The following is a 230,686-nucleotide window of genomic DNA, read 5'->3' on the forward strand; positions in this document are numbered from 1 at the left end:
CCCTTCGCTGCTGATCACCCGGCCGGCGTTGAGCGACCCGGGTCAGGGCTTCGTCCGCGACGGCGTGCGGCACGAGCCGCTGTCGGTGCTCGCGCCGTGCCCCAACCTGGACAGCGCCCCGTACGACTGGTCCGCGCTGGCCGACCCGTACGCCGCCGAACTGCTCGCCGTCCTCGGCCGGCGCGGATACGACGGCGTCGCCGACGAGTTCCGCATCGATCACATCGACACCCCGGCCACCTGGCAGGCCCGGGGCATGCTGGCGGGCAGCCCGTTCTCCGGGGCGCACGTCTTCCGGCAGACCGGACCGTTCCGGCGGCGGAACCTGGATCCACGCCATCCCAACGTCGTGCTCGCGGGCTCCGGGACCGTGCCGGGGGTGGGCGTGCCGACGGTCGTGTTGTCGGGCCGGCTCGCGGCCGAGCGGCTCGGTGTCCGCACCGCGCGGTGAGTGGTGGACCGCGGACGGTTGCGGCTGAACTAAACTGTCACCTCGTTCACCTGTCCGCCCGCGCCGCGCCCGGGCCCCGCACCGTCCACGACTTCCCGGGGGAGGAACTCGCAACCATGTCGTCCCCTGCCCCTTCCGACGCTGCTCCACAGCATCCGTCGGGACCGCAGCGCCCGCCGGAAGCACAGCGCCCGCCGGAAGCACAGCCTGCCGGCTCGAAGCCCGCACGGAGCAGACCCGGCGATTTCCTCCGGAGCCCGGCCGGCAATGCGGGCCTGCTGGGCACCCTCGGCGCCGCCTTCGTCACGTTCGGCGGATTCGGGGCCGGAAGCGTCCGGCGGCAGGACCCGCTGCTCGAGGAGCTGTACCTGTCCTGGTTGCGGTTCGGGCACGGCCTGCTGCTCTCGACGATCCTGATCTGGGCCGGTGTCCTGCTGATGATCGCGGCCTGGGTGCGGCTGGGCCGCAGCACCCTCTCCGGGCACGTGACGCTGCGCGAGCTGTGGACGGTGCTGCCCATGTGGGTGGCACCGTTGCTGATGGCCCCGCCGATGTTCAGCCGCGACGCCTACTCCTACCTCGCCCAGGGGGCGATGCTGCGCGACGGCTTCGACCCGTACCTCGACGGCCCGGTCGTCAACCCGGGTGTGCTGCTCGACAACGTGAGCAACGTGTGGAAGACGACCACCACCCCGTACGGTCCGGTGCACCTGCTGCTCGGCGCGGGCATCACGTCGCTCACCGGTGACGACGTCGTCACCGGTACCTGGTTGCTGCGGCTGACGATGCTGCCGGGTCTGGTGCTCACCGCGTGGGCCGTGCCGAAGCTCGCGCGCCGGCTCGGCGGCAACCCCCGTATCGCCCTGTGGCTGGCGGTGCTCAACCCGCTGATCCTGATCCACCTCATCGGCGGTGTGCACAACGAGATGCTGATGGTCGGGTTCATGATCGCCGGCATCGTGCTCGTGCTCGAGGGCCGGCACGTCGGCGGCATCGCACTCGTGTCCGTCGGCGCCGCGGTCAAGGCGTCGGCGGGAATCGCGCTGCCCTTCCTGGTGTGGATCTGGATGCTGCACGAACGGGACCGGGCGCGGGCGCAGGGCCGCGAACCGGCATCGCCGATCGTGCTGTTCGGGAAGACCGCGGGCGCGGGGCTGCTGGTGTTCGCGGCCGTGTTCGGGGCGACTTCGGCGCTCGCGGGCGTCGGTATCGGCTGGCTGACGGCCTTGTCCGGCTCGTCGAAGATCATCAACTGGCTGTCGTTGCCGACGATCATGGCGCACGCCGTCACATGGTTCACGCCGTGGCAGCTGGGGTCGATCCTCGACGTCACCAGGATGCTCTGCGCCGTGGCGTTGCTGGTGATCATGGTGGTGACGTGGTGGCGGTTCCGGCGCACCGAGCGCGATGCCGTACTCGGCATCGTGATCACGCTGACCGCGATCACGGTGCTTTCGCCGGCCGCCCTGCCGTGGTACTACTCGTGGCCGCTCGCGGTGGCGGCGGGCTTCACCCTGTCGACGACCACGTTGGCGGTGCTCGTGGGCCTGTCGACCTGGCTGATGCTGATCTTCAACCCCGACGGCTCGATCGGCATGTACAACATCGCCCATGTGCTCCTGGCTGTGGTCGCCTCGGTGATCGCCGCCGCGTCGCTGCGTACCGTCGACCCGCTTCGGCTGCGCGCACGACGGGAACCACCCGTCCCCGCCGTCCACCCCGATCCGAGGTGACCGTGTCCGAGACCGACGCAGGATTCCGCTACTGCGAGGAGCTGGCGGCCACGCACGGCCGGACGTACTATCTCGCCACCCGTCTCCTGCCCCGGCCACGACGGTCGGCGGTCCACGCCCTCTACGGGTTCGCTCGTCTCGTCGACGACATCGTCGACGTGACCGCCGTCGACGACCCGGCCGGCGCCGCCCGGCAGGTGACCGAAACGGAGCGCCGGCTGCACGCCGCGCTTGCGGGCGACCCCGGGCCGGCGGATGCGACCGGGTTGGTCGTGGGGGCGCTGGCCGAGACCATCCGGCGCTACGAGCTGCCCCTGGAGTACTTCGAGGCGTTCGTCCGGTCGATGCGGATGGACATTCCCGGCACCCCCGAGTTCCGCGCGCGCTACGACGACATGCCGCAGCTGCGGGAGTACATGTACGGTTCGGCGGCGGTCATCGGACTGCAGTTGCTGCCCGTGTTCGAGGTCGCCGACATCGACGCGGCCGCACCCTATGCAGCGGCGCTCGGAGAAGCCTTCCAGCTCACGAACTTCATCCGGGATGTGGGCGAGGACCTCGACCGGGGGCGCACCTACCTGCCGGCCGACACGTGGGCCGCTTTCGGGGTCGATGTCGCGCTGCTCGAGCACGGCCGGCGCACCGGCGGGACCCCGGATCCGCGGGTGCGCCGGGCACTGGCCCACTTCGTGGCGCTCACGCGGGCGGAGTACCGGCGAGCCGAGCCGGGTCTGGCGCTGCTGCCGGATCGGATCCGGCCCGGCATCCGCACCGCCTTCGCGCTCTACGGCGGAATCCTCGACGAGGTCGAGCGCAGCGGCTACCGCGTCCTCGACGAGCGCGCCGTGGTCCCCGGCCGGCGCCGTGCGCGGGTTGCGCTGACCCAGCTGGTCCGCCTGCGCTGAGCGGCCGGAGCCGGAACCGGAATCAGAAGCCGAGTGCCTGCGCCCGGCGCATGACCTCCCGCCTCGCGTGGGTGTGCATCGCCGCGGCCGGGGAGCCGCCCGTGAGCGTGTCGTCCTCCCGGAACATCCAGTTCAGGATCTCGTCGTCCCGGAATCCTCCGTCATGCAGTACCGCGATGAGACCGGGGATGCCCGCGAGGATCCGACCGTCGTCGTCGAAGAATGCCGCGGGCACCGCCAGCACGCCGTCCCGCTTGATCGCCAGGAGTTGGCGGTCGCGCAGCAGCTGGTGGACCCGGGTGATCACCAGACCGAGCTGCTTCGCCACGTCGACCAGCTGAAGCACGGGTACGGAGCGGTCGAGGACGTCTTCGCTGTAAGGGATAGCACTCACACGGTAAACGTTATCGGGTCCGTGGCGGCGGGCCGTCGACGGCCGCGCCCGTGTCACCGCGGCGAGCCGCGCCCCTGTCACCGCGGCGAGCCGCGCCCCTGTCACCGCAGCGAGCTACGGGCGGGCACCGGGCGGTTCGTGCGCTGGCTACGATCGACAGAGGCGAACCCGGCGGCATTCCCGTCGTGCGCCGCACCTGACGCAGCAAGACGACGGCACGGACACGGGGGTACACCGGGTGAGCTCTGGAGGCGACCGCCTGATCGGCGCGGTGCTCGAACGGCGCTACCGCATCGAGGCACCGATCGCCCGCGGTGGCATGTCCATCGTGTACCGAGGTACGGACCTGCGACTCGACCGTCCGGTGGCGGTGAAGGTCATGGATCCGCAGTTCGCGGCCGATCCCCAGTTCCTCGCTCGGTTCGAGTTCGAGGCGCGCTCGGTGGCGCGGTTGACCCATCCGGGCCTGGTCGCGGTGTACGACCAGGGGCAGGACGGGGATCACGTCTTCCTGGTGATGGAGCTCGTCGAGGGCGGCACGCTGCGCGAACTGCTGCGCGAGCGGGGCCCGATGCCGCCGCATGCGGCGGCGGCCGTCGCGGCGCCGGTACTGGGAGCGCTCGCGGTGGCGCACCGCGCCGGCCTGGTGCACCGTGACGTCAAACCGGAGAATGTGCTGATCTCCGATGCCGGGGAGGTGAAGATCGCCGATTTCGGCCTGGTGCGGGCGGTCGCCGCGGCGACGACGACGTCGCGCAGTGTCATCCTGGGTACCGCCGCATATCTGTCGCCGGAACAGGTGACCACGGGCACCGCGGACGCACGCAGCGACGTGTACGCGACCGGGATCCTGCTGTTCGAGATGCTGACCGGCCGCACCCCGTTCACCGGCGACACGTCGCTCTCGGTGGCCTACCAACGGGTCGATCGGGACGTCCCGGATCCAGGTGCCCTCATCGACGGCGTCCCGGAGCAGTTCGACGAGCTGGTCCGGCACGCCACCGAACGGGAGCCCGGTGAACGGTTCCCGGATGCGGGGGCGATGGCCGCCGCGCTGAGCGAGGTCTGCGATGCCCTGGCGTTGCCCCGCTACCGGGTGCCCGCTCCGCAGCGGTCCGCGCAGCATCGTTCGGCGGCCGCGGAACCGGTGACGGCCGCGGTGAACCCCGCGCCGCCGACGGTGGCCGTGCGCGCCGCGGCACCGCCGTCGCGACCGCTGCCACCGCCGACGGCGCCGGGACTCGCTGCCCAGGTCTCCCCCGCCGGCCCGCAGCACACCAAGGTCGTCACCCAGCAACACCCGCGTGCCGAGACGTCGGGACTCCGGGCCGAGCCTGCTGATTTCGCCGCCGAGCACCGACGGAACCGGCGGACGACGCTGCTGTGGCTGCTGGCGATCCTGCTCCTGGCGCTGGCCGTCGGTTTCGGCGGATGGTGGCTCGGATCCGGGCGGATGACCACCGTCCCGAGCGTCCTCGGGGTCGATCGGGACACCGCCCTCGCGGCCCTGCAGGCCGCAGACGTGAACCCCGAGGTACGAGGGGAGTACTCCGACGACGCCTCCGTCGACACCGTGCTCGGTACCGACCCGGAGGCCGGCAGCCGCGTCGCCCGGGGTGACGATGTCGTGCTGCTCGTCTCGCTGGGCCGGCCGACCGTGCCCACGATCGTCGGTGACGGTGACCGCGACGTCGTGGAACAGGAGTTGCGCAACCGGACCTTCGTTCCGGTGGACGGTGGCTCCGCCTACAGCACGGCCGTCGAGGAGGGCGGGGTCGCTGCGCTCGACCCGGCACCGGGCACGGTCCTTCCGGTGGGGGCGGAAGTCGCGGTGATCATCAGCAAGGGGTCGCCGCCGGTGGATGTGCCCGACGTCGCGGGCCGCACTGTCGACGAGGCCCGGCGGGCCCTGGACACGGTGGGACTCACGGTGCGCGAGACGCGGGAGGTGTTCGATGCGGACGTCGATGCGGGACGGGTCGTCGGCACCGACCCGGCGATCGGGAACCGGGTCAACGCCGGCGGCAGCGTCACGCTGATGGTGTCGAATGCGGTGAAGGTGCCCTCACTGCTGGGTCGCACGGTCGCGGCGGCGCGCGACGAACTCGGCCGGCTCGGTCTGGACGTCGAGGTGCGGCAGTTCGCAGGCTCCGACCGGTCGGTGGTGATCGGTCAGAGCCCGGGTGCGGGCGACCGGGTCGAGCCGGGCGGCACGGTGACGCTCACTGCCCTGCCCTGAGACCCGGCCGCCGCGCCCCGGTCAGCCGCGGAGCATCTCCGCGACCAGGAACGCCAGCTCGAGGGACTGCTGGGTGTTCAGACGGGGGTCGCACGCCGTCTCGTAGCGTCCGTGCAGGTCGATGTCGGAGATGTCCTGCGCGCCGCCGAGGCATTCGGTGACGTCCTCACCGGTGAGTTCGATGTGGATGCCGCCCGGGTGCGTGCCGAGTGCATTGTGCACCTCGAAGAAGCCCTGCACCTCGTCGACGATCCGGTCGAAGTGCCGCGTCTTGTAGCCCGTGGACGCCTCGTGCGTGTTGCCGTGCATCGGGTCGCACTGCCAGATGACCTGGTGTCCGGTCGCCTCCACCTTCGCGATGATCGCGGGCAGCAGATCGCGCACCTTCGCGTGCCCCATCCGGGAAATGAGGGTCAGCCGGCCCGGCTTGTTGGTGGGATCGAGCCGCTCGACGTACTCCGCCGCCATCTCGGGCGTGGTGCTGGGACCGATCTTCAGGCCGATCGGGTTGGCCAGCAGCTCGGCGAAGGCGATGTGGGCGCCGTCGAGCTGACGGGTGCGGTCACCGATCCACAGGAAGTGCGCCGACAGGTCGTACAGCCGGGGGTGCCCGTCGGTGTTGTCGAGCCGCAGCATTGCCCGCTCGTAGTCGAGGACCAGCGCCTCGTGGCTGGCGTAGATGGTGGCGGCCTTCAGATTGGGGTCCACGACGCCGCACGCGTCCATGAAACGCAGACCGCGGTCGATCTCGGAGGCGAGGGCCTCGTACCGCGCCCCGGCCGGGGACGAGGCGACGAACTCCCGGTTCCAATCGTGGACTCGGTGCAGGTCCGCCTCGCCGGCGGCGGTGATGGCCCGGACCAGGTTCATCGCGGCGCTGGCGTTGGCGTAGGCGCGGATGAGCCGGGACGGATCGTGTGCGCGCACGGCGGCGTCGGCGACGAGGGAGTTGATCATGTCGCCCCGGTACGACTGCAGCCCGAGCGCATCGATGTCCGAGGAGCGCGGTTTGGCGTACTGCCCGGCGATCCGCGCGACCTTCACGACCGGCAGCGACGCACCATAGGTCAGCACGACGGCCATCTGCAGCAGCGTGCGGATGTTGGCCTTGATGTGCGGCTCGGTGTTGTCGGCGAAGGTCTCGGCGCAGTCGCCGCCCTGGAGCAGGAAGGCTTCGCCGCGCGCGACCGCGGCGAGGTGGTTCTGCAGCTCCTCGACCTCGCGGGCCACGGTGATCGGCGGCACGCTCTCGAGCACGGTGCGCATCGCCGACGCCTGGTCCTCGGGCCAGCTCGGCTGCTGCAGGGCGGGCTTGGCCAGGGCCGCGTCCAGCCGTTCGCGCAGCTCGGCAGGGAGCGGCGGAAGGGTCGGCAAGCGGTCGATCGGCACATCGACAGTCCAGTTCACACCATCAGGATATGGCCCCGGCGTGACGACGGATACGCACCCCCGGGTAGGTCGACGCCACACCCCCCGCGCCGACCCCGGCGCGGGGCCTCAGCGGTACCGCCGCGCGGCCTCGATGGCCTCGAACTTGGCGAGATTGTGACGCGCGTCGGCGAGGGCGTCGTGATTGTCGTCGGGTGCGGCCGGCAGCGGCGGCCTGCCGTACTGCTCCCAGTGCTGGCGCAGTTCGCGGGTGAACTTGGGCAGCGCGTCGGGTAGTTCCGGCATCGTGCCCCAGAGCTGGACGAGCGCGACGTGATCGTAGGCCCCGAGCCAGGCCCACAGTTCGGGCTGGATGCCGGGCCGTGGGATCAGGAAGGACAGCAGTTCGTCGCGGATGCGGCTCCGGGACTTCCAGGCGGGGTGCGCGGGGGGCGGCAGCTTCGGCAGCACGTTCCGGCGCACCCACGGCCCGGCCCGCTCGGGATCGAACTCGGTCGACACCGCATAGAATTCGCGCCCGTCCTCGCAGGCGACACCGATCGACACGAGCTCGATGGTGCGACCATCCTCGATGAACTCGCAGTCGTAGAAGTAACGCACGTGCGCACATTATGCCCGGCCCCGGCCGGGCTGGTGTCGCCGGCGCCCGGCCCCGGCCGGGCTGGTGCCGCCGGCGCCCGGCGTCAGCCGGCCTGCGTGTCGGGCAGGCGGTCCGCGTCGGCTGCTGCGGCGGCCGCGTCCTCCTCGGCGGGCCGGTTCTTCAGGGTGGCCGCGTAGATGTCGACGTACTGCTGGTCCGACAGGCGCATCAGCGCGTACATCACCTCGTCGGTGACGGTGCGCTCGACGAATCGGTTGCCGCTCATGCCCTCGAAGCGGGAGAAGTCGATCGGTTCGCCGATCCGCACCGTCACCTTGGCCGGCTTCCACATCTTCGACCCGATGGGGTTCATCTCGTCGGTGCCGATCATCGCCACGGGGATCACTTTGACGCCGGTCTGCAGGGCGAGCCGGGCGATGCCGGTCTTGCCCTTGTAGAGGCGCCCGTCCGGCGACCGGGTGCCTTCCGGGTAGATGCCGAGCAGCTTGCCCTGGGAGAGGACGCGGACACCGGCGTTGAGGGCGTCCTGCGCCGCGTCGGCGCCGGTGCGGTCGATCGGGACCTGGCCGACCGCGGAGAAGAACCAGCGTTGGAACCGGCCTTTGAACCCGGTGCCGGTGAAGTACTCGCTCTTGGCGAGGAAGGTGATGCGGCGCCGTACGACGAGGGGAAGGAAGAAGGAGTCGAGGACGGCTTTGTGGTTACTGGCGAGGATCGCGGGGCCGTCGGCCGGGATGTTCTCCGCGCCTTCGATTTTCGGCCGCCCCATGAGCCAGAGCAGCGGCCCCAGCAGGACGTACTTGAAAAGCCAATACCACATGGCGTCCTTCCCCGTCTTCGAAACGCGCAGGCAGACCGTGCCTGCCGGTCGACTCTACGACGGCGGGGTGTTGCCGTGCACACCGTGGCACGCCGCGGTCCCGGCTCACACCGGGGGACGTGACGAGCATCTCAATCATTCGGTCCGTTTCGTCCGGACCGGTGCCGGGCGAGGTCGGCTGCGCCCACCAGGCCGGCGGCGTCGCCGAGGTGTGCGGCCCGGACCCGTGCGAGCGGCCGGTGGCCCCGGCCGGTCAGGGCCGCCGCGTAGTGCCCTCGGGCGTCGTCGAGGAACAGGGACGCCGATCCCGACACCCCGCCGGCGACCACGACCAGTTCCGGGTCGAAGACGTCGGCGACCATGGCCAGGCCGAGTCCGAGCCATCGGGCGAACTCGGCCATCGCCGCGACGGCGAGCGGGTCGCCGTCCTGCGCGGCTCCGGCGATCCGTCGTCCGGTCAGCGCGCCGGGGTCCGCCGCGACGTCGCGGGTGAGCTGGGAGGCCCGATCCGGGCCTGCGGCGAGCAACTCGATCGCGGTGTCCACGAGCGCGGTGCCACTGCAGTACCGCTCCCAGCAGCCGCGCTTCCCGCACGCGCAGGGCCGTCCGTCGGGAACCACCTGTAGGTGCCCGAGTTCGGGAGCGATGCCGTGCGCGCCCCGGAACAGCACACCGTCCAGCAGCAGGGCGGCGCCGATGCCGGTGCCGACGGCGACCAGCACCGTCGTCCCGACACCCGCAGCGGCACCGAACCGGTACTCGGCCCACGCGGCCGCGTTGGCGTCGTGCTCGAGAACCACCGGCAGGCCGATCCGAGCACTCATCCGCTCCGCCACGGGCACGTCCGCCCACGGCAGATGCGGGGCGTAGCGGACGACGCGACGGTCGGCGGTGAGGAACCCGGCGACGGCGAGACCGACGGCGGTGACTTCGTTGCGGCCCGCCAGGAGGGCGACGGTGCGGTCGAGGGCGTCGTCGAGGGCACGGCCCGAATGCGGGGTCGGCGCCCGGACGGTGTCGACGACGGTGCCGGTACCGTCGACGACGGCCGCGCGGATGCTGGTGCCGCCCACGTCGATTCCGATCGTGAGTCGATCCGTGCTCACGGCGCGGGTCCGATCAGCGTCGGATCGTGACCGAGATCGGCACGAACGTGCCGTTGCGGCCGGCCGGGGGCGGGTCCTGCGGACCGGGTGCGTCGGGGGCGGGGCCTGGGGGCGGAAGGTACCGGGCGAGCAGGTCCCGCAACAGCGCGATCAGGGCCGCGATCTGGGTCGCGAGCCGGGTGAGGAGCTCGTGCGGCTCACCTCGGACGGCGGCCGCCACGGCGCACAGCGGGCACCAGCTGCACGCACTCGCCGCCGAGGCGGACGCGTCGGTCGCGTGCCCGGTCGCCGCGTCGGGCGACACCGGCCGGGACGCCGCATCGGGCTCCGGCGGCCGGGGGGACGACTCCGGCTCGGCGAATCGCTGCACCGTCTGCTCGAGCCGGTCGAGGACGGCGTCGGCCAGCGCCCGCAGTTCGGTGACGAGGACGTCGTGGTCGGCGCTCATTGCGGCCACACCGCGGGATCGGGGCGGAACCGCACCAGCAGGTCCGATCCCTCGAACTCGGCGCCGGCGACCGTGCAGCGCCGCAGACCGGACGCGAGCCGCACCCGGCGGCGCATGCCGTCGGCGCCGATCACCAGGTCGTCGTCGACCCGGCCGAGCGTCAGCGATGCCGCATCTGCCAGCGGCAGATGCATCCGCATCGTGTACACCGCATCCACCCCTGTCCCCGATTCACGCTGGACCCGCACCGGCCCGAGACCGGCATCCTCCCGCGTGAGCGGTGCTGCACCGTCCGGGTACAGCGACTCCGCGAGCGCCGCCAGAGAGGCCAACCCTACCGGTTCGGCACACCGCTGTTCGCACTCGACCACGGCGACGTCGCCGAGGGTCGCCGCGAGCTCGGCCACGATCCGGCGCTGTCCTTCGCGCTGCTCGGCGAGCCAGGCCGCGGCGGGTCCGGATTCGTCTGCCGGCAGGTCCGGGACGATCCGGTTGAGGATCACGCGTTCCAGCCGCAGCCCGGCCAGGGCCGTCCAGGACCGGAGACGTTGCGCTTCGGCGATGCCGAGCCGATCGGCGGTGGCGACGAGGTCGACTCGGGTGCGCGTGTGGTCGGCGAGCAGATCCTGCACGGTCGTGACGTGTTCGACGACGCGGTCGACGAGTGCCACGACGAGGGCGAGGCGCGGGTCGGCCCCGGTCGCCGCGACGATCCGGCTGTGCCGGGGCCAGATCCGCTCGATGTACTCCGAGACCGTCGCCGGCGCGGCGAGCATGCGGAAGGCGTCCGCGGACGCGGGCAGATCGACGAGCACCTCACCCCAGCGTCCCGAGTCGGCCAGGCGGGCCACCTCGCCGAGGGCGAGGATCTCCTGTGCGCCGGGCAGGCCGGTGAGTTCCTCGGCAGCGGGGATCCCGAACCGGTCACCGTGCCCGTGGGCACCGCCCGCGGCGGCGAGAGCGGTCAGGAGCGCGAAGCGCTGCTCGAGCAGCGCGAGCGAATCGATTTCCAGGGCGTCGAGACCGTCGGCGACCGGCACGACGCGGGCGTCGACGGACCCCGCCGGCGCCGGATCGACCGTGAGGACGTCCGTCAGCGAGTGCGCCTGATCGAGCGAGACGACGAGGGTGGGAACTCCGGAGCGGGCAGCCGCGAGGGCGGTGGCCGCCGCGAGGGTCGTCTTCCCGGCGCCGCCCTTGCCGACGAACAACCGCACGGCGGCGGGACCGGGCCGCCCGGCGTGCCCGCTCAGCCTTCCACCCGCTTCTTGAGTTCCTTCAGTGCGGTGTCGGTGATCACCTTCTCGGCTTTCCGTTTGAACAGTCCGATCATCGGGATGGTCAGGTCCACCGTCAGCTCGTAGTACACGGTGGTGCCGCCCTCCGGCGCTTCGGTGAGGATGTAGGAACCGAACTGGGCCTTCTGGATCTCCCCCGCGACGAGTTCCCAGCTGACCGACCGGCCGTCCGGAGCCCACTGGTAGACCAGCTCGTACGTGTCGCGCACCACGCCTGCGTCGAGCACGAACCGGACCCGCTCGGCGCGTCCTCCGGACTCGACGGCGAGCACTTCCACGGATTTCGCTGCCGAGACCCAGGTCGGGTACGCGTCGAAATCGGCGATCACGGCCATCACCCGATCGGACGGAGCATCGATGGTGATCGACCGTTTGGTCTTCTCGGCCATGCGACGAACGCTTCCTTTCCGTCTGTCCCCGTCGTCTACCGGATCGGCACACGCGGAGACCGCTGTCTATCACACCGTAGTAGTTCCGGTGCGGGCTCGTCGCCTGCACATACGGTCCGTCGATCAGGGGTGGGGGTCCTGTGGAGGTTCGCCGGCGGCGCGCCCGGCGTCGAGCCGCCGCTTCACGTCGAACGTCATGACCTTGCCGGCGACGCGGCGCCGGTGATTCATGGCGGCGAGGTCCCACTCCCCCGCCTTCTCCGGCGGCATCCCGGCCGGTTCGCAGTGCAGGAAGTAGTGCACGATCGCGCCGTCGAGCATCGGCTCGAGCCAGACCTCCATCGTGCCGGTCAGCGCGCCGCCGACCGACCACCGGATGCCCTTCTCGGCTCGGTCCTCTCGGACCGTCAGGTCCAGGTCGGGCCACCACGACCGCCAGCGGCGGGGCTCGGCGATCTCGGCCGCGATCCGGCTCGGCGCCGCGGCGATGAAGGCCTGATCGGCCACCTGAATGCTGCTCACGGGGACAGCTTCACACACGACCGGTCCCGGCTCTTCCAGGGGGTTGCGCGGGCCGCGGCCGGACGGCCGGTACGTCAGGCCAGCAGCCGCCGCAGCTTCTCGCCGAGCACGTCCCACCGCCATTCGGCGCCCACCCAGGCACGGCCGGCTGCGCCCATCGCCGCCGCGCGGTCGCGGTCGGCGAGGAGGTCGGCGACGGCGGCTGCCACCGCCGCGACCGAGGTGCCGTCCACGACGACACCGGTCTCTCCTTCCCGCACGGTCTCCGGCGCGCCGCCGGAGCGGCCCGCCACCACGGGCACCCCGGTGGCGGAGGCCTCGAGATAGACGATCCCGAGACCTTCGACGTCGAGGCCGGCGCCGCGCGTACGGCACGGCATCGCGAACACGTCCGCGATGGTGTGGTGGGCGGCGAGTTCGGCGGCCGGCACTCCTCCGGTGATCACGACGTGGTCCTCGACCGCGACGGTGCGGGCCAGTCTGCGGAGGCGGTCGTGGTACGGGCCCCCGCCGACGATCACGAGCACCGCCCCGTCGACGCGGCGCCGGATCTCGGGCAGCGCACGGATGAGCATGTCCTGGCCCTTGCGCGGCACGAGCCGGGACAGGCACAGCACGGTGGGGCGGTCCCCGAGGCGGTACCGGGCGCGCAGTTCCGCGCGAGCTGCGGGATCCGGCCGGAACACTTCGGTGTCCACGCCGGACGGCAGGTGCTCGAGACCGGCGCCGGGACCGAACGCCGAGGCGAATCGACCGCGGGTGTACCGGCTGACGTAGGTGACGGCGTCGGTGGTGTCGCCGATGCGGCGCAGCGCCTGCCGTCCGGCGGGCACCATCGACCACCCGACCTCGTGCCCGTGGGTGCTGGCCACGATCCGGCGGGCGCCGGCGCGGCGCAACCCGGGGGCGAGCAGGGCCAACGGGGCCGCAGCGCCGAACCACACGGTCTCGCAGCCGCGGTCGGTCATGAGCTGGGCCGCCCGCCGCGCCACGGCGGGGGTCGGCAACATCAGGGTCGTGGGGTGGCGGACGACCTCGAAGGGTTGCCGGGCGTCGAACTTCACGTGACTGTCCCCGCGCCATCGCGGAGCGTAGACGACGAGGTCGTCCGGCGGCACCTGGGCCGCGAACGCTTGCAGATAGGACTGGATCCCCCCGGGCCGGGGCGGAAAGTCGTTGGTGACCAGCAGCGTTCGGGGCATGCGCTCACGGTAGGCGGTGCTGCGGGCGGCCCCGGCGGCGGGTCAGCCGACGGGTGCCGGCACCTGCGTTTCGAGCCGGCCCCGCCATCGGTCGACGAGCTGCTCCACGTCCACACCGAGCACGTCGCCGACGGCGGCGTCGAGTTCCCGGGGGTCGGCAGGCCCGGCGGCCAGCCGCCGGTACAGCGCGGTGAGCCGCTCGCTGCCGAACTCCTCGGCGACGAACGTCGCGATCGACCATGCGCTCTCGTACGCCAGGCGCGCGCCGTCGCCGGCGAAGTCGGCGTCCGCGGGCAGCGTGGTCGGCGCCCCGCGCTCGGCGACCACGGCGGCGAGGGTGGGCGCGATCGCGGCGAGATCGCCGCCGGTGCCGCGGTAGCCGACGTAGTCGGCATAGCCTTCGAGGATCCACAGCGGTGACCCGTCGACGGTGTCGGTGCGCGCCGCGACGTGGGTGAGTTCGTGACGCAGGATCGCCCGCAGGCCCGCCCGGTCCAGCCGCTGCTCCGCGGCGGGACTGAAGACGATGCGCTGACCGGTGGTCTCGCCCCGCTCGTGATCGACGGCGTCGGACACCGCGACGGCAGCGATGTCCGCGCCGTTGTAGCGGCTGCCGACCTGGGTGGTGAACTCGTCGTGCGAGGCGGTGACGAGCACGAGGGCGCGGCGGGGCCATCCGGTTCCCCACACGGCGTCCACGGCCTCGACGGCGGCGGCGAGTTCGGCGGCGATGTCGGCGACGAGGGACGAGTGCTCGGGATGGCCCACGACGAGGGACCGGCTCCCGGCTCCGGTGTCCACGGCCCGGACCTCGAGTGGGCCGTAGTCCCACGGCCCCCGCCAGGTGGTGGTTTCCGCGCCCGGCAGCGGGCGGTCGTCGACGAGGTGCCACTGCTCCCCCCGGCGGGCGAGGACCACCGTCACGGGCTTGCGCGTCGGTTCGTCGTCGATCCCTTCGACGGCGTAGCGCAGCAGGACGGTGAGGGCACGGGCCTCGTCGGCGCCGAGCCGGGCCGCCAGGTCGTCGGGGACGTCGGTGCCGAGGTCCGGACCGAGCTCGTAGGCGAAGTCCGCCAGCGGCAACGCGGCGAGGGCCTCCGCGCGGCGGACCTCCGCGTCGAGCAGTCCCGGGCGGGCGCGGGGATCCACGACGGTGGCGAGTACCGCCGGGTCGGCGGTGCGCACGGCCCGGGACCATGTGTCGAGCAGTTCCTGCACGGCCCGGTGCGAGCCCGGTTCCGCCGGGCCGTCGTCGGGCGTGAACGCGAGCGAGAGGCCGACGGCCAGGACCGCGACGACCAGTCCGGCGACGCCGAGCCGCTCCCACCGGCGGCTGCCAGGGGGGCGGGGCGACGAATCGGGCGCGGGCACGGCGGCCAGTGTAGGTCGCGCCCACGACGGCGCCGCGGGGGCGGCGCGGCGGACGTCAGTACCGGCGGGCGTTGTGGAACGGCATCCGGTCCATCGGGGCGACCTTGACCGGCACTCCGTAGGTGGAGGCGTGCAGGACGTTGCCGTTACCCGCGTACAGCCCCACGTGCGAGGCGTCGTCGTAGAAGGTCACGACGTCGCCGGGTCGGAGCTGATCGCGCGGGACGGGGGTGCCCCCCTGCGCCTGGGCCTGACTCGACCGCGGCAGGTCCTTGCCGATCTGCTTGTAGGCCCACACCACCAGACCGGAGCAGTCGAACTCGGAGGGACCGGCGGCACCCCAGCTGTACGGGCTGCCGATCCGGGTCATGCCGGCTTGCAGGGCACCGCTGCCGCTGCCGGGGGCCAGGCTCGACAGGATCTTCTCGGCATCGAATCCCGGGGGGAACGGGGTGCCGGCGAGGGTGGCCTTCTCCTCGGCGCTCAGGTCGGCGAACGCGGCGAGCACCTCGTCGATCCGGGCCTCGAGTTCGCTCTGCTGCCGCTGCAGTTCGTCCCGCACGACCTGGGCCTGCTCGGCGGCGGCGCGCGCCTGGTCGGCCGAGCGCTGGGAGGCCAGCGCAGCCTCCGTGGCCGCGGCCGACGCGGTGCGGAATCCCGCGACCTGGTCGGCGGTCTGGTGGGCGATGACGTCGAGCGCCGCCATCTGGTCGAGCAGCTGCTGGGGCGACTCGCTGACCATCAGAGCGAACAACCGGTTGGTGCGGGCGCCGCGATAGTTGGCGACGGCGAGCTTGTCCACCGTGGGCCGGAAGACGGCGAGTTCCGCTTCCGCGGCGGCCAGCACCTCCCGGTCGCGCGTCAGAGCCGCGTCGGCGGCGCGCTGGGCCTCGACCTTCGCGTCGAGGTCGATTCCGGCGTTGTGCAGCGCCTCGGTGGTCTGCTCGGACTTGCGTGACAGCTCGGCCAGCCGCTCCAGTGCGGCGGTGGGGCTCTCCCCCACCGGGTCGGCGCCGGCCGGGGCGGCCACCGAGAACACCGCGAGGAGCACCCCGATCACCAGCGCCCGAAGCGACGGTTTCGTCCAGTCCACCACCACGGGACCAGGTCCTTTCGTTCGACGTTGCGCACCCGTTACCCGAAAAATCTCGATCAGGTTACGGAAGGGCTCCGGGTCGTGTCTACCCGCCGGTAGCTCCGGCTGCGCCGGGCAGTGCGGCCCCGGAGCGCCAGCGGGGGCGGACCGGCGTCGACCGGTCCGCCCCCGCTGCACTGCGTGACAGTCGTGGAGTCGTCGCTCAGTAGCGGCGGGCCCCGTCGACCGGCATCGAGTTCATCGGAGCGATCTTCACGGGCTGACCCGAGGTCGACGCGTGGATGACGTTGCCGTTGCCGATGTAGATGCCGGAGTGGCCACCGCCGTAGAACGACACGACGTCGCCGGGCTGCAGGGCGGAGACGTCCACGGCCCGGCCGGCGGAGGCCTGGTCGTAACTGGTGCGCGGCAGGTTCAGACCGGCCTGCTTGTAGGCCCACTGCACCAGTCCGGAGCAGTCGAAGGCATCAGGACCGGCGGCGCCGTAGACGTAGGGGGCGCCGAGCTTGCTGTGGGCTGCGTCCACGGCGCGCTGGGCAACCGAGGTCACCGGCGCGCTGAAGGGCGCGGCCGGAGCCGGTGCGGCACCCTGCGGGGCCGGCGGGACGAGGTTGGTGACCTCCGGCGGAAGGGTCACGCCGGCCGGCAGGTCGAACGAGCCGACGCCGGGAATGGTGATCGGCTCCGCGAGGGCGGGACCGGCCGAGACGGTGACCGCACCGAGAGCGAGGGCACCGGCAACGACAGCGCGCCGGACGGTGCGCTTGGAAATCTGAGACGCCACGAGGGGTTTGCTCCATTTCTTCCGTTCGTCCGCCGACCGAGTTAGCTGACGGGTTCGGGCTGGGAAGATCAGCCCTACCCCTCGTTCCGCGGTGACGGTCGGAGGGGATTCACCCCAGAGGACAACGTGGGTCCCCGGCTCGGGCACCCGCTGTGGATGCGCCGATTAGGCGGTGACCGAGCGGCGTCTCCCCTCTGGTGGTTCGACATCCTCACCGCTTGGTCTCGAAAAGATTACGAAATCGCATCGGAGGATGTCGAGCTTCGACGCTTCATGGGCCGCAGATTGACAGATATGCCCGATTCGGGCCGCACGACCCCGGCCGCGCGATCACGGAAACGTAACGGTCGGTTCGAGGGCGACGGCCCCGGCGGCGGTGGCCGGCACGCCCCGGGGCCCGCCACCGGCCCGCTGACACGTCGTCGCAGGTCCCGCGGGCGATCTCCGCGGCGAGGACGCCTGCGACACCGCCCGTCGCGGCGACACGCCCCACCGTGCCACCCGGGTCGCTACCCCGTCGGGGCGGCGCCCACACCCACACGGGTGATCGACGATGTGATCCTCGTCTCGTCGAGCCGGGTCCGGGCCTCCGACCCTCTTTTTCCCTCCGGTTGGTGCCGGATCCCACTCCCCGCGGTGTCGGACCCGGCTCCTACCCTGACGACGTGACCGTGCCCCGACGACCCGACCCTGCCGTCGGGGTGCAGCTCGGGTTCGACGAACTGGACACGCCGTTGCGGGAGACGCTGTTCGTCGTCGTCGACCTCGAGACCACCGGCGGCAGCTCCACGGACGACGCCATCACGGAGATCGGCGCGGTCAAGATCCGCGGCGGTGAAGTACTCGGTGAGTTCGCCACGCTCGTCGACCCGGGCCGGTCGATCCCGCCGAACATCGTCCAGCTCACCGGCATCACCACCGCCATGGTGTGTTCCGCGCCCCGGATCGAGCAGGTCCTGCCGTCGTTCCTCGAGTTCGCCGCAGGGGCCGTGCTCGTCGCGCACAACGCGGGCTTCGACGTCGGCTTCCTGCGGGCCGCGGCGTCCCGCACCGAAGTCGCGTGGCCGCGGTTCACGGTGCTGTGCACGGTCAAGCTCGCGCGCCGCGTGCTCGGCCGGGACGAGGCCCCGTCCGTGCGACTGTCCGCCCTCGCCGAGTTGTTCCGCGTGTCCACCACGCCCACGCACCGCGCGCTCGACGACGCCCGGGCCACCGTCGACGTCCTGCACGCGCTCATCGAGCGCGTCGGGAACCAGGGTGTCCACAGCCTCACCGAACTGCGGGACTACCTGCCGGCGGTCACCGCGGAGCAACGCGCCAAGCGGTCCCTCGCGGCACACCTGCCGCGACGGCCCGGCGTGTACCTGTTCCGCGGGCCCTCCGACGAGGTGCTGTACATCGGTACGGCCGTGGACCTGCGCCGCCGCGTGCGCAACTACTTCACGGGTTCCGAGACCCGGCCCCGGTTGAAGGAGATGGTGGCGCTCACCACCCGGATCGACCACGTCGAATGCGCTCATGCACTCGAGGCCGGGGTGCGGGAGCTGAGACTGCTGGCCGCGCACGCTCCGCCCTACAACCGCCGCTCCAAGTTCCCCGCGCGGGGCTGGTGGATCACCCTCACCGACGAGGCGTTCCCCCGGCTGTCCGTCGTGCGGACGCCCGCCGCGGCTCCACCGCATCCGGTCGGCGGCCCCACGGTCGACGCCGTCGGTCCGTTCTCCTCGCGGGCCGACGCCGTCGCCGTGGCCACGACCGTCGCCGAGTTCTGCCACCTGCGGACCTGCACCCGCCGCATACCCCGCACGAAGCGACACGGCGAGCACTGCCCGCCGGACGCCGTCGGAGCCTGCGCCGCGGCAGCCGCCGGACTGCAGACCCCCGCCGAGTACGCACGGCAAGTGGACCTCGCCCGCGCCCTGCTCCGCGGAGAGGACGACGAGCCGCTGCATCGGATGCGCCGAGGCATCGAACACCTCGGCGCCGCCGAACTGTTCGAGAGCGCGGCCAGGTTGCGCGACCGCACGGCCGACGCCGTGCTCGCACTGCGCCGGACGCAGCGCCTGGCCGCTCTCGCGGCGGTGGACGAGCTGATCGCTGCCCGCCGGCGGGCAGAGGGCGGCTGGGAGTTCGCGGTGATCCGGGCGGGCCGGCTCGCGGGGGCGGGAGTCGCTCCACGCGGCGTCCCGCCGATGCCCGTGGTCGACGCGATCGTCGCGGCAGCCGAGACGGTGCGACCGACGACCGCCCCGCTGCGGGGTGCACTCGTCGAGGAACTCGGACTACTGGTCCGCTGGCTCCACGACGACGGCGTCCGCATCGTCCGAACCACCCAGGGCTGGTCGGAGCCGCTCCGCGGCGCCGGCGCCTGGGCGCAATGGGGCGAACGCGCCCGGACGGCACGTGCCGGGGCCGAACCGGTCCCCGTCGCGCACCCCCTACGCTGAGTGCTCGCCCGCACGTCCGTTCCCGGCAGTCGAGGAGAGCCCATGATCCACGCCATCGTCCTGATCCACGCCGACGCCCACCGGATTCCGGAGACCGCTCAGGCGGTCGCCGATCTGGCCGGTGTCGACAAGGTGTACTCGTGCGCCGGTGACATCGACCTGATCGCGTTGCTGCGGGTGCGGGACCACGAGGAGATCGCCGAGGTCGTCACCCGCGGGATCAACAAGCTCGAGGGCGTGGCCAAGACGGCGACGCACATCGCCTTCCAGTCGTACTCGAGCGCCGATGTCGAGGCCGGGTTCTCGATCGGCGAATAGGACGGAGCCCCGCCCGTCCCGCGTTCACCTCGCGCCGGCGAGCCGGGTGGTCACCGCGATCCGGCGGCGAGCCGGGTGGTCACTTCGGCCCAGCGGGCAAGGACCGCCGCCGCAGCGCCCGAGTCCAGCGCCTCGGCGGCCGTCTGCATCCCCGCTGCCAGGGCACTGGCGAGCGACCCTTCGAACCCCCGGAAGGCGGCGATCGCCCCGGCGGCGTTGAGCAGGACCGCGTCGCGCACCGGCCCGTGCTCGCCGGCGAGGACCGCCCGCGCGATCGCGGCATTGTCGGCGGCGTCGCCGCCGCGCAGCGCTTCGAGCGGCACCCGGGCGACGCCCAGGTCGGTGGGGTCGAGGCTCACGGTGCTCACGTTGCCGTCCCGGACGACGTACACCGTCGACGTCGTGGACGTGGTCAGTTCGTCCAGGCCGTCGTCCCCCCGCACGACGAGAGCCGAGTTGCCCCGCTCGGCGAGGACCCCGGCGACGGTGCCGATCAGCTCCGGGAACGCGCATCCGATCAGCCCGGCGCGGGGCCGGGCCGGGTTGGTCAACGGCCCGAGCACGTTGAACACCGTGGGAATTCCGATCTGCTTGCGCGGGGCGGCCGCGAACCGGAGCGCGGGGTGGTAGACGGGTGCGAAACAGAACCCGATACCGGCCTCGGCGACCGACGCCGCGACGGCCTCGGGACCGAGATCGATGTGCACGCCCAGCGCTTCGAGCACGTCCGCGCCGCCGCTCTTCGACGACGCCGCCCGGTTGCCGTGCTTGACGACCCGGATCCCGCACGCAGCCACCACCAGCGACGCCATGGTGGAGATGTTGACCGTGTTCGCCCGGTCCCCTCCGGTGCCCACGATGTCGACGACGTCGTCGTCCACCGGCACCAGGCGCGCATGGGCGAGCATCGAGTCGGCGAGGCCGAGCAGTTCCTCGGGGGTCTCCCCCTTCATCTTCAGCGCGACGCCGAAGGCGGCGATCTGCGCGGCCGTGGCGTTGTCGGACATGATCTCGTCCATCGCCCACTGGGCCTCCGCCCGGGCGAGGTCGCGTCCGGCGGTGAGCGCACCGAGGACCGCCGGCCAGCTCCGGGCCACCGCATCCGCCTGTAGTCCAGCGTTCATCGCACCTGCCCTCGCCGCATCTCGCTCCTTGTGTCCGACGCCGTCGTCGGCGGCGCACGGAGGAGCTTAGTCAGCGCCCGTCGCCGGCTGCAGGGCGTCCCACCCCAGCGCGGTGCCGCCGAGGCGCTGGGCGAGAGAGGCCATCCGTGACCGTTCCTGCGAACAGTGCAGCGCATCGAGGACCTGCACCCGCTGCAGCAGGACGGCCTCGAGGCCGGTCCCGGCCGGGTGCGCGGGCTGGGCGGGGGCGTACCCGTCCTGTGCACACAGGGCGATCGCCTGCTCCACCGAATCCGCCGGCAGTTCGAGGTGATGGCGCAGCACGGCCTCCGCCTCCGGGGACCACCCCGGTTCCGCCGCCGAGCCCCGCTCGAGGGCGGTCGAACAGGCCTCGACGTCGTCGAAGGACGAGACCACCACCACCAGGTCCGGCCGCGCCGGATCGAGCGGCTCCGGACGCTTGCGTGAGAACACCCGGAGGACTCGGCTCCAGACCCCTGCACCACTGCTCATCGCACCACGATCCCATGCTCGGCGACGGGGCGCGACGACCCCCCGAAACGGGGACTCACAGGCCGGTCACCAGCAAAGACGCGCCGATTTCAGCCCCGAGTGTCCAAGAGTTACTACGAACAGTCATACTTGCGAACGTGACGAGCGCAGTAGGGACTTCAGGAACTGCAATCACCCAGCGCGTGCACTCGCTGAACCGGCCCAATCTGGTCAGCGTCGGCACCATCGTGTGGTTGTCCAGTGAGCTCATGTTTTTCGCAGGGCTCTTCGCCATGTACTTCGTGGCCCGGGCGCAGGCCGACGGCAACTGGCCGCCGGAGCCTGTGCATCTCAATCTGGCGCTGGCGGTGCCGGTCACCCTCGTGCTGATCGCCTCCTCCTTCACCTGCCAGATGGGTGTGTTCGCCGCCGAACGCGGCGACGTGTTCGGCCTCCGCCGGTGGTACATCATCACCCTGCTCATGGGCACGTTCTTCGTGCTCGGCCAGGGCTTCGAGTACAGCCAGCTGGTCGCGGAAGGCGTGACGATCTCGAGCATGGTCTGGGGGTCGGTCTTCTACATCACGACCGGATTCCACGGCCTCCACGTCATCGGCGGTCTCATCGCCTTCGTGTTCCTCCTCGTACGCACGAGGGTCAGCAAGTTCACGCCGGCGCAGGCCACCGCAGCGATCGTCGTCTCCTACTACTGGCACTTCGTCGACATCGTGTGGATTGCGCTGTTTGCCACGATTTATTTCATCCGTTAGCCAGCTGAACGCCCAGGCAGCCCCCTGACGTCCAGTCCGTCCCGACATACCAAAGGGATACAGATGAGTTCATCCCCACCTCTCGCTTCCGAGGGTGACATGCCCGGTCAGTCCGCGGCCGCGTCCGCCAAGTCCCGCCGTCAGCGCAAGCTGCGCCGCCGCGTCACCGGTGCGCTGGTGCTCGCCCTCGGCCTGCTCAGCGCGGGCTTCCTCGCCTCCGCGCTGACCCCCGCGCCGCAGGTGGCGACGGCGAACGAGGACCAGTCGGCACTGATCCGCGAAGGCAAGCAGCTCTACGAGACCTCCTGCGTCACGTGCCACGGCGCCAACCTGCAGGGTGTGCAGGACCGCGGACCGAGCCTGATCGGTGTCGGCGAGGCAGCCGTGTACTTCCAGGTCTCCACCGGCCGCATGCCGATGATGCGCAACGAGGCCCAGGCCCTGCGCAAGACGCCGAAGTTCGACGCGGCCCAGACGGACGCCCTCGGCGCCTACATCCAGGCCAACGGTGGCGGCCCCACGCTCATCCGCGACGAGAACGGTGAGATCGCGCAGTCCTCGCTGCGCGGCGACGACATCGCGCGCGGCAGCGAACTGTTCCGCCAGAACTGCGCCTCGTGCCACAACTTCACCGGCCGGGGTGGCGCACTGTCGTCCGGCAAGTTCGCGCCCGTCCTCGACCCGGCGAACGAGCAGCAGATCTACACCGCGATGCTGACCGGTCCGCAGAACATGCCCAAGTTCTCCGATCGTCAGCTCACGCTGGAGGAGAAGCAGGACATCATCGCCTACGTCAAGGCGTCCAGCGAGACGCAGAGCCCCGGCGGATACGGCCTGGGCGGCTTCGGCCCCGCATCCGAGGGCCCGACGATGTGGGTGGTCGGGATCGTCGCCGTCGTGGGTGCGGCACTGTGGATCGGAGCAAGGTCATGAGTGGCGGCGAAACGCCGAACAAGCACACGGTCGAGAATCTCGATCAGATGAGCCGCGACGATCTCGTCGCGCTCGGCACCAACCTCGACGGCGTGGACGTGGCGTTCCGCAAGGACCGCTGGCCCGTCGGGGGTACCCGCGCCGAGAAGCGCGCGGAACGCAACGTCGCCTTCTGGTTCGGGCTGGCGGGTGTGTCGGCTCTCGCGTTCATCGCGGTGTTCATCTTCTGGCCGTGGGAGTACCAGGGTCCCGGGGAGGACAACTACTCGCTGTACAACCTGTACACGCCGCTGCTGGGCCTGACCCTGGGTCTGGCCATCCTCGGCGTCGGCGTCGGCGCGGTGCAGTTCACCAAGAAGTTCATCCCGGAAGAGGTGTCGATCCAGGATCGGCACGACGGCGTCTCCTCGGAGGTCGATCGGCGCACGATCGTCGCGGAGCTCTCGGACTCGCTGGACACTTCCACGCTGCCGCGTCGCAAGCTGATCAAGCGCACCGCGCTGTTCGGTGGCGGCGCCCTCGGCCTCGGCCTGATCATGCCGCTCGGCGGCCTGATCAAGAACCCTTGGGCCGAAGGTGACGACTCCCCGCTGTGGGTCTCGGGCTGGACGCCCCGGTACCCGGGCGAGACGATCTACCTGCGCCGCGACACCGGCCGCGTGAACGACATCGTCCTGGTCCGCCCGGAGGACCTCGACGCCGGCGGCATGGAGACCGTGTTCCCCTTCCGCGAGTCCGATCGCGGTGACGAGCACGCCCTCCTCGAGGGCCTGCGCGGCATCCGCAATGCCGTCATGCTGATCCGCCTGCGCACCGAGGACACCGCGAAGGCGATCAAGCGCAAGGGCCAGGAGAGCTTCAACTACGGCGACTACTTCGCCTACTCGAAGATCTGCACCCACCTGGGCTGCCCGACCTCGCTGTACGAACAGCAGACCAACCGCATCCTGTGCCCCTGCCACCAGTCGCAGTTCAATGCTCTGGAGTACGGCAAGCCCCTGTTCGGTCCTGCTGCTCGCGCTTTGCCGCAGCTGCCTATTACAGTGAACGAAGAGGGCTTCCTCGTCGCCAACGGCGACTTCATCGAGGCTCTCGGTCCGGCATTTTGGGAGCGTCGCCCGTGAGTACTGCAACACCGTCCCGCGCCGCCCACGCGGCGGAGAACATCGACTCGCGCTATCACCCGGCGGCCGGGCTGCGGCGTCAGATCAACAAGGTGTTCCCCACCCACTGGTCCTTCCTCCTGGGTGAGATCGCCCTGTACAGCTTCGTGATCCTGCTGATCTCGGGCGTGTACCTGACGCTGTTCTTCGATCCGTCCCTCGCGCACGTCGTCTACGACGGCGCTTACACCCCGCTGCGCGGCGTCACCATGTCGCGCGCGTACGAGACGACCCTGGACATCTCGTTCGAGGTGCGCGGCGGTCTGTTCGTCCGGCAGATCCACCACTGGGCTGCGCTGATGTTCGCCGCGTCGATCATCGTGCACCTGCTGCGCGTGTTCTTCACCGGCGCGTTCCGCCGTCCGCGCGAGGCGAACTGGGTGATCGGCTCGCTGTTGCTGATCCTCGCGATGTTCGAGGGCTTCTTCGGCTACTCGCTGCCCGACGACCTGCTCTCCGGCACCGGCCTTCGCGCCGCACTGTCCGGTATCACCATCAGCATCCCGGTGATCGGCACGTGGATGCACTGGCTGATCTTCGGCGGCGACTTCCCGGGCATGCTCATCATCCCGCGCCTGTACGTTGCGCACGTCCTGCTGCTTCCGGGCATCATCCTCGCCCTGATCGCAGCCCACCTGGCGCTCGTCTGGTACCAGAAGCACACGCAGTTCCCCGGCCCCGGCCGTACCGAGCAGAACGTCGTCGGTGTCCGGATTCTGCCGGTGTTCGCCGTCAAGTCCGGCGCGTTCTTCGCCATCACCTTCGCGGTGCTGGCCCTGATGAGCGGTCTGCTCCAGATCAACCCGGTCTGGAACATCGGCCCGTACAACCCGTCGCAGGTGTCGGCCGGCTCGCAGCCGGACATCTACATGATGTGGACGGACGGCCTGGCCCGGATCTGGCCGGCCTGGGAGATCTACCTGTTCGGCCGGTACACGATCCCCGCGGTGTTCTGGATCGCGGTGATCATGGGCCTGGTCTTCGCGGTGCTGATCGCCTACCCGTGGATCGAGAAGAAGTTCACCAAGGACGACGCGCACCACAACCTGCTGCAGCGTCCGCGGGACGTCCCGGTCCGGACCGCGATCGGCGCGATGGCCCTGACCTTCTACGCCATCGCGACCATCATGTGCATCAACGACATCATCGCCTACAAGTTCGACATCTCGTTGAACGCGATGACGTGGATCGGCCGCATCGGCATCCTGCTCGGCCCGCCGCTCGCCTACTACCTGACCTACCGGTTCTGCCTGGGCCTGCAGCGCAGCGACCGTCAGGTGCTCGAGCACGGCATCGAGACGGGCATCGTCCGTCGCCTGCCGCACGGCGAGTACATCGAGATCCACCAGCCGCTCGGCCCGGTGGACGAGCACGGACATCCGATCCCGCTCGAGTACCAGGGTGCTCCGGTGCCCAAGCGCATGAACAAGCTCGGCACCGCCGGCAAGCCCGGCGCGGGCAGCTGGTGGAGCGCGGACCCGGCCGAGGAGGCGACCGCCCTCGAGGCCGCGCACCACGAGGCGGAGGTCGAGCAGCGCGCCATCCTGAGCGAGTACCAGGAGCGCGTCCACGGCACGCCGACGGACGGTGACGGCCGGGCGCACTGACGTCGTCCGTCCGAAGCTGAGGCCCCGAACCGCACGCGGTTCGGGGCCTCTGCCGTTCGGGACCGCTGCCGTTCGGGACCGCTGCCGTTCGGGGCCGCTGCCGTTCGGGGCCTCTACCGTTCGGGACCGCTGCCGTTCGCACGCGTCCCCGTACAGCCCGCGAGCGTCCGAGCGTGTGCGCGGATCGGAGCCCCGGCCGCTCCCCCGCCTCGGCGAACGTCCGGGGTGCGGGGGTAACCGGTGGCTACCGTCCGGACGTGCCGGCACGCCGGCGCCCGCTCGGCGTCGCGTCGGCACCGGTCCCCGGGAGGAGCCGCGGATCGCGGTGCATGACCGCGAACAGGCCGGTGCGGTACAGCAGCCACAGACCGCCCAGATCGAGAACGGCCGCCACCGGCGGAGCTGTGAGCACCGCGACGGGCGACGAGTGGGCTACCGCCACCAGCGCCCGTCGCGCGGGACCCGGCTGCAGTGTTCGCAAGGCGAGCGTGACGGGGCGTGCGAGCACGAGCAGCACCGGGGCCACCATCCCGGCACCCAGGTGGACACCCATGTGGCCGGTGAAGGCCGGCACCGGCAGAGGCGCGGTCGCGGCAGCGACAATCGCAGACCCGGCGACGAAGGACGCATCCCGTGTCCGCGACCAGAGGTCGCCGCGCCGCCGCAGCCGGCTCGACGCGGCGAGGTAGGCACCGGCAATCGTCACGGCGGCGACGACCACGAGCAGTTGCAGAGGCCCCGGACTACCCGGAGCGAGCATCGAATGGTCGTGCATACCGTGACCGCATACCGCCGTCGACTGTCCGCACGGACTGCCCGGATCATCAGGACCGCGCCCACGACGAGGAGCACCAGGGCGAAACCGTTCCAGGCGAGGTCGTACGGCAGCAGCTCGACGTCGTAGCGGATCTGATGGGTACGGAGCACCTTGTGGTCGACGATGCCGTCGAACAGCTTAAAGCCGCCCGCGCCGAGGAACACGGCCGCGCGGAAACGACGAACCGCCAGTGCGTTCTGCCGGCGTAGATCGGCGAACAGCACGAACCCGGCCACCAGCAACAGCAGTTCCGCGGTGTGGAGGAGCCCGTCGGCGAGCAGGCCCACCGCCGGCGTGGACCGGTCGAAGAAGTGGGTGCCACCCGAGGATCTGGTGGAACACGATCTCGTCTACCGCCGCCATGAACGCCACTCCGAGCAGGACGCCACTGACAGCGGACCGTCGGACGAGAACGGGCGCAGGAGCTACGGTCCGGTCGTCACGCTCGACGGCGCCTGCCGGTCGGGGCCGATTGGTCATGGCTTCGTCGTCTCCGGGCTCAGGCCCCGCTCGGGGACGGGACGCTCGGCCGTTTTGCGATGAAAACTGGGGTACCCGACCGGTCATGTCGAGAAACGTCGTATCGGAAGGTCTCGTTGCCGGAGCAGTCGGCGCGACGGTGATGACACTGGGCGAGAAGACCGAGCGGCAGGTGACGGGGCGCCCCGACTCCTACGTGCCGGCCCGCGTCCTCGAACGGCTCACCGGGCTGCCGGAGGCTCCCACGCGACAGCCGCTGCTGCTGAACTGGGGCCATGCACTACGGGCAGGGCGCCGTGCTGGGAGTCGTGCGGTCGGTGATGTCGGAGGTGGGGTTGCGAGGGCCGTGGGCATCCGCGAAGTTCACGGTCCTGCGGCTGACCAACGATCAGATCCTGGAGAACGCCACCGGGGTCGGTGCCCCGCCGCAGACGTGGCCACGCTCGGAACTCGTGGTCGACGTCCTGCACAAGGCCGTGTACGCCTTCGTCACCGGAGTTCGTCGCGGACGCCCTGGCAGCGCGCGCCGGGGCCGCGACCCGGGACAGCTGCACGCCGCGACACTGCCGGTGTCGGACCCGTGCCCCGCGGCCGGGCCATGGGCCGGTCGCCACGATGCCCCTCCCGCAGCGGACCGTCGTCCGCGGCACGACGCTCCCGGAAATACAGAAACCGCGGGGCGACCTCCTCGTGAGGCCGCCCCGCGGTGTCGTGCGTCTACGTGTGGGTCAGTGCTTCTCGGGTCCGACGTGGTACTCGAACACCAGGCCGGCCGCGGCAGCGAGGATGAGCACCACGGCGAGGACGATCAGCCACGGCTGGAAGAAGGCCAGCGAGATGGCGGCGAAGGCGGCCGCCCCGGCCAGCAGGATCGGCCAGTAGCTGCCCGCGCTGAAGAAGCCCAGGTCGCCGGCGCCGTCGCTGATCTCGGCCTCCTCGTAGTCCTCCGGCCGGGTGTCGAGGCGACGGGCCACGAACCGGAAGTACGTGCCGACGATGAGGGTCAGGCCCGCCGAGAGCACGATCGCCGTGAGGCCGGCCCACTCGATGCCCGTGCGGGACAGTCCGGTGAACACTCCGTAGACGATCGCGACGAGCACGAAGAACACCGTCACGACTTCGAAGAGCTTGGCTTCGATCTTCATATCAGCTTGTCCTTGGTCGGAGGGTTACCGGTCAGTTGCCCGCGGTGACGACGCCGCTGGCCGCCCGGTCGGTGCGATCGGTCTTGAACGGGGTGGTGGACGTCGCGACCGGGGACTCGCCGATACGCTCGAGCGCCTGCGCGTTGGTCAGGCCCTGGCCACCGTCCTCGACGGGCTTGCGGAGCTCGATGTACTCCGCGAACCGCTCCGGGCTCACCGCGCGGACCTCGAAGTTCATCATCGCGTGGTAGGTGCCGCACATCTCGGCGCAGCGGCCGACGAACGCGCCTTCCTCCTGGATCTCGGAGATCTGGAAGACAGGATCGGAGCTGTTGTTCAGCGGGTTCGGGTTGACGTCCCGCTTGAACAGGAATTCCGGCACCCAGAAGGAGTGGATCACGTCGGAGGAGGCGAGCACGAACTCGATCCGGCGGTCGGTCGGCAGGACCAGGACCGGGATCTCGTTGCTGGTGCCGACCGTCTCGATCTTGTTGTAGTGCAGGTACGACAGGTCCTCGGTCTCCTGACCGTGGATCGGGGCCGGGATCTCGTGCTCGCCGCCGGCGTGCTCCTCGTCGTCGCCCGCGACCGCGGCCTGGGCGATCTCGTCCGTGCCCTCGTACCGCGCGGTGCCCTCACCGAGATCGATCGTGCGGTAGCCGAACTTCCAGTTCCACTGGAACGCCGTGACGTCGACGACGACGTTCGGGTTGTCCTCCTTGTCGAGGACGTAGTTCTGCACCACCACGGTGAAGTAGAACAGCACCGCGATGATGACGAACGGCACAGCCGTGTACAGCAGCTCGAGCGGCACGTTGTAGGCCGTCTGCCGCGGGAACTCCGGCGAGTCCTTCTTCTTGCGGTGGAAGATGACCACCCAGAAGGTCAGGCCCCATACCAGCACACCCATGACGAGGGCGGCGACGACCGACCACGTCCACAGCTCACGCATACGCTCGGCCTGCGGGGTAATCCCCTCCGGCCAGCCGAAACGCAGGACTTCCTCGCTGCTGCATCCCGTCAGCAGCAGGGCTGCAATACCGAGAGATGCTGCCAGCCCGAACCGCCGAAGGATCCGACCTTGCGCCACGTTCACGCCTTCCTGATCGCCGCAATTCCACTAGGGCACACCCGGAGGGCAGACCCAATTACTACGCAGCGTAGACCAAACCCGGCTGCTATCCATCCCCGGGGCGCACACAACGTGTCGCGTCGTCGCGTGCCCGCTGCTCACGACCGGGTCGACCCCGGCCGCCGGCTGCCGCGACCCCCGGGCTGCGGCATACTGCCATGCAGACCGTCGGTCCCTGCCGCGGCAACATTCCCGGGGGCCGAATCCATCCCAACCGGAATGAGGTATCGGACGCCGTGTGCGGACTGCTCGGGTTACTGACCACTGACGGCACCAGCGACGACGCCGTCGCCAAGGTCGACTCCGCGATGCACTGCCTGCGCCACCGTGGTCCCGACGAGCACGGCACCTGGCACGACGGTGACCTGGTCTACGGCTTCAATCGGCTGTCGATCATCGACATCGCGCACTCGCACCAGCCGCTGCGCTGGGGACCCCCGGAGTCTCCGGAGCGCTACGCCCTGACTTTCAACGGGGAGATCTACAACTATCTGGAGCTGCGTGCCGAGCTGACCGAGAAGTACGGGACCCAGTTCGCCACCGAGGGCGACAGCGAGGCCATCGTCGCCGCGTACCACCACTGGGGTGCCGACGCGGTGCGACGGCTTCGCGGCATGTTCGCGTTCGCAGTCTGGGACACCGAGACGCGCGAGTTGTTCCTCGCCCGCGATCCCTTCGGCATCAAGCCGCTGTTCCTCGCCACGGGCACCGGCGGTACCGCGTTCGGCAGCGAGAAGAAGAGCCTGCTCGAGCTGGCCGACGTGATCGGGATCGGCACCGGACTCGATCCCCGGGCCGTCGAGCACTACACGGTGTTGCAGTACGTGCCCGAACCGGAAACCCTGCACGCGGAGATCCGGCGGCTCGAGTCCGGGTGCTTCGCCCGCGTGCGCCCGGGCGGCCGCCCCGAGATCACCCGGTACTTCGAGCCGACGTTCCCCGTCCGTCCCTTCGCCGCGGGTCGGGAGGACGACCGTTACCGGGAGATCGCGGAGGCGCTCGAGGACTCCGTCGCCAAGCACATGCGCGCCGACGTGACGGTGGGATCGTTCCTGTCCGGCGGTATCGACTCCACGGCCGTCGCGGCCCTCGCGATGCGGCACAACCCGAACCTGATCACGTTCACCACCGGGTTCGAGCGCGAGGGCTACTCGGAGGTCGACGTGGCCGCCGAATCCGCCGCCGCGATCGGCGCGCGCCACGTCGTCAAGGTCGTCTCCCCTGCCGAGTTCGCTGCCGCGATCCCCGAGATCGTGTGGTACCTGGACGACCCCGTCGCCGATCCCGCGCTGGTGCCCCTGTGGTTCGTCGCCAAGGAAGCTCGCAAGCACGTGAAGGTGGTGCTCTCCGGGGAAGGCGCCGACGAGTTGTTCGGCGGCTACACCATCTACCGCGAGCCGCTGTCGCTGAAGCCGTTCGAGTACCTGCCGAAGTCGATGCGGCGTGCGGCCGGGAAGCTGTCGGAGCGCATCCCCGAGGGCACCCGCGGAAAGAGCCTGCTCCATCGCGGGTCGATGTCGCTCGAGGAGCGGTACTACGGCAACGCCCGCAGCTTCAACGACGCACAGCTGCGGGCCGTGCTGCGCGACTTCCGTCCGGAGTGGACGCACCAGGACGTCACCGCGCCGATCTACGCCCGCTCCGCCGGGTGGGATCCTGTCGCGCGGATGCAGCATCTCGACCTGTTCACCTGGCTGCGCGGCGACATCCTCGTCAAGGCAGACAAGATGACGATGGCGAATTCGCTGGAACTGCGAGTGCCGTTCCTCGACCCGGAGGTCTTCCGCGTCGCCTCACAGGTACCGCTGGATCAGAAGATCACGAAGAACACCACCAAGTACGCGCTGCGCCGAGCCCTCGAGGGCATCGTCCCGCCGCACGTGCTGCACCGGGCGAAGCTCGGCTTCCCGGTGCCGCTGCGGCACTGGCTGCGCGGAACCGAACTGTTCGACTGGGCACGCAACGTGATCGCCGAGTCGGGCACCGAGCACCTGCTGGACAAGGCGGCCGTCGCCCGGATGCTCGACGAACACCGCGAGGGCCGGACCGATCACAGCCGGCGGCTGTGGACGGTGCTGGTGTTCATGATCTGGCACGGCATCTTCGTCGAGCAGCGCATCGTGCCGGAGATCCAGGAGCCGGCGTACCCCGTCGAGGTGTAAGGGCCGCTACGCGGCCGGTGTGTCCTTTGGGCGGCTCCCACCGCCCAAAGGACACACCGGCGGTCACGGGAGGATCGCGGCGATCTCGTCCGCGGCGTCCTGGCCGTACGCGACCGTCAGCCGCTTGACCGCGTCGGGGCGGTCGAAGGTCCATTCCTGGGTGCCGGTCGTCTCGAGTACCAGAACCGCGACGAGCGAGCCGAGCTGAGCGGCACGCTCGAGGGAGAGGCCCGCCCGGTGCCCCAGCAGGAATCCCGCCCGGAACGCGTCGCCGACGCCGGTGGGGTCCACCTTGGCCCGCTCGGGCACGACGCCCACGTGAGTCCGGCGGCCGTCCCGTTCGACGATCTCGACACCGTTACCGCCGAGCGTGGTGACCCGCAATCCGACCATGGCGCGGATCTGCGCCTCGGTCAGGCCGGTCTTCTGCTGCAGGAGTCCCCACTCGTATTCGTTGGTGAACAGGTAGGCGGCGCCGTCGATCAGCCGGGCAGACTCCTCACCGCTGAGACGGGCGAGCTGCTGAGACGGGTCGGCCGCGAACGGCACACCGAGCTGCCGGCACTCGTCGGTGTGCCGGGCCATCGCCTCCGGATCGTTGGCGCCGATCAGGACCAGGTCGACACCGTGTGTCCCGGTCACCTCGGCGAGGGAGATGTCCCGGGCCTCGGACATCGCGCCGGGGTAGAACGACGCGATCTGGGCCATCGCCTCGTCGGTCGTGCACACGAAGCGCGCGGTGTGCGCGGTCTGCGACACGTGCACGGGGTTGCAGTCGACGCCGTTGCCCTCGAGCCACGCGCGGTACTCGGCGAAGTCGGCGCCCACCGCTCCGACGAGCACCGGCGCCCCGCCGAGCACGCCCATCGCGTAGGCGATGTTGCCGCCCACACCGCCACGGCGGACCACCAGGTCGTCGACCAGGAAGCTGAGCGAGATGTGGCTGAGCTGGTCTGCGACGAGCTGCTCGGCGAAGCGTCCGGGGAAACGCATGAGGTGGTCGGTGGCGATGGAACCGGTCACGGCGATGGTCACGTGGCTGGGCCTTTCAGCGGAGGACTGGGATCGATCTCACGCTACCCGCACCCACCGGACAGCAGTGCGGCCCCGACGCGAGATCGCGCCGGGGCCGCACTACGGGACCCGCGTCAGTTGAACGAATCGCCGCAGGCGCAGGAGCCGGTGGCGTTCGGGTTGTCGATCGTGAAGCCCTGCTTCTCGATCGTGTCGACGAAGTCGATCGACGCGCCTTCGACGTAGGGCGCGCTCATCCGGTCGACGGCGAGGATGACGCCACCGAAGTCACGGGTGAGATCCCCGTCGAGCGTCCGGTCGTCGAAGAACAGCTGGTAGCGGAGGCCGGCACACCCGCCCGGCTGCACGGCGATGCGCAGCGAGAGGTCGTCGCGGCCCTCCTGGTCGAGCAGCGCCTTCGCCTTGGCGGAGGCGGCCTCGGTCATGGTGACACCGTGAGTGGCGGTCTCGTCCTGCACAGTCATGGGCGCTCCCTCGTCTTTCGTGTCGAAACCCGGTTCCCTCAACGGTACCGCGCGTGGATCTATTCCTCATGCGCGGTACCGGACCGTGCGGGGGCCTGACCGGGGGCGATTTCCCGGCCGGGCCAGTTTTCCCATAGCCTGGAGGGGTGAAGTTGCTACGCCGCGGCGGTTCCGACGAATCCGACAACGAGGACCTCGGCGCGTCCGAGTCCGTCGCCGCTCCCCAGTCCGAGGGAGGCAAGGGGACGACCGGTAAGGGCCGTCCCACTCCGAAGCGCCGGGAGGCCGAGGCGCGTCGGCGCGGTCCCGTCGCTCCGGCTCCGCTGACTGCCAAGGAGGCGAGGGCACGCCGCAAGGCAGCCAAACAGTCCCTCTCCAAGGATGAACGCAAGGCGCAAGCGGCCGAGCGTCGCGCCGCCGCGGGCGAGCGCCGCACCCGGATGCTCGCGGGCGAGGAGAAGTATCTGCTGCCCCGCGACAAGGGTCCCGTGCGGGCCTACGTCCGCGATCTGGTGGACAGCCGTCGCAACCTGGTCGGTCTTTTCATGCCGATGGCGCTCATCCTGATCATGACGATGTTCCTCGGTCCGGTGGTCCAGCAGTACGTGACGCTGGCGATGTTCGCGATGATCGTGCTCATGGTGATCGAAGGGATCTACCTCGGCCGTCTCGTGAACAAGAAGGTCCGGGCCCGTTTCCCCGACACCACCGAGGGCGGATTCGGTCTCGGGTGGTACGCGTTCGTGCGGGCCTCCCAGATCCGCAAGCTCCGGGCGCCACTGCCCCGGGTCTCCCCCGGCGACGCCGTCTGACCGCAGCCCACCGGCACGCCGGTCGGTGATACGGCGACCGGCACACCGGTCAGTGATACGGCGACCGGCACGCCGGTCAGTGATGCGGCGACCGACGCGCGTCGATCGCGCTGCGCACCCAGTCGGCCGTCGGGTCGCCACCGATGGGCGACGGGTCCTGCGGCCGGAACTGGTTGCAGCGCCACCGCGCCCGGGTCACCCACCGCGGGGCGGGACGGGAACGGACCCGGGCGAGTTCGACGCCGGCGAAGAGTGTGATCGGCACGAGGACGATCACGGCGATCTGGCTCATGACGGACAGTCTGTCGCCGGCGACCCGGCCGAGACAGTGGCAGCAATGCCATCTACCGTCGATTTTCTGCCGCAGTGCGGGTTGATAGCGTCCAGCGGTGGCTTCGGCCTCCGCGACTTCGTGAAAGGTGCCCCGTGAGCAGCGAATCCGTTTCCTCCGCCGACGTCGTCTTCCCGCCCGTCGTCGCGCCCGATCCGGAGGTCCGCCGGCGCGCCGACGCCCGGCAGCGCGATCTCACCAAGCCTGCCGGTTCCCTCGGCCGGCTCGAGGAATTGGGCTGCTGGGTCGCGTCCTGCCAAGGACAGGTCCCGCCCCGGCCCTTCACCCGCCCCCGCGTGGTGGTGTTCGCCGGTGATCACGGGGTGGCCCGCGGCGGCGTCTCGGCGTATCCCCCCGAGGTCACCGCTCAGATGGTTGCCAACTTCCTCGCCGGTGGTGCCGCGGTCAACGTGCTCGCCGGGGTCGCCGGCGCCGGGGTCCGGGTCGTGGACATGGCCGTCGACGGCGACACGGATCCGGCCGTCTCCGCGCACAAGGTGCGCCGATCGAGCGGGGCCGTCGACCGGGAGGACGCGCTCACCGAGCAGGAGACCCTGCGGGCGATCGCCGCCGGACGATCCGTGGCCGACGAGGAGGTCGACGCGGGAGCCGACCTCCTCGTCGCGGGCGACATGGGGATCGGGAACACCACCCCTGCGACGGCGCTGATCGCCACCCTCACCGGCACCGAACCCGTCGCGGCGGTCGGCCGTGGCACCGGGATCGACGACGCCGCGTGGATGCGCAAGGTCGCCGCGATCCGGGACGCGATGCGACGCGCCCGGCCCCACGCCCGCAACCCGGTGGCCCTGCTGCGCACCGCCGGCGGCGCCGACCTCGCCGCGATGGCCGGCTACCTCGCCCAGGCCTCGGTGCGCCGGACCCCGGTCGTGCTCGACGGGGTCGTGGTCACCGCTGCCGCACTCGTCGCCGAGGAACTGGCGCCCGGGGCCCGGGACTGGTGGGTTGCCGGGCACCGCTCCACCGAACCGGCTCATACGCTGGCCCTGCGGCATCTGAACCTCGATCCCCTCGTCGACCTGGGAATGCGCCTCGGCGAGGGTTCGGGAGCGGTTGCCGCGCTGCCGATCCTGCACGGTGCGGTCGCGGTGCTCACGAACATGGCGACGTTCGCCGAAGCCGGCGTGAGCACCCGTGACGAGGACGCCGCGCCGGTCACCGAGCCGCGCGGCGACTGATGCGCGGCGTCGCTCTCGCTCTGTCCTGGCTCACTGTGCTGCCTATCCGGGGTCCTGGGCACATCGATCGCAGCGCGGGGGGCGCGGCCGTCGCCGCGGCACCGGTGGCCGGCCTCGTGCTGGGCCTGGGCACCGCGGGCGTGCTGTGGGCGGCCGTCGCCATCGGCTGCACTCCCCTGCTCGCCGGCCTGATCGGGGTGGGATTCCTGGGCCTCGCGACGCGTGGCATGCACCTCGACGGCCTGTGCGACACCGCCGACGGGCTCGGCTGCTACGGACCGCCGGAGCGGGCACGTGAGGTGATGAAGTCGGGCGGCGCCGGACCGTTCGGGGTGGCCACCCTGGTACTCGTGCTGGGGGCGCAGGCAGCCTCGTTCGGAGCGCTCGCCGACGCTCGATCCTGGTTCGCCGTGGTCCTCGCGGTCACCGCCGGCCGGGTCACGGTCGTCCTCGCATGCCGCCGTGGTGTCGCCGCAGCACCGGGCAGCGGGTTCGGCGCCCTGGTCGCCGGGACGCAGCCGCTCGGGGTGCGCCTCCTGTGGGCCGTCGTCGTGGTCGTCGCGGCTGCCTGGTGCGTGCCGGGCGCCTGGTGGGCCGGCCCGGCGACGGTCGCCGTGGGGCTCGTGGCCGCACTGCTGCTGGTGCGGCACTGCGTCCGCCGGTTCGGCGGTCTCAACGGTGACGCGCTCGGCGCCGGCCTCGAGACGACGGTGACGGTTGTGGCGGCGGCGTTGAGCGCGGCCGTCGGATAGGACGGCCGCGCCGGGCTCAGCGCAGCGTGGTCAGCCAGCCGTGCGTGTCGGCGAAGGTGCCGCGCTGGATCCCGGTGAGGGTGTCGCGCAATGCCATGGTGACCTCGCCGGGCTCGCCGTCGCCGACGGTGAACTCGCCGTCGCGGCTCTTGACGGTACCGACCGGGGTGATCACCGCCGCGGTCCCGCACGCGAAGACCTCGGTGATCTGCCCGCTGGCGACCTCGGACTCCCATTCCTGCACCGAGATCTTGCGCTCCTCCACTTCGAGGCCGGCCTCCCTGGCCAGCGTGAGCAGCGAGTCCCGGGTGATGCCGGGCAGCAACGAGCCGGACAGCTCCGGCGTCACCAGCTTCGCGTCGGCGCCCGACCCGAAGATGAAGCACAGATTCATGCCGCCCATCTCCTCGATGTAGCGACGCTCGACGGCGTCGAGCCACACCACCTGGTCGCACCCCTGCTCGACGGCTTGCGCCTGCGCCAGCAGCGACGCCGCGTAGTTGCCGGAGAACTTGGCGTCGCCGGTGCCGCCCGGTGCGGCCCGCACGTACTCCTGCGAGATCCACACGCTCACCGGCTTGACGCCACGAGGGAAGTACGCGCCGGCCGGGGACGCGATCAGCACGTACCGGTACTGGTTCGCGGGCCGCACGCCGAGCCCCGCCTCGGTGGAGAACATGAACGGCCGCAGATACAGCGACTCCTCGCCCCCGGCGGCCGGCACCCATTCGTGGTCGGCCTCGACCAGTTCCGCGATCGACCGGACGAACAACTCGTCCGGCAGCTCGGCCATTGCCAGGCGCCGCGAGGACCGGCGCATCCGCTCGGCGTTGGAGTACACGCGGAAGGCTGCGATGCTGCCGTCGGGCTGCCGGTAGACCTTCAGACCCTCGAAGATCGCCTGCCCGTAGTGCAACACCATCGCGGCCGGGTCGAGCTGCATCGGTCCGTAGGGCTGAACGGTGGCGTCGTGCCAGCCGCGGCCCTCGGTGTAGTCGATCGTGACCATGTGATCGGTGAAGTACCGGCCGAATCCCGGATCCGCCAGTACTTCTCCCCGCCGTTCCGCGGAGGCGGGCGAGGGGTGCGGAAGGTGGGCGAATTCGAGGACACCGGTCATGACCGATGATCCTATCGAACCGCTCGCACGGTCCTACTTGGTGTGGTCGGGGACGAACGGAGGCGCGACGAGCTGGGCGCGCAGGGCGCGTCCCCGGACGTCGACCGTGACCTCGTCACCGGCGGCCGGCTCCCCGGCAGTCTCGAGGAGCGCCAGCGCGATCCCGACCTTCAACGTCGGGGAGAACGTGCCGGACGTCGTCTCCCCCACCGGAGTTCCGTCGCGCGACACCTTCAGGCCGGGTCGCAGCACCCCGCGATCGAGCGCCCGCAGTCCCCACAGTCGCCGCGCGGGACCGGACTCCTTCTCCGCGACGAGCGCCGCGCGGCCGCGGAATGCCGGCTTGCTCCAGCCCACGGCCCACCCGCAGCGGGCCTGCAGGGGCGAGATGGTCTCCGACAGTTCGTGTCCGTGCAACGGGTAGCCCATCTCGGTCCGCAGGGTGTCGCGAGCCCCGAGGCCAGCGGCCTGACCGCCGGCCGCACGCACGGCGTCGGCCAGGGCACGGAACAGCGACTCCGCGTCGGCCCACCGCGGTACCAGTTCGAAGCCGCGCTCACCGGTGTATCCGGTGCGGCACACCCGTACCGGCCGATCGTTCCACCGGGCGTCCACGAAGCTCATGTAGCCCAGCTCGGTGGGCAGACCCAGCCCCTGCAGGACGGCCTCGGCGTTCGGTCCCTGCACGGCGAACACACCGTAGTCCCGGTGCTGGTTCGTCACGGTCACGCCTTCGGGGGCATGCGCGGCGAGGACCTCGACGACCGCTGCGGTGTTCGCGGCGTTCGGCACGAGGAACAATTCCTCGTCGGAGACGTAGTAGACGATCAGGTCGTCGGTGACGCCGCCGGCTTCGTTGCAGCAGAGGGTGTACTGCGCCTTGCCCGGCCCGATCTTGCGCAGGTCGTTGGTGAGTGTCGCGTTCACGTAGTCCGCCGCACCCGGCCCGGCGACGAGGGCCTTGCCCAGATGACTGACGTCGAACAGGCCGACGTTCTCGCGCACGGCGGTGTGTTCGGCCACGGTACCGGCGTACGAGACGGGCATCTGCCAGCCACCGAAGGCCGCGAAGGTCGCTCCGAGTTCGGTGTGGACGGCGTGGATCGGGCCCTGCAGCAATGGCTGGTCGCTCATGTGCCCCACGCTATCCCACCCCCCGGGATCACTAGCATCGGTGCCACGACCCCCCTTTCCCGTAGGAGACGCCTGTGAGTGCCCTTTCACCCACCCTGCCCGAACTCGTTCTCGCCGGAAGCGTGTCCAAGCGCGCGGACGTCCTCGTCGTCGGCCTGACCGCCGGCGACAGCGGCCCCGAGGCCCTGCTCGGCGACGGCCTGGTGGACGAGGACGTCCTCGGCGGACTGCTCGACACCCTGCAGTCCGTCGGTGCCGCGGGCAAGGCCGAGGAGGTCACCCGGATCCCCGCGCCCGCCGCCCTGCCGGTCACCAGCGTGCTCGCCGTCGGGCTCGGCGCCGCCGACAAGCTCGACGCCGAGCAGGTGCGCCGCTCCGCCGGCGCTGCGGCGCGCGCCCTCGCCGGCGTCTCCGTGGTCGCGACGACCCTGTCCGCCGTGGATCTCGGCGCAACCGCGGAGGGCTTCGCGCTCGGCGCCTACACGTTCACCGAGTTCCGCACCACCAAGTCGAACTCCGGCGACGCGCAGCCGCCCGCCCGGATCGAACTTCTCGTCTCGTCGCCACGCGCCCGGGAGACCAAGGCGGAGCTGGCCCGGTCGGCTGCCGTCGCCGAGGCGGTCGCCACCGCGCGCCAGTTCGTCGACACCCCGCCGAGCCACCTGTTCCCGGCCGAGTTCGCCGAGCGCGCGAAGGCGCTCGGCACCGCCGCCGGGCTGAAGGTCGAGGTGCTGGACGAGAAGGCGCTCGAGCAGCAGGGCTACGGCGGCATCGTCGGGGTAGGCAAGGGCTCGTCGCGCCCGCCGCGGCTCGTGCGCCTGAGCTACTCGGCCAAGAAGCGGAAGGCGCCGAAGGTCGCGCTCGTCGGCAAGGGCATCACGTTCGACACCGGCGGCATCTCCATCAAGCCGGCCGCCGGAATGGAGAACATGACGTCCGACATGGGCGGTGCGGCGGCGGTGGTCGCGACGGTCGTGCTCGCCGCGAAGCTCGGGGTGGCGGCGGACGTGACCGCGACGGTACCGATGGCCGAGAACATGCCGTCCGCGACGGCACAGCGACCCGGCGACGTGCTGACCCAGTACGGCGGCACCACCGTCGAGGTGATCAACACGGACGCCGAGGGTCGGCTCATCCTGGCCGACGCCATCGTCCGTGCCTGCGAGGACGAGCCCGACTACCTGATCGACACCGCGACGCTCACCGGCGCGCAGATGGTCGCACTGGGGACCCGGACGCCCGGCGTCATGGGCACCGACGAGTTCCGGGACCGGGTCGCCCGGCTCTCGCAGGAGGTGGGCGAGAACGGGTGGGCGATGCCGCTGCCGGCCGAGCTGCGCGCGGACCTGAAGTCCCGGGTGGCCGACCTGGCCAACGTCACGCCGCATCGCTGGGGCGGGATGCTCGCCGCCGGCCTGTACCTGAAGGAGTTCGTGGCCGAGGGTGTGCAGTGGGCCCACATCGACATCGCCGGGCCGGCCTTCAACACCGGGAGCCCGTTCGGCTATGTCGGCAAGGGCGGCACCGGCGTACCGGTGCGAACCCTCATCGCGGTCATCGAGGACATCGCGAACAACGGGTGATCCGTCCCGCGCTTCCCTGCCGGGGTGCAGGGACGCGCGGGCGCACGTGACCCAACCCTCGTCGAACGTCGCCGAGGGATCAGTGCAAGGATGGTCGAGGTCATACCCGGCATCGGGTGTGGTCTCAACCGAACACCGCAAGACACCGCACGAGACCGTGGCCTCGAGCACAATGGTCAGCGACCACACAATGGTCCGCGACCATCGGTCGGCACAACTCAACACACCCGAACACAACCGTCGAGGAGTCAACAGACATGGCCTTCTCCGTCCAGATGCCAGCGCTTGGTGAGAGCGTCACCGAGGGAACTGTCACGCGATGGCTCAAGCAGGAAGGAGACACGGTCGAAGTCGACGAGCCGCTGCTCGAAGTTTCCACGGACAAGGTCGACACCGAGATCCCCTCGCCCGCGGCCGGTGTGCTGGTGAAGATCGTCGCCCAGGAGGACGAGACGATCGAGATCGGCGGTGAGCTGGCGGTGATCGGTGACTCCGCCGACGACGGAGGATCGTCCACCGCTCCCGCTGCCGCCCCGTCGGAGGAGGCGGCACCCGAGGAAGAGTCCACCCCCGAACCGGAACCCGAGCCGGAGCCCGAGCCGGCCTCGTCCGGTTCCGACACCGGCTCCGCCGAAGGCACTCCGGTCACCATGCCGGCGCTCGGTGAGTCCGTGACCGAGGGCACCGTCACCCGGTGGCTGAAGTCCGTCGGAGACGAGGTCGCGGTCGACGAACCCCTGCTCGAGGTGTCCACGGACAAGGTCGACACGGAGATCCCGTCCCCCGTGGCCGGTGTGCTCCTCGAGATCAACGCCGACGAGGACGAGACCGTCGAGGTCGGCGGACAGCTCGCGGTGATCGGGTCGGGAACCCCGGCCGCGGCGCCGTCGAAGCCCGAACCCAAGCCCGAACCGAAGCCCGAGCCGAAGCCCGAGCCCGAGCCGGCGAAGCAGGCGGCCCCCGAGCCGGCGAAGCAGGCGGCCCCCGAGCCGGCGAAGCAGCCCGCCCCGGAACCCGCGAAGCAGGCAGCCCCGGCGCCCGCCCCGGCTGCCGCGGCTGCGGAGACCCCGGGTGGCGCCACGCCGTACGTCACACCCCTCGTCCGCAAGCTCGCCGCCGAACACGACGTCGACCTGTCGACGGTGTCCGGCACCGGAGTCGGCGGACGCATCCGCAAGCAGGACGTGCTCGCCGCCGCCGAGGCCGCGAAGGCCCCCGCGGCCGAGGCCCCGAAGGCTCCCGCCGCCAAGGCTCCCGCCGCCGCTCCGGCCGCGACCGCCGGTGTCCGCCCCGAGCTCGCCCACCTGCGCGGCACCACGCAGAAGGTCAACCGGATCCGTCAGATCACGGCAATCAAGACTCGCGAGTCGCTGCAGACCACCGCGCAGCTCACCCAGACCTTCGAGGTCGACGTCACCAAGATCGCGCATCTGCGGGCGCAGGCGAAGGCGACCTTCGCCGAGCGCGAGGGCGTCAACCTCACCTTCCTGCCCTTCTTCGCGAAGGCCGTCGTGGAGGCCCTCAAGGCGCATCCGAACATCAACGCCTCCTACGACGAGGACAAGAAGGAGATCACCTACCACGCGGCCGAGCACCTCGGCATCGCCGTGGACACCGAGCAGGGCCTGCTCTCCCCGGTGATCCACAACGCCGGCGACCTGTCGCTGGCCGGCCTGGCCCGCGCGATCGCGGACATCGCCAAGCGGGCGCGCAGCGGTGGCCTCAAGCCGGACGAACTGGCCGGTGGCACCTTTACGATCACGAACATCGGCAGCCAGGGCGCCCTGTTCGACACACCGATCCTGGTGCCGCCGCAGGCGGCGATGCTGGGCACCGGCGCGATCGTCAAGCGTCCGGTGGTGGTCACCGACGAGGTGGGCAACGAGTCGATCGGTGTGCGGTCGATGTGCTACCTGCCGCTGACCTACGACCACCGGTTGGTCGACGGTGCGGACGCGGGCCGGTTCCTCACCACGATCAAGCACCGTCTCGAGGAAGCGGCGTTCGACGCGGACCTGGGCCTGTGATCCAGGGCGTGTAGCCCGGCACCCACCGGACCCGGAAGCGGGGGCATCGTCACACCGACGAGGCCCCCGCTTCCGCGTCCCGGCCTCTGCGGATGCGGGACAATCTCCGGCATGCGCATCCTCGTGGCGGGCTCGTCGGGGCTGATCGGAACGGCCTCGGTGGCATGGTTGCGGGCACACGATCACGAGGTGCGCCGCCTCGTCCGCCGTCCCCCGGCGGCGCCGGACGAGTGGTTCTGGGACCCGCCGACGGGCCGGGTCGATCCTTCGGCGTTCGACCGCGTCGATGCCGTGGTGAATCTGTGCGGCTCGAGCGTGGACGAGCGTCGCTGGTCCGGCGCGGTCAAGCAGGAACTGCGCGACAGCCGGATCGTCCCGACCGACGTCCTCGCCACCGCCGCCGCCTCCGCCGGGGTGCCGACACTGGTCAACGCAGGCGCCGTCGGCGTCTACGGGCACACCGGCGAGGACGTGGTGGACGAACGCAGCCCCGCCGGGCAGGGGTTCGTCGCGGACCTGTGCCGCGACTGGGAAGCTGCCACCGCGCCCGCGCGGGCCGCCGGGGTGCGCACGATCGTTCTCCGCATCGGGATCGTTCTCAGCCCGCACGGCGGCATCCTGCGCCGCCTCCAGCCGCTCTTCCGGCTCGGTCTCGGTTCCCGGCTCGGTGACGGCCGGCAGTACATGTCGTGGGTGGCGCTCGAGGATGTGGTGTCGGCGCTGGGTTTCGTCCTCGGCCGCGGCGATATCGCCGGGCCGGTCGACGTCACCGGCCCGGCTCCCGTGACCAACGCCCGGTTCACGGAGGCGCTGGCGCACTCGGTGCACCGTCCGGCGCCGTGGACGACGCCCGGATTCGTGGTCGGCGCGGTCGTCGGGGAGATGGCGCACGCGCTGGTGCTCACCGGGCAACGCGCGCTGCCGACGGTGCTCGAGTCGGCGGGCTTCGAGTTCCGGTATCCGACGATCGGAGGCGCCCTGGCACACGCGTTCGGAACCTGAAGCCACCTCTTCGCCACAGCTCCCCGACGGCGTAGGGTCGAGGACTATGAGCAGCGCATCTTCCTCCGCCCGTTTCGATTCCGAACCCGTCGCGGTGGCGCATCTGGGGCTGATCGGATACCTGGAAGCGTGGGAGCGGCAACGGGAGATCGCCGCCGACCGGGCCGAAGGCCGCGGCGTCGACACCCTGCTGTTGCTCGAGCATCCGCCCGTGTACACCGCCGGCAAACGCACTGCCCCGGAGGACCGGCCCACCGACGGCACCCCGGTGATCGACGTCGATCGCGGCGGCAAGATCACCTGGCACGGGCCCGGCCAGCTGGTGGGCTACCCGATCGTCCGGCTCGGCGAACCCATCGACGTCGTCGGCTACGTGCGACGTCTCGAGCAGGCACTGATCGAGGTCTGCACCGATCTCGGCCTCGTGTGCGGCCGCGTGGAGGGCCGCTCGGGGGTGTGGCTGCCGGCCGAGCTGCGCGACGGGCACTGGCTCCCCGAACGCAAGATCGCCGCGATCGGGGTGCGGGTGCAGCGCGGGGTGACGATGCACGGGTTCTCCCTCAACTGCGATGCCACCCTCGACGCGTTCGACTCGATCGTGCCGTGCGGCATCCGCGACGCGGGCGTCACCTCGCTCACCGGTGAACTCGGACGGGACGTCACCGTCGCCGAGGTGATGCCGGCCGTGACCGCGGCGGTGATCGACGCTCTCGACGGCCGCCTGCCGGTGACGGATCACGACATCGAGCGGGTGACGTTCGAACAGGCCGTCGGTGCCGAACCGCCGCAGACCCCGCGGCCGGAGTTCACCACGGTGCGGTACGGCTGACCGGCTCCCCGAGGGGCCCGCACCGGGGTGGGCCCGGCCCGTGCCGCCGGGCGTAGGATCGGGTCCGTGACTGTGGCCCCAGAAGGACGCAAGCTGCTGCGGATCGAGACCCGAAACGCACAGACGCCGATCGAACGTAAGCCGAACTGGATCAGGACCCGGGCGAAGATGGGCCCGGAGTACTCCGAGCTGAAGGGACTGGTGCGGCGCGAAGGCCTGCACACGGTCTGCGAGGAGGCCGGTTGTCCCAACATCTACGAATGCTGGGAGGACCGGGAGGCGACGTTCCTCATCGGTGGCGAGCAGTGCACCCGTCGATGCGATTTCTGTCAGATCGACACCGGTAAGCCCGCCGCGCTCGACCGCGACGAGCCGCGCCGGGTCGCCGAGTCGGTGCAGGCCATGGGTCTGCGGTACTCGACGATCACCGGTGTCGCCCGCGACGACCTGCCCGACGGCGGTGCGTGGCTCTACGCCGAGACCGTGCGGCAGATCCACGAGCTCAACCCGGGCACCGGCGTCGAGAATCTCATTCCCGACTTCAACGGCAAGCCGGAGCTGCTCACCGAGGTCTTCGAATCACGGCCCGAGGTGCTCGCGCACAACGTCGAGACCGTGCCCCGGATCTTCAAGCGCATCCGCCCGGCGTTCCGCTACCAGCGGTCGCTGGACGTGATCACCGCGGCCCGCGAGTTCGGGCTGGTGACCAAGTCCAACCTGATCCTCGGCATGGGCGAGACGCCGGAGGAAGTCACCGAGGCGCTGCACGACCTGCACGCCGCCGGCTGCGACATCGTCACCATCACCCAGTACCTGCGCCCGTCGCCGCGGCACCATCCCGTCGAGCGCTGGGTCAAGCCCGAGGAATTCGTGGCGCACTCGAAGACCGCCGAGGAGATCGGTTTCGCGGGCGTGATGGCCGGGCCGCTGGTCCGGTCGTCGTACCGCGCGGGGCGGCTGTACGCGCAGGCGATGGCACACCATGGCCGCGAGCTGCCCGCCGCCCAGGCGCACCTGGCCGAGGGGGGCACAGCGGCCCAGGAAGCCAGCTCCGTGCTGGCGCGCCTGACCACCTCTTAGCCGCACCGGACCCGCAGTGGCGAAAAGCGCACCGCGGGGAAAGTATCCTGGGAGCTATGGCGAGAGGCAGCAAACCCGACAAGGAAGCGAAGGCCGCAGCGAAGGCCGCGCGCAAGCAGGCGTCGAAGGAGCGGCGAACCCAGCTCTGGCAGGCGTTCCAGCTGCAGCGCAAGGAAGACAAGCTGCTGCTGCCATGGATGATCGGTGCGATCGTCGTCTCCACCCTGGTGTTCTTCCTCGTCGGGCTGATCTTCGGTATCGAGTGGTTCCTTCTGCCGGTCGGCCTGCTCGTGGGGGTGCTGCTCGCGTTCGTCATCTTCGGCCGCCGGGTGCAGAAGACGGTGTACGGCAAGGCCGAGGGCCAGGCCGGGGCGGCGGCGTGGGCGCTGGACAACCTGCAGGGCTCCTGGCGCGTCACGCATGCGGTGGCCGGCACCACGCAGCTCGACGCCGTGCACCGCGTCATCGGCCGCCCGGGCGTGATCCTGGTGGCCGAGGGAGCACCGCAGCGCGTGAAAGGCCTTCTCGCGCAGGAGAAGAAGCGGGTCGCGCGCCTCGTGGGCGACACGCCGATCTACGACATCGTGGTCGGCAACGACGAGGGCCAGGTCCCGCTGTCACAGCTGCAGAAGCACCTGTCGAAACTGCCGCGCAACATCGACACCAAGCGGATGGACGCGATCGAGGGCCGGCTGGCCGCCCTGAGCACGAAGAAGTCCGGCGCCGCGCTCCCGAAGGGTCCGATGCCGGCCGGCGCGAAGATGCGCAGCGTGCAGCGCACCATGCGCCGCCGCTGAGATCCGTCCGGACCGCGGGAGCCCGCACCTACCCGGTGCAGGCTCCCGTTCGGCGTTTCGGGAAGGACACGTCAGCGGGACCGAACGAGAGCCGTGCCGGTCGCCCGGTCCTGCAGACCGCGGCCGTCGACGTCGGTGACGACGGCCGGCGCGATGAACACGAGCAGCAGCTGCCGGGCCAGGGCGCGAATCAGTCCCACCCGCACCGGCGCGTCGACCCGGGCGACCTGCAGGCCGACCAGATACTGCCCCGGGGTGAACGAGAACAGCGTCACCGTGAGCACCCCGACCACGAACCACACCAGCAGGGTGTAGGTGGACAGCTGGGGGTTCTCGAAGGGACGCTCCCCCACGATCGCGGTCGCGATGCCGACGGAGGTGAGCCAGTCGATCGCCAGCGCGCTCGCGCGCCGGCCGGTGCCGGCGAGCGCACCGCGTCCGGTCGCGGGCAGTCCGAGCAACTGCCCGCGGTAGTCCTGGGCCTTGTCCTGCCCCTTGGGGATCGCCGCAGCGGGTCCGGAGAGCCAGCTGCCGGTCATGCGTGCCATGGTGTCCAGGATAGGGTGCAACGGACGGACCGGCCCGACCCCACGTGCCCGCCGGTGACTTCTACCACAAATGCAGTCCTCACGACACCGGAAGACGAGCTGTAACATCGGTGAAACATGGGATTGATGGTCGGGCAACACCAGCTCAATACGGTCTGTATCCGACGCAGACGCCCCATCCCCATGGCGCGCATTGACTGAAGGAGCACAAGCGTGGCGTTCACCTCGGCCGAAGAGGTCATCAAGTACATCGAGGACGAAAACGTCGAGTACGTCGATGTCCGGTTCAGCGACCTCCCCGGCATCCAGCAGCACTTCTCGATCCCCGCGGGTGCGTTCACCAAGGACGTGTTCGAGGACGGCTTGGCGTTCGACGGTTCCTCCGTCCGCGGCTTCCAGTCCATCCACGAGTCGGACATGATGCTGCTGCCGGACGTGACCACCGCGCGCATCGATCCCTTCCGCGCTGCCAAGACGCTCAACATCAACTTCTTCGTCCACGACCCGTTCACCCGCGAGTCCTACAGCCGCGACCCGCGCAACGTCGCCCGTAAAGCCGAGGAGTACCTGGCCAGCACCGGCATCGCCGACACCGCGTTCTTCGGCGCCGAGGCCGAGTTCTACATCTTCGACTCGATCCGCTACGACTCGCAGATGAACGGCGCGTTCTACGAGATCGACTCGGTCTCCGGCGCGTGGAACACCGGCGTCGAGGCCAACGCCGACGGCTCGCCGAACCTCGGCTACAAGGTCCGCCCGAAGGGCGGCTACTTCCCCGTCGCGCCGTACGACCACTACGTGGACCTGCGCGACGAGATCTCCACCAACCTGCAGAACGCCGGCTTCGAACTCGAGCGCGGCCATCACGAGGTCGGTACCGCCGGTCAGGCCGAGATCAACTACAAGTTCAACACCCTGCTCGGTGCGGCCGACGACCTGCAGCTGTTCAAGTACATCGTCAAGAACACCGCGTGGAAGCACGGCAAGTCGGTGACCTTCATGCCGAAGCCGCTGTTCGGTGACAACGGCTCGGGCATGCACGTGCACCAGTCGCTGTGGAAGGAAGGCAAGCCGCTGTTCCACGACGAGTCCGGTTACGCGGGCCTGTCGGACCTGGCGCGCTGGTACATCGGCGGCATCCTGCACCACGCGCCGTCGCTGCTGGCGTTCACCAACCCCACGATCAACTCGTACCACCGCCTCGTGCCCGGCTACGAGGCCCCGATCAACCTGGTCTACAGCCAGCGCAACCGCTCCGCCGCGGTCCGCATCCCGATCACCGGCAACAACCCGAAGGCCAAGCGCCTCGAGTTCCGCGCGCCGGACGCCTCGGGCAACCCGTACCTGTCGTTCGCCGCGCAGATGCTCGCCGGCCTGGACGGCATCAAGAACAAGATCGAGCCGATGGCGCCGGTCGACAAGGACCTCTACGAGCTCCCGCCGGAGGAGGCCCGGAACATCCCGCAGGCCCCGACCAGCCTCGCGACCGTGATCGACAACCTCGAGCGCGACCACGAGTACCTCACCGAGGGCGGCGTGTTCACCTCCGACCTGATCGAGACCTGGATCTCGCTCAAGCGCGAGCAGGAGATCGCCCCGGTCAACCTGCGGCCGCACCCCTACGAGTTCCAGCTGTACTACGACTGCTGAGCCGGTCCCGCACGTAGTTCGTCACGAGTCCACCCGCCTCGCGTTCCGCGAGGCGGGTGGACTCGTGTCTGCGGTCCCCTCCTGTCTCCGGGGTACGCGGGCCGCTATGCGGCGTGCGCCCGCGCGTGGACGGGCGTGGTGTCGCTCGTTGCCTGCGGCACGGTGAGTGTGCCGGCCACGCAGAGTGCCGCGACGACGAAGCACGCCAGCGTGTACCACAGGTTGCCCACCGGGTCGCCGGTGCTCGTCACGCCGTCGACGGCACGGAAGAACTCCGGCAGCGCGGTGACCCACAGGAACGCCATGACGACCAGGTACACGACGCCATAGACCTGGACGAATCGGTTCGTGTACGGGGGAACATCCGGCTCGCCCCGTCGCAGGCGCACCCAGCGGCGAACGAGCACGACGACCCCGACGACGGTGACGACGACCAGCTCCACCGCATAGACCACCGCCCGGGCCGTGGTGCTCCCCATGCCCAAAACGGTCGCCGGCAGCGGGAGGACGAACGTGCCCAGCGACGCCAGCAGGCCGATCACGACAGTGCGCCACACCAGTTCGAGACCGGAGAAGTGTCGGCCGCGGTCGACGTGGCGACCGACGAAGAACTGCACGCACAGCGCGAGCGACATCGGCCAGAGCGCGGCGAACACCACCACGCTCGGGAGCGGGACCGCGTCGAACATGGGCTGGTTGACCGGATTCGTCACCGCCCAGTGCCACCATCGCAACTGGGGTCCGAGATGGTCGAAGATCTCGTAGAACGCGTGGTGCACGAAACCGGCGCACACGGCCCCGACGAGGACTCCGTAGCGGCGGAACACCCCCAGCATCCTGACGATCTCGAACGCCAGCGTGGCCATCAGCGGGTAGATCGCGACGATGTACAGCGGGAGCCGGCCCCACAGGAACTCCACGGTGAACACGTTGTGGGCGAACATCGTGTCCACGTGCTCCTCGATGCCGAAGGCAGCCGGGAAGTACAGCGGTGGTTCGATGACGAACAGGTAGGCGGTGGCGCCGAACCAGAGCACCAGAGTGGTGGGATCGCCGTGGCGGCGCAGGCGCATGACGGCGAGCACGAGCGCGAGCACCGCGCCGAGCACGATGGTGACCTCGAGAACGGGAAGGGTCCAGTTCTCCAGGGCCGAGGGGTCGCGCACCTCGACGAGACCGCCGGCCTCCTGGCACGAGAACCCCAGGGACGCGGCCAGTTCGGCGAAGGTGGGTGAGCACAGGTCGGTCATCGCGCCGGCTCCCTACGAGGCGACCGCGTCGGCGGTGTACCAGCGCGTGACGTCGTAGCCGTCCTCGTAGCGCCGGAACCACATGTCTGCGAGCGCCGGCAACTTCTCGTGGGCAGGATCGTGCTTCGGCAACTGGCTGCGCACCACCCCCGCCAGCGCGACGAGTTGCTCGGCGAGCGGCAGATCGTCGAACGCGCGTGGCATCGGGCCGCAGTCCCGCGCCTGCAGTAACGGCAACCACCTGCGCAGGCGCTGTGCGCGCCGGTACGACGCGAACATCGACAGGGCGTCGATCTTGCGGTCCGCCAACGGAACATGGTCGTTGAAGCCCTGGCAGGCCAGTCGGATGACCCTCAGCACATGACGGAAGACCGAGGGGGCCACCCGCATCCGGTAGATGTCGGACCCGACGACGGAGTCGAACACGACGAGCGCCGAACTCCGGTGTTCGACCTCCTCGACGAAGTGCCAGATGAACAGCGACGCCACCCGGTCGTCTCCGGGCCGGAACAGGGTGGCCTCGTTGTCGAGCATCAACTTGAACACCGGTGTGAAGGTTGCTTCGAGGTCCGCGGTGTAGGCGAGCCGGTAGTTCAGCGACGCCCGTGCGGTGAGCCGGTCGAATTCCGCGATGACGGCGGCGAGGGTGTCCCGGAGGCCGGGGTACCGCTCGATCAGGGCCTTGACATGCTGCCGGTGTGCGGTCGAGTGCTGGCCTTCCTGACGCATGAACGCGTCCGCCTCCGCGGCGACCGCCGGGTCGGTGATCAGGGGCTTGGCCTGGAGGATCATCTTCACGATCATCTTCTCGAAGCCGATCGCCAGGAACGAGACCGCGTTCGCCATGCTCGAGAAGGCCGGATTCTCCTCGTTCCACAGAAACGGCACGTCGTATTCCTCGAACGCGAAGTTCATTTTTCGGATCTGCAGGTCGGTCACGGGCGCTACACCTCGTCTTGCGGGGATGGGCTGGTCCGGCGGCCCCGCGACGGCTCCGAAGCCCCGGTGCAGTGATCATACGCGTATCGCAGTTGACGTATGATGAGAACGCGTTACATTTGCGGCGCCACGGGCGGAGGCCACCGCCGTGCTACCGTCGGTCGTTCGAGCGGACGGTCGACAGATCCCGCCCGGGGATCCGCCGGTCCCGATGCGGTTTCGATCCGAGGAAGCGGGCAGTGGCACGACGACGCGGTTGGGGCGGCAGCCCCCCGGAGAACGACGACGAGGCGTCTCGCCGGATCGTTTCCGCCGCAGTCGATCTGATCGGCCGGACGGGCTGCGTCATCAGCCTGGCCGATGTCGCGGAATCGCTGGGTGTCATCCGCCAGACGGTGTACCGCTACTTCCCCAGCGCGGATGCGCTGATGCGGGCCGCGGCGATCGCGTCGGTCGACGGATTCCTCGATCGTCTCGCCCGGCACATCGGCGGCATCACGGACCCGGTCGACGCGATGACGGAAGGGGTCGTCTACACCCTCGCCGAGGTACGGCGCACGCCGCACCTGGGGCTTCTGCTCACCGGCACGTACCCGAACGTCCGTCCCGACGGCCTGACGTCCGACGAGGCACAGGAGTTCGGGATGACGATGATCGGGCGCTTCGACGTCGATTGGGAGTGCTACGGATACGACGAAGCGGCCCTGCGCGAGCTCGTCGAGTACGTCCTGCGCACGATGCAGTCCTTCTTCGTCTCCCCCGACGATCCCCCGCGCAGCGACGACGACTTGCGGCGCTACCTCCGACGCTGGATGGGACCTGCGATCCTCGCCCAGCGCGACGTCACCAGGTGACGCTCGGGACCGCCTGACGGAATCCGCCCGGACAGGTGAGCCCGGGTGGACCGCCGGTGGCGTCGACTCGTCGCACGGTCGCGGCCCCACAGCGGTGACATTGCCGTGCTCACGGTCGAGTGCCTCGAAGAACCGAACTTTCAATTCTGCAGAAACCACGATCCCCGCAACTCCCTGAAATCCAGGGTGTTGCGGGGATCGCTAGAACCCGCCGTCGCTGCGGGGCCGGGTCCGTACTCCGCGCTACACCGGCTCGGGCTCGCGGGCGGCCTGTGGGGTTTCGGCCTGTGGGGTCTCGGCCTGCCGGGCCGCCTCGGCCCGGAGCCGCTGCCCGAGCACCGACGTGCGGCGACCGTAGACGGCGTAGACCACCACGCCCAGGGCCATCCAGGCCCCGAACCGCAGCCACGTCTCGACGGACAGGTTGAGCATCAGCCAGCCGCACGCGAGGACCGCGAGGATCGGCACCAGGGGCACGAGCGGCACCCGGAACCCACGCGGCAGGTCGGGGCGCGTGCGGCGGAGCACCATCACGCCGATGCACACCAGCACGAAGGCGAACAGCGTGCCGATGTTGACCATCTCCTCGAGCACACCCATGGGGAACACCGCGGCGAGCACGGCGACGATGCTGCCGACCAGCAGGGTGATACGCACCGGGGTGCCCTTGCGGCCGGTCGTGGCCAGCCGCCGCGGCATCAGCCCGTCCCGGGACATCGCGAACAACACACGGGTCTGGCCGAGCATCATCACCATCACGACGGTGGTGAGGCCGGCGAGACCGCCGATGTTGATCGCCGTCTGCGCCCACGTGATGCCGTGGGCCTCGAACGCGGTGGCCAGGGTGGCGCTGCCGTCACCGACGAGTGCGCTGCCCGTCCGCAGGTCGGTGTACTTCACCATGCCGGTCAGCACCAGCGTCACGCCGACGTAGAGAACCGTGACGATGGCGAGCGAGGCGAAGATGCCGCGCGGCAGCGCCTTCTGCGGGTTCTTCGTCTCCTCCGCGGTGGTGGCGACCACGTCGAACCCGATGAAGGCGAAGAACACCAGGCTCGCGGCGGCGAGCAGGCCGTACCACCCGTAGCTGCTGCCGTCGGCCCCGGTGAGGGCCGAGAACAGCGACTGGTGCACGCCGCTCGCGGTGCTCTGCGCGCCCTCGGCCGGCGGAATGTAGGGCGAGTAGTTGCTCTTGTCGATGTAGAAGACCCCGACCGCGATGACCAGCACGACGACGGCAACCTTGACGGCGGTGACGACGGCCGACACACGCGAGGACACCTTGGTGCCGACGGCGAGCACGACCGTGATCGCGCCGACGATGAGCAACGCCCCCCAGTCGACCGCGAGCGGGCCGAGATGCATCGTGGTGTGCGCCGTGCCACCGAGCATGCCGCCGAGATACAGCGACCAGCCCTTGGCGACGACGGCGGAGGCGAGCGCGAACTCGAGGATGAGGTCCCAGCCGATGATCCAGGCGGCGAACTCGCCGAAGGTGGCGTACGAGAAGGTATACGCGCTACCGGCGACAGGGACGGTCGATGCGAACTCCGCATAGCAGAGGGCCGCGAGGCCACACGTGATCGCAGCGAGCACGAAGGCCAGCGAGATCGACGGGCCCGCGACGTTGCCCGCGGTGCGCGCGGTGAGGGTGAAGATGCCGGCGCCGATCACCACGGCGACGCCGAACACGGTCAGGTCCTTGGCGGTCAGCTGTCGCCGCAGCCGCGAACAGGGTTCGTCGGTATCCGCGATGGACTGTTCGACGGATTTGGTGCGCCAGATGCCGACTCCGGGCATGTTGTGCTCCTCGGGATGGGGTTGGGGCCCGCCGGACCTCGTGGGCGGCCGGGGGCGCGACCCTCGTGGGCGACGCATTGTGGTGCCGCAGAGAGGGATTGCGTGAGCAATTCAGTGCAGCAATCATGGCACTGTCACTTTTCGTGTCAATATCTTCGACAACAACTACGCACGATGCTCAAATGTGACGCCCATCACAACCGAAAGGATGTCACCGTGCTCAGTTTCGATCGGCTCGACGCGGCCCTCCTCGCCGAGCTCACCCACAACCCGCGAGCCGGCATCGTCGATCTGGCAGCGAAGCTCGGCGTCGCCCGCAATACCGTCCAGTCGCGGATCCGGAAACTCGAGGAGTCCGGCGCCGTGACGGGATATCGCCCGGTGGTGGATCTGCCGAAGCTCGGCCTGCCGCTGCAGGCGTTCATCGGCGCAGAACTCGTGCAGGCGCGGATGGGGCACGTCATCGCGGAGCTCGAGCGGTTCCCCGAGGTGCTCGAGGTGCACGCGACGACGGGCCGGGAGGACCTGCTGATCCGGATGGCGGCACAGTCGCAGGAGGACCTGCTCCTGCAGCTCGAACGCATCCACGCGATCGAGGGCGTCGCCCACACCACCACCACGCTGGCGCTGACGACGCCCGTGGCGTACCGGACGCAACCCCTGCTCGAACATCTCACCCGCGACTCGGGGCACGGGCGCTCCGTGCCGACGACCGATCGGCGCTGAGGGACGTCGACGGCCGGGCCGTCGGCGCCCGGCCGCATCGGCCCTCGGACTGTTCGGTGCTCGGGCTGATCGGTGCTCGGACTGATCGACGCTCGGGGACAACAACTTCCGGGGTGAGTCAGGTTCCGGTGCACGAGCGGAAGGGGGAGGCACCGTGGTGCCTCCCCCCTTGGCCGACCGGCCGGGACGATGCGACGACCGCGTCCCGTCAGGCCGCGTCGATACGCTGCTCGGCGAGCCGGTTCGCCGCCGCGCCGGGGCCGATGCCCAGGTCTCGCGACATCGCGAAGATCTCGGCGGTGCGGTCGAAGATCGCGTTCACCCGGGACCGGACGACGCTCGGATCGGATCCGTCGACCTCGCCGGCGACCTGGATCAGGCCGCCGGCGTTGGCGACGTAGTCCGGCACCCAGGTGATGCCGCGGTCGCGGAGCAGATCCTCGACCTCGGGGCGGGCGAGCTGATTGTTCGCGGCGCCGCACACCAGCCGCGCCCCGAGCGTGCTGCCGGCCGACGTGGTGAGCGTTCCGCCCAGCGCACACGGTGCGTAGACGTCCACCGGGGCGTCGAGCACACTGCTCGCGATGCGGACCGGGAAGTCGGCGGCCACCCGGGCCAGGGCCGCGGGGTTCACATCGGTGACCACCACGTCGGCCCCGTCGGCGACGAGCAGCCGCACCAGCTCGTAGCCCACCTTCCCGAGCCCTTCGACACCGACCGTGCGTCCATCCAGAGATGCTGTGCCCCAGACATGTTCGGCCCCGGCCCGCATCGCGCGGAACACCCCCAGCGCGGTGAGCGGCGAACTGTCCCCGGATCCGCCGGCGGCGGCGGTGCGTCCGACTGCGTACCGGGTGTAACGGCCGACGACGTCCAGATCACCGGCAGCGGTGCCGACGTCGGCGGCGGTGACGTAGCGACCGCCCAGGGACTCGACGAACCGTCCGTACGCGGCGAGCAGAGCGTCGCTCTTGTCCGTGGCCGGGTCACCGAGTATGACGGCCTTGCCGCCGCCGAGGTTCACCCCGGCGACCGCAGCCTTGTAGGTCATCCCCCACGACAGCCGCAGCACGTCCTCGAGCGCGGTGGCCTCGTCGGCGTAGGGGTAGAAGCGGGTGCCGCCGAGGGCGGGGCCGAGCGCGGTGGAGTGGATCGCGACGATCGCACGCAGGCCGGTGGCGGCGTCCTGACAGAAGACGACCTGCTCGTGCGGGCGGTCGGAGAGGCGACGGGAACGGTCGAAGACTCCGGTCGGCGCGTGGTCGAGAAGAGAGGCGGTCACGAGTGGATTCCTTTCGGACGGAGACGATTCGGCGATGTCGGAGGTGGTGCCGTCAGAAGTCGGTGTCGACCCCCAGGTCGGCGAGCCGGGCGCGGTACTGCTCCACGGAGCGCAGCTTGACGTCCTCGTAGCCACGGACTGCGTCCGCCAGCTCCGCCACCTGCACCGCACGGTCGTAGTTCTCGAGGCTCAGTTCGGCAGCGAGGCGGTCGATCGTCGCGGTGTAGTGGGCGAGCAGGGCACGTTCGACCCTGCGGACGTGCGCGTACCCGAACGGGTCGAGCCGGGTGCCGCGCAGCCGGCGGCCCTTGGCCAGCACCCGCAGCGCCACGTGGGACTTCGGACCGAACCCGACCTTCTTCGTGCGGCCGAGTGCGCGCAGCACGGGCGGATGCAGCCGATAGGTCAGTTGCGCCCCGCCGGGCACCTGGGACTGCACTTCGTCGAGGAAGGCGGGGTCGACGAGCATCCGCGCGACCTCGTACTCGTCCTTGTAGGCGGTGAACTTGAACAGTCCGCGCGCGACGGCCGCGCTGAAGTCCGTGCGCGCGGTGACGCGGCGTTCGGCCTCCCACACGGCCTGCACCCGCTCGACGTACCGGGCGGCGAGGCGTTCGTCCTGGAAGTCGATCAGTGACGCGGCACGTACCCGCACGAGTCGCAACACCTCACCGTCGAAGGTGGTGCCGGCCAGCAGGTGCTCCGGTACGACGGTGACGCTCCGCTCGGGCCGCGACGGCTCGGTCGCGGCCGCGAACGCGTCCGGGTCGGCGACCGCCACGCGCCCCCACCGGAACGCGGCGATGTTCGCCGCGACCGCAACGCCGTTGATCTCGATCGCTTCCTCGACGGCCGCGGCGGGGATCTGCAGACCACCGAGCTGGTGGGCGGCGCCGACGACGAGGAAGTTCGCGGCGGCGGTGTCACCGAACAGCGCCTGCGCGGCGGCGAGGGCGTCGAACGAGGCCAGCCGACAGGTCACCGCGTCCAGCCGCGCGAGCAGCTGCTGCTCGTCCGGGTGCCGGATCGACCTGTCGTACACCATGTCCCCGGTGGGGGTGCGACTCGTCGACGCCACCGCGACGGTCGAGCGCGGGTCGGCGTAGGCGAGGTTCTTCGCGTCCGCCGCGGTCAGCAGGTCCAGCGCCAGCACGCACGACGCTCCGCCGGTGGTCACCCGGTTCCCCGGTTCGAGGCCGCCGGCGGCGAACCGCAGGTGCGAGACCACCGGGCCCGCCTTCTGGCTCATGCCGATCTGGTCCAGGGACTCGACGTCGAAGCCCGCGCGCAGCGCGGCGGTGGCGAGCACCTGGTTGACGGTGACGATGCCGGTGCCGCCGATGCCGGCGAGGAAGACGTTGCGGGTGCCCACCGGGGTGTCGTTGTCGACGTCGGGCACGGCCGGCGGGGTCGGGGCGCCGCGGCGCCGCGTCTTCCGGTCCGGCGACGCCTCGACCGTCACGAACGACGGGCAGTCCCCGTCGAGGCACGAGTAGTCGGTGTTGCAGGAGGTCTGGTCGATCCGGGTCTTGGACCCGAACTCGGTGTCGACCGGCTGCACGGACAGGCAGTTGCTCTTGACGCCGCAGTCGCCGCAGCCCTCACACACCGCCTCGTTGATCACCACGCGGGTGGTGCGGGCGGGCAGGGTTCCGCGCTTGCGTTGCCGGCGCGCGTCGGCCGCGCAGTGCTGGTCGTAGATGAGCACGGTGACGCCGGGGACCTCGCGCAGCACGCGCTGTGCTTCGTCGAGCCGGTCGCGGTGCCAGACCTGCACGCCGCGGGCGAGGGAGCGCTTGCGGTGCCGCTTCGGGTCGTCGGAGCAGACGATGATCCTGCGCACGCCCTCGGTGGTGAGTTTGCGGGTGAGCGCAGGAACGGTCAGTGCGCCCTCGGCGTCCTGCGCCCCGGTCATGGCGACGACGTCGTTGTAGAGCAGTTTGAAGGTGATGTTCACGCCGGCCGCGACACAGGCCTGCACTGCGAGCTGACCGGAGTGGAAGTATGTTCCGTCGCCGAGATTCTGGAACATGTGGCCGATGTCGGTGAACGGTGCCTGCCCGATCCACTGCGCACCCTCGCCACCCATCTGGGTCAGGCCGGTGACGGCGCTGTCGGCGCGGCCGGACATGGTGACGAGTGCGTGACAGCCGATGCCGCCGCCCCCGATCGAGCCGTCCGGCAGGGCCGTGGAGCGGTTGTGCGGGCAGCCGCTGCAGAAGTACGGGGCGCGCTTGGCAGAGAGCACCTCCAGCGGCAACTGGGGCAGCGGCGCGGGTCCGAGGTCGACGTGTCCGCGCAGCACCCGGCGCAACGGACCGCGGATCCGGCCGGCGGTGAGCTCGCCGTCGACGGGCATCAGCGGCCGGCCGTCGGCGTCCTTCTTGCCGACGATGCGCGGCGGGTGGTCGGTCCCGTAGAGGATCTCCCGGATCTGGGTCTCGACGAACGCGGTCTTGTCCTCGACGACGACGAGCTGTTCCAGACCGGCGGCGAAGTCGCGCACCAGGTCCGGACCGATCGGGTAGGGCATTCCGATGCGCAGCAGCCGGATGCCGGCGCGGTGCAGGTCGGTGTCGGTCACCCCAAGATCGAGCAGGGCCTGTCGCAGCGCGTCGAACGTGGTGCCGGTGGCGGCGAGTCCGATCCGGGCGTGCGGGGGGTCGACCTCGACGACGTCCAGGCCGTTGGCCTTCCCGTACGCGTGCACCATCGCCCAGCGCGGCCCGTACAGGTCCGCCTCGGCGATCACGCTGTCGCCCGGCGCCGCCATCGGGCGCTGCCGGTACACGAACGGCCTTCCCTCCCATTCGATCTCGGGAACGGTGATGCGCAGGTCCGCGACCGAACCGTCGACGGACCACGCGCCGTCGGCGACGTCGGCGACGATCTTGAGGGCGACGAGGCAGCCGGACGCACGCGACAGCGCGACGCCGTGCAGGCCCATCGTGACGATCTCGGCGGCGTTGCGCGGAAACAGGACCGGGATCCCGAGGGCGGCGAGGGACCGTTCGCTCACCGCGGGCACGGTGGACGACTTCGAGGCCGGGTCGTCGCCGACCATCAGCAGGACCCCGCCGTTCGGGTCCACGCCGTACATGTTCGCGTGCCGCAGCGCGTCGGTGGCGCGGTCCAGGCCGGGCCCCTTGCCGTACCAGACACCGACGACGCCGTCGTGGGTGGGCGTACCTGCCCCGAGCTGGCCCTGACTGCCCCATACGGAGGTTGCGGCGAGTTCCTCGTTGAACCCGGGCACGAAGGTGATGTCGTGCTCGGCGAGAACCTTCGGCATGCCGTGCAGCAGTTTGTCGAGGCCGCCGAGCGGGCTGCCGGGATACCCGGAGACGAAGGTGGCCACGCGGCGACCGTCGCGGATGTCGCGCACGTGCTGTTCGACGAGTTGGCGGGCGATCGCCTGGACACCGGTGAGGAGCACCGTGCCCGAGCCGGAGCGGTACCGGTCGTCCAGGTCGTAGGGAGAACGCTCGATTTCGCGGACCACGGTTTCGGTCATCGCACTGTTCCTTTGCTGCGACAGGTGTCGTGCACGTCGCTCGAGTCACATCAACTGGTTCAGCAATGATCCACACAGCTGATTGATTCAGTCAACAGAAGACTTTGCGGCGAATCATTTCGCTCAACTGTGACGTGTAACACACCGGGCAAATGGTCACGGTGATCAGCCGTCGGCGCCTCACCCGGCCCGCACCCCTGCCGGCCGATCCGGTACCGGCTCCGTCATCCGGTCCCGGCCGACGGACTGGGGGCCGCGCGCATCGGCCCCTTCCGGCAGGTCCGCCAGTTCTGCCGGATTTGTCAGAAGCCGGGGGTACCCTGAAGTGGCGCCGGCCGGTTCCGGGTCGGGCGCCTAGGGGAACTGCCGATGAACGCCTGCGCACCCCGCTGTGCCGGGGCACCGTCGTCCACGGCCGGACCGTGGTCCGCGCCGCGGGGGCGCTCGCCGCCCGGAATCACCGCCGGAACGCGCCGATAGATCACATCTGACGGATCCCGTCCCCGCCGACACCGACGGTACGGATGTCCCCCACCGGATTCACTCCATCGCGACATCGTTCCCGAAAGGACGTTGTCATGCGCACCACCCTCCCGGCCGTTCTCTGCGCGGCCGCCGCCACCCTCCTTCTCGGTTCCGGCATCGCCGCAGCGCAACCCGCGCCCGATGTCGTCGGCCTCAGCGAACAGCAGGCGATCGCCCTCCTGGACGCGGAAGGCATCCCCTACAAGATCACCAACCGCGCCGGGAATCTGTCCGGCGACTGCCGCGTCACCGAACAACGGGATCGCGGCTACCGCACCGAGGTCGACTACGTGTACGACCACGACGACGACGAGTTCGATCGCGTCGAACGACAGGTGTGGCTGGGCGTGGGCCTGGTCGTCGTCTGCCGCTGAGCGGTCCGGAGTCGCCGAGCTACCGGCGCGGCTCGAAGACCTCGAGCTGCGCGCGGGCACGGAGCATGTCGGCGTCCACGGTGTACAGGGCGTCGAGATAGGCGACGGCGAACGTGCCGGGTCCCACGGCCGCCGCCTCGGCCATCTCCGCGGCGACGGCGACGTGCACGTGGGCCGCGGCGAGCCCGATCAACGGCGTCGGCGTGACAGCGAGGTATGCGGCGACGAGACCGCCGAGCGCGCAGCCCGTGGCCGTCACCCGCTGCAGCATCGCGCTGCCCCCACCGACCCGCACCCCGATCACTGCCCCGTCGGCGTCCCGGCCGACGAGGTGATCGACTGCGCCCGAAGCCGATACGGATTCGGCGCGATCGAGCAGGGTCAGCGCCGCCGGGACAGCCGCCGCCGCATCGGCGGAACTGTCGACGCCGCGGGTCTCACCCCGCAGGCCTGCCAGGGCGATGATCTCGGATGCGTTGCCGCGGATCGCCGTCGGCCGGTGCGCCGACAGTTCGGCGGCGAGATCGCTGCGCCACGGCAGACCCCCCACTCCGACCGGGTCGAGGACCCACGGGGTGCCGGCCTCGTGAGCGCTGCGGGCCGCGAGACGGAACGCCTGCGCGGTGGCATCGTCGGGTGTGCCGACATTGACCAGGACGCCGTCCGCCGCCCGCGCGAATCCGCCGGCCTCGTGCACGTTGTCGATGTGCGCATTGCTCGCGCCTGCCGCCAGCAGCACGTTGGTGACGAAGTTCGCCGAGACCACGTTCGTCAGGGACTGCACGACCGGTGTCCGCGCCCGCAGTTCCCCGAGCGCCTCGGCCACGGCGTCGACCGTCGGGACACTGCGCGAAATCGTCACGAATCTCCTCTTCTCACATACGAATCGGGTCGGTGCGGCAGCTGGATCCGGATCTCACGTCCCGAACACGCGTTCCACGACAGCCCGCGCACGCCGGGTGACCCGCAGATAGTGGTCGAGGAACTCGGAGGCGTCACCCCCCGGCCAGCCGGCGACCTGCGCCACCGCCGAGAGCAGCTTCCCCGGACCGGGCAGCTGATCGGTCCGTTTGCCGCGCACCAGCACGAGCGCGTTGCGGGCGCGAGTGGCGGTGAGCCACGCGTCGCGCAGCAGTGCGACGTCCGCGGTGCTGAGCAGTTCGGCGGCACCGATCGCGTCGAGCGTCTCGAGCGTCGACGTGTTGTGCAGCGACTCGATGTTGTGAGCGTGCTGCAACTGCAGCAGCTGCACGGTCCACTCGATGTCGGCCAGACCGCCGCGGCCCAGCTTGGTGTGCGTGGCGGGATCGGCGCCGCGCGGCAACCGTTCCGAGTCGACGCGGGCCTTCATCCGGCGGATCTCGCGCACCGCCTCGTCCGACACACCGCCGGCCGGGTAGCGGGTGGCGTCGATCATGTGCAGGAAGCGCAGCCCGAGGTCGGCGTCCCCGGCCACCGCGTCGGCCCGCAGCAGTGCCTGCACCTCCCACGTCTGCGCCCACTGCGCGTAGTACGCCTGGTAGGACGCGAGGGTGCGCACCATCGGGCCGCTGCGCCCCTCGGGGCGCAGCCCGGTGTCGACCTCGAGCGGCGGATCCGTGCTCGGCGCACCGAGCAGGGCGCGCACCCGCTCGGCGACCTGGTTGGCCCACTTCACCGCCGCGGTCTCGTCCGCGCCGGCAGTCGGTTCGCACACGAACAGCACGTCGGCGTCGGATCCGTAGCCCAGCTCGCCACCGCCGAGGCGGCCCATGCCGATCACCGCGAGTCGTGCCGGAGCCGGCCCGTCCTCCAGCTCGGACGCCTTGATCACGGCCGTCAGGGCAGCCTCGAGCACGGCCGCCCACACGGCGGACAGCGCGCGGCACACCTGCGGTACATCCAGCATGCCCAGGATGTCGGCGCTGGCGATACGGGCGAGTTCGGCCCGGCGCAGCGACCGGGCCGCGTTGATGGCCTTGTCGGGAGTGCCGTAGCGGGCCGAGGAGGTGACGATGGCCTTGGCGACCTCCTCGGGCTGCGGTTCGAGGAGCCGGGGACCGCTGGCGCCGTCGGCATAGAGCCGGACGACGTCCGGGGCCCGGACCAGCAGATTGGACACGTAGGCGGAGGAGCCGAGCACCGTCATGAGCCGGTCCGCGACGGACGGCTCGTCGCGCAGCGTCCGCAGGAACCACACCCGATCGACGAGCGCCTCCGACAGGCGGCGGTAGGCGAGCAGGCCGGCGTCGGGGTCGCTCGTCTCCCCCAGTGCCTCGAGCAGCTGGGGCAGCAGCAGCGCCTGGATGCGGGCCTTGCGCGAGGCACCGCCGGACAGCGCCGTCAGGTGGCCGAGCGCGTTCTCGGGTGCGCCGTAGCCCAGCGCGGCGAGCTGGCGGATCGCGGCGTCGGGCGACAGCCGCAGCGCCTCCTTGTCCACCCGGGCGACCGACTCGAGCAGCGGGCGGTAGAACAGCTTCGCGTGCAGTTTGCGTACCCGCGCCGCGTTGCGCTTGATCTCCGCCTCGAGCACGCCGAGCGCGTCGTGCCGGCCGTCCGGGCGCATGTGCGCGGCGCGGGCGAGCCAGCGCATCGCCTCCCGGTCCTCCGGGGGCGGCAGCGTGTGCGTGCGTTTGAGCCGTTGCAGCTGCAGCCGGTGCTCGAGCAACCGCAGGAACTCGTAGGAGGCCCGCAGGTTCGCGGCGTCGTCGCGCCCGACGTATCCCCCGCCGGCGAGGGCGGACAGCGCCTGCACCGTGTTCGGCACGCGCAGTGACTCGTCGGCGCGGCCGTGCACGAGCTGCAGCAGCTGGACCGCGAACTCGACGTCGCGCAAGCTGCCGCGGCCGAGCTTGAGTTCGCGCTCGCGCAGTTCGGCGGGCACGAGCTCCTCGACGCGCCGGCGCATCGCCTGCACCTCGGGCACGAAGGCATCCCGCTCGGACGCCGTCCACACCATCGGACTGAGCGCCTCGACGTAGCGGCGGCCGAGGTCGAGGTCGCCGGTCATCGGCCGGGCCTTGAGCAGCGCCTGGAACTCCCAGGTCTTCGCCCAGCGCTGGTAGTACGCGACGTGCGAGTCCAGGGTGCGGACCAGTTCGCCGCGCTTGCCCTCGGGACGCAGCGCGGCGTCGACGTCGAAGAACGCCGAGGTGCCGATCCTCATCATCTCCCCGGCGATGCGGCTGGCGCGGGCATCGGACGGTTCGGCGACGAACACGACGTCGACGTCGCTGACGTAGTTCAGCTCGCGGGCCCCGCACTTGCCCATTGCGATCACGGCCAGGTCGACGGTGCAGGGTCCGTCGGTGACGACATTGGCGACGGCCACCGCCAGGGCCGCCGTCAGCGCCGCGTCGGCGAGGTCCGCGAGCCGCTGGCCCACCTCGAGGTACGGCAGGACCGGCTCGTTCTCCACCACGGCGGCGAGGTCGGCGGCCGCGAGCAGCGCCAACTGATCGCGGTAGCCGGTGCGCAGGGCCGCCACCGCGTCCGGACCGGTGATCTTCGCCCGGTAGATCAGACGATTCTCGCCCGTCCCGGCCTCGGGCTCGGCGTCGACGCAGCCGAGCATCCGCTCGGTGAGGGTTCGCCGGTCGGGCAGGTGCAGCGTCCCGGCGAGACCACGCCACCGGTCCGGGTGGGCGACGATGTGGTCACCGAGGGCGGACGAGCCACCGAACAGACCGAACAGCCGTCCGCGCAGTCCCTTGTCGGTGCGCAGTGCGGCGTCGAGTTCCGCCCACCCCTCCCCGAGCGCGTCGTGCAGGCGGGCCAGGGTCCGCAGCGCGAGGTCCGCGTCGGGTGCGCGCGAGAGCGCCCACAGCAGTTCGGTGCTGTCGGTGCCGGTCCAGCCGAGCTGCCGGAGCTCGTCCGGCGCGGACGGGGCGAGCAGGCCGAGCCGCCCGGCGCTCGGTATCGCCGAGCGCGCCGCCGGGGGTCTCACCATGATGGCTTCGTTCCGGCGCGGGACATTGCCGCCCGAGTGGGCACGGACCTCACCTCTTCGTCGTCGTCAACCGTCCGGTCCGCGGCGACTCCCCGTGCGGCCGCGGCCGGCAAGGGGTTACAAGCCCAGGTACTGGTCCAGTTCGTACGGGGTGACCTGGCTGCGGTAGTTCTCCCACTCCGTCCACTTGTTGCGGAGGAAGAAGTTGAACACGTGCTCGCCGAGCGCCTCGGCCACCAGTTCCGACTTCTCCATCTCCCGCAGAGCGATGTCGAGGTCGGTGGGCAGCTCGCGGTATCCCATCGCACGCCGTTCCGCGGAGGTCAGCGCCCACACGTCGTCCTCGGCCTCGGGTCCGAGCTCGTAGCCCTTCTCGATGCCGCGCAGGCCGGCGGCGAGCAGCACCGCGAACGTCAGGTACGGGTTGCAGGCCGAGTCGGGTGTGCGGATCTCCACCCGGCGCGACGACGCCTTGCTCGGCGTGTACATCGGCACCCGCACCAGGGCGGAACGGTTGGACGGGCCCCAGCACGCCGCGGTGGGCGCCTCGCCGCCGTGCACGATGCGCTTGTAGGAGTTGACCCACTGGTTGGTCACGGCGCTGATCTCGTTGGCGTGTTCGAGCACCCCGGCGATGAACGCCTTGCCGGTCGCCGAGAGCTGCAGCGGATCGTCGGGATCGTGGAAGGCGTTGTTCTCACCCTCGAACAGGCTCATGTGGGTGTGCATCGCCGAGCCCGCGTGCTCGCGGAACGGCTTGGGCATGAACGTCGCGCGCACGCCCTCCGACATCGCGATCTCCTTGACCACGTAGCGGAAGGTCATCACGTTGTCGGCCATGGACAGCGCGTCGGCGTACCGCAGGTCGATCTCCTGCTGGCCGGGCGCGGTCTCGTGGTGGCTGAACTCGACGGAGATACCCATCGACTCGAGCGCGTCGATGGCGTGGCGGCGGAAGTTCGGGGCCGAGCGGTGCACCGACTGGTCGAAATAGCCGCCGTCGTCGGCGGGCACCGGCAGCGCCCCCGGTTCACCGTTCTCGATGAGGAAGAACTCGATCTCGGGGTGCACGTAGCAGCTGAAGCCCAGGTCGGACGCCTTGTTGAGCTGGCGGCGCAGCACGTGTCGCGGGTCGGCCCAGCTGGGGGTGCCGTCGGGCATGGTGATGTCGCAGAACATGCGGGCCGAGTACTGCTGGCCCTTGCCGTCGGCCCACGGCAGCACCTGGAAGGTCGAGGCGTCCGGGCGGGCGACCATGTCGGCCTCGGAGATGCGGGAGAAGCCCTCGATGGCCGAGCCGTCGAACCCGATACCCTCCTCGAAGGCTCCTTCGAGTTCGGCCGGGGCGATCGCCACCGACTTGAGGGTTCCGACGACGTCGGTGAACCACAAGCGCACGAACCGAATGTCGCGCTCTTCGAGGGTGCGGAGCACGAACTCCTTCTGGCGATCCATACGGCCGAGACTAGGCACAGTGCGTTAAATCCGTGTTACATCCGCGGGTTGTGGCTCCGGCGTGTCGCTCACATCGGCGGGTGGTCAGCACCGCAGGTCCGCGGCGGGCGCCTGCCCGGTCACGAAGTAGCTGGTCACCGGGTCGTCGACGCAGCTCTCGCCGTCCAGGACGACGGTGTGCTGGGTACCCGTGAAGGTGACGAGTGCGCCGCCGAGTTGCCGCGCGAGGTCCACCCCCGCCTGGTACGGCGTCGCGGGGTCGCCGGTGGTGGAGACGACGAGCACGGTCGGCAGGCCCGGCACGTCGGGGGTGTGCGGCGCACCGGTCGGCGGCACCGGCCAGAAGGCACACAGGTCCCGCGGCGCGGCGCCGCTCGCCCGGCCGTCGTCGAGGAACGGCGCCGCCTGCCGGTACAGCCGGTCGGCCTCGGCGGCGACAGCCGGGTCGGTCACCGGCGGATCGTCCACGCACCGGATCGCATTGAACGCGTCGGTGGCGTTGGTGTAGGTGCCGTCGTCGCCGCGTCCCTCGTACAGGTCCGCGAGCAGCAACAGCGTGTCGCCCCGGCCGTCGGTCAGCGCCACGAGGCCCGCCCGCAGCGAACCCCACAACCGCGGCGTGTACAGACCCTGCTGCACCCCGGTGATCGCGTCCCGGTGGCTCAGCCCCCGCGGATCCGTCGTCTCCGCGGGCGCCGCGATCAGCGGATCCACGAGAGCGCGGAACTTCTCCACCGCCGCAGCCGGGTCGGTGCCGAGCGCACAGTCGTCGTAGCGGGCGCAGTCCGCCGCGAAGGCGTCGAACGCGGTCTGGAAGCCGGCCGCCTGCAGCAGGACCTCGTCGAGGGGATCCTGCTCGGGATCGAGCGCACCGTCGAGCACCATCGTCCGCACCCGATCGGGGAAGGTCTCCGCATAGAGCGTGCCGATCCGGGTGCCGTACGAGAAGCCGAGGTAGTTCAGTTTCTCGTCGCCGAGGACGGAGCGGATGACGTCCATGTCGCGCACCACTTCGCGGGTGCCCACGTGGGCGAGCAGGTCGGTCCCGGTGCGCTGCGCGCAGGTGTCGGCGTAGTCGCGGTGCCGCTGCTCCGTCCGCGCGATGCCCTCGGCACTCATGTCGCCGTCGTCGAACGCGCGGTCGGCGTCCGCCTCGGCGTCGGTGCGGCAGCGCACCGCGGGTTCGGAGGCGCCGATGCCGCGGGGATCGAAGCCGATCACGTCGAAACGGTCGGTCAGCTCGGTGCCGTCGGCGACGGTGGCGAGCCCGAGCCCGGACGCGCCCGGTCCGCCGGGGTTGACGAGCAGCGAGCCGATTCGCTGCCCCGAGGCCGGCGAACGGGAGATCGCCACGGTGATCGTCTGCCCGCCGGGGTCGTCGTAGTCCAACGGCACCGTGATCCGCGCACACTGCACGCCGCGCGGCAGCGGGCCGGCGTCGGTGTCGTAGTCCCGGCAGGACTCCCACTGCACCGGCTGTCCGTAGAACTGCTCGAGGCCGGCCGGGGCGCCGAGCGGTGCCGTCCGCGGCGGCGCGGTCTCGGTCGTGGTGCTGCACCCTGCGGCGAGCAGCACCACGGCGGTCACCGCGACGGCGCGCGACGCGGCGCGGAGTGGAAGGGACGACACCCAGCGATGGTGCCACGGGAAGTCCGTGGCCGGTGCGGCGGTTCGGGACCGGCCGAGCGGCGGGTGTGACCAATCGCACCGCCGGTGCCGCTACTGCCCGGATGACGCCGGTGGCAGACTGAGACCGTCATCACCCAACCCGGGGACCCGCACGGGCCTCGAGGCAGAAAGGGACCTCTGATGTCCGAATCCACCGCTGCCCTCTACGGCGGCTCGACTCCGTCCGACGCTCCTCGCCGCAGGACGCGGGTCCATCATCTGCAGGCCATGAAGGCCGAGGGCCGGCGCTGGGCCGAGCTGACGGCGTACGACTACTCGAGCGCCCGCATCTTCGAGGAGGCCGGCATCCCGGTGCTGCTCGTGGGTGACTCCGCCGCGAACGTCGTCTACGGCTACGACACCACCGTGCCGGTCACGGTCGACGAGATGCTCCCCCTCGTACGCGGCGTGGTGCGCGGCGCCCCGCACGCACTGGTGATCGCCGACCTGCCGTTCGGCACCTACGAGGCGTCGCCGGAGCAGGCCCTCGCCACCGCCATCCGCTTCATGAAGGAGGGCGGCGCCCACGCCGTCAAGCTCGAGGGCGGCGAGCGGGTCGCCGCGCAGATCGCCGCGATCACCGCCGCCGGAATCCCCGTCCAGGCGCACGTCGGGTTCACCCCGCAGTCGGTCAACAGCCTCGGCGGGTTCCGCGTGCAGGGCCGCGGCGACGGCGCCGAACAGCTCGTCGCCGACGCCATCGCCGTGCAGGAGGCCGGCGCCTTCTCCGTGGTCATGGAGATGGTGCCCGCCGACATCGCCGGTCAGGTCACCCGCAAGCTGACCATCCCCACGGTCGGGATCGGTGCCGGAAACGAGTGCGACGCCCAGGTTCTCGTGTGGCAGGACATGGCCGGATACACCAGCGGCAGGACCGCGAAGTTCGTCAAGAAGTTCGGCAGCGTGGGCGACGAGCTGCGCCGCGCGGCCGCCGAATATGCTGCAGAGGTGGCGGCCGGGACGTTCCCCGGTCCCGAGCATTCCTTCTGATCCGGCAGGACGAGGACACCTGCGGCCGGTCCGGCCGCAGGTTCCCTCACCCGTAGGCCCGGGCCTTACCGACCCACGAGGTGCATCGCAGATGATTCGTCCCCGTCGCACACTGTTCGCCGTTGCCGTCGCCGGTGCGACGGTCGCCGCCCTGGCCGGGTGCGCGTCCGGCGGTCAGCCCGCCCCCACCGGGACGGGTTCGGCGGCGTCGCAGCCGACGACCGGCGCGGCGGCGGAGCCGAGCACGCTTCCGAGCGGGGTCACCGAAACCCAGGCCGCCGAGCTGTGCTCGCAGATGGAGGCCCAGCTGCAGAGCTGGCGCACCTACACCCCGTCCATGAGCAAGCCCGGTCTGAACCTGCTGGTCGGCGAATGGGCCGCCCGCAACGGCATCGACATGCTGGCGCTCGCCCGGGACCGTGACCGGGTCGACGCGATCGCCTCCGCCCAGTGCCCCGAGGTGCGCAGCGAGGCACTCGAGGCGCTGCAGATCCCGACCCTGGCCTCCGCGCTGGTCGGCTTCTGATGCCGTTGCGGCAGCCGTACCCGCCGATCGAACCGCACGAGCAGGGCATGCTCGATGTCGGTGACGGCCAGCGCATCTACTGGGAGGTCAGCGGTAATCCGACCGGCAAACCGGTGGTGTTCCTGCACGGCGGCCCCGGCGGCGGGACCGTTCCCGCACACCGGCAGTTCTTCGATCCGGAGGCATACCGGATCGTGCTGTTCGATCAGCGCGGCTGCGGCCGGTCGGTCCCGCACGTCGCCGACGGCGCCGATCTGTCCGCCAACACCACCGAGTACCTGCTCGCCGACATCGAAACCCTGCGACGGCGGCTGGGGATCGGCCGCTGGCAGGTGTTCGGTGGCTCGTGGGGGTCGACACTGGCGCTGGCCTATGCACAACGGCACCCGCACCGGATCACCGAGCTGGTGTTGCGCGGCATCTTCCTGCTCCGCCGCAGCGAGATCGACTGGTACTACAACGGTGGTGCCGGACAACTGTTCCCCGAGCTGTGGGAGCGCTTCCTGGAACCACTGACCGGCGCGCCGGAGGACGAGCATCCGGTCGACACGTACCACCGGCTGCTGCATTCGCCCGACCCCGACGTCGCGTTGCGGGCCGCCGTGGCGTGGTCGACGTGGGAGGGTGCGACCAGCGCCCTGCTGCCCGCGCCGGAACGAGTGGCGGAGACGTCGGACCCGCGTTTCGCGTTGGCGTTCGCCCGCATCGAGAACCACTACTTCCGCAACCGCGGCTTCCTCGAGGAAGGGCAGCTGCTGCGCGACGCCGGCCGGCTGCGCACCGTTCCGGGCGTGATCGTGCAGGGCCGTTACGACGTGGTCTGCCCGGCCACGAGCGCGTGGGAGCTGCACAAGGCATGGCCCGGATCGGACTTCGTCGTCGTCGACGACGCCGGGCACGCGGCGAACGAACCCGGCATCACCCATCACCTGCTCGAGGCGACCGACCGCTTCCGCTGAACCTCATTCGAGGCGGCCGAACCCGACCACCGCCGAGTCGGACGTGACGTCGACGGTGTGCACGCGGATGCGGCCGAGTTCGTTTCCACCGACGGTCGTCGCGGTGTCGCCGTCGACCGCGACGACGATGTTGGTGTGCTGGCCGACCCACAGCTCGTTCTCGTACAACACCACATCCCCCACCACCGGCCGGTAGCCGCCGGCGGCCGGTTCGAACCGGCCGGCCGACTCGTAGTACTCCTGCAGGGTGTACACGCCGGGGATCCGCCAGTGCCCGGAATGCGGATTGGCCAGAGGACGCCCCGCTTCCCGCATGATCCAGCTGACGAAGTTCGCGCACCACGGCTCCTCGGCGCCCTCGGAATAGAAGGTCCCGGGCCGCTGCGTGCGGTGTTCGTCCGCGAGCAACTCCACGACCCGCGTCTGCGGCTGCGTCAGCGCCGAGGTGTCCACGTCCGGGAAATCGGCGGTGTCCCAGGGCAGGTATCTGCTCGGTACCGCGCCGAGCATCAGCACCGCGGCGAGGACCACGAGCACCAGCCCGGCGGCGACGCCGGCGAACAGGCCCCGCGGCCGCCGCTCCCGGCCGGCAGCGCCGTCACGCCGGGTACGCAAACCGCACCGTCCGGGTCTGCGGGTCGGCGTGCGTCAGCCGGATCCGGATTCGGCTGCCCTCCTTCGGCTCCCCGGTACACGGGGCGATCACGGTGGCGTCGGGCACGAACACCTCGGCGTCCCGGCGGCCGTTGGTCGCGCGCAGGACCGTCGCATCGAACGACTCCCCCACGTGTGGGGCGAGGACCGTCGCCTCGGTGAGTGCGATGCACGCGCGGGTCACCTTCCCGGCGAGCGCGTCGGAACCGGCCATGGTCTCGCGAAGTTCCGGCAGCGCCGCCCGCACCGGCGCCGGCACGTCGGTGCCGGCACAGACCGCCAGGCACACCTCCGTCACGAACCGGTCGGCCAGCCGCCGCAGCGGCGCCGTGACGTGTGCGTAGGGCGCCCCGATCGCCCCGTGACCCGGCTGCTCCGGCAGCTCGCCGTCGAACGCGACGTACGACGCGCCGCGCAGCAGCGCCGGGGCCTCGCTCATCAGCACCAGCGTGGCGGGCACGTTCACATCGAGGCCGGCCAGGAAACTGCCCACCGGCAGGCCTTCCGGCCAGGGCACCCCCAGGGCAACGGCGGTGCGCCGCAGTTGCGCCACAGCCTCGGGGGCGGCCGCCGGCAGGGTTCGCAGCAACCCGATCCGTGCGTCGAGCATCATCTGCGCCGCGCACATTCCGGTCAGCAGCGACACATGGGAGTTCCAGTCGTCGACCTCCGTGCGCGGCTGGGTGGTCAACCGCCAGCCGTTCCCGTCGGCGATCACGTCCTGTTCGGGCAGTCGCAGTTCGATCGCGCCACGGGCCCGGGCCGCGGCTTCGCGGAGCCGGCCGAACTCCGGCAGCGCCGCGATCGACGGATGCACGAACCCGGCGTCGACACCAACCTGCACTCCGGCGTAGTCGAACCGTGCGACGGATCGGACCAGTGCGCGCCGCACGGTCACGTCCACCGGCTCGGCGGTCTCGTCGAGAACGAGGCGCCACAGCGCGGCCGGGCGCACGCGGCCGGGCAGCAGACTGGCCGCGTTCTCGGACAACGACCGCGGATGCAGCGGGACCGACCCGTCGGGCAGGTAGTAGGTCTGACCGCGGCGTCTGCTCTCACGGTCGAGCGCGCCGCCGGGGGTGACGAAGGCGGCGACGTCGGCGATCGCATAGTGCAGCACGAAACCGTGGACGGTCCGTTCGAGGTGCAGGGCCTGGTCGAGGTCCATCGATCCCGGCGGGTCGATGGTCACCAGGGGCAGATCAGTGCGGTCCACCCGCGCGGCGGACCAGCGGTCGGCCGCGGCCTCGGACTCGGCGACGGCGGGCAGGGGGTAATCGTCGTCGAGCGCGAATTCGGTTCGGACGGCACCGAAGTCGATCGCGGGGGCGACGACGATGCGGGTGTGCGTCACCGTGCCGAGGAACCGCTCAGCGGTTCCATTCCTCGTCGGCCTCGTCCGCAGCCTTGTTGCGCTCGGCCGCGATCTCGAGTGCCCGTTCGGCGGTGGCGCGGTCCGGGTACGGCCCCATGCGGTTCAGCGCACTGGGGTCCTTCCCCTGGCTGACCTTTCCGGTGTGTACGTCGTAGTACCAGCCCTCGTCGCTCATGACTCCCAGTCTGCCCCACGCGGCGCCGAGATTCGGGGTAACCCGCGCGCGGCGGCGCGGCTGGTACCGTCGGCCCCTGGTCCCCGCTCGACGACGCGAAAGGAATCGCATGTCGTACCTGCTCTACGACTTCCTGCTCCCCTACCTGGGGCACGAGGCCGCCTCCTACTGGGCGCACCTGCTGGTCGTCGCCCCGATCTGAGCCGGGTGGGCGGACGAGCCGGCCTGTAAGCCGGATCCTGTACCCCGCCGAGGCGGGGTGGCGACCATCCATCTGGGCACACCGTCGCCGGGTACCTCGAGCGGTTCACCCGCAGGCTCGGGCGAGCAGCCCTCGGACACCTGCGCAGCCGCACCGACCGGATCGGTGCGGCCTTCAACCTTGCTCCGGGCGGGGTTTACCGAGCCACCCCGGTCACCCGGGGTGCTGGTGCGCTCTTACCGCACCGTTTCACCCTTACCCACCCCGAGGGGTGGGCGGTCTGTTTTCTGTGGCACTGTCCCGCGAGTCACCTCGGGTTGCCGTTAGCAACCGCCCTGCTCTGTGGAGTCCGGACTTTCCTCGATCCAGGGCCTGGCACCGCCACGGTGCCGGTTCCCTGTGCCGCGGTCGCCCGGCCAACTCGTCCGCGTCGATCAGCGTACTGCCTCACGTGTCGCAAATGCGAACTACGGTACCGCCATGGCGAGATATGTGGCTCTGCTGCGCGGCATCAACGTCGGCGGCATCACCATCGCGATGGCGGATCTGAAGGACGTGTTCACCGGACTCGGTTTCGGGAACGTCCGCACCGTGCTCGCGTCGGGCAATGTGGTGTTCGACGCCGGCACGGCCGACACCGCCGAATCGAAGGCGCGGATCGAGGCGGCGCTGCGCGCCCGCTTCGGTTACGAGGCGTTCGTGTTCGTCCACGATCAGGCTGCCGTCGCGGCTGTCGTCGACGCCTACCCGTTCCAGGAGCGCGACGGCCGGCACGCATACGCGGTCTTCGTCGCCGAACCCGCGGTTCTGGAGGAGCTCGCGGCGACGACAGCGGACCTCGATCCGGCTGTCGAGCGCGTCGCCCGGGGCGACGGCGTCCTGTACTGGGACGTCGAGCGCGGGCAGACGGTCCGGGGCGCCTTCGGCCGGAACCTCGGCAAGCCCCGCTACAAGGCGGTGACCACGACGCGGAACCTGCGTACGCTCCGAAAGCTCCAGGTGTGAACGGCGGAACGACGCGTGCGGGCGCCGGGCTCGGGCGTCCGCACGCAGGGATCGGTCCGTCGCCTACAGGTGCGAGGTGTCGTTGACCAGGCGCACGGCCGCGCCACCGTCGGGATAGAACTCGGCGATGCTCAGCGACGCGAGGTCCAGGTGCAGGCGGTACAGAAGCGACGGCCCGGCGTCGAGCGCCATCTGCAGCAGCGTCTTGATCGGCGTGACGTGGGAGACCACGAGCAGGTTCGCCCCGCCGTACTCCGCGACCAGATCGTCCCGGACGGCAGTGAGACGGCCGCGGACCTCGTCGAAGCTCTCCCCGCCCGGCGGACGCACCGACGTGTCCCCCAGCCAGCGACGGTGCACCTCGGGGTCACGCTGCGCCGCCTCGCCGAAGGTCAGTCCCTCCCACTTGCCGAAGTCGGTCTCGAGGAGCCCCTCGTGCACGGTCACGGGCAGACCGAGTACCGCCGCGGCGGCATCGGCGGTCTCCCGCGCCCGCCCGAGCGGCGACGAGACCACCGCGGCGATGTTGCCCCGCTCGCCGATACGGCGGGCAGCCGCGTGCGCCTGCGCGCGGCCGAGTTCGGTCAGCGGCGGGTTGCCACGCCCGGAGTAGCGACGCTCCACCGACAACGGGGTCTGTCCGTGCCGCAGCAGCAGCATCCGGGTGGGCGTGCCGACGGCGCCGGTCCAGCCCGGCGCCTTCGCCGACGCGGAAGACGGCGGTTCGGAACCCGCCGCGGCCGAGGCAGCACCGTCCATCGCCTCGTTGGCGAGCCGGTCGGCGTAGGCATTCTCCGCGCGCGGCACCCAGGTGAACTCGATCCGCGAGAATCTCCCGGCCAGTTCGCGGGCGCGCGCGGCGAGCGGAATCATGTCCGGGTGCTTGATCTTCCATCGGCCCGACATCTGCTCGACGACCAGCTTGGAATCCATCCGGACGTCGACCTCGTCGGCCCCGAGTTCGGCGGCGGCGGTCAATCCGGCGATCAGGCCCTGGTATTCGGCCACGTTGTTGGTGGCGCGGCCGATGCTCGCGCTGCGCTCGGCCAGCACCGTCTCGTGGTCGGCATCGAAGACCACCGCACCGTAGCCGGCCGGACCCGGGTTGCCGCGCGAGCCGCCGTCGGCCTCGACAACGACCCGGCTCAAATCCCGGACTCCTTGGTGCGCACCAGGATCGCGTTGCACTCGGGGCAGCGCACGAGCGCCTCGGGCGGCGCGGCGGCGATGCGAGAGATCTCGCCGCGGTCGAGTTCGAGACGGCACGCGCCGCACCGTCGCGCCTGCAGCAGGGCTGCGCCGATGCCGGTCTTCGACCGCTGCGCCTCGTACTGGTCGACGAGCTCGGCGGGAAAGGCCTCCACGAGCGCCGCGCGGTCGCTCAGGCACCGGTGCTCGGCGACCTCGATGTCGGCGAGCGCTTCGTCGCGCAGACGGACGGCGTCCGCGAGTTCCGCATCGACGCTCGACAGCCGCGCGCCGGCGTGGTCGTGATCGGCCTTGGACGCCTCCCGGCGTTCCATGACCTCGAGCAGTTCGTCCTCGAGCAGCGCCTGCCGCCGTTCGAGGCTGGTGAGTTCGTGCTGGAGTTCGGACAGCTGCTTGGCGGCCACGCTGCCGCCGGCGAGGAGCTTGCGGTCGCGCTCCTCCCGTTGGCGGACCGCCTCGACCTCCCCTTCGAGCTTGCGGATGTCGCGGTCGAGGTCGTCGAGGATGATCTCGACCGCGACGGCGGCGTCCCGCCGCGCGGTGCGTTCCGCCTCGAGCCGTTCGACCTCCTGCTGTTCGGGCAGGGTGCGGCGCCGGTGCGCCAGGCGGGTCACCTCGGTGTCCACAGCGGCGAGGGCCAGGAGCTTGGACTGCACGGCGGGTTCGACGTTCACTCGGCGGGTTCCTGCTTTCGGCGGCGAGATCGTGGGGGGTGGTAGCTGCCTACCGTACCGCGCGGGCGGTCACGAGGAACCCGGACCTACCGGGCGGCGGTGGTCCAGGGATCGGTGCGCAGCTCGCTGACACGGGCCGCCCACCCGTCGCGGTCGGCGAAGGCGGCGTCGAGCACACCTTTCGCCTGCGCACACCACGGGTACTCGCTGGCCCAGTGCGCGACGTCGACGAGCGCGGGCCCGCCGGCACGCAGGTGCTCGTCGGCCGGATGGTGCCGCAGATCCGCAGTGACGTACGCATCGACGCCGAGCCGGGTGACGGTGCCGAGGAAGGAGTCGCCGGAGCCGCCGCACACCGCGACGGTGCGGACGATCCGGTCGGGGTCGCCGGCACCGCGCACCCCCCACTCGGTGGCCGGCAGTGCCGCGGCGACGCGTTCGGTGAGCTCGCGCAGCGTCTGCGGCACCGGCAGGTCGCCGACGCGGCCCAGGCCCCGCGAGCCGGGCAGCTCGGCCAGTTCGAACACGTCGAACGCGGGTTCCTCGTAGGGGTGCGCCGCGCGCAGAGCGGCAAGCACCCGGCCGCGCACCGCGCGCGGGGCGACGACCTCGATGCGGTCCTCGGCTACGCGTTCGAGGTCGCCGACGGTGCCGATTGCCGGATCCGCTCCGGCCTCGGGACGGAACTGTCCGATCCCGGAGGTCGTCCAGCAGCACTCGCGGTAGTTGCCGAGCCGGCCCGCACCGGCACCGAACAGGGCGGCGCGCACCTGTTCGGCCGAGTCGGCGGGCACGAGGACCACCCACTTGTCGACGGCCGGTTCGGGCTTGGGCTCTATCGGCCTGAGTCCGGTCAGGCCGAGCGCCTGCGCCAGCGCGTCGGACACGCCCGGATCGGCGCGGTCGGCGTTGGTGTGGGCGGTGAACAGCGCGCAGCCACCCCGGATGAGCCGGTGGATCAGGGCGCCTTTCGGGGTGTGCGCGCCGACGGTGTCGACACCGCGCAGCAGCAGCGGGTGATGCACGAGGAGCAGTTGTGCGCCCCAGTCGAGGGCCTCGTCGACCACGGCGGCGGTGGCGTCGACCGCGAGCAGCACCCGGTTCACGGGTTCGTCGGGATCGCCGGCGACCAGTCCGACAGAGTCCCACGACTCTGCCAGCGACGGCGGGTAGGCCGTCTCCAGCACGTCGATCACCTCGCGCAGCGTCACCGCCGTCACCGCTCCTCCTCCGTCGTCCCGGCAACTGTCCCCGACCCTACGCGGCGGGCTTCGCCGGCAGCCGGGAGAATGAGGGCGTGACGACTCTCGCCGATCTGCCTCCGCTGCTGTTGCCGGCACCCGTGGTGCTGTTCGACCTCGACGGCACCCTCACGGACTCGGCGGCGGGCGTGATCGACGGGTTCCGGCATGCACTCGCCACGGTGGGCGTTCCGGAACCGGCGCACGACGAGCCGCAACGCATCCTCGGTCCACCGATGATCGACACCCTGCGCGGACTCGGCCTCGACGAGCAGCGGGTGCAACGGGCCCTCACCGCGTACATCGAGCGCTACGACGAGCGTGGCTGGGCGGAGAACTCCGTCTTCGACGGGGTGGCGACGATGCTCGAGCGAGTGCGCGACGCCGGCAGCCGGCTCGCCGTCGCGACGTCGAAGAACCAGAACTTCGCGGTCCGCATCCTCGAGCATTTCGAGCTGGCCGGCCACTTCGACTTCATCGGCGGCGCGAGCGACGACGGGACCCGGCGGGCGAAGGCGGACGTGATCGCGCACAGTCTCGTCTCGCTCGGGGTGGACCCGGTCGCCGCCGCGGACGGCGGCACCGGAGGTGTGGTCATGGTCGGTGACCGCGAGCACGACGTGACGGGCGCGGCGCGATGGGGCATCCCGACGGTGTTCGTCGAGTGGGGGTACGGCGCGGCCGACGAGGCGGCCGACGCGCACCGGTCCGCGTCCAGCGTCGGCGAACTGACGAGGGTGCTGACCGGTGGCCGCTGAGCGCCTGCACGTGACGTTCGTGTGCACCGGCAACATCTGCCGCTCGCCGATGGCGGAGAAGATCTTCGCCGAGCATCTCCGCCGGGCCGGTCTCGCCGAGCGGGTGCGGGTCACCAGCGCCGGCACCGGCGACTGGCATGCCGGCGAGGACGCGGATCCCCGCACCACGGATCTGTTGCGGCGGCACGGCTACCCGATCGGGCACTGTGCCCGGCGCGTGACGGACGAGCAGCTCGCCGCCGATCTGGTGGTCGCCCTGGACGCCGGTCACGACCGGATGCTCGCGCAGCTCGGGGTGCCCGCCGAGCGCCGGGCGCTGCTGCGCAGCTTCGACCCGGACGCGGAAGGCGAGTCGGTTCCGGATCCGTACTACGGTGACCGGCACGAGTTCGAACTGGTCCGGCGGCAGATCGAGGCGGCGATCCCGGGTCTGCTCGACTGGGTGCGACGGCACTGAGGCCCGCGTCACCGGCTACCGTGGTTACGTGCGACGACTGACGTTCCTGCTCCGCCCGAGCTGGCTGGTGCTGGCCCTGGTGGTGGGCGGCTTCGCCTACGCGTGCTTCACCGTGCTCGCGCCGTGGCAGCTCGGCAAGAACACCACCACCGAGGAGCGCAACGACCGGATCACCGCCTCGCTGGCCACGGACCCCGTGCCGGTCGAGGAGCTGCTCTCCGGCCCCGCGCCGGCTCCGGAGGACGAGTGGCGGCGCGTCGTCGCGACCGGCTCCTACCTCCCGGACTCGGATCTGCTGGTGCGGTTGCGCAGCGTCGAGTCCTCCCCCGCCTACGAGGTGCTCACACCGTTTCGGCTCGCCGACGGCCGCACCGTCCTGGTGAACCGCGGATACGTGCGTCCGGAACGGGGTACGGAGATCCCCGCGTTCGCCCCGCCGCCCACCGGCACGGTGACCGTCGATGCGCGCCTGCGGATGTCCGAGGGAACCGCCGAGGGCAGGACCCCGTTCCGCGACGCCGGCCGCACCCAGGTCTACTCGATCGATCCCGCGCAGATCGCGGCGTTCACCGGGCTGGAGCTGACGGGCGGATACCTGCAGCTGTCCGAGAACCAGGCCGGGGGGCTGGGCACGATCCCGCTGCCGCAGCTCGACGCCGGCCCCTACCTGTCGTACGGGCTGCAGTGGGTGGCGTTCGGGATCATGGCGCCGCTGGGCCTGGGGTACTTCGTGTGGGCGGAGCTGCGCGAGCGCCGCAAGCGGAAGGAACCGGCGCCCGCGGCCGCACCCGAGGCCGAGCCGGCGCCCGCTCCGGTGGAGCGCAGCACCGAAGACAAGCTCGCCGACCGTTACGGCCGGTCCCGTTGAGCCACCCAGGCGAGGAGCCCGCGATGCACGCGACGATCGACGACTACCTGGCCGACAAGGACGACGCCGCCGTCGACATGTTCTGCCGGCTCCGCACACTCGTGCTGGGCCTCGGCGGCGACGTCGAGGAGCAGGTCCGTCCCGCCGAGGTGCGGTGGGGACGCGGCCGGGTGTTCGCGGCGGCGTTCGTCTATTCGTCGCGGCTGGAGATCGCCGTCGACCTGCCGCGGCGGGTCCACCACCCCCAGCTGCGGGAGGCCTTCCCGACCACCGCGAAGGTGACCACGCACCGCTTGAGCATCGCCACCCCGGACCAGCTCGACGACGGCGTCGTCGCGCTGCTGGCGGAAGCGTACGAGACGGCCGGAGAGCGCACCCGGTCGTAGGTTCTGCCCGTCCCCGGCCGGAACAGCGCCGGGTTCAGGATCGGCCTGACCGGCGCCTCCGACGATCATGACGTCTCCCGACGGATTCCAGGTGACGATGCGCCCGGTAGGTCCGCCCGCGACTTCGGAATCCGCACACTCCGTGACGTGGGCGGATTCCGGGCCGGCGCGTGGATGCCGACCCGTGTCGAGAAACCTCGGACGCCGTCGACGCCCCGGCGGTCGAGTTCCTGATCATGCCGGTCGAGTCTGTACCGGATCGGGTGCCTGAACCCGGACGTCAGGCGTACAACTGCTCGATTCGGTCGGCGAAGTTGTCGACCACCAGTTTGCGGCGCAGCTTCATGCTCGGTGTCAGGTCTCCCGCCTCGATGGACAGCTCCCGATCGAGGACGGCGAACCTCTTGATCTGCTCCCAGCGGTTGAGCCGGTCGTTGAGCCGGTCGATGCAGTCGGCGATCAGCGCGTGTGTCCGCTCGTCCCGGGCGATGTCACCGAACTCCCGGCCGGCCATGCCGTTCTTGGCCGCCCAATCGGTGATCGCCTCGGCATCGAGACCGACGAGGGCGACACAATACGGACGGCTCTCGCCGTACACGACGATCTCGCCGGCGTACGGGCAGATGCCCTTGAAGGTGGCCGAGATCGCGGACGGTGCGACGTACTTACCCTGGCTGGTCTTGAACAGGTCCTTCTTACGGTCGGTGATCCGCAGGAATCCGTCGGCGTCGAGTTCCCCGATGTCGCCGGTGTGGAACCAGCCGTCCGGTTCGAGCGCCTCCGCGGTGGCCTCGGGCCGCTCGTGATAGCCGTCCATCACACCGGGGCCGCGCAGGAGCACCTCGCCGTCCTCGGCGATCTGCACCTCCGTGCCGGGAAAAGGCCAGCCCACGGTGCCGAGCCGGTACGCGTAGGGACGGTTGATGAACGACGCGGCGGACGTCTCGGTCAGGCCGTACCCCTCGAGGATGATGATGCCGGCAGCATCGAACCATTGCGCGACGGCGCGGTCGAGCGGCGCTGCCGCCGAGACGAAGAACCGCAGGCGACCGCCGAAACGCTCCTTCACGGTGGAGAACACCAGCCGGTCGGCGATCCGGTACCGGAGCCGGTCGAGGACGGACGGGGTGCGGCCCTCCTGCCTGGCCTGCGAGACACGCAGCCCGACGCCGACGGCCCAGTCGAAGATCCTCTTCTTCGCCCCGCCCTCCTCGGCGACCATCGCCTCGATACGCGCATGCGCCTTCTCGAAGATGCGCGGGGCGGCGCCCATGAAGGTGGGGCGCACGACAGCGAGGTTCTCGACGATCTTCTCCACGCGGCCGTCGATCACCGTGGTGAAGCCGATCTGCAGCGGCAACGCCAGCATCACCTTGCCGAAGGCGTGCGACAGCGGCAACCAGAGGAAGTTCAGGTCGTCGGGGCCGAGGATGTTCACCGCGTCCACGGCCGCGGCGGTGTACGTCCACCCCGAGTGCGGCAGCAGCACACCCTTCGGCTTCCCGGTGGTGCCGGAGGTGTACATGATGCTGGCCAACTGTTCGGGACGGATCGCGTCCACCCGGTCGGCGACGACGGAGGGCGAGTCGGCGAGCAGCGCACGGCCCCGAGTCTCCAGGTCCGCGAGGGTGACGACCCAGTCCCCGTCGCCCTCGCCGTCGACGACCACGACAGTCCGCACGTCGGGCAGGTCGGCGCGGTGGGCGACGAGCTTGTCGACCTGGGTCCAGTCCTCCGCGACCACGACGGCGCTGCCCGAGTTGGCGACGATGAACGCGACGTCGGGTGCGTTGGTGGTGGGATAGATGGTGGTGGTCGCGGCGCCGGCGCACATGATCGCGAAGTCCGCGAGCACCCATTCGTACCGGGTCGAGGAGGCGATCGCGACCGGATCCTCGGGTTCGACTCCCAGGGTGATCAAGCCGGCGGCGAGTGCGGTGACCCGGTCGCCGACCTGCTGCCAGGTCGTGCTTCCCCAGCCGTCCCCCTGCGGATACCGGAAAGCCTCGGCCTCCGGCGTCGCGGCCACCCGGTCGACGAACAGCCGGGCCACCGACGGGGCCCGATCGTCGATCTTCGCGAAGTCGACCGTCTCGTCCACCGCCCGCAGCGCAGCCATGCGCCGAGTGTAGATCCGCAGCGATCGCCGACGTGGGCAGTTACCCAAAGGTCGGAGGCGTCAACAGGTGCTGGGCGCCGGTTCGCCGCGGAACCGCGCGTCGACCCAGTCCAGAGCGGGGAACAGGCCCAGGGCGGCGGCGGAGAGATGGTCCGGCGTCGGGGTCAGGAGAGTCTGCACCGGCACCCCGGCCGCGCAGTAGCGGCGCATCGTGGCGACCACGGAGTCGACCGGGATGAGCGCATCGGTCGGGCTGTGCCATTCGAAGATCGGGGCCTTCGGCACGCCGGCATACAGCTCGAGGCTGTTCTCCTCCATCACCGTCCGCGCAGCGGGATCGTCGAGGAAGCGGCGGTTGTCGGTCATCTCGGCCGCGCTGCGACCGACTCCCCAGAACATGATCTCGTTGGTGCAGCCGTTGGCGATCAGCTGCTCGAGCCAGTGTCCCTGGGCGTTGAGCTGCGGGGTGACGTGAATGCGGTCGGGATACTCGCGTTCGAGCCCGAGGGCGGCAGCCATCGCGAGGCCGAACGCCGGATGCGGGGCGGTGCCCAGACTCTCGGCCATCTTCACCAGGTTCATCGGGACACCGCCCTCGGCGGCTCCCACGATGTTCAGCTCCGGGGCGTATTCCGGGGCCAGCGCCGCGGCCCACGAGGTGGCCATCCCACCCCCCGAATAGCCGCCCAGCGCGACCTTGCTGTCCGCCACCTGCAGTTCCGGCACGCGCTGCACGGCGCGGATTCCGTCCAGCGTGACCCGGCCGCCGAGCTTGGCGGCGCCGTAGGCCATCCGCGGGCCCAGATGGTCGGGCAGCGCCACCGCCCACCCGCGCGCCAGCGCAAGATTGAGTCCGGCGGCCTCCCGGATCTGATGCAACGGATGGCTCGTGTAGAGCTGGGAGACGATCTTGCACTTGTGCCCGAGCGCGTTGATGATGTGCTGATACGACAGCAGCGGCCCGTTCTGCACGTGATGCGCCGGCCGCACGAAGGTCGTGTTCGCCGCGACGGGTCGATCCTGCGAATCCGTGGTGCGGAACAGCACTTCCCACACGGTGCTGCCCGGGAAGTAGTACGAGGGCGGCAACTGCCGGACCCGTAGCACGTCGCCCGGTGCGCGAGCCGCGAGATCGGCCGGCGCGGCGACTGCGACCCGTACGAGCTAGGAAGTCGCCTCCTGGTCCGGCAGCTTCAGTTCGATCCCGTTCTCTTCCGCCCACTTCATCGCGTTCGGCATCATCACCGCAGCCTGCTGCTTCGCCTCCTCGGCGGGAGTGAAGGCCACGTACTCGGTTCCGGCGAACACGAAGGGCGTGTGCCCCGGCTCGAGGACGAAGGCGTCCCCGGCCTCGAAGATCTCCTCGACGCCGTCGGCTCGCCGGACACCGAACTTCCCTTTGAGCACATAGCCCATGTGGCTCGCCGGGCACTGGTCGTTCGGCCCGCCCTTGAAGAACGGCGCATAGTCCATGTCCGCGGAGGCGCTTTCGATGCTGACCAGCCAGCCCCCGACTTCCTGGCTGTACTCGTCCGTGTAACCCGGGACGACCATGCGGGACGCGGTGGCTTTCGATACCTTCGGCATCGTCTTCTCCTTCCCCTGGTGGCTCGCGCCGAGTCCGTGTGCCTCGGCCGTCCGCCACTGCCATGCTGCGTCTCCCGGCACTGCGCACCATAGAGGCCAAGGTCCTCCGACGACCCGCTGGTCCCGCCGCCGGTCCTGGAGGTCACGCCGACGTCGGGTCGGTGTCCGGCGGGTGGTCGAGGTTGCGACGGGCCGCGGTGACGGCCGCGTCGACCGTCGAGTGTGCGTCTGTGACGACACTGGCGATGCCGGTCGCGTCGAGCAGGTCGCGCACCTGGCCGATCTCGCCGGCGAAGAGCAGCCGGATGCGGTGGTGCTCGAGGTCGGCGTACAACCGGTCCAGCATCTCGACGGCGGTGATGTCGATTCCCGGCACGGAGGCGGTGTCGAGGACGACGGCCCGCGTGTCTTCGTGGACGTGGCCGCGTACGGCGGCTGCCACGTTGTCGGCGTTGGCGTAGATCAGCCCGGCCTCGGGCCGCAGCACCACGATCCCGGGCTCGGTGACCGCGTCGGGATGGCGCTGCAGGTCGACCCAGCGGCCGCTGTCCGGTGTGCGGCCCAGCTCGGCGACGTGGGGCCGCGAGGCGCGGAACAGCAGTAGCAGGACCGACACCGCGACACCGAGGAAGAGCCCGGGCAGGATGTCGAGGACCAGCACACCCACCATGGCGCTCGCCGCGGCGAGGAAGTCCGCATACGCCGTGACGCCGTAGATCCGCCGCAGGCTCGGGGTGGCCAGACGCGCGTACTTGCGCAGCCCCCGGACGTCGACGAGTCTCATGACGGCCGCGATCACCACGGCGGCGAGGGTCGCCTCCGGCAGGTTCGCGAACAGACCGGTCAGGAACAGCAGCGTCATCACCGTCAGCGCCGCCACGACGATGCCGGAGATCTGCGACACCGCCCCGGCCGAGGCGTTGACGGCGGTCTTCGACAGGGACCCGTTGACGATCATTCCGGAGGACAGTCCCGCGCCGATGTTCGCTGCGCCCACCCCGAGCAGCTCCTGGTTCGGATCGATCTCGTAGTGTTCCTGGGCGGCGTAGTTCTTGGCTGCGCCGATGCCCTCGGCGAACGCCACCAGCAGGATCCCTGCCGCCGACGCGAGCAGCGCGGCGTAGTCGGATCCAGAGACGCTGGGGAGCCCGAGCGGAGGTAGCCCGCCTTCGATCCGCCCGACGATCTCCACTCCCTCGGCGTCGAGATCGAAAACCGAGACGGCGACGATGCCCAGGACGACCGCGACCAGCGGGGCGGGCAGCCGGGGCGACACCCGGTGCAGGACCAGGACGACCGCGAGGGAACCGGCGCCGACGGCCAACGTCCAGCCGTTCGTCCCGCCCAGCGACGTGACCAGGTGCCAGGTCTTTTCGAAGAAGTCCCCTCCCCCCTCGGGACTCCGAAGAGCTTCGGGAGCTGCCCGACGATGATCGTCAGCGCCAAGCCGACGATGAACCCCTTCAGCACCGGTTCGGAGATGAAGGAAGCCAGAAACCCCAGACGCGCCAGCCCCGCGAGGATCCCGAGCGCCCCGACCAACAGCGCCAGACCGGCCGTCAGCGTTGCCGCATCGGCTTCACTGGAGATGCCGGCAACAGCAGCACCCGAAAGCGCCGCGGTGGCCGCCATCGGACCCACCACCAGCTGCCGGGAGCTGCCGAACAGCGCATAGAGGAGCAGAGCCGCGGGCGCGGCGTACAGGCCGATCACCGGGGACACCCCGGCGATCGTGGCGTACGCGAGAGCCTCGGGCACCAGAACCGCCCAGACCGTCAGGCCGGCCAGCAGGTCCCGTCCGATCCGATCGGCCCGACAGCCCTCGAACGACGTGAGCAGCGGCACCTTCACAACACGAGCACAGCAAACCCCGCCCAGCCACGACAGAGTCCGAAGACCCCGGGCGCGACCCCACGAGTCCGGCTGCGTCAGCGGACGTCGACGCTTGCCGGGCAGAAACCCCATCGAGGCCTGCCCCTGAACAGGTCTCTCACCGCCACATTTCCGGTGGGCGCGGAGGGTTTCGAACCCCAGACGTGACCGAGGTCAGCCGGTCGCTGAGCCCCTGAACAGGGATTTTCGCGCATACCCCATCACACCATGCTCACTGACGCACGCGTGTGGGCAAAATGTGGGCACGCCCTTGCCTCAATCCAGCGCGGGCAGACTGCCTCGTTAGATTGTCGACGGTGTGACGCTCAAGATGGCGAGGTGCGCCGATATCGGTCTTGCCGAACTGCCGCACGCCACCGACGGGCTGGGGCGCGTACTCGACCTATTGTCCGAAGACTGCTTCCGTCGCGGCGGGCCCTCCCTTGCTGCGCTCGTCGTGTCTCAGTCGACCGGCGAGGTGGGGTCAGCCTTCCGGGGCAATCCGAGTTCCGAACGTACGAACGTGTACAAGCACTGGCGAGATGCGTCCATACCTGAGCAGGTGGTTCGTCGCCTTCAGCGTGCCCAGTACTGCAGCATCGGCTCCTCGGCCAGTCGCGTATCTGCTCGAGTGATGATGAGCGCGTCCCGGTCGATCCAGTACTGCACGCCTTCGTTCGTCACGACGTACCCGAGTTCCGTGCGGACCGGATCGTCGATCTCGATGGGCGCGCCGTCGCTGAGCCGTACACCCTTGTAGTACAGCCGCCCGACCCCGGTCTCGCAAATGACCACCAGCGACTGCGGGGTACGGCCGATGAGCACCGCCGAGTTGGTGTAGTTGCAGCGTCCCCCCGGAACACCGATGAAACCCTGCGCGTCGGTACCGGGAACAGTCGGTAGTGGTGCCGCCGTGCGGGGTGCGCTGACCGTCGAGGGGGGAACGGGGGTGGTCATGCGCGATGTGGACGCTGGATCGCTCGGCATGAGCTCGATGATGTTCACGGTGAACTTCGGCACGGTGGTACGGCCCCCGATCTGGGTGTCGTAGGAGTACGACCCGTCCACCTCGACGTACATCCTGACGATGTCGTCCTCGACCACGTCGGCCACCAGGGCGGGGTCGTCGGCCTCGATGGCGGTGTTCTCGTCGTAGTCGTACGGGCTGTCCTGCAGGACAGCGGCGGTGTCGGCTCGGAAGCGGTCGGTACCGGTGGCTGAGTCGAACTGGGTCACCCGGCCGTAGACGAGGATCTTCCGTCCCGAAAAAGCATCCGGGCCCTTCACCAGCAGAGCAAAGTCCCGCTCCGAGATTTCCTGATAGGTGGCCGGATCAAGCTTGGCGGGGTCCTCCGGCTGTGTGGTCGACGCGCCGCTACCCACGTTCGAGGATCGGCTGGGACTCGGGGTGGAGTCACCTCGACTGCACGACTGGACGCTGAGGATGGAAATCACAAGGATTGCCAGCACAGCCCAAGGCCATTTCGGCTTCTTCCGCTTCCTCGGCTGCGGGGGCGGAGCCTGGACGGCTCCATAGACTGGCACAGTTCCAGACTGACCTGGATAGCCGTAAGGCTGTTGCAGGTATCCATTGCCTTGCGGTGCCGACCCGTACGGCTGTTGCGCCCCTGCAGGTGGCTGGTCGCGATGGGAGTATGGGGGCGGCTGGGCCATGCCTTCGTCCATTCGGTGGAGGCCTGCCCTCGTGTTGCAGCAGACCAAGTGGTTCGCTAGGACTATCACCCAATGACTCCGACCGTTACAGAGCCATCCCGAGTGGTCCCCCGGGAGCCGTCGCGCCGACGCTGTAAACGTCCAGGCTGCAAGCGGATGGGCCACAGGGAGGAGGGTTGCGAAGGGCGGTACTCGAGCGTCCCGCGGTCAGAGTGAGGCGTCCCGGTTCGACAAGGCCGCCGCCGACGTCCCCCGCGTCACGCCTCACGACCTCCGGCATACAGCGGCAAGTCGAGCCATGCCGGCGAGCGTGAACGTCAACGGCGGTTCAGCGGATGCTCGGACACGCGAGCGCGGCGACGACGCTCGACGTCTACGCCGATCTCTTCGACGACTTGGAGGCGGTAGCTACCGTTCTGCCGGAAGCCCGAGCGGTAACGAGTGTGGGCAAGATGTGGGCAGCGAGGGCATCATCCGGCGGGCCACAAAGCCCTGAACAGGCCTCTCACCGCCACATTCCTGGTGGGCGCGGAGGGTTTCGAACCCCCGACCGCTGGTGTGTAAAACCAGAGCTCTACCACTGAGCTACACGCCCGCAGATCCGGCGGCTCACGCCGCCGGATCTCGTCTCAGGACTTTAGCGCGGCCAGCGCTCGCACCCAAGCGCCCTGGTCACGGGGTTCGCCGGGCTGATTCTCCTCGGCGAACCGGACGATGCCGTCCTTGTCGACGACGAAGGTGCCGCGGTTGGCGAAACCGAGCTTCTCGTTGAACACGTCGTAGGCCTGGGCGACGGCACCGTGCGGCCAGAAATCGGACAGCAGCGGGAACGTGTAACCCTGCTCGGCGGCCCAGATCTTGTGCGTGGGCGAGGCCCCCACCGACACGGCGACGATCGCGGTGTCGTCGTTCTCGTAGGTCGGCAGGTCGTCCCGCACGGCGCACAGCTCGCCCTGGCAGACACCGGTGAACGCCAGCGGGTAGAACACGAGCAGCACGTTCTTCTTCCCACGGAAGCTCGACAGCGTCACTTCCTGGTTGTTCTGGTCCTTCAGTGTGAAATCGGGCGCCTGGGCACCCACCTCGATCGCCATTGCGTCGGTCGTCCTTACTTCGGTGGCGGAACTGAGCGGTGTGCTCAGCGCTTGGTGCGGGCGGCCTTCGGCTGCACCAGCCGGCTGCCCACCCAGTCGCCGAGATTGGCGGTCGAGGTCTGGGTCAGGCCGGCGGTCGTCGCCGATTCGGCGATCTCGCTGGGCTCGACATGGTCCGGACGCCCGGTCTTCGGCGTCAGCACCCAGACGACGCCCTCGTCGGCGAGCGGGCCGATCGCATCCATCAGGGCGTCGACGAGGTCTCCGTCGCTGTCGCGCCACCAGAGCAGCACCACGTCGACGACCTCGTCGGATTCCTCGTCGAGCAGGTCCGATCCGATCGTGTCCTCGACGGCGGCCCGCAGGTCGTCGTCCGTGTCCTCGTCCCAACCGAGTTCCTGAACCACCTGGTCGTGGGAGATACCGAGCTTCTGAACGTAGTTCTGGGCGTCCGCCGCGGCGACCACGGTGGTGTCCTCCTTCGGTTGTGGCCGCGGGCTTGCCGCGTACCGGATGTCATGAGCGATTTTTCAAAGCGAACATCCTCGGGGAGCTCAACGCAAGCCGAACCGCACGGAAATTCTCGAGAATCTTCCGGGGACGTTACCGCGAGAAGCGTCACACTGCCGACCCGCCGCGCGGACCCGAACCGTCCGGATACCCGCCCTGCGCGCGTTGTACACCCGGGGGGATGCCTCCTACCGCGGGATGGGGGAAGATGAGCAGTGCATCTCGTTCAGATGTCGATGAGTCGGCTCCCACAAGAGCCGGCCCTACGGAGCGGGCGCCACACCTGCGCGCCCCACCACGATGAGGAGCAGACGTTGACAGACCTGATCCACGAGCCCGATTCCTCGACGAGCGCCGCCACACCGGGCGCCTCGGAAGCGGGATCCTCGCCGAACACCACCGGGGCCACCGACGGCCGCGTGCGGGTCATCCGCGAGGGCGTGGCCTCCTACCTGCCGGACATAGACCCGGCCGAGACCACGGAGTGGCTCGAGTCCTTCGACGGGCTGCTCGAGTCCGCCGGTCCTGCGCGTGCCCGGTATCTGATGCTGCGCCTGCTCGAGCGCGCCGGCGAACGCCGTGTGTCCATCCCGGCCCTCACCTCGACCGACTATGTGAACACCATCCCGACCGAGAACGAGCCGTGGTTCCCCGGCGACGAGGAGGTCGAGCGCCGCTACCGCGCCTTCATCCGGTGGAACGCAGCGATCATGGTGCACCGCGCACAGCGTCCCGGCATCGGCGTCGGCGGCCACATCTCCACCTATGCGTCCTCCGCGGCACTGTACGAGGTGGGCTTCAACCACTTCTTCCGCGGTAAGGACCACCCCGGCGGCGGTGACCAGATCTTCATCCAGGGGCACGCCTCCCCCGGCATCTACGCTCGCGCCTACCTCGAGGGCCGCATCCCGGCCGAGCAACTCGACGGGTTCCGCCAGGAGGCCAGCCACGCCGACCAGGGCGGCGGCCTGCCGTCCTACCCGCACCCGCGGCTGCTGCCCGATTTCTGGGAGTTCCCGACGGTGTCGATGGGCCTCGGGCCGATGAACGCGATCTACCAGGCGCGGTTCAACCACTACCTGCACGATCGCGGCTTGAAGGACACCTCCGACCAGCACGTGTGGGCGTTCCTCGGCGACGGTGAGATGGACGAACCGGAGTCGCGGGGTCTCGCGCACGTCGCGGCGACCGAGGGTCTGGACAACCTCACGTTCGTGGTCAACTGCAATCTGCAGCGCCTGGACGGCCCGGTCCGCGGCAACGGCAAGATCATCCAGGAGCTGGAGTCGTTCTTCCGGGGAGCCGGCTGGAACGTCATCAAGGTGGTCTGGGGCCGGGAGTGGGACACCCTGCTGCACGCCGACAAGGACGGCGCGCTCGTCAATCTGATGAACGTGACCCCGGACGGCGACTACCAGACCTACAAGGCCAACGACGGCGCGTTCGTCCGTGAGCACTTCTTCGGCCGTGATCCGCGCACGAAGGAGCTGGTCAAGAACCTCAGCGATCAGGAGATCTGGAATCTCAAGCGCGGCGGCCACGACTACCGCAAGATCTACGCGGCGTACGCCGCGGCCATGGCGCACAAGGGTCAGCCGACGGTGATCCTGGCGCACACGATCAAGGGATACACCCTCGGTAAGCACTTCGAGGGCCGCAACGCCACGCACCAGATGAAGAAGCTCACGCTCGACGACCTCAAGTACTTCCGCGATCTGCAGCGCATCCCGATCTCGGACGCCGAACTCGAGGCGAACCCGAAGATGCCGCCGTACTACCACCCGGGCAACGACTCGCCGGAGATCCAGTACATGCTCGAGCGGCGCCGCGCGCTCGGCGGGTTCCTGCCCGAACGTCGCACCGCCGATGCTCCGCTGCCGCTGCCCGGGGACAAGACCTACGAGGTGGTCCGCAAGGGGTCCGGCAAGCAGCAGGTGGCCACCACCATGGCGTTGGTGCGCATCATGAAGGAGCTGCTGCGCGACAAGGAGATCGGCCCGCGCATCGTGCCGATCATCCCGGACGAGGCCCGCACGTTCGGTATGGACTCGTGGTTCCCGTCGCTGAAGATCTACAACCGCAACGGCCAGCTGTACACGTCGGTCGACGCCGAGTTGATGCTCGCCTACAAGGAGAGCGTCGCCGGGCAGATCCTGCACGAGGGCATCAACGAGGCCGGGTCCACCGCCTCCTTCACCGCTGTCGGCACCTCGTACGCCACGCACGGGCTGCCGATGATCCCGCTGTACATCTTCTACTCGATGTTCGGCTTCCAGCGCACCGGCGACGGCCTGTGGGCGGCGGCGGACCAGATGGCCCGCGGATTCGTGCTCGGCGCGACGGCCGGCCGCACCACCCTCACCGGCGAGGGTCTGCAGCACGCCGACGGGCATTCGTTGCTGCTGGCGTCGACGAACCCGGCGGTGGTGTCCTACGATCCTGCGTTCTCCTACGAGCTCGCGCACATCGTCAAGGACGGTCTGCGCCGTATGTACGGCGGCACGGAGGGCGTCGACGGGTTCGGTGGCGAGAACGTCTTCTACTACATCACCCTCTACAACGAGCCGTACGTGCAGCCGGCCGAGCCGGAGAACCTCGACGTCGAGGGCCTGCTCAAGGGCATCTACCTGTACCGCCGCGGTGAGGGCGCCGGGCCGAAGGCGCAGATCCTCGCCTCCGGGGTGCTCATGCCCGAGGCGTTGCGGGCTCAGGAGATGCTCGCCGACGAATGGGGCGTGGCCGCAGACGTGTGGTCGGTGACCTCGTGGGGCGAGCTGCGCCGCGACGGCGTCGAATGCGAGCGGCAGGCGCTGCTCGACCCGGGCGCCGACGCTCCGACGCCGTACGTGGCCAAGGTCCTGGCCGACGCCGCCGGGCCGTTCGTGGCCGTCTCCGACTGGATGCGTGCCGTACCGGACCAGATCCGGCAGTGGGTACCGGGCGACTACACCACCCTCGGCGCCGACGGGTTCGGGTTCTCCGACACCCGCCCCGCCACGCGCCGGTTCTTCAACATCGACGCGGAGTCCACGGTGGTCGCGGTGCTCGCCGCCCTCGGCCGGGACGGCGCTGTCGATCGCGCGCAAGCGGTCGAGGCCGCCCAGCGATACCGGATCGACGACGTGGCGGCCGCACCGGAGCAGACCTCGGATCCCGGCGTGGCCTGATCCGAACCGCTCTGCCGCGGGCGACGGGCCGCGGGCGTAGTTTCGTCCCATGGTCGCAGAACCCGCAGAGCCGCGTCCGAAGCGCGCACCGGGCGTCCCTACGGGGCGTCCGGTGCCGCCGGCGCGGCCGGAGCGAGATCCCCTGCCCGATGCGCTCCTGCGTCGGGTCAAGCAGTTCTCCGGACGGCTGTCCACCGAGGCCGTGCACTCCATGCAGGAGCAGTTGCCGTTCTTCGCCGATCTCGACGCGTCGCAGCGGTCCAACGTGCAGCTGATCATCCAGACGGCGGTCGTCGACTTCCTGGAATGGGTGCGCAATCCCGACAGCGATCTGCGGTTCAGCCTGGACGCGTTCCAGGTGATCCCGCAGGATCTGGCGCGGCGGCTGACGTTGCGCCAGACCGTGGACATGGTCCGCGCAGCCATGGAGTTCTTCGAGCAGTGGCTGCCGGCCCTGGCACGCAACGAGCAGCAACTCGTCGCGCTCACCGAGGCGACGCTGCGCTACGGCCGGGAGCTCGGATTCGCCGCGGCCTCGGTGTACGCGAGCGCAGCGGAGTCCCGCGGTGCCTGGGACACCCGGCTCGAGGCCCTGGTCGTCGACGCGGTGGTCCGTGGCGACACCGGTTCGGACATGCTTTCGCGCGCCGCGACGCTGAACTGGGATGCGACGGCGCCGGCCACCGTGATCATCGGTACACCCCCGCCGAACGAGGGGGTGTCGGTCGTGACGACCGTGCACTCGATCGCGCAGCAGCACGGCCGGGCGGCGCTGGCGGTGGTGCAGGGTGAGCGGCTCGTGATGGTGGTCAGCGGCGAGCTGCACGGGAGCATCGAGGCGATGACGTTCCGGTCCGAGCTGATGCGCAGCTTCTCCGACGATCCGGTGGTGATCGGTCCCACCACGCCCACCCTCGCGTCGGCGCATGCGTCCGCGGTCGAGGCGATGGCCGGGATGGAAGCGGTGGCCGGATGGCGGGGTGCGCCGCGGCCGGTGCATGCGGCGGAGCTGCTGCCGGAGCGTGCCCTGCTCGGCGACGCGGGAGCGATCGCCGCCCTCGAGGACGAAGTGGTGGCTCCGCTCACCGAGGCGGGTGTGGCGCTGGCCGACACCCTCGACGCATACCTCGACTGTGGGGGTGCTGTCGAGACCTGCGCCCGACAGCTGTTTGTTCATCCAAATACCGTGCGGTACCGACTCAAGCGCATCACAGAAGTCACCGGCCGGGATCCGACGAATCCCCGTGATGCGTACGTGTTGCGGATAGCGGCCACCGTGGGAAGGTTGGCTCGAAGTCATAACGAATTGCGGACTCCAGTCCCACCTGTCTCCCGTTTCACATTGCGCGAACCGGGCGCGTAACAGGAGGCGGCACTTCGTCGATGGTGAACGCCGACGTGCAGTTTTGTTGGAACCCTACAAAACTGCACCCGAGAGTTCATCCCTACCGACATCTCGCAGGGGTGTCCCCAGGGTGTTCCCTGATCATCGTGATTTCGCTGCTCGCCCCCGGTCAGGGGTCCCAGAAACCCGGCATGCTCGCCTCCTGGTTGGAGCAGACCGGCGCCCGCGATCGCGTCCAGTTGTGGTCGAAGGTCTCAGGCCTCGACCTCGAACGCCTCGGCACCACGGCGACGGCCGAGGAGATCACCGATACCGCGGTGACCCAGCCGCTGGTCGTCGCGACGGCACTGCTCGCCTACGAGGAGCTCGAGTCCCGCGGCCTCGTCCCGGACGACACGATCGTCGCCGGGCACTCGGTCGGTGAGCTCGCCGCCGCAGCCATCGCCGGCGTCATCAGCGCGGACGAGGCGGTCATGCTCGCTGCCGTCCGCGGCGCCGAGATGGCCCGGGCGTGCGCGCTCGAGCCGACCGGCATGTCGGCCGTGCTCGGCGGCCGGGAGGACGAGGTGCTCGCGCGGCTGGCCGAGCTGGACCTGACGCCGGCGAACGTGAACGCCGCCGGCCAGATCGTCGCCGCCGGCCGCCTCACGGCGCTCGAGGAGCTCGCGGCGAATGCTCCGGAGAAGGCCCGGATCCGGCCCCTTCCGGTCGCCGGGGCCTTCCACACCGCGTTCATGGCCCCGGCCCAGGAAGCCGTCGCCGAGGCCGCGGCGAAGATCGTCCCCAGCGATCCGACCCGCACACTGCTGTCCAACTCCGACGGGGCGCCCGTCGCCTCCGGAGCGGACGCACTGACCAAGCTTGCCGCACAGGTCACCCGACCGGTGCGCTGGGACCTGTGCACCGCGACCCTGCGCGGGGCCGAGGTCTCGGCGGTCGTGGAGCTTCCCCCGGCCGGCACCCTGGTCGGCATTGCCAAGCGTGAGATGCGCGGCACGCCGACCACGGCACTCCAGACCCCTGAGGACATCTCAGCGCTGGCCGAATCGATCAGAGTCGGTTAGTTTGCTGCGCGCGCGTCGCGCAGTACGGGACCTGCCCTCGACGGGCACCCGGAATCCGGGCGGAACCCTCCACCCGGTCCGATCACAGCAAGACGAAACGAAGAAGGGAGCCACGACGTGGCCGCCACCCAGGAAGAAATCATCGCCGGTCTCGCGGAGATCATCGAAGAGGTCACCGGCATCGAGCCCTCCGAGGTGACCGTCGAGAAGTCGTTCGTCGACGATCTCGACATCGACTCCCTGTCCATGGTGGAGATCGCCGTGCAGACCGAGGACAAGTACGGCGTGAAGATCCCCGACGAGGACCTCGCGAGCCTGCGCACCGTCGGTGACGCCGTCGCCTACATCCAGAAGCTCGAGGCCGAGGGCGTCCAGGCCACGAACGACAACGAGTGAGCCCAGCCGTGACTTCCGCCTCTCCCCGCACAGGGACATTTCCCAACGTCGTCGTCACCAGTCTCGCGGCCACGACATCGATCGCAGGTGACGTGGATGCCACGTGGAAGGGCCTGCTCGCCGGTGAGAGCGGGATCGACACGCTGACCGGATTCGTCGACGAGTTCGACCTGCCGGTTCGCATCGGCGGCAAGCTCAAGACGAGCCCCGACGAAACCCTCTCGCGCGTCGAGATCCGCCGGATGAGCTTCGTCGAGCGGCTCGCGCTCAACCTCGGCCGCACCGTGTGGGCGAATGCCGGCAGCCCGGAGGTCGACCGCGAACGCCTCGGCGTCGTCGTCGGCACCGGTCTCGGTGGCGGTGAAGCGCTCATCGACGCAGTCGACAAGCTGCGCAGCGACGGCTACCGCAAGGTGTCTCCGTTCGCCGTGCAGATGGTCATGCCGAACGGCCCGTCGGCGACCGTGGGTCTCGAGCTCGGCGCGAAGGCCGGCGTGATGACGCCGGTGTCCGCCTGCTCGTCCGGCAACGAGGCCATCGCCCACGCCTACCGGATGATCGCGATGGGCGACGCCGACATCGTCGTCGCCGGTGGCGTCGAGGGCCAGCTCGACGCGGTTGCCACCGCCAGCTTCGCCATGATGCGGGCACTGAGCACCCGCAACGACGATCCGCGTGGGGCGTCGCGTCCGTTCGACAAGGACCGCGACGGTTTCGTCTTCGGCGAGGCCGGCGCGCTGATGGTGCTCGAGACCGAGGAACACGCCAAGGCTCGCGGCGCCACCATCCACGCCCGCCTGCTCGGCGCCGGCATCACCTCGGACGGATTCCACATCGTGGCGCCCGATCCCGAGGGGACCGGTGCGGCACGCGCCATGACGAAGGCCCTCCGCGGCGCCGGCCTCGCGCCGGCCGACATCGGATTCGTCAACGCGCATGCCACGGCCACGCCCATCGGTGACATCGCCGAGGCGAAGGCGATCAATGCCGCGGTCGGCAACCATGCCGCGGTCTACGCACCGAAGGGTGCCCTCGGGCATTCCATCGGTGCGGTCGGTGCGCTGGAAGCGGTCCTGACGGTCCTGAGCCTGCGGGACGGGGTCATCCCGCCCACGCTCAACGTGGACAGCCAGGATCCAGAGATCGATCTCGACGTCGTGAAGGGCGAAGCCCGGTACGGCCAGATCGATTTCGCGCTGAACAACTCGTTCGGTTTCGGTGGGCACAACGTTGCGCTCGCGTTCGGCCGGGCCTGACCCGACCGGACTTCGCTCGCCGTCGGGGTGGGGATCTCGTCACGAGATCCCCACCCCCGGCGCCCATCCCCCGCTCTTGCCTTGTCCGAGGAGAACGCGATGACCGTCCTGGAACCTGCTCAGACGCGCGACGCCGCCGTCGACCCCCGCGATCCGCTCCGGCGGCTCGAGCGGCTGTTCGACGCGGGCACCCTGAGCCTGCTGCACCCCCGGGACAAGTCCGGCATGCTCGCCGCGATCGGTTCCATCGACGGTGTCCGGACCGTCGCGTACTGCTCCGACGCCACCGTGATGGGTGGCGCCATGGGCGTGGACGGCTGCAAGCACATCGTCGACGCCATCGACACCGCCCTCGAGCAGGACATCCCGATCGTCGGGTTGTGGCATTCGGGCGGTGCCCGGCTCGCCGAGGGCGTCGACTCCCTGCACGCGGTCGGCTTGATCTTCGAGGCGATGGTCCGCGCCTCCGGCCGGATCCCCCAGATCTCCGTCGTCCTCGGGTTCGCGGCGGGCGGCGCCGCCTACGGACCGGCGCTCACCGACATCGTCATCATGGCGCCCGAAGCCCGCATCTTCGTCACCGGCCCCGACGTGGTGCGCAGCGTCACCGGTGAGCAGGTCGACATGGAATCCCTCGGCGGTCCGGACACCCACACCAAGAAGTCGGGCGTCGCGCACATCGCCGCCCACGACGAGGACGACGCCCTGCACCGAGCCCGGCGCCTCGTGTCGATGCTCGCCGAACAGGGCGAGTTCGACCTCGACGCCGCCCGTCGCGGCGACACCGACCTGCGGGCGCTGCTGCCCGAATCCCCGCGCCGCGCCTACGATGTCCGCCCGATCCTGCACGAGCTGCTCGACAACGTCGAGGGCGAGTCCAGCTTCGAGGAGCTGCAGGGCGGATGGGCCCGCAGCGTCGTCACCGGTTTCGGCCGTCTCGGCGGCCGCACCGTCGGCGTCATCGCGAACAACCCATTGCGCCTCGGTGGCTGCCTGGATTCCGTCAGCGCCGAGAAGTCCGCGCGCTTCGTGCGCCTGTGCAATGCGTTCGGTGTCCCTCTCGTCGTCGTCGTCGACGTGCCCGGCTACCTGCCCGGCGTCAGCCAGGAATGGGAGGGTGTCGTCCGTCGCGGCGCGAAGCTGCTGCATGCCTTCGCCGAGTCCGAGGTGCCCCGCGTGACGCTGGTGACCCGGAAGATCTACGGCGGCGCCTACATCGCGATGAACTCCCGGGCACTGGGTGCGACCGCCGTGTTCGCCTGGCCTGATGCCGAGGTCGCCGTGATGGGTGCCAAGGCCGCGGTGGGGATCCTGCACAAGCGGGCTCTGGCCGCGGCACCGGAGGAGGAACGCGAAGCCCTGCACGACCGTCTCGCTGCCGAGCACGAGGCGATCGCCGGCGGCGTCGGCCGGGCGATGTCGATCGGTGTCGTCGACGAACTCATCGATCCGGCGACGACCCGCAGCACGCTCGCGCAGGCGCTGGCGGCGGCTCCGGCGCGTCGCGGCCGGCACAAGAACATCCCGCTGTAGACGGCTGCGCCGCCGGTGCGTCCTTTGGGTTGTCCCAGCAGCCCGAAGGACGCACCGGCCGCGTAGCGGCCTATCCCACGTTCCGGCGCAGCCAGGTCACCTCGGCACCCTCGCCGCCGCTGCGGTAGGGCTCGAGGGCCTCGTCCCAGGCCGTACCCAGCACCCGGTTCAGCTCCTCGACGAGGTTGCTGCCGCCGGCGAGCAGTGACCGCAGCCGCATCTCGCCGACCACGACGTCCCCGTTCGCGCTCGTGTTGCCCCGCCACAGTCCCAGTCCGGGCACGTGACTGTAGCGCTCGCCGTCGACGCCGTCGCTGGGGTCCTCGGTGATCTCGAAGCGGATCATCGGCCACACCCGGAGGGCGTCGACGAGGCGTGCGGCGGTCCCCACGGGACCCGCCCAGTTCACAGTGGTGCGTAGTTGTCCGACGTCGACCGGTTGACCGATCCAGGAGAGGTCCGGACGGCAATCGAGGGTGGCGGCCAGTGCCCATTCGATATGCGGGCAGACCGCAGCAGGCGACGAGTGGATGTAGACCACCCCGGTCGTCGCATCCGCGAACTGGTTCGACGCACGCACTACACACCTCCACTTCGACGAGGGACGTCTTCCCCAACGGCCTGAGATCGAAGCGGTCGCGCGTGGCGACAGGGGACAGTCTGCCTGTGTTACTCCTGTTTCGCTAGAGAACGGATGAGGAATTTGGGAATTGGGTGAGAACGTCGTCCGAGAGAGCGGGCCACCGTGGTTTCGCCCAGTCGCCGAAAGCCCTGTCCGTCAGCACGACACACGCGATCTCCGCGCGGGGATCGACCCACAGGAATGTACCGGACTGACCGAAGTGCCCGTACGTTTCGGGCGAATTGGCCGAACCGGTCCAGTGCGGGTCCTTCCGGCCGCGGATCTCGACACCGAGCCCCCAGTCGTTGGGCTTGTGCATCCCGTATCCGGGCACGATCCCGTCGAGACCGGGGAACTGCACCCGGGTGGCCTCCTCGAGGGTCTGCGCCGACACCAGACGGGGCGCGAGCAGTTCCGCGGCGAAGTGGGTCAGGTCGGCGAGCGACGACTGCCCTCCGTGCCCGGCAGGTCCCGGCAGCGACGACTCCCGCATGCCGAGCGGCTCGAAGACGGCCTGGGTGAGGTATTCGGGAAACGGGATGCCCGTCTCACCCTCGACGAGCTCCGCGAGGATCTCGAAGCCCGCGCTCGAGTAGATCCGTTTGCGGCCGGGCTCCGTCTGCGCCGTGCGTTCGTCGAAAGCCAGTCCCGATGCGTGCGCCAGCAGATGGCGGACGGTCGACCCCGACGGGCCGGCGGGCTGATCGAGCTCGAGCGCGCCCTCTTCCACGGCAACGAGGACCGCGTAGGCGACGAGGGGCTTGGTGACCGATGCGAGACGGTAGAGCCGCAACTGGTCGCCGTGCTCTGCGACGACACCGCCGGCGCGGGTGAGAACCGCGGCGGCGGCGTGGTCGACAGGCCAGTCGGAGATCGCGTCGAGGCTGTTCACGTACCCAGCCTAGAAGACGGCACCGGTGGCCGCGGAATCACCGATCGGCGTCGGTGTACCGGATGACGCCGCGGATGTTCTTCCCGTCGAGCATGTCACGGTAGCCGTCGTTGACCTGCTCGAGGGTGTACGTCCGGGTGACCATGTCCGCGAGGTTGAGGTGTCCGGCCTTGTACATCGCGAGCAGGTTCGGAATATCGACCCGCGCATTGCAGCCGCCGAAGATGTTGCCCTGCAGATCCTTCTGCAGCATCGCGAACAGGAACGCGTTCAGCTTCACGTCCATGTCCGTCATGTGCCCCATCGCGGTGACCACGCAGCGGCCGTTCTTCGCCGTCAGCTGCAGAGCCTCCTCGACGTACTCACCGCGCATCTCGCCCACGGTGATGATCGTCTTGTCCGCCATGCGTCCCCACGTGGTCTCCATGATCGGCATGAGCGCCTCGGCCATCGACGGGTAGGCGTGGGTCGCGCCGAACTTCAGGGCCTGCTCACGCTTCCACGGCACGGGGTCGATCGCGAAGATCTGCCGCGCTCCGGACGCGACGGCGCCCTGCAGCGCACTCATTCCCACGCCCCCCACGCCGATCACGGCGACGGCCTCACCGGGCTTGACGTCGGCGACGTGGGTGGCCGATCCCCAGCCGGTGGGCACGCCGCAGCCCACGAGGGCGGCCAGCTCGAACGGGACGTCCTTGTCGATCTTGACGACCTGAGTCTGGTTGACCGTCATGTAGGGCGAGAAGGTGCCGAGCAGGCACATCGGAATCACGTGCTGTCCGCGCGCGTGGATCCGGTAGGTGCCGTCGGAGATCGCCATCCCGCTGAGCAGCCCGGCGCCGAGATCGCACAGGTTCGAGTGGCCGGTGGCGCACGACGGGCAGCGCCCGCACGCCGGAATGAAGGAAAGGACGACGTGATCGCCGACCTCGAGGCCCACGACGCCGTCTCCGACCTTCGTGATGACGCCGGCCCCTTCGTGCCCGCCCATCACCGGGAAGGACGGCATGGGCGTCGCTCCCGTCACGATGTGGTGGTCCGAGTGGCACATGCCCGCCGCCTCCATGCGGATCTGCACCTCACCCGCGACCGGGTCACCGATCTCGATTTCCTCCACCGACCACGGCTCGTCGAGACCCCACAGGATCGCGCCCTTGGTCTTCATCTGCATCGCCCTCCGTCACAGTGCGTGTGTACGCATGTGACCATAGCCACAAGACGACGAAATTGGAACAGGTTCTATTGCCGACCCGGCACGGTGGGACGGACGACCGGCGCCGGGTAGGGACTTGCGTCCCGATGTCGCCCGCCGGCTCGCCCCGCCGGCCCGGGCCGGAGGATCGGGCTGCGATGCGGCCGGGCGCGCCGCCGGCGCGGTGGAACCGGACCGATCCCGCGAACAGGACGTCGACCAGGGTGAATCCCAGGGTGAAGATCGAAAACCGCGTAACCCTCCCCCGGGCAGCAGCGGTGTAGACGGCATGAACGTGATCGCCTCGCTGCTCGTCGCGTGGGTCGCCGTCGCTGCGGTGGTTGCCACGATCGTCGGGGCAGCGATCGCCCTCCGGGCCGAGCATCGGTCCCCGCGGTCCGGTCCGATGCAGCCGAAGGGGCTCAGACGACGCCCCCACCGTGCGGCACGTGCCGAGCGGCCGCGCACCGTGTGTGCGGAGCTGCGGGACTGACGCGACGGACGGGGCGCCGGTCCGAGGTGGCGCCGAGCGTCGGGGTGCTCGACGCCACCACGATGTCCATCGGGCAGGCGCCGACGGGTGTGACAGCGGGCGGGGGTGAGATCCGGGGTGATATCCACGGTCGGCGCGGGCCCGAGGGCGTCCTCGGCTACTCGACCTGCCCAAGCTGGTCCGGCCGACCCGGATGTTCGGATAGCTTGACTGTGGTACCCGCGATTCCATGCCGTAGGAGCTACGTGTGGCGCACTATCCGACTCTCGTCTTCCACGGTGCCGCACAGACGGTCACCGGCTCGTGCACGGAGATCGCACTGGACTCGACGCGGATCCTGGTGGACTGTGGCCTGTTCCAGGGCTCACGCAGTCTCGAAGAGCTGAACTACGGCGACTTCGCGTTCACGCCGGACGAAATCGACGCCGTCGTTCTCACCCATGCCCACATCGATCATTGCGGTCTGCTGCCCAAGCTGGTGGCCCAGGGTTTCGACGGGCCGATCTTCTGCACCGGCCCGACCGCCGACCTGCTCGAATTCATGCTCGCCGACGCCGGGCGTATCCAGGAGTTCGAGGCCGAGCGGCGGAATCGGCGACGCGACCGCACGCGCGGGAGGAGGTTCGTCCCGCTCTACACGGAGGCAGACGCCCTCGCCGCCTGGGGGCAGGCCCGCCCGGTGGCGCTCGAAGAGTGGTTCGAGCCCGCCGCGGGCTTTCGCGCGAGGTTCTGGAACGCCGGGCACATACTGGGGGCCGCATCGGCGGAGATCGAAGCGGGGGGTGTGCGCCTGCTCTTCTCCGGTGACCTCGGTCCCGCCCAGAAGGCATTCCATCCCGATCCGACCGGCCCCTCGGGACCGGACCATCTCGTCTGCGAATCCACCTACGGAAACCGGACCCGCGTGCGGATGACGATCGAGCAACGGCGTGACCTGCTCGAAGAGGAGATCGCCCGTGCGGTCGGGCACGGCGGCAACCTCGTCGTCCCCGCCTTCGCGCTGGAACGGACCCAGGAACTGCTGCTCGACATCGCCCACCTCGTCGACGAGAACCGCATCCCCGCGGTACCGGTGTTCGTCGACTCACCGCTCGCCAACCGGGCGACCTCGGTGTTCGCCGCGCACGCGGGCGAACTCGAGGATCTCGAGGGGAAGAACATCTTCCGCCATCCCGCGATCCACTACGTCGACGACGCATCCACCTCCAAGCGGATCAACGACGTCTCGGGAGCGATCATCATCGCCGCCTCGGGAATGTGCGAGGCGGGGCGCATCCGTCACCACCTGAAGCACAACCTGCACCGCCGGGATTCGACGATCCTGTTCGTCGGTTTCCAGGCGCAGGGTTCGCTCGGCCGCGTGATCCTCGAGGGTGCGAAGCGCGTCCGCATCTCCGGTCAGGACATCGACGTGCGGGCGCAGATCCGCCGGATCGACAGCTACTCCGCGCACGCGGATCAGACCGAGCTCCTGGACTGGATCACGGCACGCGGTCCCGTGGCAGGCAGCCTGTTCCTCACCCACGGCGAGCCGGAGGCCGTTGCGGAACTGGCCGAACTGGTGCACGAGCTCGACTCTTCGCTGTCTATCGTCACCCCGGAGATCGGGGAGAGCTACCTGGTGGCGCCCGGTACCCCCGCGTCGCGGATTCAACCTGCTCGCGCGGACGTCGCTCGGTTGATCGGCCGCGACTGGCAGAACGACTACGCCGAACTGGCAGTGAGCCTGAAACAGCAACTCGGACGCATCACGGATGCGGAATCGCGCCGGAGGGCCGTCGCCGAGATCCGCGAGATCCTCGACAGCTACGCAGATGTCCGCCCCGCACACGGCGTACGGAAGCGGGACTGAGCCGGATCCACACCCTCGCCGAGGCGCCCGAATTGCTCGATTCGGGACCTTCTACCCTGCCCGACCGGGCCGTTTTCCTTCACATCCGCTCACACGCCACCTACGCTCGGATCCGGCCACGATCCCCCTGCACAGTGGCCCTGCCCCGCCGGCGACGACGCGCGAAGCCGGCGGGGCCTCGCCTTCTCCTTCGGCACCGCTGCTGCGGCCGCACGAGAACGCCGCGGCGCTGCGGTGAAAGCCCGCACCGACCCGGTCGGCTATCTCTTGCGGGCGGTGAGCAACAGGTACTCGGCGTCGTACGCGGTCCGGCCGGGCTGCTCGGCCCGGTTCCACGCGGTGAGGAACTGCAGAAATTCCCGGTCCAGGTCTGCGATCCGCTCCGGGTCGTTGAACCGGTACACCGCGATCGTCGGACCGTAGTTGCGCTTCCAGTACTCACGGAACTCGATCGGCTCCGCGCTGTGGTCCATCACCACGCTTCGGCGATCCATGCGCACATCGATGATCCGATCACCGAACAACTCCCGGACGTGCTGCTCGTCGCCCCACATCGGGGGCGGCGTAGCGCCCGCCGGGGGTGGCGGCACATACGGGGCCATGAGCCGGAACAGCTGACCGATGAAGCCCTCCGGCGTCCAGTTGATCATCCCGAGCGTCCCACCCGGCCGGCACACCCGCAGCAGTTCGTCGGCGACGGCCTGGTGATGTGGTGCGAACATCGCGCCCACGCTGGAGAGCACGACGTCGAAGCTGCCGTCGGGGAACGGCAGGGCCTCGGCGTCCGCCTCCACCCACTCGACGTCCACACCCCGCTCCGCCGCGGCTCTGCGGCCCGCGACGAACAACTCCGGCGTCAGGTCCGCGGCGGTGACGATCGCGCCCCGTTCGGCAGCCGGGATGGCAGCGTTGCCGGATCCGGCGCCCACGTCGAGCACTCGCCGGCCCGCTGTCACCCCGGCCGCGGCGACGAGCGTCGGCCCGAACGTCGGAATCAGGTCGGCCGCGACCGCCGGATAGTCCCCGGCCGCCCACAACGCCCGGTGCCTGGCCTTCAGCGCCCGGTCTGCGTCACGTTCCACGATGCCGGTCATGATCACTCCTTCGTCCGATGCTGCGGGATCGTGTGTCCCGTACTGGCACCGACACAGACGGCGCCGCCACCGCAAGGACGCAATCCAGGCGGAGTGTGCAGGCACCGACGTGGAATTGCGTCCTTTCACCGGTACCGTCGTCTGTGAAGGGACACCGCCCGTACCGCGCCCCCTTCCCGGAGGACCACACCATGACAACGGCATCCCTCAGGTCCGCGACGGACGCGGACGCCCTGACCACCGAAGCCGTCTGGCGCGAGTTCGGTGCGCAGCTCCGCGTCTTCGTGCAGCGGCGGATCGCCGATCCGGACCGCGCCGACGACGTGCTCGGCGAGATCCTGCTGCGCGTCCACAAGAACCTCGGCCGGGTCGAGGACCGCGAGCACCTGATCCGATGGGTGTACCGGATCGCCCGCACCGCGATCATCGACGACTACCGCCGGGCCGCCCGGGATCGCGACCGGCTCGCGCCGCTCGTCGACGACGCACCCGACCAGGCCGGACAGGAGTGGGACGACACGACGACCGCCCAGCGGGAGCTGGCCGCCTGCCTGCGTCCGCTGCTCGAGGGGCTCTCCCCCGAGCAACGCCGGGCCGTCGAGCTGACCGACCTGGAAGGACTGACGCAGGCTCGCGCCGCCGCGGTCGAAGGGGTGTCGCTGTCCGGAATGAAGTCCCGTGTCCAGCGAGGCCGGCGGAAGCTGGCCGAGTTGCTCGGGCGATGCTGCGCCCTGACCCTCGATGCGCACGGGATGCCGATGGACTACACCGCCTCGACCGACTGCCGGTGCGCCGGCGCCTGAGGGCGCGTGCGCCCGGTGTGCCGTCGCGGGACGGCACACCGGGCGAGTTCCGATCAGCCGCAGCAGGCCCCCGCGGTGGGGCTGTCCTCACTCGCGCATGCGACCGCACACGCCGAGCCCGTCAGCCCGTCCGGGTTGGCGGGATTGTCGTCGGTCACGGCGTAGTACTCCCACCATCCGTTGGGGACGTCGGGCGCGTCGACGAACACCTTGTCCTGCACGGCATGGCAGCACAGATCCTGCTCGGCGATCGTGGCGGTCAGTCCGGCGTCCCGGAACCGGGCCAGCGCCCCGGACACCTCGTCGGGGCCGTCCGCCTCGATTCCCAGGTGGTTCAGGCGTTCGCGCGCACCGGGATTCTCGATCAGCACCAGCTTCAGCGGCGGATCCTCGATCACGAAGTTGGCATAGCCGGGGCGCTGTTTGTGCGGGGACACCCCGAACAACGCGGTGTAGAACTCGGTCGCCGCGGTGATGTCCTCGACGTTGAGAGCGAGCTGGACTCGGGTGGCAGACATGGTGGTCACTCCTCGAAATCGGGACACCGGCCCGGAAATCCACCGTGGATCCTCGTCACCGTGTGTCCTCCCTACTGACGACCGTCGCGCCGGACGGACGCAGCCGGCGTCGTTCGCTCGGAGAATGCGTCCTTCGCCGCGGTGCGACGTCCGAAAGGAAACTCGGTCACCGACTCGAAAGGATCCGTCGTGAACACCACATCCACCACGCTGCCCGAGAACTGGAACCGCGCGATGGCCATCGTCGCTCATCCGGACGACCTCGAGTACGGCGCGGCCGGCGCCGTCGCCCGCTGGACCCGTTCGGGCAAGGCGGTGGCCTACGTCGTCGCCACCGACGGCGAGGCCGGCATCGACGGCCGCACCCCCGCCGAGGCGGCACCCCTGCGACGCCGCGAGCAGCTCGACGCCGCCGCCGTCGTCGGCGTCGAGGACGTGACGTTCCTCGGATACCGCGACGGCGTCGTCGAATACGGACTCGACCTGCGCCGCGCCGTCGCCCGCGAGATCCGGAGGTTCCGGCCAGACGTGCTGATCACCGCCACGTACGAGCCCACCTACGGACTGGACGGCGGGCGCATCGTCAATCAGGCGGACCATCGCGCCGTGGGCCTGGCGGTACTCGACGCCGCCCGCGACGCCGGCAATCGCTGGATCTTCCCCGAACTGCTCGACGAGAACCTGCCTCCGTGGAACGGGGTCGGCCACGTGTACCTGATGGGTGCGAACGAGCCGTCGCACGCCGTCGACGTCACCGAGAGCCTCGACACCGGAATCGAATCACTGCGCGCCCACCGGTCCTACCTGGACGGGCTGGGCCGGGACTTCGATCCTGCGGCGTTCCTGCGCGAGTTCACCGCGGCCGCCGGAACCCGAATCGGCGTGCGGCACGCCGTCGCCTTCCAGCAGATCCGGCTCCAGGGGGTGTGACGGCCGGAGCGGGAAAGGTGGGGCGGGCGGGGCTCGAACCCGCGACCAATGGATTATGAGTCCACGGCTCTAACCGACTGAGCTACCGCCCCGTCCGCGCGCATCCGAAGGTGCGCGACGTGTGCCGAATGCTACCGGCTGCGACGACCGGTCCCCGTCGTGGGTCGCCCCGTGTCGCCGGGAGCAGGCCGCGCCGCAGCAGCACGGTGGAGTGTGTAACTTCCGTCACACCGGCCACGGTTCGTGCCGGCCGGGACGAGAAAACCCCTCCCACCCGAGATCGGGTGGAAGGGGTTTTCCGGAAGCTCCCCCGGCTGGACTCGAACCAGCAACCGTTCGATTAACAGTCGAATGCTCTGCCAATTGAGCTACAGGGGATTGTCCTGCGTGCCCCGCCGTTTCCCGCGGTGCGTGAAGAACTGTAGCGCCCCACCCGACGCGGCACCAAATCGCCTGCCTGTGAGCCCTGGGACGTGGATCGGGCAGGATGGGTGGGACGCTGACACGGCTGAACGGAGACGACGTTGATCGGACTTATGGTGGGGGTTGCCGCGGGCTACGTCCTGGGGACACGGGCGGGCCGCGCCCGATACGAACAGCTCAGCAGGACGGCGAAGGCGGTCGCGGGTAGTCCGGTGACGAAGAAGGCGATCGAGGTGAGCAGGCAGAAGCTGGCCGACTCCCTGAGCCCGGAGCCGAAGCTCGAACCGATGAAGCCGCTCGACGAGCAGACCACGATCCTCGTCCCCCGCGACCAGTTGCGGCGGTGACGCGGGTGGCGTGAGGTCAGCCGGCCAGGCCGTCGCCGCTGGTGTCGCCGATGGCCTGGTCGAGCAGGCTGCGCCGATACTGCTCGAGTGCGACGAGGTCCCCGAGCAGTGAGTGGAACTCGTCGGATTCGGTGGCCGGGGAGATGCGCTGCAGTTTGGATTTGAGTTCGGCGACCTGCTCCCCCACCCAGACCTCCTGCAGTCGCGCGAGGACCCCGCCGATGTAGCGGGGCATCCGGTCGTCCTCCGCGGGCAACGGGTCCACCGCGAGTTCCATGACCAGTGAGTGCACCACGGGGTCGGTGGCAGCGCGCCCGACGGCGTCGACCCATTCCGCGCCGCCGAGACCCGCACCGGTCCCGCCGGCCGCGGCCACGGCTTCGCGGACGGCCGCGTAGGCCGGATCGGTGAACGTCTCCGCGGGCAGCGAATCGAACACGGTTCCGGCGATCCCGGGGTACTGCAGCGCCGCCTTGAGGGCGTCGCGCTGCGGCCACAGCGCGGGATCGTCGGGACGCGGCCGGCGCAGGACCGTCTCCGCGGGACCCGCCTCCGCCCGCTGGTGCGGCGCGGCGGTACGTGCCTTCTCGTCGCCGCCGCGCGCGACGCGCCGGGACTCCTCCTGCACCCGCCGGCGGACGGCCGGAATGTCGTCCCAGCCCACCCAGTGCGACAACTGCACAGCGTAACTGTCGCGCAGCGTACGTTCCTTGATCCGGGCCACCACGGGAACCGTCCGGCGCAGCGACTCCACCCGGCCCTCGGCGGTGTCGAGGTCGTGCTCGGCGAGAATCGACTTGACGACGAACTCGAACATCGGGGTGCGCCGGGCGACGAGGTCGCGCACCGCCCCGTCACCGGACTTCTGCCGGAGCTCGCACGGATCCATGCCCTCGGGTGCGATCGCGACGAAGGTCTTGGCCGTGGTCTTCTGGTCGCCCTCGAACGCCTTCATCGCCGCAGCCCGGCCGGCGGCGTCGCCGTCGAAGGTGTAGATGATCTCACCACGGAAGTAGCTGTCGTCCATGAGCAGTCGCCGCAGCATCGCCAGATGCTCGTCGCCGAATGCGGTGCCGCACGCGGCGACTGCGGTTTTCACGCCCGACAGGTGCATTGCCATGACGTCGGTGTAACCCTCGACGATCACCGCCTGGTGCGCCTTGGCGATCTCCCGCTTGGCCAGGTCCAGTCCGAACAGCACCTGGGACTTCTTGTAGAGCAACGTTTCCGGGGTGTTGACGTACTTGGCCGCGAGCGTGTCGTCGTCGAACAGGCGACGGGCACCGAACCCGATGACGTCACCGGCGAGGTTGCGGATCGGCCACAGCAGCCGCCGGTGGAATCGGTCGATGGGCCCGCGGCGTCCCTGTTTGGACAGCCCGGCGGCCTCGAGCTCGGCGAATTCGAAGCCGCGGGAGAGCAGGTGCCTGGTGAGAGCATCCCAGCCGGCGGGAGCGTATCCGCACCCGAACGTCTCGGCGGCGGCTTCGTCGAAGCTGCGTTCGGTCAGGTAGTCCCGCGCCACCTGGGCGTCGGGCGTCCGCAGCTGCTCGGCGTAGAACTCCTGCGCGGCCGCGTTGGCGGCGACGAGCCGCGCGCGGGTGCCGCGGCCGCGCTGCACCGACGGCCCGCCGCCCTCGTAGTTGAGGGTGTAGCCGACTCGGTCGGCGAGCTGCTCGACGGCTTCGACGAAACTGATGTGCTCGATCTTCTGCAGGAACGAGTACACGTCGCCACCCTCGCCGCAGCCGAAGCAGTGGAAGTGGCCGTGGTTGGGACGGACGTGGAAGGACGGGGACTTCTCGTCGTGGAAGGGGCACAGCCCCTTCATCGAATCGGCGCCGCCGCGCCTGAGGGCGACGTACTCGCCGACGATGTCCTCGATCCGGACGCGGTCACGGACGGCCGCGATGTCCCTGTCTGAAATTCGCCCGGCCACGACGACGAGTCTAGGCGCTACCCCCAACTCGCCTGCGCGGCGAGGCTGTCGCGGTCGATCCGCTCGAGCCGGGACTCGGTGCACGAGGCGATCTGGTCGACGATCACCCGCATGCGGGCGGCGTCGTCGGGCGCGGCGTCCCACAGGGGGACGAAGAACGGGTCGAGGCCGACGGGGGCCGTGCGCTCGAGCCATTCGGCGACGCGGTGGATCCGTTCCCGCTGCCGTTCCTGACGCTGCCGGTGGGCGGCATCGGACATCACGAACTGCAGGGCCATGGTCTTGAGCAGGGCCACCTCGGACGCGACGACAGGTGGGACGACGAGGTCGGCGTCGTAGCGGGTGACCGGGCGATCGCCGGTGACGGCGCGAGTGCCGATGATCGCGGCCGTCGCGAAGCGGCCGACGAGTTCGCTCGTGAGCCGCTTGAGCGCCACCGAACACGCGAGGCTGCCGTCGTAGGTGTCGACGGCCTGGACCACCGGCATCTGCGACAGTCGCTTCGAGGCCTCCACCAGCTCGTTCGGGTCGAGACCGGAGAATTCACGCATGCCGAGGTCGACGAGGGTGTTCACCGACGCCGGGTCGGTGAGCACGCGCAGGTCGATCCGTCCGTCGATCACGCCGTCCTCGACGTCGTGGACGGAGTAGGCGACATCGTCGGACCAGTCCATGATCTGGGCTTCCAGACACTTGTGCCGGTCGGGCGCGCCGTCGCGCACCCAGTCGAGGACGTCGGCGTCGTCGTCGTAGGCGCCGAACTTCGCGCCGGGCGCCGGGCGGGTCCACGGGTACTTCAGTGTCGCGTCGAGGGCCGCGCGGGTGAGATTGAGACCCGCGCTCGTACCGTCCGGGTGGACGATCTTCGGCTCGAGGCATGTGAGGATCCGCAGGTTCTGCGCGTTGCCCTCGAACCCGCCGCACCCGGCAGCCACCTCGTCGAGGGCGCGTTCGCCGTTGTGACCGTAGGGCGGGTGCCCGATGTCGTGCGCGAGGCCGGCGAGGTCCACCAGGTCGGGATCGCAACCGAGTCCGTCGGCGATGCTGCGCCCGATCTGGGCGACCTCGATCGAGTGGGTGAGGCGGGTGCGCGGAGTGTCACCGTCGCGGGGACCGACGACCTGGGTCTTGTCGGCGAGCCGCCGCAGGGCGGCGCTGTGCTGGACCCGCGCGCGGTCCCGCGCGAACGGCGTACGGCTCGCGGTCGCCGGCCCGGCACCGGCGAGCGCCGACACCTTCGGGACCTCGGCGACGCGCCGTTCGAGGTCGTGTTCGTCGTAGCCCGGCATCACGTCCTCCTTCACTGTGCGGCCGTGTAGGGGAAGTCCGCGGAGTCGTGGGTGAGCTGGTACCAGATCAGCGCGCCCGTCTCACGGGCGATCCCGTGCAGCTGCGACTCCCGGGTGTACACGGCGGGGCCGGTGCGGGTCGGCGCGGTCCACGCGTCGAGACCGGCATCGCGGGCCATGGTGCGAGTCCGCAGCGAATGCCACGGATCGCTCACCAGCACCGCCGAGTGCAGTCCCTGCGCGCTCATCTCGCGGCTGACCGCCTCGACACTGAGCAGCGTGTCCGAACCCTCTTCGACCGCGGTGATCGCCGACTCCGGCACACCCTTGGCGACCAGATAGTTCTTGCCGGAGGCCGCCTCGGTGAACAGGTCACCCTCCTGCTTCCCGCCGACGGTGACGATCCGTTCGGCTACCCGGTTCTCGTACAGCGCGAAGGCCTGGTCGAGGCGGGCCTGGAACACCGACGAGGGGGTGCCGGAGTACTGGGCGGCGCCGAGCACGACGATGGCGTCGGCCGGGCTCCGGTCGTCGATGCGCGCTACCTGCCACACCCGCACCGCGGTCCCGGCGAGGACCGCGATCGCCGCGAGCACCACGCCGAGCACCAGCCGGCGCGTCCAGCGTGCGACGCTCGCCCCGAACCCGCGCCGGGTGTCGGGGAGGGGCGGGGCTGGGCGTGTACGGGCTGCGGTACTCACTCCCCGATTCTGCCAGTGTTGCGTGCGCGCCCACCCGGCGACGCGCCACGGGCGACGACGCATGCGAGCCGATAGATTCGGACGCATGTCACCGTATCCGGTCGTCGTCCGGCCACGTTCGGGCCGTCCGCTCCACCGTTCGCTGTCGCTGTCGGTGCCGGTCCTGCTCGCGGCGCTGCTCTGGTTGCTGCTGCCCGGTTCGGCGACGGCCGAGCCACCCTTCCGGCTCCCGCAGCCGGTCACCGACACGGCCGGCGTGCTGGATCCTGCGGCGACGGCGCAGATCGAGCAGGCGGCGGACGCGCTCTACGCCGAGCACGGGGTGCAGTTGTGGGTGGCGTACGTGCCGACGTTCTCGGGGCTGTCGTCCGACGACTGGACCGAGCGGACCGCGCAGGCCAGCAATTTCGGGACGGACACCGCCCTGCTGGCCGTGGCCACGCAGGACCGCGAGTACGCGCTGTGGACGCCGAACGCCCTGTCCGGGGTCACCGCGTCCGAGCGGGACGCCATCAGTACGGAGCGGATCGTGCCGCAGCTGCGGAACGAGAACTGGTCCGGCGCCGCGGTGGCGGCGGCCGAGGGCCTCGACGGGGCGTTGTCGACCTCGGGTTCGGGTTCGGGCACCACGCTGCTGGTGGGGGGCGGGGTCATCGCCGCCGGCGCAGGCGGGGTGTACCTGTACTCCAAGCGCGCCAAGCGCAAGCGGGCCGAGGCGGGCGCCCGGGCGGCGGCGGACACCGACCCGACCGACACCGACGCGCTGAGCGCACTGCCGCTCGAGGGGCTCGAACTGCACGCCCGGAAGATCCTGGTCGAGACCGACAACGCGGTCCGTTCGAGCTACGAGGCGCTGGAACTGGCGCGCGGGGAATTCGGCGACGGCGCGGTTCAACCGTTCGACCACGCCTACCGTCAGGCGCAGTCGGCCCTGGCGTCCGCGTTCGAGATCCGGCAGCGTCTCGACGACGCCATCCCCGAGACGCCTCAGCAGCAGCGCGAGATGCTCGTGCAGTTGATCTCGTCGTGTGGGCGCGCGGACCGGGAACTCGACGCGCAGGTCGAAGCGTTCGACCGGATGCGCGATCTGCTGCTCGATGCACCCGCCCGACTCGACGCACTCACCCAGCGCGCGATCGCGTTGCGGGCGCGCCTACCCCAGGCCGAGGCGACGCTGGCGGACCTGCGCACGGAGTTCCCGGCCGGCGCGCTCGCCCCGATCACCGACAATGTGGCGCTGGCCCAGGACGAGATCGAGTTCGCCGAGAAGTCCGTCGACCGAGGCCGGACCGCGGTGGCGCGCCCCGTCGGCGAGCAGGGCGACGCCGTGCGCGCCATCCGGGAAGCGGAAGGCGCTCTCGGACACGCGACGACCATGCTCGACGCGGTCGACCACGCCGCCGACGACATCCGGCGGGCGATCGCGACTCTGCCGGCGGCGATGGCCGACGCCGCGCAGGGCATCGCCGACGCCGAACAACTCGCGGCCACCGGGGGCGTGGAACTGGCCGAAGCCCGCAAGGCGGCGCAGGAGGCACTCGACCACGCCCGGGCGGCGATGAACACCGATCCTCTGGGCAGCTTCACCCGGGTCGTGGAGGCGGACGCCCGCCTCGACGCGCTGCGGGCCCGCACTCGGCAGGCACAGGAGGAGGCACAGCGCACCCGTCAGCGTCTCGAGCAGGATCTGACGGCCGCCCAGTCCCAGGTCACCGCCGCCGCGGACTTCATCGGGACGCGGCGCGGCGTGATCGGCGCCGAAGCCCGCACCCGCCTGTCGGAGGCGCAGCGTCATCTGCAGGCCGCGCAGCAACTCGCCGCGCACGAACCGGGCCGGGCGCTGCAACACGCTCAGGCAGCGGGGACTCTCGCGGCAAATGCGCTGCGTGCAGCGCAGAACGACGTGCAGCGCTGGGACCGTCAGCAGCGTCCGCCCCGCGGCGGCGCATCGGGCGGCAACATCGCCGGTGCGGTGCTCGGCGGCATCCTGATCAACAGCGTCCTGACCGGTGGCCGCGGGGGCTTCGGCGGTGGGGGCTTCGGCGGTGGGGGCTTCGGCGGCGGCGGCTTCGGCGGCGGCGGCTTCGGCGGCTCGAGCGGGGGGCGGTTCTAGTCGCGACCGCGCAGTGAGTGGGGGCCGCCTCGCGCGAGGCGGCCCCCACTCACTGCCGCTGCGTGGTCAGGCGCCGATCAGCCGCTGCGCCAGGTAGCCCTCGACCTGGTCGAGCCCGACGCGCTCCTGCGCCATGGTGTCGCGCTCACGGATGGTGACGGCCTGGTCCTCGAGGGTGTCGAAGTCGACCGTGATGCAGAACGGGGTGCCGATCTCGTCCTGGCGACGGTAGCGACGGCCGATGGCGCCGGCGTCGTCGAACTCGATGTTCCAGTGCTGGCGCAGCTGCGCGGCGAGGTCCTTCGCCTTGGGGCTCAGGTCCGCATTGCGCGACAGCGGCAGCACCGCCGCCTTGACCGGGGCGAGCCGGCGATCGAGGCGCAGCACGGTGCGCTTGTCGACGCCACCCTTCGCGTTGGGCGCCTCGTCCTCGCTGTAGGCATCGACGAGGAAGGCCATGAGCGAACGCGTCAGGCCCGCTGCCGGTTCGATGACGTACGGGGTGTACCGCTCGCTGGTGGTCTGGTCGAAGAAGCTCAGGTCGGCACCCGAGTGCTGCGCGTGCGTCGACAGGTCGAAATCGGTGCGGTTGGCGACGCCCTCGAGCTCACCCCATTCGCTGCCCTGGAAGTGGAAGCGGTACTCGATGTCGACGGTGCGCTTCGAGTAGTGGGACAGCTTGTCCTGCGGGTGCTCGTACAGGCGCAGGTTGTCCTTGTTGATGCCGAGCCCGGTGTACCAGTCCATCCGGTAGTCGATCCAGTACTGATGCCACTGTTCGTCCTCGCCCGGCTTGACGAAGAACTCCATCTCCATCTGCTCGAACTCGCGGGTCCGGAAGATGAAGTTGCCCGGGGTGATCTCGTTGCGGAAGCTCTTGCCGATCTGGCCGATGCCGAACGGCGGCTTCTTGCGCGACGTGGTGAGCACGTTCGCGAAGTTCACGAAGATGCCCTGCGCGGTCTCGGGGCGCAGGTAGTGCAGCCCCTCCTCGCTCTCGATCGGACCGAGATAGGTCTTGAGCATCATGTTGAAGTCGCGGGGCTCGGTCCACTGGCCCTTGGTGCCGCAGTCGGGGCAGGCGATCTCCGACATGGGAACAGCGTCGGGATCGTCGAGCTTGTTCTTCTCGGCGTACGCCTCCTGCAGGTGGTCCTGGCGGTGGCGCTTGTGGCAGCTCAGGCACTCGACGAGCGGATCGTTGAAGACTCCGACGTGACCCGACGCGACCCACACCTGACGCGGCAGGATCACCGACGAGTCCAGACCGACGACGTCCTCACGGCTGGTGACCATGTTGCGCCACCACTGCTTCTTGATGTTCTCCTTGAGCTCCACGCCGAGCGGCCCGTAGTCCCAGGCCGACCTCGTACCGCCGTAGATCTCACCGCAGGGGTAGACCAGGCCCCGGCGCTTGGCCAGGTTGGCGACGGTATCGATCTTGGATTTCGGTGCCACTCGGATTCACTCCATCTTCGATGCGGGGTTTCGCAGCGTGCGTCGACCCGTAAGCCTATCGCTCCGGTCGGTGGGGCCGAACTTCGCGCCGGTTGACATGCACATTCGTGCATATCAAAATGGAATCGGTTTGCAATAACGCGGCCGAGGACCCGAAGGAGACCCGTTGAGCGTTGCCGACACCGGCCGCGGCGGCGACGCCACCGCCGCGAACCCACCGCACGAGGACTGCCGGCCGGGCTCGGTGACACCCTCCCCGGCCCCGGCTCCGTCGCGCGAGACCCTCGCCGCCGCCGGCGAGCTGCTGCGCGCCCTGGCCGCACCCGTGCGCATCGCGATCGTGCTGCAACTGCGCGAGTCCGAGCGCTGCGTCCACGAGCTGGTCGGCGCGCTCGGCGTCACCCAACCGCTCATCAGCCAGCACCTGCGCATCCTCAAAGCCGCGGGGGTGGTCCGCGGCGAGCGCGCCGGCCGCGAGGTGCTCTACCGTCTCGTCGACGACCATCTCGCCCACATCGTCGTCGATGCCGTCGCCCACGTCGAGGAAGGTTGACCCCAGCCGTGCCGCCCGCCCCCAAACCCGTCGTCGGAGTCCGCTCCACCAGACAACGCAGTGCGATCTCCGCGCTGCTCGACGAGATCGAGGAATTCCGTTCGGCCCAGGACCTGCACGACGAACTGCGCCGGCGAGGTGAGGGCATCGGCCTGACCACCGTCTACCGCACCCTGCAGTCCCTCGCCGAAGCCGGCACCGTCGACGTGCTGCGCACCGACAACGGCGAGTCCGTCTACCGGCGCTGCTCGTCCGGTCACCACCACCACCTCGTGTGCCGCGCGTGCGGATTCACCGTCGAGGTGGACGGACCCGAGGTCGAGCGCTGGTCCCACGAGGTGGCCGAGGCGAACGGCTTCGTCGACGTCAGTCACACCGTCGAGATCTTCGGCACCTGCCGCGAGTGCGCGGCCGCCGAGCCCGCGAACACCCGCTGAGCGGCGATCCTCAGCGGCACCCGCAGCCGTCGCAACCGCACCCGCCCAGTAGATCGACGGCCTCGTCGCCCGGCTCGTCGAACACGCACGCCCGCCCGCCGAGCCGCGTTGCGAGGTCGGGAGCCGACGGCACGAGTGCCGCCACCACCGCGACCGCGCGCGCCAGGTGCGCCGGCACCAACGGGTGCGCCGGGACGCGCTGCACCGCCGTCACCCGGTCCTGATGGAGCTCGAGCGTCGCGTCCGGCCACTGCGCCTGCAGGTCGACGAGGACCTCGGCCGCGCGGGTACGACCGGAGATCCGCTCCACGAGGTACGTCGTCAGCTCCACCACCCCGGCTCGGGAGTCGACGACGACGTAGGTGAGCACATCGTCGACCCAGATCGGCACATCGCCGTCCGTGTCCGGTTCGATCTCCTCGGCGAGGACCGTCGACAGGATGCGCAGCACGGCCGCGCGCAGCGCGTCGTCGTCTCCGGTGGCGATCGGGAAGTCCCAGTCGAGTTCGCTCACTCGGATCCGCCCGTACCCGCGACGGCCGAACGCGCGTCGCCGGCGCCACCGAGCACGAGCAGCAGCATCGTCGTCAGGGGCGAATCGTCGAGGCCGGTGGCAGGAAAGGAGTACCGCAGCACCACGTCCGCCTCGGCGTCCCGCTCGACGAGATGGATCGACCCGAACTGCAGCGCGTCCGCTGCCGTGGCGACGCGCGTGCGCAACGCGTCGTCGAGGGGCAGGTCCCACGCGAGGATCCCGGTCAGCGACACCACGTCGAGACCCTCGGTGAGGGTCACCACCCGCACGGCGCAGGGCACGCCCGCGTAGTCGAATCCCAGCGCGTCGTCGCCGTTCGTCCTGGGTTCGTGCAGGGCGACGAACCCCGCCAGCGCGGACGCGATCCGCTCGCGCAGGCTCAGTCCGCTCGGGTCCGTCCCGCCGGGGTCGGGTACCCGGTCGCCCCGCCCGGTCCCGGCGTCCGTCACTTCACACCCCCGAATCGACGGTCGCGCGAGGCGTATTCCACACACGCGGCCCACAGGTCCCGACGGTCGAAGTCGGGGAACATCTTGTCCTGGAACACCATTTCGGCGTAGGCCGACTGCCAGAGCAGGAAGTTCGAGGTGCGCTGCTCACCGGACGGCCGCAGGAACAGGTCCACGTCCGGCATGTCGGGTTCGTCGAGGTACCGCGCCACCGTGGCCTCGGTGACACGATCCGGGTCGAGCTGTCCGGCGGCCACCCGGTGCGCGATTTCTCTTGCAGCGTCGGCGATCTCGGCTCGGCCCCCGTAGTTCACGCACATGGTGAGAGTCATCACGTCGTTGTCGCGGGTCAATTCCTCGGCGATCTCGAGTTCCTTGACGACACTGCGCCACAACTTGGGCCGTCGTCCGGCCCAGCGCACGCGCACCCCCATCTCGTGCATCTCGTCGCGCCGGCGCCGGATCACATCCCGGTTGAAGCCCATGAGGAAGCGCACCTCGTCCGGGCTGCGCTTCCAGTTCTCGGTGGAGAACGCATACGCCGAGAGCCACTTGACGCCTATCTCGATGCAGCCGCACACGGTGTCCATCAGCACCGCCTCGCCGCGTTCGTGGCCGGCGGTGCGGGGCAGGCCGCGTTCCTGTGCCCAGCGTCCGTTGCCGTCCATGACCAGGGCGACGTGCCGCGGGATCAGCTCGGGCTGCAGCCCCGGTGGGCGGGCGCCGGACGGATGCGGGTCGGGCGGCCGGATCTCGCGGTCACGCGATGGTTGCGGGGTGCGGCGTCGAATCACGCCCCCCATCCTGCCCGACCGTCTCCCCGTCCACAGCCACGGCATGGGGACGACTGCGTTCGATGAGGGGCAATGTCCGCAACTGCCGTTCCAGATGCCACTGCAGGTGGGCAGCGATCAAGCCACTGGCCTGCCCGCGCGTGGCCGCCGGCACCGTTTCGGTGCCCTCCCAGCGACCGTGGAACAACGCGTCCATCAGGTCCAGCACCCCCGCACCGGGGGTCGCGGCACCCGGCGGACGGCACTGCACGCACACCGCTCCCCCGGCCGCGACATGGAACGCGCGGTGCGGGCCGGGCTCGTCGCAGCGGGCGCAGCGGCCGATCGCAGGTGCCCAGCCGGCGTAGGCCATCGCGCGCAGCAGGTACGCGTCGAGAATCAGCTCCGGCGGCCGGATCCGGTCGGACAGCGCGCGGAGCGCACCGACGGTGAGGCGGTGCAGTTGCGGGACGGGGGCGCGTTCCTCACCGGCGAGCCGTTCGGCGGTCTCGAGGACGGCGCACGCGGTGGTGTAGCGGCCGTAGTCGTCGACGATGTCGGCACCGAACGCGTCGACGGTCTGGACCTGCGTGACGATGTCGAGGCTGCGGCCCGGATGCAGCTGCACGTCGATGTGCGCGAACGGCTCGAGCCGGGCCCCGAACTTCGAGCGGGTGCGCCGCACACCCTTCGCGACGGCCCGCACGAGTCCGTGGCGACGGGTGAGCAGGGTGACGATGCGGTCGGCCTCGCCCAGCTTGTGCTGGCGCAGCACCACCGCGTGATCCCGGTACAACCTCACGATCCGAGTCTGTCACGCCCGGCCGACACCCGCCGCACGCCACGTCCGGGTTCGCTCGGTCGGCTCAGGTGGCGCTGCGCTCGTCGGCACCCATCGCCCCGAGTACGGCCTGCCGGGTGGCGGGACCGCCGGTGATCCGGCGCTCGCCGGCGCCGTTGACGAGCAGCCGGCCCCAGCGCTGCTCGTCGAACTCGGCGGGGGCGGTGGAGCCGAGGAATTCCTCGACGACCCGGACGAACCGGATGGGGTCGTCGCGGAACGGGAAGTGACCGGAGTTGCGGAAGATCTCGAGCCGGGAATGCGGCATCGCCGAATGCGCCAGGTGCGCGTGCCCGACGGGGATCACACTGTCGTGCTCACCCCAGATCAACTGCACGGGCAGGTCCTCGGTCAGGTAGCAGCGGTCGAGCATCGTCACCGCCTGACCACGCCAGTCCACGACGGCCCGCAGTGTGCGCAGAAACGCCTCGCACGCTGTGGGATCGGGCAGGCCCCCGAGAACCCGGATCAGGTCCGAGGTGTCGTGCAGCAGGACACCGGGACGCAGCGGCGTGTCGTGCCAGCGGCCCAGCAGACCCCCGGCGATCCGCACAGCGGGCATGGCGCCCGGGAGCCGCAGCAGCTTGAGCGCCTCGCTCAGTCCCGGCACGGACAGCAGCCGCAGGGCGGGGTGCACGTCCTTGGTGACACCGCCGGCCGAGACCAGCACGAGCCGCTCGACCAGCTGCGGGAACTGGTACGCGAACTGCATCGCGACGCCCCCGCCGAGGGAATGCCCGACCACCGTGACGCGGTCGATGCCCAGCACCGACAGCAGATCTCGCACACCGTTGGCGTATCCGGCGACCGAGTAGTCGCTGCGGGGCTTGTCGGAGCGCCCGTGGCCGAGCAGGTCGGGCGCGATGACCGTGTACTTGCGGGCCAGGTGCGGGATGACCTCCCGCCAGGTCGAGGAGTTGTCGCCGATCCCGTGGATCAGCAGCAGTGCGGGTCCCTCACCGGCAATCCGGAACGCGCGGCGGTAGCCGTGGATGGTCCGGAAGACCACCCGCGTCTCCGTATCCGGTACGCGCCGGAGGTTGCGTGTGCGTGATGAACCCATGTGTAACTCCTGACAGCCGATCTCTACGACATCCCGGGAGGCGCCCGCGATATCCCCGGGGGCATACCCAGCGCCCCACCGCACATGCCCTCAATGTGACGAGCATCACATTCTCGAACTCGAACACTCGACCTGACGTACTGGAACAAGTTACTGTTCGTTCGAACGAACAGCTACCGGAGGATGCCACCGCATGACCACACCCCAGGCCGACACCCGAGCGCCGGGGCTCGCCGCCGAGGCCGCCGCGCTGGCCGCGGGCGCCACCACGTCCGTCGCCGCGACGCGGGCGGCCCTGGACCGCATCGCGACCGCCGATCCCGCCCTCAACGCCTTTCGGAGCGTCCGCCGCGAGCAGGCCCTCGCCGAGGCCGAGCAGGCCGACCGGCGTCTCGCCGCCGGGGTCCGTCTCCCCCTGCTCGGCGTGCCGGTCGCGGTGAAGGACGACACGGACATCGCGCAGGAGGTCACCGCGTTCGGATGTGCCGGCGAGTTCACCGCCTGTGGGCAGGACGCGGAAGTGGTGCGACGACTGCGGGCAGCCGGCGCCGTGATCGTCGGCAAGACGAACACCCCCGAACTGGGCCAGTGGCCGTTCACCGGTGGCAGCGCCTTCGGGCACACCCGCAACCCGTGGCACCGCGACCACACCCCCGGCGGGTCCTCCGGGGGCAGCGCTGCGGCGGTGGCGGCGGGCATGGTGTCCGCGGCGCTGGGCTCGGACGGCGCCGGGTCGGTCCGTATCCCGGCCGCCTGGACCAACCTCGTGGGGATCAAGCCGCAGCGGGGCCGGATCTCGATGTGGCCCGACCCCGAGGCGTTCTACGGCCTGACCACGCACGGCACCCTCGCCCGTACGGTCGCCGATGCCGCGCTGCTGCTCGACGCTGTCGCCGGCGGCCACGTCGGCGACCTGCACGAAGCCGAGTCCGTCACGGTGTCCGACGCCGTGGGCCGCGATCCGGGCCGGCTCCGCGTCGCGCTCTCGTTCGCCCTGCCGTACACCGCAACCCGCGCCCGCCTGCACGACGAGATCCGGGCGAGCGTCGAATCCCTCGCCGGCACCCTGCGCGCCCTGGGTCACGAGGTCACTCTCGCCGACCCCGCCTACGGAAAACTGCTGGGCCTGAACTTTCTGCCCCGGTCCATGGCGGGAATCGACGACTGGGTGCGGCGCCTGCCGGACCCCGCCCTGGCCGACCCCCGGACCCGCGCGAACGCGCGCACCGGCCGATTGCTCCGCGGCCGCCCGCTCCGTGCCGCGCGGGCCGCCGAACCACGCATACGCCGGCGCATCGGCTCGATCTTCGACCGGTTCGACGTCATCCTCGCCCCCACCACGGCCACTCCGCCGCCGACGGTGGACGCAATGGACGGTCTCGGAGGCTGGGCCACCGACAAGGTGATCACTGCCGCCTGCCCCTACACCTGGCCGTGGAACGTCCTGGGCTGGCCGAGCGTGAACATCCCGGCGGGCTTCACCGGAGCGGGCCTGCCGGTCGGCGCCCAGCTCATGGGGCACGAGAACACCGAGCCCGTGCTGATCTCCCTTGCCTCGCAGCTCGAGTCGGAACTGCGCTGGGATCGTCACACGCCGCGGCGATGGTGGTGAGCTCGATGGGCACGGATGTCCGCAGCAGGATCGTCGCCGCGACCCTGCACCTGATCGGCACGGACGGCATCGCCGCAGTCACCAACCGCCGCATCGCCGCCCGGGCGGAGGTCTCGCTCGGGTCGATCACCTACCACTTCCCCACCCAGTCCGATCTGCTGCGCTCGGCGCTCACGACATTCGTCGCCGACGAGACCACACGACTGCGCGAGCTCGCACAGGAGTACCGGGGCCGGGATCCGAGCCTGGTCGACGCCGCAGCACTCACCGAGCAGGTTGCCGAGGACTTGTCGTTCTCGGCCGAACGGATCGCCCCGTTCGAGCTCTACATCCAGGCGGGCAGGGATGCCCAGCTGCGGGACGCCGCGGCACAGTGCTGGTCCGCCTACGATGCGCTGACCGCAACGATCCTCACAGAACTCGGCGTACCCCGAGCGGAATCGATCGCGCCGACGCTGGTGGCCACGATCACGGGCCTGCAGCTGCGGCGCCTCGCCACCGGCGGTGCGGTGGACATCGCGACCTCCGTGCTGCACCTGGTCCGCAGCGCGGTCTCCCCGGACACCGCGGGAGGTGACCCGGGCACCGGTCACACCACGGTGGCGACGACGAAGATCACGTAGGCCGCGAGGGCGCTCCGCACGACGACGTCGACCGACCGGCGCGGGGCCCGCACCGCGAACAGGACGGAGGCCGTCGCCAGCAGCGCCCAGCACGCCGGATGTCCGTAGCGGATCGCCGCTTCCTGCACACCGGTCGTGGTGCCGGCCTTCGCGGGCACCACGAACAGCCAGAGCACGGCGAGTCCGAGACACAATGCCGCCAGGACGACGCCGACGGCGACGCGATTCCGCGTCACCACCGCCCGTACACCGCTCGCCGAATCACCGTTCACGGCTGTCTCTTCCGCGTTCGCAGCCCGGGGCCGTGGCCCCCAAGACCTCTCGGGGACCACCGTAGATCAGAAGCCGAGGCGGCCGAGTTGCTTCGGATCACGCTGCCAGTCCTTGGCGACCTTGACGTGCAGATCGAGGTAGATCTTCACACCGAGCAGCTTCTCGATCTGCGACCGGGCGGCCGTACCGACCTCGCGCAGGCGCGCACCACCCTTGCCGATGACGATGCCCTTCTGGCTCGGCCGCTCCACGTACAGCAGCGCATGCACGTCGAGCAGTTCGCCCTGCTTCTCGGTTCGGCCCTCCCGCTCGGAGATCTCCTCGATCACTACCGCGAGCGAATGGGGCAGCTCGTCGCCGAGCCCCTCGAGCGCGGCCTCGCGGATCAGCTCGGCCATGAGCGTCTCCTCGGGCTCGTCCGTCAGCTCCCCGTCGGGGTAGAACGCCGGCCCGGGTTCCATGTGCGAGGCGAGAACGTCGACGAGGACCTCGAGCTGTTCCCCCGAGGTGGCGGACACGGGCACGACGTCCACGTCGGGCCCCAGCAGCTCCGACACGGCGAGCAGCTGCGGTGCGAGCCGTTCCTTGCTGACCTTGTCGATCTTCGTGACGATGCCGATCAGCTTCGTGCGGGGGGCGACCTGCCGCACCTGTTCGACGATCCAGCGGTCGCCGGGGCCGATCTTCTCGTCCGCCGGGATGCACACGCAGACCGCGTCGACCTCCGAATAGGTGTCGCGCACCAGGTCGTTGAGGCGCTGCCCGAGCAGGGTCCGCGGCCGGTGCAGGCCGGGAGTGTCGACGAGGATGATCTGTGCGTGTTCCCGGTGCACGATGCCCCGGATGGTGTGCCGGGTGGTCTGCGGGCGCGACGAGGTGATCGCGATCTTGCTGCCCACGAGCGCATTCGTCAGCGTCGATTTGCCGGTGTTGGGGCGGCCGACGAAACACACGAAGCCGGAACGGAAGTCGGGATCGGTCAATGCAGAGCTCCTCGTCTGTGGTGCCGCCGTACGGATCGGCACGGGGTGTGGGGCCTCGGCGACGAGGTCACCCGTCGACCGGCTCCTCGGCGACCGCGGCGGCCTCCTCGGTCACGGGAACCCGTTGCACGTACACGGTGTTGATGCGGACCCGGCCGCGGGCGTCGCGGCCGCCCTCGCCGCGCAGCCGCAAGCCGTGGATCTCCACCTCCGAGCCCGGCAACGGTACCCGGCCGAGCACGAACCCGAGCAGTCCGCCGACGGTGTCGACCTCGAGATCGTCGAGCGCGACGTCGAACAGGTCACCGAGGTCCTCGACGGGCAATCGAGCGGAGACCCGGAAGGTGTCGTCGCCGAGATCCTCGACGGGGGCGATCTCTGCGGTGTCGTACTCGTCGGCGATCTCGCCGACGATTTCCTCGATGATGTCCTCGATGGTGACGAGACCGGCGATGCCGCCGTACTCGTCGACGAGCAGCGCCATGTGGTTGCGGTCGCGCTGCATGTCGGCCAGCAGATCGTCGAGACGCTTGGAATCGGGGACGAACACCGCCGGGCGCATCACCTCGGCCACGGTCACACTCCGGCCGCCGTCGCGTGAATAGTAGGTCTGCTGCACCAGATCCTTCAGGTACACGACGCCGCGGATGTCGTCGACGTTCTCCCCGACCACGGGGATGCGGGAGTGCCCGCTGCGTACCGCGAGCGAGGTGGCCTGGCCGGCGGTCTTGTCCGCCTCGATCCACACCATCTCGGGACGCGGCACCATCACCTCGCGCGCGGTGGTGTCGCCGAAGTCGAACACCGACTGGATCATTCGCCGTTCCTCGGCCGCGACGACGCCGCGCTCCTGGGCCATGTCCACCAGCTCGCGCAGCTCGATCTCGTTGGCGAACGGCCCGTTCCGGAATCCGCGACCGGGGGTGATCGCATTGCCGATCAGGATCAGCAGTCTGCTCAGCGGGCCGAGCAGCACACCGATCACGCGCAGCGGCACCGTCGCGCCCAGGGCGATGGAATACGCGTGCTGGCGGCCGAGGGTGCGCGGACCCACGCCGATCACCATGTAGTCCACGAGCACCATGACCACGGCAGCGGTGACCAGCGCCCAGGTGTGGTCCATCCGGTCGAGCAGCGCCGCCACCAGCACGACCGTCGCGGTGATCTCGCACAGAATGCGCAGCAGCACCATCAGGTTGACGTACCGGGGGCGGTCTCCGAGGATCACCAGCAGCTTCTGCGCGCTGGGCCGTTCGCCCTTCGCGAGTTCCTCCACCCGGGCCGGGGAGACGGTGTTCAGCGCCGAGTCGACCGCCGCGAACAATCCGCCGAGCGCCACCAGCACGACGGCGGCGGCGACGAGCGCGGGGGCACTCATGCCGATGCTCCGAACACGACGCCGCTACCGCTCGGTCGGGTCGAAGAACCCGGCCTTGCCGAGGAGCTGCTGGTCGCGGGCGGCGAGCCGGGCCTCGTGCTCGGCGCGCCGCAGTTCCTCGTACCACTCCTCGAGGAGCTGATTCTGCAGACCGAACATCTCCTTCTCCTCGTCGGGTTCGGCGTGGTCGTAGCCGAGCAGGTGCAGAACGCCGTGGACCGTGAGCACGGCGAGTTCGTGCGCGAGTGAATGGCCGGCCTTGTCGGCCTGTTCCGCAGCGAAGGACGGGCACAGCACGATGTCGCCGAGCATGGAGGGGCCGGGCTCGGGAGCGTCGGGGCGGCCGCCGGGTTCGAGCTCGTCCATGGGGAAGGACATCACGTCGGTGGGGCCGGGCAGGTCCATCCAGCGCATGTGCAGATCGGCCATGGTGCCGGAGTCGACGAGCACCATCGACAGTTCTGCGGCCGGATGCACGTCCATCCGGGCGATGACGAACCGCGCGATGTCGATCAGGTCCTCCTCGGCGACGTCCATCCCCGATTCGTTCGAGATCTCGATGCTCATCTGTGCAGTTCCTTCTGGGCAGGTGCGGACACGGCGGGTGCGAGGCTGGAGGGGCCTTCGATCGCGGTCACCGGCGTGGCACCCGGTTCTGGGCCGCCGCCCGCCGTTGGGCGCGGTTGCCCATCGCCACGCCGGTCGGCCGATCGGCCTCGAAGCGCTCGTAGGCGTCGACGATGTCGGAGACGAGCCGGTGGCGCACGACGTCGCTGCTGTCGAGGACCGCGAAGTGGATTCCGTCGATGCCGTCGAGGATCTCGGCGGCGGCAGCCAGTCCGGAGCGGGCACCACCGGGCAGGTCCACCTGCGTGGTGTCGCCGGTGACGACGATCTTCGACCCGAAGCCGAGCCGGGTCAGGAACATCTTCATCTGTTCGGCGGTCGTGTTCTGGGCCTCGTCGAGGATGATGAACGCGTCGTTGAGGGTTCGCCCGCGCATGTACGCCAGCGGTGCGACTTCGATGACTCCGGCCTGCATGAGCTTCGGGATGGCTTCCGGATCCATCATGTCGTGCAGCGCGTCGTGCAGCGGGCGCAGGTACGGGTCGATCTTCTCGTGCAGCGTGCCGGGCAGGAAGCCGAGACGCTCCCCCGCCTCGACGGCGGGGCGGGTGAGGATGATGCGGGTGATCTGCTTCGACTGCAGGGCCTGCACGGCCTTGGCCATGGCGAGGTACGTCTTGCCGGTGCCCGCGGGCCCGATACCGAACACGATCGTGTTGGTGTCGATGGCGTCGACGTAGCGCTTCTGGTTGAGGGTCTTGGGCCGGATGGTCTTGCCGCGCCGGGACAGGATGTCGAGGCTCAGGACGTCGGCCGGCGCGTCGGACAGGCCCTGCGTGAGCATTCCCACGGTGCGGCGCACCGCGTCCGGGGTCACCGCCTGGCCGCGTCCGACGAGGGTGACCAGCTGCCCGAGCACCCGTTCCGCGAGCGCGACGTCCGCGGGCGCGCCGGTGAGGGTGACGGAGTTGCCGCGTACGTGGATGTCCGCGCCGAGAGCCCGTTCGAGGGCGATGAGATTCTCGTCGGCCGAGCCGAGCAACGGTGCCGCAGCTTCGGGGGGCAGGTCCAAGTTGGAACGGACGGTGGTCCGTTCGGCGTTCCCGGTCTCTCGGGTGTCGTCTGGTTCACTCACGTGGACGGTACGGCCTGCTTTCGGTTCGGCTGGCGCACGACGGGCGTCGTGACGATGTCAGTCTAGCGCCGGGTGTCTCCGCGCCCCACCGCATTGCCGCCCGGGGCGGGTGCCCGGTGCCGATCCTGCTGCGTTCGCCGGGCCTGCTGGACGACGGCGACGGCACGCTCCGGCGGAACCCCCATCAGGACGAGGGCGGCGAGGGCAACGGATTCACCCGCGTCGTGCACCATGCCGCGGTTGGCCTGTTCGAGGGTGGCCATGGTGAGCCCCTCGAGCATTCCGACGAGGACGACGGGCGGCAGGTACGCGGAGAACACCCCCGACCGCCGGCCCCGCTCCACGATCGCGAGGGTGCGGGTGCGCAGCGGGGCGATGAGCTCCCCGATGCGCTCGTCGCCGACCTCCTTGCGCGCGAAGGACAGCAGCACGCGGAAGCGGTCTCCGACGGGCCAGGTCATGAGGGCGGCGACGGCGAGCGCCAGGTCGGGTTCCTCGGGATCCGGCCGGTCGACGGCCGCCGCGAGCGCGGCGGCCGCCTCCTCCGCGATGCCGTCGACGAGCGCCTCGCGGCTCGGGAAGTGGGCGTAGACGGTGCGGCGCACCACGCCGGCAGCCTGGGCGACCTCGTCCATGCTGGCGTCCGGGTCGGCGGCGAAACACCCCATGGCCGCCTCGAGGATCCGGGCTCGGTTCCCGCTCGTCCGCCGCCGCGGCCCCCGGATCGGTTCCGCCACGTGAACACCTTCTTCCACCGCCGAGTGTGACGTCCGTCAACTTTACTTGCACACTCGTGTGCAAGTTCCTAAGTTGCACATGGTTGTGCAAATAGTTGCCGACGCCCGCATGCGTGAGGAGCAGAGATGACCTCGAGCCTGGTCCGCCCGACCACGGATCCCGCCCGTCCGTATCCGCGCCGGTGGGCCGGCCTCGCCGTGCTCTGCCTGAGCCTGCTGATCGTCGTGATGGCGAACACCGCGCTCATCGTCGCGGCCCCGAGCATGCTGCGCGAACTTCAGCTGACCAGCACCGACCTGCAGTGGGTGATCGACGGCTACACCGTGCCCTACGCCGCGCTGATGCTGCTCGCGGGCGTCCTCGGCGACCGCTACGGCCGGCGGCGCGCCCTCCTCACCGGGCTCGCCGTCTTCGCCGCGGGCGCCGTGTTCGGCAGCCTCGCCGGCACCGCGGCCGAGGTGATCGGCGCCCGCATCACGATGGGCGTCGGCGCCGCGGTGATCATGCCCGCGACCCTGTCCCTGCTCGTCGCCATGTTCCCCGCCGCGGAACGACCCCGCGCCATCGCCGCCTGGGCCGCGACGTCCGGACTGGCGATCGCACTCGGCCCCCTCCTCGCGGGGTGGCTGCTCGAACAGCACTCGTGGGGCTCGACGTTCCTCGTCAACGTGCCGATCGCGGCGTTCGCCGCCGTCGCGGCGCTCGCGCTGGTGCCGCCCTCCCGGGCCGAACACGTCACTCGCATCGACTGGGTCGGCGGCGCCCTGTCCGTGGCCGCCGTCGGCGCGCTCGTCGCCGGCATCATCGAGGGATTCCACTTCGGTTGGCACGCAACGGCGCTCGGCGCGCTGACGGTCGCCGTTCTCTCGGGCGGCGGCTTCGTCGCCTGGGAGCTGCGGCACCCGCAGCCGCTGCTGGCCCTCGGGCGCGTCGCCGACCGGTCCGTCGCAGGTGCGTGCCTGTCAGTGCTGCTGCTCTTCCTCACGTCGTTCGGGGCGATCTACTTCGTGGCGCAGCAGTTCCAGTTCGTGTTCGGCTACAGCCCGCTCGAGACCGGTCTGCGCCTGCTTCCGCTGGCCGCGGCCGTCTCGATCGGCTCGGCCGTGAGCGGCCGGCTGGCGCCACGTCTCGGGGCGCGCGTCGCGATCGGTGCCGGCACGGCCGCCGCCGCGATCGGCGTCCTCACCCTCACCCTGCTCGACGACGGTTCCGGATACCCGGTGTTCCTCGTCGCGCTCGTCCTTCTCGGCCTCGGCATCGGGCTGGCCGCCCCGCCGGCCACCGACCTCGTGATGAGCGGATTCCCCGAGGCCGAACTCGGCGCCGCGGGCGGCCTGAACGACACCGCGGTCGAGCTCGGCGGATCCCTCGGCATCGCCGTGCTGGGCTCGGTGCTGGCCACCACCTACCAGCGGGAGATCTCCGCGTTCCTCGCCGGACTGCCGCTCGCGGATCTCGACGGGCCGATGGCCGCGCAGGCCGACACGGCCGTCGCTGCGGCAGGCGATTCCGTGGGCGGTGCCGCGCTGGTCGCCGAGGAGCTGGCGAAGAACCCGTTCGCCGCCTCCTACGCGCAGCCGCTTCTCGACGCGTCGGCCGACGCATTCTCGCAGGCGATCACGTCGGCGAGCCTCGTCGGCGGCGTCGCCCTGGCCGTCGGCGCGGTCGTCGTCACCGCGGTCCTGCCACCGCGCCGCTGAACCGTCAGCCCTCCGGACACACCTGCGAACCCAGCGGCTCCGGGGCCAGCAGCAACTCGCGCGACAGCGTCCAGCTGCGGGTCCGCTTGTCGAGGAACGCGAAGTGATCCTCGCCGTCGACGACGTGCAGTGCCACCGGATCACCCGCGGCGACCGCCGCCTCGGCGTAGCGCTCGGCGACCCTCACCGGCACCTGTGCGTCCTCGGTGCCGTGGACGAGCGCGACCGGCACCCCGATCGGCACCCGATGCCGGGGCGACGCCGACCGGTACAACTGCGGGTCCGCATCGTAGGGCTGACCGAACAGATCCTCGATGTAGCCCACCCGGCGGCCACGTTCGCCCGCGGACGCGAGGTCCAGCGCACCCGCCTGGGAGACGACGAGTTCGGGACGCACCTGCGTTCGCTGGCCCGCGAGCCACACGGCGAGCTGACCGCCGGCCGAGTGCCCGACCACCCGCACCCGGCCCGGATCGAGTGCGACGCCTGCGGTCCGGGCTTGCTCGACCACGGCGGTGGCGACGGCGTCGAGGGCCGCGACGATGTCGGCCGACATCTCCGGCCACCGCCCGCCCGCACCGATCCGCCGGTACTCGACGTTCCAGGCCGCCACGCCGTGCGCAGCCAGTTCGAGCGAGAGTGGCGTACCGAGGTTGAGGTGGTAGTCGCCGCTCCAGAAGCCGCCGTGGACGACCATCACCACCGGTACAGGCACGGCCGGGTCCGTGGCGTCCGGCAGGTACAGGTGGCCGAACTGCTGCGGCTGCGGACCGTAGGCGATGCGCACTCGGGACATGTCCTCGAGTGTGTCAGTGGAGCGGTCGCGCATCCCAACGCGGGGTCAGCACGCCCACCGCCCCCAGCGCGACCGCCGCGGCCGTGGACGTTCGCAGCACCGTCGGCCCGAGCAGCACCGGCCGCGCTCCCGCCGTCGTCAGCGCCGCCAGCTCGGCGTCGTCGACGCCGCCCTCCGGTCCGACCACGAGCAGCAGTTCGGCGGCGTCGGCCAGGGACAGCGAGCCGAAGGGGTCGGTCGCGGACTCGTGCAGGACCGCCGCGACACCCCCGCGAGCGACCGTCGCGCGCACGGCCTCGGCGACGTCCGCGGTCCGGTGGACCGGCGCGACCTCGGGCACGTGAGGACGCCGGGACTGCTTGGCGGCCGCCACCGCGACGGCCTGCCATCGCCCGACACCCTTGGCGGCCTTCGGACCGTCCCACCGGGCGACGCACCGCGCGGCCTGCCACGGCACGAACGCGTCGGCGCCCGCCTCCGTGGCCAGTTCCACCGCCAGTTCGGAACGATCGGATTTCGGCAACGCCTGCACCACGGTGACCCGGGGACGCGGTGCGGGGACTTCCCGACGGGCCAGGACACGGGCCTCGAGCCGGTCCTTCGCGGTCGCCGTCACCTCCACGTCCGCGACGTGGCCGCGCCCGTCCGACAGGACGAGGCGCTCGCCCACTGCGATGCGCCGCACCGTCGCCGCGTGGCGACCCTCCTTACCGTCGAGGACCGCGACCGCTCCTGCGTCGGGCAGGGGATCGAGGTAGAACAGCGTTGCGGCCACCGCGCGGCCTCAGCGCGCGCTGAACGCGTCGCGCAGCCGGGAGAAGAAGCCCCCGGCGTGCTGCGAGCCGGTGGTGACGACCTCGGGCACCTCGTGCTCGCGCTTGCGCCGGAACTCCTCGAGCAGCTTGACCTGCTTGCCGTCGAGCTTCGACGGGACGACGACCTCGAGGTGGGCGTGTACGTCCCCGCGCACCCCGGAACGCAGTTTGGGCATGCCGTGCCCGCGGAGCACCACCACCGACCCGGGCTGGGTGCCGGGATCGACGGTGATCTCGGCGGGCCCGTCGACGAGGGTGTCGAGCACGACGGTGGTGCCGAGTGCCGCGTCGACCATCGGGACCCGGATCGTGCAGTGCAGGTCGTCGCCGTCGCGCACGAACACGTCGTGCGCCTGCTCGATGATCTCGACGTACAGGTCGCCGGCGGGACCGCCGCCGGGGCCGACCTCGCCCTGCGCCGCCAGCCGGATACGCATGCCGTTGCTGACACCGGCCGGCACCTTGACCGTGATCTCCCGGCGAGCCCGCACCCGGCCGTCGCCGCCGCACTTGCGGCACGGGTCCGGGATCGTCTCCCCGGCACCGCGGCACGTCGGGCACGGCCGCGACGTCATGACCTGGCCGAGGAACGAGCGCTGCACCGACTGCACCTCCCCGGCGCCGCCACACGTCTCGCAACGCACGGCCTTCGAGTCGCCGTGGGTGCCGGACCCGGCACACCCGTCGCACAGGATCGCGGTCTCCACGGCGATCTGCTTGGTGACACCGGTGGCGCACTCCTCGAGTGTCAGCCGGGTGCGCAGCAGCGAGTCCGCGCCGGGCTGGACGCGGCCGCGCGGTCCGCGGGAGGTGGTCGCCCCGCCGCCGAAGAACGCCTCGAACACGTCGCCGAGACCACCGAAGCCGGCTCCCGAGAAGCCCCCACCCGCACCCGGACCGGTTTCGAGCGGATCCCCGCCGAGATCGACGATGCGCCGCTTCTCCGGGTCGGAGAGCACCTCGTACGCTGCGGAGATCTCCTGGAACCTCTTCTGCGCCGCCTCGTCCGGGTTCACATCCGGGTGGTGCTCGCGCGCAAGCTTGCGGTACGCCCGCTTGATCTCCTGATCGGTCGCGTTCTTCGACACGCCGAGCGTCCCGTAGTAGTCCCGTGCCACGTGAGTTCTTCGTCCTTCTCTATTCGCACAGATGTTGTGTCGTCGGATGGTGCGTCGGCGCCGAGCGGCGCTCAGCGTTCGCCGAGCACCTCACCGATGTAGCGGGCAACCGCAGCCACCGACGCAATCGTCCCCGGATAGTCCATCCGGGTGGGGCCGAGCACACCGAGGCCACCGAAGACGGTGCCCGCGGCACCGTACCCGGTGGACACCACGGACGTGCCGCGCATCTGCTCGACCTGGGTCTCCTCGCCGATTCGCACCGTCACGCGCCCGGCGTCCTGTGTCGCCGCCAGCAGCTTGAGGACCACCACCTGCTCCTCGAGCGCCTCGAGCACGGTACGCAACGAGCCGGGGAAGCCGGCATGCGCGTCGAAGTCGGCGGCGTTGCGCGTCAGGTTCGCCGTGCCGCCGAGCACGAGCCGTTCCTCGGGATGTTCGACGAGGGTTTCCACCAACACGGTGGCGCACCGGATGACCGCATCACGCAGGTCGTCGGGCGCGTCCCCGGCGAGCTCGCTCACCGCGATCGACGCCGCGGCGAGGCGCTTGCCGGTCAGCGCCGCCCCGAGCAGGTCCCGCAGCCGCGACAGGTCTTCCTCGCCGAGGACGTCACCGAGCTCGACGATGCGCTGGTCCACCCGGCCGGAGTCGGTGATGAGCACCAGCAGCAACCGCGCAGGCGTCAGCGCGACCACCTCGAGATGGCGGACCGAGGACGCCGACAACGTGGGGTACTGCACCACCGCGACCTGCCGGGTCAGCTGCGCCAGCAACCGGACGCCGCGGCGCAGCACGTCGTCGAGGTCCACCCCCGACTCGAGGAACTGCAGGATCGCGCGGCGCTCGGCGCCCGAGAGGGGTTTGACGTCGGCGATCCGGTCGACGAACTGGCGGTAGCCCTTGTCGGTGGGAACCCGGCCCGAGCTGGTGTGCGGCTGGGTGATGTAACCCTCGGCCTCGAGCACGGCCATGTCGTTGCGGACCGTCGCGCTGGACACACCCAGATTGTGGCGTTCGACGAGCGTCTTCGAACCGATCGGTTCCTTGGTGGACACGTAATCGGCCACGATCGCTCGTAACACCTCGAAGCGTCGTTCCTCGGTGCTCGACATCCCGCCCACCTCCGTCTCTGCAGTCGCACCCGGACGGCACGCATCACCGCAGGACGGTGCACTGCGTGCCGTTTCGCTCCACTTTAGTCGCCGAGCCGGGGCGGCGAGCGGCGCGGCGCCCGTCGACGATGCGTCGTAAGTTGGTGCCATGATCTTCAAGGGCGTCCGGGACGGCAAGCCGTATCCCGACCACGGGCTCTCGCTGCGCGACTGGGCGCAGATCCCGCCCCGGCAGGTGCGGCTGGACCAGATCGTCACCACCACCAAGGTGCTCGAACTCGACCGGCTGCTGTCGGAGGACTCCACCTTCTACGGTGACCTCTTCCCCCACGCCGTCCAGTGGAAGGGCGTGCTGTACCTCGAGGACGGCCTCCACCGGGCCGTACGTTCGGCGCTGCGCAACCGTACCGTCCTGCACGCGCGGGTGTTCGACTACGACGTCCTGTTCCCGCACACGGCGGACACCGACACCGCCGAGTCGTAGACGCCGCACGGCCGTGGGGCATGACACCACGCCGCCGCGCGATCAGGCGGCCCGCCGCCGCGCGATCAGGCGGCCCGCCGCCGCGCGATCAGGCGGCCCGCCGCCGCGCGATCAGGCGGCCCGCCGCCGCGCGATCAGGTCAGAATCGTGCGGACCACGGCGTCGGCGAGGAGCCTGCCGCGGTCGGTGAGCACCAGCCGGCCGGCGCGCAGTTCGGCGAGCCCGTCCGCGACGACCGTCTCGGCAGCGCGCCGCTCGTCCGGGGCGAGCACGTCCAGCGGCAAGCCGGTGCGCAGCCGCACCTCGAGCATCACCCGCTCGGTGTGGACGTCGTCGGCGGTGAGCAGTTCGCTGCCGCCGACGGGGAGGTCACCGGCGGCGAGCACGTCCGCGTAGCGTGCCGGATGTTTGACGTTCCACCAACGCACGCCGCCGACGTGGCTGTGGGCGCCCGGTCCGGCCCCCCACCAGTCGCCGCCGTCCCAATATCCGAGATTGTGGGCGCACCGTGCCGACGGATCGTCGGCACGAGCCCAGTTCGACACCTCGTACCAGGTCAGTCCGGCGGCCTCGAGCCGCGCGTCTATGCGCTCGTAGCGGGCCGCGAGAACGTCGTCGTCGGGAGCCGGCAGCTCACCCCGCCGCACCCGGCGGGCGAGCGCGGTGCCGTCCTCGACGATCAGCGCATACGCCGAGACATGATCGACGCCCGCCGCCAGCACGGCATCGAGGGACGCGTCGAGGTCCTCGTCCCGCTCCCCGGGGGTCCCGTAGATCAGGTCGAGATTGACATGGCCGAACCCGGCGGCGCGTGCCTCGCCCGCCGCCGCGACGGCCCGGCCCGGGGTGTGAGTGCGGTCGAGTACCGCCAGCACGTGCGGGGCAGCCGACTGCATGCCCAGCGACACCCGCGTGTATCCGGCCGCACGGATGCGGTCGAAGAAGGCCGGGGACGTCGATTCCGGGTTGGACTCCGTCGTCACCTCCGCGCCGGGGGCGAGGCCGAAGCTCGATCGCACCGCGTCGAGCACCTGCCCCAGGCCGTCGGCACCGAGCAGCGACGGGGTGCCACCACCGACGAAGACGGTCTGCGCCGCCGGAGACCCGAGCAGCTGCGCCGCGGCATCGAGTTCGCGGCGCAGGCCCTCGAGCCACGACTGCGGGGACGCCGAGGTGCCGAGCTCCCCGGCGGTGTAGGTGTTGAAGTCGCAGTAGCCGCAGCGGGTCGCGCAGAACGGGACGTGCACGTACACACCGAACGGGCGGGAACCGACCCCGGCCAGCGCCGAAGCCGGCAGCTCGAGTCCTGCACCGACTCCGACACGCGTTCCGCTCACTCCCCCAGTGTTCCAGAAGCCCGCACGGGGCCCGTCGCTCCAACACGGTCCGGACACGCCACTCCGCGTCCGGCCCTGTCACCTCGGCATTTCCCCGATTTCCGGTGTAAATACCGCCACGTTTCGAGAACAGGGCCGTGACATGGCACAATGGTCCCCATGACCGGACCCGGAGTGCGACTCGTGGCGCGACGCCACGTCGACCTCAAGCGCGTCTGTGCATCGCGGTGTCTGTCCTGCACCGCCGGTTTCTGCGCCGACTGTCGATAGTCGGCCCACCCCCTCCGGCAGACCCCGATTCCTGCCGGGTCGAGGCATGTCCGCGCGGGCTCAGCCCCGCCCAGCCGACCCCCGATCCGGTCCCTCGCGAATTCCAGGAGTACCCGTATGTCGTCGACCACCGACGTCTCCCCCGCCGGCGATACGACCGAAACCGCCGCGGCCCGCCCCCGCTCCACCCGCCCCGCCAAACGGCGCGCGGAGGGCCAGTGGGCGCTCGGATACCGTGAGCCGCTCAATCCCAACGAGCAGGTCAAGAAGGACGACAACCCGCTCAACGTGCGGCGTCGCATCGAAGACATCTACGCGCACACCGGATTCGACGGCATCGACCGGACCGACCTGCGCAACCGGTTCCGCTGGTGGGGTCTGTACACCCAGCGCGAACAGGGCTACGACGGCACCTACACCGGAGACGAGAACATCGATCTGCTCGAGGCGAAGTACTTCATGATGCGGGTGCGCTGCGACGGCGGCGCCCTGAATCTCGCGCAGCTGCGCACCATCGCGGGGATCTCGACCGAGTTCGGGCGGAACACCGCCGACCTGTCGGACCGTGAGAACGTCCAGTACCACTGGATCGAGGTCGAGAACGTCCCGGAGATCTGGCGACGTCTCGAGTCCGTCGGCCTGAAGACGACGGAGGCGTGCGGCGACTGCCCTCGTGTGGTCCTCGGCTCCCCGCTCGCCGGCGAGTCCCTCGACGAGATCATCGACGGCACACCGGCGGTGGAGGAGATCGTCCGCCGCTACATCGGCGACCCGAAGTACTCGAATCTGCCGCGCAAGTTCAAGACCGCGATCTCCGGTCAGCAGGACGTGGTGCACGAGATCAACGACGTCGCGTTCGTGGGCGTGAACCACCCGGAGCACGGCCCCGGGTTCGACCTGTGGGTCGGCGGTGGCCTCTCGACGAATCCGATGCTGGCGCAACGGGTCGGCGCGTGGGTCCCGCTCGCCGAGGTACCCGATGTGTGGGAAGCCGTCGTGTCGGTCTTCCGCGACTACGGCTACCGCCGGCTGCGGTCGAAGGCGCGGCTGAAGTTCCTGGTCAAGGACTGGGGCGTGGAGAAGTTCCGCGAGGTTCTCGAAACGGAGTACCTGAAGCGGCCGATGCTGGACGGGCCCGCCCCGGAGAAGCCGACACGACCGATCGACCACGTGGGCGTGCAGAAACTGCGCAACGGACTCAACGCGGTCGGCGTCGCCCCCATCGCGGGCCGGGTCTCCGGCACGATCCTCGCCGCCGTCGCCGACGCGGCCGAGAAGGCGGGATCCGATCGCATCCGCTTCACGCCCTACCAGAAGCTCATCGTCCTCGACGTCGCCGACGAGAAGGTCGATCAGCTGATCGCCGACCTCGACGAGCTCGGCCTGCCCGCGAACCCGACGCCGTGGCGCAAGAACCTGATGGCCTGCACGGGCATCGAGTTCTGCAAGTTGTCGTTCGTCGAGACCCGCAAGCGCTCGCAGGCGCTGGTGCCCGAACTCGAGCAGCGCCTCGCCGACATCAACGCCCAGCTGGACGTTCCGGTGACGATCAACATCAACGGCTGCCCCAACTCGTGCGCCCGGTCGCAGGTCGCCGACATCGGCTTCAAGGGCCAGCTCGTCGACGACGGGGACGGCAACCAGGTGGAGGGATTCCAGGTGCACCTCGGCGGGACGCTCGGCATGGACGCGGCGTTCGGCCGGAAGCTGCGCCAGCACAAGGTGACCAGCGCCGAGACGGGCGACTACATCGAGCGGGTGGTGCGCAACTTCGTCAAGCACCGCAACGCGGGAGAACGCTTCTCGCAGTGGGTGTTGCGCGCGGACGAGGCCGATTTGCGATGACCGGGGAGCAGACGATCGAAGGACGGAACGTGACGACGACACGGACGACGGAGGAACTGCGGGAACTGGCCACGCAGGGGGCGGCCACTCTCGAGGGCGCCTCGGCGCAGGATCTGCTGCAGTGGACCGAGGAGAAGTTCGGCGACTCGTACATCGTGGCGTCGAACATGCAGGACGGGGTGCTCGTGCACCTCGCGGCGCAGGTGCATCCCGGCGTGGACGTGCTCTTCCTCGACACCGGCTACCACTTCGCCGAGACCCTCGGCACCCGGGACGCCGTCGCGCAGGTGTACGGCGTGAACCTGGTCGAGGCCAAGGCGCAGCAGACGGTGGCCGAGCAGGACGCCCTGCTCGGTAAGGACCTGTTCGCACGGGACCCCAACGAATGCTGCCGCCTGAGGAAGGTGGTGCCGCTGAAGCAGACCCTGGCGGGCTACCAGGCGTGGGTCACCGGCATCCGCCGGGTGGAGGCCCCGACCCGGGCCAACGCCCCGCTGATCTCCTTCGACGACGCCTTCGGGCTGGTGAAGATCAACCCGATCGCCGCGTGGTCCGACGAGGACATGCAGAACTACATCGACGAACACGGGATCCTCGTCAATCCCCTGGTCGACGAGGGCTACCCCTCCATCGGGTGCGCCCCCTGCACCGCCAAACCACTACCCGGAGCCGATCCGCGCAGCGGACGGTGGGCCGGCCGAGCCAAGATCGAATGCGGGTTGCACGCCTCATGACACTCATCGACACGAAATTCACCGAATCCCGGAACACGTCGGACGGCAGCAGGTTCGACACCCTCGACGCCCTCGAGTCGGAAGCGATCCACGTCTTCCGCGAGGTCGCCGGCGAGTTCGAACGTCCGGTGATCTTGTTCTCGGGCGGCAAGGACTCGACGGTCCTGCTGCACCTGGCGCTCAAGGCCTTCTGGCCGGCGCCCCTGCCGTTCGCGCTGCTGCACGTCGACACCGGCCACAACCTTCCCGAAGTGCTCGAGTTCCGCGACCACGTCGTCGAGAAGTACGGGTTGCGGCTGCACGTGGCGAAGGTCGAGGACTACCTCGCCGACGGCCGCCTCACCGAGCGGCCCGACGGGATCCGCAACCCGCTGCAGACGGTTCCGCTGCTCGACGCCATCGCCGACAACCGTTTCGACGCGGTGTTCGGCGGCGGCCGCCGCGACGAGGAACGCTCCCGTGCCAAGGAACGGATCTTCTCCCTGCGCAACGCGTTCGGGCAGTGGGATCCCAAGCGGCAGCGGCCCGAGTTGTGGAACCTCTACAACGGCCGGCACGCTCCCGGTGAGCATGTGCGGGTCTTCCCGCTGAGCAACTTCACCGAGCTCGACATCTGGCGGTACATCGCCCGGGAGGACATCGAACTCGCGAGCATCTACTACGCCCACCAGCGCCCGGTGTACCGGCGTGACGGCATGTGGATGACACCCGGCGTGTGGGGCGGCCCGGCCGAGGGTGAGGAACTCGAGGTCCGGTCGGTGCGCTACCGCACGGTCGGGGACGGCTCCACGACCGGCGCGATCCTGTCCGAGGCGGCCGACAACGAGGCGATCCTCGACGAGGTCGCCGCGTCGCGGCTCACCGAGCGCGGCGCCACCCGCGGCGACGACCGCGTGTCCGAAGCGGCCATGGAGGACCGCAAGCGAGAGGGATATTTCTGATCATGAGCGACCTCCCCGTGCACAGCACCCAGCTGCTCCGGCTCGCCACCGCCGGCAGTGTCGACGACGGCAAGTCCACCCTCGTGGGCCGGCTCCTGTACGACACCAAGTCCGTGCTCGCCGACCAGATCGACGCGGTCACCCGCGCCTCGGTCGACAAGGGTCTCGACACCCCCGACCTGTCGCTGCTCGTCGACGGCCTGCGCGCCGAGCGCGAACAGGGCATCACCATCGACGTCGCGTACCGCTACTTCGCCACTCCCCGGCGCAGCTTCGTGCTGGCGGACACCCCGGGACACGTGCAGTACACCCGCAACACCGTCTCGGGGGCCTCCACCGCCCAGCTCGTGGTGCTGCTCGTCGACGCCCGCAAGGGCGTGGTCGCGCAGACCCGCAAGCACGCCGCCGTGCTCGCGCTGCTCGGCGTGCCCAAGCTCGTGCTGGCGGTCAACAAGATCGATCTGGTCGACGACCCGGCAGCCGTGTTCGCCGACATCTGCGGTCGGTTCAACGAGCTGACCCGGTCGCTCGGCTGGTCGCCGGAGGACGTGCAGGAGATCCCGGTCTCCGCCCTGCACGGCGACAACGTCGCGGTCCGTTCGGAGAACACGCCGTACTACGACGGCCCGACCCTGATCGAGCACCTCGAGTCCGTCCCGGTCGACGCCGACGTCCACGGCCGCCACGAGATCGGGCTGCGGTTCCCGGTGCAGTACGTGATCCGGCCCCGCACCGCCGACTTCCCGGACTACCGCGGCTACGCCGGGCAGATCGCGGCGGGCAGCGTCCGGCCCGGCGACGAGGTCGTGATCCTGCCCGCGGGCACCCGGACCACGATCGAGCGGATCGACACCGCCGACGGCGAGCTCGCTCTCGCCCATGCCGGCCGCAGCGTCACCCTGATTCTCGCGGACGACGTCGACGTCTCCCGCGGGGACGTCATCGCCGCCCCGACCGCCGCCCCGGAACCGATCGATCAGTTCGAGGCGACGGTGTGCTGGCTGGCGGAGAAGCCGCTGCGACCCGGCGCCCGGTTGCTGCTCAAGCACGGCACCCGCACGACCCAGGCGATCGTCGGGACGCTCGAGGAGCGCTTCGACGAGCAGAACCTGACCTCGGTTCCCGCCCCGGAGTCGCTCGAGCTCAACGAGATCGCCCGCATCACCGTCCGGGTCGCCGAACCCATCGCGGCCGACGACTACAAGGTCAACCGCCGCACGGGCAGCTTCCTGCTGATCGACCCCGCGGGCGGGAACACCCTCGCCGCGGGCCTGGTCGGCAACAGCCTCGCCGAGGTCGAACTCGGGGACCGCGTCCCCGCATGATCCCGCTCGTCGCCGTCGCGCACGGCAGCCGTGACCCGCGCTCGGCGCGTGCCATGGCTGCCGCGCTGGCGGTGCTACGGGACCGCCACCCGGACCGGGACGTGCGGCTCGCGTTCCTGGATCTGAACACGCCCTCGGTGGGGCAGGTCGTCGATGCTGTCGCCGCCGAGGGGCACCGCCGCGTCGTGGTGGTTCCGTTGCTGCTGGGCAGCGCCTTCCACGCCCGGGTGGATCTGCCCGCGCTCCTCGCCGAGGCCCGCGTCCGGCATCCGCGTCTCGACGTGGTCCAGGCGGACGTCCTCGGCGCCGACGAGCGCCTCGTCGCGGCGGCCCGCGAGGCGATCGGTGCAGCCGGTGTCTCCCCGACGGAACCGACCGTGGGCGTCGCCCTGTGCGCGGTCGGATCCCGGCGCCGGGACGCCAATGCCGCCACCTCGGCGATCACGCCGCGTCTACTGCGCGGCACGGCGTGGGGGTGGGGCCGCACGTGCTTCGCCACCGCCGCGGCACCGACCGTCGTCGACGCCCTGTCGGACCTGCGTGCCGCCGGTGCCACCACGCTCGTGCTCGCCCCCTGGATGCTCGCGCCCGGGCTGCTGTGGGACCGCGCCGTCGCCGCCGCGCAGGCGGAGTTCCCCGAGGTCGTCTGTTCCGGCACCCTCGCGGACTCCCCTGCCGTCGGGTTCGTGATCGACGAACGCTACCGGCAGTCGCTCGTGCACGCCGGGGCCGCATCGCGTCACACCGCCTGACATCCGCCGATTGCCTCTGGCGCACTCCGGTCGTATCGGCACAGACTGGACTCGAGGCAAGGAGGCATCGTCATGGCCACAGCACCGATTCGGCACGGGATCGTCGTCGGGGTCGACGGTTCGGACGGCTCGTTCTCCGCGGCGCACTGGGCCGCGTCCGCCGCCCGGATCTTCGGTGAGCCGTTGCACCTGGTCAACGTGCTCCCCGATGCGCCGAGCGCAACCGGCAGATCCAGGGAGGAATTCGCCAAGCTCCTGCAGGCCGACAGCGAACGGCTGCTCGAACGTGCCCGCCGCGCGGCGCTCGACGGTCGTGCGGACGTCGAGGTCGAATGCAGCAGCCGACCGGGTCCCCCGGCGAAGACGCTCGTCGAACTGTCGAATACGGCCCGTCTGCTGGTGGTCGGACGAACCACGACGGGGGAACTGCGCTCGATGTTCGCCGGCTCCGACGTCGTCCGCGTCGCCAACCATGCCCGCTGCCCGGTCGTGGCGTGGCGGGGCGAAGACGACCACGAGGAGGTGGACACACGGCCGGTCGTCGTCGGTGTCGACGGCAGCGCGTTGAGCACCGCCGCCATCGAGCACGCGTTCGAGTTCGCCTCCTTCCTCGGCGTGCCGTTGATCGCGGTGCACGCGTGGACCGAACAGTCGACACTGCGCGGCTACGACGAGTCCGCGCGCTTCGTCGACTGGTCGACGTATGCGCAGCAGAAGGCGGCCGACCTCGCGGAGAGCCTGGCCGGGTGGCGCGAGCGGTATCCCGACGTCGAGGTGCGGCCGGAGCTCGAGCGCCGCGGCGCGATGGTGGCCCTCATCGAGCGTTCCGTCGACGCGCAACTCGTCGCGGTGGGCAGTCACGGTCGCAGCACGATCGCGTCGGCCCTCCTCGGCTCCACCGGTCAGGGGCTGCTCCACCATTCCCGCTGCCCGGTGCTCATCTGCCGACAATGACACCCGGACCCGCGAATCCCGGTTCACGCAGGGCATTTCGAACGCGACCGTAAGTCGGCGCCCTCCTACCGTGTCGCCTCGGCGTAGATCACGGCGATGCTGCCGGTGCCGGGCCGGAACAGCTCGGCCTCGACCGCACTCCAGCCACCGAGATCGTCGACGGTCCACAGCGTTTCGGGAGCCGGGAAGTCGTCGGCGAACTCCCGTGCGACGCCCGGGTCGGCCGGCCGGAATCCGGCTGAGGCCCAGATCCTCTGTGCCTGCGCGGTGTAGAGGAAGTCGTTGAACTCCTGGGCGGCCACCACGTCGGGCGCGTTGTCGATCACCACGGCGGGACTGTCGATCCGGAGGGTGGTGGCCAGGGGCACGCGCCGGACCGCGGCGCCGTCGCGCTCGAGCCGGACCGCGTCGCGTTCCGACAGGAGCAGCACGTCCCCGGCACCCTGCACGAACACCTCCACGGCCTCTTCGGGGCTCGCGGGCGAGGACTCGATGTGGTCACCGACGAGCGCCGCGAGGTAGTCCCGGCCCGCCTGCGGGTCGGCACCGCCGTTGCTCGTCGCGGCGTAGGCGGCGAGCAGGTTGAGCTCGCCCGCCCCGGAGGCCGTCGGGTCGGGCGTGACCACCTCGAGGCCCGGAGCGAGCAGGTCGTCCCAGTCCGTCACGCCCCAGGGATTGCCCTCCCGCACGAGCATCGTCACGACGGATCCGTACGGGATCCCCCGGTACACCCCCGCGTTCCAGTCCGGGTCGACCAATCCGGCGTCGACGAGCCCGGACAGGTCCGGCACCGAGGCGAAGGTGACGAAATCGGCCGAGGCGCCGCCGACGACGGCGGCAGCCTGCTGCGCGGACGGACCGGACGTGACGTCGAAACGGACGTCCTCGCCGGCTTCGGTGGTGCCGAACGCGGCGATGACCTCGTCCAGCGCCGCCCTGGCGCCCTCGGCTGCGGACAGGTCGACGGTGGGGCCGGAGCCGGCCGCAGCATCGTCGTCGTCCCGCTGCCCGTCACCGGCCGAGCACGCCGTGAGCGCGGCGGCGGCAGCGAGCGCGACGAGGTGCCGGCTCGGACGGAATCTCACGACATACCTCCGGCGCGGATCAACGAGTCAGCAGCCAGGCCACGACGACGAGAACGAGCAGGGCGGCCAGGGCGAGGGTCACGCGTGAGCGCGGCATGTCAGCGATCCTCCGTCTTCGGTTCGGACGCGGCCGGCTCCCTGCGTCCGACGGCCGCGAGGACGCCCGCGAGGGCACGGTCGAGCAACCAGGCCACGCCGGCGCACACCGGCACCACGACACCCAGCACCAGCGCGACCTGCGGGACGAACGGGAGGCCGGCCAACCACAACTCGAAGCCGTCCCACCACGAAGCCACCCGATCCACGCCCCCACCCTAGTCGGCGCTCGTTCGGTGGACGCCGAGGGCCGGGTGCCGGGATCATGAGGTGATGGCACAGACGTTTGAAGGATCGGGCCTCTCCTCCGCGCATTCGCACCCCCCACACCGGAGCCCCTACCCGCCGATCGACGACTATGCGTTCCTGTCGGACTGCGAAACGACCTGCCTCATCGCCCGCAACGGGGCAGTCGAATGGATGTGCCTGCCCCGGCCGGACTCGCCGAGCGTGTTCGGGGCGATCCTCGACCGCAGTGCCGGCTACTTCCGCATCGGCCCGCACGACCGCACCGTCCCGGCGGCACGCCGGTACCTGCCCGGCGGACTGATCCTCGAGACCACGTGGCAGACCGAGACGGGCTGGATCGTGGTGCGCGACGCGCTGGTGATGGCGCCGTGGCATGCCGTCCAGGAGCGGTCGCGGACCCACACGCGGACGCCGACGGACTGGGACGCCGAGCACATGTTGCTGCGCACGGTCCGCTGCGTGAGCGGCACCGTGGAACTCGAGGTCAGTTGCGCCCCCGCGTTCGACTACCATCGCGCTCCGGCGCGCTGGGAGTACACGGGCAAGGTGTACGAGGAGGCCACGGCGTACTGCACCGCCGGCGAACCCGGAGAGCACCCCGAACTGCGGCTCACCACCGATCTCCGGCTCGGCCTCGAGGACGGCGAGGCGCGGGCACGAACCCGGATGAGCAAAGGTGACACGGCGTTCGTCGCCCTGTCGTGGTCGGACGTGCCGTGTCCGGGAACGTTCGAGGAGGCCGCCGCGAAGATGGCCGAGACGGCGGACTTCTGGCGGGAGTGGATCACCACCGGTCGTTTCCCCGATCACCCCTGGCGCAGCTACCTGCAGCGCAGCGCACTGACCCTCAAGGGGCTGACGTACGCCCCCACCGGGGCACTGCTGGCCGCAGCCACCACATCTCTCCCGGAAACACCTGGCGGAGAAAGAAATTGGGACTACCGCTACGCGTGGGTGCGCGATTCGACGTTCGCGCTGTGGGGTCTGTACACCCTCGGGCTCGACCGGGAGGCCGACGCGTTCTTCGCCTTCATCTCCGACGCGTCCCGCAGCGAGGACGGCAAGTTGCAGCCGCTGCAGGTCATGTACGGCGTGGGCGGCGAGCGGGTGCTCACCGAATCGCAACTCGAGCACCTGTGCGGCTACGACGGAGCGCGTCCGGTGCGGATCGGCAACGATGCGTATCATCAAGTGCAGCACGATATCTGGGGTGCGATGCTGGATTCGGTATATCTGCACGCGCGGACCCGCCGGCACATGCCCCAGTCCTTCTGGCCGGCCGTGAAACGTCTCGTCGGGCAGGCCGAGCAGCACTGGAGCCTGCCCGATCGCGGGATCTGGGAGGTGCGCGGTGAGCCCCAGCACTTCACCTCGTCCAAGGTGATGTGCTGGGTCGCGCTCGACCGGGGCGCACGGCTGGCGCGCACGCACGGCCGTCCCGACTACGCGGTGCGGTGGGAGGCCGTCGCGGACGAAATCAAGGCGGACATCCTCGAGCACGGCGTCGACGAGCGCGGGGTGTTCACCCAGCGCTACGGTCACCCCTCCCTGGACGCCTCCGCACTGCTGGTGGTGCTGCTGCGGTTCCTGCCGGCCGACGATCCGCGGGTGCGGGCGACGGTCCTGGCGATCGAGGACGAACTGACCGAGGACGGACTGGTCCTGCGCTACCGCGTGGACTCGACCGACGACGGACTGACCGGCGAGGAGGGCACCTTCACGATCTGCTCGTTCTGGCTGGTCTCCGCCCTGGTGGAAATCGGCGAGGTGGAGCGGGCGCGCACACTGTGCGAACGTCTGCTCGGCTTCGCCAGCCCCCTCAAGCTCTACGCCGAGGAGATCGACCCGCGCTCGGGCCGGCACCTGGGCAACTTCCCCCAGGCGTTCACCCACCTGGCCCAGATCAATGCGGTCGTGCACGTGATCCGGGCGGAGGAGCAGATCGCGGCCGGGGAGTTCCAGCCCGCGCGCCGGGCGCCGTGACCCGCTACCAGGACCGGCGCAACAGTTCTTCCGCGCGATCGGCGATGTCCCGGACGATCTCGCCGGCGGGCCGCTGTTCCCGCACGAGTCCGGCGGCCTCCCCGGCGTAGACCACACCCCGCCGGGGGTCGGTCCCGTCGTACGCGGCGGCGAGGGTCTCCTCGTCGGCGCCACGCCCGTGCCATTCGGCGGTGTAGTCGTTCGTCAGGGCCCGGCCACCCCATCGCGCCGGCCAGGGCTGATGCCGGGCCCGGTCGAAGACGTCCGTGTAGACGGTGTCGCTGCTGCTCGCCGCGACGAGCCGGTCCCGGGCGTACTCCGGACCCACCGTCTCGGGACTCGCCAGCAACGCCGTGCCGACGAGCGCGCCCTCCGCACCGGCCGCGAGCACCGCTGCCAGTCCCCGCCCGGACGCGATGCCGCCCGCGGCGAGCACCGGAAGCGACGTCGACTCGAGCACCTCCTGCAGGAGCGGCAGGGTCCCGATGTGCCCGGTGTGACCGCCGGCCTCGTGTCCCTGGGCGACGACGGCGTCGACCCCCGCGGCCTCGACGACCCGCAGGTCCTCGATCGTGTTGATCTGCGAGATCACGACGGCACCGGCTGCCCGCACGCGCGGCACATAAGGAGCCGGGTCGCCGAACGACAGCGACACCACGCGGGGCCGTTCGGCCAGCACCGCGTCGAGCAGACTGTCGTCGTCGGCGAGCGACCAGGTCATCAGCCCGAAACCGAGCGGTCCACCGCCGAGTTCGCGCGCCACCGCCGACTCGGCGGCCAGCCACTCCGGGGTGTTGTAGCGCGCGGCCCCGATCAGGCCGAGCCCGCCGGCCCGGGTCACCTCCCCGGCCAGGCGGCCGCCGGCGCGGCCGCCCATGGGGGCGCCGAGCAGCGGGACGGTGATGCCCAGGGTGCGGGTGAGCCAGGTCTCGAGCACGGTGGACTACTTCCCCTTCGGCTTGTCCGAGGACGCCTCGGACGAGAGCGCGGCCACGAACGCCTCCTGCGGGACGTCCACCCGGCCGATCGTCTTCATCCGCTTCTTGCCTTCCTTCTGCTTCTCGAGCAGCTTGCGCTTGCGGCTGATGTCGCCGCCGTAGCACTTGGCGAGCACGTCCTTGCGGATCGCACGGATATTCTCCCGGGCGATGATCTTCGATCCGATCGCCGCCTGCACCGGCACCTCGAACTGCTGCCGCGGGATCAGCTCCTTGAGCTTGGTGGTCATCTTGTTGCCGTACGCGGCGGCCGCGTCCTTGTGCACGATCGCGCTGAACGCGTCGACGGCCTCGCCCTGCAACAGGATGTCCACCTTCACCAGTGCGGCCTCCTGCTCCCCGGCCTCCTCGTAGTCGAGGCTGGCGTAGCCGCGGGTGCGGGACTTCAGCGAGTCGAAGAAGTCGAAGATGATCTCGGCCATCGGCAGGGTGTAGCGCAGCTCGACCCGGGTCTCGGACAGGTAGTCCATGCCGCCGAGTTCGCCACGCCGCGACTGGCACAGCTCCATGATCGAACCGATGAACTCGCTCGGGGAGATGATCGTGCACTTGACGATCGGCTCGTAGATCGCGCGGGCCTTGCCTTCGGGCCAGTCCGACGGGTTGGTGACGATGTGCTCCTGCCCGCCTTCGAGGACCACGCGGTAGACCACGTTGGGGGCGGTGGAGATCAGGTCCAGGCCGAACTCGCGCTCGAGTCGTTCCCGGGTGATCTCCATGTGCAGCAGGCCGAGGAAGCCGCACCGGAACCCGAAGCCGAGGGCCACCGACGTCTCGGGTTCGTAGGTGAGCGCGGCGTCGTTGAGCTGCAGCTTGTCGAGGGCATCGCGCAGGACGGGATAGTCCGACCCGTCGACCGGATACAGGCCGGAGTAGACCATCGGGCGGGGTTCCCGGTAACCGGTGAGGGGTTCGGCGGCACCGCCCCGCGCCGAGGTGACGGTGTCACCGACCTTCGACTGACGCACGTCCTTCACGCCGGTGATGAGATACCCGACCTCGCCGACCCCGAGCCCGGCGGTGGCCTTCGGCTCGGGCGAGACGATGCCCACCTCGAGCAGCTCGTGGGTGGCGCCGGTGGACATCATCTTGATCTTCTCGCGCGGCACGATCTTGCCGTCGACCACGCGCACGTACGTGACGACGCCACGGTAGGTGTCGTACACCGAGTCGAAGATCATCGCGCGGGCGGGCGCGTCGGGGTCGCCGACCGGCGGCGGCACCTGCCGGATCACCTCGTCGAGCAGCTCCCGCACGCCCACCCCGGTCTTGCCGGACACCCGCAGCACGTCGTCGGGCTCGCAGCCGACGATGTGCGCGATCTCGGCGGCGTAGCGGTCCGGGTCGGCCGCGGGCAGGTCGATCTTGTTCAGGACCGGGATGATCGTCAGGTCCTTGTCGAGAGCGAGGTAGAGGTTGGCGAGGGTCTGCGCCTCGATGCCCTGGGCGGCATCGACGAGGAGCACCGCGCCCTCACACGCCTCGAGCGCACGGGAGACCTCGTAGGTGAAGTCGACGTGCCCGGGCGTGTCGATGAGGTGCATGACGTAGTCCTCGCCCTCGACCTGCCACGGCAGCCGCACGTTCTGGGCCTTGATGGTGATCCCGCGCTCGCGCTCGATGTCCATCCGGTCGAGGTACTGAGCACGCATCTGGCGCTCCTCGACCACACCGGTGAGCTGCAGCATGCGGTCCGCGAGCGTCGACTTGCCGTGGTCGATGTGCGCGATGATGCAGAAGTTCCGGATCTTCGCGGGGTCCGTGAACGTGGTGTCGGCGAAGGTGCTGATGTCGGGCTCCTGACTCGGACGGGCAGCAGCCCTGGCGGGCCGCGGTCACCCCTGCAGAATATCCAAGTCGCGCCGGGTCCGGTCCCGCGGCCGCACCTGTACGGCAGCGGGCGCCGCTAAGCTCGCCGACGTGGCTGGCACATGGAAGAAACTCGGCAGACAACTGGGACGGATCGCGGTCGAGCAGGGGCCGCGGCTGCTCGAGCAGATGCAGCGCTCCGGCGCCCTCGACCGGGCCCGGACCGCCCTCGGCTCCGGGACAGCCGACGCCGCCCGGCCGGCCCCGAAGCCGGGCCGTCCGGTGGCCTCCCGTACCGCCCCCACCGCGCAGCGCGCCCGGCAGATCTCGTACTCCCCCGACCTCGACGGCCGCGCCGACCCGGGCGAGATCGTGTGGACGTGGGTGGCCTACGAGGAGGACGCGACCCAGGGCAAGGACCGGCCCGTGCTCGTCGTCGGACGCAACGGCGGAACCCTGCTCGGCCTCATGCTGTCGTCGAACGACGACCGGGACGGTCACCGGGACTGGCTGGCGCTGGGTAACGGCAGCTGGGACGCCGGCAACCGGCCCAGCTGGGTCCGTCTGGACCGCGTGCTCGACGTACCCGAGGACGGCATCCGGCGCGAAGGCGCGGTGCTCGACCGGTCCCGGTTCGAGCAGGTCGCTGCGCGCCTGCGCGCCGACTACGGCTGGCGGTAGCTGCGCGTCCCGTCACCGCCGGCGATCGCCGGTCGTCCCGTCACCGCCGGCGGTAGCCGGTCGTCCCGTCACCGCCGGCGGACGCCTGCGGGCGGCGTCATGGACGGCCGCAGTCCGGCGAACCGGCCGAACAGCGAGCGGTAGACGAGCGCACCGAGGGCGCCGCCGATCAGCGGGAACAGGATGAACAGCCAGAGCTGCGCGAGCGCGCCGTCCTGGTACGGAGCGACCGCGATGCTCCGCGCCGGGTTGACCGAGGTGTTGTCGATCGGGATCGCGACCAGGTGGATCACCGCCAGGGTGAAGCCGATCGACACCCCGGCCAGCAGCACGTCCGACGCCTGGTCCGTCGCGGCGAGCACGACGAACACCAGGAGCGCGGTCAGCAGCACCTCCACGATCATGGTCGCCCCGATGCCGTAACCGTCGATGAGCACCCCACCGAGCGGGCCCTCCACCGCCGACGGGCTGTGCGGTCCCCAACCGTTGGCGCCGAGCCCCTGCACGGCCCGGTCGTAGGTCGGCAGCGACTGCGCCACCGAGTAGATCGTCACGCCCGCGACGAGCCCGCCGAAGACCTGGGCCACGATGTAGAACACCGCCCGCTTGGCCGTGACCCGACCGATCGCGAGCTGACCGACCGTCACCGCCGGGTTCACGTGACAACCGGAGATCGGCCCGATGGCGTAGACGAGGAAGAGCAGGGTCAGCCCGAACGCCAGTGCGACGCCCAGATTGCCGACCTTGCTTCCGGCGAAGACCGCCGTGCCGACCGCGGAGAACACGAGCACGAACGTGCCGATCGCCTCCGCTGCGTACTTCTTCGCGTCCGAGAATTCTTCCTTCTCGACGGCTTCGAGCGCGGTCTCGTGTTCGGCCGCGCCGGGTGCAAGGTCCGCCGTCCGGTCTTCCGCCCGGTCCTTGCCGCCCGTCTCGTGTTCGTTCGTCATGCGCCCACCTCGCGTCGTGCGATCCCGGAGGACCGGATCCGATGTGTCGAACATCCGCACTGGCGAACACCGCGGGTCGAAGAGGGGCCCACCGGCCGCACAGCACTACCGCAACAGAACACAGCGGACACTACGCAAGCCGGGTGACGTCCACAACAACTTCCGGTGACGCCGAGGACCGTTTCCGGCAGGGGCGGCAGGCAGTGAGCGCAAAGACACCCGGTGTACGGTCCCGGACACCTGGTTTGGGGTTCCGCCGGGCCGCTGGTATCGTGGTCCGTCGGTGCCGTAGTGCGCCCAGAGCTTTCCGACCAACTACCAGCAAGACGACAGGATTTTACGCGTGGCCAACATCAAGTCCCAGGTGAAGCGGATCCGCACCAACGAGCGCAACCGACTCCGCAACCAGTCGGTCAAGTCCTCGCTGCGCACGGCGATCCGTTCCTTCCGCGAGGCCGCGGCCGCCGGTGACAAGGACAAGGCCACCGAGCTCCTCGTCTCCACCAGCCGCAAGCTCGACAAGGCAGCCAGCAAGGGCGTGATCCACGCCAACCAGGCCGCCAACAAGAAGTCCGCTCTGGCCAAGGTCGCCAACGGACTCTGAGGTAGAACGCAAGCTCTGCTCCGGAAGCCGCCCGGTCCTCGGACCGGGCGGCTCCGTCGTCTAACGGCTCCGGCCGGCCAGCCCGGCGACACGGCGCACAGCACGCTCGACCGCGTAGTCGGCGTCCGCCGCCGCGCCTTTGACGTCGGCGTTGAGGTCGGCCACCACCCGCAGCGCCGTCCCGATCGATCCCGGATCCCACGCGCGTGCCTGCGTCTGGGCCTTCTTCACCTTCCAGGGCGGCATGCCGAGTTCGGACGCCATCTTGAACGGGTCGCCACGCCCGGCCGAGCCGACGCGCGCGATCGTGTGGACGGCGTCGGCGAGAGCATCGGCGAGCAGGACGTGCGCGACGCCACGATGCGTCGCCCACCGCAGCGATTCCAGCGCCCCGGCTTCGTCACCCGCGACGGCCTTCTCTGCCACCTCGAACCCCGTGACCTCGGCCTTGCCGGAGTAGTAGCGCTGCACGGCGGCGGCATCGATCTTGCCGCCCGTGTCGGCGACGAGCTGGCTGCACGCCGCCGCCAGCTCTCGTAGGTCGGAGCCCACGGCGTCGATCACGGCCTGCACGACCTCCGGAGCGACCCGAACGCCGGCCGTGCGGAACTCGGTCCGCACGAAGTCCACCCGCTCGGCCACCTTGGTGATCCTGGCGCACTCGTGGGTCTCGGCGCCGCACTTCTGCAGTTCGCCCACCATGGCTTTCGCGCGGCCGCCGCCGCTGTGCAGGACGACGAGGGCCACCCCCTCGGGTGGGTCGGTCGCTGCGTCGACGATCAGTGCGACGGCGTCCTTGCCGGCCTCCGCGGCGGATTCGAGGACGACCACCCGGTCCTCGGCGAACAACGACGGGCTCAGCAGCTCGGCGAGTTCGGCGGCGCCGGCGTCCCCGGCGCGCAGCCGCGAGACGGGCAGCTCGGCTCCCGCCCCCGTCCGCTCCCGGACGGCACCGACGATCCGCGCGACGGCCCGTTCGACGAGAAGGTCTTCGTCACCGAGCACGAGATGCAACTGCGGGTTGGTCACCGATCGATCGTGCCACGCCCTTCGGACATCACCGTCGGTGCCCCGGCCGGGCGTCCGCGCCGTAGCCGCGGCAGGTAGCCGGCAGCGACGAGCCCGCCGACGACGGCGACCGCTCCGCCCACGCCCGCCGGGACGGGCACCTCGGCCAGGGGCAGGGCAGCGGCACGCGCCGCCACTTCGAGGATCCACCACAGCATGGGCGCGGTCCCACGAGCGAGCAGCTCCGCCGCGGCCGGCGACACCGCGGAGACCGCCGCGACGGTCGTACCGAGCACGGTCAACGGCGGAATTACCGGTGCGACGAGGATGTTGGCCGCGATCGCCACGACGCTGACGGTGCCGGACAGCGCGGCGACGATCGGTGCGGTCACGACGAATGCGGCCGCCGATACGGCGAATACCTCGGCCACCGCGCGGGGCCACCCGCGGGCCCGCAGCCGGGTCACCCAGACCGGCGCCACCAATACCAGGCCGGCCGTGGCCGCGACCGACAGGGCGAACCCGGTGTCCGTCGCGAGTTCGGGTGCGGCGACGAGCAGCACCCCGACCGTGGCCGCCAGGGCGGGCAGCCCGTTCCGTCGCCGGCTCGTCACGAGCGCCAGCAATCCGATCGCACCCATCGCGGCGGCACGCAGCACGCTCGGCGACGGGCGCACGACGACGACGAACGCCACCAGCGCGACAGCCGCGAGCGCGACGCCCGTGCGGGGACCGAGGCCGAGTCCCCGCACGGCGAGCAGCACCGCGCCGAGAACGATGCTGACGTTGGCGCCGGACACCGCGGTCAGGTGGGTCAGGCCCGCGACCCGGAAACTCTCCCGGACGCCGTCGGGCAGCTGTGAGGTGTCGCCGACGACGAGACCCGGCAGGAGCCCGGCCGCAGCGGGCGGGAGCACCGCCCCCGACGCCGAGGCGAGACGCTCGCGGATCCGTCCTGCCTCCTGCTGCACCCGCGACGGCGCCTGCACCGATCGGGGTGGGCCGTCGGCTCGGACCACGGCCACCGTCAGGTCCGCGCTGTCCGGGTCGGCGAGCCGCCCGCGCAGGGTCACCCGCTGCCCCGGCAGCAGTTCCGCCCACGCGTCTGCGGGGGCGAACACCACGACGGCACCGCCGCCGGTGTACCGGCCGGCACCCAGCTCGGCGCGGTGCAGCCTCGCCGGGACCAGCACCTGATCTCCTCCGAAGACACTGTCCCCCAATCTCTTCGGATCCTCCGTCGGTTCGACCACCAGCGTGGCCCAGCCCTCGCGCGCGGCCGCCGCGGCGACCGGATGCGTCTCGACCGCCCACATCCGAAGCGCGACTGCCGCAGAGAACCCGGCGGCGACGACGAGAGTCGCGAGCAGTGGCGCGGCCGCGGCGCGAAACCGCCGTCGGCGTCTTGCCACGACCGTCGCCGCCGCGCACAGGGCGGCGATCGCCGCCAGCCCCAGCGCGACCTGCCAGCCGGCGTGCAACCCGAGCGTGGTTGCGGCCCACGCCGCGACCGCGGCCGGCACCAGGCGTGCGTCGTCACAGCCGGCTTCGGTCATACCGTCACCAGCGTTCGCAGGCGCGCCAGCCGAGCGGGGCCGATCCCGTCTACCTCGGCGAGTTGTTCGACGTCGGTGAACGGACCGTTGTCCCGGCGCCACGCGACTATCGCGGCGGCGGTCACGGGACCGACGCCGGGCAGCGCATCGAGGGCCGCCTCGTCGGCGGTGTTGAGGTTCACCGGTCCCCCTGTCTCGGGTGCGCCGGACACTCCGGTTTCGCCCGCACCTGCGGCGCCGGAGATTCCGCTCACCGGCGGGACCGGCGGCAGGGTGCCGACCATGATCTGGTCGCCGTCCGCGAGCCGTTGCGCCAGATTCAAGCCCGTCAGGTCCGCCCCCTCGAGGGCGCCGCCCGCGGCGGTGAGGGCATCGGCAACCCTCGAGCCGGGCGCAATTCGCACGAGGCCAGGCTTGCCCACCAGGCCCACGACACTGACCACCACCTCTTCCGGCGCCGAGTCCTGCTGTGGCCCGACGGGATCCGCCGTCGGTGCTGCGACCTCCACCGCCGGCAGCGGCGGGACCGGTTCCGCGACGGGACGATCGCGCCAGGTCACGACGAGGGTGACGAGCACGACCACGACACCGACCACCGCCAGGGCCCCGGTCCCGCGGCGGCCGGTCTGCCAGCGGGCCGCGCGCAACCGCTCGATCGGACCCGGTGGATCGGCGGTTCCGGCCGTGTCGTACCACGGGTACGGGTCGTCGTCCGCCGGGACCGTCGGCGCCGCCGGGGGACGGTCGCCGGTGGACCGGGCGATCGCGTCGAGCCGGCTGCGCACGAGGTCGTGCTCGTCGCTGCTGCCCATGGCGCGACGCTAACCGGACAGGACCGCTGTCACCGCGACGGCTGGGACGAGCCGTCGAATCTGTGGATGAACTGTCCGCCTGTGGACAACTCCTACGCCCGGGAGACGACCACCCCGACGGCGCCGGGCCCGACGTGGGCGCCGAGGACCGCGTCGAGTTCCGATACCGACAGCGGAATCCCGGCGGGCAGCCGTTCGGCGAGTTCTGCGGCGAGCCGCTCGGCACGCTCGGGGGCTTCGCGGTGGTGCACGGCCACCGCGGTCACCGGCTCCGCGGAGTCGACGACGCCGTCGACCAGTTTCGTCATCGCCTTGGTCATGGTGCGTGTCTTCTCCCGCAACACCAGCCGGCCGTCGACGAGGTGCAGCACGGGTTTCATCGCCAGAGCGGTGCCGAGCAGCGCTGTGGCGGTGCCGATACGTCCGCCGCGGCGCAGATGGTCCAGCCGGTCGACCACCAGCAGGGTTCGACTGTGGGCGGCGACCTCCACCGCCCGGTCGTACACTTCCCGCACGCTCGCACCGGACCGGGCCGCTTCCGCGGCTGCCAGAGCAGCGAATCCCAGACCCATTGCGGTGGTTCGACTGTCGACCAGCTGCACTCGGTCACCGAGGGCGTCGGCAGCATAGCGGGCGGCCGACCAGGTACCCGACAGTTCACGGGACAAGTGCACGGCCACCACCCCGTCGCCGCCACTGTCGGACAGCGCGTCGGCGTACGCTTGCGTCAATTCCGCCGGGGAGGGGCCGGAAGTCGTGACGCCGGAGAGGTCGGCGGGCAGGTCGTCCACGCCCTCGCGCAACTCGACACCGTCGGCGATCACGTGCAGCGGCACGACACGGATGTCGTAGCGCTCCACCAGTTCCGGGTCGAGACAGCACGACGAGTCGGTCACCACTACTACAGACACGCCGCCTACCGTATGTCCTCCGCAGCGAGGCGCGCATCCCGGCGCACCATCCGTACCGCCTCGGCCACCGCGGCGGCAACCTCGCTGTGCCCGTTCCAACCCCAGTGGATGCCGTCCGGGTTCGCGTCACCGGAATGGATGTCCGCGTGCACGGCCTCGCCGAGATCGACCAGCGGGACCGATTTCTCGGAGGCCCACCGGTTGATTGCCCGGGCGGCGGCGGGTCGACCGCGGTGCACCGCGCGGTACTGCTCGCTGCGGTGCACCGACGGCAGCGTGGCGATGACCGGAAGGTCCGGCCGCATGTACGCCAGCGACTCGCGGATGGTCTCGAGGTAGTCCACACTGACCCGGGGCGGCAGGGCCACCGGCCAGCCGAGCGGGGACAGCCGGGGCTGCAGCCACCCGTAGGTCTCCCGTACGACGCGGCGCAACCGCGGTGGGCGCACGTAACGCAGCGTTTCGCGCAGCGCCGTCGGCAGCGGGGACGGCAGCGTGTCCATGCCGCCGACGGCCAGCACGACAGCACCTGCCCGCGGAATCGTCGCCCATACGCGCGGATCCTGGGTCATGGCCCACCACGCGTCGCGCGTCGTCCACCCGATCCGCGCGACGAGCTCCACGTCCCAGTCGAGTTCGCGCGCCACGATATTCGGCCAGATTCGCGGATGGTCCGCCGGGAGCCCGCCCTTCGGGCCGTAGTAGCTGAGGGAGTCCCCGATCACCAGCAGCGTCGGCCGCTGCGGACCGGCCGTCGGCTGTGGCTCAGAGGACGTCATCGGCCGCCACCGTCGCCGTCGCGTTCCACACGTCGAGGCGCCACGAGGGCCGGTCGCCGTATCCGCTGAGCTGGACCCAGCCGGTGTTGCCGAGTCCGCCGAGGACCGGCCACCGGTCGACCGGAAGATCGAGCAGGGCGGCCGTGAGCGCCGCGATCAGTCCGCCGTGCGCGACGACGATGATCGGGCGGTGCACCCACTGCTCGTGCTTGTCGAGCAGTTCCTGGATCACCGGTGCGCTGCGCCGCGCCACGTCGACCCGGCTCTCACCCTCGGGAGGGGCCCAGGTCGCGTCGGCCCGCCACGCCGCGCGGGCCCCCGGGGACACCGCGTCCACGTCGTGGTGGGTCAGGCCCTGCCAACGGCCGAGGTGGGTCTCGCGCAGACGCGGATCGATTTCCACCGGCAGCCCGGCCTGGTCACCGAGTTCGACGGCGGTGTCGTAGGCGCGCCGCAGATCGGACGAGACGATGGCGACGGGACTGTGCTCGACGAGGACCCGGGCGGCGGCCACGGCCTGCCGCCGCCCCAGCGCGGACAGCTCGGTGTCGAGCTGCCCCTGCATGCGACTGGTGGCGTTGTACTCGGTCTGGCCGTGGCGTACCAGGATCAGCCGCCGGACCGGTACCGCGTGGGTCACCGGTCCCCCGGCGCGTCGTCCGGGGCGGGGGTGGTGCCTGCACCCGTGCCGGCGTCGCCGGCCGACGGGGCCGCGTCCGTGTCGCCCGCCGGCGCGGGCGCGCCGATGCCGTCGACGCTGATCACCGGGCAGTCCTTCCACAACCGGTCGAGTGCGTAGAAGTTGCGTTCGTCGTCGTGCTGGATGTGCACCACCACGTCGACGTAGTCCAGCAGGGTCCAACGACCCTCGCGGGTGCCCTCGCGCCGCACGGGCTTGTGCCCGGCGAGCCGCAGCTTCTCCTCGACGTTGTCGACGATCGCGTTGACCTGGCGCTCGTTGGCCGCGGAGGCGATCACGAAGCAGTCGGTGATGACCAGTTGCTCGGACACGTCGAGCACCACCACGTCGGTGGCCAGTTTCTCGTCGGCCGCGCGGGCCGCGATGCGTGCCATCTCGATGGCTTCTGCAGTTGCCGTCACTGCGTGGTCTTCCTCTCGGGGTGGGGATGGGACTCGGGATGGGTCACCGGGTGGGGGTGGGGCTCAGCGTGGGGGTGAGACACGGTCGTGGTGCCGTCGGGGCGCCGCGAGTTCGCGGGCCGATACAGGTTGCGCTTGCTGATGTACTGCACCACCCCGTCCGGCACCAGGTACCAGATGGGTCTGTGCTCACGCACCCGCGTCCGGCAGTCGGTCGACGAGATCGCCAGCGCCGGGATCTCGACGAGGCCGACGGTGTCGGCCGGCAGCTTCGCGAGATGCTCGGCGAGGTGCTCGACGTGCAGGTCGTAGCCCGGACGCGACACCCCGACGAACCGGGCCAGCTCGAACAGCTCGGCCCAGTCCTGCCACGACAGAATGGATGCCATCGCGTCGGCGCCGGTGATGAAGTACAACTGGGTGTCGGGCATCAGTGCGCGCAGGTCGCGCAGCGTGTCGACGGTGTAGGTGGCCTTCTCGCGTTCGATGTCGACCCGGCTGACGGAGAACCGTGGATTCGAGGCGGTCGCGATGACCGTCATCAGGTAGCGGTCCTCTGCCGTGCTGACCTCGCGTCCCGACTTCTGCCAGGGGTGTCCGGTGGGCACGAACACGACCTCGTCGAGGTCGTACCGGTCGGCCACTTCGCTGGCCGCGACGAGATGCCCGTGGTGGATGGGGTCGAAGGTTCCGCCCATGACACCGACGCGCCGGCGCGGCGGGGAATTCGGGACGGATGGCTCGTGCACGATGGTCCAGCTTACGGGTTCACACCGGCAGCAGGGCCGCCACCACCTGCGCCAGCTGCTGTGCGGACCGGCACTCGTGCATCGTGATCACCTCGCTGTACACCTCGGCTGCCGAATCGCCGGCTCCCCACTGGCCGCGTGGTTCCGGGTTGAGCCAGTGGGCGTGCCGGGCAACGGCCACCAGGTGTTCGAGCGCTGCGAGGTTGGGATCGCGGTAATTGGTCCGGGCGTCGCCGAGCACGAGCAGGGAGCTGCGGCTGGTGAGACTGTGCGCGTACCGCTCGGTGAACACGCCGAGCGCGTGACCGTAGTCGGAGTGGCCGTCGTAGGCGATCAGTTCGGCCTCCCGCAGCATTCGTGACATGGCGACCCCGAGGTCCGCGCCGGCGGAGAAGTGGTGGGTGACCTCGTCGGTGCTGTCGATGAAAGCGAACACCCGGACACGGGAGAACTGCTCGCGCAGGGCGTGCACGAGTAGCAGGGTGAAGTGGGAGAAGCCGGCGACCGATCCGGAGACGTCGCAGAGCACCACGAGCTCCGGACGGGCGGGACGTGGTTTGCGGTTGACGAGGTCGATCGGCACCCCGCCGGTGGACATCGACTTGCGCAGGGTCCGGCGCAGGTCGATCGCCCCCGCGCGGGCCCGCCGTCGTCGCGCGGCGAGCCGGCTCGCGAGCAGCCGCGCCAGTGGGGTGACGCTGCGGCGCAGCGCGGTGAGCTCGGCGTCGGTGGCCCGCAGGAAGTCGACCTCCTCGGCCAGTTTGGGCACCCCGTAGGTGGCGACGCGGTCGCGTCCGACCTGTTCGGCCGTGCGGCGCCGCGTCTCGCGTTCGACCATCGCCCGGAAGTCCGCCACCCGGCGCGCGGCGGTGCGGCGGGCCACTTCGGTGGCGTACTCGGTGTCCTGGTCCCGTTCCTCGGCGCCGGCGTTGCCGAGCAGTCCCTCGAGGATCTTCGACACCAGTGTCTCGGGCGAGACCTGGCGCAGGGCCTGGTACGCCGAGAACGAAGACTTGTCACCCGAGGTGTACTGGCCCAGCTCCTCGACGATCTGCGCGGTCAGCAGCTCGACGAGTTCGAACGCCTCGGCGGAGTCGTCGGCCAGCATCTCGGCGATCAGGTCCCGCAGCGCCTCGAAGTCGATCTCGCCGTCCGGGGTGCGCGGCAGGGTCGGATCGATCCCGCCGGCCTCGCGGCGTCCGACCGCGGCCGGGAACCACAGGTCGAACAGGGCGTCGAACGTCGGCCGATGGGTGGGCCGTCGCAGCAGCGCGCACGCCAGCCCCTCGCGGAGGGCGTCCCGGTCGAGCAGGTCGAGCACCGAGACGACCCGGCCGGCGTCGACGGTCTCCGACGGTCCTACGGGGATGCCGCGACGGCGCAGCGCCTCGACGAACCCGACGAGGTGGCCGGGCAGCCCGTGCGGTGCCGACGGCCCGTGGTCCCGCAGCGGCGGGCGTGCCCCGGCCATCTCAGTTCAACCGCAGCTCGGCCGCGGCCCGCAGCTGATCGGACTGGTGTTTGAGGATGACGCCGAGGGTCGCCCGCACGGCCGCGTCGTCGAGGGTGTCGAGGCCCAGGGCGAGCAGCGTGCGGCCCCAGTCGATCGTCTCCGCCACCGACGGCAGTTTCTTGAGCTGCATGCCGCGCAGTACCCGGACTGTGCGCACGAGCTGCTCGGCGACGGCCTCGGGCAACTCCGGAACCCGGCTCGCCAGGATGCGGCGCTCGAGGTCGGCATCGGGGAAGTCGAGATGCAGGAACAGGCAGCGCCGCTTGAGTGCCTCGGACAGCTCTCGGGTGGCGTTCGAGGTGAGCACCGTGAAGGGTTTGCGGGTGGCGCTGATGGTGCCGAGTTCGGGCACGGTGACCGCGAAATCGCTGAGCACCTCGAGCAGCAGACCCTCGATCTCCACGTCGGCCTTGTCGACCTCGTCGACGAGCAGCACCGTCGGGTCCTCCCGGCGGATGGCGGTCAGCAGCGGGCGCGGCAGGAGGAACTCCTCGGAGAACACGTCCTGCTTGGTCGCGTCCCAGGAATGGTCGGTGCCGGCCTGGATCCGCAGGATCTGCTTGGCGTGGTTCCACTCGTAGAGCGCCCGCGACTCGTCGACACCCTCGTAGCACTGCAGCCGCACCAGCTCGGCGCCGGATGTCTGCGCCACCGCGCGGGCCAGCTCGGTCTTGCCCACTCCGGCGGGGCCTTCGATGAGCAGCGGTTTGCCGAGGCGATCGGCGAGGAACACCGCGGTGGCAGTGGCCTTGTCGGCGAGGTATCCGGTCTCGGCGAGGCGGTCGATCACCTCGTCGACGTCGGCGAAGATCGGCGGGGTGGTCGGCAGCGCACGGTCCACGCTGTGTCCTTTCGTCGGGGCGGGCCGGTCGGGGTGCGGATCTCGTCGAGCGCTGTCGGGCGCCGACCTCAGGCCGGCCGGGTGTGGCCGTCGCCCCAGACCACCCATTTGGTGGAGGTGAGTTCCGGCAGTCCCATCGGGCCGCGGGCGTGCAGCTTCTGGGTGGAGATACCGATCTCGGCACCGAACCCGAACTGCTCGCCGTCGGTGAAGGCCGTCGACGCGTTGACCATGACGGCTGCGGCATCGACCCGCGCGGAGAACTCACGGGCCGCCGCGAGGTCGGAGGTCACGATGGCCTCGGTGTGTCCGGTGCCGTACCGGTCGATGTGCGCGACGGCCGCGTCGAGGTCGTCGACGACGGCGAGCGCGACGTCGAGACTCAGGTACTCGTCGGCCCAGTCCGATTCGGTGGCCGGTTCGAGGCCGGGCAGGTCGCCGTGCACGGTGACGCCGTGGCTGCGCAGCACCTGCAGCAGCCGGGGCACGACGTCGTCGGCGACGGCCTTGTCCACCAGGATCGTCTCGGCGGTGTTGCACACACTGGGCCGGCGGGTCTTGGCGTTGACCACGATCTTCTCGGCCATCTCCGGATCGGCCGACGCATGCACGTAGACATGGCAGTTGCCCACGCCCGTCTCGATGGTGGGCACGGTCGCGTCCCGGACGACGGCGGAGATCAGTCCGGCACCGCCGCGCGGGATGACGACGTCGACGAGTCCGCGGGCCTGGATGAGGTGCGTGACCGAGGATCGGTCCGCGCTGGGCAGCAGTTGTACGGCGTCCTCGGGCAGTTCCTGCGTTGCGAGGGCGCCGCGCAGGGCCTCGACGAGGGCCGCGTTGGAGCGGGCGGCGGACGAGGACCCGCGCAGCAGGGCCGCGTTGCCGGATTTGAGGGCCAGACCGAAGGCGTCGACCGTGACGTTCGGCCTGGCTTCGTACACCATGCCGACGACGCCGAGCGGCACCCGCAGCTGCCGGATCTCGAGGCCGTTGGGCAGGGTCGAGCCGCGGACCACCTCGCCGATCGGGTCGGGCAGCCCCGCAACCTGGCGCAACCCCGCCGCGATGCCCTCGACTCGGGCCTGGGTGAGACGGAGCCGGTCGAGCAGGGATTCCTCGGTGCCCGCCGCGCGGGCGGTCTCGATGTCCTCGGCGTTGGCCGCGAGCACCGCGTCGGACGCGGCGAGCACCGCGTCCGCGGCGGCGTGCAGGGCGGCGTCCTTCTGCGCGGTGGTGAGCAGGGCGAGCCGGCGGGAGGCGACGCGGGCGCGGCGGGCTGCGGCGTGCACGGCCTCGCGGGTGTCCCCGGCGCCGGTCGCCCGCACGTCCCCGGAAACGGTCGCAGATGAGTCAGGGGTCACGGCAGTCATGGCCTCCAGACTAGTCCGCATCCGGACCGCTCAGCGCAGCCCGGTCCCCCGGGCCAGGGCGGTGTCGACCAGGGTGGAGAGCAACGTGCGGTATTCGAGGCCGCTGGCCTCCCACATGCGCGGGTACATCGAGATCGACGTGAACCCGGGCATGGTGTTGATCTCGTTGATCACCGGCCCGTCCTCCGTGACGAAGAAGTCGACCCGGGACAGGCCCTGGCAGTCGAGGGCGCGGAAGGCGCGGACCGCGAGGTCCCGGATCCGGTCGGAGACGTCGTCGTCGAGCTTGGCAGGCACGTCGAATTCGCACACGTCGTCGAGGTACTTGGTGTCGAAGTCGTAGAACGCCTCGTGATCGCCGGACGGGTCGGGCATCCGGATCTCGGCGACGACGCTGGCACGCACATCGCCGTCGGGGAACTCGAGCACCCCGCATTCGACCTCGCGGCCGACGATCGCGGATTCGACGATCACCTTCGGGTCGTGCCGACGGGCCTTGTCGATCGCCGCATCGAGCGCCGCCCAGTCGGCGACCCGGCTGATCCCGATGGAGGACCCGCCGCGGGCGGGCTTGACGAAGACGGGGAGGCCGAGGCGCTGTTTCTGCTGCTCGGTGACGGTCGCGGTACCGGGCCGCAGCACGACCTGGAACCCGACGGGCAGACCCTCCGCGGCCAGCAGTTTCTTGGTGAACTCCTTGTCCATCCCGGCAGCGCTGGCGAGGACCCCCGGTCCCACGTACGGGACGCCGGCAAGTTCGAGCAGCCCCTGGATGGTGCCGTCCTCGCCGTACGCACCGTGCAGCACCGGGAACACGACGTCGACGGAGGCGAGCACCTTGCCGAACTCGCCCTCGGCGAGGGCGACGATGTCGCCCGCCCGGGTGGGGTCGGCGGTGAGCACCAGCGCCGACCCGTCCGCGTCGACGGTCGGCAGTTCGCGGCCCGCCTTGGCGAGCCGTTCCGGGTCCGTGTCGGCGAGCACCCAGGCGCCGTCGGTGGTGATGCCGATCGGGACGGCCTCGTAGCGTTGCGGGTCGAGGTGGCGGAGGATGCTACCTGCCGAAACGCAGGAGACGGAGTGCTCGTTGCTGCGGCCACCGAAGACGACGGCCACCCGGATTCGGGGTGTGCTCACGGCACAAACCGTACCGGTGCCGCCGGCCCGGCCGGTATCCGAGTCCTGCTCAGCGGCGGGCGAGCGCGCGGTCGAGATCGTCGAGCAGGTCGGCGGTGTCCTCGATCCCGCAGGACAAGCGCACGAAGCCGGGCGGTACGGGATCACCCCAGCGGGCACGCCGGTCCGCGGTGGTGTGGATGCCCCCGAAACTGGTCGCCGCGGTGACGAGCTCGCTTGCCGCAACGAACCGGTGGAACTGCTGTTCGTCGTCGAGCCGGAACGTCACCAGCGGCCCGAACCGGCGCATCTGCGCCGCGGCGACGGGGTGCGCGGGATCGTCGTCCAGGCCGGGGTATCGGACGCTACCGACCGCGGGATGTTCGCGCAGCATCGTGGCCACGGCGAGCGCGTTGGCGCACTGCCGGTCGAAGCGCAGCCCGGCGGTGCCCAGGCTGCGGTGTGCCAGCCACGTCTCGAACGGGCCGAGGACGGCCCCGGAGAGCAGGCGCTCCCGTTCGAGGGGTGGCACGAGTGCGCCGTCGGCCACGGCGAGATACCCCATCAGCAGATCGCTGTGCCCGCTGAGCGATTTCGTGCCGCTGGCGACGACGACGTCCGCGCCCAGCGCGAGGGGCTGCTGCCCCAGCGGGGTGGCGGTGGTGTTGTCCACCACGAGCAGGGCGCCCGCCGTCCGGCACAGCGCCGCGGTGGCGCGCAGGTCGACGACGTCCAGTCCCGGGTTGGTCGGGGTCTCGGCGAGCACGAGCGCGCCCTCTCCGGCATCGGCGAGGACCGCGCGGAGACCACCGTCGCCGAACTGGGCACAGGTGAGTTCGTGAACCGTGATGCCGAGGGGTTCGAGGCGTTCCCGCGCATAGGCCCGCACCTGGTAGTACCCGTCGGCGGGGACGACGACGGTGCCACCGCCACGGCTCAGCGACCGCAGCGCGACGGTGACCGCGGACATGCCGGATCCGACGACGCGGGCTGCCGCCGCGCCCTCGAGCGCGGCCAGCGCGGATTCGAGGGCCCGCCAGCCAGGATTGGAGGCGCGGGCGTAGGTGTCGGTTTCGGTACCTTCCGCGCCGAGCTGGTAGGGAGCCGCGAGAACCGGGCCGGGTTGCAGTGGAGCCCCGGGAACATGTTCGGCAGCAACCGCTTTCACACAACGCGTCGAGTCGCCCGGCACGCTCTCACTCCGGTTTGACTCGACGGCCGAGAAGCAGTCCGATCGCCTCCGGCACCGACATGCCCTCGTAGCAGACACCGTGCACGGCGTCGGTGAGCGGCATCTCCACGTCGTAGCTGGCCGCCAGCGCCCGGACGGAGGTGCACGACTTGACCCCCTCGGCCACCTGGCCGTGGGTGGCCTCCTGCGCACTCTCGAGTGTCCCTCCTCGCCCCAGCCGTTCGCCGAACGACCGGTTGCGCGACAGGGGTGAGGTGCACGTGGCCACCAGGTCGCCCACGCCCGCGAGCCCGGCCAGCGTGGCCGGCTTGGCACCGAGGGCAGTTCCCAGCCGGGTGATCTCGGCCAGGCCGCGGGTGATGATGGAGGCGACGGTGTTGTCGCCGAGTCCGACCCCGGCCGCCATGCCGCACGCGAGGGCGATGACGTTCTTGCACGCGCCACCGATCTCGCAGCCGATGACATCGGTATTCGTGTAAGGCCTGAAATAACCTGTCGCACATGCTCTTTGAATCTCGAGCGCGCGAGTGGAGTCGGAACATGCGATCACCGTGGCGGCAGGCTGCCGATCGGCGATCTCACGGGCGAGATTCGGTCCCGACAGCACCGCGATGCGGTCGTGCTCGGCGCCGGTCACCTGAGCGATCACCTGGCTCATCCGCATCAGGGTGCCGCTCTCGATGCCCTTCGCCAGGCTCAACAGGGTCGCCTCGGGACCGATGTCGTCGCGCCACGCCTCGAGATTCGCGCGCAACGTCTGCGACGGCACCGCGAGGACGAGGAAGTCCACTCCGTCGAGAGCGACGCGATGATCCGCGGTGGCGCGCACCGTTGCGGGCAGTTCGACGCCGGGCAGGTAGTCCGGGTTCTCGTGCCGGGTGGCGATCGCCTCGGCCACCTCCGCGCGCCGCGCCCAGATCGTCACGTCCGTTCCGGCCTCCGCCAGCACCTTTGCGAACGCCGTCCCCCACGACCCCGCCCCCAACACCGCAGCCTTGCTCACGCAGTCCCCTTACTCGTGTCCGATCCCGTCCGCAGACCAGCGCCGCGGTTGCTCCAGTATCGCCTACCGCGGCGCCCGCGACCCCCCGTCGCCGCCGACTGGCAGAATCGACGACCATGACCACCGCGCACGCGCTGATTCCCGTCAAGGCCCTGGGCCTGGCGAAGTCGCGGCTCGCGCATGTTCTCGATCCCGGCGACCGAGCCGCGCTGGTGCTCGCGATGCTCGCCGACACCCTGCACGCGGCGCTGGCGGTCGAGGGGCTCGCCGTCACCGTCATCACCACCGACGCCGACGTCGCCGCGCTCGCCCTCGGCGCGGGTGCGCACACGCTCGCCGATCCCCCGGTCGCCGACACGGCCGGCGCCTCCGTGGGTCCCGGCCCCTCCGATCCCACCTCCCTCGATCCCGCCTCCCTCGATCCCGCCTCCCTCGATCCACTGAATACTGCGCTCGCCGCCGCCGCCCACCGGGTGCGCTCCCGCGAGCCGGGCGTGGATCTGATCGCGCTGCACGCGGACCTGCCGGCGCTGCGGCCCGCCGAACTGTCCGCGGCGCTCTCCGCGGCCCGCGAGGCCGGCCGGGCGGTCGTCGTGGACCACACCGGCACCGGCACCTCGGCGCTGCTGCACTGCACGCCCGACCCACTCGACCCGCTGTTCGGCCCTGATTCGGCGCACCGTCACGTGCGGGCGGGCGCCCACCCCCTGACCGGGGACTGGCCCGGACTGCGGCTCGACGTCGACACCGTCGCCGACCTCGAGGCCGCGACGGCGCAGGGTGTCGGGCCCGCGACGGCGTCGGTGCTGACACGGATCGGATGGCCGATGCCTGTTCGTCATCCCGACTTCGGGTGACGGACGCCGACGGATTGTCCGCCGTTCCGAAACTGAGGGATGATCGACGTGTGAACCACGGCGATTCCACGGACCAGCGCATCGACACCGACCCTCCCGGGTTCGCCGGGGCATCCGGCGACGGCGGAGGCGGCCTCGACGGTGCGACCGCTACCCGTTCGGCCTCGGCGCCGAGCGCCCCACCTGCCGCCACGACGCTGCAGGCCGTCGCCGACAGTCTGCCCGCGGACCGCTACCTCAATCGCGAACTGAGCTGGCTCGACTTCAACGCGCGGGTGCTCGCGCTGGCCGAGGACACGTCCCTGCCGCTGCTCGAACGCGCCAAGTTCCTCGCCATCTTCGCTTCGAATCTCGACGAGTTCTACATGGTGCGCGTCGCCGGCCTCAAGCGCCGCGCCGAGACGGGATTGTCGGTCCGCTCCGCCGACGGGCTGTCGCCACGAGCGCAACTCGCGCTCATCGCGCGCAGCACCCAGGAGATCGCGCGCCGCCACTCCCTCGTCTTCCTCGACTCGGTCCTGCCCGCCCTGACTGCCGAAGGTATTTCGATCATCCGGTGGGACGATCTGGCGGACGACGAGAAACAGCGTCTGACCGCGCACTTCGCCGAACAGGTGTTCCCGGTTCTGACCCCGCTCGCGGTCGATCCGGCGCACCCGTTCCCGTACATCAGCGGCCTGAGCCTCAACCTTGCTGTCACCGTGAAGGATCGCCAGTCCGCCGGCGAGCACTTCGCCCGGGTCAAGGTGCCCGACAACGTCGACCGCTTCGTGCGGGTCCGCCGGGACGACTCGCCGGAGGGGATCGACGCGTTCCTTCCGCTCGAGGAACTCATCGCGGCCCACCTCGACGTGCTGTTCCCCGGCATGGAAATCGTCGAGCACCATGCCTTCCGGGTCACCCGCAACGCCGACTTCGAGGTCGAGGAGGACCGCGACGAGGACCTCCTGCAGGCACTCGAGCGGGAACTCGCCCGTCGCCGTTTCGGTTCCCCGGTGCGCCTCGAGGTCGCCGACGACATGACCGAGCACATGCTCGAACTGCTGCTGCGCGAACTGGACGTCGATCCCGCCGACGTGGTGCAGTTGCCGGGACTGCTGGACCTGTCGAGTCTGTGGCAGGTGCACGGCGTCGACCGGCCCGACCTCAAGGACCGGCCGTTCGTGCCGGCCACCCACCCCGCCTTCGGCGAACGCGAGACCCCCAAGAGCGTGTTCTCGACGCTGCGCGAGGGCGACGTGCTGGTGCACCACCCCTACGATTCCTTCTCCACCAGCGTGCAACGGTTCATCGAGCAGGCCGCAGCCGACAGCCAGGTGCTCGCTATCAAGCAGACCCTCTACCGCACCTCGGGTGACTCCCCCATCGTCAACGCGCTGATCGCCGCGGCGGAAGCCGGCAAGCAGGTGGTGGCACTGGTGGAGATCAAGGCCCGCTTCGACGAACAGGCGAACATCAAGTGGGCCCGCAAGCTGGAACAGGCCGGCGTGCATGTGGTGTACGGCCTGGTGGGACTCAAGACCCACTGCAAGACGTGTCTCGTGGTCCGCCGTGAGGGCTCGCTCATCCGCCGCTACTGCCACATCGGCACCGGCAACTACAACCCGAAGACTGCGCGCCTGTACGAGGACGTCGGTCTGCTCACCGCCGCACCGGAGATCGGCGCGGACCTGACCGATCTGTTCAACACGCTCACCGGGTACTCGCGCAAGGCGAAGTACCGCAACCTGCTCGTCGCCCCGCACGGGGTGCGGTCGGGCATCATCGAACGGATCGACACCGAGATCGAGCACCACGAGGCCGGACGCGACGCCCGGATCCGGCTGAAGGCCAATGCGCTCGTCGACGAACAGGTCATCGACGCGCTGTACCGCGCCTCCCGGGCCGGGGTACCGGTGGAGATCGTCGTGCGCGGCATCTGCGCGCTCAAGCCCGGAGTACCGGGCCTCAGTGAGAACATCACGGTGCGCTCCATTCTCGGGCGGTTCCTGGAGCACTCGCGCATCCTGCATTTCCGGGCGGCCGACGAGATCTGGATCGGCAGCGCGGACATGATGCACCGCAATCTCGATCGCCGGGTGGAGGTGATGGCCCAGGTGAAGGACCCCCGGCTCGCTGCGCAACTCGACTCGATCTTCGAGTCGGCGCTCGATCCGGCGACCCGGTGCTGGACGTTGCGGGCCGACGGCACCTGGCTCGCGTCGCCGGCACCGGGAACCGCCGCCCGCGACCACCAAGAAGAGTTCATGCGTAGCCGCAGCTCCTGATCGGAAGGATGTCGGTGTCCCCCGTTTCCGACAACGCAATGCGAGCCAACATCTTCGCCGCCGGAGCCGTCCTGTGGCGGAGGAACCCGACCGCCCGGAACCGTTTCGAGGTAGCCGTCGTGCACCGGCCGCGATACGACGACTGGTCCTTCCCCAAGGGCAAACTCGATCCCGGCGAGACAGCCGTCGTCGCCGCCGTACGCGAGATCGAGGAGGAGACCGGCATTTCGGCACGCCTCGGCCGGTATCTCGGCAAGGTCACCTACCCGGTTCCGGGACACCGGAAGCTCAAGCGGGTGGACTACTGGGCCGCCGCGGAACGCAGCGGCCGGTTCGTCCCCAACGACGAGGTCGACGAGCTGCGCTGGCTCGCACCCGACGACGCCTTCGCGGCCCTGTCGTACCCGATGGACCATACGGTGCTGCGGCGCTTCCAGACCCTGCCGCCGGACACGGCGACGGTGCTGATCGTGCGGCACGGGAAGGCCGGCAGCCGCAAGAACCATCGCGGCGACGACCGGCACCGGCCTCTCGACGCGGCGGGCCGCGCCCAGGCCCAGGCCCTCGTTCCCCAACTGCTCGCGTTCGGCGCGGACAGTGTGGTCGCCGCGGACCGGGTGCGCTGTGTGCAGACCGTGCAGCCGCTCGCGGACCGGCTCGGGGTCGAGATCGCCGTCGAGACCTCCCTGACCGAAGAGGAATACGGCGCCGACCCGCAACTCGGACGCAAGCGAGCGCTCGAACTCGCCCAGCGCGGCGGCGTGCCGGTGATCTGCAGTCAGGGCAAGGTGATTCCGGACCTCGTGCGATGGTGGGCCGAGCACGACGGGGTGGTCGCGCCGAACACGCGCAACCGGAAGGGCAGCACCTGGGTCCTGTCGCTGGCCGGTGACCGGCTCGTCGCAGTGGACCACATCGACAGTCCACTGCCCCCTACCCCCGCCTGAACGCACGTCGGCGGCCATCGAGGGAAAACCCCCGATGGCCGCCGAACGGACGGATCCGGGCGGTAGCGCCACGCTCGGCGGCGCCCCTTCTCGGCGACGGTCTTCCGGACCCGCGCCGTGCCGGAATTGCTACTTCTTGGCGGCGGTCTTGCGGGCCGGCGCCTTCTTGGCCGCGGTGGTCTTCTTCGCCGCGGTGGTCTTCTTCGCCGCGGTGGTCTTCTTGGCCGCGGTGGTCTTGGCCGGAGCCTTGGCCGCCGTGGTCTTCTTCGCCGCGGTGGTCTTCTTGGCCGCGGTGGTCTTGGCCGGAGCCTTGGCCGCCGTGGTCTTCTTCGCCGCGGTGGTCTTCTTCGCCGCGGTGGTCTTGGCCGGAGCCTTGGCCGCCGTGGTCTTCTTCGCCGCGGTGGTCTTCTTCGCCGCGGTGGTCTTGGCCGGAGCCTTGGCCGCCGTGGTCTTCTTCGCCGGAGCGGCCTTGGCGGCAGTCTTCTTCGCCGCCGCGGTCTTCTTGGCGGCCGTCTTCTTCGCCGCCGCGGTCTTCTTGGCGGCGGCAGCCGCGCCGCGCTTGACGGCCGGACCCGTCGCGGGGAGCTTCTGCGAACCGGCGATGACCGCCTTGAACTGTGCGCCGGGGCGGAATGCCGGCACCGACGTCGGCTTGACCTTCACGGTCTCGCCCGTACGCGGGTTGCGGGCGACCCGGGCGGCGCGGCGGCGCTGCTCGAAGACACCGAATCCGGTGATGGTGACGCTCTTGCCCGAGTGCACTGCACGCACGATCGCGTCGACCATGTGCTCCACGGCCGCCGTTGCTGTGCGCCTGTCCGAACCGAGTTTCTCGGTCAGAACATCGATCAGCTCTGCCTTGTTCATTGCATTCCTCCGCACATTACGGTCCACCGTCAGACCGACTCGAGTCCACGGTAGACCCGCAAACGGGCAAGAGTCTATGTGCCACGCCAATTCTCATGCAAATTACCGGCGGGCCGGATCCGGGCGTCCGCCGGATCCGGCCCGCCGAGGCCCGATTCGAAGGCTCGATCAGGGTGCCGGGAGGGTGCGTGGTTTCCAAGAAGGCCTTGCATTTTCGTACTCGGAAATCGCGTCTACCTGGCGCAACGTGAGTCCGATGTCGTCGAGACCCTCCAACAGCCGCCACCGGGTGTAGTCGTCAATGCCGAACGGCACCACGGTGGTTCCGGCGGTCACGGTACGAGCTTCGAGATCGACCTCGAGCTCCAGTCCCGGCTGCTGTTCGATGAGCTTCCAGAGCAATTCGACGTCCGGTTGTTCGACCTGAGCGGCCAGCAATCCGGCCTTGCCGGCGTTGCCCCGGAAGATGTCGGCGAAGCGGGACGAGATGACGACGCGGAAACCGTAGTCGGACAGCGCCCACACGGCGTGCTCGCGCGAGGATCCGGTGCCGAAGTCCGGCCCGGCCACCAGGACGCTGCCCCGGTCGAACGGCGGGGTGTTCAGCACGAAGGCCGGATCCGTGCGCCAGGCGGCAAACAGCCCGTCCTCGAATCCGGTTCGAGTGACCCGCTTCAGGTACACCGCGGGGATGATCTGATCGGTGTCGACGTTCGACCGGCGCAGCGGAACGCCGATTCCCTTGTGAGTGGTGAAGGCTTCCATCGAAAATTCTCCTTCGGTCCCGTGACCTAGTCCAGATCCGCCGGAGCGGAGAGAGTGCCGCGCACCGCAGTCGCCGCCGCGACCTGAGGCGAGACGAGGTGGGTGCGTCCGCCCTTGCCTTGGCGGCCTTCGAAGTTCCGGTTCGAGGTCGAAGCGCAGCGCTCACCCGGCGCCAACTGGTCCGGGTTCATGCCCAGGCACATCGAGCAGCCCGCCTGGCGCCATTCCGCCCCTGCGGCCGTGAATATCTCGCCGAGACCTTCGGCTTCGGCTTGGGCACGAACGCGCATCGATCCGGGCACGACGAGCATTCGGACACCGTCGGCGACCGAGCGGCCCCGCAGGACGTCGGCGACGGCCCGCAGATCCTCGATCCGGCCGTTGGTGCACGACCCGACGAAGACGGTGTCGACGGGCACCTCCCGCAGCGGGGTCCCGGGTTCGAGTCCCATGTACCGCAGTGCCTTCTCGGCCGCGAGACGCTCGCTCTCGTCTGCCATCGCCGCCGGATCGGGCACCGACGAACCGAGGGGCGCGCCCTGACCCGGGTTGGTGCCCCATGTGACGAAGGGCGTCAGGGCCGACCCGTCGATGCGGACCTCGGCGTCGAAAACCGCATCCTCGTCGGTCTTCAACTGTTCCCACGCCGCTACCGCGGCGTCCCAGTCCGCGCCCTGGGGCGCGTGCGGACGACCCTTCAGGAACTCGTAGGTGGTCTCGTCCGGTGCGATCATCCCGGCCCGGGCGCCCGCTTCGATGGACATGTTGCAGATGGTCATCCGCGCTTCCATCGAGAGCTTCCGGATGGCCTCGCCGCGGTACTCGAGCACGTAGCCCTGGCCGCCGCCGGTGCCGATCTCGGCGATGACCGCGAGGATCAGGTCCTTGCTCGAGACGCCGGGGGGCAGTTCGCCGTCGACGGTGATCGCCATCGTCTTGAACGGGCGCAGCGAAAGCGTCTGGGTCGCCAGCACATGCTCGACCTCACTGGTGCCGATGCCCATCGCCAGGGCACCGAAGGCGCCGTGGGTGGAGGTGTGGCTGTCGCCGCACACCACGGTCGTGCCCGGCTGCGTCAGTCCGAGTTGCGGTCCGACGACATGGACGATCCCCTGCTCCACGTCCCCCATCGGGTGCAGCCGGATGCCGAATTCCTCACAGTTGCGGCGCAACGTCTCGACCTGGGTGCGTGAGACAGGGTCGGCGATGGGCTTGTCGATGTCGACCGTGGGGACGTTGTGGTCCTCGGTCGCGATGGTCAGGTCCGGGCGCCGCACGGGCCGATTCGCCAGCCGCAGGCCGTCGAACGCCTGCGGGCTCGTGACCTCGTGCACGAGATGCAGATCGATGTAGATCAGGTCCGGCTGCCGTGCCGCACCCTCTCCCGTACCGCGCACGACCACATGCTGGTCCCACACCTTCTCCGCCAGAGTCTTTCCAGCCATCTTCTCCACCTGTCGTACGTGACGAACGCGGTTCCCGTTCTCGGGCTGTCCCGGGCCGCGAATACTGTCGTCCCCGCCGGTTTCCGCGTGGGCTATGCTTCCCATTATGCGAGACGGAGGTATCGACCTATGAGACAGCATAGCGGGATCGGAGTGCTGGACAAAGCCATGGCGGTCCTCCACGCGGTGGCCCAGCAACCGTGCAACCTGACCGAACTGTGCGCTCGCACCGGACTACCCCGCGCCACCGCGCACCGTCTCGCGGTCGGGCTCGAAGTGCACCGGCTGCTCGCGCGCGACGGTGACGGCCAGTGGCGCCCGGGCCCCGGCCTGGCCGAACTGTCCGCGGGCGCGGGCGACCCACTCGTCGATGCCGCCTCGCTCGTTCTCCCACGGCTACGCGAGATCACCGGCGAGAGCGTGCAGTTGTACCGGCGGGAGGGCACGCACCGGGTGTGCGTCGCCGCCCTCGAACCACCGACCGGTCTGCGCGACACCGTCCTCGTGGGCGCGAGACTGCCGATGACCGCCGGGTCCGGCGCGCGGGTCCTGCTCGCCTGGGCCGACGCCGCGACGCAGCGGGCGATCCTGCCGGAGGCGGCATTCGGCGAACGGGTGCTCGCCGAGGTGCGTCGGCGCGGCTGGGCGCAGAGCGTCGCCGAGCGAGAACCCGGCGTGGCCTCGGTGGCCGCACCGGTACGCGATGCCTCCGGCTCGGTCGTCGCCGCGATCTCCGTCTCGGGACCCGTCGACCGGATGGGCCGCCGGCCCGGAGCACGGTGGGCCGCGGATCTGCTCGCGGCCGCCGACGCCCTGCACAAGCGACTCTAGAAGGCTGTCGCATCCGCCGACTCGTGTGCCACAGTGCACGCATGGGAACCCACCAGCGCGCACAGATCACGATGACCGACGCCGAGATCGGCGACTTCCTCGCACGCAGCCGCGTCGCGACGATGGCGACGGTCGGCCCCGGCGGCCTCCCCCACCTGGTCGCGATGTGGTACGCGGTGCTCGACGGCGAGATCTGGTTCGAAACCAAGCTGAAGTCGCAGAAGGCGGTCAATCTGCGGCGGGACAACCGGATCAGCGCGCTCGTCGAAGACGGCCACACGTACGACACGCTGCGCGGGGTCTCACTGGAGGGACACGCCGAAACGGTCGAGGACCGGGACGTGCTGTTCGCGGTGTGCCGCAGCGTGTGGGAACGCTACACCGGCCCCTACACCGCGGAACTGCGACCCGCGATCGAGCAGATGATGCACAAGCGCGTTGCGGTGCGAGTCGTCGCGGAACGGGTCCGGTCCTGGGACCATCGGAAACTCGGACTGCCGGCGATGCCGATCGGCGGCAGCACCGCGCCGTACCTGCTCGAGGAGCTGGAAAACCGGACGACAGACGTAGGGCTGCCGAGTTAGATTTCCGATGTCCCGGCCGAGTACCGGGCGGGGGAAGGGAGACAGCGGTGAACGACCCGAACGGGAAGCGGATCGCGGAGCAGTTCCGCGCAGCCCTCGAACGCAAGAATCAGCACGCCCGCCACGGCACGGACCATCTCGACGGGAGGGCCAAGGCGCAGGCGCCGCACGGCAGCGCCGACCACCGCCGCAATTTCCGGCGCAAGAGCGGATGACGAGTACAGAACGACGAAGGTCCCTGCCGATCCGTGGATCGGCAGGGACCTTCGCGTGGTAGCCCCGACGGGATTTGAACCCGCGCTACCGCCTTGAGAGGGCGGCGTCCTAGGCCGCTAGACGACGGGGCCAGGAACTTTCACTGCTCGGAGAAGAACACCCTTCGACCTCGCGATCGAAGGATCTTCCGTGGTAGCCCCGACGGGATTTGAACCCGCGCTACCGCCTTGAGAGGGCGGCGTCCTAGGCCGCTAGACGACGGGGCCAGGAACTTCTTCTCCGTGCTCCCCCACCTTGCGGCGGAGGCTCAGCCAGCTTAACCGGCCGAGGCTCGGTGACAAAATCACCGGGCAGACGCTGGGGTACCAGGACTCGAACCTAGAATGGCTGAACCAGAATCAGCTGTGTTGCCAATTACACCATACCCCAATGGCTTGTTCCGGAGACCCGCCTCGCGGCGCTGCGGCCTCCGTTCCGAACCGAGAAGAAGGTTAGCACCATCGGTGCCCCCAATAACAAATCGCCTGGTCAAGCCGGGTGATGTGTCACCTGGGCCGGCCGCGGGAGGGCTCGCGGCCGGCCCGTGCACGACTCAGACCGTGCGAGCGCGGGCGGCACGAAGCCGTGCCAGCGAGACGTCCCGGCCGAGCAGTTCCATCGACTCGTACAGCGGCGGACTGATGTGCGATCCCGTGAGGGCCACGCGCACCGGCGCGAAGGCCTTGCGGGGCTTGAGGCCGAGCTCGTCGATCAGCGCGGCCTTGAGGGCCTCTTCGAGGGCCGCCGCCTTCCACTCGGTCACGCCGCCGGCCGCAGCGATCGTCGCATCGAGCACGGGTGCGGCGTCGGGGCCGAGGTTCTTGGCTGCGGCCGCCTCGTCGAGCACGAAGTCGGCCTCGTCGACGTAGAGGAACTTCAGCAGGTCCCACGCGTCCGACAACACCACGATGCGGGTCTGGACCAGCTCGGCCGCCTCCGCGAACCGGGCGCTGTCGACATCCGCGCCGATGCGGCCGTGCTCCACGAGGAACGACTTCAGCCGTGCCGTGAAGTCGGCCGGTTCGAGCAGCCGGATGTGCTCGGCGTTGATGGCGTCGGCCTTCTTCTGATCGAACCGCGCCGGGTTCGAGTTGACCTTGCCGATGTCGAAGGCGGCCACCATCTCGTCGAGCGAGAAGACGTCACGGTCGTCGGCCAGTCCCCAGCCGAGGAGCGCGAGGTAGTTGAGGAGCCCCTCGGCGATGAAGCCGCGGTCGCGGTGGATGAACAGATTGGACTCGGGGTCGCGCTTGGAGAGCTTCTTGTTGCCCTGCCCCATCACGAACGGCAGGTGACCGAACTCGGGCGTGAAATCGGTCACGCCGATGCGCTGCAGCGCCTCGTAGAGGGCGAGCTGACGCGGCGTCGACGAGAGCAGGTCTTCGCCGCGCAGCACGTGGGTGATCCGCATGAGGGCATCGTCCACGGGGTTGACCAGCGTGTAGAGCGGGATGCCGTTGCCGCGGGTCAGCGCGAAGTCGGGCACGGTGCCGGCCTTGAACGTGGTCTCACCGCGCACCAGATCGTTCCAGACCAGGTCGTGATCGGGCATGCGCAGGCGCACCACAGGCTTACGCCCCTCCTCGCGATACGCCTGCCGCTGCTCGGCGGTCAGATCGCGGTCGTAGTTGTCGTAGCCGAGCTTCGGGTCGCGGCCGGCAGCGCGGTGGCGTGCCTCGACCTCCTCCGGCGTGGAGAACGACTCGTACGCCTCGCCTGCGTCGAGCAGCCGGGCGACGACGTCGAGGTGCAGGTCGCGCCGCTGCGACTGCCGGTACGGCTCGTACGGGCCGCCCACCTCGGGGCCCTCGTCCCAGTCGAGCCCGAGCCACCGGAGCGCGTCGAGGATCGCCTGGTACGACTCCTCGGTGTCGCGGGCGGCGTCGGTGTCCTCGATGCGGAACACGAAGGTGCCGCCGTGGTGACGGGCGAAAGCCCAGTTGAACAGGGCGGTGCGCACGAGGCCCACGTGCGGGGTTCCGGTCGGGGACGGACAGAAACGAACGCGTACTTCGCTGTTGGTCATGGCTCACTCGGGTCGAGGGATCGAAAAGACCCCTCCAGGCTAGTCCCGACCGGTCGCGAAGCCGCGGCCTACCTGCGCTTGGCGGTCACCGGGTTCGTCAGCGTGCCGATGCCCTCGACGGTGATCGAGACGGTGTCGCCGTCGACGATCGGTCCGACGCCCTCCGGGGTGCCGGTGAGGATCACATCGCCCGGCAACAGGGTCATCACCGCCGAGACCCACTCGATCAGCTTCGGAATGTCGTGCACCATCAACGACGTTCGGCTGCGCTGACGCGTCTGTCCGTCGACCTGCGCGGTGATCTCGAGATCCGTGGGATCGATGTCCGTCTCGATCCAGGGCCCGAGGGGGCAGAACGTGTCGTGTCCCTTGGCTCGCGTCCACTGTCCGTCCTGCTGCTGATGGTCACGCGCCGAGACGTCGTTGGCCACCGTGTAGCCGAGGACCACGTCTTGCGCCTTCGCAGCCGGAACGTCCTTGCAGGGACGGCCGATGACGACGGCGAGTTCGGCCTCGTGGTGGACGAGGTTGCTGCTCGGCGGGAGCACGATCGGCGCCCCCGGGCCGACGATGGAGGTGTTCGGCTTGAGGAAGATCACCGGCTCGTCGGGGACCTCGTTGCCGGACTCGGCCGCGTGGGCGGCGTAGTTGCGGCCGACGCAGACCACCTTGCTCGCCAGGATCGGCGCAAGGAGCCGGACGTCGGCGAGCGGCCAGCTGCGGCCGGTGAAGGTCGGGGTGCCGAAAGGATGTTCGGCGATCTCCTTCGCGATCGCGGCGTCCCCCTCCCCCTCGATGCTGACGAAGGCGACACCGTCCGGGCTGGCAATTCGACCAAGGCGCATGCCGGGGAGTCTATCCGTGCGGCCGCCCGCGGCCCTGCGGACCACGTCGCGCAGGTATAGGCTCCCACGCAGAAGTTCATTCTACGGGATTATCGTTTCAGATAGTGAGACAACATGACGGTTCGGGACATCGGCGCGCGGCGCTGGGTCATCCTGGCGCTCGGCGTGTTCGCGCAGGCGGCTCAGGCGGTCCTCGTCAACGGCGCCGCCTTCCTCATCCCCACGCTCCACGAGGATTGGGGCCTCACGCTCGCGCAAGCCGGAACACTTTCCGCTGCACCGATATTCGGAGTCGTCTTCAGTCTCGTTGCATGGGGTGCCCTTGCCGACCGGTACGGCGAGCGGCGGGTCCTGGCCGCAGGACTCGCACTGGCCGCGGCGGCTGCGGCGGCGGCCGGTGTCAGCGGGACAGCGCCGATGCTCGCGCTCATGCTGGCCCTCGGCGGCGCCGCCGCAGCGAGTGCCAACGCCGCGAGCGGTCGCGTCGTCGTCGGCTGGTTCCCACCGCACCAGCGCGGTCTCGCCATGGGGATCCGGCAGATGTCGTTACCCCTCGGCGTCGCCGTCGCCGCGCTGACAATTCCCCCGCTCGCACGCGACCACGGAATCGGCGCTGCGCTGGCCTTCTCCGCGGTGGTCTGCGCCGCCGCGGCGGTCGCGTGCGCGATCGGCATCGTCGATCCACCGCGGCCGGAACGCGGCCGGGCCGCCGAACTCGGCCTGCTCGACAACCCCTATCGGGCCGGGCGGTCGCTGCAGCGGATCCACGCGGCGTCGGTGCTGCTGGTGGTGCCGCAGTACGTGGTGTGGACCTACGCGCTGGTGTGGCTGATCTCCGAGCGCGGCTGGGCCGAGTCCGCGGCGGGCCTGGTCATCACCGCCGCGCAGTTTCTCGGTGCACTCGGCCGCGTCGGCGCGGGGATGTGGTCCGACCGGGCCGGCAGCCGCCTGCGGCCGCTACGCATCGTGGCGCTGTCGGTGGTGCTGTCCATGGCCGTGTTCGCCGCCGCCGCACTCACCGATTCGGCGGTGGCCGTCGCGCTCCTGATCGTGGCTTCGGTGACGACGGTGGCGCCGAACGGGCTGGCTTTCACCGCGGTCGCCGAGATCGCGGGACCGTTCTGGGGCGGCCGCGCGCTCGGCATCCAGAACACCGGCCAGTTCGTTGCAGCGGCGTGCGTGGGACCCGCTTTCGGCGGACTCATCGCGCTGGCCGGCTTCCCCGCGGCGTTCGCGCTGGCCGCGCTGATCCCCGCCGCCGCGGTACCGCTGGTCCCCCGCACCTGAGCCGGTGCGGCCTTCCGGGCTCTCCGGGAGGCCGCACCGGGACGGGGTCAGAGGGCGGCAGCGATGCGGTCGCCGACCTCCGTCGTCACGATCGGACCCGTGCCGCGGGCGGCGAGGTCCGCCTCGACCGCACGCTCGACCCGGGTCGCCTCGTCCGCCCGGCCGAGGTGGCGCAGCAGCAGGGCGACCGACAGGATCGCCGCGGTCGGGTCGGCGATGCCCTTGCCCGCGATGTCCGGGGCGCTGCCGTGGACCGGCTCGAACATCGACGGGTTGGTGCCGGAGGCGTCGATATTGCCGCTGGCCGCCAGCCCGATGCCACCGGTGACCGCACCGGCGAGATCGGTGACGATGTCGCCGAACAGGTTGTCGGTCACGATCACGTCGAACCGGCCCGGGTCGTCGACCATGTAGATGGTGGCGGCGTCGATGTGGCAGTAGGCCGTCTCGACGTCCGGGTACTGCGCACCCACCGTCTCGACCGCACGCGTCCAGATGGCACCGGCGTTGGAAAGCACGTTGGTCTTGTGGATCAGGGTCAGGTGCTTGCGGCGACTCTGTGCGAGCTCGAAGGCGTAACGCACGACGCGTTCGGCTCCGAACCAGGTGTTGATCGAGACCTCGGTGGCGATCTCGTGGGGGGTGCCGACGCGGATGGCACCGCCGTTGCCGGTGTAGGGGCCCTCGGTGCCCTCCCGCACCACGACGAAGTCGATTTCCGGCTGCGCCGCGAGCGGCGACTTCGCCCCCGGGTACAACCGCGACGGCCGCAGATTGACATGGTGATCGAGCGCGAACCGCATGTTCAGCAGCAGCCCCCGCTCCAGCACGCCCGGGGTGACGGAGGGGTCGCCGATGGCGCCGAGCAGGATTGCGTCGTGCGCGCGGATCGCCGCCAGGTCGGCGTCCGGGAGCAGTTCCCCGGTGGCGTTGTACCGCCGGGCACCGAGGTCGTACTCGGTGGTCTCGAGGTCGGGGACCAGCCTTCCGAGGACCTTGAGGGCCTCTGCCGTGACCTCGACACCGATGCCGTCACCGGGGATGACCGCTAGCTTCATGGACACACTCTCTTCCTCTTCGCGACGACGGCCGCGACCGTGTTCGACGATCGCGGCCATCGGGTACAGCGGGGGTGGTTCAGGACAGGTCGACCTGCGCGACGCGGGCGTCGAGCTGCTCCACGATCTGCGCGATCTCGGCGTCGCCGACGACCCGGTCGACCCGCAGGATCACCGTGGCGCCGGGTCCTTCGACGTCCTGGCTCAAGGCCGCCGCCTGGATGTCGATCCCGGCGTTGCCGAGGACCGTGCCGAGGACCCCGAGCACGCCCGGGCGGTCCTCGTAGTGGACGACGAGGTTATGGCCCTCGGCACGCAGGTCGAAGCTGCGGCCGTTGATGTTGACGATCTTCTCGATCTGCTGCAGGCCGGTCAGCGCACCGGTGACCGTGGTGACGAGTCCGTCGGCGGCCACGGCGCGGACCTCCACTGCGCTGCGGTGCGTCGAGGCCTCGCTGTGCTTGTCGACCTCCACACTCACGCCGCGCTGTTCGGCGAGGGCGGGGGCGTTGACGAAGGTGACCGGCTCGTCGCTGCTGGCGGAGAACAGGCCGCGCAGTGCCGCAAGGCCCAGGATCTCGACGTTCTCTGCGGACAGCTCACCGCTGGCGACGACCTGCACGTTCTGCACGGCCTCGGGCGACAGCGTGCCGGCGATCAGACCCAGCTTGCGCACGAGCTCGAGCCACGGTGCGACCTCCTCGCCGACCGGGCCGCCGGAGACGTTCACGGCGTCCGGGACGAACTCGCCGGCCAGGGCCAGCAGCACACTCTTGGCGACGTCGGTGCCGGCGCGGTCCTGGGCCTCGGTCGTGGAGGCGCCGAGGTGCGGGGTGACGACGGTGTTGTCGAGGTCGAACAGCTTCGAGTCCGTGCAGGGTTCGGAGTGGAAGACGTCGAGGCCGGCGGCGCGAACCTTGCCGGAGACGAGGGCGTCGTGGAGGGCGTCCTCGTCGATGAGGCCACCGCGGGCGGCGTTGACGATGATGACGCCGTCCTTGGCCCGCGCGAGCCGCTCGGCGTTGATCAGGCCTGCCGTCTCCTTGGTCTTGGGCAGGTGCACGGAGATGAAGTCGGCGCGCTCGATCAGCTCGTCGATGTCGACCAGTTCGATCCCGAGCTGGGCGGCGCGGGCCGGCGGCAGATAGGGGTCGTAGGCGATGACGTGGGTCTCGAAGGCGGCGAGGCGCTGCGCGAACAGCTGTCCGATCCGGCCCAGGCCGACGACGCCGACGGTCTTGCCCAGGATCTCGGTGCCGTTGAAGCTCGACCGCTTCCAGGTGCGCTCACGCAACGTGCGGTCGGCGGCGGGGATCTGCCGCGCCGTGGCCATCAGCAGCGCCACGGCGTGCTCGGCAGCCGAATGGATGTTCGACGTCGGCGCGTTGACGACCATCACACCGCGTTCGGTGGCGGCCGGGATGTCGACGTTGTCGAGGCCGACGCCGGCGCGACCGACGATCTTCAGCTTCGTGGCGGCGGCGAGGACCTCGGCGTCGACCGTGGTCGCCGAACGGACCAGCAGGGCGTCCGCCTCGGGCACCGCCGCGAGCAGCGCGGGACGGTCCGGGCCGTCGACCCAGCGCACCTCGACGCCGTCACCGAGCGCATCGACGGTCGACTGCGCCAGCTTGTCGGCGATCAGGACAACGGGACGGCCATTCTGGCTCACGTGCGAACTCCCCTGTGGTTGGTTTGTCTGACGGGTCGTCGACGGCGCCGCACCCCGAGGTGCGCGAAGCGGCCGTGACCCGGCTCAGTTTAGTGCGTACGTGTCGCTTCCGGACCGCCACCCTGCGAGCCGCAGTGGATTTCGCGGCGGGCGCGCCGCCCCCGGGAACGCCCGATCGGCGGCACGCGCCGGCCGGCACCGGCCCCGGGAGCTCAGCGCCGGCGATTCCTCCTGCGCGGCAGCGACTTCGGCGCGCGACCGGTGGTGTGATCGGGGTTACCGCGCGGCGCGGATCCCGGGGACGGCGACGACGCGCGGTGCCGGAACGCGACGACCGCTGTCCGCACAGTGGGATAGAAGCGGTCCGGGGTGAACCGGTCCCCCACTCCGAACTGCACGAGCCGGTCCTTGATGGGGCCTTTCATGGCGGCGAAGGCCAGGTGGATCTTCTTGCCGGCCAGGTACCGGTCCAGGTCGACGAGTTCGTCGACGGCGGTGGTGTCGAGCCCGGTGATCGGTTCGGCAGCGATCACGACCCATTCGACCGGCTCGGGCGATTTCGCAACCAGCGAGCGGACGTAGTCGTCGAAGATCGAACCGTTGGCGAAGAACAGCGGGGCGTCGAACCGCACGAGCAGCAGACCGGGGATGCGATGCCCTTCGGGGTGACGGTTGATGTCGTGGAAGCCCGCGACGCGGGTCAGCTCGACGAGCTCGGTGCGGTACGGCGACCATGCGTGCCACACTACGGCGACGAACGAGAGCCCGATGGCGACGAGAATCCCCTCCAGGACCCCGACGAGCGCCACCCCGAGGAAGGCCGCCGCCGCGAGACCGGCCTCGAGCCGGCTCATCCGCCACATGCGGATCACCCCGCGCACGTCGATGAGGGCCGACGCCGCGACCAGCACGACCGCCGCGAGTGTCGCCTCGGGCAGATAGGCGGTCACGCCGGGCGCGAGCAGCACGAACAGCAGGACAGCGACGGCACCGACCACTCCGACGAGCTGGGTGCGGGCACCGTTCTGCTCGGCGACGGGCGTGCGGGACGAGCTGGCCGAGATGGGGAATCCCCCGAGCAGACCGGTCGCGACATTGGCGGCGCCGATGGCCTTCATCTCGGTACTGCCGTCCACGTCGTCGCCGCGACGGGCCGCGAAGGTCCGCGAGAGCACCCCCGTGTCCGCGAACGCGATGAGCGCGATGCCGGCTGCCGGGCCGAGCAGAGCGAGCACGTCTTTCCAGCTCACCGCGGCCACGGCAGGTGCCGGCAACCCGGACGGCAGCGCGCCGACCATGGCGATCTGCTCCGTCAGGCCGAGCAGCGAGGACACCACACACGCTCCGGCCACCGCGACCAGGACACCCGGGATGCGCGCCCGCAGGAGTCGGAACGCCACGATCACCGCCAGGGACGCCACACCGACGGCGGTGGCGACGGGGTCGACGTCACCCGCGGCGACCGCCCGGACGATCGCGGCGAGGTCCTGAGCCAGCCCCGGTTCGTCGATCGCGAAGCCGAACAGTGTCGGCAGCTGCCCGACCACGACGACCAGCGCGATGCCGTTGAGGTAGCCGAGCCTGATGGGTTTGGACAGCAGTTCGGTGACGAAACCGAGCCGCAGGAAGCCGGCGACGACGAGGATCACGCCCACGAGCAGGGCCAGGACTCCCGCGAGGGCGAGGGCTTCCTGTGGATCGCCCGTCGCGGCGAGCGGGAGCACCGCCGCGGCGATGAGCGGGGCGAGGGCCGAATCGGGGCCGAGCACAAGCACTTTCGACGGCCCGAGCAGGGCGTACACCAGCATCGGGACGATCGTGGCGTACAACCCGGCGTAGGCGGGCAACCCGGCCGCCGTCGCGTAACCCATGCCCGCGGGAACGAGCAGCGCGGTGAGCGCCAGGCCGGCGGTGAAGTCGGGGCGCAGCCACTCCCGCCGGTAGGTGCGCGCCGCGACGACCCCCGGCAGCTTTCCCAGACCCCAGGACATCAGGGCATTATCCACCCGCGAACGCCGACGGCCCGGCACCACAGCGGTGCCGGGCCGTCGAAGCGGCGGGATCCGATCAGGCGGTCTCGGTGATCGGCCGGTCCACCCAGCTCATCAGGTCGCGCAGCTGCTTGCCGACGACCTCGATGCCGTGCTCGGCGTTCTTCTTGCGCAGGCCCTCGAGCTCCTTGTTGCCACCCTCGACGTTGGCGACGAGACGCTTGACGAAGGTGCCGTCCTGGATGTCCTTCAGGATCTCCTTCATGCGCTCCTTGGTGCCGGCGTCGATGACGCGCGGGCCGGAGAGGTAGCCGCCGAACTCCGCGGTGTCGGACACCGAGTAGTTCATGCGGGCGATGCCACCCTCGTACATGAGGTCGACGATGAGCTTGAGCTCGTGGAGAACCTCGAAGTAGGCCATCTCGGGGGCGTAGCCCGCCTCGACCATGACGTCGAAGCCGGTCTTGACCAGTTCCTCGGTGCCACCGCAGAGGACGGCCTGCTCACCGAACAGGTCGGTCTCGGTCTCTTCCTTGAAGGTGGTCTTGATGACGCCGGCGCGGGTGCCGCCGATGCCCTTGGCGTAGGACAGCGCCAGCGCCTGGCCCTCGCCCTTCGGGTCCTGGTGCACGGCGATGAGCGCGGGCACACCCTTGCCGTCGACGAACTGCCGGCGCACGAGGTGGCCGGGGCCCTTGGGGGCGACCATGGCGACCGTGACGTTCTCCGGCGCCTCGATGAGACCGAAGTGGATGTTGAGGCCGTGGCCGAAGAACAGCGCGTCGCCGTCCTTCAGGTTGGGCTCGATGTCGTTCTTGAAGATCGACGCCTGCGCGGTGTCGGGCGCGAGCACCATGATGACGTCGGCCCACTCCGAGACCTCGGCGGGGGTACCGACGGTGAGGCCGGCCTCCTCGGCCTTGGCCCGCGACTTCGAGCCTTCCTTCAGGCCGATGCGCACCTCGACGCCGGAGTCGCGCAGGCTCAGCGAGTGCGCGTGTCCCTGGCTGCCGTAGCCGATCACCGCGACCTTGCGGCCCTGGATGATCGACAGATCGGCGTCGTCGTCGTAGAACATCTCGACTGCCACAGTTGTTACCTCTCTCAGCAAATAAGGGTGTGTTCAGGCTAACGGGTGGCCGTGATCGACTTCGGACCGCGTCCGACCGCGACGACCCCGGACTGCACGATCTCGCGGATGCCGTAGGGCTCGAGCATCCGCAGCAGGGCGTCGAGCTTGGAGCGGGTACCGGTGGCCTCGATGGTGAGCGATTCGGGTGAGACGTCGATCACCTTGGCGCGGAACAGATTCACCGTCTCGATGACCTGCGTGCGCACGCTCGCGTCCGCCCGCACCTTGATCAGCAGCAGCTCGCGGGCGACCGAGGCGTCCTCTTCCTGCTCGACGATCTTGATGACGTTGACGAGCTTGTTGAGCTGCTTGGTCACCTGCTCGAGCGGAAACTCCTCGACGGTCACGACGATCGTCATCCGGGAGATCTCCGGGATCTCGGTGCCGCCCACCGCGAGGGACTCGATGTTGAACCCGCGGCGGGAGAACAGGCTCGCCACGCGGGCCAGCACGCCCGGCTTGTCCTCGACGAGAACGCTGAGGGTGTGACTGGTGCTCACTGACGATCCTCTCCTGGTGCTGCGGCACCGCGCTGTTCCGGGTGCCGCTCGTGCTCGAGTGCCTCGTGGATGACGGCCGGCTCCGCGGCGGCCTCGTCCTCGTCGAAGAGCGGACGGATGCCCCGCGCCGCCATGATCTCGTCGTTGCTGGTACCGGCGGCGACCATCGGCCACACCTGGGCGTCCTGACCGACGATGAAGTCGATGACGACCGGCCGGTCGTCGATGGACTGCGCCCGGCGGATCGCCTCCTCGACGTCCTCCTCGCGCTCGACCCGGATGCCGACACAGCCGAGAGCCTCGGCCAGCTTGACGAAGTCGGGGATGCGCAGGGTGTGGGTGGACAGATCGGTGTTCGAGTACCGCTCCTCGTAGAACAGCGTCTGCCACTGCCGGACCATGCCGAGGTTGCCGTTGTTGATGAGCGCGACCTTGATCGGCACGCCCTCGACCGCGCAGGTCGCCAGCTCCTGGTTCGTCATCTGGAAACAACCGTCACCGTCGATGGCCCACACCTCGGCGTCGGGCACACCCATCTTGGCGCCCATGGCCGCCGGCACGGCGTAGCCCATGGTGCCCAGCCCACCGGAGTTGAGCCAGGTGCGCGGCTTCTCGTAGTCGATGAACTGCGCGGCCCACATCTGGTGCTGCCCGACGCCGGCGCAGTAGATGGCGTCCGGTCCGGCGAGCTTGCCGACCATCTGGATCACGTACTCCGGCGAGAGCATGCCGTCGGCCGGCCGGTCGTAGCTGAGCGGGTAGGTGCGCCGGATCCCGTCGAGGTACTCCCACCACTGGGCGTAGTCGAGCGTGGTACCCGTCGCGAGATCCGCCCGGATCGCCTCGATCAGCTCGACGATCACTTCCTTGCAGTCACCCACGATCGGCACGTCGGCGTGCCGGTTCTTGCCGATCTCGGCCGGGTCGATGTCCGCGTGGATGACCTTCGCGTCGGGCGCGAACGAGTCGAGCTGACCGGTGACGCGGTCGTCGAACCGCGCACCGAGCGTGATCAGCAGATCGGACCGCTGGAGGGCGGCGACCGCCGCGACGGTGCCGTGCATGCCGGGCATGCCGCAGTTGAGCTGATGGGTGTCGGGGAAGGCGCCGCGGGCCATCAGGGTCGTGACGACCGGGATGCCGGTGAGCTCGGCCAGCTCGAGCAGCTCCGGAGAGGCCTCCGCCTTGATGACGCCGCCGCCGATGTACAGCACGGGCGACTTCGCCTCGGCGATCAGGCGGGCAGCCTCACGAACCTGCTTGCCGTGCGGCTTGGTGACGGGACGGTAGCCGGGCAGGTGCATCTCCGGCGGCCAGCTGAAGGTGGTCTGGGCCTGCAGGATGTCCTTCGGGATGTCCACCAGGACGGCACCGGGACGGCCGGAGGCGGCGAGGTAGAACGCCTCGGCGAGGACGCGGGGGATCTCGGCGCCGTCGGTCACGAGGAAGTTGTGCTTGGTGACGGGCATGGTGATGCCCGAGATGTCGGCTTCCTGGAAGGCGTCGGTGCCGATCAGACCGCGGCCGACCTGACCCGTGATCGCCACGACGGGAACGGAGTCCATCTGCGCGTCGGCGAGCGGCGTGACGAGGTTCGTGGCACCGGGGCCGGAGGTGGCCATGCACACGCCGACCTTGCCGGAGGCCTGGGCGTATCCGGTCGCGGCGTGGCCGGCGCCCTGTTCGTGGCGGACCAGCACGTGCCGGACCTTCCGCGAGTCGAACAGCGGATCGTAGACGGGAAGGATCGCACCGCCCGGAATGCCGAAGACCGTGTCGACGTCGAGCTCCTCGAGAGCTCGGACCACCGACTGGGCGCCGGTGACCCGCTCGGGGGCGACCTGGCGTCGGGTACCGGGCTGGGCGGCCGCGGCCGCGGGCGACGGGGCTGCGGCCCCGGGCTTGCGCGGCGACGGTTGAGGCCTTGCGGTTGGTGCGCTCACAGCGATTCCTCTGGTTCTGGCTCCGGGCAACAAAAAACCCCCGTCAGCAGTATCTGCTGTACGAGGGTGGCGCGTCGTGGGCGAGTTGCGAGAAGCGGCTCAGGCGACGACGCGCCGGCCGATTACGAGCAACCCATTCTGATTCACGCGCTCGACGGTAGGCGCGCGAACGTCGGACAGTCAACTTGGTTCGGTCACCTGTCCCAGAATGTGAGATGCCTCGGCTGCGATGGGAAGATGGTGAGGTGTCATCTCCACAGCAGCCCGTGCCACCACGCCCATCATCCCATACGGCGGAACAGCAGCCGCAGGTCATCCAGATTTCCCGGCTCGCGCTGCTCGCGTGCGGGTTCGTGCTGCTCGGAGTGGCCTCCCCGGCCCTGGCCTGGCCCGCCGCGTTCGGCTGGATGGTGGTGATCCCGTTCCTCGTCGCCGCGTGGGTGCTGCGGGTGCGCACCGTCGTCGGCCCCGAAGGCATCACGGCCCGATCCGCGTTCTCCACCCGGACGCTCGCCTGGGACGAGCTCGACGGCCTGCGGTTCCCCAAGCGGGGCTGGGCACGCGCCCGCCGCACCGACGGCACCGAGGTCCCCCTCCCGGTCGTCACGTTCGGCCGCCTCCCCCAGCTCGCCGCCGGCAGCGGCGGTCGCATCACCGACCCGTACGCCGCCGCGCACGACGCCCAGGCGCGGGAACAGGCCACGGACACCGAGCCGGACGCGGACGTCGAGTCGAAATAGCACACGGGTAGATTCGACGTCGCCCAGGCCCGCTCCCGCCCCGCCCGGGGGGAGCCCGGCCCCCGGTGTCGCCGCGCCCGCGCAGCACGCAGCCCGAAGAGCCCTAGCCCCCGAGGAATCCGATGCCCCCGTTGAGGTCACGCACCACCACCGCCGGACGCAATGCCGCCGGGGCCCGCGCCCTGTGGCGTGCCACCGGCATGACCGACTCCGACTTCGGCAAACCGATCGTCGCGATCGCGAACTCCTACACGCAGTTCGTGCCCGGCCACGTGCACCTCAAGGACGTCGGCGACATCGTCGCCGAGGCGGTCCGGGCCGCGGGCGGTGTACCGCGCGAGTTCCACACCATCGCCGTCGACGACGGCATCGCCATGGGGCACGGCGGCATGCTGTACTCCCTGCCCAGCCGCGAGATCATCGCCGATTCGGTGGAATACATGGTCAACGCGCACACCGCCGACGCGCTGGTGTGCATCTCCAACTGCGACAAGATCACGCCGGGCATGCTCAACGCTGCGATGCGCCTGAACATCCCGACGGTGTTCGTCTCGGGCGGTCCGATGGAGGCGGGCAAGGCGGTGGTCGTCGGCGGTGTCGCGCAGGCCCCCACCGACCTGATCACGGCGATCTCGGCGTCGGCCAACGACGCCGTCACCGACGAGGGCCTCGACGAGGTCGAGCGCAGCGCCTGCCCGACGTGCGGGTCGTGCTCGGGCATGTTCACCGCGAACTCGATGAACTGCCTGACCGAGGCGCTCGGACTGGCACTGCCCGGCAACGGCTCGACGCTGGCCACCCACGCGGCACGCCGCGCGCTGTTCGAGCGGGCCGGGACCACGGTCGTCGAGGCGGCGTTGCGCTGGTACCGGGACGAGGACGCGTCGGTCCTGCCGCGCAACATCGCCTCCCCCGCCGCGTTCCGGAACGCCATGGCGCTCGACGTCGCGATGGGCGGCTCGACCAACACCGTGCTGCACACGCTCGCCGCCGCGCAGGAGGGCGAGGTCGACTTCGACCTCACCACGATCGACGCGATCAGCCGCAAGGTGCCGTGCCTGTCGAAGGTCTCCCCGAACTCGGACTACCACATGGAGGACGTCCACCGGGCCGGCGGCATCCCGGCGATCCTCGGCGAGCTGCGCCGCGGCGGCCTGCTCGAGACGGACGTGACCACGGTCCACACCGCGAGCTTCGACGAGTGGCTCGACACGTGGGACATCCGTTCCGGTAAGGCCTCCGACGAGGCGATCGAGCTGTTCCACGCGGCACCCGGCGGCGTCCGCACGACCGAGCCCTTCTCCACCGACAACCGCTGGTCGTCGCTGGACACCGACGCCGCAGGCGGCTGCATCCGGGACGTCGAGCACGCCTACACCGTCGAGGGTGGACTCGTCGTCCTGCGCGGCAACCTCGCCCCGGACGGTGCGATCCTCAAGACCGCCGGCATCGACGAGGATCTGTTCACCTTCGAGGGCCCGGCGCTCGTCGTCGAGTCGCAGGAGGAGGCCGTCTCGGTGATCCTCGGCAAGAAGGTGCAGCCCGGTGACGTGGTGGTGGTCCGCTACGAGGGACCCGCCGGCGGCCCCGGCATGCAGGAGATGCTGCACCCCACCGCATTCCTCAAGGGCGCGGGCCTGGGCAAGCAGTGCGCCCTGATCACCGACGGCCGCTTCTCCGGTGGCACCTCGGGGCTGTCGATCGGGCACATCTCGCCCGAAGCTGCGTCCGGTGGTGTGATCGGTCTGCTCGAGAACGGCGACCGGATCCGGATCGACGTTCCCTCCCGCACCCTCGAGGTCCTCGTCGACGACGCCGTTCTCGCCGAGCGGCGCGCCAAGATGGAGGCGTCGGAGCGGCCGTGGCAGCCGGTCGACCGGCAGCGCACGGTCACCACCGCGCTGCGCGCCTACGCCGCGTTGGCCACCTCGGCCGACAAGGGCGCCGTCCGCCAGGTGCCGTAGGCACCGGTGTGTCCTTCGGGCTGCCCCGGCAGCCCGAAGGACACACCGGCCGCGTCAGCGGCCGAACAGCCAGAGGCAGACCCCGCCGGCGACGCCGAGCAGCAGTGCGACGAAGGAGCCGAGGAACGGCCGGGTCGCCCAGCCTCGGGTGCCGTCGATCGCGATGCGCCCCGGGCCGGTCAGGACGATCACCGCCGCGGTGGCCGCGAGCAGGGTCTCGTACTCGACCCCGTCCGGTGCGAAGTACTGCAGTCCCGGCTCGGCGGACTGCCGGAACAGCCACGCGTTGATCATGATCGCCAGCACGGCGGCGGCGGCGAGCGGGGTGAGCAGGCCGAGGATCAGCAGCGCTCCGGCCGCCACCTCCCCCACCGCACCGAGCACCGCGAGCAGAGCCGGACGCTGGTAGCCGGCGTTGGCGAGCATCGCCTCGAACCCGTCCATACCGGGACCGCCCCACAGCCCGGTCAGCTTCTGCAGCCCGTGCACCACCATGGTGGCGCCGACGACCAACCGCAGCACGAGCAGCCCCAGGTCCAGGCTGCCGCGACGCGCCTTCGCCGGACCGGTCGAGGCCCCCTCCTCCACGCCGACGGCAGCCGCGGTCGCGCCGCCCGGCTCGTACCGGTACAGCTGTTCGGTGGGCGCGACGCCGGAGTCGTCGTAGCCGTACTGCGCCGGTCGGTCGAAGGCGGAGTTGTCGAGGTCGAGGTCGTCGTCGGATTCGAGCATCGACGAACGGGGACGCCGCAGCTCCAGCGTGGGTTCGTCGTAGGGACTCGACACCGGCTCCGCGGCATTGTGCGGCGTCGGCTCCGGAAGGTGGTCTTTCGCCTTGTCGGTCACCGGACCAGGGTAGGTCGACCGGGAGGGCCGACCCGGGAACCGAGGCGGGGCGCGCCGCCCCGGTAACGTCATGGACATGACGAGGCGCGCGAGAGTCGGTGGGTCGCGACGGATGCGAACGGCGGTCGCGTCGATCGTGGGTCTGCTCGCCCTCACCACGTCGTGCGCCCGGTTCGACGACGCAACCACCACGCCGTTCACCCCGGAACCGAGTTTCGACGCGGGCGCCGAACTCGAACCGCTCGAACCCCCGACGGCAACCACGACGACGGGCGCACCGCCCACACCGCCGGGCCCGTGCCAGGACCCCGACCCCGCGGTGGTCGCCACCTGTCTCGATACCACGGGCGGGCTGGTCACCCTGCCCGACGGCGGCTCCGCGCTCGTCGCGGAGCGGCGCACCGGCCGGATCCTGCGGGTGGCGCCGCGAACGGAGCCGGTGGAGGTGGCGACCGTGCCGGTCGACGGATCCGGCGACGGTGGGCTCCTCGATCTCGCACTGTCGCCGACCTACGACGAGGACCGGCTGCTCTACGCCTACATCACCACCCCCACCGACAACCGCGTCGTGCGGCTCGCCGCGGGCGACGTCCCGAAGCCGGTGTTCACCGGCATCCCGCGGGGAGCGAGCGGGAACGCGGGGGCGCTCGAGTTCACCTCCCCCACCGACCTGGTGGTGCTGACCGGCAATGCCGGAGATGCGGCCGCGGCGGCCGATCCGGCCTCGCTCGCCGGAAAGCTGCTGCGCATGCCCGTGCCGGCGCCCGGTGCGGCTGCCGCGCCGTCGGTCGTGCTGTCCGGGATCGGGACGGCGGGCGACGTGTGCCGGGACCCCGCCGGGAACCTGTGGATCACCGACCGCACCGTCCTCGAGGACCGGCTGCAGCGTGTCGACGTGGACGGCGCGGTGAGCACATCCCCGGCGTGGACGTGGCCCGAACGTCCGGGCGTGGCCGGATGCGCGGCCGGTGCGGACGCGGTCGCGGTGTCGCTGACGGACGGCAAGGCGGTGGCGGTGGTCGCCGTCGACCCCGGAACCGGGGCGGTGACGGCCGCGCCCGTGACGGCCGTGCAGGACCGCTACGGCCGGCTCGGCGGCGCGGCGGTGGGCGGCGACGGGCAGCTGTGGGTGTCCACCGTCAACAAGTCCGGTGGCGACCCGGGCCCGAACGACGATCGGGTCGTGCTGATCCAGTTCCCCGCAGGCGGCGGCGGATTCGACTAGCCGGAACCGTCCGGCACGGGTCCTTCACGACAGCGTGAAGGGCGGCGCGGCCGCATCGGTGAACGCGCCGGTCACGTTGCCCAGCAGACCCGGTTTCGCCAGGTCGAGCCTGCGGCAGGTCGAGAAGTCCATGTCGGCCGACCGGGTCCACACGATGTTCGGGCTGAACGACGACTCGAATATGTACAGCCCCTCGGTGAGGTCCGTCAGCGTGCGCCAGATCGTCATCGAGATGTTCGGCCGCTGCGGATCCGGCTCGCCGAAAGGTTGTGCAACGTTGCGCATGACGCTCAACAGCGCCGCATACGCGCGGGTCGGCGTCTCCACGGCGGGCAACCGGTCGAGGTAGTAGCCGGCCCGGACGAAGCGGTCGGACGCTTCCGTCGTGCCCGGCAGCGGCTCGGATCCCCCGAAGCCGGTGAAGTTCTTCCGGAGTTCGATCTGTTCGTCGTAGGGCGGCGAGTTCGTCATCACGGTGTGCGCGCGGTCGTGGTGCACCCGCAGCGTTCCCCCGATGTGCTCGAGGATCAGGGAGTCGCCGTTCGCGTCCTCGAGGGCCAGATGCACGGTTGCGGGACGCCGGGACCGCGGTTCGATCAGCGGACGGACCTGGAAGGGCCGGTCGGCCATCAGTGCGAGGCACTCGTCGACGGTCCCGCACAGGTCCAGGAAGATCTGCGGCCACAGGGACACCGCGAGCGCGGGAACATCCGGGTTCCGTTCCCCGAAATCGGCTTCCGCGAGCCACAGCACGTGGGCGGCCAGACCGGCCTCGTTGATCCCGTCGCTCGTGGCGTTGTCCCAGACGGTGGCCACCAGGCTGCCGTAGCGGGCCGTCCAGGTCATGGGGTCGGGATCACGGTCGTGCCCGATCCGGTCGGCCCCGCGCGGCAGCGACCACAGGTTCGTGTCCATCTCCTCGCGCCAGTCCATGTTCCGGCCGACGAGAACGCCGTGCCCGCTTCCGGTCCACATCGCCCGAGTGCACATCGGTCCTCCAGAATGCCCGAGGGGAAATCCGGCCGTCCGTGCCGTGAGCGTCGACATGCCGCCCGCGACGGGAACGACGATACGGACATTTCGGTCCGATTCGAGCGTTTTCGCGAACCAATTGCACGGAACGGCGCCGATCCCGTTCCGTGCACACGACTTGTACTGTGCTGCAGTATATTCGGTTCTACGCCCACCTCCCGTGCGGGCCGGTGCGACAATATCGCCGATCGGTCCGACGCAGTGGTACGCCCGAGGGGGGCCCGAAATGACCACACGACTGAACCCGTACATCAGTTTTCGCGACAATGCCCGCCAGGCCATGGAGTTCTACCGGTCCGTGTTCGGCGGAGAACTGAACGTGAGCACGTTCGCAGAGATGCACGCGAGCGACGACCCGTCCGAGCAGGACAAGGTCATGCACTCGATGCTGTCGAGTCCGAACGGACTCGTCCTGATGGCGGCGGACACCCCCAACCAGATGAGTTACAACCCGGGGGACAACATCTCGATATCCCTCAGCGGCGACGACGAGACCGAGCTGCGTGGCTACTGGGACAAGCTCAGCGACGGCGGAACCGTCGCCGTGCCGCTCGAGCGAGCACCGTGGGGCGACCACTTCGGCATGTGCACCGACAGGTTCGGAATCCAGTGGATGGTGAACATCGCCGGCGAATCGCAGTAGGCACACGCGAGGGGGCGGCTACCGTACCGGCGGGCCGCCCCCGACGAACTCAGCTGCAGGCAGCGAGGACGAGCTCCTTGACCAGGGCCGGGTCGGCCTGGCCGCGGGTGGCCTTCATCACGTCGCCGACGATCTTGCCGGCTGCCTGGACCTTGCCGCTGCGGATCTTGTCGGCGATGTCGGGGTTGGCGGCCAGCGCCTTCTCCACCTCCGACTTGATCAGCGAGTCGTCGCGCACGACCACCAGCTCGGGGTGGGCAGCGAGGATCTGCTTCGGGTCGCCCTCACCGGCGAGCACGTAGTCGACGACCTTGCGGGCGAGCTTGTTGGTGAGCGTGCCGTCGGCGACGAGGGCGATCACCTCTGCGACCTGCGCCGGGGTGATGGGCAGCTCGCCGAGCTCGACGCCGCGGCTGTTGGCCTGCTGCGCCAGGTAGGCGACCCACCAGGACCGGGACTCCGAGGCCGGGGCCCCGGCCTCGGTGGTGGCGATGATCAGGTCCAGGGCGCCGGCGTTGACGAGGTCGCGCATCTCCTCGTCGGAGATGCCCCACTCGGCCTGGATCCGGGCGCGCCGCAACCACGGCAGCTCGGGCAGGGTGGCGCGCAGTTCCTCGACCCACTCCGCGCTCGGAGCGATCGGTTCGAGGTCCGGCTCCGGGAAGTAGCGGTAGTCCTCCGCCGTCTCCTTGCGCCGGCCCGGGGACGTGGTGCCGTCCGCCTCCTGGAAGTGCCGGGTCTCCTGCACCACGGTGCCGCCCGCGGTCAGAACCGCGGCCTGGCGGCGCATCTCGTACCGCACGGCGACCTCGACCGACTTCAGGGAGTTGACGTTCTTCGTCTCGGTCCGGGTGCCGAACTCCGCCGCTCCGATCGGATTGAGCGAGACGTTGGCGTCGCACCGCATCGAGCCCTGGTCCATGCGCACGTCGGACACGTCGAGAGCCTTCAGCAAGTCCCGCAGCGCGGTGACGTAGGCGCGGGCGACCTCGGGGGCGCGCTCGCCGGCACCGACGATCGGCTTGGTGACGATCTCGATGAGCGGCACCCCCGCCCGGTTGTAGTCGAGCAGCGAGTGACTCGCCCCGTGGATGCGGCCCGTGGCGCCACCCACGTGCAACGACTTGCCGGTGTCCTCCTCCATGTGGGCGCGCTCGATCTCCACCCGCCACGTGGTGCCGTCGTCGAGGACCACGTCCAGGTGGCCGTCCGTGGCGATCGGCTCGTCGTACTGCGAGATCTGGTAGTTCTTCGGCTGGTCCGGGTAGAAGTAGTTCTTCCGCGCGAACCGGCCCCACGGCGTGATCGAGCAGTTGAGCGCCAGCCCGATGCGGATCGCCGACTCCACCGCCGCCTGGTTGACCACGGGCAGCGAACCGGGCAGACCGAGGCACACCGGGCACACCTGGGTGTTCGGCTCGGCTCCGAACGTGGTGGGGCACGGGCAGAACATCTTGGTGGCGGTGTGCAGTTCGACGTGCACCTCCATGCCCATCACGGGCTCGAACTTCGCGAGCACCTCGTCGTAGGCGAGCAGATCATCGGACATGGCGGCAGTCATGGGCTCGATTTTAGACGGTGCCGACATCCGGCGATCCGGCGCTCACGCCCGGCGTGAGCTCACCCGAAGATGATCCGCATCTCCTCGTAGCGGTCCTTCGGCACCCGCTTGTGGTTGGCGAGCGCCTCGTCGAAACCGACCCGGACGATGTCGGTTCCGTGCAGCGCCACCATGTGGCCCCACTCCTCGTCGGCGACGAGATCGGTGACCGCCATACCCAGGCGGGTGGCGAGTACCCGATCGAAGGCCGTGGGCACGCCGCCCCGCTGGATGTAGCCGAGGATCGTGGCGCGGGTCTGGATGCCCGTGCGCTCCTCGATCATCGGGGCGAGGACGTCGGCGATGCCGCCGAGTCGCGGCCGGTCGAACTCGTCGCGTCCCTTGTCGGAGTACGCCTCGGCCATGTCCGGCAGGGTGAATCCCTCCGCGACCACCACCATCGGGGCGCGGCCGCGGTCCCGGACACTGGTGACCCATTCGCAGATCTGTTCGATGCTCTCGGGTTGTTCGGGGATGAGGATGGCGTGGGCGCCCCCGGCGGTGCCGGAGTGCAGCGCGATCCACCCCGCCTCCCGGCCCATCACCTCGAGGACCATGCAGCGCTTGTGCGAGTTGCCGGTGGTGCGCAGCCGGTCGATCGCCTCGGTGGCGATCTCGACGGCGGTGTCGAATCCGAAGGTGTAGTCGGTTCGGCCGAGATCGTTGTCGATGGTCTTGGGTACCCCGACGATCCGGATGCCCTCCTCGAACAGCCGCTTGGACGCGGCGGCCGTGCCCTCGCCGCCGATGGCGATCACGGCGTCGACGCCCATGCGCTCGAGCGTGCGGGCGATGTTCTCCGCGCCGCCGTCCGGTCCCTGGTAGGGGCCGAACCGGCTGGTGCCGAGGATGGTGCCGCCCTGATGCGACAATCCGCGAACTTTGCTGCGGTCCAAGGGGATTGCATCGCCTTCCACCAATCCGCGCCAGCCGTCGAGGAACCCGACGAATTCCTGGTCGTAGACGGTCCTGCCCTTGAGGACCGCTCCGCGGATCACCGCGTTCAGGCCGGGGCAGTCCCCGCCGCTGGTGAGAATGCCGATGCGCGTCATTCGTTCCTCCGTGCAGGTTGTCGGTGGTCCTCCCGGCAATACTGCCCCGGCACGGCGCCCGCGGCATCCCGATCGCCGGCGCCGCTCACCCCGGCACGACCAGTCCGGACTCGTATGCCAGCACCACCGCCTGTGCCCGGTCCCGCAGGTGCAACTTCCCGAACACCTTCCCCACGTGCGTCTTGACCGTCTGCTCGGCGACGAACAGCTGAGCGGCGATCTCCTGGTTCGACAGTCCTCGGGCGATCAGCTCGAGCACCTCACGTTCGCGCGGGGTGAGCACGTCGAGTGCCCGGTCGCGGCCGCGGCGCGGCGATCGTCGGCGGGTGACGTCCGCGATGAGCCGGCGTGTGACGGTCGGGGCGAGCAGCGCCTGGCCGTCGGCGACGACGCGGACCGCCCGGACCAGTTCCTCGGCGGGCGCGTCCTTGAGCAGGAACCCGCTGGCGCCGAGGCTCAGCGCCTCGTAGACGTAGTCGTCGATGTCGAACGTGGTGAGCATCAGTACCCGCGTGGGCGGATCGGCCCGCCCGCCCAGGATGTGCCGGGCCGCGTCGAGTCCGTTCATCTCGGGCATCCGGACGTCCATCAGGACGACGTCGGGCCGCAGGCGGGCCGCCTCCGCGACGGCCCGCCGGCCGTCCGGAGCGTCGCCGACGACGCTGATGTCGGGTTGGGCGGCGAGCAGCGCGCCGAAGCCCTGCCGAACCATGGCCTGGTCGTCGGCGATCAACACGGTGATGGGGCTCGGGTCCGTCACGGCCTCAGCCTAGGCTGCCGGGACGCGCGGCAGCTGCGCTCGCACCTCGAAGCCACCGCCCGGGACGGGATGGGCGACGAGGTGGCCTCCGACCGCCAGGGCCCGGTCGACCATGCCGCGGATGCCGTTGCCGCCGCTGCGGTCCCCCGGCCCGGGCCCCGCCTGCCCGGGGCCGTTGCACACGGTCACGCTCACCTCGTCCGGCCCGTAGCCCACGCGGACCCGCACCGGCGCACCGGAGGCGTGGCGGGCGGCATTGGCGAGCGATTCCTGCAGGATGCGGTACACCGTCAGGGCCGTGGCGTCCGAGACGCCGGACGGGTCACCGTTCTCCGCGGTGGACAGGACCATGCCGGCGCGCCGCGCCCCCTCGAACAGGTCCCCGAGCCGGTCCAGGCCGGGCTGCGGATCCTGCGCCCGTCCGTCGCCGGCGCCCCTGTCGTCGGGGAGGCTGTCGCTCCGGAGCACCCCGAGCATGCCGCGGACCTCGTTCAGCGCCTCGCGCGCGGTCGCCCCGATGGAGTCGAACTCGGCGCGTACCGGCTCGGAGACGCCCGGCAGACGGTACGGGGCGCTCTGCGCCTGCACGACGACGAGGGACATGTGGTGCGCGACGATGTCGTGCAGGTCTCGGGCGATGCGGGCCTTCTCCTCGAGGATCGCCCGGCGGGCCCGTTCGAGTTCGCTGACCTCCTCCTGCCGGGCGAGCTGGCGGCGGGACAGCACGAGCCACCGCACGAGCAGGCCGAACACCGCCATCGCGGTCAGGCCGAGTGCCCACCCCCAGCCGTCCTGCCCCGGCACGTGGGTGAAGAACAGGACCACGGTGGCCGCCCACACGAGCCCGGCGACCTGCAGGGAAGCGCGCATGCTCACCGCGACGAGAAGCGCGCACAGCACGAGGATGTGCACCACCTGCCAGGGGTAGTCGTAGCCGGGGACGAGGTCGAAGGCGCGGGGGATCGCCAGCGCGGCCCCGGCCGAAACCGCCCAGCCGAGGGCGGGGTCGGTCCGGATCGCCACGAACGGCCAGGCCGCGAGCGCCGCTACGACGGGCATCAGCGCGACGGGCACCTCGTGAGTGAGGTGCAGGGTGGGCCACGCGACCGCATACAGGGTCAGGGTCACCGCCACGATCGCCATCGTCCCCCAACGGCCGCGGCCGTGTTCTCTCGTCCAGCGCACGGCACCACGGTAGGTCCGGGGCGTGTGCACTGTCGTCATACCGGGGAGTGAGATCCGCCTGGCCCCGTGGCGGCAGACGCTCGTGGCCGGACCGCTCCGTCGCGGGATCTCCCGCAGTCCCCGCCGTCCCTAACGTCCGCCACATGCGCAGACCACCCATGACAGCTCTACTGGGCACGGCCGCAGCGCTGTGTCTGGGAACCACGTGGGCACAGCCCGCTCCGCCGACGCGGCCCGATCCGGACACCGTGATTGCGACCGTGGCGGCACTGTCCGAGGGCAACACCGCGGCAGCGCTCGACACCTTCCCGGACGGCTTCGAGCCGGCGATGCACTATCGACCGGTCACCGAGGACGGGATCCTGGTGGACCCGCTCGGCGGCTGCTCCTCCCCCGTCCCCCTGCCGGACTTCTTCGAAACGCCTTGCCGGGAGCACGATCTCGGATACGACCTGTTGCGGTACGCGCGGTCGTCGGGACACGAACCGGGTCCGCAGGCGCGGCGCGGCCTGGACGCCCGGCTGAGCCGGCAGCTGCACGAGGCGTGCCGCGCGACGGCACCCGGCGACGACTGGTGCGGCGTCACCGCGACTGTGACTTCGTTTGCAGTACGGGTGAATTCGTGGCGGCAACGCGACGGAGCCCCGATCCCCGAGTCACCGCTTCCGTACGCGGCCGCGGTGTGGGCGCTGGTTGCAGCGGCGCGATGGACGCCCCGATGAGTGGGCGCGCGACGTCCCAGGACTCGGGGTTCGACGCCCTCGCAGGGCGCTGCCCGCGGGTGGCGACGACCGCAGCCGTGACGGTGGCGGTGTGGGTCTCGCTCGCGCCGTCGCTGCTGCCCCGTCCGGCCCTGGCGCAGGCCGCGGTCTCCGGATGCGCCGCCGCAGCCGCGGCGGGAGCCGCCGGCCTGTGCCGCCGGCGGAACGCGGGGTCCGCGCGCCCCGCAGCGCGGCTGGTGGCGCTGCTCGCCGCAGCCGTCGCGCTGGGGTGGACGGTTCTCGCGGCAGCGCAGTGGCAGGACGGGTTGCGGGCCGCGATGGGGCGGCCCTCGACGGGCCCGGCGCACTGGATCGTCGTGTGCGTGTGCTCCTCGTGGGTCCTCGGCGCGACGCGGGTGCTCGGCCGGGTTCCGGAGACGTGGCGGCGGGCGGGTGTCCGCGCGGCCGCCGCCACGGCCGTCGCGGTGATGCTGGGAGCGGTCGCCGCGGTCGCTCCCGTCGGGGCCGGGCAGGTGTATCCGGACGCGGCGCCCGTCGCCGCCACCGCGGCCGGGGGCCCGTCGTCGCTGGTGGCGTGGCAGTCACTGGGCGACGAGGGTCGCCGTTTCGTGAGCGCCGACGCGCGAGCGATCCGCACATACGTGGGGCTCGAATCCGCGCCGGACGTCCGGTCGCGCGCAGCGCTCGCCGTCCGCGAGCTCGAGCGCGCGGGCGGGTTCGCACGCGCCCATGTCGTAGTGGTGGTGCCCACCGGCTCGGGGTGGGTCGACCCCGCCGCGGTGCGGGGGTTCACCTCGCTGTTCGGCGGCGACGTCGCGCTCGTCGCGCAGCAGTACTCGGCCGCACCCAGCTGGGTGACCTTCCTGTTCGACCGGAACGCGGCCGCGGAGTCGGCCCGCGCACTGCTCACGTCCGTACGATCCCGCATCGATGCCCTGGACCCGGTCCGGCGTCCACAGGTGCACGTGTACGGGCAGAGCCTCGGCTCGATCGGGGGCAGCGCCGCCCTCGCGGCGACCGCGACGGGTCCGTGCACGGCGATCTGGGCCGGTCCACCGGCAGGCGCGGTGCGCACGGACGGGGCGGTCGTCACCGCGAACACGTCGGATCCGGTGGTGTGGTGGCAACCGTCGCTGCTGTGGTCACCGCCCGACCTGTCCCGTGCGCGGCGCGACGCGCCCGTGCCGCGGTGGCTGCCGGTGGTCAGCTTCGTGCAGGCGACGCTGGACCTGCCGGTGGCGTTGGACGCGCCTCCCGGTCACGGGCACCGCTACGGCCCGGACCAGGCCCGGTGCGACCGCCCCTGACGCGGCGGTCGCACCGGGAGCCGGACTCAGGCGACGATCGGGCCGCGGGCGGCCTCGAACGCGGCGCCGACGCGGTAGAGCCGCTCGTCGGCGAGGGCCGGGGCCATGATCTGCAGACCGACGGGCAGCCCGTCGTCGGCGGACAGCCCGGACGGAACGGACATCGCGCAGTGCCCGGCAAGGTTGGTCGGGAGCGTGCACAGGTCCGACAGGTACATCGCCAGCGGATCGTCGACCTTCTCGCCGATCTTCCACGGCGTGAAGGGGCTGGTCGGCGAGACGAGGACGTCGACCTGCTCGTACGCCTTCTCGAAGTCCCGCGCGATGAGGGTGCGGACCTTGAGCGCCTGCCCGTAGTAGGCCTCGTAGTAGCCGGAGGACAACGCGTAGGTCCCGATCATGATGCGGCGCTTGACCTCCTTGCCGAACCCGGCGGCCCGGGTGGCGGCCATGACCTGCTCGGCGCTCATCGTGCCGTCGTCGACGCGCAGGCCGTAGCGCATGGCGTCGAAGCGGGCCAGGTTGGACGAGACCTCGGACGGCAGGATGAGGTAGTACGAGGCGAGCGCGTATTCGAAGTGCGGGCAGGAGACCTCGACGACCTCGGCGCCGAGCGCGGTCAGTTCGGCCACGGCCGCGTCGAACGACGCCAGCACGCCCGGCTGGTAGCTGTCCGAGTGCAGTTCCTTGACGACCCCGATGCGCAGCCCCTTCAGGTCGCCCTGCGCGCCCTGGCGGGCGGCCTCGACGACGGGCCGGACGGGCGCGTCCACCGACGTGGAGTCGCGCGGGTCGTGGCCGGCGATCACCTCGTGCAGCAACGCGGTGTCGAGCACAGTGCGGCCGCACGGGCCGCCCTGGTCGAGGGACGACGCGCACGCGACGAGACCGAACCGGGAGACCGTGCCGTAGGTGGGCTTGGTGCCGACCGTGGCGGTGACGGCGGCCGGCTGGCGGATCGACCCGCCGGTGTCGGTGCCGATCGCCAGCGGCGCCTGGTAGGAGGCCAGCGCGGCGGCCGAACCGCCACCGGACCCACCGGGGATGCGGGTGGTGTCCCACGGGTTGCGGGTGGGGCCGTACGCGGAGTTCTCGGTGGACGAACCCATGGCGAACTCGTCCATGTTGGTCTTGCCCAGGATCGGGATGCCCGCCTGCCGCAGCTTCGTCGTCAGGGTCGCGTCGTACGGCGACATCCAGCCCTCGAGGATCTTCGAGGCACACGTGGTGGGCATGTCGGTCGTGGTGAACACGTCCTTGAGGGCGATCGGGACCCCGGCGAGCGACGAGGCCGGGCTCTCCCCCGCCGCGACCGCGCGGTCCACCTCGGCTGCCGCGGCCAGCGCCTGGTCGCCCGCCACGTGCAGGAAGGCGTGGTACTCGCCGTCGACCTCGGCGATGCGGTCGAGGTGCGCACGAGTCACCTCGACCGACGACAGGTCGCCGGAGTGGATGCGTTCGGCGAGATCGGCCGCGGACAGCCGGGTGAGATCGGTGCTCATTCGCCCTCCCCCAGGATCTGCGGGACGGAGAAGCGGCCGTCCTCGACCAGCGGGGCAGCGGCGAGCGCCTGCTCCGGGGTCAGGCCCGGGTGCACCTCGTCGGGGCGGGTCACGTTGGTCACCGCGTTCGGGTTGGCCATCGGCGCCACATCGTCCGCGGCCACCTCCGACACAGCCTTGACGTGGCTGAGGATCGTATCCAGCTGGCCGGCGAACTCGTCGAGTTCGGCGTCGGTCAGCGCGAGCCGGGACAACCGGGCGAGGTGCGCGACCTCGTCACGGGAGATGGCAGGCACCTTCGGTGACCCCTTTCCGATGAAGAAACGAACGTGCCGTCCAGGGTAGTGCGTGCCGAACGGCACGGTTTCGCCGGTTCCCCGGACCGTCGCCGGCCGCCGGCCGTGTTGCAGTTCGGAGAAACACCTGTGTCGTTCGTGTGACAAGGCGCGCGTGACCGGCGGTTTCCCGGCAGGTCTCGGCGCCGCTGTGCCGGAGCGGCGTCCGGTAGGGGTCCGGGGGTGAAAAGATGGTGTCCGTCGCAGGCCGGCCGCCTCGGCCGTGACTTCGGAACCGGGAAAGGACGCTCGTGTCGTACCTGTTACGCGTCCAGCTTCCCGATCGCCCGGGCAGCCTCGGCTCACTCGCCGTCGCGCTCGGGTCGGTCGGTGCGGACATCCTCTCGCTCGACGTCGTCGAGCGCGGCGCCGGCTTCGCGATCGACGATCTCGTCGTCGACGTCGATGCCGGTTCGCTGCCGGACACGCTCATCACGGCCGCCGAACGCCTCGAGGGCGTGACGGTGGACTCGATCCGGCCCTATGCGGGAATCCTCGACACCCACCGCGAACTCGAGCTGATCGATCAGGTTGCCACCGCACGCCACGACCGGTTGCAGGTGCTCGTCGACGGCGCACCCCGGGTGCTGCGGGTCGGCTGGGCGACCGTCGTGGACACCGGCCCGCACGGCGCGTACCGGGTGGTGGGCAGTTCCGGTGCCCCCGAGACCCGGCCGGCGGAGGTGCCGTGGATGCCGCTGGAGAAGCCGATGCTGCTCGACCACGAGGGCGAGTGGGTGCCCGACCTGTGGCGGACGATGAACACGACTCTGGCGGCGGCGCCGCTGGGCACCCACGGACGGGTGCTGATGCTCGGCCGGCCCGGCGGCCCGGAGTTCCGCCCGTCCGAGGTGGCCCGGCTCGGCTACCTGGCCGGCATCATCGGCACGGTCCTCGGCTGACTGTGAGGATTCCATTCGCAGCCTGATAGTGCTGGGCTGTGGACTGGTGACCACGAGTGTGACCCTTCGGCTGACTGGCTTCGTGCCTTCCTCAGGACTTGTCCGCTCGTGGTTGCCGGCCCCGGCCCGGCACGGAGTAGCTGGCCTGATCAGGAGCTTGACCGCCGGGCGTTAGCGGCGCCCGACGTGTCTCATCACAGTCCTGCCGAATCTCCGTCCCGGACCGGAAACCACATCCGCTCCAGGCGAGGAGAGAACGCATGACCAGTCTGACCGATCTGCGTGAGGTGGTCGATGTCGTCATCGGCGTCGACACCCACGTCCACACCCACTCCGCGGCCGCGGTCGATGCCCGCACCGGGGGCATGCTCGACGAGATCACGGTGGAAACCACCGCGGACGGCTACGCCCAACCGGTGGAGTTCGCCGACGAGCACGCGACGCTGCGAGCGTGGGCCGTCGAAGGTACCGGCGGCCATGGCGCCGGCCTGACCAGAGTCCTCGAACGCGGCGGGCAGGTGGTGATCGAGCTCGACCGTCCCGAGCGTGCCAAGCGTCGCCACGGCGCCAAGTCCGACCCGCTCGACGCGATCCGTGCGGCCCGGGAAGCGCTCGCGCGCCCCCGCTTGGGTACCCCCCGCAGGGGCGGGGACCGCAGGCCTTGTCGGTGCTGCCGGCCGCCCGCCGGTCCGCGGTCAACGCCGCCACGGACGCCCAGCGCCAACTGTTCAGTCTGGTCATCGCCGCCCCCGAGGACATTCGGGAGCGGTTCCGCGGTCGGACACTGCCCGGCATGGTCACGATCGCAGCCGGCCTGCGGGTCCGCGCCTGCCGGGATGTCGAGACCCGCACGACCGTCACCGCGCTGCGGTCCCTGGCCCGCCGGGCCCGTGCACTGGCCGAGGAGGCCACCGCGCACGAGAACGCCATCCGGGCGATCGTGCGGTCGTGGCGGCCAGACCACCCGCGCCTACGTCGCTCGCCGCACGGGCGAAGGCAAGAGCACCCGCGACATCAAACGCTGCCTCAAGCGCTACATCGCCCGGGACCTCTACCGGCTACTCGAACAGCAGCCAATCGAGGCTTGACATTCCATAGGAGCGTCCGGACGGCTCAGACCAGTTCGCGTACCAGGGTGGTCAGCTCCACGCCGGGCACCGGCGCCCAGTCGCGCTCGGTGACCGGGACGAATCCGTTGCGGTCGTAGATGCGGCGCGCCTCGACCATGTCCGGCTGGGTGGAGAGCACCACCGCGCGGTCACCGCGGTCGTAGGCGGTGTCGAGGACGTGCCGCACCAGCGCCGACCCGACACCGCGCCCGCGCGCCGACGCCGCGACGGCCAGCATCCGGAACTCGAGTTCGCCCTTCTCGGCGACGTTCGCGAAGCGTGATGCCGGCTCGGCCAGCGTCACCGACCCGACGATCTCACCGCCGACGAGCGCGATCACCACCTCGGCGTGTTCGTCGCGGGCGGCGGTGTCGCGCAGACGCTCGGCGTACGGGTCGTCGGGCTCGACGAATCCGCCGCCGACGTACACGTCGACGGTGAGGGCGCCGACGGCGCCGTACTCGTCCGGGCTCACGCGTCTGATCTCGATCACTCGAGGACTATCGCAGTGCTCACCCCTTCCGCCCAAACGGTTCCCGAGCGATCCTCGTCACACCGGCACCGGCCGCCGGTCAGCTCTCGAGCTCGCCGAACTCCTCCTCGATCGCGTCGGTGCCCTCCGTGACGGCGGCCGGGCCGAGCTCGAGCAGGCGGCGGAACCCCTCTTCGTCGAGGACAGGGACGCCCAGCTCGGCCGCCTTGTCGGCCTTCGTTCCCGGCGCGTCCCCGACGACGACGAACGCGGTCTTCTTCGACACCGAGCCGGCCGCCTTGCCGCCGCGGAGCAGGATCGCCTCCTTGGCCTGGTCCCGGGAGAACCCCTCGAGCGAGCCTGTGACGACGATCGACAGGCCCTCGAGGGTGCGTTCGACGGATTCGTCGCGCTCGTCGAGCATGCGCACCCCTGCCGCGCGCCACTTCTCGACGATCGCGACGTGCCAGTCGACCGCGAACCATTCGCCCAGCGCCGCTGCGATGGTCGGTCCGACCCCCTCCACTGCGGCGAGCTCGTCGACGGACGCCTCCCGGATCCGGTCGAGGCTGCCGAACTCGGTGGCCAGCGCCCGCGCGGCGGTCGGACCGACGTGCCGGATCGACAGCGCGACCAGCACCCGCCACAGCGGCTTGTCCTTGGCCGCACGAAGATTCGTGAGCAGCCGGGCGCCGTTGGCGGACAGTGCCCCGGCCTTGGTGCGGAAGAGCGACGTCCGCAGCAGGTCGTCGGCGGTCAGGTCGAACAGGTCGCCCTCGTCGGCGATCACCCCGGCCTCGAGCAGCGCGGTGGCCGCCTCGTACCCGAGGGCCTCGATGTCGAACGCGCCGCGGCCCGCGACGTGGAAGACCCGCTCGCGCAGCTGCGCCGGGCAGTACCGCTGGTTGGGGCAGCGCAGGTCCACGTCGCCTTCCTTGGCGGGGGCGAGCGGTGTCCCGCACTCGGGGCATTCGGTGGGCATGATGAACTCGCGTTCGGTGCCGTCGCGCAGGTCCACGACCGGCCCGAGCACCTCGGGGATGACGTCACCGGCCTTGCGCAGCACCACGGTGTCGCCGATCAGCACCCCCTTGCGTGCGACCTCCGACGCATTGTGCAACGTGGCGAGGGAGACGGTCGATCCGGCGACCGTGACCGGTTCCATGTAGGCGAACGGGGTGACCCGGCCGGTACGGCCGACGCTGACCCGGATGTCGAGCAACTTGGTGGTCACCTCCTCCGGCGGGTACTTGTAGGCGATCGCCCACCGGGGCGCGCGCGAGGTGCTGCCGAGCCGCCGCTGCAGGGACACCTCGTCGATCTTGACCACGAGCCCGTCGATCTCGTGCTCGACGTCGTGGCGGTGCTCACCCCAGTACCGCATCCGGGCGAGGACCTCGTCGACGCCGACGACGCGGGCGGTGTGCCCGGAGACGGGCAGCCCCCAGGCGGCGAGGGCGGCGTAGGACTGCGACAGCGACACCGGCTCGAATCCCTCGACGTGGCCGAGCCCGTGGCAGATCATCCCGAGGCGCCGCCGCGCGGTCACCGCAGGGTTCTTCTGCCGCAGCGATCCGGCCGCCGTGTTGCGTGGATTGGCGAACGGGGCCTTGCCCTCGGCGACGAGGGCGGCGTTGAGCGCGTGGAAGTCCTCGAGCCGGAAGTACACCTCACCCCGCACCTCGAGCACGCGCGGAATCGGGAATTCTTCTGTCGCGGTGAGCCTTTCGGGGATGTCGTCGATCGTGAGGGCGTTGAGCGTGACTTCCTCGCCGGTGCGGCCGTCGCCGCGGGTGGCGGCCCGGCGCAGCCGGCCGTCCTCGTACACCAGGCTCAGCGCGACGCCGTCGATCTTCACCTCGCACAGGTAGTGCAGGTCCGGGCCGGTCTCGGCTTCCACGCGGGAGGCCCAGGCCCGCAACTCGTCCTCGGTGAAGACGTTGTCGAGGCTGAGCATCCGTTCGAGGTGGTCGACGGCGGTGAAGTCGGTGGCGAAGCCACCCCCGACGAGCTGGGTCGGGGAATCGGGGACGCGCAGGTCGGGGTAGTCGTCCTCGAGCTGCTTCAGCGTGCCGAGCAACTGGTCGAAGGCACCGTCGGAGATGATCGGCGCATCGCGCACGTAGTAACGGAACTGGTGCTCGCGCACCTCCTCCGCGAGTTGCTGCCAGCGCTCGCGCACGTCGGGCGGAGCTTGGGTGGGCGCGTCCGTCGATTCACTCACGCCGGAAAGACTAGTCGAGCGATACGACGTTCCCGGCCGCTCCGGACCGCAGCGAGTCGGGATCGTCGGTGAATGCGGCGGCGATGTCGCGGGCGAGGCGCAGCGCCCGCCGCGCCCATGTGGGATCGGCGCCGGCCAGGCCGCAGCGCGGAGTGACCCCGACCGAGCGCAAGGTGGCACGGGCGAAGCCCAGCCGATCGATCAGCGCGGTCGCGGGGTCGGCGAGCTCACGCCAGGTGGGGACGGCGGAGTCGGGCGCGGTGGAGGGCACGAGCCCGAGCAGGAGGGTCATTCCGGCGTCGATCAGCTCACCGATGCCGTCGAGGTCGGCGGCGGTGAGCTGGGCGACGTCGAGTGCGACGGCGTCGACACCGCTGCGACGCAGCATCCCGGCCGGCACGCCCGGGGCGCAGCAGTGCACCGCGACGGGCCGCCCGATCGCCGCCAGTGTGGTCTCGAGGAGGTGCTGCGCCTCCGGCTCGGGGAGCGCGGGCACCGACTCGAGGGTCGTGCGCCCGGTCAGGGTTCCGGCCAGGACGGCGGGCAGCGCGGGCTCGTCCAGCTGCACCACCACGTCCGCGCCGAGACGACGAGTCAGTTCCGCGGCGTGCCGCGCCAGACCCTCACCGAGGGACTCGGCGACGTCGCGCACGGCGCCGGCATCGGTGAGCACGCGCCGGCCCCCGGCCAGCTCGGTGTGCGCGGCGAGGGTGAAAGGTCCGGCGGCCTGCACCTTCAGAGTCCGGCCCGGACCGAGTCCTGCCGTCTCCCAAGCCTCTTCGAGTGCATCGAGATCTCGGCGCAGCAGATCGCCGGCGCGGGCGGCGACCACGCCGCGACGACCGCCGAGCCGGTATCCGGTGGTGGACGTGTCGAGATGCAGGTCGACCAGCAGCGCGCCGGTACGGCCGACGAGATCGGCCCCGAGGCCCCGGGCCGGCAGCTCGACCAGGTGCGGCAGCGCCTCGAGCTCGCCGAGCACGGTCGCCGCCGACTCCCGGGCGTCGACGCCGGGCCACGAGCCGATGCCGGTGGCGACACCGGACCAGGATTCCGCACTCACCGGGCTGTCGCCGTACCGGTGCCGGCGATGGTGCCGCTGCCGAGGACGATGTCGCCGGCCGCGTCCGGCCGGTACAGCACCACGGCCTGTCCGGTGGCCACGCCCGTGAGGGGTTCGCGCAGGGTCACCTCGAGACCGGTGCCGACGCTCTCGGCGACGGCCGCGGCGACACCGCCGTGGGCGCGCACCTGCACGACGCACTCGAGCGGTCCGGCCGGCGCGGTGCCGCTGGACCAGACCGCACGCTCGGCGCGGATCGTCCACACCTTCAAGTCCTCCGCGGAGCCCACTTTCACGGTGCCGGTGTCCGGCTCGATCGCGGTGACGTAACGGGGGCGGCCGTCCGCGCCGGGGCCGGCGATGCCCAGGCCCTTGCGCTGCCCGACCGTGAAACCGTGCACCCCTTCGTGTTCGGCGAGCACGGCGCCGGACCGTGCGTCGACGACCCGGCCGGGACGCACCCCGATGCGGGCGCCGAGGAAGGCGCGGGTGTCACCGGAGGGAATGAAGCAGATGTCGTGGCTGTCGGGCTTGTCCGCCACCGCGAGACCCCGCTCGGCCGCTTCGGCGCGGATCCGTTCCTTGGGGGTGTCCCCGACGGGGAACATCGCACGCGCGAGCTGATCCGCCGTCAGCACGCCGAGCACGTACGACTGGTCCTTGCCGGCGTCGACCGCGCGTCGCAGGACGCCGCCCTCGAGCCGGGCATAGTGACCGGTGGCGACCGCGTCGAAGCCGAGGGCCACGGCCCGGTCGGCGAGGGCCGCGAACTTGATCTTCTCGTTGCAGCGCAGGCACGGATTCGGGGTGTGGCCGGCGGCATAGGACTCGACGAAGTCGTCGATGACCTCTTCCTTGAACCGGTCGGCGAAATCCCAGACGTAGAAAGGGATTCCGAGCACGTCAGCGGCCCGGCGGGCGTCGCCGGCATCCTCCTTCGAGCAGCAGCCCCGCGACCCGGTCCGCAGCGTCCCCGGCGCCGTGGACAGCGCCAGGTGCACGCCGACGACGTCGTGGCCGGCATCGACCGCGCGGGCCGCGGCCACCGCCGAGTCCACGCCACCGCTCATTGCCGCGAGCACCCTCATCGATGTCACCTCTCTCGACTACCGGCGCCGGCCAGTCCGGCGGCCCGCGCCCGTCCCACCACCTGCGGCAGTGCCGCCACGACGGCCTCCACGTCGGCACGAGTCGACGTGTGGCCCAAGGAGAATCGCAACGACCCGCGGGCCGTGCGGGGGTCCGCACCCATCGCGACCAGCACGTGGCTGGGCCTGGCCACGCCGGCGGTGCAGGCCGAACCGGTCGAGCACTCGATCCCGGCCGCGTCCAGCAGCATGAGCAACGAATCGCCCTCGCAGCCGGGGAAGGTGAAGTGCACGTTGCCGGGCAGGCGGTCCGCACCGCGCGGGCCGTTGAGGATCGCGTCCGGTACCACGCCCGTCACGCCGGCGATCAGGTCGTCACGCAGCGCCGTGAGGACGGCGGCGCGTTCGCCGAGTTGGGCCGTCGCATCGCGCAGCGCCGCGGCCATGCCGGCGATTCCGGCCGTGTCGTGCGTTCCCGACCGGACGTCGCGCTCGTGCCCGCCGCCGTGCGTCAGCGGCACGCACGGCACCTGCCGGCCCAGCAGCAGGGCACCGACGCCCTGGGGACCACCGAACTTGTGCGCGGCGATCGTCATGGCGGCGAGCCCGCTCGCGGCGAAGTCCACCGGCAGATGACCTGCCGCCTGCACGGCGTCGCTGTGCACCGGAACCCCGTACTCGGCGGCGACGGCGGTGAGTTCGGCGACGGGCATCACGGTGCCCACCTCGTTGTTGGCCCACATCACCGACACGAGCGCCGTCTCGTCGGCGTGCTCGGCCAGGACCCGGCGCAGCGCATCCGGTTCGACCCGCCCGTCGGCCTCGACAGGCAGCCAGGTGACCTCGGCATCCTCGTGGGCGACGAGCCATTCGACGGCATCGAGCACCGCGTGGTGCTCGACGGCGCTCGCGATCACCCGGCGACGGCGCGGATCGGCGTCGCGGCGCGCCCAGTAGATGCCCTTGACCGCGAGGTTGTCACCCTCGGTGCCACCCGAGGTGAAGACGACCTCCGAGGGACGGGCGCCGAGGTCGGCGGCGACGGACTCCCGGGCCTCCTCGACGCGGCGACGCGCCGCGCGTCCCGACCCGTGAAGGGAGGAGGCGTTGCCGACCGTCGCGAAGACCTCCGTCATCGCCGACACGGCCGCGGGCAGCATCGGCGTGGTCGCGGCGTGATCGAGGTAGACGGTCTTCGAGGTGCCGGAGGCTCCGGCGGGGTTCGAGGTCATGACCGGACCAGGATAGCGGGTCGGGCTCCGCGCCCGCCGACCTCACCGTCCGGCCCGGAGTTCCTCACGACCGGCGATGTCGTGGACGGCGCGGCCGAGCCCGGCGAGTTCGGCGTCGTCGTCGTTCCGGCGCACGGCCCGTTCGCACCGTGCGGCGAGGTCTCGTCGATCGGAGCCGGGCCGCTCGAGCGGGGCGAGCACCACTTCCACCACGACGCCCCGGTGCCGCAGCAGCCGTCGCAACGAGGCGCCCATCGTCTCGTCGCCGACGAACGCCGGGCCGGTGGCGATCCTCCCGGCGGCGTCGGCGTACCGGAGCCCGACCGGTTGCACCGGGCGCCGGGCGTCGATCGCGGCCTGGAACAGCGCCGGACGGAATCCGCCGTACGCCCTGCCGCACCACGTCGTGCCCTCCGGGAACGCCGCGACCTTCTCCCCCGCCACGAGACGGTCACGGATTCGTGAGACCACGACGGGCAGCTCTCGCAGGCGCTCGCGCTCGATGGGAATGATCCGCATCCGCCGGGCCAGCGTGCCGAGCAGTCCCCACTCCAGCAGGTCGCTGCGGGCGACGAACCCCGCGGGGGCGACGGCGGTGAGCACGAGCACGTCGGTCCAGGACACGTGCGGGGCGACGACGAGCACGCCCCCGCCCTCGTCACCCCGGTCCCGCAGGTCGGTCACCGTCAGCCGCAGCCCGGCGCACCGCAGCAGCACCCGGGCGAACGCGCGCTGGGTGGCGAGGCGCCCGCGGCGGGGCAGGAGCCGGCCGGCAGTCAGGAACGGGGCGGTCACCAGCACCGCGACGACGAGCATCCACCGGCCGGCCGCCGTGACGGAATTCACGCGCCCCGGATCGGCCGGGAGGCAGCCCGCGCCGCAGGGACTGGCCGGCATCCAGGCGTGAGCGCGGGTGTTCACGGCTGTCCTCCCGCGGTGTTCACGGCTGTCCTCCCGCGGCGTTCACGGCTGTCCTCCCGCGGCGCTCACGGCTGTCCTCCCGCGGCGTGCACGCCCGTGCTCCCGCGGCGTTCACGCCCGTGCTCCGGCGGCCGCCTCGGCGTTCTCGGCGGCGTTCCGAAGCCTGTCGAGATAGCGCGCGTCGGCGCCGGCGAGGCTCTGCAGCGCCACGAAGTCGGCCACGCCGAACTCGGGGTCGTGGGCGGGTTCGCCGCAGATGCGGGCACCGAGCCGCAGATATCCGCGCAGCAACGGCGGCAGCACCGGTCGCGCGGGTGGGGCTATCTCCTCGAGGGTGCGGCCGTCGAGGACGACCGGGTTCCGGGGAAGCACCCGCCGGACCGGCTCGACGGCGTGCCGGGCGAGCAACACGTCGCGCACTGCCCGTACGTTGGCGCCGGGCACGTCGGCCGGGTGGGTGCGGATCGGAACCGACACGCACCCCATCACCCAGTTGTGCCCGGTGAGCTGCAGGTAGCGCAGAATCCCGGCCCACATCAGCGACAGGACCGAACCGGAACGGTGGGCGGGGTCGACGCAGGCGCGCCCCATCTCCACCGCCCGCAGTCCGTCGGGATCGAGGGCGGTCAGGTCGAATTCGGTAGCGGTGTAATAGCCCCCGGCGGCGCGAGCGGCATCCGGCGGCAGCATCCGGTAGCAACCCACCACCGCGCCGGTACGGTTCTCGCGCACCAGCAGGTGGTCGCAGTACTCGTCGAAACGGTCGGCGTCGATGCCCGGCGGCATGCCTGCGGGAAGGCGGAACCCGGGTTCTGCGGCGAAGACGCGGTAACGCAGCCTCTGGGCGGCCTCGCGGTGTTCGCGGTCGGCGGACACGAGAAGGGAGTAACGCGGCCCCGACAGCATCGCCTCCGGCTTCGGGTTCCGGGCCGGCGCCAGCAAAGTGGTCATGGCGCAATGTGTATCGAGCCGGTACGTCGCGGCAGGGGCGGCACGGTGTCGCCTCCGTGCACGTCCGGTGAACATGCCCCGGCACGCGCGCGGCCCCGCACCCGGACGGGTGCGGGGCCGCGGCAGGACCTCGGGGATCAGCCCTTGTGCTTCTTGATCTCCTCGGTCAGTTGCGGAGCGACGTTGAACAGGTCGCCCACGACGCCGTAGTCCGCGATCTCGAAGATCGGGGCCTCTTCGTCCTTGTTGACCGCGACGATCGTCTTCGACGTCTGCATGCCGGCCCGGTGCTGGATGGCGCCGGAGATGCCCAGCGCCACGTACAGCTGCGGCGAGACCGTCTTGCCGGTCTGACCGACCTGGAACTGGCCCGGGTAGTACCCGGAGTCCACGGCGGCGCGGGAGGCACCGACGGCCGCACCGAGCGAGTCGGCGAGCTCCTCGACGACGGTGAACTTGTCGGCGCTGCCGACGCCGCGGCCGCCGGAGACGACGATCGACGCCTCGGTCAGCTCGGGACGGTCGCCGCCCACGATCGGGTTGCGGGCGGTGACCTTGACCGCGTTCTCCTCCTGCGCCGGAACCTCGACGTCCACGCGCTCGGCGGCGCCGGCCTGCGGCTGTGCCTCGACGGCACCGGGGCGCACGGAGACGACGGGCACCTCGCCGTTGGCCTTGGCGTCGACGGTGTACGCGCCACCGAAGATCGAGTGCACGGCCGAACCGTCGGACTTGACGTCGATGACGTCGCAGAGCAGGCCGGAACCGATACGCGCGGCGAGGCGGCCCGACACCTCCTTGCCCTCGACGCTGGCGGCGGTGATCACCGCGGCGGGGCTGGCGGACTCCACGAGCGAAGCCAGCACGTCGACCTTCGGGGTCACCAGGTAGCCGTCGATGTCGTCGGACTCGGCAACGTAGACCTTGGCGGCGCCGGCGGCGGCGAGCGCGTCCTGCAGCTTGTCGGCGGTGCCGGCCGGGCCGGTCACGACGGCGGCGGGCTCACCCAGTGCACGGGCGGCGGTGATCAGCTCGGTGCTGACCTTCTTCAGCGCACCCTCGGCGTGCTCGACGAGCACGAGTACTTCTGCCATTGCTCTTTCTCTCCCTTGGTATGTCTGCGGTGTCGCGTGGGTGCGATCAGATGATCTTCTGGCCGACGAGGTACGCGGCGATCTTGCTGCCGCCGTCACCCTCGTCCGCGACGCGCTCACCAGCGGTACGCGGGGGCTTCGGGCTGACACCGGTGACGGTGCTGCCGGCGTTGGCCACGCCGAAGATCTCGGGATCGAGACCGATGTCGGCGAGAGTGAGGGCCTGAACTTCCTTCTTCTTCGCGGCCATGATGCCCTTGAAGGACGGGAAGCGGGGCTCGTTGATCTTCTCGGTGACCGAGACGATGGCCGGGAGCGCGGCCTCGAGGGTGAAGACACCCTCGTCGGTCTCGCGCTCGCCGCTGACCTTGCCGTCGGCGACGTTGAGCTTGCGCATGTGGGTCAGCTGCGGCAGGCCGAGGTACTCGGCGATGATCGCCGGCACGGCACCCATCCGGCCGTCGGTGGCCTCGTTGCCGGCGATGACCAGGTCGACGCCCTCGATCTGGCCGAGAGCCGCCGCGAGCGCGTACGCGGTCTGGATCGCGTCGGAGCCGTGGATGGCCGGGTCGTTGAGGTGGATTGCCTTGTCGGCACCCATGGACAGCGCCTTGCGGATCGCGTCGGTGGCGCGGTCCGGACCGGCGGTGAGCACGGTGACCTCCCCGCCGTCGCGCTCCTTGATGAGCAGGGCTTCCTCGACGGCGCGCTCGTTGATCTCGTCGAGCACCGCGTCGGCGGCCTCGCGATCGAGCGTGAAGTCGCCGTCGCTGAGCTTGCGCTCGGACCACGTGTCGGGGACCTGCTTGATCAAAACGACGATGTTCGTCATGGGTCTACGTCGACCTCCTGTGTATGACTTCCTTGGATCGGCGAGGCGCAACGCCTTGACCGAGCTCTCGTGCTTCGCACGGGGGTGTGCGATAGATTACCTCACGCTAAGTTACCCGCTGGTAACTTGGATGGAAACCTCGTCCACCATAACCACACGAAGGGAACCGCACGGCTGTGATCTGGACCACCGACGCCGAGGTCGACAAAGGTGGGGCTAATGTCGGGGCGGTGAGCGAATCCACCGTCCCCGCCGGCGACGCCCCTCGACTGCCCCTCACCGGTGAACGCACCGTTCCCGGCATCGCAGAGGAGAACTACTGGTTCCGCCGCCACGAGGTGGTCTACCGCGACCTGCTCCCCCGGTGTGCGGGCCGCACCGTGCTCGAGGCGGGCGCCGGCGAGGGCTACGGCGCCGACATGATCGCGGAGGTCGCGACCGCCGTCGTCGGACTCGATTACGACGAGAGTGCCGTCGCGCACGTGCGTGCCTGCTACCCGCGCGTGGACATGCGGCACGCCAACCTCGTCGAACTGCCGCTCCCCGACGCGTCGGTGGACGTCGTCGTCAACTTCCAGGTCATCGAGCACCTGTGGGACCAGTCCGGGTTCCTGCGCGAATGCCACCGGGTGCTCCGGGACGGCGGCGAACTGCTGATCAGCACCCCCAACCGCATCACGTTCTCCCCGGGCCGCGACACCCCGCTCAACCCGTTCCACACCCGGGAACTGAACGCCGCCGAGCTCACCGAGCTCCTCGAGGCAGCCGGCTTCCGCGTCGCCCTCACCACCGGAGTGCACCACGGGCCCGTCCTGCGCGCCCTCGACGCGAAGCACGGCGGCTCCTTCATCGACGCCCAGATCGAGCGCGCCCTCGCCGGCGAGCCCTGGCCCGCGGACCTCACCGCGGACGTCGCCGCGGTGACGGTCGACGACTTCCTCCTCGCGCCCGAGAACATCGACGCCAGTCTCGATCTCGTCGCGATCGCGGTGAAGGATCCGGCGCGGTGACCACTCCCGCCGCCCGGCGGGAACCGGGTCTGTTCGCGCTCGTGCTGCACTCGCACCTGCCGTGGCTCGCCCACCACGGTCGCTGGCCGGTCGGTGAGGAATGGCTCTACCAGTCCTGGGCCGCAACGTATCTCCCGGTCACCGATGTCCTGCGCCGTCTCGCCGCCGAGGGCCGCACCCACCTGGTCACCCTCGGGGTGACACCCGTGCTGGCCGCGCAGCTCGACGATCCGTACTGCCTGACGGGGATGCATCACTGGCTCGGCAACTGGCAGTTGCGGGCCCACGAGGCCGCGGGCATGCGGGAGCCGTCCTACCGCGCGCTCGGAGCCCGTGAACACCGGCAGGCTGCCGCTGCCCTCGAGCAGTTCGAAACCCGTTGGCGCCACGGCGGATCGCCCGTGTTCCGCGAACTCGTCGACGCCGACGCGGTCGAGTTGCTCGGCGGGCCCCTGGCCCACCCGTTCCAGCCTCTGCTCGACCCTCGGCTGCGGGCATTCTCCCTCGCCGAGGGCCTGGCGGACGCACACGCCCGCTGGGCGCACACACCGGCCGGAATCTGGGCTCCCGAGTGTGCCTTCACCCCCGGCATGGAGACCGGATACGCCGCCGCCGGGGTCGGGCACTTCATGGTGGACGGTCCCGCTCTGCGCGGTGACACGTCTCTCGGGCGGACCGTGTGGGACTCCGACGTCGTCGCCTTCGGCCGGGACCTGCAGGTGTCCTACCGGGTGTGGTCGCCGAAGTCCGGCTACCCGGGCCATGCCGCCTACCGCGACTTCCACACCTACTGCCACGACACCGGGCTCAAGCCCGCCCGCGTGACCGGCCGGACCGTCGCCCCCCAGGACAAGGCGCCCTACGACCCCGACCTGGCGTCTGCGGCCGTCGACCGGCACGTGGCCGACTTCGTCGACACGATCCGCCTGCGACTGCGCCGCGAGTCCGAGCGCATCGGACGCGACGCCCTGGTGGTCGCCGCGTTCGACACCGAACTGTTCGGTCACTGGTGGCACGAGGGCCCCCTGTTCCTGGAACGACTGCTGCGAGCACTGCCGGCCGCGGGCATCGAGGTGGGCACTCTGGCCGACGCACGCAACCGCGGGTACGTGGGCGCCCCCGTCGAACTGCCCGACACCTCTTGGGGATCCGGGAAGGACTGGCGGGTGTGGGCCGGCGAGCAGGTGCGCGACCTCGTCCAGCTCGACGAGGAAGTCGTGCGCACCACCCTCGACACCCTCGACAAGGCCCGCGCCGGGTCCCGGGACCCCGCGCTGCGCAACCGGGCGCACGACCAGATGCTGCGCGAGGCGCTGCTGACGGTGTCGAGCGACTGGGCGTTCATGGTCAGCAAGGACACCGCGGCCGGCTACGCGCGGGACCGGGCCCACACGCATGCCCACGCGTTGCGGGAGATCGCCGCCGCGGTCGCCGCGGGCCGCGACGAGACGGCGGCGCAGCTGGCCGCCGGCTGGAACCGAGCGGACAATCTGTTCCCCGGGCTCGATGCCCGCCGCCTGCCCGATCGGATGGGAGCCCCGTCGTGAAGGTACTGATCGTCTCCTGGGAGTACCCGCCGGTCGTCGTCGGCGGCCTGGGCCGGCACGTGCACCACCTCGCCACCGAACTCGCCGCCGCCGGCCACGAGGTGGTCGTGCTCTCGCGCCGACCGTCCGGCACCGATGCCGGCACCCACCCCACGATCAGCCACATCGCCGAGGGTGTGCTCGTCGTCGCCGTCGCCGAGGACCCGCCGCACTTCGAGTTCGGCGTGGACATGCTGCCCTGGACGCTCGCCATGGGCCATGCCATGGTGCGGGCGGGGCTGGATCTGACCAAGGCCGGAATCGGCGACGGCTGGTTCCCGGACGTGGTGCACGCGCACGACTGGCTCGTCGCACACCCGGCCGTGGCGCTCGCCGAGTTCTTCGACGTGCCGCTCGTGTCCACCCTGCACGCGAGCGAAGCGGGCCGGCACAGCGGCTGGCTGTCGAGCCGCATGAACCGGCAGGTGCACTCGATCGAATGGTGGCTCGCCAACGAGTCCGATCGGCTCATCACGTGTTCGGCCTCGATGAACGAGGAGGTTGTCGCGCTCTACGGACCGGAGCTGCCGCCGGCGACGGTGATCCGCAACGGAATCGACGTCACCGCGTGGTCCTACCGGGAGCGGGCGCCGCGCTCCGGGCCGCCGCAGCTGCTGTTCGTCGGCCGGCTCGAGTACGAGAAGGGGGTGCAGGACGCGATCGCCGCCCTGCCCCGGATCCGGCGCACGCACCCCGGAACCACGCTCGTCGTCGCCGGGGAGGGCACCCAGTTCGAGTGGCTGCGCGAGCAGGCACGGGTGCACCGCGTCGCGCGGTCGGTGACGTTCGTCGGCAACCTCGACCGCACCGAACTGCTCGGCCGGCTGCACCGCGCCGACGCGATCGTGCTGCCGAGTCGCTACGAGCCGTTCGGGATCATCGCGCTCGAGGCCGCAGCCGCCGGGACGCCGCTCGTCGCATCGACGGCCGGCGGGCTCGGCGAGGCGGTGGTCGACGGCGAGACCGGACTCGCGTTCGCCCCGGGTGACGTCGCTGGGCTGGCGTCGGCGGTCCGGCGGACCCTCGACGATCCCGCCGCCGCCCAGCAGCGGGCACGGGCGGCGCGCGAGCGTCTCACGGAGGACTTCGACTGGCGGTTGGTGGCCACCGAGACCGCCCGGGTGTATGCGGAGGCGAAACGCCGTGTGCGCCATCCACTTCCCCGGCCTTCTATTCCTCAGCGCCCCCTGCCCGACCGGTGACCGGCAGCGCCGGCCCGCCTCACCGGGCCGGCAGCAGCGGGGGTTCGCGGTGCGCCCAGGGGCGGGCCTGCTCGAGCTGGCCCGCGAGCGAGAGCAGCATCCCCTCCGAGCCGAGCGGCCCGAGAAACTGCACGCCCAGCGGCAATCCCGCCGCGGTCCAGTGCAGTGGCACCGAAATTGCCGGGCGTCCGGTGATGTTCGCGAGCTGGGTGTACGGCGTCCGGGCCAGGTTCTCGTCGACGATGCGATCCATCAGCCCGGCCCACCGCGCGGCACGGCCGAGTCGCGCCGTCACGATCAGGCGCGCGGCCCGCTGCAGCGCGGGCGGCGTGGCCAGTTCCCCCACGCGCGCCGGCGGATACGCCAGGGTCGGAGTGAGCAGCAGGTCGTACCGCTCGTGGAAGGCGCCGAGTTGCTGCGTGTATCCGTTCCACCGGCGCAGCGAAGCGAGATAGTCCGAGGGTCGGACGGAGTCGCCGAGCGCGGCGAGGAACCGCGTGTCCGGCTCGAACGCGTCGGGCGCGCACTCGGTGCTGCGGCGCGCCTGCCGGACGTCGGCGGCGAGCCAGGCGAACCACATCGTCAGCCAGTCGGTGGACAACCGTCGCTCGTCGATCCCCGTCGCGGCGGGTTCGACGACGTGGCCGAGCCCGTCGAGCAGCGCCGCGGCGTCCTCGACCGCCGCGACGGCCTCCGGGTCGACCCCGGTGCCGATCGGGGAATCCGTCGCGAATCCGATGCGCAGCACCCTCGGGGGGACGCTCGCCGCGGAGGCGTACGACTCCTGCGGTACCGCCGCGAGATAGGGCCCGTTCGGGTCCGCGCCGGCCAGGACGTCGAGCATGACTGCCGCGTCGCGCACCGTCCGGGTGACGACTCCGTTGCTGACCGCCCCGTGCCGGTCCTCGTCCACCGCGGGACCGCTCGGCACCAGGCCCCGGCCCGGCTTCAGGCCGACCAGACCGCAACAGGCAGCAGGAATGCGGATCGAGCCGCCGCCGTCGTTCGCGCCGGCCGCCGGGACCACGCCGGCGGCGACCGCAGCCGCCGACCCGCCGGAGGACCCACCCGGCGTGTGCGCGGGATTCCACGGATTGCGGGTAGGGCCGTTCGCCTCGGGCTCGGTGATCCCCTTCGTCCCGAACTCCGGGGTGTTCGTCTTGCCGAACACGACGAGGCCCGCGCCCAGCCAACGGTCGACGACCACCGCGTTGCGCGCGGCGGGCAGCGTCGCCAGGGACCGGCTCCCACTGCCGGTCGGTAACCCGGCGATGTCCTGGAGCAGATCCTTGACCAGGAACGGAACACCCGCGAACGGCCCCTCGAGCGGCTCACCGGCCCGGCGGCGCGCCTGCTCGTCGAGCCGGCGCACGACGGCGTTCAGCGTCGGTTCCACTGCCTCGAGGCGGGCGAGAGCCACGTCGAGCAGTTCGTGTGGCGTGACCTCACGACGGGCGACGAGCTCGGCGAGCCCCACGGCGTCGTAGCGGCGGTAGTCGGCGTAGTCCATCGCAGGGCTCCTGTCAGGAACCGGGTTCCGCTGCCGGTTCGCGTCCGGCCTTCTTGCGCGCGATGTCCTCGAGCGCGGCGACATAGGCGGCGCGGTCGGCGGCGCCGGACTCCCAGTCCGTGCGGCGGTTCCTGACCACCTTGGCCGGCGCGCCGACCGCGATACTGTAGTCCGGGATGTCGCCCTTGACCACCGCGTGCGCGCCGAGGACGCAGCCGCGTCCGGTGCGGGTGCCGCGCAGCACCGTGACCTTCGTCGCGATCCAGGTGTCGGGTCCGATGCGCACCGGGCCCTTGACGATCCCCTGGTCCTTGATCGGATAGGTGATGTCCTCGGTGCGATGGTCGAAGTCGCAGATGTAACACCAGTCGGCGACGAGCGTCGAGGCGCCGATCTCGATGTCGAGGTAGGTGTTGACGACGTTGTCCTTGCCGAAGACGACCTTGTCGCCGATGCGCAGCGACCCCTCGTGGCAGCGGATGGCGTTGCCGTCGCCGATGTGCACCCACCGCCCGATCTCGAGCCTGGACAGCTCCGGGGTGGAGTGGATCTCGACGTTCTTGCCGAGGAACACCATGCCGCGCAGCACGACGTGCGGGTTGGCGAGCCTGAACTTGGCCAGACGGTAGTACCGGACCAGATACCACGGCGTGTACGCCTTGTGCGCCAGCACCCATCGCAGCGAGGCGACGGTCAGGAATCGGGCCTGGTCGGGGTCCCGTCGCCGGGACCCGCGCCACCTCGTACGCAACGGTGCGCCCCACATGCTCGTCATGGTTGCCAGCGTACGGTCCGCCTCGTGCGCGGAGTGCGCCACCCGGCCCGATAGTGTGGCACATCGGGTCATTCGAGCCACGGCGAGGAGATGAGTGATGCGGGCTGCCCTGCGGACGGTGATGCTGACGACCTCGGCGGCACTGGTGCTGACCGGATGCGGCAGCAGCAGCAGCGGCCCGGTCGACGTCTTCGCCGCCGGGGCCTGGCCGGGGCGGTACGCCGACGCCCGCAACAGCAGCACCGCGCAGGCCGACGGGCTGCGCGACGTCGCGCCCGCGTGGTCGCGTCCGCTCGGCGGCGCCGTCACCTCCCCTGCGAGCGTCGCAGCCAACGGGCAGATCTTCGTCACCGGCGCGACCACCGTGGGCTGCAACCTCGTCTCGTTCCAGATCGACACCGGCCGCAAGCGCTGGTGCACCCGCCTGGCGCCGGGGGTCGCCGGGGTGACTCCCGCCGTCGACGGTGTGGCCAACATCTACGTCGGCGAAGAGGGCGCGATGGTGTCGTTCAACGAGCACGGCCAGCGGCGGTGGCGAATTCCGGTGAGCGGCACGCCGGGAACCGCCCAGTTCACCGGTGACGGAAACCTGGTGTTCGTCACGCATTTCGGGCAGGTCAACGTACTCGACCCGCAGACCGGCAAGCACGCGGCACCCATCTTCGACCTCGTGCCCACTCCCGCGGTGACGGACGGGACGAACGTGCCTCGGTTGCCGAACGACCACGGTCTGGCCGCCTGCTTCGGCGGATCGGAGGACTGCCCGGTGGCCACCACCCCGGCGGTCGATCTCGATACCGGCCGGATTCTGGTGACGCTGTGGCGGCCCGGCGCCGATCGGGCGGCTGTCGTGTCGATGCGCTACACCGGCGGCGACGATGCGCGCGTGGTCGAGGAATGGTCGCAGACGGAGCTGCCGGGCGGCGCGACCACCAGTCCCGTGCTGTCCGCGGACAGTGCAACGGTGTACGTGCACGACGGTGAGGGAGCCCTGTGGGCCCTCGACGCCGGGTCCGGTGCGCCCCGGTGGAGTCACGACCTCGGGTACGTGGCCTCCGCCGGCCCTGCGGTGTCAGCCGAGGGACTGCTGGTCCTCGCACCGGGAGGCCGGACCGGGGACCTGGTCGCGCTGCGCGACACCGGCGAGGCGGCCGAAACCGTGTGGCGCCGCGGCGACGTGCGTCAACTGGGAGTGCCGGCGCTGACCGCCGACGGCACCGGGTACACGGTGGCCCGTGCCGACGACGGGTTGGCCGCCCTCGTGTTCGACGCCGCGAGCGGGGAGACCCTCGACGAGGAGACCCTGCCCGGTGCAGCCGGATTCTCGGTCGGCACCGCGGTCGGGCCGGCCGGTGAGTTCGTCACGACAACCCTGCCGGGCGAGGTGTACGTGCTCCGCTGACCCGCGCTCAGCCGGCGATCTGAATGAGATTGCCGCAGGTGTCGTCGAATACGGCGGTGGTGATGCCGCCCATCTCGAGAGGCTCCTGGGTGAACCGCACCCCGAGGCCGCGCAGCCGCTCGTACTCGGCGTGCACGTCGTCGACGGCGAACGAGGTGAACGGGATGCCGTCGGCGACGAGGGCTTCCTTGAAGGGGCGGACGGCGGGATGCCCGTCGGGTTCGAGCACCACTTCCGGCCCGTCCGGTTGCTGCGGCGAGACCACGGTGAGCCACCGCGCCTCGCCCAGGGGGATCTCGGTCTTCTTCACGAAGCCCAGGACATCGGTATAGAAGGCAAGCGCCTTGTCCTGGTCGTCGACCAGGACGCTGGTGAGAGTGACCTTCACTGCGACTCCTTTCGATGCGCGACCGTCCATCGGTCGGCGAGGCCGTGCAGTGGTGCAACGTCGACGTGGTGGAACTTCGATCGCCCCTCCCGACGGGTCCGGACCAGACCGGCCTCCTCGAGGATTGCCAGGTGCTGCGAGATCGCCTGCCGGGACGAACCCAGACCGTGCCGCGAGATCAGCCGGGTGCACAGCTCGAACAACGTCTGCCCGTCCCGCTCGACGAGCTCGTCGAGGATAGCCCGGCGGGTCGGATCCGCCAGCGCTTTGAAGACGTCGACCACACCGCCCATGATACGCAAGTGTTTGCTTGCATATCAATGGTCGCACGAGATCTCGCCGGGCGAACTCAGCGACTGGGCTCGCAGACGAATGCCGTCGGGGTGCGGCCGATCCGCGTCAACACGACGCTCAGCGACCGCGGACCACGGAGCTTGAGCCGCGGCCGGAGCACCGCCGGATCGACGTCCACCCCCCGCACGAGGATCTCCGCCACCCCGCAGTCCATCGACGAAAGGGCTTGCCGCAGCGACTTTTCCGAGTACTTCAGCCGATCGAGGATGCGGAATCCGCGCAGGCCCGCAGGGAGTACGTCGCCGGTGAGATACGCGATGCGCGGATCGAGTTGCCACAGACCGTGCGCGGCCGCGTAGTGCCGCACCAGTCCCGCGCGCACGATCGCCCCGTCCGGATCGACGATCCACTCCCCCGGTTCCCGCTCGGGAAGCTCGTCCGGCTGCGCGTCGGTGATCTCGAACCCGGCACCATCCGAACGCAACACACTCGCCCGTCGACGCACACCCGGCGCCGCGAGACCCGGCGAGTACAGGCACGCCTCACGGACACCCCCGTCGAGCGACACCACCTCGACCTCCCCCGCCCAGTCCAGCGCCTCGAAATCCAGCCCCGGGGCGCACTTGACGGCCAGGTCGCGCCCGGCATAGACGTCGAGCAGGTCGGGCAGCGGCGGCATCAGTGCCGCCGGATCGTGGGTACGCCGCCCGTCGGAACGACGGGCCGGATCGGCGATCACGGTGGTACCACGGGTGACCGGCCGCAGCGCGTCGGCACGGACCAGCGCCACTCCGGGAACGTTGTGCTCGGCCATCGCCAGACGAACCGGGTCGAGGTCGCTGCCGATCACCATCTCGGCGACTCCGGCCAGGGCCGCGAGTTCCGCCCCGATCGAACACGTCACGTCGTGAACCCGCCGGCCGGCGAGCCGGTGTGCCCGGTGCGCGGCGACGGGTGCCGGCGTCGCCTGTTGCAGCGCGTCGTCGGTCGACAGCCAGCCACCGGCGGCGGGCAGCTTCGCGACCGCCTTGCGGCGCAACAGCACGGTCTCGATCAGCGGAGCGGTCCTGTCAGCGAAACGCGTACGCGACCAGTCGATATCGACCAGGCGCGTACGCGTGGACAGCTCCCGGGCGGCCACTTCCGCGAGATCGGCCGCCCCCTGCGCCGAACGCAGGTACGCGACGTCGGCGAGGGTGAACGCGTAGCCCACCCTACGGCTTCACGCCGGTGATCATGACGTTGTAGAAGAAGCTGCGCGGGACGACGTGCCTGAGGACCTTTTCGTCCACCCAGCTGAGCGTCCGCCACCCCCCGAACGCGAAGCGCGCCCAGCCCCAGCCCAGCTTCTCCGCGGGCACCGCGGCCTCGAAGGTGCGGACCGGCCAGCCCAACAGCGCCGCCGCGAACTCCTCGCTACTGGCCTTCACCTGCACCGCGCCGGCCGAGGCCGCCATCCGTTCCAGGTCCGACGGGTCGAAAGTGTGCAGATCGACGACCGCCTCGAGCGCCGCGGCGCGTGAGGATTCGTCGAGTTCGGCCTGCGGCCGCCGCCATTCCCGCAGGAACGGCAGCTTGGTGACGGTCGTGGTGGCCTCCCACGTGAGACGGCCGAGCCAACGCGCGTAGAAGTTCCCGACCGTGCTGGGCTCGCCGGCGAACACGAATCGGCCACCCGGCTTCAGCACCCGCAGCACTTCGCGCAACGACTGCTCGACATCGGGGATGTGGTGCAGCACCGCGTGCCCGACGACGAGGTCGAAGGTGTCGTCGTCGTACGGGATCGTCTCGGCGTCGGCCACCCGGCCGTCCACCTCGAGGCCGAGATGCTCGGCGTTGCGCAGCGCGACCTTGACCATGCCGGGCGACAGATCGGTGACCGAGCCGGTCCGCGCGACTCCGGCCTGCATGAGGTTCAGCAGGAAGAAGCCGGTGCCGCAACCGAGTTCGAGGGCCCTCTCGTACGGAAGGGGCTGCTCGCCGGCGGCCGCGTCGAAACGGCCCTTCGCGTAGTCGATGCAACGCTCGTCGTAGGAGATCGACCACTTCTCGTCGTAGGTCTCGGCCTCCCAGTCGTGGTAGAGCACCTGTGCGAGCTTGGTGTCCTGGAGGGCGGCCGCAACCTCCTCGGCAGTGGCGTGCGGGTTCGGCGCGGGGTCGGCCCCGTCGGTCCTGCTTGCAGTCATGAAGGGCATCCTACCCATCGGTAAGCTGTGAACAAGTTCCAGTTCCGGGGTGCTACTCCCCGACGAACTCGGCCTTCCCCGGACCGTTGGCCACGAAAGACTCCATGCCGATCGTGCGGTCCTTCGTGGCGAACAGACCCGCGAAGACGTGCTGCTCGATCTTCAAGCCCGTGTCCAGGTCGGTATCGAGACCCTGGTCGATCGCCGCCTTCGCCGCCGCGAGTGCGCGGGTGGCGCCCCGGGTGAACTGCGATGCCCACGTGCGCGCCGCGGCGTACACCTCGTCCGGGGCGACGACTTCGTCGACCAGTCCCATCTGCTGAGCCTCGTCCGCGCCGACGAAACGGCCGGTGAACACGAGGTCCTTGGCCTTGGACGGGCCGATCAGGCGAGCCAGGCGTTGAGTTCCACCGCCGCCGGGAATGATGCCGAGCAGGATCTCCGGAACGCCCACCTTCGCGTTGTCGCCGGCGATCCGCCGGTCCGCACCCAGTGCGAGTTCCAGACCGCCTCCCAGCGCATAGCCGGTGATCGCAGCGACCGTCGGCTTCGGGATGTCCGCCACCGACCCGAGCGCCGACTGCAGGTCCGCGATGATCTCGCTCATCTGCACGTAGCTCAGTTCCGCCATCTCCTTGATGTCCGCGCCGGCCGCGAACACCTTCTCTCCGCCGTAGACGATCACGGCCTTGACGTCGGAGTTGACCGCCGCCTCGCGCGCAGCTGCCCGGATCTCCTCCTGAACCTGCCGGTTGAGTGCATTCATCGGCGGCCGGTCGAGCCGGATGGTGCCGATACCGTCGGAGACCTCGAGTGTCACGAATTCAGCCATGAGGCACAGGCTAGTTGGCGCCCCGGGCGGCCCACGGATGCGGCCCCGCCTCGTAGTACCCGTCCTGCTCGGGGAACTCCACCCGAAGTTCTCCGTCCCCCGTGACCAGGGTCGGCAGAATCGGCGTGATCTGCGGTTCCACAGCAAGGATCTCCGCGACCGAACCGAACCGCGACAACGCCGTCAACTGGCTCCAGGTCGGGGGCAGCAGCACGCTCCCACCGTCCTGCCAGTGCGCGATCGCCTCCTGGGGAGTCTGCCACCGCACCGCGTCGGCCTCGCTCGTGTCACCGTCGGCGATCTGTCCCTCCGGGGCCGCCGCGACGAAGAACCTGGTGTCGTACCGACGGCCCTCCCCGACCGGCGTGATCCAGTTCGACCACGGCCGCAGCAGGTCCGCCCGCAGCACCAGGCCCTCGCGCTCGAGGAACTCGCCGAAGGTGAACTCCCGAGCCTCGAGCTGTCGGCGTGCCGGACCGAACGCGGTCGTGTCCGCCACCACAGTGTCCGGCGTCGGACCGGCGAGGAGGACGCCGCACTCCTCGAACGTCTCGCGCACCGCCGCGAGAACGAGCGCCTGTGCCAGATTCTCGGAGGTGCCGAACCGCTCCGACCACCACCGCACCGGCGGGCCCGCCCACGCCACCGCTGCAGCGCTGTCCGACGGGTCGACGCCGCCTCCGGGGAACACCGTCATGCCGCCCGCGAACGCCATGCCGCGCACGCGCTGCAGGAGGAACACCTCGACGCCACGGTCGCCGTCCCGGACGAGGATCACCGTCGAGGCATCCTTGAGCGGCACCGCCGCCGCCGCGAGTTCTCCCGAACGTTCGATAGCCATACGCACAAGTTACGGCATGACGTGACCCACGACTCACCCACCTGCCGGCTCCCCCTGCGCTACGTGCGGCGGTGCCCTCGACCGCGGCTCCGCTGCGCTACGCGCGGCAGTGCCCTCGAACGCGGCTCCCGCTGCGCTACGCGCGACGGTGCCCACATCCGCGGCTCCCCTGCGCTACGCGCGGCGGTGCCGCCCGGGCTGGTATTTACGGCGCGCGAAGAACCGGCCGTCCACTTTGTCCAGGGCGATCGCCTGACTGAACGCCTCGCTGAGGTTCTCGCCCGTGATCACGTCGTCGAGTAGACCCTGTGCAACCACCTGCCCCTCCTTGAGGAGCATCGCGTGGGTGAAGCCCGGCGGAATCTCCTCCACATGATGGGTGATCAGCACAATCGCCGGAGCGTCCGGATCGGCCGCCAGCACACCGAGCCGCGCCACGAGTTCCTCACGCCCCCCGAGGTCCAGGCCGGCCGCGGGCTCGTCGAGCAACAGCAGTTCCGGATCCGTCATCAACGCGCGGGCAATGAGGACGCGCTTGCGCTCTCCCTCGGAGAGGGTGCCGTAGGTGCGGTCGGCCAGGTGCTCGGCGCCGAGGCTTTCGAGCATCTCCACGGCACGGGCGTTGTCCATCTCGTCGTACCGCTCGCGCCAGCGCCCGAGCACGCCGTACCCCGCGGAGATCACCAGGTCCACGACCTTCTCGTCGGACGGGACGCGGTTCGCCAGCGCCGACGACGACATCCCGATCCGAGGTCGCAGCTCGGACAGGTCGGTCTTCCCGAACGTCTCCGTCAGTACGTGCGCCGTCCCCGATGTGGGGAATGTCTCAGCCGCAGCGACCCTCAGCAGCGACGTCTTACCCGCACCGTTCGGTCCGAGGATCACCCAACGTTCGTCGAGTTCCACCTTCCAGGACACGGGACCGACGAGGACGTTGCCGCCCCGCCGCACGAGCACGTCGTCGAATTCGATGAGCAGATCGGGATCAGGTTTGGCCACGCCGACCATCTTTGCGTACGCGCGAGCCCGGTTCACGGCAGGATCGCTTCCGTGTCGTACCCCTCGTCTTCTCCGCACCCCTCACCGGCACCCGGCGAGCCGTCGGTGCGTCCTGCCGTCGCCCGGTCCGGCGCCGGTCCCTTTCCTCTGGGTGCCTTCCCCGGCGACGACGGGACTCGGTTCGCGGTGCACGCGCCCCACGGCAGCCGCGTCCAGCTGTGCCTGATCGACGACGCGGGTCGCGAGGACCGCATCGACCTACCGGACAAGACGTACGGAATCTGGCACGGCGAGGTGCCGGGAGTCCGTCCGGGCCAGCGCTACGGATACCGCGTGCACGGTGCGTGGCAGCCCCGGACCGGGCTCCGCGCCAACCCGCACAAGCTGCTGCTCGACCCGTGGGGCCGGCAGCTGACCGGCGACATCGGCGACATGAGCCGCCTCCTCGGCTACGAACGCACTCCGTTCGGTGAGGCATCGACCGTGGACTCGCTCGGCCACACACCGCTGTCGGTGGTGACCGGCACCCCCGCCGCGTCCCGGCACGACCGCCCGGGCACTCCGTGGGAGCAGACGGTGATCTACGAACTGCACGTCGGCTCCTACACCGCCCGCCATCCCGATGTTCCCGAACAGTGGCGGGGCACCTATCTGGGACTGACGGCGCCCGCCGTCCTCGACTACCTCGTCGGCCTCGGTGTCACCGCCGTCGAGCTCCTGCCCGTGCACGCCTTCCTCACCGAGCCACCCGTACGGATCCGCGGCATGCGTAACCACTGGGGTTACTCCACCGCGTCGTACTTCGCACCGCACCCGGGCTACGCGACCACGCCCGGCAACGAGATCGCGGAGTTCCGGACGATGGTCGACGCGCTGCACGCAGCGGGGCTCGAGGTGATCCTCGACGTGGTCTACAACCACACCTGCGAATGGTCGGTCGACGGCCCGCACGTGTCCTGGCGTGGCTTCGACGCGCCCGGCTACTACCTCCTCGATGCCACCGGCCACGACATCGATCTGACGGGCTGCGGCAACACCGTCGACGGCAGTTCCCCGGTAGCGGTGCGGATGATCTGCGACAGCCTGCGGTACTGGGCCACGGAAATGGGCGTGGACGGTTTCCGGTTCGACCTCGCCAGTGCACTGGCCCGCCCCCGGGGTGGCGACTTCGACCCCCGCGCGGCAGTGTTCACCGCGATCACCACCGATCCTGTCCTCACCCGGCTCAAGCTGATCGCCGAACCCTGGGACGCGACGCTGCCCGGCTACCAGCTCGGCAACATCGGTCCCCAGTGGTCGGAGTGGAACGATCGCTACCGCGACTCGGTACGGCGCTTCTGGGGGCGCGGGGCGGGAATCCGGGAAGTCGCCTCCCGGCTCGCGGGCTCGGAGGACCTCTACGGCCGGCACACCCGCCGCCCGTGGATGTCGATCAACTTCGTCACGGCGCACGACGGCTTCACGATGGCCGATCTCGTCAGTTACCGGCGCAAGCACAACGAGGCCAACGGTGAGCAGGGCCGGGACGGCAGTGACAACAACGAATCCGTCGACCACGGCGTCGAAGGGCCCACGGACGACCTCCTCGTCGTGGCTGCCCGCGCACGGCACGTGCGTGCGCTCCTCGCGACCCTGCTGCTGTCGACCGGCACCCCGATGCTGCTCGCCGGGGACGAGTTCGGGCACTCCCAGGGCGGCAACAACAATGCCTACTGTGTACCGGTCGACGTCCCGGTTCGCGACGCCTGGCCGCTCGACTGGGAACACGCGGACCGGGACCTGGTGGAGTTCGTGCGGCAGGCGTTGCGCCTGCGCAAGGTGGTCCCGGTGCTGCGGCAGGGCCGATTCTTCGACGGCCGGGCCCGTCAGGTCGGGTACCCCGACCTGGTGTGGTTCGGCGCGGACGGGCGAGAAATGCAGGATGCGGACTGGCTCGACGAAGACCGGCGGACGCTGCAGGCCTGGGTGGACGGCTCCCAGCTGGGCACGGTCACCCGCGCGGGCGTCCCGCTGGCGGACAGCAGTGGTCTGCTCGTGCTCCACGCGGGCGGCCCCGCCACCGTCACACTCGGCCGCGCCGAATGGTACCGCGGCGACATGGTGTGCGTCTTCGACTCGAGCTCCGTCGACGGAGAACCCGCAGACCTCACACCATTGCCCGCCGGTTCGACACTGCCGGTGACGGGGCCGACCCTGCTGGTTTTCAGGATCACGACGTGATCAGCCCGGGACGGCAACTACCGTCACCGACCCCGGAGCCACTTCGGTGAAGCCGGCGTCGCGCACCGCCACGGCAGTGCCGTCCGCTACCCGCTTCGTCAGGTGCCGCCACCGGACGGGGTCGGCGTCACGCACGGCACACACGAAACCGGACTCGGCCCAGGCACCGGCGTGCTCGGCGTCGAGGCCCCCGGCGAACAGCATCGCGGCGTGGCCGACCTGCGCCGCGGCCTTCCCGACCGTCATGTCGAGCGCAGCATCGATCCACAGCACCGGAACGCCGGCGGGCGGATCGTCCGGAGTGTCGTGCGGCAGATCCGTGCCGCCGATCTGCAGCCTCGAGATGCGGGGATCCAGAAGTCCCACGGGCCCGGGGACCAGCGCGCGGGCCTGCGCCCCGCGGTGTTCGACGGTGATCCCGTCGACCTCCTGCGCGGCGCGCCACTGGGCGCCGCGGGCACGGCGGCTGACCTTGCGGATTCGCGCGTCGGTCCACGCGAGATAGGGCTCGCGCCACGGTCCTGGTTCGCCGTCCGGTCCGGTCCCGACGCGTGGGTCCAGGCACAACGCGATCGTCGCCATCGCAGCGGCCTCAAGGAGTGCGCTCCGGGCGGGCGGATCCTGCTTGGGGATGTGGAGCACGATCGGCATCGCGAGCACTGCCCCCGGGTCGTCCGGGTCGGGTCGATGCCCGTAGCCGCGGGTGAGGACACCGTGGCGAGCCACGAAATCCGCACCGTGGGTAGCCACCACATCGTCACCGTGGCGAGCCACCACATCGTCACCGTGGCGAGCCACCACATCGTCACCGTGGCGAGCCACCACATCATCACCGTGGCAAGCCACCACATCATCACCGTGGCCTGCCGCGACGTCGGCACCGTGCGGTGCGGTCGCTTCAGGCACCGGTGTCGAGGGGCACGCGGCGAAGTGTGCCGTCGACCCGATCGGCGGCCTCGACCTCGTCGCGGGTGACGCCGAGGACGAACAGCACCGCGTCCAGGTACGGGTGGGACAGAGCCGTGTCCGCGACCTCCCGCAGCGCCGGCTTGGCGTTGAACGCGATGCCGAGTCCGGCCGCTCCGAGCATGTCGATGTCGTTCGCGCCGTCGCCGACGGCGACGGTCTGCTCGATCGGCACGCCGGCCTCGGCGGCGAACTCCCGCAGGGCACGTGCCTTCGCAGCCCGGTCCACCACCTCGCCGACGACGCGGCCGGTGAGCTTGCCGTCGACGATCTCGAGCGTGTTGGCCCGGACGAAGTCCAGTTCGAGTTCGTGGGCGAGACCGTCGATGACCTGTCGGAAGCCACCGGAGACGACGCCGCAGCGGAACCCGAGACGCCGCAGTGTGCGGATGGTGGTCCGGGCACCGGGGGTGAGTTCGAGGTTCTCGGCGACCTCGTCGATGACCGATGCGGGCAGGCCGGCGAGGGTGGCGACCCGCTGGTTCAGCGACTCGGTGAAGTCGATCTCGCCGCGCATCGCTGCCTCGGTGACAGCGCGGACCTTGTCCTCCACGCCGGCGTGTGCGGCGAGCATCTCGATCACCTCGCCCTGGACGAGGGTGGAGTCGACATCGAACACGATCAGCCGCTTCGAACGACGAGCGAGACCGGCGCGTTCCACGGCGATGTCGACCTCGAGGCCGGCGGCCACCTCCGCGAGCCCCGCGCGTAGTCGGACATCGGCCTCGGCGCCGGGGTCGGCAGCGGTGACCATGAGTTCGAGTCCGGTCACCGGGTAGTCGGCGATTCCCCGGATGGAGTCGATGTTGGCGCCCTGCCGTGCAAGCTCACGGCCCACCGAGCGCAGGGCTCGGGCACTGACGGGGCTGCCGAGGACCACGAGGGCGTGTGTGGACACGGACGAGCCGATACCCGGCTCGACTCCGGTCTGTACCTGGGCGTGCATGCCGATGGTGGCCATGGCGGCCTCGATCTCGTCCTGCAGCGCGTCGGGATCTGCCGGGCAGGAGACGAGCACCCCGAGGGTGAGCCGGCCTCGGATCACGACCTGCTCGACGTCGAGCAGATCGACGTCGTGCCGGGTGAGCGCCGCGAAGAGCACCGAGGTCACGCCGGGATGGTCCGGCCCCGTCACAGTCACCAGCATCGCGGTGTCAGACGCCACCTACGTCTCCGATCCTTCGTCAGTCGCGGCACTTACCCACTCATTGTGGCAGGTGAACGGGGTGCCGAGTGAGCAGGGGTCCTTTCGGTTGGACGCACGAGGCCCCGCCCGTCGGGGACGGGCGGGGCCTCGGGAGGCGTCGATCCGAGGGACGGATCAGCGGTCGGCGGGGGTCCTTTCGGCACCCTCGCTCAGCGCCACATGGTTGTGCTTGTTGCTGCCCGGGCCGACGTGGGCTTCGGCCCGCATGCGGTCCACCATGTGCGGGTAGTGCAGCTCGAACGCGGGCCGCTCGGAGCGGATGCGCGGCAGCTCGTAGAAGTTGTGCCGCGGCGGCGGGCAGGTGGTCGCCCACTCGAGGGAGTTGCCGTAGCCCCACGGGTCGTCGACGGTGACGACCTGCCCGTACCGGTAGCTCTTGAACACGTTCCACAGGAACGGCAGGGTCGAGGCACCGAGCACGAAGGCACCGATGGTCGAGACGATGTTCAAGGTGGTGAACCCGTCCGACGGCAGGTAGTCGGCGTAGCGACGCGGCATGCCCTCGTTGCCCAGCCAGTGCTGCACCAGGAACGTGGTGTGGAAACCGAGGAAGGTCAGCCAGAAGTGCCACTTGGCGAGGCGCTCGTCGAGCATGCGCCCGGTCATCTTCGGGAACCAGAAGTAGATGCCGGCGTAGGTGGCGAACACGATGGTGCCGAAGAGCACGTAATGGAAGTGCGCGATGACGAAGTAGGAGTCCGTCACGTGGAAGTCGAGCGGCGGGCTGGCGAGGATGACGCCGGACAGGCCGCCGAACAGGAAGGTGACGATGAAGCCGACCGAGAACAGCATCGGCGACTCGAACGTCAGGTGGCCCTTCCACATGGTGCCGATCCAGTTGAAGAACTTCACGCCGGTGGGCACCGCGATCAGGAATGTCATGAAGGAGAAGTACGGCAGCAGCACGGCGCCGGTGGCGTACATGTGGTGCGCCCACACCGCGATCGAGAGCGCCGCGATCGCCAGGGTCGCGTAGACCAGGCCGGTGTAGCCGAAGATCGGCTTGCGGGAGAAGACCGGGAAGATCTCCGAGACGATGCCGAAGAACGGCAGCGCGATGATGTAGACCTCGGGATGGCCGAAGAACCAGAACAGGTGCTGCCACAGCATGACGCCACCGTTGGCGGGGTCGAAGATGTGCCCACCGAGGTGGCGATCGACGAAGAGGCCGAAGAACGCAGCGGTCAGCAGCGGGAACGCCAGGAGGATCAGCACGCTGGTGATGAGGATGTTCCACGTGAAGATGGGCATCCGGAACATGGTCATGCCGGGGGCGCGCAGGCACACGACGGTGGTGATGAAGTTGACCGCACCGAGGATGGTGCCCAGACCCATCACGCCGAGGCCGAGGACCCAGAAGTCACCGCCGACGCCGGGCGAGTGCAGCTCGCTGGTGAGCGGGCTGTACGCGGTCCAGCCGAAGTCGGCCGCACCACCGGGGGTGATGAAGCCGGCGGTCACGATCGTGGCGCCGAACAGGTACAGCCAGTAGCTGAAGGAGTTCAGGCGCGGGAACGCGACGTCGGGGGCGCCGATCTGCAGCGGCAGGATGTAGTTCGCGAACGCGAACACGACCGGGGTCGCGTACATCAGCAGCATGATCGTGCCGTGCATGGTGAACAGCTGGTTGTACTGCTCGTTCGACAGGAACTGCAGACCCGGAACCGCGAGTTCGGTGCGGATGAGCAGAGCCATCACGCCGCCGATGAGGAAGAACGCGAACGAGGTGACCATGTACATGATCCCGAGCATCTTGGGATCCGTGGTCGTGATCATCTTGTAGAAGAACGAGCCCTTGGGTCCCTGCCGCGGCGGGTACGGCCTCGCTGCAGCTATCTCCGGGACTGGCTGGGGCGCTACGGCAGTCACTAATCCTCCTGATTGCGCGCTCGACTCGCAGTGCGAGACGAACGTTCTCTGGCTTGCGCTGATCGAATCGTAGACGGTGCGACCACCGCACGCTCACCGGGTCCTACTCAGTGTCGTACTCGGCCCTCGAGCATACCGACGGGGGCCTGTGACCCACGCAACCCGGGGGCGGTCCGCCACCCTCTGCACCTCCCGTTTCGCCGAGGCCCTAAGGTAAGCGTCACCTAAGTGCGAAGCCCCCGAGAGACGAGGTTCACCGTGCACCCCCTCCCCCTGCGCCGCGGCATCGCCGCGTTCGCGACGACCCTTACTGCGGCTGTGCTGCTCGCCGGCTGCTCCTCCGGCGACACGGCAGAGCAGGCCCCGGCCACCGCAGGCTTCCCCCGCACCGTCGAGCACTTCCGCGGAACGACCACCCTCGACTCCCCGCCGCTGCGGGTCGTCGCGCTCGACACCAGCTATGCGGATGCGACCCTGCTGCTCGAATCCGAACTCGTCGGTTACGTCGACTACCGCACCGAGGGCCTGCCCGACTACCTGGGTGACACGCGCGACCGGTTCGCCGCGGACGCGACGTCGGTCGGCGCGGTGTCCGACGCGAGCCTCGAGAAGGTCGCCGCTCTGCAGCCCGACCTGATCCTGTCCGCGGACGTGCGCGACGGCGAGAACTACGACAAGCTCTCCGCCATCGCACCGACGGTCTTCTCCGAGAGCACCGGACCGACCTGGAAGGACAACATCCGGCTCGCCGCGCGTGCCCTCGGCAAGGAGGACCTCGCCGAGCAGAAGATCGCCGACTACGAGGCCCGGGCGAAGGCCATCGGCGACGAGATCAACGCCACAGCCGGCAACCCCACCGTCTCGGTGGTCCGCTTCGCCGGCGAACCCACCGCTCGTCTGTACCGCACCACGTCGTTCAGCGGCATCGTCCTCGAGGATGCCGGCCTGGCCAGGCCGGCGAGCCAAGGACCCGATCCGGCCGATCCGAGCAGCATCATGAATGCGGTCAGCCCCGAACTCATCGGCGAGGCGGACGCGGATGTGATCTTCGTCAGCATGTACCGCGACGGGGAGGGCAAGTCCGAGGCGGCGGCGCAGCCGTTCCTGTCCAATCCGCTGTGGCAGAACCTGAGCGGCCGGAAGGTGGACGTGGACGACAGCCTCTGGATGACGCCGGTGTCCATCCAGGGCGCACACAAGATCCTCGACGACCTCGCCGACGCTTTCGGGGTCGATCCGCACACCAGTTAACCTGGACCGTCCCCTAGACAGGAGTGGTCGTATGCCCGCAGCGTCCCGGTCCCGCGCCGTCACGTGCACCGTCGCCCTCACTGCCGTCGCGGCGCTGGGGCTGGCGGGATGCGCGGAGACGACCGACGATCCGGCGAGCAGCATCGTACGCACGACCACCCGCATCGCCGGAGCCGCCGTCATCGGCATCGAACGCGACACCACGACCGCGTGCGCGCTGCCGAGCCCCCTGGATCCGGGGCAGCCCGCCGGCGGCACCCGGTCGGTGATCCACACCGGCGGTGTCTCCGAGGTGCCCGTCGACCCCCAGCGGATCGTGGTACTCGACGCTGCCGCGATGGACGCGGTGTGCGCACTCGGGCTGTGGGAGCGCGTGGTCGGCACGACCACCGACGTCGCCCGGGCGGAGTACCTCGGCACCGGCATCGCGGAACTGCCGTCGGTGGGCGCGACGTCGGCGCCCGACGTCGCGCTCATCGACGGTGCGGAGCCGGATCTGATCCTCGGCTCCTCTGCCGACCCGGAGCTCTACCGCCGCCTCGGGGCCGTCGCGCCCACGGTGCTCGTCGGCTCCGACCCGGTGTTCTGGCGGCAGCAGTTCCTCCGCGCCGCAGAGACACTCGGACGTTCGCAGGCGGCCGCCCGGGTGCTCGACGACTACCGTGCCACCGCGACGGACGTGGGCACGGCGACGACCGCGTCTCAGACGCAGGCGTCGATCGTGCGGTTCACCGGCGACGGCGCGGTCGTCGAGGGCACCGCGTCGTTCGCCGGCCAGGTCCTCGCCGACACCGGCGTCGCGCGCCCGCCCGCACAGCGGTTCGGTGTGCAGGACGGGAGTGCCGACGCGCCGCTCGACGAGGCCGCCCCGGCCGCCGCGGAGGGCGACCTGATCTACGTCCGTTTCGCCGGCGAGGACGGCGTCGCACACGGCAGCGAGGTGATGGACTCCGAGGCCTGGCTCGACCTCGGGGCGGTCACCGACAGCCGGTTGTTCGCAGTGGACGACCTCGTGTGGTCCACGCCCGGCCCGGTGGCCGCGAAAGCCGTTCTGACGGACGTGCGCAACACCCTCAACGGCTATTCGAACTGAGCCCGACGACCGAATGTCACATGGGTTCGATCACATCGAACCCATGTGACATTCGGTCACAGCGGGCGGTCACAGCGGGTGGGAGGATCAGAAGTCCCAGTCCTCGTCCTCGGTGACGACAGCCTTACCGATCACGTACGAGCTGCCCGAGCCGGAGAAGAAGTCGTGGTTCTCGTCGGCGTTCGGTGACAGCGCGGACAGGATCGCCGGGTTGACGTCGGTCTCGTCCTTCGGGAACAGCGCCTCGTAGCCGAGGTTCATCAGGGCCTTGTTGGCGTTGTACCGGAGGAATTTCTTGACGTCCTCGGTCAGGCCGACCTGGTCGTAGAGATCTGCTGTGTAGTGGGTTTCGTTGTCGTACAGCTCGTAGAGCAGCTCGAAGACCCAGTCCTTGAGCTCGTCGCGCTCGGCCTGGGTGATCTGCTCGAGACCCCGCTGGTACTTGTAGCCGATGTAGTAGCCGTGCACCGCCTCGTCGCGGATGATCAGGCGGATCATGTCGGCGGTGTTGGTGAGCTTGGCCCGCGACGACCAGTACATCGGCAGGTAGAAGCCCGAGTAGAACAGGAACGACTCGAGCAGTGTCGACGCCGCCTTGCGCTTCAGCGGGTCGTCGCCCTTGTAGTAGTCGAGGATGATCTGCGCCTTG

210 protein-coding genes, 6 tRNA genes, 1 other RNA gene, 4 pseudogenes and 1 riboswitch (2 of these 222 running past the window's edge) are annotated in these 230,686 nt (G+C 70.5%); of the genes and pseudogenes, 82 read left to right on the forward strand and 139 right to left on the reverse strand.

The window, feature by feature from the left end:
* The 3 genes from crtI to ACM26Y_RS14645 form a co-directional block, all read left to right on the forward strand.
* A protein-coding gene (gene crtI, locus ACM26Y_RS14635; RefSeq protein ID WP_416061256.1) for a phytoene desaturase family protein crosses the window boundary here: on the forward strand, positions 1-451 show its end. 1,082 nt of this gene lie to the left of the window's left edge; only the last 451 of its 1,533 coding nucleotides appear in the window; the start codon falls outside the window, past its left edge; it ends in the stop codon at positions 449-451.
* A 116-nt stretch (positions 452-567) separates the two neighbouring features.
* Positions 568-2,184 carry an alpha-(1->6)-mannopyranosyltransferase A gene (locus tag ACM26Y_RS14640; RefSeq protein ID WP_289381055.1) on the forward strand — a complete coding sequence of 539 codons (1,617 nt, stop codon included), beginning with the start codon at positions 568-570 and terminating at the stop codon, positions 2,182-2,184.
* Positions 2,181-3,089 carry a phytoene/squalene synthase family protein gene (locus ACM26Y_RS14645; protein WP_371382525.1) on the forward strand — a complete coding sequence of 303 codons (909 nt, stop codon included), beginning with the start codon at positions 2,181-2,183 and terminating at the stop codon, positions 3,087-3,089. The genes ACM26Y_RS14640 and ACM26Y_RS14645 overlap by 4 nt, the downstream gene beginning before the upstream one ends.
* Before the next feature lie 22 nt (positions 3,090-3,111).
* Here the strand turns inward: ACM26Y_RS14645 and ACM26Y_RS14650 are convergent, their stop codons facing one another.
* Entirely contained in the window at positions 3,112-3,483 is a 372-nt protein-coding gene (locus tag ACM26Y_RS14650; protein WP_268744372.1) for an Rv2175c family DNA-binding protein, read from the reverse strand.
* A 238-nt stretch (positions 3,484-3,721) separates the two neighbouring features.
* Between ACM26Y_RS14650 and pknB the strand changes: the two genes are divergently transcribed.
* On the forward strand, positions 3,722-5,722 hold the full coding sequence (gene pknB, locus ACM26Y_RS14655) for a Stk1 family PASTA domain-containing Ser/Thr kinase (protein ID WP_416061257.1): 2,001 nt from the start codon (positions 3,722-3,724) through the stop codon (positions 5,720-5,722).
* Positions 5,723-5,743: 21 nt separating this feature from the next.
* On the opposite strand, the gene ACM26Y_RS14660 is transcribed toward pknB, so the two are convergent.
* The 12 genes from ACM26Y_RS14660 to ACM26Y_RS14715 form a co-directional block, all read right to left on the reverse strand.
* Entirely contained in the window at positions 5,744-7,129 is a 1,386-nt protein-coding gene (locus ACM26Y_RS14660; protein ID WP_003934137.1) for a class II 3-deoxy-7-phosphoheptulonate synthase, read from the reverse strand.
* 90 nt (positions 7,130-7,219) lie between these two features.
* Complete coding sequence (locus ACM26Y_RS14665; RefSeq protein ID WP_003934136.1) at positions 7,220-7,711, reverse strand: polyadenylate-specific 3'-exoribonuclease AS; 492 nt, start codon at positions 7,709-7,711, stop codon at positions 7,220-7,222.
* An 83-nt stretch (positions 7,712-7,794) separates the two neighbouring features.
* Complete coding sequence (locus ACM26Y_RS14670) at positions 7,795-8,532, reverse strand: lysophospholipid acyltransferase family protein (RefSeq protein ID WP_003934135.1); 738 nt, start codon at positions 8,530-8,532, stop codon at positions 7,795-7,797.
* 131 nt (positions 8,533-8,663) lie between these two features.
* Positions 8,664-9,638 (reverse strand): ROK family protein, encoded by a 975-nt coding sequence (locus ACM26Y_RS14675; RefSeq protein ID WP_003934134.1) that lies wholly within the window; start codon positions 9,636-9,638, stop codon positions 8,664-8,666.
* Positions 9,639-9,651: 13 nt separating this feature from the next.
* Positions 9,652-10,086 carry a hypothetical protein gene (locus tag ACM26Y_RS14680; RefSeq protein ID WP_416061258.1) on the reverse strand — a complete coding sequence of 145 codons (435 nt, stop codon included), beginning with the start codon at positions 10,084-10,086 and terminating at the stop codon, positions 9,652-9,654.
* Positions 10,083-11,303 carry an ArsA family ATPase gene (locus ACM26Y_RS14685; RefSeq protein ID WP_416061259.1) on the reverse strand — a complete coding sequence of 407 codons (1,221 nt, stop codon included), beginning with the start codon at positions 11,301-11,303 and terminating at the stop codon, positions 10,083-10,085. Before ACM26Y_RS14685 ends, ACM26Y_RS14680 begins: the two co-directional genes overlap by 4 nt.
* Before the next feature lie 32 nt (positions 11,304-11,335).
* The gene (locus ACM26Y_RS14690; protein WP_003934131.1) at positions 11,336-11,773 is read right to left on the reverse strand and encodes an SRPBCC family protein; all 438 of its coding nucleotides are present in this window, start codon (positions 11,771-11,773) and stop codon (positions 11,336-11,338) included.
* Between the two features lie 123 nt (positions 11,774-11,896).
* A complete protein-coding gene (locus tag ACM26Y_RS14695; RefSeq protein ID WP_054373700.1) occupies positions 11,897-12,295 on the reverse strand; it encodes a hypothetical protein in 399 nt (132 codons plus the stop codon).
* A 74-nt stretch (positions 12,296-12,369) separates the two neighbouring features.
* A complete protein-coding gene (locus ACM26Y_RS14700; protein ID WP_416061260.1) occupies positions 12,370-13,497 on the reverse strand; it encodes a glycosyltransferase family 4 protein in 1,128 nt (375 codons plus the stop codon).
* A gap of 42 nt (positions 13,498-13,539) precedes the next feature.
* Positions 13,540-14,868 (reverse strand): hypothetical protein, encoded by a 1,329-nt coding sequence (locus tag ACM26Y_RS14705; protein ID WP_416061261.1) that lies wholly within the window; start codon positions 14,866-14,868, stop codon positions 13,540-13,542.
* 55 nt (positions 14,869-14,923) lie between these two features.
* Positions 14,924-15,967, reverse strand: coding sequence for an NlpC/P60 family protein (locus ACM26Y_RS14710; RefSeq protein WP_416061262.1), 1,044 nt, complete (start codon positions 15,965-15,967; stop codon positions 14,924-14,926).
* Between the two features lie 199 nt (positions 15,968-16,166).
* Complete coding sequence (locus ACM26Y_RS14715; RefSeq protein WP_003934126.1) at positions 16,167-16,748, reverse strand: C40 family peptidase; 582 nt, start codon at positions 16,746-16,748, stop codon at positions 16,167-16,169.
* A gap of 14 nt (positions 16,749-16,762) precedes the next feature.
* Positions 16,763-16,930: riboswitch (cyclic di-AMP (ydaO/yuaA leader) on the reverse strand.
* A gap of 489 nt (positions 16,931-17,419) precedes the next feature.
* Between ACM26Y_RS14715 and ACM26Y_RS14720 the strand changes: the two genes are divergently transcribed.
* Together ACM26Y_RS14720 and ACM26Y_RS14725 are read left to right on the forward strand one after the other, a co-directional pair.
* Positions 17,420-19,195 carry a DEDD exonuclease domain-containing protein gene (locus ACM26Y_RS14720; protein ID WP_416063682.1) on the forward strand — a complete coding sequence of 592 codons (1,776 nt, stop codon included), beginning with the start codon at positions 17,420-17,422 and terminating at the stop codon, positions 19,193-19,195.
* A 42-nt stretch (positions 19,196-19,237) separates the two neighbouring features.
* Entirely contained in the window at positions 19,238-19,513 is a 276-nt protein-coding gene (locus tag ACM26Y_RS14725; protein WP_003934124.1) for an Lrp/AsnC family transcriptional regulator, read from the forward strand.
* Between the two features lie 50 nt (positions 19,514-19,563).
* Here the strand turns inward: ACM26Y_RS14725 and trpD are convergent, their stop codons facing one another.
* Positions 19,564-20,637, reverse strand: a complete 1,074-nt coding sequence (gene trpD / locus ACM26Y_RS14730) for an anthranilate phosphoribosyltransferase (RefSeq protein ID WP_200863096.1) — start codon at positions 20,635-20,637, stop codon at positions 19,564-19,566.
* A 66-nt stretch (positions 20,638-20,703) separates the two neighbouring features.
* Entirely contained in the window at positions 20,704-21,150 is a 447-nt protein-coding gene (locus ACM26Y_RS14735; protein WP_052033882.1) for a hypothetical protein, read from the reverse strand.
* A gap of 137 nt (positions 21,151-21,287) precedes the next feature.
* Here ACM26Y_RS14735 and ACM26Y_RS14740 point away from each other — a divergent pair, with 137 nt between their 5' ends.
* The 4 genes from ACM26Y_RS14740 (at position 21,288) to ACM26Y_RS14755 (ending at position 25,602) form a co-directional block, all read left to right on the forward strand.
* Positions 21,288-21,899 carry a heme-copper oxidase subunit III gene (locus tag ACM26Y_RS14740; RefSeq protein WP_003934121.1) on the forward strand — a complete coding sequence of 204 codons (612 nt, stop codon included), beginning with the start codon at positions 21,288-21,290 and terminating at the stop codon, positions 21,897-21,899.
* 63 nt (positions 21,900-21,962) lie between these two features.
* Positions 21,963-22,832, forward strand: a complete 870-nt coding sequence (locus tag ACM26Y_RS14745) for a c-type cytochrome (protein ID WP_040780777.1) — start codon at positions 21,963-21,965, stop codon at positions 22,830-22,832.
* A complete protein-coding gene (locus tag ACM26Y_RS14750; protein WP_003934118.1) occupies positions 22,829-23,956 on the forward strand; it encodes a ubiquinol-cytochrome c reductase iron-sulfur subunit in 1,128 nt (375 codons plus the stop codon). The genes ACM26Y_RS14745 and ACM26Y_RS14750 overlap by 4 nt, the downstream gene beginning before the upstream one ends.
* A complete protein-coding gene (locus ACM26Y_RS14755; protein ID WP_040780775.1) occupies positions 23,953-25,602 on the forward strand; it encodes a cytochrome b in 1,650 nt (549 codons plus the stop codon). Before ACM26Y_RS14750 ends, ACM26Y_RS14755 begins: the two co-directional genes overlap by 4 nt.
* 244 nt (positions 25,603-25,846) lie before the next feature.
* On the opposite strand, the gene ACM26Y_RS14760 is transcribed toward ACM26Y_RS14755, so the two are convergent.
* The 4 genes and pseudogenes from ACM26Y_RS14760 to ACM26Y_RS14775 form a co-directional block, all read right to left on the reverse strand.
* Complete coding sequence (locus ACM26Y_RS14760) at positions 25,847-26,377, reverse strand: cytochrome c oxidase assembly protein (protein ID WP_416061263.1); 531 nt, start codon at positions 26,375-26,377, stop codon at positions 25,847-25,849.
* Positions 26,305-26,986 (reverse strand): annotated as a pseudogene (locus ACM26Y_RS14765) (DUF2243 domain-containing protein). The gene ACM26Y_RS14760 and the pseudogene ACM26Y_RS14765 overlap by 73 nt, the downstream one beginning before the upstream one ends.
* 641 nt (positions 26,987-27,627) lie before the next feature.
* Positions 27,628-28,044, reverse strand: a complete 417-nt coding sequence (locus tag ACM26Y_RS14770; RefSeq protein ID WP_003934113.1) for a cytochrome c oxidase subunit 4 — start codon at positions 28,042-28,044, stop codon at positions 27,628-27,630.
* A 31-nt stretch (positions 28,045-28,075) separates the two neighbouring features.
* The gene (locus ACM26Y_RS14775; protein ID WP_152975473.1) at positions 28,076-29,140 is read right to left on the reverse strand and encodes a cytochrome c oxidase subunit II; all 1,065 of its coding nucleotides are present in this window, start codon (positions 29,138-29,140) and stop codon (positions 28,076-28,078) included.
* Positions 29,141-29,412: 272 nt separating this feature from the next.
* Between ACM26Y_RS14775 and asnB the strand changes: the two genes are divergently transcribed.
* Positions 29,413-31,338 carry an asparagine synthase (glutamine-hydrolyzing) gene (gene asnB, locus ACM26Y_RS14780; protein ID WP_416061264.1) on the forward strand — a complete coding sequence of 642 codons (1,926 nt, stop codon included), beginning with the start codon at positions 29,413-29,415 and terminating at the stop codon, positions 31,336-31,338.
* Positions 31,339-31,401: 63 nt separating this feature from the next.
* On the opposite strand, the gene ACM26Y_RS14785 is transcribed toward asnB, so the two are convergent.
* Complete coding sequence (locus ACM26Y_RS14785) at positions 31,402-32,373, reverse strand: carbohydrate kinase family protein (protein WP_416061265.1); 972 nt, start codon at positions 32,371-32,373, stop codon at positions 31,402-31,404.
* 113 nt (positions 32,374-32,486) lie between these two features.
* On the reverse strand, positions 32,487-32,837 hold the full coding sequence (locus ACM26Y_RS14790; protein WP_003934109.1) for a HesB/IscA family protein: 351 nt from the start codon (positions 32,835-32,837) through the stop codon (positions 32,487-32,489).
* Between the two features lie 146 nt (positions 32,838-32,983).
* Here ACM26Y_RS14790 and ACM26Y_RS14795 point away from each other — a divergent pair, with 146 nt between their 5' ends.
* Positions 32,984-33,649: a DUF3043 domain-containing protein gene (locus ACM26Y_RS14795; RefSeq protein ID WP_003934108.1), complete on the forward strand. Its 666-nt coding sequence runs from the start codon at positions 32,984-32,986 to the stop codon at positions 33,647-33,649.
* A 76-nt stretch (positions 33,650-33,725) separates the two neighbouring features.
* Here the strand turns inward: ACM26Y_RS14795 and ACM26Y_RS14800 are convergent, their stop codons facing one another.
* Positions 33,726-33,941: a hypothetical protein gene (locus tag ACM26Y_RS14800; RefSeq protein ID WP_416061266.1), complete on the reverse strand. Its 216-nt coding sequence runs from the start codon at positions 33,939-33,941 to the stop codon at positions 33,726-33,728.
* A 134-nt stretch (positions 33,942-34,075) separates the two neighbouring features.
* Between ACM26Y_RS14800 and cobT the strand changes: the two genes are divergently transcribed.
* Positions 34,076-35,179: a nicotinate-nucleotide--dimethylbenzimidazole phosphoribosyltransferase gene (gene cobT, locus ACM26Y_RS14805; protein WP_003934106.1), complete on the forward strand. Its 1,104-nt coding sequence runs from the start codon at positions 34,076-34,078 to the stop codon at positions 35,177-35,179.
* Complete coding sequence (locus ACM26Y_RS14810) at positions 35,179-35,931, forward strand: adenosylcobinamide-GDP ribazoletransferase (RefSeq protein ID WP_003934105.1); 753 nt, start codon at positions 35,179-35,181, stop codon at positions 35,929-35,931. The genes cobT and ACM26Y_RS14810 overlap by 1 nt, the downstream gene beginning before the upstream one ends.
* Positions 35,932-35,947: 16 nt before the next feature.
* On the opposite strand, the gene ACM26Y_RS14815 is transcribed toward ACM26Y_RS14810, so the two are convergent.
* Both ACM26Y_RS14815 and gcvT read right to left on the reverse strand, forming a co-directional pair.
* Positions 35,948-37,051 (reverse strand): branched-chain amino acid aminotransferase, encoded by a 1,104-nt coding sequence (locus ACM26Y_RS14815; protein WP_003934104.1) that lies wholly within the window; start codon positions 37,049-37,051, stop codon positions 35,948-35,950.
* Positions 37,052-37,084: 33 nt separating this feature from the next.
* Positions 37,085-38,185, reverse strand: coding sequence for a glycine cleavage system aminomethyltransferase GcvT (gene gcvT / locus ACM26Y_RS14820; RefSeq protein WP_003934103.1), 1,101 nt, complete (start codon positions 38,183-38,185; stop codon positions 37,085-37,087).
* 74 nt (positions 38,186-38,259) lie between these two features.
* On the opposite strand from gcvT, the gene ACM26Y_RS14825 reads away from it, so the two are divergent.
* The 6 genes from ACM26Y_RS14825 to ACM26Y_RS14850 all read left to right on the forward strand — a co-directional run bounded on the left by ACM26Y_RS14825 (position 38,260) and on the right by ACM26Y_RS14850 (position 45,503).
* The gene (locus tag ACM26Y_RS14825) at positions 38,260-39,768 is read left to right on the forward strand and encodes a leucyl aminopeptidase (RefSeq protein WP_003934102.1); all 1,509 of its coding nucleotides are present in this window, start codon (positions 38,260-38,262) and stop codon (positions 39,766-39,768) included.
* A gap of 257 nt (positions 39,769-40,025) precedes the next feature.
* Positions 40,026-41,795, forward strand: coding sequence for a 2-oxoglutarate dehydrogenase, E2 component, dihydrolipoamide succinyltransferase (gene sucB / locus ACM26Y_RS14830; RefSeq protein ID WP_416061267.1), 1,770 nt, complete (start codon positions 40,026-40,028; stop codon positions 41,793-41,795).
* Between the two features lie 111 nt (positions 41,796-41,906).
* The gene (locus ACM26Y_RS14835) at positions 41,907-42,797 is read left to right on the forward strand and encodes a TIGR01777 family oxidoreductase (RefSeq protein ID WP_003934100.1); all 891 of its coding nucleotides are present in this window, start codon (positions 41,907-41,909) and stop codon (positions 42,795-42,797) included.
* Positions 42,798-42,843: 46 nt separating this feature from the next.
* Complete coding sequence (gene lipB / locus ACM26Y_RS14840; RefSeq protein ID WP_003934099.1) at positions 42,844-43,626, forward strand: lipoyl(octanoyl) transferase LipB; 783 nt, start codon at positions 42,844-42,846, stop codon at positions 43,624-43,626.
* Between the two features lie 66 nt (positions 43,627-43,692).
* On the forward strand, positions 43,693-44,706 hold the full coding sequence (lipA, locus tag ACM26Y_RS14845) for a lipoyl synthase (protein WP_003934098.1): 1,014 nt from the start codon (positions 43,693-43,695) through the stop codon (positions 44,704-44,706).
* A gap of 56 nt (positions 44,707-44,762) precedes the next feature.
* On the forward strand, positions 44,763-45,503 hold the full coding sequence (locus tag ACM26Y_RS14850) for a DUF4191 domain-containing protein (protein WP_003934097.1): 741 nt from the start codon (positions 44,763-44,765) through the stop codon (positions 45,501-45,503).
* 71 nt (positions 45,504-45,574) lie between these two features.
* On the opposite strand, the gene ACM26Y_RS14855 is transcribed toward ACM26Y_RS14850, so the two are convergent.
* The gene (locus ACM26Y_RS14855) at positions 45,575-46,051 is read right to left on the reverse strand and encodes an RDD family protein (RefSeq protein WP_040780772.1); all 477 of its coding nucleotides are present in this window, start codon (positions 46,049-46,051) and stop codon (positions 45,575-45,577) included.
* A gap of 213 nt (positions 46,052-46,264) precedes the next feature.
* On the opposite strand from ACM26Y_RS14855, the gene glnA reads away from it, so the two are divergent.
* Positions 46,265-47,701: a type I glutamate--ammonia ligase gene (gene glnA / locus ACM26Y_RS14860; RefSeq protein WP_054374447.1), complete on the forward strand. Its 1,437-nt coding sequence runs from the start codon at positions 46,265-46,267 to the stop codon at positions 47,699-47,701.
* Between the two features lie 104 nt (positions 47,702-47,805).
* On the opposite strand, the gene ACM26Y_RS14865 is transcribed toward glnA, so the two are convergent.
* Together ACM26Y_RS14865 and ACM26Y_RS14870 are read right to left on the reverse strand one after the other, a co-directional pair.
* The gene (locus ACM26Y_RS14865; protein ID WP_416061268.1) at positions 47,806-48,951 is read right to left on the reverse strand and encodes a hypothetical protein; all 1,146 of its coding nucleotides are present in this window, start codon (positions 48,949-48,951) and stop codon (positions 47,806-47,808) included.
* Positions 48,952-48,963: 12 nt separating this feature from the next.
* On the reverse strand, positions 48,964-49,890 hold the full coding sequence (locus ACM26Y_RS14870; protein WP_003934093.1) for a metal-dependent hydrolase: 927 nt from the start codon (positions 49,888-49,890) through the stop codon (positions 48,964-48,966).
* Positions 49,891-50,129: 239 nt separating this feature from the next.
* Between ACM26Y_RS14870 and ACM26Y_RS14875 the strand changes: the two genes are divergently transcribed.
* Complete coding sequence (locus ACM26Y_RS14875; RefSeq protein ID WP_003934092.1) at positions 50,130-50,744, forward strand: TetR/AcrR family transcriptional regulator; 615 nt, start codon at positions 50,130-50,132, stop codon at positions 50,742-50,744.
* A 243-nt stretch (positions 50,745-50,987) separates the two neighbouring features.
* Here ACM26Y_RS14875 and ACM26Y_RS14880 read toward each other — a convergent pair whose 3' ends face one another.
* A complete protein-coding gene (locus tag ACM26Y_RS14880; protein WP_416061269.1) occupies positions 50,988-52,544 on the reverse strand; it encodes an amino acid permease in 1,557 nt (518 codons plus the stop codon).
* Between the two features lie 216 nt (positions 52,545-52,760).
* Between ACM26Y_RS14880 and ACM26Y_RS14885 the strand changes: the two genes are divergently transcribed.
* Positions 52,761-53,270: an Lrp/AsnC family transcriptional regulator gene (locus ACM26Y_RS14885; RefSeq protein WP_003937105.1), complete on the forward strand. Its 510-nt coding sequence runs from the start codon at positions 52,761-52,763 to the stop codon at positions 53,268-53,270.
* Between the two features lie 208 nt (positions 53,271-53,478).
* On the opposite strand, the gene ACM26Y_RS14890 is transcribed toward ACM26Y_RS14885, so the two are convergent.
* Together ACM26Y_RS14890 and ACM26Y_RS14895 are read right to left on the reverse strand one after the other, a co-directional pair.
* On the reverse strand, positions 53,479-54,552 hold the full coding sequence (locus ACM26Y_RS14890) for a Glu/Leu/Phe/Val family dehydrogenase (protein WP_416061270.1): 1,074 nt from the start codon (positions 54,550-54,552) through the stop codon (positions 53,479-53,481).
* 52 nt (positions 54,553-54,604) lie between these two features.
* Positions 54,605-58,066, reverse strand: coding sequence for an indolepyruvate ferredoxin oxidoreductase family protein (locus ACM26Y_RS14895; RefSeq protein ID WP_416061271.1), 3,462 nt, complete (start codon positions 58,064-58,066; stop codon positions 54,605-54,607).
* A gap of 578 nt (positions 58,067-58,644) precedes the next feature.
* On the opposite strand from ACM26Y_RS14895, the gene ACM26Y_RS14900 reads away from it, so the two are divergent.
* The gene (locus tag ACM26Y_RS14900) at positions 58,645-58,965 is read left to right on the forward strand and encodes a PASTA domain-containing protein (RefSeq protein WP_003937102.1); all 321 of its coding nucleotides are present in this window, start codon (positions 58,645-58,647) and stop codon (positions 58,963-58,965) included.
* A 19-nt stretch (positions 58,966-58,984) separates the two neighbouring features.
* Here ACM26Y_RS14900 and thiM read toward each other — a convergent pair whose 3' ends face one another.
* From thiM to ACM26Y_RS14920, 4 genes are all read right to left on the reverse strand, one after another.
* Positions 58,985-59,827 (reverse strand): hydroxyethylthiazole kinase, encoded by an 843-nt coding sequence (thiM, locus tag ACM26Y_RS14905; RefSeq protein WP_416061272.1) that lies wholly within the window; start codon positions 59,825-59,827, stop codon positions 58,985-58,987.
* Positions 59,828-59,881: 54 nt separating this feature from the next.
* Positions 59,882-62,893 carry a bifunctional [glutamine synthetase] adenylyltransferase/[glutamine synthetase]-adenylyl-L-tyrosine phosphorylase gene (locus ACM26Y_RS14910; RefSeq protein ID WP_289378850.1) on the reverse strand — a complete coding sequence of 1,004 codons (3,012 nt, stop codon included), beginning with the start codon at positions 62,891-62,893 and terminating at the stop codon, positions 59,882-59,884.
* A 117-nt stretch (positions 62,894-63,010) separates the two neighbouring features.
* On the reverse strand, positions 63,011-64,348 hold the full coding sequence (locus ACM26Y_RS14915) for a glutamine synthetase family protein (RefSeq protein ID WP_010594312.1): 1,338 nt from the start codon (positions 64,346-64,348) through the stop codon (positions 63,011-63,013).
* Between the two features lie 84 nt (positions 64,349-64,432).
* Positions 64,433-65,977 carry an alpha/beta hydrolase gene (locus ACM26Y_RS14920; protein ID WP_416061273.1) on the reverse strand — a complete coding sequence of 515 codons (1,545 nt, stop codon included), beginning with the start codon at positions 65,975-65,977 and terminating at the stop codon, positions 64,433-64,435.
* Between the two features lie 180 nt (positions 65,978-66,157).
* Between ACM26Y_RS14920 and panB the strand changes: the two genes are divergently transcribed.
* The 3 genes from panB (at position 66,158) to pip (ending at position 68,491) form a co-directional block, all read left to right on the forward strand.
* The gene (gene panB / locus ACM26Y_RS14925) at positions 66,158-67,006 is read left to right on the forward strand and encodes a 3-methyl-2-oxobutanoate hydroxymethyltransferase (protein WP_003937097.1); all 849 of its coding nucleotides are present in this window, start codon (positions 66,158-66,160) and stop codon (positions 67,004-67,006) included.
* Between the two features lie 91 nt (positions 67,007-67,097).
* Positions 67,098-67,532: a hypothetical protein gene (locus tag ACM26Y_RS14930; protein ID WP_416061274.1), complete on the forward strand. Its 435-nt coding sequence runs from the start codon at positions 67,098-67,100 to the stop codon at positions 67,530-67,532.
* Positions 67,532-68,491 carry a prolyl aminopeptidase gene (gene pip, locus ACM26Y_RS14935; RefSeq protein WP_289378853.1) on the forward strand — a complete coding sequence of 320 codons (960 nt, stop codon included), beginning with the start codon at positions 67,532-67,534 and terminating at the stop codon, positions 68,489-68,491. The genes ACM26Y_RS14930 and pip overlap by 1 nt, the downstream gene beginning before the upstream one ends.
* Positions 68,492-68,494: 3 nt before the next feature.
* On the opposite strand, the gene ACM26Y_RS14940 is transcribed toward pip, so the two are convergent.
* The 4 genes from ACM26Y_RS14940 to rnpB form a co-directional block, all read right to left on the reverse strand.
* Positions 68,495-69,106, reverse strand: coding sequence for a CHAP domain-containing protein (locus tag ACM26Y_RS14940; RefSeq protein WP_416061275.1), 612 nt, complete (start codon positions 69,104-69,106; stop codon positions 68,495-68,497).
* Entirely contained in the window at positions 69,090-70,499 is a 1,410-nt protein-coding gene (locus ACM26Y_RS14945) for an RNB domain-containing ribonuclease (RefSeq protein ID WP_416061276.1), read from the reverse strand. Before ACM26Y_RS14945 ends, ACM26Y_RS14940 begins: the two co-directional genes overlap by 17 nt.
* A 16-nt stretch (positions 70,500-70,515) precedes the next feature.
* Complete coding sequence (locus ACM26Y_RS14950; RefSeq protein ID WP_006947711.1) at positions 70,516-70,695, reverse strand: hypothetical protein; 180 nt, start codon at positions 70,693-70,695, stop codon at positions 70,516-70,518.
* 212 nt (positions 70,696-70,907) lie between these two features.
* Positions 70,908-71,321: RNase P RNA component class A (rnpB, locus tag ACM26Y_RS14955), an RNA gene on the reverse strand.
* Between the two features lie 56 nt (positions 71,322-71,377).
* On the opposite strand from rnpB, the gene ACM26Y_RS14960 reads away from it, so the two are divergent.
* A complete protein-coding gene (locus ACM26Y_RS14960; RefSeq protein ID WP_416061277.1) occupies positions 71,378-71,902 on the forward strand; it encodes a DUF1697 domain-containing protein in 525 nt (174 codons plus the stop codon).
* A 63-nt stretch (positions 71,903-71,965) separates the two neighbouring features.
* Here ACM26Y_RS14960 and ACM26Y_RS14965 read toward each other — a convergent pair whose 3' ends face one another.
* From ACM26Y_RS14965 to ACM26Y_RS14975, 3 genes are all read right to left on the reverse strand, one after another.
* A complete protein-coding gene (locus tag ACM26Y_RS14965; RefSeq protein WP_416061278.1) occupies positions 71,966-73,051 on the reverse strand; it encodes a bifunctional RNase H/acid phosphatase in 1,086 nt (361 codons plus the stop codon).
* Positions 73,048-73,785, reverse strand: coding sequence for a zinc ribbon domain-containing protein (locus ACM26Y_RS14970; RefSeq protein ID WP_003937088.1), 738 nt, complete (start codon positions 73,783-73,785; stop codon positions 73,048-73,050). The genes ACM26Y_RS14965 and ACM26Y_RS14970 overlap by 4 nt, the downstream gene beginning before the upstream one ends.
* Before the next feature lie 86 nt (positions 73,786-73,871).
* Positions 73,872-75,005, reverse strand: a complete 1,134-nt coding sequence (locus tag ACM26Y_RS14975) for a Nif3-like dinuclear metal center hexameric protein (RefSeq protein WP_416061279.1) — start codon at positions 75,003-75,005, stop codon at positions 73,872-73,874.
* A 77-nt stretch (positions 75,006-75,082) separates the two neighbouring features.
* Here ACM26Y_RS14975 and ACM26Y_RS14980 point away from each other — a divergent pair, with 77 nt between their 5' ends.
* The 4 genes from ACM26Y_RS14980 to ACM26Y_RS14995 are packed head-to-tail and all read left to right on the forward strand — an operon-like array spanning position 75,083 to position 77,495.
* Positions 75,083-75,784, forward strand: a complete 702-nt coding sequence (locus ACM26Y_RS14980) for an HAD hydrolase-like protein (protein WP_010594299.1) — start codon at positions 75,083-75,085, stop codon at positions 75,782-75,784.
* Entirely contained in the window at positions 75,774-76,241 is a 468-nt protein-coding gene (locus ACM26Y_RS14985) for a low molecular weight protein-tyrosine-phosphatase (RefSeq protein WP_003937085.1), read from the forward strand. Before ACM26Y_RS14980 ends, ACM26Y_RS14985 begins: the two co-directional genes overlap by 11 nt.
* A 28-nt stretch (positions 76,242-76,269) precedes the next feature.
* Entirely contained in the window at positions 76,270-77,109 is an 840-nt protein-coding gene (locus ACM26Y_RS14990; RefSeq protein ID WP_003937084.1) for an SURF1 family protein, read from the forward strand.
* A gap of 23 nt (positions 77,110-77,132) precedes the next feature.
* A complete protein-coding gene (locus ACM26Y_RS14995; protein WP_003937083.1) occupies positions 77,133-77,495 on the forward strand; it encodes a DUF5655 domain-containing protein in 363 nt (120 codons plus the stop codon).
* A gap of 280 nt (positions 77,496-77,775) precedes the next feature.
* Here ACM26Y_RS14995 and ACM26Y_RS15000 read toward each other — a convergent pair whose 3' ends face one another.
* From ACM26Y_RS15000 to ACM26Y_RS15020, 5 genes and pseudogenes are all read right to left on the reverse strand, one after another.
* Positions 77,776-79,614, reverse strand: a complete 1,839-nt coding sequence (locus ACM26Y_RS15000; RefSeq protein WP_003937082.1) for an AMP-dependent synthetase/ligase — start codon at positions 79,612-79,614, stop codon at positions 77,776-77,778.
* Between the two features lie 60 nt (positions 79,615-79,674).
* Positions 79,675-80,754: pseudogene (locus tag ACM26Y_RS15005) on the reverse strand (lipase family protein); the annotation flags it as partial.
* 24 nt (positions 80,755-80,778) lie between these two features.
* Entirely contained in the window at positions 80,779-81,201 is a 423-nt protein-coding gene (locus ACM26Y_RS15010) for a hypothetical protein (RefSeq protein ID WP_416061280.1), read from the reverse strand.
* A 142-nt stretch (positions 81,202-81,343) separates the two neighbouring features.
* Positions 81,344-83,052, reverse strand: a pseudogene (locus tag ACM26Y_RS15015) (SulP family inorganic anion transporter).
* Between the two features lie 597 nt (positions 83,053-83,649).
* The gene (locus ACM26Y_RS15020; RefSeq protein WP_416061281.1) at positions 83,650-84,360 is read right to left on the reverse strand and encodes a hypothetical protein; all 711 of its coding nucleotides are present in this window, start codon (positions 84,358-84,360) and stop codon (positions 83,650-83,652) included.
* Positions 84,361-84,994: 634 nt separating this feature from the next.
* Between ACM26Y_RS15020 and ACM26Y_RS15025 the strand changes: the two are divergent.
* Positions 84,995-85,176 (forward strand): annotated as a pseudogene (locus tag ACM26Y_RS15025) (tyrosine-type recombinase/integrase); the annotation flags it as partial.
* Between the two features lie 91 nt (positions 85,177-85,267).
* On the opposite strand, the gene ACM26Y_RS15030 reads toward ACM26Y_RS15025, so the two are convergent.
* The 3 genes from ACM26Y_RS15030 to ACM26Y_RS15040 all read right to left on the reverse strand — a co-directional run bounded on the left by ACM26Y_RS15030 (position 85,268) and on the right by ACM26Y_RS15040 (position 86,308).
* Positions 85,268-85,342 (reverse strand) — tRNA-Val (locus ACM26Y_RS15030).
* Between the two features lie 34 nt (positions 85,343-85,376).
* Positions 85,377-85,841, reverse strand: coding sequence for a peroxiredoxin (locus ACM26Y_RS15035; protein WP_416061282.1), 465 nt, complete (start codon positions 85,839-85,841; stop codon positions 85,377-85,379).
* Positions 85,842-85,885: 44 nt separating this feature from the next.
* Entirely contained in the window at positions 85,886-86,308 is a 423-nt protein-coding gene (locus ACM26Y_RS15040) for a DUF3052 domain-containing protein (RefSeq protein ID WP_003937077.1), read from the reverse strand.
* Between the two features lie 357 nt (positions 86,309-86,665).
* On the opposite strand from ACM26Y_RS15040, the gene aceE reads away from it, so the two are divergent.
* From aceE to ACM26Y_RS15070, 6 genes are all read left to right on the forward strand, one after another.
* Positions 86,666-89,518, forward strand: a complete 2,853-nt coding sequence (gene aceE / locus ACM26Y_RS15045) for a pyruvate dehydrogenase (acetyl-transferring), homodimeric type (protein ID WP_040782636.1) — start codon at positions 86,666-86,668, stop codon at positions 89,516-89,518.
* A 49-nt stretch (positions 89,519-89,567) separates the two neighbouring features.
* Positions 89,568-90,881 (forward strand): PucR family transcriptional regulator, encoded by a 1,314-nt coding sequence (locus tag ACM26Y_RS15050; protein WP_238586446.1) that lies wholly within the window; start codon positions 89,568-89,570, stop codon positions 90,879-90,881.
* Between the two features lie 128 nt (positions 90,882-91,009).
* Positions 91,010-91,927: an ACP S-malonyltransferase gene (locus ACM26Y_RS15055; RefSeq protein WP_040782669.1), complete on the forward strand. Its 918-nt coding sequence runs from the start codon at positions 91,010-91,012 to the stop codon at positions 91,925-91,927.
* A gap of 117 nt (positions 91,928-92,044) precedes the next feature.
* Positions 92,045-92,323 carry a meromycolate extension acyl carrier protein AcpM gene (acpM, locus tag ACM26Y_RS15060; RefSeq protein ID WP_003937073.1) on the forward strand — a complete coding sequence of 93 codons (279 nt, stop codon included), beginning with the start codon at positions 92,045-92,047 and terminating at the stop codon, positions 92,321-92,323.
* Between the two features lie 8 nt (positions 92,324-92,331).
* Positions 92,332-93,579: a KasA/KasB family beta-ketoacyl-ACP synthase gene (locus ACM26Y_RS15065; protein WP_003937072.1), complete on the forward strand. Its 1,248-nt coding sequence runs from the start codon at positions 92,332-92,334 to the stop codon at positions 93,577-93,579.
* Positions 93,580-93,678: 99 nt separating this feature from the next.
* Positions 93,679-95,112 (forward strand): acyl-CoA carboxylase subunit beta, encoded by a 1,434-nt coding sequence (locus tag ACM26Y_RS15070; RefSeq protein ID WP_289382094.1) that lies wholly within the window; start codon positions 93,679-93,681, stop codon positions 95,110-95,112.
* Positions 95,113-95,182: 70 nt separating this feature from the next.
* On the opposite strand, the gene ACM26Y_RS15075 is transcribed toward ACM26Y_RS15070, so the two are convergent.
* The 3 genes from ACM26Y_RS15075 to ACM26Y_RS15085 all read right to left on the reverse strand — a co-directional run bounded on the left by ACM26Y_RS15075 (position 95,183) and on the right by ACM26Y_RS15085 (position 97,791).
* The gene (locus tag ACM26Y_RS15075; RefSeq protein ID WP_371382489.1) at positions 95,183-95,692 is read right to left on the reverse strand and encodes a DUF3145 domain-containing protein; all 510 of its coding nucleotides are present in this window, start codon (positions 95,690-95,692) and stop codon (positions 95,183-95,185) included.
* Between the two features lie 103 nt (positions 95,693-95,795).
* The gene (locus ACM26Y_RS15080; protein WP_416061283.1) at positions 95,796-96,626 is read right to left on the reverse strand and encodes a serine hydrolase domain-containing protein; all 831 of its coding nucleotides are present in this window, start codon (positions 96,624-96,626) and stop codon (positions 95,796-95,798) included.
* A gap of 37 nt (positions 96,627-96,663) precedes the next feature.
* The gene (locus ACM26Y_RS15085; protein ID WP_416063683.1) at positions 96,664-97,791 is read right to left on the reverse strand and encodes an NDMA-dependent alcohol dehydrogenase; all 1,128 of its coding nucleotides are present in this window, start codon (positions 97,789-97,791) and stop codon (positions 96,664-96,666) included.
* Between the two features lie 316 nt (positions 97,792-98,107).
* On the opposite strand from ACM26Y_RS15085, the gene ACM26Y_RS15090 reads away from it, so the two are divergent.
* Entirely contained in the window at positions 98,108-98,311 is a 204-nt protein-coding gene (locus tag ACM26Y_RS15090) for a hypothetical protein (RefSeq protein ID WP_054375128.1), read from the forward strand.
* Between the two features lie 247 nt (positions 98,312-98,558).
* Entirely contained in the window at positions 98,559-100,163 is a 1,605-nt protein-coding gene (locus tag ACM26Y_RS15095; protein ID WP_416061284.1) for an MBL fold metallo-hydrolase, read from the forward strand.
* Positions 100,164-100,423: 260 nt separating this feature from the next.
* Here ACM26Y_RS15095 and ACM26Y_RS15100 read toward each other — a convergent pair whose 3' ends face one another.
* Positions 100,424-101,257: a class I SAM-dependent methyltransferase gene (locus tag ACM26Y_RS15100; RefSeq protein ID WP_416061285.1), complete on the reverse strand. Its 834-nt coding sequence runs from the start codon at positions 101,255-101,257 to the stop codon at positions 100,424-100,426.
* A 191-nt stretch (positions 101,258-101,448) separates the two neighbouring features.
* On the opposite strand from ACM26Y_RS15100, the gene ACM26Y_RS15105 reads away from it, so the two are divergent.
* A complete protein-coding gene (locus ACM26Y_RS15105; protein WP_003937064.1) occupies positions 101,449-102,060 on the forward strand; it encodes a sigma-70 family RNA polymerase sigma factor in 612 nt (203 codons plus the stop codon).
* Positions 102,061-102,113: 53 nt separating this feature from the next.
* Here ACM26Y_RS15105 and ACM26Y_RS15110 read toward each other — a convergent pair whose 3' ends face one another.
* Complete coding sequence (locus ACM26Y_RS15110; protein WP_416061286.1) at positions 102,114-102,578, reverse strand: ArsI/CadI family heavy metal resistance metalloenzyme; 465 nt, start codon at positions 102,576-102,578, stop codon at positions 102,114-102,116.
* Positions 102,579-102,767: 189 nt separating this feature from the next.
* On the opposite strand from ACM26Y_RS15110, the gene ACM26Y_RS15115 reads away from it, so the two are divergent.
* On the forward strand, positions 102,768-103,508 hold the full coding sequence (locus ACM26Y_RS15115) for a PIG-L deacetylase family protein (RefSeq protein ID WP_003937062.1): 741 nt from the start codon (positions 102,768-102,770) through the stop codon (positions 103,506-103,508).
* Between the two features lie 18 nt (positions 103,509-103,526).
* Here the strand turns inward: ACM26Y_RS15115 and ACM26Y_RS15120 are convergent.
* Positions 103,527-103,600, reverse strand: a tRNA-Ile gene (locus tag ACM26Y_RS15120).
* Between the two features lie 213 nt (positions 103,601-103,813).
* A tRNA-Asn gene (locus ACM26Y_RS15125) sits at positions 103,814-103,886 on the reverse strand.
* Positions 103,887-104,044: 158 nt separating this feature from the next.
* Here ACM26Y_RS15125 and ACM26Y_RS15130 point away from each other — a divergent pair.
* Positions 104,045-104,278 (forward strand): hypothetical protein, encoded by a 234-nt coding sequence (locus ACM26Y_RS15130; RefSeq protein WP_371382508.1) that lies wholly within the window; start codon positions 104,045-104,047, stop codon positions 104,276-104,278.
* A 16-nt stretch (positions 104,279-104,294) separates the two neighbouring features.
* On the opposite strand, the gene dnaG is transcribed toward ACM26Y_RS15130, so the two are convergent.
* The 3 genes from dnaG to ACM26Y_RS15145 are packed head-to-tail and all read right to left on the reverse strand — an operon-like array spanning position 104,295 to position 108,207.
* A complete protein-coding gene (dnaG, locus tag ACM26Y_RS15135) occupies positions 104,295-106,217 on the reverse strand; it encodes a DNA primase (RefSeq protein WP_416061287.1) in 1,923 nt (640 codons plus the stop codon).
* 17 nt (positions 106,218-106,234) lie between these two features.
* Complete coding sequence (locus ACM26Y_RS15140; protein WP_003937059.1) at positions 106,235-107,506, reverse strand: deoxyguanosinetriphosphate triphosphohydrolase; 1,272 nt, start codon at positions 107,504-107,506, stop codon at positions 106,235-106,237.
* Positions 107,507-107,517: 11 nt separating this feature from the next.
* A complete protein-coding gene (locus ACM26Y_RS15145) occupies positions 107,518-108,207 on the reverse strand; it encodes a YdcF family protein (protein WP_416061288.1) in 690 nt (229 codons plus the stop codon).
* Positions 108,208-108,292: 85 nt separating this feature from the next.
* Between ACM26Y_RS15145 and ACM26Y_RS15150 the strand changes: the two genes are divergently transcribed.
* Complete coding sequence (locus ACM26Y_RS15150; RefSeq protein ID WP_416061289.1) at positions 108,293-110,320, forward strand: TPM domain-containing protein; 2,028 nt, start codon at positions 108,293-108,295, stop codon at positions 110,318-110,320.
* A gap of 66 nt (positions 110,321-110,386) precedes the next feature.
* Here ACM26Y_RS15150 and ACM26Y_RS15155 read toward each other — a convergent pair whose 3' ends face one another.
* The gene (locus ACM26Y_RS15155) at positions 110,387-111,778 is read right to left on the reverse strand and encodes a glycine--tRNA ligase (protein WP_371382482.1); all 1,392 of its coding nucleotides are present in this window, start codon (positions 111,776-111,778) and stop codon (positions 110,387-110,389) included.
* Positions 111,779-111,944: 166 nt separating this feature from the next.
* On the opposite strand from ACM26Y_RS15155, the gene ACM26Y_RS15160 reads away from it, so the two are divergent.
* Both ACM26Y_RS15160 and ACM26Y_RS15165 read left to right on the forward strand, forming a co-directional pair.
* Complete coding sequence (locus ACM26Y_RS15160; protein WP_416061290.1) at positions 111,945-112,331, forward strand: ArsR/SmtB family transcription factor; 387 nt, start codon at positions 111,945-111,947, stop codon at positions 112,329-112,331.
* Between the two features lie 8 nt (positions 112,332-112,339).
* The gene (locus tag ACM26Y_RS15165) at positions 112,340-112,768 is read left to right on the forward strand and encodes a Fur family transcriptional regulator (RefSeq protein ID WP_416063684.1); all 429 of its coding nucleotides are present in this window, start codon (positions 112,340-112,342) and stop codon (positions 112,766-112,768) included.
* A 10-nt stretch (positions 112,769-112,778) separates the two neighbouring features.
* Here the strand turns inward: ACM26Y_RS15165 and ACM26Y_RS15170 are convergent, their stop codons facing one another.
* From ACM26Y_RS15170 to ACM26Y_RS15190, 5 genes are all read right to left on the reverse strand, one after another.
* Complete coding sequence (locus ACM26Y_RS15170) at positions 112,779-113,282, reverse strand: T3SS (YopN, CesT) and YbjN peptide-binding chaperone 1 (protein WP_416061291.1); 504 nt, start codon at positions 113,280-113,282, stop codon at positions 112,779-112,781.
* Positions 113,279-113,752 carry a hypothetical protein gene (locus tag ACM26Y_RS15175; protein ID WP_003937052.1) on the reverse strand — a complete coding sequence of 158 codons (474 nt, stop codon included), beginning with the start codon at positions 113,750-113,752 and terminating at the stop codon, positions 113,279-113,281. The genes ACM26Y_RS15170 and ACM26Y_RS15175 overlap by 4 nt, the downstream gene beginning before the upstream one ends.
* Positions 113,749-114,555: an isoprenyl transferase gene (locus ACM26Y_RS15180; protein WP_416061292.1), complete on the reverse strand. Its 807-nt coding sequence runs from the start codon at positions 114,553-114,555 to the stop codon at positions 113,749-113,751. The genes ACM26Y_RS15175 and ACM26Y_RS15180 overlap by 4 nt, the downstream gene beginning before the upstream one ends.
* The gene (recO, locus tag ACM26Y_RS15185) at positions 114,512-115,327 is read right to left on the reverse strand and encodes a DNA repair protein RecO (RefSeq protein WP_081608744.1); all 816 of its coding nucleotides are present in this window, start codon (positions 115,325-115,327) and stop codon (positions 114,512-114,514) included. Before recO ends, ACM26Y_RS15180 begins: the two co-directional genes overlap by 44 nt.
* A gap of 64 nt (positions 115,328-115,391) precedes the next feature.
* A complete protein-coding gene (locus ACM26Y_RS15190; RefSeq protein WP_289380798.1) occupies positions 115,392-116,429 on the reverse strand; it encodes an alpha/beta fold hydrolase in 1,038 nt (345 codons plus the stop codon).
* Between the two features lie 193 nt (positions 116,430-116,622).
* Here ACM26Y_RS15190 and ACM26Y_RS15195 point away from each other — a divergent pair, with 193 nt between their 5' ends.
* Positions 116,623-118,041: an amidase gene (locus ACM26Y_RS15195; RefSeq protein ID WP_416061293.1), complete on the forward strand. Its 1,419-nt coding sequence runs from the start codon at positions 116,623-116,625 to the stop codon at positions 118,039-118,041.
* Positions 118,032-118,664: a TetR/AcrR family transcriptional regulator gene (locus tag ACM26Y_RS15200; RefSeq protein ID WP_003937047.1), complete on the forward strand. Its 633-nt coding sequence runs from the start codon at positions 118,032-118,034 to the stop codon at positions 118,662-118,664. Before ACM26Y_RS15195 ends, ACM26Y_RS15200 begins: the two co-directional genes overlap by 10 nt.
* Here ACM26Y_RS15200 and ACM26Y_RS15205 read toward each other — a convergent pair.
* From ACM26Y_RS15205 to ACM26Y_RS15230, 6 genes are all read right to left on the reverse strand, one after another.
* Positions 118,631-118,936: a hypothetical protein gene (locus ACM26Y_RS15205; RefSeq protein WP_371382479.1), complete on the reverse strand. Its 306-nt coding sequence runs from the start codon at positions 118,934-118,936 to the stop codon at positions 118,631-118,633. The two genes, ACM26Y_RS15200 and ACM26Y_RS15205, sit on opposite strands and share 34 nt — an antisense overlap.
* Positions 118,937-119,002: 66 nt before the next feature.
* Positions 119,003-119,920 (reverse strand): GTPase Era, encoded by a 918-nt coding sequence (era, locus tag ACM26Y_RS15210; RefSeq protein WP_010594261.1) that lies wholly within the window; start codon positions 119,918-119,920, stop codon positions 119,003-119,005.
* A 67-nt stretch (positions 119,921-119,987) separates the two neighbouring features.
* Complete coding sequence (locus ACM26Y_RS15215) at positions 119,988-121,298, reverse strand: hemolysin family protein (RefSeq protein WP_416061294.1); 1,311 nt, start codon at positions 121,296-121,298, stop codon at positions 119,988-119,990.
* 24 nt (positions 121,299-121,322) lie between these two features.
* On the reverse strand, positions 121,323-121,865 hold the full coding sequence (gene ybeY / locus ACM26Y_RS15220; RefSeq protein ID WP_003937044.1) for an rRNA maturation RNase YbeY: 543 nt from the start codon (positions 121,863-121,865) through the stop codon (positions 121,323-121,325).
* 67 nt (positions 121,866-121,932) lie between these two features.
* Positions 121,933-123,000: a PhoH family protein gene (locus ACM26Y_RS15225; protein WP_003937043.1), complete on the reverse strand. Its 1,068-nt coding sequence runs from the start codon at positions 122,998-123,000 to the stop codon at positions 121,933-121,935.
* Between the two features lie 62 nt (positions 123,001-123,062).
* Positions 123,063-123,737, reverse strand: coding sequence for a TetR/AcrR family transcriptional regulator (locus ACM26Y_RS15230; protein ID WP_003937042.1), 675 nt, complete (start codon positions 123,735-123,737; stop codon positions 123,063-123,065).
* A 126-nt stretch (positions 123,738-123,863) separates the two neighbouring features.
* Here ACM26Y_RS15230 and ACM26Y_RS15235 point away from each other — a divergent pair, with 126 nt between their 5' ends.
* Entirely contained in the window at positions 123,864-125,438 is a 1,575-nt protein-coding gene (locus tag ACM26Y_RS15235) for an MFS transporter (RefSeq protein ID WP_416061295.1), read from the forward strand.
* Between the two features lie 4 nt (positions 125,439-125,442).
* Here the strand turns inward: ACM26Y_RS15235 and ACM26Y_RS15240 are convergent, their stop codons facing one another.
* The 4 genes from ACM26Y_RS15240 to hrcA all read right to left on the reverse strand — a co-directional run bounded on the left by ACM26Y_RS15240 (position 125,443) and on the right by hrcA (position 129,282).
* Positions 125,443-126,234, reverse strand: a complete 792-nt coding sequence (locus ACM26Y_RS15240) for an alpha/beta hydrolase family protein (RefSeq protein WP_289380792.1) — start codon at positions 126,232-126,234, stop codon at positions 125,443-125,445.
* 13 nt (positions 126,235-126,247) lie between these two features.
* Entirely contained in the window at positions 126,248-127,009 is a 762-nt protein-coding gene (locus ACM26Y_RS15245; RefSeq protein ID WP_048770821.1) for a 16S rRNA (uracil(1498)-N(3))-methyltransferase, read from the reverse strand.
* 9 nt (positions 127,010-127,018) lie between these two features.
* Positions 127,019-128,167, reverse strand: a complete 1,149-nt coding sequence (gene dnaJ / locus ACM26Y_RS15250; protein WP_003937038.1) for a molecular chaperone DnaJ — start codon at positions 128,165-128,167, stop codon at positions 127,019-127,021.
* Between the two features lie 71 nt (positions 128,168-128,238).
* Positions 128,239-129,282, reverse strand: coding sequence for a heat-inducible transcriptional repressor HrcA (gene hrcA / locus ACM26Y_RS15255; RefSeq protein ID WP_003937037.1), 1,044 nt, complete (start codon positions 129,280-129,282; stop codon positions 128,239-128,241).
* A gap of 148 nt (positions 129,283-129,430) precedes the next feature.
* On the opposite strand from hrcA, the gene ACM26Y_RS15260 reads away from it, so the two are divergent.
* A complete protein-coding gene (locus tag ACM26Y_RS15260) occupies positions 129,431-129,766 on the forward strand; it encodes a type II toxin-antitoxin system VapB family antitoxin (protein ID WP_003937036.1) in 336 nt (111 codons plus the stop codon).
* A gap of 134 nt (positions 129,767-129,900) precedes the next feature.
* On the opposite strand, the gene hemW is transcribed toward ACM26Y_RS15260, so the two are convergent.
* Entirely contained in the window at positions 129,901-131,103 is a 1,203-nt protein-coding gene (gene hemW, locus ACM26Y_RS15265) for a radical SAM family heme chaperone HemW (protein WP_416061296.1), read from the reverse strand.
* A gap of 387 nt (positions 131,104-131,490) precedes the next feature.
* On the opposite strand from hemW, the gene ACM26Y_RS15270 reads away from it, so the two are divergent.
* From ACM26Y_RS15270 to ACM26Y_RS15295, 6 genes are all read left to right on the forward strand, one after another.
* Entirely contained in the window at positions 131,491-133,218 is a 1,728-nt protein-coding gene (locus ACM26Y_RS15270) for a nitrite/sulfite reductase (protein ID WP_003937034.1), read from the forward strand.
* Entirely contained in the window at positions 133,215-133,952 is a 738-nt protein-coding gene (locus ACM26Y_RS15275; RefSeq protein ID WP_289380809.1) for a phosphoadenylyl-sulfate reductase, read from the forward strand. Before ACM26Y_RS15270 ends, ACM26Y_RS15275 begins: the two co-directional genes overlap by 4 nt.
* The gene (cysD, locus tag ACM26Y_RS15280; protein WP_003937032.1) at positions 133,949-134,893 is read left to right on the forward strand and encodes a sulfate adenylyltransferase subunit CysD; all 945 of its coding nucleotides are present in this window, start codon (positions 133,949-133,951) and stop codon (positions 134,891-134,893) included. Before ACM26Y_RS15275 ends, cysD begins: the two co-directional genes overlap by 4 nt.
* A gap of 2 nt (positions 134,894-134,895) precedes the next feature.
* On the forward strand, positions 134,896-136,218 hold the full coding sequence (locus tag ACM26Y_RS15285; RefSeq protein ID WP_416061297.1) for a sulfate adenylyltransferase subunit 1: 1,323 nt from the start codon (positions 134,896-134,898) through the stop codon (positions 136,216-136,218).
* Positions 136,215-136,970 carry a sirohydrochlorin chelatase gene (locus tag ACM26Y_RS15290; protein ID WP_289380813.1) on the forward strand — a complete coding sequence of 252 codons (756 nt, stop codon included), beginning with the start codon at positions 136,215-136,217 and terminating at the stop codon, positions 136,968-136,970. The genes ACM26Y_RS15285 and ACM26Y_RS15290 overlap by 4 nt, the downstream gene beginning before the upstream one ends.
* A 72-nt stretch (positions 136,971-137,042) precedes the next feature.
* The gene (locus ACM26Y_RS15295) at positions 137,043-137,924 is read left to right on the forward strand and encodes a universal stress protein (RefSeq protein WP_003937029.1); all 882 of its coding nucleotides are present in this window, start codon (positions 137,043-137,045) and stop codon (positions 137,922-137,924) included.
* Positions 137,925-137,989: 65 nt separating this feature from the next.
* Here the strand turns inward: ACM26Y_RS15295 and ACM26Y_RS15300 are convergent, their stop codons facing one another.
* Both ACM26Y_RS15300 and ACM26Y_RS15305 read right to left on the reverse strand, forming a co-directional pair.
* Positions 137,990-139,009, reverse strand: coding sequence for an extracellular solute-binding protein (locus tag ACM26Y_RS15300; protein ID WP_416061298.1), 1,020 nt, complete (start codon positions 139,007-139,009; stop codon positions 137,990-137,992).
* Between the two features lie 98 nt (positions 139,010-139,107).
* Positions 139,108-139,314, reverse strand: coding sequence for a hypothetical protein (locus tag ACM26Y_RS15305; protein ID WP_003937027.1), 207 nt, complete (start codon positions 139,312-139,314; stop codon positions 139,108-139,110).
* A gap of 64 nt (positions 139,315-139,378) precedes the next feature.
* On the opposite strand from ACM26Y_RS15305, the gene ACM26Y_RS15310 reads away from it, so the two are divergent.
* Positions 139,379-141,337: a glycoside hydrolase family 15 protein gene (locus tag ACM26Y_RS15310; RefSeq protein ID WP_003937026.1), complete on the forward strand. Its 1,959-nt coding sequence runs from the start codon at positions 139,379-139,381 to the stop codon at positions 141,335-141,337.
* A 4-nt stretch (positions 141,338-141,341) separates the two neighbouring features.
* Here the strand turns inward: ACM26Y_RS15310 and ACM26Y_RS15315 are convergent, their stop codons facing one another.
* Together ACM26Y_RS15315 and lepA are read right to left on the reverse strand one after the other, a co-directional pair.
* The gene (locus ACM26Y_RS15315; protein WP_003937025.1) at positions 141,342-142,274 is read right to left on the reverse strand and encodes an NAD(P)H-dependent flavin oxidoreductase; all 933 of its coding nucleotides are present in this window, start codon (positions 142,272-142,274) and stop codon (positions 141,342-141,344) included.
* A 6-nt stretch (positions 142,275-142,280) separates the two neighbouring features.
* Positions 142,281-144,068, reverse strand: a complete 1,788-nt coding sequence (gene lepA / locus ACM26Y_RS15320) for a translation elongation factor 4 (RefSeq protein ID WP_235157362.1) — start codon at positions 144,066-144,068, stop codon at positions 142,281-142,283.
* 187 nt (positions 144,069-144,255) lie between these two features.
* Between lepA and ACM26Y_RS15325 the strand changes: the two genes are divergently transcribed.
* Entirely contained in the window at positions 144,256-144,825 is a 570-nt protein-coding gene (locus tag ACM26Y_RS15325) for a type II toxin-antitoxin system PemK/MazF family toxin (RefSeq protein WP_054373732.1), read from the forward strand.
* A gap of 68 nt (positions 144,826-144,893) precedes the next feature.
* Here the strand turns inward: ACM26Y_RS15325 and ACM26Y_RS15330 are convergent, their stop codons facing one another.
* Positions 144,894-145,775: an aquaporin gene (locus tag ACM26Y_RS15330; RefSeq protein ID WP_416061299.1), complete on the reverse strand. Its 882-nt coding sequence runs from the start codon at positions 145,773-145,775 to the stop codon at positions 144,894-144,896.
* Between the two features lie 343 nt (positions 145,776-146,118).
* On the opposite strand from ACM26Y_RS15330, the gene rpsT reads away from it, so the two are divergent.
* Positions 146,119-146,379, forward strand: coding sequence for a 30S ribosomal protein S20 (gene rpsT / locus ACM26Y_RS15335; RefSeq protein WP_003937021.1), 261 nt, complete (start codon positions 146,119-146,121; stop codon positions 146,377-146,379).
* 60 nt (positions 146,380-146,439) lie between these two features.
* Here rpsT and holA read toward each other — a convergent pair whose 3' ends face one another.
* From holA to ACM26Y_RS15405, 14 genes are all read right to left on the reverse strand, one after another.
* Positions 146,440-147,408 carry a DNA polymerase III subunit delta gene (gene holA / locus ACM26Y_RS15340; protein WP_416061300.1) on the reverse strand — a complete coding sequence of 323 codons (969 nt, stop codon included), beginning with the start codon at positions 147,406-147,408 and terminating at the stop codon, positions 146,440-146,442.
* The gene (locus ACM26Y_RS15345) at positions 147,405-148,943 is read right to left on the reverse strand and encodes a ComEC/Rec2 family competence protein (protein ID WP_416061301.1); all 1,539 of its coding nucleotides are present in this window, start codon (positions 148,941-148,943) and stop codon (positions 147,405-147,407) included. Before ACM26Y_RS15345 ends, holA begins: the two co-directional genes overlap by 4 nt.
* Positions 148,940-149,755, reverse strand: coding sequence for a helix-hairpin-helix domain-containing protein (locus tag ACM26Y_RS15350; protein WP_416061302.1), 816 nt, complete (start codon positions 149,753-149,755; stop codon positions 148,940-148,942). The genes ACM26Y_RS15345 and ACM26Y_RS15350 overlap by 4 nt, the downstream gene beginning before the upstream one ends.
* A 92-nt stretch (positions 149,756-149,847) precedes the next feature.
* Positions 149,848-150,666: a DegV family protein gene (locus tag ACM26Y_RS15355; protein WP_040782625.1), complete on the reverse strand. Its 819-nt coding sequence runs from the start codon at positions 150,664-150,666 to the stop codon at positions 149,848-149,850.
* Between the two features lie 5 nt (positions 150,667-150,671).
* Positions 150,672-151,445 carry a diglucosylglycerate octanoyltransferase gene (gene octT / locus ACM26Y_RS15360; RefSeq protein ID WP_054373722.1) on the reverse strand — a complete coding sequence of 258 codons (774 nt, stop codon included), beginning with the start codon at positions 151,443-151,445 and terminating at the stop codon, positions 150,672-150,674.
* On the reverse strand, positions 151,432-152,085 hold the full coding sequence (locus ACM26Y_RS15365; RefSeq protein WP_003937015.1) for a histidine phosphatase family protein: 654 nt from the start codon (positions 152,083-152,085) through the stop codon (positions 151,432-151,434). The genes octT and ACM26Y_RS15365 overlap by 14 nt, the downstream gene beginning before the upstream one ends.
* Positions 152,082-152,546, reverse strand: coding sequence for a ribosome silencing factor (gene rsfS / locus ACM26Y_RS15370; protein WP_371382462.1), 465 nt, complete (start codon positions 152,544-152,546; stop codon positions 152,082-152,084). Before rsfS ends, ACM26Y_RS15365 begins: the two co-directional genes overlap by 4 nt.
* Entirely contained in the window at positions 152,543-153,244 is a 702-nt protein-coding gene (gene nadD / locus ACM26Y_RS15375) for a nicotinate-nucleotide adenylyltransferase (protein ID WP_054373720.1), read from the reverse strand. Before nadD ends, rsfS begins: the two co-directional genes overlap by 4 nt.
* A 70-nt stretch (positions 153,245-153,314) precedes the next feature.
* The gene (locus ACM26Y_RS15380; protein WP_416061303.1) at positions 153,315-154,766 is read right to left on the reverse strand and encodes a vWA domain-containing protein; all 1,452 of its coding nucleotides are present in this window, start codon (positions 154,764-154,766) and stop codon (positions 153,315-153,317) included.
* A 1-nt stretch (position 154,767) separates the two neighbouring features.
* The gene (locus tag ACM26Y_RS15385) at positions 154,768-155,649 is read right to left on the reverse strand and encodes an AAA family ATPase (protein ID WP_003937011.1); all 882 of its coding nucleotides are present in this window, start codon (positions 155,647-155,649) and stop codon (positions 154,768-154,770) included.
* A 68-nt stretch (positions 155,650-155,717) separates the two neighbouring features.
* Positions 155,718-157,022: a glutamate-5-semialdehyde dehydrogenase gene (locus ACM26Y_RS15390; RefSeq protein WP_003937010.1), complete on the reverse strand. Its 1,305-nt coding sequence runs from the start codon at positions 157,020-157,022 to the stop codon at positions 155,718-155,720.
* Between the two features lie 30 nt (positions 157,023-157,052).
* Entirely contained in the window at positions 157,053-158,159 is a 1,107-nt protein-coding gene (locus tag ACM26Y_RS15395; RefSeq protein ID WP_193788789.1) for a D-alanine--D-alanine ligase family protein, read from the reverse strand.
* A gap of 49 nt (positions 158,160-158,208) precedes the next feature.
* Positions 158,209-159,330, reverse strand: coding sequence for a cystathionine gamma-lyase (locus ACM26Y_RS15400; protein WP_416061304.1), 1,122 nt, complete (start codon positions 159,328-159,330; stop codon positions 158,209-158,211).
* A 4-nt stretch (positions 159,331-159,334) separates the two neighbouring features.
* Positions 159,335-160,333 (reverse strand): NAD(P)H-dependent glycerol-3-phosphate dehydrogenase, encoded by a 999-nt coding sequence (locus ACM26Y_RS15405; protein ID WP_416061305.1) that lies wholly within the window; start codon positions 160,331-160,333, stop codon positions 159,335-159,337.
* Positions 160,334-160,449: 116 nt separating this feature from the next.
* Here ACM26Y_RS15405 and cofC point away from each other — a divergent pair, with 116 nt between their 5' ends.
* From cofC to ACM26Y_RS15420, 3 genes are read left to right on the forward strand one after another with little or no spacing between them, the layout of a single operon-like run.
* Positions 160,450-161,190 (forward strand): 2-phospho-L-lactate guanylyltransferase, encoded by a 741-nt coding sequence (gene cofC / locus ACM26Y_RS15410; protein ID WP_416061306.1) that lies wholly within the window; start codon positions 160,450-160,452, stop codon positions 161,188-161,190.
* 50 nt (positions 161,191-161,240) lie between these two features.
* Positions 161,241-163,457, forward strand: coding sequence for an RNA degradosome polyphosphate kinase (locus tag ACM26Y_RS15415; RefSeq protein ID WP_416061307.1), 2,217 nt, complete (start codon positions 161,241-161,243; stop codon positions 163,455-163,457).
* Positions 163,458-163,465: 8 nt separating this feature from the next.
* Positions 163,466-164,404, forward strand: coding sequence for an NUDIX hydrolase (locus ACM26Y_RS15420; protein WP_289380757.1), 939 nt, complete (start codon positions 163,466-163,468; stop codon positions 164,402-164,404).
* Between the two features lie 129 nt (positions 164,405-164,533).
* Here ACM26Y_RS15420 and ACM26Y_RS15425 read toward each other — a convergent pair whose 3' ends face one another.
* The 3 genes from ACM26Y_RS15425 to leuC form a co-directional block, all read right to left on the reverse strand.
* Complete coding sequence (locus tag ACM26Y_RS15425; protein WP_289380756.1) at positions 164,534-165,271, reverse strand: HU family DNA-binding protein; 738 nt, start codon at positions 165,269-165,271, stop codon at positions 164,534-164,536.
* 168 nt (positions 165,272-165,439) lie between these two features.
* Complete coding sequence (gene leuD, locus ACM26Y_RS15430; protein ID WP_003937002.1) at positions 165,440-166,036, reverse strand: 3-isopropylmalate dehydratase small subunit; 597 nt, start codon at positions 166,034-166,036, stop codon at positions 165,440-165,442.
* Between the two features lie 26 nt (positions 166,037-166,062).
* Positions 166,063-167,490: a 3-isopropylmalate dehydratase large subunit gene (leuC, locus tag ACM26Y_RS15435; RefSeq protein WP_003937001.1), complete on the reverse strand. Its 1,428-nt coding sequence runs from the start codon at positions 167,488-167,490 to the stop codon at positions 166,063-166,065.
* A gap of 120 nt (positions 167,491-167,610) precedes the next feature.
* On the opposite strand from leuC, the gene ACM26Y_RS15440 reads away from it, so the two are divergent.
* Genes ACM26Y_RS15440 through ACM26Y_RS15450 form a run of 3 tightly spaced genes read left to right on the forward strand, consistent with a single transcriptional unit; the run spans position 167,611 to position 169,111 of the window.
* On the forward strand, positions 167,611-168,312 hold the full coding sequence (locus ACM26Y_RS15440; RefSeq protein WP_003937000.1) for an IclR family transcriptional regulator: 702 nt from the start codon (positions 167,611-167,613) through the stop codon (positions 168,310-168,312).
* A 41-nt stretch (positions 168,313-168,353) separates the two neighbouring features.
* Positions 168,354-168,896: a pyridoxamine 5'-phosphate oxidase family protein gene (locus ACM26Y_RS15445; protein ID WP_416061308.1), complete on the forward strand. Its 543-nt coding sequence runs from the start codon at positions 168,354-168,356 to the stop codon at positions 168,894-168,896.
* A 47-nt stretch (positions 168,897-168,943) separates the two neighbouring features.
* A complete protein-coding gene (locus ACM26Y_RS15450) occupies positions 168,944-169,111 on the forward strand; it encodes a DUF5302 domain-containing protein (RefSeq protein ID WP_003936998.1) in 168 nt (55 codons plus the stop codon).
* A gap of 56 nt (positions 169,112-169,167) precedes the next feature.
* On the opposite strand, the gene ACM26Y_RS15455 is transcribed toward ACM26Y_RS15450, so the two are convergent.
* The 5 genes from ACM26Y_RS15455 to ACM26Y_RS15475 all read right to left on the reverse strand — a co-directional run bounded on the left by ACM26Y_RS15455 (position 169,168) and on the right by ACM26Y_RS15475 (position 172,022).
* Positions 169,168-169,243: transfer RNA gene (locus ACM26Y_RS15455), tRNA-Glu, on the reverse strand.
* Positions 169,244-169,302: 59 nt separating this feature from the next.
* Positions 169,303-169,378, reverse strand: a tRNA-Glu gene (locus tag ACM26Y_RS15460).
* 91 nt (positions 169,379-169,469) lie between these two features.
* Positions 169,470-169,541, reverse strand: a tRNA-Gln gene (locus tag ACM26Y_RS15465).
* 163 nt (positions 169,542-169,704) lie between these two features.
* On the reverse strand, positions 169,705-171,177 hold the full coding sequence (gene gltX / locus ACM26Y_RS15470) for a glutamate--tRNA ligase (protein WP_416061309.1): 1,473 nt from the start codon (positions 171,175-171,177) through the stop codon (positions 169,705-169,707).
* A 68-nt stretch (positions 171,178-171,245) separates the two neighbouring features.
* Positions 171,246-172,022, reverse strand: coding sequence for a fumarylacetoacetate hydrolase family protein (locus tag ACM26Y_RS15475; RefSeq protein ID WP_054373634.1), 777 nt, complete (start codon positions 172,020-172,022; stop codon positions 171,246-171,248).
* Positions 172,023-172,136: 114 nt separating this feature from the next.
* On the opposite strand from ACM26Y_RS15475, the gene ACM26Y_RS15480 reads away from it, so the two are divergent.
* Positions 172,137-173,309, forward strand: coding sequence for an MFS transporter (locus tag ACM26Y_RS15480; RefSeq protein WP_054373635.1), 1,173 nt, complete (start codon positions 172,137-172,139; stop codon positions 173,307-173,309).
* A gap of 47 nt (positions 173,310-173,356) precedes the next feature.
* On the opposite strand, the gene ACM26Y_RS15485 is transcribed toward ACM26Y_RS15480, so the two are convergent.
* From ACM26Y_RS15485 to ACM26Y_RS15510, 6 genes are all read right to left on the reverse strand, one after another.
* Positions 173,357-174,367, reverse strand: a complete 1,011-nt coding sequence (locus ACM26Y_RS15485; RefSeq protein ID WP_003936994.1) for a 3-isopropylmalate dehydrogenase — start codon at positions 174,365-174,367, stop codon at positions 173,357-173,359.
* A gap of 79 nt (positions 174,368-174,446) precedes the next feature.
* The gene (serA, locus tag ACM26Y_RS15490) at positions 174,447-176,039 is read right to left on the reverse strand and encodes a phosphoglycerate dehydrogenase (RefSeq protein WP_054373636.1); all 1,593 of its coding nucleotides are present in this window, start codon (positions 176,037-176,039) and stop codon (positions 174,447-174,449) included.
* Between the two features lie 212 nt (positions 176,040-176,251).
* Positions 176,252-178,030, reverse strand: a complete 1,779-nt coding sequence (locus ACM26Y_RS15495) for a SulP family inorganic anion transporter (RefSeq protein ID WP_416061310.1) — start codon at positions 178,028-178,030, stop codon at positions 176,252-176,254.
* 76 nt (positions 178,031-178,106) lie between these two features.
* A complete protein-coding gene (gene ilvC / locus ACM26Y_RS15500) occupies positions 178,107-179,108 on the reverse strand; it encodes a ketol-acid reductoisomerase (protein ID WP_289380760.1) in 1,002 nt (333 codons plus the stop codon).
* A gap of 50 nt (positions 179,109-179,158) precedes the next feature.
* Positions 179,159-179,662 carry an acetolactate synthase small subunit gene (ilvN, locus tag ACM26Y_RS15505; protein WP_003936990.1) on the reverse strand — a complete coding sequence of 168 codons (504 nt, stop codon included), beginning with the start codon at positions 179,660-179,662 and terminating at the stop codon, positions 179,159-179,161.
* Positions 179,659-181,605, reverse strand: coding sequence for an acetolactate synthase large subunit (locus ACM26Y_RS15510; protein WP_081005260.1), 1,947 nt, complete (start codon positions 181,603-181,605; stop codon positions 179,659-179,661). Before ACM26Y_RS15510 ends, ilvN begins: the two co-directional genes overlap by 4 nt.
* A 266-nt stretch (positions 181,606-181,871) precedes the next feature.
* Between ACM26Y_RS15510 and ACM26Y_RS15515 the strand changes: the two genes are divergently transcribed.
* Both ACM26Y_RS15515 and ilvD read left to right on the forward strand, forming a co-directional pair.
* Positions 181,872-182,345 carry a PH domain-containing protein gene (locus ACM26Y_RS15515; protein WP_040782613.1) on the forward strand — a complete coding sequence of 158 codons (474 nt, stop codon included), beginning with the start codon at positions 181,872-181,874 and terminating at the stop codon, positions 182,343-182,345.
* A gap of 122 nt (positions 182,346-182,467) precedes the next feature.
* Complete coding sequence (gene ilvD / locus ACM26Y_RS15520) at positions 182,468-184,309, forward strand: dihydroxy-acid dehydratase (RefSeq protein ID WP_416061311.1); 1,842 nt, start codon at positions 182,468-182,470, stop codon at positions 184,307-184,309.
* Positions 184,310-184,363: 54 nt separating this feature from the next.
* Here ilvD and ACM26Y_RS15525 read toward each other — a convergent pair whose 3' ends face one another.
* On the reverse strand, positions 184,364-185,155 hold the full coding sequence (locus ACM26Y_RS15525) for a DoxX family protein (protein ID WP_416061312.1): 792 nt from the start codon (positions 185,153-185,155) through the stop codon (positions 184,364-184,366).
* Positions 185,156-185,267: 112 nt separating this feature from the next.
* On the opposite strand from ACM26Y_RS15525, the gene ACM26Y_RS15530 reads away from it, so the two are divergent.
* Positions 185,268-186,380 carry a PQQ-dependent sugar dehydrogenase gene (locus ACM26Y_RS15530; RefSeq protein WP_371382484.1) on the forward strand — a complete coding sequence of 371 codons (1,113 nt, stop codon included), beginning with the start codon at positions 185,268-185,270 and terminating at the stop codon, positions 186,378-186,380.
* 24 nt (positions 186,381-186,404) lie between these two features.
* Here the strand turns inward: ACM26Y_RS15530 and ACM26Y_RS15535 are convergent, their stop codons facing one another.
* Positions 186,405-187,355 (reverse strand): linear amide C-N hydrolase, encoded by a 951-nt coding sequence (locus ACM26Y_RS15535; RefSeq protein ID WP_416061313.1) that lies wholly within the window; start codon positions 187,353-187,355, stop codon positions 186,405-186,407.
* A 283-nt stretch (positions 187,356-187,638) separates the two neighbouring features.
* Here ACM26Y_RS15535 and ACM26Y_RS15540 point away from each other — a divergent pair, with 283 nt between their 5' ends.
* Positions 187,639-188,055 carry a VOC family protein gene (locus ACM26Y_RS15540; RefSeq protein WP_416061314.1) on the forward strand — a complete coding sequence of 139 codons (417 nt, stop codon included), beginning with the start codon at positions 187,639-187,641 and terminating at the stop codon, positions 188,053-188,055.
* A gap of 49 nt (positions 188,056-188,104) precedes the next feature.
* Here ACM26Y_RS15540 and gatB read toward each other — a convergent pair whose 3' ends face one another.
* The 4 genes from gatB to ACM26Y_RS15560 all read right to left on the reverse strand — a co-directional run bounded on the left by gatB (position 188,105) and on the right by ACM26Y_RS15560 (position 192,691).
* Complete coding sequence (gatB, locus tag ACM26Y_RS15545) at positions 188,105-189,616, reverse strand: Asp-tRNA(Asn)/Glu-tRNA(Gln) amidotransferase subunit GatB (protein ID WP_289378606.1); 1,512 nt, start codon at positions 189,614-189,616, stop codon at positions 188,105-188,107.
* Positions 189,617-189,675: 59 nt separating this feature from the next.
* Positions 189,676-190,707, reverse strand: a complete 1,032-nt coding sequence (locus tag ACM26Y_RS15550) for a 6-phosphofructokinase (protein ID WP_054373642.1) — start codon at positions 190,705-190,707, stop codon at positions 189,676-189,678.
* 85 nt (positions 190,708-190,792) lie between these two features.
* The gene (locus ACM26Y_RS15555) at positions 190,793-191,467 is read right to left on the reverse strand and encodes a response regulator (protein ID WP_416061315.1); all 675 of its coding nucleotides are present in this window, start codon (positions 191,465-191,467) and stop codon (positions 190,793-190,795) included.
* Between the two features lie 9 nt (positions 191,468-191,476).
* Positions 191,477-192,691 (reverse strand): sensor histidine kinase, encoded by a 1,215-nt coding sequence (locus ACM26Y_RS15560; RefSeq protein WP_416061316.1) that lies wholly within the window; start codon positions 192,689-192,691, stop codon positions 191,477-191,479.
* Between the two features lie 104 nt (positions 192,692-192,795).
* On the opposite strand from ACM26Y_RS15560, the gene ACM26Y_RS15565 reads away from it, so the two are divergent.
* Positions 192,796-193,374 carry a hypothetical protein gene (locus ACM26Y_RS15565; RefSeq protein ID WP_416061317.1) on the forward strand — a complete coding sequence of 193 codons (579 nt, stop codon included), beginning with the start codon at positions 192,796-192,798 and terminating at the stop codon, positions 193,372-193,374.
* Positions 193,371-194,681 (forward strand): alpha/beta-hydrolase family protein, encoded by a 1,311-nt coding sequence (locus tag ACM26Y_RS15570; RefSeq protein WP_416061318.1) that lies wholly within the window; start codon positions 193,371-193,373, stop codon positions 194,679-194,681. Before ACM26Y_RS15565 ends, ACM26Y_RS15570 begins: the two co-directional genes overlap by 4 nt.
* Before the next feature lie 26 nt (positions 194,682-194,707).
* Here the strand turns inward: ACM26Y_RS15570 and gatA are convergent, their stop codons facing one another.
* Both gatA and gatC read right to left on the reverse strand, forming a co-directional pair.
* Positions 194,708-196,183, reverse strand: coding sequence for an Asp-tRNA(Asn)/Glu-tRNA(Gln) amidotransferase subunit GatA (gene gatA, locus ACM26Y_RS15575; protein ID WP_003936976.1), 1,476 nt, complete (start codon positions 196,181-196,183; stop codon positions 194,708-194,710).
* Positions 196,180-196,479: an Asp-tRNA(Asn)/Glu-tRNA(Gln) amidotransferase subunit GatC gene (gatC, locus tag ACM26Y_RS15580; RefSeq protein WP_003936975.1), complete on the reverse strand. Its 300-nt coding sequence runs from the start codon at positions 196,477-196,479 to the stop codon at positions 196,180-196,182. Before gatC ends, gatA begins: the two co-directional genes overlap by 4 nt.
* 290 nt (positions 196,480-196,769) lie before the next feature.
* Between gatC and ACM26Y_RS15585 the strand changes: the two genes are divergently transcribed.
* Positions 196,770-197,420: a hypothetical protein gene (locus ACM26Y_RS15585; protein WP_003936974.1), complete on the forward strand. Its 651-nt coding sequence runs from the start codon at positions 196,770-196,772 to the stop codon at positions 197,418-197,420.
* 260 nt (positions 197,421-197,680) lie between these two features.
* Positions 197,681-198,508, forward strand: coding sequence for an IS110 family transposase (locus ACM26Y_RS15590; protein WP_416061319.1), 828 nt, complete (start codon positions 197,681-197,683; stop codon positions 198,506-198,508).
* A 25-nt stretch (positions 198,509-198,533) separates the two neighbouring features.
* On the opposite strand, the gene ACM26Y_RS15595 is transcribed toward ACM26Y_RS15590, so the two are convergent.
* From ACM26Y_RS15595 to ACM26Y_RS15635, 9 genes are all read right to left on the reverse strand, one after another.
* Positions 198,534-199,022, reverse strand: coding sequence for a GNAT family N-acetyltransferase (locus ACM26Y_RS15595; RefSeq protein ID WP_003936973.1), 489 nt, complete (start codon positions 199,020-199,022; stop codon positions 198,534-198,536).
* Positions 199,023-199,101: 79 nt separating this feature from the next.
* Positions 199,102-201,225, reverse strand: a complete 2,124-nt coding sequence (gene ligA / locus ACM26Y_RS15600) for an NAD-dependent DNA ligase LigA (protein ID WP_416061320.1) — start codon at positions 201,223-201,225, stop codon at positions 199,102-199,104.
* A gap of 10 nt (positions 201,226-201,235) precedes the next feature.
* A complete protein-coding gene (locus ACM26Y_RS15605; protein ID WP_416061321.1) occupies positions 201,236-202,288 on the reverse strand; it encodes a methionine synthase in 1,053 nt (350 codons plus the stop codon).
* Positions 202,285-203,376, reverse strand: coding sequence for a tRNA 2-thiouridine(34) synthase MnmA (mnmA, locus tag ACM26Y_RS15610; protein WP_416061322.1), 1,092 nt, complete (start codon positions 203,374-203,376; stop codon positions 202,285-202,287). Before mnmA ends, ACM26Y_RS15605 begins: the two co-directional genes overlap by 4 nt.
* Positions 203,377-203,381: 5 nt before the next feature.
* Positions 203,382-204,608, reverse strand: coding sequence for a cysteine desulfurase family protein (locus ACM26Y_RS15615; RefSeq protein ID WP_003936969.1), 1,227 nt, complete (start codon positions 204,606-204,608; stop codon positions 203,382-203,384).
* A 42-nt stretch (positions 204,609-204,650) separates the two neighbouring features.
* Positions 204,651-205,529, reverse strand: coding sequence for a lysophospholipid acyltransferase family protein (locus ACM26Y_RS15620; protein ID WP_416061323.1), 879 nt, complete (start codon positions 205,527-205,529; stop codon positions 204,651-204,653).
* 111 nt (positions 205,530-205,640) lie between these two features.
* Positions 205,641-206,480: a GNAT family N-acetyltransferase gene (locus tag ACM26Y_RS15625; RefSeq protein ID WP_003936967.1), complete on the reverse strand. Its 840-nt coding sequence runs from the start codon at positions 206,478-206,480 to the stop codon at positions 205,641-205,643.
* Positions 206,481-206,617: 137 nt separating this feature from the next.
* Positions 206,618-207,574, reverse strand: a complete 957-nt coding sequence (locus ACM26Y_RS15630) for an electron transfer flavoprotein subunit alpha/FixB family protein (RefSeq protein ID WP_003936966.1) — start codon at positions 207,572-207,574, stop codon at positions 206,618-206,620.
* Between the two features lie 46 nt (positions 207,575-207,620).
* The gene (locus ACM26Y_RS15635; RefSeq protein WP_003936965.1) at positions 207,621-208,406 is read right to left on the reverse strand and encodes an electron transfer flavoprotein subunit beta/FixA family protein; all 786 of its coding nucleotides are present in this window, start codon (positions 208,404-208,406) and stop codon (positions 207,621-207,623) included.
* Positions 208,407-208,636: 230 nt separating this feature from the next.
* On the opposite strand from ACM26Y_RS15635, the gene ACM26Y_RS15640 reads away from it, so the two are divergent.
* From ACM26Y_RS15640 to ACM26Y_RS15650, 3 genes are read left to right on the forward strand one after another with little or no spacing between them, the layout of a single operon-like run.
* Complete coding sequence (locus ACM26Y_RS15640; RefSeq protein WP_416061324.1) at positions 208,637-209,416, forward strand: class I SAM-dependent methyltransferase; 780 nt, start codon at positions 208,637-208,639, stop codon at positions 209,414-209,416.
* Positions 209,413-210,963, forward strand: coding sequence for a 1,4-alpha-glucan branching protein domain-containing protein (locus ACM26Y_RS15645; protein ID WP_416061325.1), 1,551 nt, complete (start codon positions 209,413-209,415; stop codon positions 210,961-210,963). The genes ACM26Y_RS15640 and ACM26Y_RS15645 overlap by 4 nt, the downstream gene beginning before the upstream one ends.
* Positions 210,960-212,204: a glycosyltransferase family 4 protein gene (locus ACM26Y_RS15650; RefSeq protein WP_416061326.1), complete on the forward strand. Its 1,245-nt coding sequence runs from the start codon at positions 210,960-210,962 to the stop codon at positions 212,202-212,204. Before ACM26Y_RS15645 ends, ACM26Y_RS15650 begins: the two co-directional genes overlap by 4 nt.
* 19 nt (positions 212,205-212,223) lie before the next feature.
* On the opposite strand, the gene ACM26Y_RS15655 is transcribed toward ACM26Y_RS15650, so the two are convergent.
* Together ACM26Y_RS15655 and ACM26Y_RS15660 are read right to left on the reverse strand one after the other, a co-directional pair.
* Positions 212,224-213,714, reverse strand: coding sequence for an amidase (locus tag ACM26Y_RS15655; RefSeq protein WP_416061327.1), 1,491 nt, complete (start codon positions 213,712-213,714; stop codon positions 212,224-212,226).
* Between the two features lie 13 nt (positions 213,715-213,727).
* A complete protein-coding gene (locus ACM26Y_RS15660) occupies positions 213,728-214,489 on the reverse strand; it encodes an acyltransferase (protein WP_010596600.1) in 762 nt (253 codons plus the stop codon).
* 97 nt (positions 214,490-214,586) lie between these two features.
* Between ACM26Y_RS15660 and ACM26Y_RS15665 the strand changes: the two genes are divergently transcribed.
* Positions 214,587-215,891 carry a PQQ-binding-like beta-propeller repeat protein gene (locus ACM26Y_RS15665; protein WP_416061328.1) on the forward strand — a complete coding sequence of 435 codons (1,305 nt, stop codon included), beginning with the start codon at positions 214,587-214,589 and terminating at the stop codon, positions 215,889-215,891.
* A 7-nt stretch (positions 215,892-215,898) separates the two neighbouring features.
* Here ACM26Y_RS15665 and ACM26Y_RS15670 read toward each other — a convergent pair whose 3' ends face one another.
* The 7 genes from ACM26Y_RS15670 to ACM26Y_RS15700 all read right to left on the reverse strand — a co-directional run bounded on the left by ACM26Y_RS15670 (position 215,899) and on the right by ACM26Y_RS15700 (position 221,440).
* Positions 215,899-216,279 (reverse strand): VOC family protein, encoded by a 381-nt coding sequence (locus tag ACM26Y_RS15670; RefSeq protein WP_003936958.1) that lies wholly within the window; start codon positions 216,277-216,279, stop codon positions 215,899-215,901.
* Positions 216,276-216,572 carry an ArsR/SmtB family transcription factor gene (locus ACM26Y_RS15675; protein ID WP_003936957.1) on the reverse strand — a complete coding sequence of 99 codons (297 nt, stop codon included), beginning with the start codon at positions 216,570-216,572 and terminating at the stop codon, positions 216,276-216,278. Before ACM26Y_RS15675 ends, ACM26Y_RS15670 begins: the two co-directional genes overlap by 4 nt.
* 56 nt (positions 216,573-216,628) lie before the next feature.
* Entirely contained in the window at positions 216,629-217,786 is a 1,158-nt protein-coding gene (locus tag ACM26Y_RS15680; RefSeq protein ID WP_003936956.1) for a THUMP-like domain-containing protein, read from the reverse strand.
* A 1-nt stretch (position 217,787) separates the two neighbouring features.
* On the reverse strand, positions 217,788-218,759 hold the full coding sequence (locus tag ACM26Y_RS15685) for a class I SAM-dependent methyltransferase (protein ID WP_003936955.1): 972 nt from the start codon (positions 218,757-218,759) through the stop codon (positions 217,788-217,790).
* A gap of 52 nt (positions 218,760-218,811) precedes the next feature.
* The gene (locus ACM26Y_RS15690; RefSeq protein ID WP_416061329.1) at positions 218,812-219,591 is read right to left on the reverse strand and encodes an enoyl-CoA hydratase/isomerase family protein; all 780 of its coding nucleotides are present in this window, start codon (positions 219,589-219,591) and stop codon (positions 218,812-218,814) included.
* A 10-nt stretch (positions 219,592-219,601) separates the two neighbouring features.
* Positions 219,602-220,432 carry an NUDIX hydrolase gene (locus tag ACM26Y_RS15695; protein WP_003936953.1) on the reverse strand — a complete coding sequence of 277 codons (831 nt, stop codon included), beginning with the start codon at positions 220,430-220,432 and terminating at the stop codon, positions 219,602-219,604.
* A 174-nt stretch (positions 220,433-220,606) separates the two neighbouring features.
* Positions 220,607-221,440: an ABC transporter ATP-binding protein gene (locus tag ACM26Y_RS15700; protein WP_040782650.1), complete on the reverse strand. Its 834-nt coding sequence runs from the start codon at positions 221,438-221,440 to the stop codon at positions 220,607-220,609.
* A 96-nt stretch (positions 221,441-221,536) separates the two neighbouring features.
* Here ACM26Y_RS15700 and glgX point away from each other — a divergent pair, with 96 nt between their 5' ends.
* Positions 221,537-223,651 (forward strand): glycogen debranching protein GlgX, encoded by a 2,115-nt coding sequence (gene glgX / locus ACM26Y_RS15705; RefSeq protein WP_416063685.1) that lies wholly within the window; start codon positions 221,537-221,539, stop codon positions 223,649-223,651.
* Here glgX and ACM26Y_RS15710 read toward each other — a convergent pair whose 3' ends face one another.
* The 3 genes from ACM26Y_RS15710 to ctaD all read right to left on the reverse strand — a co-directional run bounded on the left by ACM26Y_RS15710 (position 223,652) and on the right by ctaD (position 227,693).
* The gene (locus ACM26Y_RS15710; protein ID WP_416063686.1) at positions 223,652-224,428 is read right to left on the reverse strand and encodes a peptidyl-tRNA hydrolase; all 777 of its coding nucleotides are present in this window, start codon (positions 224,426-224,428) and stop codon (positions 223,652-223,654) included.
* A 121-nt stretch (positions 224,429-224,549) separates the two neighbouring features.
* Positions 224,550-225,764, reverse strand: a complete 1,215-nt coding sequence (serB, locus tag ACM26Y_RS15715; RefSeq protein WP_193788801.1) for a phosphoserine phosphatase SerB — start codon at positions 225,762-225,764, stop codon at positions 224,550-224,552.
* Between the two features lie 174 nt (positions 225,765-225,938).
* Positions 225,939-227,693 carry a cytochrome c oxidase subunit I gene (gene ctaD / locus ACM26Y_RS15720; protein ID WP_081005275.1) on the reverse strand — a complete coding sequence of 585 codons (1,755 nt, stop codon included), beginning with the start codon at positions 227,691-227,693 and terminating at the stop codon, positions 225,939-225,941.
* Between the two features lie 258 nt (positions 227,694-227,951).
* Between ctaD and ACM26Y_RS15725 the strand changes: the two genes are divergently transcribed.
* Positions 227,952-228,944, forward strand: a complete 993-nt coding sequence (locus tag ACM26Y_RS15725) for an ABC transporter substrate-binding protein (protein WP_416061330.1) — start codon at positions 227,952-227,954, stop codon at positions 228,942-228,944.
* Between the two features lie 31 nt (positions 228,945-228,975).
* Positions 228,976-230,037 carry an ABC transporter substrate-binding protein gene (locus tag ACM26Y_RS15730; protein ID WP_416061331.1) on the forward strand — a complete coding sequence of 354 codons (1,062 nt, stop codon included), beginning with the start codon at positions 228,976-228,978 and terminating at the stop codon, positions 230,035-230,037.
* An 87-nt stretch (positions 230,038-230,124) separates the two neighbouring features.
* Here the strand turns inward: ACM26Y_RS15730 and nrdF are convergent, their stop codons facing one another.
* Positions 230,125-230,686, reverse strand: partial view of a class 1b ribonucleoside-diphosphate reductase subunit beta gene (gene nrdF, locus ACM26Y_RS15735; RefSeq protein ID WP_416061332.1) — the 3' portion only. 446 nt of this gene lie beyond the right edge of the window; the window shows 562 of its 1,008 coding nt (coding positions 447-1,008); its start codon lies off the right edge, out of view — the gene reads right to left on this strand; the stop codon is at positions 230,125-230,127.

The sequence above is a fragment of the Rhodococcus indonesiensis genome, from assembly GCF_047782815.1.
Taxonomy (GTDB): domain Bacteria; phylum Actinomycetota; class Actinomycetes; order Mycobacteriales; family Mycobacteriaceae; genus Rhodococcus; species Rhodococcus indonesiensis.

Coding starts and splice junctions, on each gene's coding strand:
- ACM26Y_RS14640 (WP_289381055.1), top strand. CDS start 568: ATGTCGTCCCCTGCCCCTTCCGACGCTGCTCCACAGCATCCGTCGGGA.
- ACM26Y_RS14670 (WP_003934135.1), bottom strand. CDS start 8,532: ATGTGGTATTGGCTTTTCAAGTACGTCCTGCTGGGGCCGCTGCTCTGG.
- ACM26Y_RS14680 (WP_416061258.1), bottom strand. CDS start 10,086: ATGAGCGCCGACCACGACGTCCTCGTCACCGAACTGCGGGCGCTGGCC.
- ACM26Y_RS14690 (WP_003934131.1), bottom strand. CDS start 11,773: ATGGCCGAGAAGACCAAACGGTCGATCACCATCGATGCTCCGTCCGAT.
- ACM26Y_RS14700 (WP_416061260.1), bottom strand. CDS start 13,497: ATGCCCCGAACGCTGCTGGTCACCAACGACTTTCCGCCCCGGCCCGGG.
- ACM26Y_RS14725 (WP_003934124.1), top strand. CDS start 19,238: ATGATCCACGCCATCGTCCTGATCCACGCCGACGCCCACCGGATTCCG.
- trpD (WP_200863096.1), bottom strand. CDS start 20,637: ATGAACGCTGGACTACAGGCGGATGCGGTGGCCCGGAGCTGGCCGGCG.
- ACM26Y_RS14735 (WP_052033882.1), bottom strand. CDS start 21,150: ATGAGCAGTGGTGCAGGGGTCTGGAGCCGAGTCCTCCGGGTGTTCTCA.
- ACM26Y_RS14745 (WP_040780777.1), top strand. CDS start 21,963: ATGAGTTCATCCCCACCTCTCGCTTCCGAGGGTGACATGCCCGGTCAG.
- ACM26Y_RS14750 (WP_003934118.1), top strand. CDS start 22,829: ATGAGTGGCGGCGAAACGCCGAACAAGCACACGGTCGAGAATCTCGAT.
- ACM26Y_RS14760 (WP_416061263.1), bottom strand. CDS start 26,377: ATGCACGACCATTCGATGCTCGCTCCGGGTAGTCCGGGGCCTCTGCAA.
- ACM26Y_RS14770 (WP_003934113.1), bottom strand. CDS start 28,044: ATGAAGATCGAAGCCAAGCTCTTCGAAGTCGTGACGGTGTTCTTCGTG.
- ACM26Y_RS14790 (WP_003934109.1), bottom strand. CDS start 32,837: ATGACTGTGCAGGACGAGACCGCCACTCACGGTGTCACCATGACCGAG.
- ACM26Y_RS14800 (WP_416061266.1), bottom strand. CDS start 33,941: ATGAGCCAGATCGCCGTGATCGTCCTCGTGCCGATCACACTCTTCGCC.
- ACM26Y_RS14810 (WP_003934105.1), top strand. CDS start 35,179: ATGCGCGGCGTCGCTCTCGCTCTGTCCTGGCTCACTGTGCTGCCTATC.
- ACM26Y_RS14815 (WP_003934104.1), bottom strand. CDS start 37,051: ATGACCGGTGTCCTCGAATTCGCCCACCTTCCGCACCCCTCGCCCGCC.
- gcvT (WP_003934103.1), bottom strand. CDS start 38,185: ATGAGCGACCAGCCATTGCTGCAGGGCCCGATCCACGCCGTCCACACC.
- sucB (WP_416061267.1), top strand. CDS start 40,026: ATGGCCTTCTCCGTCCAGATGCCAGCGCTTGGTGAGAGCGTCACCGAG.
- ACM26Y_RS14835 (WP_003934100.1), top strand. CDS start 41,907: ATGCGCATCCTCGTGGCGGGCTCGTCGGGGCTGATCGGAACGGCCTCG.
- lipB (WP_003934099.1), top strand. CDS start 42,844: ATGAGCAGCGCATCTTCCTCCGCCCGTTTCGATTCCGAACCCGTCGCG.
- ACM26Y_RS14850 (WP_003934097.1), top strand. CDS start 44,763: ATGGCGAGAGGCAGCAAACCCGACAAGGAAGCGAAGGCCGCAGCGAAG.
- ACM26Y_RS14855 (WP_040780772.1), bottom strand. CDS start 46,051: ATGGCACGCATGACCGGCAGCTGGCTCTCCGGACCCGCTGCGGCGATC.
- ACM26Y_RS14865 (WP_416061268.1), bottom strand. CDS start 48,951: ATGACCGACCTGTGCTCACCCACCTTCGCCGAACTGGCCGCGTCCCTG.
- ACM26Y_RS14880 (WP_416061269.1), bottom strand. CDS start 52,544: ATGCCCGGAGTCGGCATCTGGCGCACCAAATCCGTCGAACAGTCCATC.
- ACM26Y_RS14895 (WP_416061271.1), bottom strand. CDS start 58,066: ATGACCGAAACCGTGGTCCGCGAAATCGAGCGTTCTCCCTACGACCTG.
- ACM26Y_RS14900 (WP_003937102.1), top strand. CDS start 58,645: ATGCGCACCACCCTCCCGGCCGTTCTCTGCGCGGCCGCCGCCACCCTC.
- ACM26Y_RS14910 (WP_289378850.1), bottom strand. CDS start 62,893: ATGGTGAGACCCCCGGCGGCGCGCTCGGCGATACCGAGCGCCGGGCGG.
- ACM26Y_RS14915 (WP_010594312.1), bottom strand. CDS start 64,348: ATGGATCGCCAGAAGGAGTTCGTGCTCCGCACCCTCGAAGAGCGCGAC.
- panB (WP_003937097.1), top strand. CDS start 66,158: ATGTCCGAATCCACCGCTGCCCTCTACGGCGGCTCGACTCCGTCCGAC.
- ACM26Y_RS14930 (WP_416061274.1), top strand. CDS start 67,098: ATGATTCGTCCCCGTCGCACACTGTTCGCCGTTGCCGTCGCCGGTGCG.
- pip (WP_289378853.1), top strand. CDS start 67,532: ATGCCGTTGCGGCAGCCGTACCCGCCGATCGAACCGCACGAGCAGGGC.
- ACM26Y_RS14950 (WP_006947711.1), bottom strand. CDS start 70,695: ATGAGCGACGAGGGCTGGTACTACGACGTACACACCGGAAAGGTCAGC.
- ACM26Y_RS14960 (WP_416061277.1), top strand. CDS start 71,378: ATGGCGAGATATGTGGCTCTGCTGCGCGGCATCAACGTCGGCGGCATC.
- ACM26Y_RS14995 (WP_003937083.1), top strand. CDS start 77,133: ATGCACGCGACGATCGACGACTACCTGGCCGACAAGGACGACGCCGCC.
- ACM26Y_RS15000 (WP_003937082.1), bottom strand. CDS start 79,614: ATGGCTGCGCTGCGGGCGGTGGACGAGACGGTCGACTTCGCGAAGATC.
- ACM26Y_RS15010 (WP_416061280.1), bottom strand. CDS start 81,201: ATGCCGAAGGTATCGAAAGCCACCGCGTCCCGCATGGTCGTCCCGGGT.
- ACM26Y_RS15035 (WP_416061282.1), bottom strand. CDS start 85,841: ATGGCGATCGAGGTGGGTGCCCAGGCGCCCGATTTCACACTGAAGGAC.
- ACM26Y_RS15050 (WP_238586446.1), top strand. CDS start 89,568: ATGGTCGCAGAACCCGCAGAGCCGCGTCCGAAGCGCGCACCGGGCGTC.
- ACM26Y_RS15070 (WP_289382094.1), top strand. CDS start 93,679: ATGACCGTCCTGGAACCTGCTCAGACGCGCGACGCCGCCGTCGACCCC.
- ACM26Y_RS15085 (WP_416063683.1), bottom strand. CDS start 97,791: ATGAAGACCAAGGGCGCGATCCTGTGGGGTCTCGACGAGCCGTGGTCG.
- ACM26Y_RS15090 (WP_054375128.1), top strand. CDS start 98,108: ATGAACGTGATCGCCTCGCTGCTCGTCGCGTGGGTCGCCGTCGCTGCG.
- ACM26Y_RS15100 (WP_416061285.1), bottom strand. CDS start 101,257: ATGACCGGCATCGTGGAACGTGACGCAGACCGGGCGCTGAAGGCCAGG.
- ACM26Y_RS15105 (WP_003937064.1), top strand. CDS start 101,449: ATGACAACGGCATCCCTCAGGTCCGCGACGGACGCGGACGCCCTGACC.
- ACM26Y_RS15110 (WP_416061286.1), bottom strand. CDS start 102,578: ATGTCTGCCACCCGAGTCCAGCTCGCTCTCAACGTCGAGGACATCACC.
- ACM26Y_RS15130 (WP_371382508.1), top strand. CDS start 104,045: ATGGTGGGGGTTGCCGCGGGCTACGTCCTGGGGACACGGGCGGGCCGC.
- ACM26Y_RS15140 (WP_003937059.1), bottom strand. CDS start 107,506: ATGCCGGGCTACGACGAACACGACCTCGAACGGCGCGTCGCCGAGGTC.
- ACM26Y_RS15150 (WP_416061289.1), top strand. CDS start 108,293: ATGTCACCGTATCCGGTCGTCGTCCGGCCACGTTCGGGCCGTCCGCTC.
- ACM26Y_RS15180 (WP_416061292.1), bottom strand. CDS start 114,555: ATGGGGGGCGTGATTCGACGCCGCACCCCGCAACCATCGCGTGACCGC.
- ACM26Y_RS15190 (WP_289380798.1), bottom strand. CDS start 116,429: ATGGGTTCATCACGCACACGCAACCTCCGGCGCGTACCGGATACGGAG.
- ACM26Y_RS15195 (WP_416061293.1), top strand. CDS start 116,623: ATGACCACACCCCAGGCCGACACCCGAGCGCCGGGGCTCGCCGCCGAG.
- ACM26Y_RS15200 (WP_003937047.1), top strand. CDS start 118,032: ATGGTGGTGAGCTCGATGGGCACGGATGTCCGCAGCAGGATCGTCGCC.
- ACM26Y_RS15215 (WP_416061294.1), bottom strand. CDS start 121,298: ATGAGTGCCCCCGCGCTCGTCGCCGCCGCCGTCGTGCTGGTGGCGCTC.
- ybeY (WP_003937044.1), bottom strand. CDS start 121,865: ATGAGCATCGAGATCTCGAACGAATCGGGGATGGACGTCGCCGAGGAG.
- ACM26Y_RS15235 (WP_416061295.1), top strand. CDS start 123,864: ATGACCTCGAGCCTGGTCCGCCCGACCACGGATCCCGCCCGTCCGTAT.
- ACM26Y_RS15240 (WP_289380792.1), bottom strand. CDS start 126,234: ATGTCCCGAGTGCGCATCGCCTACGGTCCGCAGCCGCAGCAGTTCGGC.
- hrcA (WP_003937037.1), bottom strand. CDS start 129,282: ATGTCGAGCACCGAGGAACGACGCTTCGAGGTGTTACGAGCGATCGTG.
- ACM26Y_RS15260 (WP_003937036.1), top strand. CDS start 129,431: ATGATCTTCAAGGGCGTCCGGGACGGCAAGCCGTATCCCGACCACGGG.
- ACM26Y_RS15270 (WP_003937034.1), top strand. CDS start 131,491: ATGTCGTCGACCACCGACGTCTCCCCCGCCGGCGATACGACCGAAACC.
- ACM26Y_RS15275 (WP_289380809.1), top strand. CDS start 133,215: ATGACCGGGGAGCAGACGATCGAAGGACGGAACGTGACGACGACACGG.
- cysD (WP_003937032.1), top strand. CDS start 133,949: ATGACACTCATCGACACGAAATTCACCGAATCCCGGAACACGTCGGAC.
- ACM26Y_RS15285 (WP_416061297.1), top strand. CDS start 134,896: ATGAGCGACCTCCCCGTGCACAGCACCCAGCTGCTCCGGCTCGCCACC.
- ACM26Y_RS15290 (WP_289380813.1), top strand. CDS start 136,215: ATGATCCCGCTCGTCGCCGTCGCGCACGGCAGCCGTGACCCGCGCTCG.
- ACM26Y_RS15295 (WP_003937029.1), top strand. CDS start 137,043: ATGGCCACAGCACCGATTCGGCACGGGATCGTCGTCGGGGTCGACGGT.
- ACM26Y_RS15310 (WP_003937026.1), top strand. CDS start 139,379: ATGGCACAGACGTTTGAAGGATCGGGCCTCTCCTCCGCGCATTCGCAC.
- ACM26Y_RS15330 (WP_416061299.1), bottom strand. CDS start 145,775: ATGACGAACGAACACGAGACGGGCGGCAAGGACCGGGCGGAAGACCGG.
- ACM26Y_RS15345 (WP_416061301.1), bottom strand. CDS start 148,943: ATGACCGAAGCCGGCTGTGACGACGCACGCCTGGTGCCGGCCGCGGTC.
- ACM26Y_RS15350 (WP_416061302.1), bottom strand. CDS start 149,755: ATGGGCAGCAGCGACGAGCACGACCTCGTGCGCAGCCGGCTCGACGCG.
- octT (WP_054373722.1), bottom strand. CDS start 151,445: ATGACGTCCTCTGAGCCACAGCCGACGGCCGGTCCGCAGCGGCCGACG.
- nadD (WP_054373720.1), bottom strand. CDS start 153,244: ATGGGCGGAACCTTCGACCCCATCCACCACGGGCATCTCGTCGCGGCC.
- ACM26Y_RS15380 (WP_416061303.1), bottom strand. CDS start 154,766: ATGGCCGGGGCACGCCCGCCGCTGCGGGACCACGGGCCGTCGGCACCG.
- ACM26Y_RS15390 (WP_003937010.1), bottom strand. CDS start 157,022: ATGACTGCCGTGACCCCTGACTCATCTGCGACCGTTTCCGGGGACGTG.
- cofC (WP_416061306.1), top strand. CDS start 160,450: ATGACCACCGCGCACGCGCTGATTCCCGTCAAGGCCCTGGGCCTGGCG.
- ACM26Y_RS15420 (WP_289380757.1), top strand. CDS start 163,466: ATGTCGGTGTCCCCCGTTTCCGACAACGCAATGCGAGCCAACATCTTC.
- ACM26Y_RS15425 (WP_289380756.1), bottom strand. CDS start 165,271: ATGAACAAGGCAGAGCTGATCGATGTTCTGACCGAGAAACTCGGTTCG.
- leuD (WP_003937002.1), bottom strand. CDS start 166,036: ATGGAAGCCTTCACCACTCACAAGGGAATCGGCGTTCCGCTGCGCCGG.
- ACM26Y_RS15440 (WP_003937000.1), top strand. CDS start 167,611: ATGAGACAGCATAGCGGGATCGGAGTGCTGGACAAAGCCATGGCGGTC.
- ACM26Y_RS15445 (WP_416061308.1), top strand. CDS start 168,354: ATGGGAACCCACCAGCGCGCACAGATCACGATGACCGACGCCGAGATC.
- gltX (WP_416061309.1), bottom strand. CDS start 171,177: ATGACCAACAGCGAAGTACGCGTTCGTTTCTGTCCGTCCCCGACCGGA.
- ACM26Y_RS15475 (WP_054373634.1), bottom strand. CDS start 172,022: ATGCGCCTTGGTCGAATTGCCAGCCCGGACGGTGTCGCCTTCGTCAGC.
- ACM26Y_RS15480 (WP_054373635.1), top strand. CDS start 172,137: ATGACGGTTCGGGACATCGGCGCGCGGCGCTGGGTCATCCTGGCGCTC.
- ACM26Y_RS15485 (WP_003936994.1), bottom strand. CDS start 174,367: ATGAAGCTAGCGGTCATCCCCGGTGACGGCATCGGTGTCGAGGTCACG.
- ACM26Y_RS15495 (WP_416061310.1), bottom strand. CDS start 178,030: ATGTCCTGGGGTCTGGGAAAGCTGCCGGGGGTCGTCGCGGCGCGCACC.
- ilvC (WP_289380760.1), bottom strand. CDS start 179,108: ATGTTCTACGACGACGACGCCGATCTGTCGATCATCCAGGGCCGCAAG.
- ilvD (WP_416061311.1), top strand. CDS start 182,468: ATGCCCCCGTTGAGGTCACGCACCACCACCGCCGGACGCAATGCCGCC.
- ACM26Y_RS15530 (WP_371382484.1), top strand. CDS start 185,268: ATGCGAACGGCGGTCGCGTCGATCGTGGGTCTGCTCGCCCTCACCACG.
- ACM26Y_RS15535 (WP_416061313.1), bottom strand. CDS start 187,355: ATGTGGACCGGAAGCGGGCACGGCGTTCTCGTCGGCCGGAACATGGAC.
- ACM26Y_RS15540 (WP_416061314.1), top strand. CDS start 187,639: ATGACCACACGACTGAACCCGTACATCAGTTTTCGCGACAATGCCCGC.
- gatB (WP_289378606.1), bottom strand. CDS start 189,616: ATGACTGCCGCCATGTCCGATGATCTGCTCGCCTACGACGAGGTGCTC.
- ACM26Y_RS15550 (WP_054373642.1), bottom strand. CDS start 190,707: ATGACGCGCATCGGCATTCTCACCAGCGGCGGGGACTGCCCCGGCCTG.
- ACM26Y_RS15560 (WP_416061316.1), bottom strand. CDS start 192,691: ATGACGACAGTGCACACGCCCCGGACCTACCGTGGTGCCGTGCGCTGG.
- ACM26Y_RS15565 (WP_416061317.1), top strand. CDS start 192,796: ATGCGCAGACCACCCATGACAGCTCTACTGGGCACGGCCGCAGCGCTG.
- ACM26Y_RS15570 (WP_416061318.1), top strand. CDS start 193,371: ATGAGTGGGCGCGCGACGTCCCAGGACTCGGGGTTCGACGCCCTCGCA.
- gatA (WP_003936976.1), bottom strand. CDS start 196,183: ATGAGCACCGATCTCACCCGGCTGTCCGCGGCCGATCTCGCCGAACGC.
- ACM26Y_RS15590 (WP_416061319.1), top strand. CDS start 197,681: ATGACCAGTCTGACCGATCTGCGTGAGGTGGTCGATGTCGTCATCGGC.
- mnmA (WP_416061322.1), bottom strand. CDS start 203,376: ATGAGGGTGCTCGCGGCAATGAGCGGTGGCGTGGACTCGGCGGTGGCC.
- ACM26Y_RS15615 (WP_003936969.1), bottom strand. CDS start 204,608: ATGACCTCGAACCCCGCCGGAGCCTCCGGCACCTCGAAGACCGTCTAC.
- ACM26Y_RS15625 (WP_003936967.1), bottom strand. CDS start 206,480: ATGACCACTTTGCTGGCGCCGGCCCGGAACCCGAAGCCGGAGGCGATG.
- ACM26Y_RS15630 (WP_003936966.1), bottom strand. CDS start 207,574: ATGGCAGAAGTACTCGTGCTCGTCGAGCACGCCGAGGGTGCGCTGAAG.
- ACM26Y_RS15635 (WP_003936965.1), bottom strand. CDS start 208,406: ATGACGAACATCGTCGTTTTGATCAAGCAGGTCCCCGACACGTGGTCC.
- ACM26Y_RS15655 (WP_416061327.1), bottom strand. CDS start 213,714: ATGGACTACGCCGACTACCGCCGCTACGACGCCGTGGGGCTCGCCGAG.
- ACM26Y_RS15660 (WP_010596600.1), bottom strand. CDS start 214,489: ATGACGAGCATGTGGGGCGCACCGTTGCGTACGAGGTGGCGCGGGTCC.
- ACM26Y_RS15665 (WP_416061328.1), top strand. CDS start 214,587: ATGCGGGCTGCCCTGCGGACGGTGATGCTGACGACCTCGGCGGCACTG.
- ACM26Y_RS15675 (WP_003936957.1), bottom strand. CDS start 216,572: ATGGGCGGTGTGGTCGACGTCTTCAAAGCGCTGGCGGATCCGACCCGC.
- ACM26Y_RS15685 (WP_003936955.1), bottom strand. CDS start 218,759: ATGACTGCAAGCAGGACCGACGGGGCCGACCCCGCGCCGAACCCGCAC.
- ACM26Y_RS15690 (WP_416061329.1), bottom strand. CDS start 219,591: ATGGCTGAATTCGTGACACTCGAGGTCTCCGACGGTATCGGCACCATC.
- ACM26Y_RS15695 (WP_003936953.1), bottom strand. CDS start 220,432: ATGGCTATCGAACGTTCGGGAGAACTCGCGGCGGCGGCGGTGCCGCTC.
- ACM26Y_RS15700 (WP_040782650.1), bottom strand. CDS start 221,440: ATGGTCGGCGTGGCCAAACCTGATCCCGATCTGCTCATCGAATTCGAC.
- serB (WP_193788801.1), bottom strand. CDS start 225,764: ATGCTGGTGACTGTGACGGGGCCGGACCATCCCGGCGTGACCTCGGTG.
- ACM26Y_RS15730 (WP_416061331.1), top strand. CDS start 228,976: ATGCCCGCAGCGTCCCGGTCCCGCGCCGTCACGTGCACCGTCGCCCTC.